Origin of the sequence: Pseudomonas sp. R4-39-08 (assembly GCF_003852275.1) — a bacterium.
GTDB lineage: Bacteria > Pseudomonadota > Gammaproteobacteria > Pseudomonadales > Pseudomonadaceae > Aquipseudomonas.
The window spans coordinates 1-230,686 of record NZ_CP027733.1; the positions used below are offsets into that span (position 1 = coordinate 1).

Here is a 230,686-nt window from a genome sequence, read left to right on the forward strand (position 1 = left end):
GTGTCAGTGGAACTTTGGCAGCAATGCGTGGAGCTTTTGCGCGATGAGCTGCCTGCCCAGCAATTCAACACCTGGATCCGTCCGCTACAGGTCGAAGCCGAAGGCGACGAGTTGCGTGTCTACGCGCCCAATCGTTTTGTTCTCGACTGGGTCAACGAGAAGTACCTGAGCCGCGTTCTCGAATTGCTCGACGAACATGGCAACGGCATCGCGCCCGTGCTCTCCTTATTAATAGGCAGCAAACGCAGCTCCGCACCTCGCGCTGCTCCGAATGCGCCATTGGCCGCGGCTGCTTCCCAGTCCCAGGCTGCACCGGTTGCCGCTGCCCCTGCGCCGACGCCTTCCAAGTCTTCCGCGCATAAAAATGCATTGGAGAACGAAGAGCCGTCCCGTGACAGCTTCGACCCCATGGCAGGTGCCAGCTCCCAGCAAGCTCCCGTGCGTGCCGAGCAGCGCACTGTGCAGGTTGAAGGCGCGCTCAAGCACACCAGCTATCTGAACCGCACCTTTACCTTCGAGAATTTTGTCGAAGGTAAATCCAACCAGCTGGCCCGTGCGGCCGCCTGGCAAGTGGCCGACAACCCCAAGCACGGTTACAACCCGCTCTTCCTTTATGGCGGGGTTGGCTTGGGTAAAACGCACTTGATGCACGCTGTGGGTAACCACCTGTTAAAGAAGAACCCGAATGCCAAGGTGGTCTACCTGCACTCGGAGCGCTTCGTGGCTGACATGGTCAAGGCGCTACAGCTCAATGCCATCAACGAGTTCAAGCGTTTCTATCGCTCCGTTGATGCGTTGCTGATCGATGACATTCAATTCTTCGCGCGCAAGGAACGTTCCCAAGAAGAGTTTTTCCACACGTTCAACGCGCTGCTCGAAGGCGGACAGCAGGTCATCCTCACCAGTGACCGTTACCCCAAAGAGATCGAAGGCCTGGAAGAGCGCTTGAAATCGCGATTCGGCTGGGGGTTGACCGTTGCTGTAGAGCCACCAGAGCTGGAAACCCGCGTCGCGATCCTGATGAAAAAGGCCGACCAGGCCAAAGTTGATCTGCCCCACGATGCCGCGTTCTTTATCGCCCAGCGTATTCGTTCCAACGTGCGTGAGCTGGAAGGCGCGCTCAAGCGGGTTATCGCGCACTCGCACTTCATGGGCCGTGACATCACCATCGAGCTGATTCGCGAATCCCTGAAAGACTTGCTGGCACTGCAGGACAAACTGGTGAGTGTGGATAACATCCAGCGTACCGTTGCCGAGTACTACAAGATCAAGATTTCCGACCTGCTATCCAAGCGCCGTTCGCGTTCGGTAGCGCGTCCGCGCCAGGTGGCCATGGCCCTCTCCAAGGAGCTGACCAACCACAGTCTGCCGGAAATCGGCGATGTGTTTGGCGGTCGCGACCACACCACGGTTTTGCACGCGTGCCGCAAGATCAACGAACTTAAGGAATCCGACGCGGATATTCGCGAGGACTACAAGAACCTGTTGCGTACACTGACTACGTGATGACACCAGCGCAGCTTATTAAGGCAAGGGACTAGACCATGCATTTCACCATTCAACGCGAAGCCCTGTTGAAACCCCTGCAACTGGTCGCAGGCGTCGTCGAGCGCCGACAGACCTTGCCGGTGCTGTCCAACGTACTGCTGGTGGTCGAAGGCCAGCAGCTGTCCTTGACCGGTACCGACCTGGAAGTCGAACTGGTTGGCCGCGTGCAGCTCGAAGAGCCCGCCGAACCCGGCGAAATCACCGTGCCGGCGCGCAAGCTGATGGATATCTGCAAGAGCCTGCCGAACGACGCGCTGATCGACATCAAGCTCGACGAGCAGAAGTTGGTGGTCAAGGCGGGTCGCAGTCGTTTCACCCTGTCGACCTTGCCGGCCAATGACTTCCCGACGGTTGAAGAAGGCCCGGGTTCGCTGACTTGCAGCCTGGAGCAAAGCAAGCTGCGTCGCTTGATCGAGCGCACCAGCTTCGCCATGGCCCAGCAGGACGTGCGTTACTACCTTAACGGCATGCTGCTGGAAGTGTCCGAAGGCATCATCCGTGCTGTGGCAACTGACGGCCACCGCTTGGCGATGTGTTCGATGCGCGCCGATATCGGCCAACCGGATCGTCACCAGGTCATCGTGCCGCGTAAAGGCATCCTCGAGTTGGCGCGCTTGCTCACCGAGCCGGATGGCAACGTCAGCATCGTCCTGGGGCAACACCACATCCGCGCGACCACCGGCGAATTCACCTTCACCTCCAAGCTGGTTGACGGCAAATTCCCGGATTACGAGCGCGTACTGCCTAAAGGCGGTGACAAGCTGGTGCTCGGCGATCGCCAGGCCCTGCGTGAGGCATTCAGCCGTACGGCCATTCTCTCGAACGAGAAGTACCGGGGTATTCGCCTGCAATTGGCCAACGGTCAGTTGAAGATCCAGGCCAATAACCCGGAGCAGGAAGAAGCCGAAGAAGAAGTAGGCGTTGACTACAGCGGTGGTTCGCTGGAAATCGGCTTCAACGTGAGCTACCTGCTGGACGTGCTGGGTGTGATGACCACCGAACAGGTTCGCCTGATTCTGTCGGATTCCAATAGCAGCGCGCTGGTACAAGAATCCGATAACGACGACTCGGCTTACGTTGTTATGCCGATGCGCCTGTAATCATTCTCAGCAGAAGCTAGATGTCCCTCAGTCGCGTCTCGGTCACCGCGGTGCGCAATCTGCACCCGGTGACCTTCTCCCCTTCCCCTCGCATCAATATTCTCCATGGCGCCAATGGCAGTGGCAAAACCAGCGTGCTGGAAGCCATCCACCTGCTGGGCCTCGCCCGTTCCTTCCGCAGCGCCCGCCTGTTACCAGTGATTCAATACGAACAGCTAGCGTGCACGGTATTTGGCCAAGTTGAATTGGCCGAGGGTGGACACAGCGCCCTGGGGATATCCCGCGATCGCGGCGGAGAGTTTCAGATTCGCATCGATGGGCAGAATGCGCGCAGTGCTGCGCAATTGGCAGAAATCCTGCCGTTGCAGTTGATCAACCCCGACAGCTTCCGCCTGTTGGAAGGCGCACCGAAGATCCGCAGACAATTCCTCGATTGGGGAGTGTTCCACGTGGAACCGCGTTTCATGGCCACTTGGCAGCGCCTGCAGAAGGCCCTGCGGCAGCGGAACTCGTGGCTGCGGCATGGTACACTTGACGCCGCTTCACAAGCGGCGTGGGACCGGGAACTGTGCCTGGCCAGCGACGAAATAGATGAATACCGCCGTGCCTATATCAAAGCCTTGAAACCAGTCTTTGAGCAGACCTTGAGCGAGTTGTTGGACCTCGAGGGGCTGACGCTGAGTTATTACCGAGGTTGGGACAAAGAACGTGAGCTGAGTGCAGTGCTTGCGACGTCCCTGCAGCGTGATCAGCAAATTGGCCACACCCAGGCCGGACCCCAACGCGCTGATTTGCGCCTTAGATTAGGCGCTCACAATGCTGCGGATATCCTGTCCCGCGGCCAGCAGAAGTTGGTGGTGTGTGCATTGCGTATTGCGCAAGGGCATCTGGTCAGCCAGTCCCGACGCGGCCAATGTATTTATCTTGTGGATGACTTGCCGTCCGAACTCGACGAGCAACACCGCCGCGCGCTATGCCGCTTATTGGAAGACTTACGCTGCCAAGTGTTTATCACCTGTGTAGACCACGAATTATTGAGGGAAGGCTGGCAGACGGAAACGCCAGTCGCTTTGTTCCACGTGGAACAAGGCCGTATCACCCAGACCCACGACCATCGGGAGTGAAGGCATGAGCGAAGAACACACGTACGACTCGACCAGCATTAAAGTGCTGAAAGGTTTGGATGCCGTACGCAAACGTCCCGGTATGTACATTGGCGACACCGATGATGGTAGCGGTCTGCACCACATGGTGTTCGAGGTGGTCGATAACTCCATCGACGAAGCTCTGGCCGGTCACTGCGACGACATCAGCATCATCATCCACCCGGATGAATCCATTACCGTACGCGACAATGGTCGCGGTATTCCGGTAGACGTGCACAAAGAAGAAGGCGTCTCGGCGGCAGAGGTCATCATGACCGTGCTCCACGCCGGCGGTAAGTTCGACGACAACTCCTATAAAGTGTCTGGCGGCTTGCACGGCGTAGGTGTCTCGGTAGTGAACGCGCTGTCCGAAGAGCTCGTTCTCACCGTACGCCGCAGCGGCAAAATCTGGGAACAGACTTACGTCCACGGTGTTCCACAGGAACCGATGAAAATCGTCGGTGACAGTGAAACCACGGGCACCCAGATTCACTTCAAGCCTTCGGCTGAAACTTTCAAGAACATCCACTTCAGCTGGGACATCCTGGCCAAGCGGATTCGCGAACTGTCATTCCTCAACTCCGGTGTTGGCATCGTCCTCAAGGACGAGCGCAGCGCCAAGGAAGAGCTGTTCAAGTACGAAGGCGGCCTGCGTGCGTTCGTTGAATACCTGAACACCAACAAGACTGCGGTCAATCAGGTGTTCCACTTCAACATTCAGCGTGAAGACGGCATCGGCGTGGAAATCGCCCTGCAGTGGAACGACAGCTTCAACGAGAACCTGTTGTGCTTCACCAACAACATTCCCCAGCGCGATGGCGGTACTCACCTGGTGGGTTTCCGTTCCGCGCTGACGCGCAACCTGAACACCTACATCGAAGCGGAAGGGTTGGCGAAGAAGCACAAAGTCGCCACCACCGGTGATGATGCCCGTGAAGGTTTGACCGCGATTATTTCGGTCAAGGTTCCGGACCCCAAGTTCAGTTCCCAAACCAAAGACAAGCTGGTGTCTTCCGAAGTGAAGACCGCGGTGGAACAGGAGATGGGCAAGTACTTCTCCGACTTCCTGCTGGAGAACCCGAACGAAGCCAAGCTGGTCGTCGGTAAGATGATCGATGCCGCGCGTGCGCGTGAAGCGGCGCGTAAAGCCCGTGAGATGACACGTCGTAAAGGCGCACTGGACATCGCTGGCCTGCCAGGCAAATTGGCCGACTGCCAGGAGAAGGACCCTGCCCTCTCCGAGTTGTACCTGGTGGAAGGTGACTCTGCTGGCGGTTCCGCCAAGCAGGGTCGCAACCGCCGTACCCAGGCTATCCTGCCGTTGAAGGGTAAGATCCTCAACGTTGAGAAAGCACGCTTCGACAAGATGATTTCTTCCCAGGAAGTCGGCACCTTGATCACCGCATTGGGCTGCGGTATTGGCCGTGATGAATACAACATCGACAAGCTGCGTTATCACAACATCATCATCATGACCGATGCTGACGTCGACGGTTCGCACATTCGTACCCTGCTGCTGACCTTCTTCTTCCGCCAGTTGCCTGAATTGATCGAGCGCGGCTACATCTACATCGCCCAGCCGCCGTTGTACAAAGTGAAAAAGGGCAAGCAAGAGCAATACATCAAAGACGACGACGCCATGGAAGAGTACATGACGCAGTCGGCCCTGGAAGATGCCAGCCTGCACTTGAACGACGAAGCCCCAGGAATCTCCGGAGAGGCGCTGGAGCGCCTGGTCAACGACTTCCGTATGGTGATGAAGACGCTCAAGCGCCTGTCGCGCCTGTACCCGCAGGAGCTGACCGAGCACTTCATCTACTTGCCGGCCGTGAGCCTGGAGCAGCTGGGCGACCATGCTGCCATGCAGGATTGGCTGGCCCAGTACGAAGTGCGTCTGCGAACGGTAGAGAAGTCTGGCCTGGTGTACAAAGCCAGCCTGCGCGAAGACCGTGAACGCAACGTATGGCTGCCAGAGGTTGAACTGATCTCGCACGGCCTGTCGAACTACGTCACCTTCAACCGCGACTTCTTCGGTAGCAACGACTATAAGACGGTGGTCACTCTCGGCGCGCAATTGAGCACGCTGCTGGACGACGGCGCTTATATTCAGCGTGGCGAACGCAAGAAGCAGGTCAAGGAGTTCAAGGAAGCCCTGGACTGGTTGATGACCGAAAGTACCAAGCGTCACACCATCCAACGGTACAAAGGTCTGGGCGAAATGAACCCGGATCAGCTGTGGGAAACCACCATGGACCCGGCTCAGCGTCGCATGCTGCGAGTGACCATCGAAGACGCCATTGGCGCAGACCAGATCTTCAACACCCTGATGGGTGATGCGGTCGAGCCTCGTCGTGACTTCATCGAGAGCAATGCCTTGGCGGTGTCTAACCTGGATTTCTGATCAGGTACCGGCAATAACAAAAAGGCCAACGCTAGCGTTGGCCTTTTTTATGGGTTTTTGTTAAGCATTAGTGAAATGCTCCACGTGGAACATCATCCCTCGGCGGGCGCCGCCACACTCTCCAACCGATAGCCGTACCCGTAGATTGTCAGCAGCTGCCATCCTCGATCCGCCGTTAATCCGAGCTTGTTGCGCAAGCGGTAGATATGCGTATCCAGGGGGCGAGACGATACCATTTCCTCATGGGTCCAAAATCGCTCATACAGGTATTCGCGAGACAGTGGCCGCGCCAGGTTGGCAAACAGGCAGCTGGCCAAGCGGTACTCCCGTTCGGTGAGATTGATCGGTGTGCCGGCGCGTGTCACCGTCAACTCGGCATCATCGAACGTCAGGTCATTGAAGCTTTGGAGTTCATTGCTGGCGGACTTTTGCAGCCCATGTCGACGCAGGACGGCGCTGACGCGAGCCTTGAGTTCATTAGGACGAAAGGGTTTGCTGACGTAGTCGTCCGCTCCACTGTTGAGCGCCGTGACGATATCGCTCTCCGCATCGCGGCTGGTGAGCATGATCACGGCCGGTGGTGACTCCATGTGCTCGCGGGTCCAGCGCAACAACGCAATGCCGCTGATATCCGGCAGTTGCCAGTCGAGTATCAACAGGTCGAAGGTTTCACGGCGCAGTTGGCGCAGCAGGTCCTCGCCGCGCTCAAAACAATGCACGGACCAGGGCTGTTCCGAAGTGCTGGGAATCTGTCGCAGTGTCTGTTCTACCCGTCTCAACTCGGCGGGCTCGTCATCCAGTATTGCGACACGCATGAGTGGATCCTTCCTGCAAAAATACGGCAGCTTAATCAGGGGCGCCTTGTGCACATACACAGACCCGCCGATGAATCTGAACAATTATGGGCGGATACAACGAACTCCGAAACTCTGGGTACGCTGATATCAAAGGACCGTAACCAGCGAAAATCCTAGGCCCTCAAGGGGAAGATACCGGCTCCTGGCCATGAGGAAAAGGATCGATATACGCTATGGTGACTACCGGGTCCTCCAGTAAGACCGAAATAAGCTTCACTGGTTTCAGTACCTCTAATGCGTCCCATCGTAACCACCTGGAGGGAGACCGGGCTTATGACAGGTTCATATGACGATCATCGATGTTATGGCGGGCCTGTAGCGGTGGCCCTGTGAAGCTATGGAGTAAAGCTGAAAAACGCCAACCCACCCGGGCGCAGCTGCTGTTCCATGGACTGGTGCGCGAATGGTTGCTGATTGGCCTGGTACTGTTGCCCTTCACCGCGTACCTATCCCTGAGTCCGGGCCTGGCGCTCAATAACCCGCTCTATGACAGCCTGCGCCAGTTGGCACCGTTGTCTGTGGACCCACGCATCGTATTGGTGACCATTGACGCGCCTAGCCTGGAAGAACTTGGCCCATGGCCCTGGCCGCGCAGTGTGCATGCAGACTTGATCGAACGGCTCAGTGCTGCCCAGCCGGCAGGGATCTTATTCGATGTGATCTTCAGTGAGCCGGGCGAAGGCGCGGGTGATCAACGATTGGCCGATGCCGTGTGCAATGCAGGCAATGTATTGCTGCCGATTGTGACGGATAGCCGGGCACGGTCCAGGCAGACCGGGGAGCCATTGTCGCCCTTGCTCAAGTGCGCCAGGGGCATCGGCCACATCAACGTCGAATCGGATAATGACGGTGTCGTGCGCAGCCTGTATCTACGCGAAGGTCCACCGGGAAGCACGCTGCCACAGCTGGCCTGGCTGGCATACACGTTGAACGGGCAAACATCGACGATGCCCGGCATGCCGCTTGAGCCCCGCAGTCAGCAATGGCACCAGGAGCATGAGATTCGCGTTCCGTTTACCTCTGCCCAGGAGCGCTTTCCAAGTGTTTCCTACGTCAGCGTACTGCGTGGCGAGGTGGCTCCAGACGCGCTGCGCGGTCGACTGGTTCTGGTCGGCGCCACGGCCTATGGAATGGGCGAAAGTTTCGTTACCCCGCTCTCCGCGACCGGCTCGACCGCGGGCGTGGAGATCCAGGCCAATGTGCTCAACGGTTTACTGCAGGGGCGCAGCATTGTCGATCTGCCGGGTTGGCTGGCGGCCTTGATGGCTACGTCCGTGGTGGCATTGTTGCTGGGCCTGCTGCTGTATCGCCCGCGTTATGCGCTATGGATGACCCTGGGCTGCATGGCCGCGTCGGTACTGATGTCGTGGGCGTTACTGAGCCTGGGCCATTGGTGGTCGCCTTCGGCCTGCCTGATTGGGTTGTTGCTCAGCTATCTGATCTGGAACTGGCGGCGCCTGAGCGTAATCCTCGCCTACTTCGGTTGGGAACTGGCGCGCCTGGATAACGAACCGAAAGTATTGCCAGAGCGGCGTCGTGCACCGGCCAGCAAGGGCGATGTGCTTCAGGGGCGCATCTTCGCCCTCGAGCAGGCGGTCAGTCGCACCCGGGATACACAGCGCTTTATGGCGGATGGACTGGAATGCCTGCCGGTCGCAACACTGATCACCGATCCCCAGGGGAGCATCCTGTTGGCCAATCGCGTTGCCCGTGACGTATTCGGCAACGACCTGGTACGCGAAAAGCTCCTCGAACAGCTCGCCGACCTGGGTTACCCACCGCTGCATAACGGCGTGCGCCCTGCCCTGTCTGCACTGGAGCTGGTCGAGTTTCGTGATATCCACCAACGCAGTTTGCGCATGGAGCTTGCGCCCTTGCTTCCAGCCGAGGGCGATATCGCCCTTGGCTGGCTGCTGAGCCTCACGGATTTAAGCAAGGAACGCGAAGCCCAACAGCATCGCGAGACCATGCTGCGCTTTCTGTCCCATGACTTGCGCGCACCGCATTCGGCAATCCTCGCGCTGTTGGATGTACACGACAGTGAATCGCCCATTTTTGGCCAGATCGAACAACAGGTCCGACGGGCGCTGAGCCTCACCGAGTCCTTCGTGCAATTGGCGAAAGCCGAGGCTGACGGCTATCAATTCCAACCTACGTTGTTCGCCATGCTGGTAATGGATGCTTTCGATCAGGTGGCGATCGTTGCCCAACTCAAGGGCATTCATCTGGTTCACGATCTGGATGAAGCAGACGAAGGCATGGTGCTCGCCGATCAATCGCTGCTCACCCGTGCGCTATTCAATGTGCTGGAAAACGCGATCAAGTATTCGCCATCCGGCACCACCGTCCGATTGAGTCATGGCTGTGTGGGGGGTTGGTTGGAATGCCGCATCAGCGATCAGGGGCCCGGAATTGCGCCAGAAGATTTGCCAGAGCTGTTCAACCAATACCGGCGCTTCAATTCGGCCCAAGGCAGTGACGGCCTAGGGTTGGGCCTGACCATGGTGAAGGCCGTCGTAGAACGCCACGGTGGGCATGTCAGCTGTGAAAGCGAGCTGGGCATGGGTTCGACGTTCATCCTGCAACTGCCACCGTTGGAGGACTGAAAACGATCTTTTCTGCTGTGCATAAAAAACCGGTCACAAAGACCGGTTTTTTTATGAAGAAAAAACTTATGCACGTTTTCTGAGATTTTATGCGCTTCAGAAATATGCCTGTAGATCAGCAGGTTACTGAGCAAAAATGCACATTTTCCAACAAACCGTACACAGCTTATCCACAGATGCTCAAATCTCCGGCGTCTCTACCACTACGGGCTCCGGCGGCAACGAACCCATGGCCCGCTGCTGCGCTTCATTCCAGGCAGCGGCGCGGTCATTCAATGCAGCAATGGCACGCGGGCCTTCGCCCTCTGCGTACATGGGCTCGCCGATCACCACGGTAATGGTGCCTGGGCGTTTGGCCCAGCCGGTCTTGGGCCAGAACTTGCCGGCGTTATGGGCAATCGGCAACACCGGCAGATTGGCGTTGACCGCCAGCGCAGTGCCACCTCGGGAGAATTTGCCGACAGTGCCATAAGGCACACGCGTACCTTCCGGGAAGATCAGCACCCAAACGCCATCCTTGAGCAGCTCGTCGCCCTTCTTGGCGACATGCTTGAGCGCCGCCTTGGGATTGTCACGGTCGATCGCAATCGGGCGCAGCATTGCCATGGCCCAACCAAAGAACGGCACGTACAGCAGCTCACGCTTGAGCACTTGGCTCAAGGGCGAGAAGTACGCCGAGAGAAAGAACGTTTCCCAGGTGCTCTGATGGTTAGACAGAATCACACAGGGCTGGTCCGGGACGTTTTCGGCGCCCTTGACCTCGAAACGGATATTCAGGAATACCTTGGACAGCCACAACGCGCAGCGGCACCAATACACATTGATGAAGCGATAGCGCGCCTTGAACGGCAGGAACGGTGCAATAAAAAAGCTCAGGGTGCACCAGAGAAACGAACTGGTGCCCAGCAGCAGGTAAAAGAAAAAGGTTCTGATGGCCTGCAAGATCGACATGGCGGCATTTACCGTTGCGGGACACGGCCCGCCTGTTAAAAGCGCACTCCCGAACAATCCTTGGTCAGGAAGTCGAGGGCGGCTAGTTGTTGATAAGTTCTGCGGCAACCGCCGCCAGATCGTCAAAAATCAAAGTGCCTACCGGCAGGTTTTTCGCCTGGGTCTTTTCGCCTTTCCCGGTCTTTACCAAAACTGGCTGAGAGTCGACGGCTTTGGCCGCCTCCAGGTCACCGAGACTGTCCCCGACGAACCATATCCCAGCCAAGGGCACCTTGTAATGTTCTGCAATGGTTTTCAACATGCCAGGCTTGGGCTTGCGGCAAGCGCAGCCCTCATCCGGCCCGTGGGGGCAGTACACCACCAGCCCCACCTCACCGCCCTGCTCCGCCACCAATGTGCGCAAGCGCGCATGCATGGCGTCCAGGATGGCGATGTCGTAATAACCGCGGGCGATGCCGGACTGGTTAGTGGCAATGGCCACCGTCCAGCCGGCTTTGCTCAACTGCGCGATGGCCTCGATCGAACCGGGCAGTGGAATCCATTCCGCCACCGACTTGATGTAAGCGTCGGAGTCGTAATTGATCACCCCGTCCCGATCGAGAATCAGCAGTTTCAACATGATCAGCCCAGTACGGAAATGTCAGCGATGTTGATGAACAACCCACGCAGACGCGCCAGCATGGCGTAGCGGTTTTTCCGCACGCCGGCATCTTCGGCGTTGATCATCACCGCTTCGAAGAAGGCATCCACCGGCTCACGCAGCGAAGCCAACCGCGCCAACGCTTCGGCGTAGTTACGCTCGGCGATCAGCGGCTTCACGGCGTTTTCGGCCTTGGCGATCGCCGAGTTCAGCGAGAACTCCTTGGCGTCGGCAAACAGACCTGGGTCGACTTCGGCAGTGCCGAGGTTGTCGGCTTTGCTCAGCAGGTTCGATACACGTTTGTTCACGGCGGCCAGGGCATCGGCTTCCGGCAGCTTGCGGAACGCCTGTACGGCTTGTACGCGCTGGTCGAAGTCCAGCGCCGAACCCGGTTGCAGGGCACGTACCGACAGGTAGACGGAAACGTCCACGCCTTCGTCTTCGTAACGCGCACGCAGGCGGTCGAACACGAACTCCAGCACTTGCTCGGCAAGGCCCGCTTGCTTGACCTTGGTACCGAACTGGCCGACCGCAAACACCACGGCCTGGGTCAGGTCGAGGTCCAGCTTCTTGTCGATCAGGATACGCAGCACGCCCAGGGCCGCACGACGCAGGGCATACGGGTCTTTGCTGCCGGTAGGCAACATGCCGATACCGAAGATACCGACGAGGGTGTCCAGCTTGTCGGCGATGGCCACGGCCGCACCGGTCAGGGTGGTCGGCAATTCAGCGCCGGCACCGCGCGGCATGTACTGCTCGTTCAGCGCCAGGGCCACGTCGTCCGGCTCGCCGTCGTTGAGGGCGTAGTAGTAACCGGCGACGCCTTGCATCTCAGGGAATTCGCCGACCATCTCGGTGGCCAGGTCGCACTTGGACAGCAGGCCGGCACGCGCGGCCCAGGCAGCGTCGCCGCCAATGCGCGGCGCAATGTAGGCCGCCAGCTTGGAAACGCGCACGGCCTTGTCGTAGACGCTGCCGAGTTTTTCCTGGAACACCACGTTTTGCAGGCGCAGGTTGAAGTCTTCGAGCTTCTGCTTCTTGTCTTGCTTGAAGAAGAACTCGGCGTCAGTCAGGCGCGGGCGAACGACTTTCTCGTTACCGGCGATGATCTGCTGTGGGTCCTTGCTCTCGATGTTGGCCACGGTGATAAAGCGCGGCAGCAACTTGCCATCCACATCCAGCAGGCAGAAGTACTTCTGGTTGTCCTGCATGGTGGTGATCAGCGCTTCCTGCGGCACATCGAGGAAACGCTCTTCGAACGAGCACACCAGCGGCACGGGCCACTCAACCAGGGCGGTCACTTCGTCGAGCAGGCTTGGCGGCACGATGGCGGTGCCTTCCTGCAGGCGGGCCAGCTCTTCGGTGCGCTTGCTGATCAGCTCGCGACGCTCATTGGCATCGGCCAGCACATAGGCGCCGCGCAGGTCATCGAGGTAGCTGGCCGGCGAGGTGATGCGCACGCTCTGCGGATGGTGGAAGCGGTGGCCACGGGAATCGCGGCCGGCCTTCTGGGCGAGGATGGTGCACTCGATGACCTGGTCACCGAGCAGCATCACCAGCCATTGGGTTGGGCGTACGAACTCTTCCTTGCGAGCACCCCAGCGCATGCGCTTGGGGATTGGCAGGTCGTTCAGGGAATCTTCGACGATGGTCGGCAACAGGCTGGCCGTTGGCTTGCCGGCGATGACCTGGCTGAAACGCAGTTTCGGGCCGCTCTGGTCAATTTCGCTCAGCTCGACGCCGCACTTCTTGGCAAAGCCCAGTGCTGCCTGAGTCGGGTTGCCGTCGGCGTCGAACGCGGCCTGACGCGGCGGGCCATCCAGGTTGATATTGCGGTCCGGCTGCTGGGTTTCCAGCGCGGTGAGCAATACCGCCAGGCGGCGTGGCGCGGCGTAGACCTTCTTTGCGGCGAACTTCAGGCCAGCGCTGTGCAGGCCTTTTTCGATACCGGCCAGGAACGCATCGGCCAGGGTGTTCAACGCCTTGGGTGGCAGCTCTTCGGTGCCCAGTTCAACCAGGAAATCTTGAGCACTCATTGTGCAGCCTCCAGCTTAGCCAACACTTCATCACGCAAATCCGGGGTTGCCATCGGGAAGCCCAGCTTGGCGCGAGCCAGCAGGTAGGCTTGGGCGACGGAACGCGCCAGGGTGCGTACACGCAGGATGTATTGCTGGCGCGCGGTTACCGAGATGGCACGGCGCGCGTCCAGCAGGTTGAAGGTATGGGACGCCTTCAACACCATTTCATAGCTTGGCAACGGCAGCGGCTGGTCGAGTTCGATCAGGCGCTTGGCTTCGCTTTCATAGAAGTCGAACAATTCGAACAGCTTGTCGACATTGGCGTGTTCGAAGTTGTAAGTGGACTGCTCCACTTCGTTCTGGTGGAACACGTCGCCGTAGGTGACCTTGCCGAACGGGCCGTTAGCCCACACCAGGTCGTAGACCGAGTCCACGCCTTGCAGGTACATGGCCAGGCGCTCGAGGCCGTAGGTGATTTCGCCGGTCACCGGGTAGCACTCGATGCCGCCCGCTTGCTGGAAGTACGTGAATTGCGTCACTTCCATGCCGTTGAGCCACACTTCCCAGCCCAGGCCCCAGGCGCCAAGGGTCGGCGATTCCCAGTTGTCTTCGACGAAACGGATGTCGTGGACCAGTGGGTCCAGGCCGACATGTTTCAGCGAGCCCAGGTACAGTTCCTGGAAGTTGTCCGGGTTGGGCTTCAATACCACCTGGAACTGGTAGTAATGCTGCAGACGGTTCGGGTTCTCGCCGTAGCGGCCGTCAGTCGGGCGACGACTGGGCTGCACATAAGCGGCGTTCCAGGTTTCCGGGCCGATGGCCCGCAGGAATGTAGCGGTGTGGAAAGTGCCGGCGCCTACTTCCATATCGTAGGGCTGAAGTACCACACAACCTTGCTCGGCCCAGTATTGCTGGAGGGCGAGGATCAAGTCTTGGAAGGTACGCACGGCTGGCGTAGGCTGGCTCACGAAATTCACCTGTTACTTGGGCTGCGATTTAAAGAGCGGGAGTATACCCGATTCGGCCCTGCCACCACTCCCTGGAGCCTTATGCCACGCTGCTTTTGGTGTTCTGAAGATCCGCTGTACATGGCTTATCACGATCAGGAGTGGGGAACGCCGCTGCGCGATGCGCAGGGTTTGTTCGAGTTGCTTTTGCTCGAAGGGTTCCAGGCGGGCCTGTCCTGGATCACGGTTTTACGCAAACGCGAGCATTACCGGAAGGTCTTGTTCGGCTTTGATGCGCAGCGCCTGGCCAAGCTGACCGACGCTGAAATCGAAGCGCTGATGCAAGACCCTGGCATTGTGCGCAACCGTCTGAAGCTCAACGCCACACGCCGCAATGCCGCAGCCTGGCTGGCGTTGGAAGACCCTGTGGGTTTGCTCTGGTCGTTCGTCGGCGGCGTGCCCAAGGTCAATCACTTCAAGGATCGCAGCGAAGTCCCGGCAATTACCCCCGAGGCGCAAGCGATGAGCAAAGCCTTGAAAAAGGCCGGCTTCACCTTTGTCGGGCCGACCATCTGCTACGCGTTCATGCAAGCCTCGGGCATGGTCATGGACCACACTCAGGACTGCGACCGTTACGCGGACCTGGCCAACGCCGGTTAGAATGCGCGCTTTGCGTACCACACACGATCAGGAGTGACCTGTGGAAAAGTTTAAAGGCGCCTTGCTGGTAGGCGCTCTTCGGTTGTTTGCCCTGCTGCCCTGGCGCGCCGTACAGGCCGTCGGCACGGGCATCGGCTGGATCATGTGGAAAACCCCCAACCGCTCCCGCGACACGGTGCGGATCAACCTGTCCAAATGCTTCCCGGACATGGACCCGGCCGAGCGCGAGCGCCTGGTGGGCCGCAGCCTGATGGACATCGGCAAGTCATTGACCGAAAGCGCCTGCGCCTGGATCTGGCCGGCCCAGCGTTCCATCGACCTGGTGCGCGAAGTTGAAGGCCTGGAGGTGCTGCATGAAGCCTTGGCGTCGGGTAAAGGTGTGGTGGGGATCACCAGCCACCTGGGCAACTGGGAAGTGCTGAATCATTTTTATTGTAGCCAGTGCAAGCCGATCATTTTCTATCGCCCGCCCAAGCTCAAGGCTGTTGACGACTTGTTGCGCAAGCAACGCGTGCAACTGGGCAACCGCGTGGCGGCGTCCACCAAGGAAGGCATTCTCAGCGTGATCAAGGAAGTGCGCAAAGGCGGCCAGGTGGGGATCCCTGCCGACCCGGAGCCGGCTGAATCCGCCGGGATCTTCGTGCCGTTCTTCGCGACCCAGGCGCTGACCAGCAAGTTCGTACCGAACATGCTCGCGGGCCACAAGGCGGTCGGCGTGTTCCTGCACGCCCTGCGCCTGCCGGACGGCTCAGGCTACAAAGTGATCCTGGAAGCGGCCCCGGAAGACATGTACAGCACCGACACCGCCACGTCCTGCGCGGCGATGAGCAAGGTAGTGGAACGGTATGTCGGCGCCTACCCGAGCCAGTACATGTGGAGCATGAAGCGCTTCAAGAAACGCCCGCCGGGCGAGGCGCGGTGGTACTGATTCACCGCTGACTCAAACACAACACAAAACCAATGTGGGAGGGGGCTTGCTCCCGATCGCGGTGGTTCAGTCAACTATGCATTGGCTGACACACTGCTATCGGGAGCAAGCCCCCTCCCACATTTTGATCTGCGTTCAGGCTTGGCGATCGAGTTTCTTCAGGAACACCGTCATCTCTTTTTCGGCCTGTTTGTCGCCATGGGCCTGGGCCGCCTGTATGCCTCTTTCCCACGCATCTCGTGCGGCAGCGTTATCACCCTGCCCCAACTGCGCCTTGCCCAACAACTTCCAGGCCGCCGAATACTTCGGATCGAACTCGACGCACTTGGTTAGATGCTCGGCTGCCTTGGCATTGTCCTTCAAGTCCAGATAACCCTTGCCCAAGCCAAAGCGCAGCAGCGAATTATCCACACCCTTGGCCAACATCTTTTCCAGAGACTCCAGCATCGCTTCACTCCTTGATCAGAAAAAGCTCAACCCCACGTGGAACAGCTTCTCCACATCGCGGATATGTTTCTTGTCCACCAGGAACAGGATCACATGGTCACCGGTGGCGATCACCGTATCGTCGTGGGCGATGATCACTTCTTCATCGCGAATGATTGCGCCGATGGTGGTGCCCGGTGGCAAGCCGATATCACGGATCGCCCTGCCGATCACCTTGCTCGACTTCGAGTCGCCATGGGCAATCGCCTCGATCGCCTCCGCCGCGCCACGGCGCAGGGAGTGCACGCTGACGATGTCGCCACGGCGCACATGCGCGAGCAACGTGCCGATGGTCGCCAATTGCGGGCTGATGGCGATGTCGATATCGCCGCCCTGGATCAGGTCGACATAGGCCGGGTTGTTGATGATGGTCATCACCTTCTTCGCACCCAGCCGCTTGGCCAGCAGCGAGGACATGATGTTGGCCTCGTCATCGTTGGTCAGCGCCAGGAAGATATCGGCGTCGGCGATGTTTTCTTCCATCAGCAGGTCGCGGTCCGAGGCGCTGCCTTGCAGTACGACGGTGCTGTCGAGGGTGTCGGACAAATGCCGGCAGCGCGCCGGGCTCATCTCGATGATCTTCACCTGATAGCGGCTTTCGATGGCCTCGGCCAGGCGCTCGCCGATCTGCCCGCCGCCTGCGATGACGATGCGTTTATAGGTTTCGTCGAGCCGGCGCATTTCGCTCATCACTGCGCGAATATTGGCCTTGGCCGCGATGAAAAACACTTCGTCATCAGCTTCGATAACGGTGTCGCCCTGGGGCAGGATCGGCCGGTCACGTCGGAAAATCGCCGCCACGCGGGTTTCCACATTCGGCATGTGTTCGCGCAGTTGGCGCAGTTGCTGGCCCACCAGCGGCCCGCCGTAGTAGGCCTTTACCGCGACCAGCTGCGCCTTGCCTCCGGCGAAGTCGATCACCTGCAAGGCACCTGGAATTTCGATCAGGCGCTTGATGTAGTGAGTGACCACCTGTTCCGGGCTGATCAGCACGTCCACCGGAATGGCGTCGTTGTCGAACAGGCCGGCGCGGGTCAGGTAGGCCGCCTCGCGGACACGGGCGATCTTGGTCGGGGTATGGAACAGCGTGTGCGCGACCTGGCAGGCGACCATATTGGTTTCGTCGCTGTTGGTGACCGCGACGAGCATGTCGGCATCGTCGGCGCCGGCTTGACGCAGCACGGTCGGGAACGACGCACGGCCTTGTACCGTGCGGATGTCCAGGCGGTCGCCCAGATTGCGCAGGCGCTCGGCATCGGTGTCGACCACGGTGATGTCGTTGGCCTCGCTGGCCAAATGTTCAGCCAGCGTGCCACCGACCTGCCCTGCCCCAAGGATGATGATTTTCATCCGGTCACTCCCTTAAACCCATTCAGCCGCGCGCGGCGGCGATCTTGATCAGTTTGGCGTAGTAGAAGCCGTCGTGCCCGCCTTCCTGCGCGAGCAGTTGCCGGCCGTGCGGTTGCTTGATGCCGGCCGTGGTCGCAAGGTCCAGTTCCCGCGCGCCGCTGGTGCGGGCAAGGAAGGCTTGGATGACCTCGGTATTCTCGGTGGGCAAGGTGGAGCAGGTGGCGTACAGCAGGATGCCGCCGACTTCCAGGGTCGGCCATAGCGCGTCGAGCAGTTCGCCTTGCAGCACGGCCAGGGCGGCGATGTCGTCGGGCTGGCGGGTCAGCTTGATGTCCGGATGACGACGGATCACGCCGGTGGCCGAACACGGCGCATCCAGCAGGATGCGCTGGAACGGTTTGCCATCCCACCAGGTGGCGGTGTCGCGGCCGTCGGCGGCGATCAACTCGGCGCTGAGGCCCAGGCGTGCGAGGTTCTCGCGTACGCGCACCAGGCGTTTGGCTTCCAGGTCGACGGCAACTACACCGCCCAGGTCTTTTTCGACTTCCAGGATGTGACAGGTCTTACCGCCAGGCGCGCAGCAGGCGTCCAGTACGCGCTGGCCGGGCGCCAGGTCGAGCAGGTCGGCGGCCAATTGCGCGGCCTCGTCCTGCACGCTGATCCAGCCTTCGGCAAAGCCCGGCAGGCTGCGCACGTCGGTGGCGGCCTCAAGCACGATGCCGTCGATGCTGTACACGCATGGCGCGGCGTTGATGCCGGCCTCGCTGAGCAATTGCAGATAGGCGTCGCGGCGGTGATGGCGCCGGTTGACCCGCAGGATCATCGGCGGGTGCGCGTTATTGGCTGCGCAGATGGCCTCCCATTGCTCGGGCCAGAAGGCCTTCAGGGATTTTTGCAGCCAGCGCGGATGCGCGGTACGCACCACCGGGTCATGTTCCAGCTCGGCCAGCAGCGCTTCGCTTTCGCGCTGGGCGCGGCGCAGCACGGCATTGAGCAGGGCCTTGGCCCAGGGCTTTTTCAGCTTGTCGGCGCAACCAACCGTTTCACCAATGGCGGCGTGGGCCGGCACGCGGGTGTAGAGCAATTGGTAAAGACCCACCAGCAACAGCGCCTCGACGTCGGCGTCCGCCGCCTTGAACGGCTTTTGCAGCAGCTTGGCTGCCAGCGCCGACAAGCGTGGTTGCCAACGGGCGGTGCCGAACGCCAAGTCCTGGGTGAAACCGCGATCGCGGTCTTCGACCTTGTCCAATTGCGTGGGTAACGAACTGTTCAGCGACGCTTTGCCGTTGAGCACGGCGGCGAGGGCCTTGGCGGCGGCCAGACGCGGGTTCATTGGGCGACCACGCCGAGAACGGTGCCCAGGGCAAACTTCTCACGACGGCTGTTGAACAAATCGCTGAAATTAAGCGCCTTGCCACCGGGCAATTGCAGACGGGTCAGGCACAGCGCCTGTTCACCGCAAGCCACCAACAGGCCGTCCTTGCTGGCATCGATAATCTCGCCGGGTGCGCCTTTGCCGTCGGCCAGGGTCGCGGCCAACACCTTCAACGCTTCGCCGTTAAGGGTGCTGTGGCAGATCGGCCATGGGTTGAAGGCCCGCACACAGCGCTCCACCTCCACGGCCGGGCGGCTCCAGTCGATGCGTGCTTCGTCCTTGTTCAGTTTGTGGGCGTACGTCGCCAGGCTGTCGTCCTGCACCTCGCCTTCCAGGGTGCCGGCAGCGAGACCGGCGATGGCCTGGATGACGGCGGGCGGGCCCATTTCAGCCAGGCGGTCGTGCAGGCTGCCGCCGGTGTCTTCAGCGGTAATCGGGGTGGTGACTTTGAGCAGCATCGGGCCGGTGTCCAGGCCGGCTTCCATGCGCATGACGGTCACGCCGCTTTCGCTGTCGCCGGCTTGCACCGCGCGCTGGATCGGCGCCGCGCCGCGCCAGCGTGGCAGCAACGAAGCGTGGCTGTTGATGCAGCCCAGGCGCGGGATATCGAGTACGGCCTGGGGCAGGATCAAACCGTAGGCGACGACCACCAGCAGGTCCGGCTTCAGTGCGGCCAGTTCAGCTTGGGCGCCGGCGTTGCGCAGGGTCGGTGGCTGCAGCACGGTAATACTGTGCTCCAGCGCCAGTTGCTTGACCGGGCTGGGCATCAGTTTTTGCCCGCGCCCGGCCGGGCGATCCGGCTGGGTGTACACCGCGACGATTTCATAAGGGCTGGCAAGCAGCGCCTTGAGGTGTTCGGCGGCAAATTCGGGGGTACCGGCAAAAACAATGCGCAGTGGCTCGGTCATCGGAGTTCTCGGTTAAAAACAGTCACAAAAGAAAAAGGCTTGCCGCAGCAAGCCTTTGGAAGAAGGGCATCAAGCTTGCTGGCGATGCTTTTTTTCCAGCTTCTTCTTGATCCGGTCACGTTTGAGGGTGGACAGGTAATCGACAAACAGCTTGCCGTTGAGGTGGTCGCACTCGTGCTGGATGCACACCGCCAACAGGCCTTCGGCAATCAGCTCGAACGGCTTGCCGTCGCGGTCCAGGGCCTTGATCTTCACGCGAAGGGGGCGTTCGACGTTCTCGTAGAACTCCGGCACCGAGAGGCAGCCCTCCTGGTATTCGCCCATCTCGTCGGTCAGCGGTTCGAACTCGGGGTTGATGTACACCCGCGGTTCGCTGCGATCTTCGGAGAGGTCCATGACCACGACGCGCAGGTGCACGTTGACCTGGGTCGCGGCGAGGCCGATGCCCGGGGCTTCATACATTGTTTCAAACATGTCATCGACCAACTGACGAACCTTGTCGTCCACTACGGCCACCGGCTTGGCGATCGTGCGCAGGCGCGAGTCGGGAAATTCGAGGATGTTCAAAATAGCCATAAGCGTAATTGCTGCACATGTGAGGTAGAGGCAAATCGGCGGTGGGATGGACCCAGGCAGCCGGTGTGAAACGTTCGAAAGCCGCGAAGGCTATGGCGTTTCACGCGAACGCACATAATAAAGGAGATTGACCCCATGAGGAAATCGCTACTCGTCTTGCTGCTATGGACCCAGTTCGCCATGGCGCTGATTCCCCAGCCCGGCCAGCGCCTGGATTCTTCCACGCAAAAGGCTATCCAGGGCTTCTTGCTGCACAACCGCATACTCGACTCGCCCCAGGACCTGGACAACGCGCCCTATATCGTTGCCGCCGATGCCGGGCGCGTGCTGGGCGCCACGGGTGAACGCATCTATGCCAGAGGCAGCCTGGATCCGACCCAGCCGAGCTATGGGATCTTCCGCCGAGGCAGGGTCTACACCGACCCCAACACTCGGGAATTGCTTGGGGTCAACGCCGACGACATCGGCACCGCACGCTTTTTGCTGGCTGACGACCTGACCACCCTGGCCGTGCAAAGGGTGACCCAGGAAGTGCGCCCAGGCGACCGTTTGCTGCGCGCCGAACCCGGCGTCGGCCTGGCGGACCTGAAAATCCCTGCAGCTGCGCCCTTCGTTGAAGGGCACATCATCGACATCCCCAAGGGGGTCACGCAGATCGGCGTGCTGGATACGGTAACCCTGAACAAGGGGCGCCGCGATGGCTTGGTCGAAGGCCAATTGCTTACGGTGATCCGGGCTGGCGCCTCGGTGCGCGATGCACTTACCGGTGCCCCGACGAGACTCCCGGAGGTTCGCGCCGGCACGCTGCTGGTGTTTCGCACCTATGAAAAACTCAGCTATGCCCTGGTGCTCAGCGCGTCCCGCTCCCTGGCGGTAATGGATCGTTTCGAGAGCGCCGATCAAACGCAATAAATAGCCTGCTAAATAAGTTACCAACAGAGTTATCCACAGCTTGTTCCGGTCAAGGACGATCAAATGTTTCCGATAAACAGTCATGAAATTTCCCCGGCAGAGCTGGAAGCCCGGCTACGCTTGCACAGGCTGCCGGAACTGGGTCCCCAGCGTTTTCGCGTGTTGATCGAGGCGTTCGGCTCTGCTTCCAAAGCCATCAGTGCACCGGCCAGTGCCTGGCGCGCGCTCGGGTTGCGGGCGGTGAGTGCCGATGCCCGGCGCAGTGCGGAGGTGCGCGATGGGGCCAGTGCGGCGCTGGCGTGGCTGGCCCGCCCGGCCCAGCATTTACTGATGTGGGACCAGCCTGACTACCCTGCACTGCTCAGCCAGATCGACGATGCACCGCCGCTGTTATTCGTTGCCGGCGACCCGACGTTGCTGGAAAAACCGCAGCTGGCCGTGGTCGGCAGCCGTCGCGCTTCCCGCCCTGGCATGGACACCGCTGCCGCCTTTTCCCGCAGCCTGGCCAGTGCCGGTTTTGTCATCACCAGCGGCCTCGCACTGGGTATCGACGGTGCGGCTCACCAAGCCGCATTGGACGTGGGTGGTCATACCATCGGTGTGCTCGGCACCGGCCTGGAAAATTTTTATCCACAGCGCCATAAGACGCTCGCCGCCGCCATGATTGCCCAGGGCAGCGCCGTGGTTTCCGAGTTTCCCCTGGACGCCCCACCCCAGGCCGGCAACTTTCCACGGCGCAATCGCATCATCAGTGGTTTATCCCTGGGTGTTCTGGTGGTGGAAGCCGGCATGGCCAGTGGTTCGCTGATCACCGCACGCCTGGCTGCGGAACAAGGGCGTGAGGTCTATGCCATTCCTGGTTCCATCCATCACCCCGGCGCCAAGGGCTGTCACCAGTTGATTCGCGATGGCGCGGTGCTGGTGGAAACCATCGAACACATTCTGGAAGGCTTGCGCGGTTGGCAGGCGCTGTCACGCCCGGCGCCGGTGCCGGTGGTGCATCCGCTGGTGGCCCTGCTGCACGCGGCTCCCCATACCAGCGAAGCCCTGGCGATTGCCAGTGGCCGGCCACTGGCCCAGGTGCTGGCGACCCTGACCGAGCTGGAACTCGAGGGCCAGGTGATCTGCGAAAGCGGGCGATGGCTGGCGCGCTGCGAACGTTTGTAGCGGCTTTTGTAGCTGGGTTTCGTAACGAAGATCGGTAAACTGCCCACAGCTTTAGTTCGGAGGGTAAATAATGGTCAACAGGTGGCGTGTGCTGGAAGCCGCGCGAGAAATTCGCGCAGGTGCGGTGATTGCCTATCCGACCGAAGCGGTCTGGGGCCTGGGCTGCGACCCGTGGAATGAAGAAACGGTGGACCGTCTGCTGGCGATCAAGAATCGCTCAGTGGATAAGGGCCTGATCCTGGTGGCGGACAACATTCGCCAGTTCGACTTCCTGTTCGAAGACTTCCCCGACACCTGGATCGAGCGCATGGCCAGCACCTGGCCTGGGCCGAATACCTGGCTGGTGCCCCATCAGGACTTGCTGCCGCAATGGGTCACCGGTGTGCATGACACTGTGGCGCTGCGGGTCAGTGACCATCCGTTGGTACGGGATTTGTGCGCCCAGGTCGGGCCGTTGATTTCCACCTCGGCCAACCCCCAGGGCCGCCCGGCCGCGCGTACGCGGATTCGGGTGGAGCAGTATTTCCGTGGGCAAGTGGACCTTGTGCTGGGTGGCGCCCTGGGTGGGCGCAAGAACCCGAGCCTGATCCGCGACCTGGTGACAGGGGATGTAGTGCGACCGTCCTGAGACCGAGTCGCGCCCATCGGGGGCGAGCCCCCTCCCACATTTGATCGGTGTTCGTCATGACAACTCGGTCAAGGGTGGGAGGGGGCTTGCTCCCGATGACTTGTTTAAGGCAGCAGAATGGTTGAGCCCGTCGTGCGCCGCGCGGACAACTCGGTCTGCGCTTTGGCCGCATCCGCCAGCGCATAACGCTGGTTGATATCAATGCGCACCTTGCCGCTCTTGATCATCGAGAACAGATCATCGGCCATTGCCTGCAAGTCCTTTGGATTGCTCGCATAGGTCGCCAGCGTTGGGCGGGTGACATACAGCGAACCCTTCGCCGCCAGAATCCCCAGGTTCACCCCGTCCACCGCACCCGACGCATTCCCAAAACTCACCACCAAGCCACGCGGTGCCACGCTGTCCAGTGAGGTCAGCCAGGTGTCTTTGCCGACGCCGTCATACACCACCGGCACCTTTTTGCCGTCAGTCAATTCCAGCACGCGCTGTGCGACATTTTCCTTGCTGTAATCGATGGTTTCCCAGGCGCCCAGGGATTTGGCCAGGGCGGCCTTCTCCGGTGAGCTCACCGTACCGATCAACTTGACGCCCAGCGCCTTGGCCCATTGGCAGGCCAGGGAGCCCACGCCGCCGGCAGCGGCGTGGAACAGAATGGTTTCGCCGCCCTTCAACTCATACGTCTGGCGCAACAGGTACTGCACGGTCAGGCCCTTGAGCATGGCGCCGGCGGCCTGTTCGAAGCTGATCTCATCTGGCAGGTGCACCAGGTTGGCGGCGGGCAAGACATGCAACTGGCTGTAGGCGCCCAGCGGGCCGCTGCCGTAGGCCACGCGGTCGCCGACCTTGAACTGGCTGACGTCACTGCCCACGGCATCGACCACGCCCGCCCCCTCTGCGCCCAGCCCCGATGGCAAGCTCGGTGGTGCGTAAAGGCCGCTGCGAAAGTAAGTGTCGATGAAGTTCAGGCCAATGGCTTCGTTACGTACCCGAACCTGCTGTGGGCCAGGCTCCGCTGGTGTGTAGTCCACATACTCGAGCACGTCGGGGCCGCCATGGGCGCTGAACTGGATACGTTTGGCCATTTACCTTCTCCTTGGGTCGAATAATACAAAGGCCCCTATCGGACTCCTAAGCTTGATCTTCGTCAACTGCGACGGCACGGGGTGCGGTGGTATCCTGTGCGCCCATTTGCCGCCGACGCCCAATGGCCTCGCGTAGCTTTGCCCGATTCAAGGTGATGCCATGACTACCCGCACCGAGGCTGTTAAAGCCTACCTGCTTGACCTGCAAGACCGCATTTGCAGCGCCCTGGAAACCTTCGAGACGGACACACGCTTTATCGAAGACGCCTGGACCCGGCCTGCTGGGGGCGGCGGTCGTACCCGTGTGATTGAAAACGGTTCGGTGATCGAAAAAGGCGGCGTTAACTTTTCCCACGTGTTCGGCAGCGGCTTGCCACCGTCCGCCAGTGCGCACCGCCCGGAACTGGCCGGTCGCGGCTTCGAGGCGCTGGGTGTGTCGTTGGTGATCCATCCCCATAACCCCCATGTGCCGACGTCCCACGCCAATGTGCGCTTTTTCACCGCAGAAAAAGAAGGCGAAGAGCCGGTGTGGTGGTTTGGCGGCGGCTTTGACCTCACGCCGTACTACGGCAATGAAGAGGATTGCGTGCACTGGCATCGCGTGGCCGAGCAGGCCTGTGCGCCGTTCGGCGCGGACGTCTACCCGCGTTATAAAGCCTGGTGCGACACCTATTTCCATATCAAGCACCGCAACGAGCCGCGTGGGATCGGCGGCCTGTTTTTCGATGATTTGAACGAATGGGGCTTCGACACCTGCTTCGCCTTCATCCGCGCCATCGGTGATGCCTACATCGACGCCTACCTGCCGATCGTGCAACGCCGCCAGGCGATGGCCTATACCGAACAGCAGCGCCAGTTCCAGGAGTTTCGCCGGGGGCGTTACGTCGAGTTCAACCTGGTCTATGACCGTGGCACCCTGTTCGGCCTGCAATCGGGCGGGCGTACCGAGTCGATCCTGATGTCGCTGCCGCCCCAGGTGCGCTGGAGCTACGACTGGAAAGCCGAAGTCGGCAGCGATGAAGCGCGCCTCACCGATTACTTCCTGCAGGACCGCGACTGGCTCGGCCTGGCGGCGCCCAAGGCGGTGGAGTGATGGATCGCTATGTCGTCTTCGGCAATCCCATCGGCCACAGCAAGTCACCGTTGATTCACCGCATGTTCGCCGAACAGACCGGCGAGCAACTGGACTACAGCACACTGCTCGCGCCGCTGGAGGATTTCACCGGCTGCGCCCGTGAGTTCTTTCAACACGGTCGTGGCGCGAACGTCACCGTGCCGTTCAAGGAAGACGCTTTCCGGCTGGCCGACACCCTCACCGAGCGCGCCCAACGCGCCGGCGCGGTGAATACCCTGAGCAAGCTGGCCGATGGCACGTTGCTGGGGGATAACACCGATGGCACCGGCCTGGTGCGCGACCTGACGGTGAACGCCGGGCTGAACCTGCAAGGCAAGCGCATCCTGCTGCTGGGCGCCGGTGGCGCGGTACGCGGCGTGTTGGAACCGCTGCTGGCCGAGAAGCCTGCCTCGCTGATTATCGCCAACCGCACCGTGGAAAAAGCTGAAGTCCTGGCCGAGCTGTTCGACGACCTGGGGCCGGTGTCGGCCAGTGGTTTCGATTGGCTGCGTGAGCCGGTGGACGTAATCATCAACGCCACTTCCGCCAGCCTGTCAGGCGATGTACCGCCGATTGCGGGCAGTTTGATCGAACCGGGCAAGACGTTCTGCTATGACATGATGTACGCCAAGGAGCCCACCGCGTTCTGTCGCTGGGCCGAGGAGCACGGTGCTGCGGTGGCGATGGACGGCCTGGGCATGCTGGTGGAACAAGCGGCGCAAGCCTTCTTCCTGTGGCGCGGCGTACGCCCGGAGTCGGCACCAGTGCTGGCCGAATTGCGCCGCCAACTGGCTTGACGCCAATCAAACTGTGGGAGGGGGCTTGCTCCCGATAGCGGTGTTTCAGTCAACATATGAGTAGCTGACAGACCGCCATCGGGAGCAAGCCCCCTCCCACAGTTTGATCGCGTTCAGTCTTCGAAATGGATGGGGCACTTGTCTGGCCCTTCCAGTTTCTTCAACTCTTCAACGACTTGTGGCCTGGCGCCACGCAAGGTCAGGCTACGTCCGTGCCGCTTCAACCGCCGCGCCTCCTGATGCAGCATCTCCACCCCGGAATAGTCGATGAAGTTGATCTGCTGCGATTCGATCACCACCCGCTCGCCCTGCAGACTCTGCAGGCGCACTTGCAGGTAGTGGCTGGCGCCAAAAAAGATCGAGCCACCCACTCGCAATACATCCTCGTCACCGTCGCGCCACTGCTGAATGCGCGGTTGCGAAGTGCGCTTGAGGTAGAAAAACAGCGACGCGAGCACTCCCGCATAAATCGCCGTTTGCAGTTCCAGCAGCAAGGTGGCGATACACGTCAGGCCCATCACCACAAATTCGGCGCGGCTCACACGGAACAACGCACGGATGCCTCGGCGGTCCACCAGCCCCCAGCAGATCAGCAGGATGCTCGCCGCCATGCTTGGGATCGGAATGTGTGCGATCAGCCCCGCGCCAAACAGCGCGAACAGCGCCACCCAGAGCGCGGAAAACACGCCGGCCAATGGCGAGCAGGCCCCCGCCTCGTAACTGAGACCGGACCGGGTGAAGGAACCCGCCGACACATACCCGGAGAAAAATCCGCCGATGATATTGGATAAACCCTGGGCTCGGACTTCCTGATTCGCGTCGAGCAATTGCTGGGAACGGGCCGATAGGGAACGCGCAATCGACAGGCTGGTGACCAGGCCCAACATGCCCACTGCCACGGCACTCGGTAGCAGGCGCAGGATCGTATCCAGATCCATTGGCAATGAACGCAAGGGCGGTAGCTGGCCGATAAACGCACTGACCAACGCCACATGCCCGAACAGCGCCGGCCACAGCCACGCGGCCAGGCTGCCCAGGACCAGGGCGATCAACAGCGTCGGCCAGCGTGGCATCAGGTATTTGAGTAGCGCGCCCACCAGCAAAGTGCCCATGCCCAGGACGAGCGAGGCGCGGTCCCACTCGCCGGCATGCTCGAGCAGCGCCAGCAGGCTGTTGATGGCGGTGGCCTGGCTCGCAAGCTCCAGCCCCAGCAAGTTGGGCAACTGCCCGAGGGCAATCACGACGGCGGCGCCGAGGGTGAAGCCGAGTACCACGGAATGGGAGACGAAATTCACCAGCGCGCCGAAGCGCAGCATGCCCAATAACCACTGGAAAACGCCGGCGAGGAAGGTCAGCAGCAGGATCAAGGTGACGTAATCCTGGGAACCCGGCACCGCCAGCGGGCTGATACTGGCGTAGAGCACGATGGAGATCGCCGCGGTAGGACCGCAGATCAGGTGCCAGGACGAGCCCCACAGGCAAGCGATCAATACCGGAACGATGGCCGCGTAGAGCCCGTACTCCGGTGGGAGCCCGGCGATCAGTGCGTAGGCAATCGACTGCGGCAGCGCAAGTACCGCGCCGCTGAGGCCGACGACGGCATCCCGGCCCACACTGGCGCGGGTTTGGCGTGGCAGCCAGCTAAGGAAGGGGAACAGTGTGTGGCGGTTGGGCCGGGACATCGCAGGCTCGGATTCAAGGGTTGGGCTCAGGTTATCAGTACACACAGGTCCTTGTGGGAGGGGGCTTGCTCCCGATAGCGGTGTGTCAGTCACCAGATGTATTGACTGAAACACTGCTATCGGGAGCAAGCCCCCTCCCACATTTGGATCGTGGTGTGTTTTAGAGTTTGGCTTTTACCGCTGCCAACGCATCCTTGCCATCAACGGTTTTCACGCCGTCCAGCCACTTGTCCAACACCGCCGGATTGGCCTTGATCCAAGCCTTCGCGGCGTCCGCATTGCTGACCTTATTGTTCACCACGTCAGCCATGATGCTGTTCTCCATGGCCTGAGTGAAACTCAGGTTGGTCAGCAGTTTCCCCACATTCGGGCAGGCTTGCGCATAACCCTTGCGGGTCAAGGTGTAGACGCTGCCGGTGTCACCAAAATACTTCTCGCCGCCCTTGAGGTAATGCATTTTCAACTGCACGTTCATCGGGTGCGGCGTCCAGCCGAGGAAGGTGACGAATTTCTGCTTTTTCACCGCCCGTGACACTTCCGCCAGCATCGCCTGCTCACTCGACTCGATCAGCTTCCACTGGCCAAGCTCGAAGTCATTTTTCTTGATGATCTCCTGCAGCGAGATATTCGCCGGTGCGCCGGAGCCGATGCCGTAGATCTTCTTGTCGAACTTGTCGGCAAATTTATTCAGATCGGCAAAATCATGCACGCCGGCTTCCCACACGTAATCCGGTACGGCGAGGGTGAACTCGGTGCCGTCGAGGTTCTTCGCCAGCTGTACCACCTCGCCGTTCGCCACGAACTTGTCATAGAAGCCTTGCTGCGCCGGCATCCAGTTGCCCATGAACACGTCGACCTGGCCGTCCCTGAGCCCGCCGAAGGTAATCGGCACTGCCAGGGTGTCGACCTTGGCTTTGTAGCCCATGCCGCTCAGCAGAAAACCGGTGATGGCGTTGGTCGCCGCGATATCGCTCCAGCCGGGGTCGGCCATTTTCACCGTTTCACAACTGGCGTCCGCGTAGGCATTGGCGCTGCTCAACGCCAGAATGCCCAGCACAACCGTTAATTTTTGCATGGCCTTCCCTCTGTATTTATTGGTTTTGGCAGGGTTGTGGATAACGTGCCTTGCGCTCCAGGTCGTCGAGGTCGATATGGTTGCGCATGTACTGCTGACTGGCGTCTACCAGGGGCTGGTGATCCCAGCTCTTCAGCTTGCCTTGGGTCAGTGCCTCGAATACCAGGCGACGGCGGCGTTGGCTGGCGAGCACTTGTTGGTGGATCGCCGGGATGTCCCATTTGGCCCGCGCTTCGTTCAAAAACGCCTCGAACAGTGGCCGGTGTTCCGGTGACTGGCTGAGGTTCTCCCGCTCGTGTGGGTCGTTGTGCACATCGAACAGCAGACACGGGTCGTCTTCGCTGTAGATGAATTTGTACGCGCCTCGGCGAATCATCATCAGCGGGCTGATGGTGCCTTCGGCCATGTATTCGCCGAACACTTCGTCGTGTCCGCCCTCGCCTTTGAGGTGCGGCAGCAGCGAGCGGCCATCCAGTGGCAGGCGTGGGTCCAGCTCGCCGCCGGCCAATTCCACCAGGGTCGGCAACAGGTCGGCGGTCGACACGGCCTGGGTCACGCGGCGCGCCGCGAATTGCCCCGGTGCACTGACCAGCAGCGGCACGCGGGCGGCCATCTCGAACCAGTGCATTTTGTACCAGAGGCCGCGTTCGCCCAGCATGTCGCCGTGGTCGCCGGAGAAGATGATGATGGTGTTATCCGCCAGGCCGGTGTCTTCCAAGGTTTGTAGCAGCTTGCCGACGTTGCTGTCGATGTAGCTGCACGCGCCGAAGTAAGCACGGCGCGCATCGCGGATCTTATCCACAGGCAGCGGCTTGCCCCACAGGTCGTAGACCTTGAGCAAACGCTGGGAATGCGGGTCGAGATCGCCCTGTGCCGGCGTGGCGGGCAAGGGGATGTCGGCGTCGTCGTACAGGTCCCAGAACGGCTTGGGAATGGTGTACGGGTCGTGGGGATGGGTCATCGACACGGTCAGGCAGAACGGTTGCTCGCCGTCTTCGCGGATATGATCGAACAGGTATTGCTGGGCCTTGAACACCACCTCTTCGTCGAAATCCAGCTGGTTGGTACGCACGCACGGCCCGGCTTGCAGCACGGAGGCCATGTTGTGGTACCAGGTGGGGCGTACATCCGGTTCGTCCCAGTTCACCGCCCATCCGTAGTCCGCCGGGTAGATGTCGCTGGTCAGGCGCTCTTCATAACCGTGCAACTGGTCGGGACCGCAGAAATGCATCTTGCCCGACAGCGCGGTGCGGTAACCGAGGCGCCGCAGGTAGTGGGCGTAAGTGGGTACATCGGCCGGGAAGTCTGCCGCGTTGTCATAGGCGCCGATCTTGCTTGGCAGCTGGCCGCTGACCAGGGTAAAGCGCGAAGGCGCACACAGCGGGCTGTTGCAGTAGGCAGCGTCGAAGACCACGCCGTGTTCGGCGAGGCGGCTCAGGTTCGGCAACTTGATCGGGGAAGATCCGTAGAAGGGCAGCATCGGTGCGGCCATTTGATCGGCCATGATGAAAAGAATGTTCTTGCGCTTCATGGGTTCTCGGCATTCCATAGGCAGTGTTTATGCGAATGAGCATGCAGCCCGCGCAAAGCCTGGTAAAGCCCATGAAGAACAATGCCTAGGATAAGCACAGCTTATGTATGAAGCACTCGGTGACCTCTCCCTCGACCTGCTGCGCGCGTTCGAAGCGGCGGCGCGTCAGCGCAGTTTTACTGCCGCCGCGATGGAGCTGGGCACCACTCAGCCGGCCATCAGCCAGCAGATCAAACGCCTCGAAGAGCAGCTGGCGATCCGCTTGTTCGACCGCATCTACCGTGGCATCGAGTTGACCGAAGCAGGCGCCCTGCTGTTCGAACACGTCCAGGCCGGCCTGCACAACATTAATCTGGGCCTGAGCACCGTCACCGAGCAAGACCAGCACGAAGTGCTGCAAGTGGCCACCGACTTCGCCTTCGCCGCCTACTGGCTGATGCCGCGCCTGCATCGTTTCCACCAGGCCAACCCGCAGGTGGATGTGAGCCTGGTGACCAGCGAGCGCAACCACGCCAGCCTGCGCAGTGACACCGACGTGGCGGTGCTGTTTGGTGACGGACGCTTCAAGCAAGGCGACAGCCTGTGGCTGTTCAACGAGGAAGTGTTCCCGGTGTGCAGCCCGCAGTGGCTCAAGCACCAGGCCACCGCGCTGACGGTGCAGACCCTGCCGGACTACCCCTTGCTGCACTTGCGCCAGGAAAACAACCGCCACTGGTTCGACTGGGCTGGCGTGTTTCGCGAGCTGGGAATCAGCGCCGTGCCCACCCCTGGCCAATTGCGCTTCGACAATTACACGCTGTTGATCCAGGCGGCCATTGCCGGCCAGGGCGTTGCGATCGGCTGGCGCCATCTGGTGGATGACCTGCTGGAGCAGCAGTGGTTGTGCCGGCCGATTAGCGACACAGTGATCTCGCGTTTCGGCTATTACGTGGTGCAGCCTCAGCGCAAGCGACGCCGGCAGTTGGTCGAACGGTTTGTCGATTGGCTGGTGGCGGAGCAGGCCAGCAGCGCGCAGTCATTGACCGGGCTGGCCCTGCCGTCGATTGCGGTCTAGGATCGCTGCACAGTGGAACCGGAGTCCGGCATGCAACGTATCAAGGGCTATCACGCCCATATCTACTTCGACGCCAGCACGATCGACCAGGCGCGCACCTTGTGTGAAGACGCGGCAGCGCTCTTTCCGCTGCGCATGGGGCGCGTGCATGAGCGTCCGGTAGGCCCGCACCCGGACTGGAGTTGCCAGCTGGCGTTCGACCCGGAATACATCGGCGTGGTGCTGCCCTGGCTGGCGCTGCATCGCAATGGCCTGGTGGTGTTCCTGCACCCTGATACCGGCGATGACCTGAAGGACCACACTGAGTACGCGGTCTGGATGGGTGCGATGCGCGAACTGGATTTGTCTATTTTTTAACCGTTATGTGCTGATGCAATTCGCATCTTCCCAAGGATGTGTAAGATTTTACGCGTCTATCTCCCAATATATGGGACTGTTATTTATATATTGAGATATTGCCAGGCATAGGTTTATATTCGCCCATCTGCTTTTTTCAGCACCCACTCATTTCAGGTGAAGCGATGCAGGCGCAATTGATCGCGCTCGATTGGGGAACCAGCTCCCTTCGTGCTTACAAACTAGGCCCCGCCGGCGTGGTGCTTGAACAACGCTCACTGCCCTGGGGCATCATGCATTTGCCCAGCGAACCGCGTGACATCGCGGGTGTTCGCTGCAGCAATGGCTTTGAGTTGGCATTCGATAGCGCCTGCGGGGATTGGCTCGACGCCCAGCCCGAACTGCCGGTGATCGCCTGCGGCATGGTCGGCAGCGCACAGGGTTGGAGCGAAGCGGCTTATCGCAACACCCCGGTGGATGTTGCCAGCCTGGGCCAGGCGCTGCACAAGGTGCGCAGCCTGCGTGGCGTCGATGTGCATATCGTGTCGGGCGTGATCGAACAGGTCGGCCTGCCCAATGTGATGCGCGGCGAAGAAACCCAGGTACTCGGTGTGCTGCACGGGCTCGCCACCGACGTACTGATCGGCCTGCCGGGCAGCCATTCCAAATGGGTCGAGGTGGTCGAGGGCTGTATCACGCACTTCGACACGTTCATGACCGGCGAGCTGTTCGCCATATTGAGCAAGCACAGCATCCTGGGACGTACCCAGCAATCATCGGAACATTTCCACACCGAGGCGTTTGACCGAGGCGTGGCTGTCGCGCTGTCGGCGGACGGCCAGCGCGGAGTGCTCTCGACCCTGTTCAGTGCCCGCACCCTCGGGCTGACCGCCGAACTTACGCCTGAGCAGCAGCCCGACTACCTGTCCGGCCTGCTGATCGGCCATGAACTCGCCGGTTTACCCGGCAGCGCCAAACGCAAGCCGATCATCCTGGTCGGCGCCGCCCCTCTCTGCGCCCGCTATCAACGCGCCCTCGCCCAGTGCGGCTTCGCCCACGTCAGCCTGGCGCAGGAAGCCAGCGAGCGCGGCTTGTGGCAACTGGCCGAGGCGGCCGGGCTCACTCAACCTGTAACGGAGGCCTGACATGCTCAAGAAAGCACTCGCACAAAACGGTTTGATCGCGATCCTGCGCGGTGTGCGTCCGGACGAAGCCCAAGCTGTCGGTCAGGCTCTGTACCAAGTCGGTTTTCGCGTGATCGAAGTACCGCTGAACTCGCCGGACCCCTACACCAGCATCCGGACCCTGCGCGACAGCCTGCCCGCCGATTGCCTGATCGGTGCCGGGACGGTGTTGACGCCCGAGCAGGTCGAGCAGGTCAAAGCCGCCGGCGGCCAAGTGATCGTCATGCCGCACAGCGATGCCAAGGTATTGCGTGCGGCGAAAGCGGCGGGCCTGTACCTGTCACCGGGCGTGGCCACGCCGACCGAGGCCTTTGCCGCACTGGCCGAAGGCGCCGACGTGCTGAAGCTGTTTCCGGCCGAGCAAATGGGCCCGGCGGTGATCAAGGCGTGGCTCGCAGTATTGCCGGCGGGCACGTTGCTGCTGCCGGTAGGCGGTATCACCCCGGACAACATGCAGGTATTCACCGACGCCGGTGCCAAAGGCTTCGGGCTGGGCTCGGGCTTGTTCAAGCCGGGCATGTCCGTGGAGCAGGTCGCGAGCCGCGCCCAGGCGTATGTCGCAGCCTGGAAAGCCCTGAGCTGATTTCAAGTTCCGCGCCTGCTGGCGCCGCATCTACAAGAGAGATAACAGATGAAAATCACCAAACTGACGACCTTCATCGTCCCGCCGCGCTGGTGCTTCCTCAAGGTCGAAACCGACCAGGGTGTCACCGGCTGGGGTGAGCCTGTGGTTGAAGGCCGCGCCCACACTGTGGCTGCTGCCGTCGAAGAATTGTCCGACTACCTGATCGGTAAAGACCCACGCAATATCGAAGACATCTGGACCGTCCTCTACCGCGGCGGTTTCTACCGGGGCGGCGCGGTGCACATGAGCGCCCTCGCCGGTATCGACCAGGCGTTGTGGGACATCAAGGGCAAGGCCCTGGGTGTTTCCGTCAGCGACCTGCTGGGTGGCCAGGTGCGTGACAAGATCCGCGTGTATTCGTGGATCGGTGGCGACCGCCCGGCGGACACTGCCCGCGCCGCCAAAGAGGCCGTGGCCCGTGGTTTCACAGCGGTGAAAATGAACGGCACCGAAGAGCTGCAGTTCGTCGACAGCTTCGAAAAAGTCGACCTGGCCCTGGCCAACGTCGCGGCGGTACGCGATGCGGTCGGCCCCAACGTGGGCATCGGCGTCGACTTCCATGGCCGCGTGCACAAGCCGATGGCCAAGGTGCTGATGAAGGAGCTGGACCCGTACAAGCTGATGTTCATCGAAGAGCCGGTGCTCAGCGAAAACTACGAGGCCCTCAAGGAACTCGCACCGCTGACCAGCACCCCGATTGCCCTGGGCGAGCGCCTGTTCTCGCGCTGGGACTTCAAGCGGGTGCTCAGCGAAGGCTACGTCGACATCATTCAGCCGGATGCTTCCCACGCCGGCGGCATCACCGAAACCCGCAAGATCGCCAACATGGCCGAAGCCTACGATGTGGCCCTGGCCCTGCACTGCCCGCTGGGCCCGATTGCCCTGGCGGCCTGCCTGCAACTGGATGCGGTTTGCTACAACGCCTTTATCCAGGAGCAAAGCCTGGGCATTCACTACAACGAGAGCAACGACCTGCTCGACTATGTGCGCGACCCCGGTGTGTTCGATTATGACCAGGGCTTCGTGAAGATCCCCAACGGCCCGGGCCTGGGCATTGAGATCAACGAGGAATATGTGATCGAGCGGGCGGCCATTGGTCATCGCTGGCGCAACCCGATCTGGCGCCATGCCGATGGCAGTTTCGCCGAGTGGTGATTTCCAACTGAAAGACCAGGGTCAGAAATGTGGGAGGGGGCTTGCCCCCGATAGCGCAGTGTCAGGCAACGCTTTGGCGGCAGGTTCACCGCTATCGGGAGCAAGCCCCCTCCCACATTTTGATCCGGTTTCTTCAGTCAGTCCTATCCAGACCTCAATAAACACAAGAAGAGGCACCCCATGCATCCTGAACCCTCGAGCGGACAGGCTTCCTTAGTCACGCCTAGCCGAAAGCGCTTCTTCATCATGGTGCTGCTGTTCATCACCGTGGTGATCAACTACCTCGACCGCAGCAACCTGTCGATTGCCGCCCCTGCGCTGACCAGCGAGCTGGGCATCGACCCGGTCCATGTCGGGCTGATTTTCTCGGCGTTCGGCTGGACCTACGCCGCCATGCAGATTCCTGGCGGCTGGCTGGTAGACCGTGTGCCCCCGCGCATTCTCTATACCACCGCCCTGCTGCTGTGGTCGATCGCCACCGTCATGCTCGGCTTTGCCGCCAGCTTCATCGCCTTGTTCGTGTTGCGCATGGCCGTCGGCGCCCTGGAAGCCCCGGCCTACCCGATCAACAGCCGGGTCGTGACCACCTGGTTTCCCGAGCGCGAGCGCGCCACGGCGATTGGCGTCTACACCTCCGGGCAGTTCGTCGGGCTGGCGTTTCTCACCCCCGTGCTGGCCTGGCTGCAGCATGCGTTCGGCTGGCACATGGTGTTCGTCGCCACCGGTGGTGTCGGCATCCTATGGGCGGTGATCTGGTATGCCGTGTATCGCGAGCCCAAGGATTTCAAAGGCGCCAACGCGGCGGAAATCCAGCTGATCCGCGACGGCGGCGGCCTGGTGGATATGCAGGCGCAAGCGACCAAGGCGCCGTTCAGTTGGGTCGACCTCGGCATTGTGCTGAGCAAGCGCAAGTTGTGGGGCATCTACCTGGGGCAGTTTTGCCTGAACTCGACCCTGTGGTTTTTCCTGACCTGGTTCCCGACCTACCTGGTGAAGTATCGCGGGATGGACTTCATCAAGTCCGGCCTGCTGGCCTCGCTGCCGTTTCTGGCGGCGTTCGTCGGCGTGCTGTGCTCGGGGATTTTTTCCGATTGGCTGATTCGCCGGGGCGCCTCGGTGGGCTTTGCGCGCAAGTTGCCGATCATTGGCGGGCTGCTGATTTCCACCGCGATCATCGGCGCCAACTACGTGGACTCCACAGCCTGGGTGATTGCTTTCCTGGCGCTGGCGTTTTTCGGCAATGGCCTGGCGTCGATCACCTGGTCGCTGGTGTCCACGCTGGCCCCCGCACGTCTGTTGGGCCTGACCGGTGGCGTGTTCAACTTCATCGGCAACCTGTCGGCCATTGCCACGCCGATCGTGATTGGTTTTCTTGCCAGCGGTGATTCGTTTGCGCCAGCGATTACCTACATTGCGGTGCTGGCGTTGCTTGGGGCGCTGTCCTACGTGTTGCTGGTGGGCAAGGTTGAGCGGATCGAGCTGAACGAATAACCTGTGGCGAGGGAGCTCCGCCTCACAGCGAGCTCCCTGGTGACTGCTTACGGGCGCTTACTTACGGGCGTTACGCACGCCTTGCGACAGCGCCGCGCAATGGCTCAATACGCCATCGATCGCTTGCTGGTCGCTGCTGGCGTTGGCGATGTGATCGATCAGCGCAGAACCCACCACCACACCGTCCGCCAGGCGCGCGATGGCCGCCGCTTGCTCCGGTGTACGGATACCGAACCCGATGCTGATCGGCAGGTCAGTGTGGCGACGCAGGCGGGCCACGGCTTCCTCGACGTGTTCCAGGGTCGCGGCGCCGGCACCGGTCACGCCGGCGACCGACACGTAGTACACAAAGCCGGAGCTGCCATTGAGTACGGTCGGCAGGCGCACATCGTCAGTGGTCGGGGTGGTCAGGCGGATAAAGTCGATGCCAGCGGCCTGGGCCGGGTCGCAGAGCTCGCCGTTATGCTCGGGCGGCATGTCGACCACGATCAGGCCATCGACCCCGGCCTCCTTGGCGTCGGCAATGAACTGCGGCACGCCGTATTTGTGGATCGGGTTGAAGTAACCCATCAACACCAGCGGCGTGTCGTTGTTGTCCTTGCGGAACTCGCGGACCATCTGCAGGGTTTTCGCCAGGTTCTGCCTGGCTTCCAGCGCACGGATGTTGGCCAACTGGATCGCCGGGCCATCAGCCATCGGGTCGGTGAAGGGCATGCCCAGCTCGATCACGTCGGCGCCAGCGGCGGGCAAGCCTTTGAGAATTGCCAGCGAGGTGTCATAACCCGGGTCGCCAGCGGTGACGAAGGTCACCAGGGCGGCGCGGTTTTGTTCTTTCAGCTGTGCAAAGCGGGTGTGCAGGCGGCTCATCAGTGTTTCTCCTGCTGGGAGGTTTGCATATGGTGCATCACCGTCTGCATGTCTTTGTCGCCACGGCCGGACAGGTTGACCACCATCAGGTGATCGGCAGGCAAGGTCGGTGCGCGCTTGAACACTTCAGCCAGGGCGTGTGCGCTTTCCAGTGCGGGGATGATCCCTTCCAGGCGGCAGCATTTGTGGAAGGCGTCGAGGGCTTCATCGTCAGTCACCGAGGTGTACTGGACGCGGCCGATGTCATGCAACCAGGCGTGTTCAGGGCCGATGCCGGGGTAGTCCAGGCCTGCGGAAATCGAGTGGGCGTCGATGATCTGGCCATCATCGTCCTGCAGCAGGAAGGTGCGGTTGCCGTGCAGTACACCGGGTACTCCGCCGTTGAGGCTGGCGGCGTGCTTGCCGGTTTCGATGCCGTGGCCGGCCGCTTCAACGCCGATGATTTCGACGCTGGTGTCATCCAGGAACGGGTGGAACAGGCCCATGGCGTTGGAGCCGCCACCGATGCACGCCACCAGGCTGTCTGGCAGGCGACCTTCCTGGGCTTGCATCTGGGTGCGGGTTTCCTTGCCGATGACGGCCTGGAAGTCGCGCACCATCGCCGGGTACGGGTGCGGGCCGGCCACGGTACCGATCAGGTAGAAGGTGCTGTCGACGTTGGTTACCCAGTCGCGCAGGGCTTCGTTCATGGCGTCTTTCAGGGTGCCGGTGCCGGCGACCACCGGGATCACCTCCGCGCCCAGCAGCTTCATGCGGAACACGTTGGCCTGTTGGCGCTCGATGTCGGTGGTGCCCATGTAGATCACGCATTGCAGGCCAAAGCGCGCGGCGACGGTGGCGGTGGCCACGCCGTGCATGCCGGCGCCGGTCTCGGCGATGATGCGTTTCTTGCCCATGCGCCGTGCCAGCAGGATCTGGCCGATGCAATTGTTGATCTTGTGCGCGCCGGTGTGGTTCAGCTCTTCGCGCTTGAGGTAGATCTTGGCGCCGCCGCAGAACTCCGTCAGGCGTTCAGCGAAGTACAGCGGGCTTGGGCGCCCGACATAATCGCGCTGGAAGTAGGCCAATTCTTCGTTGAACGCCGGATCGATCTTGGCCGCTTCGTATTCACGGGCCAGTTCAAGGATCAACGGCATCAGGGTTTCAGCGACGTAGCGGCCGCCAAACGCGCCAAACAGGCCGTTGGCGTCAGGGCCGTTGCGCAGGTCGGTCTGGGACTGGGTCATGGGGCGCTCCAGAAAAGAATGGGTGTAGAGAACAATGAAGGCCACTCTAACCCTGCCGCTCCCGGCTGAAAACCGATAAGATCGCCGCAACCTGTCAGGAAAACTCACAGATGAGTCGAGACCTTCCGCCGCTCAACGGGCTGCGCGCGTTTGAAGCCACCGCCCGCCTCAGCAGCGTCAGCCAGGCGGCCGAGCAATTGCACGTCACCCATGGCGCAGTCAGTCGCCAATTGAAAGTGCTGGAAGAACACTTGGGCGTCAGCCTGTTCGTCAAGGATGGGCGCGGCCTTAAACTCACAGATGCCGGGGCCAGGCTGCGCGATGTCAGTGCCGAGGCATTTGAACGTCTGCGAGATGTTTGCGCCGAACTCAGCCAAAACAGCGCCGATGCACCGTTCGTGCTCGGTTGTTCAGGCAGTTTGCTGGCGCGTTGGTTTATTCCACGCTTGGGACGCTTGAATGCGGACCTGCCGGACTTGCGTTTACACCTGTCGGCGGGCGAAGGCGATCTAGACCCGCGACGCCCAGGGCTGGATGCCCTGCTGGTATTCGCCGAGCCACCGTGGCCGGCCGATATGCAGGTGTATGAGTTGGCAAGCGAGCGTATTGGGCCGGTGATGAGCCCGCGTTTTGCAGGTTACGCAAGCCTGCTTCACGCGCCCGCTGCAGCCTTGTGTGGCGAAGCGCTGCTGCACACCACGTCACGTCCCCAGGCCTGGCCGAGTTGGGCGCAGCAACACGCAATCGATCCCGGCGCGCTGAGGCTCGGCCAGGGTTTTGAGCATTTGTATTATTTGCTGGAAGCGGCGGTTGCAGGGCTGGGTGTGGCAATCGCGCCGGAGCCGCTGGTGGCAGAGGACCTGCGAGCGGGTCGCCTGGTGGCGCCGTGGGGCTTCAGTGAAACCCCGGCGCACCTGGCGTTGTGGCTACCCAAGCGCGCCGCAGACGGGCGCGCCGGGCAATTGGCGCAGTGGCTCAAGGCTGAGCTGGCGCGCCAACCGGTTTAGTCGCCGCGTTTGCACAACAGGTAAGCCGCCAGCAGGCCCAGGGCACCTACAGCGACGCCGGCTGTGGTCCACGGGTGCTCTTGTGCATAGTCGCGAGTAGCAACACCGGTTTCGCGAATTTTGACTTTGCTTTCTTCATAGGCATCGCTGATCAGGTGGCGAGAGTGCTTGAGGGCATTCTCGGCATTGCTTTTCAGGGCCTTCAGCGTTTTGCGCGACTCATCGGATGCGTCATCCTTGAGGCTCTCAAGGGATTTGAGCAGGCTCGAAATCTCGGCTTCCATGCTTTCCAGCGACGCTTTGCGTAAAGAAGTGTTGGCCATGTGGACATCTCCTGAAGTGATTGAGTGGCATGTGTAGATACCGACTGCGGCGGTTTCGGAAAGTGCATTAAATCTGAACTTTCGTAGCCGAGCGGTCGCCTCAAGCAGTACGAATATTCACTGCTAGTCTTGATTGACGACCCACAGGAGAAACGCCATGAGCGAACATCACACCTACAAGAAAGTCGAATTGGTGGGCTCATCCACCACCACCATCGAAGATGCGATCCAGAATGCCCTGGCCGAAGCCAGCAAAAGCCTCAAGCATCTGGAATGGTTTGAAGTGACTGAAACCCGTGGGCATATCGAGGATGGCAAGGTTGCGCACTATCAGGTCACCCTGAAGGTGGGATTCCGAATTGCCAGTAGTTGATCGGGCGCGTGGAACTTTGATCGCTGGCCGATTGCCATAACCTGCGCTACATACAATGGGTGCCGACGCTATAAGCGTCGGCACGCTCTTTTCAACCAGCGCAAGGAAAGTATCGGATGAAGAAGTTTCTGTTAGCGGCAGGTTTGTTGAGCATCGCCGGCACGGCCCTGGCGGCGGGCAAGCCTTGTGAAGAACTGAAAAGCGAATTGGCTGCGAAGCTCGATGCTAAAGGCGTTCAGCACTATTCACTGGATGTTGTCGACAAAGGTGCAGCAGCCGATGCCAAGGTGATTGGCAGCTGTGAAGGCGGCACCAAGGAAATCGTCTACAAGCGCGGTTAAGCCCGTGTTGCAGACCTAAAACCGACGCACTTGTGGCGAGGGAGCTTGCTCCCGCTGGAGTGCGCAGCGCTCCCTTTTTTTTGGGGCCGCTTCGCAGCCCAGCGGGAGCAAGCTCCCTCGCCACAGGCGCGTCGGTTTTTTTTGCCCGGGGTTCAGCCCTTCATCAACTGCGCCAGCAGTTCGTAGGAATGAATCCGGTCGGCATGCTCGTACAGGTCGCAGGTAAAGATCAGTTCATCAGCGCCGGTCTGCTCGATCAGCACCTCCAGTTTGGCGCGGATCTTCGCCGGGCTGCCCACCATCGCCAAGCCGAGGAAACTGCCGACCGCGTCTTTTTCGTGGGGCAGCCACAGGCCGTCCATGGTTTTCACCGGTGGCCGCTGCACCAGGCTCTGCCCGCGCATCAGCGCGAGAATGCGCTGGTACACCGAGGTGGCCAGGTAGTCAGCCTGTTCATCGGTGTCAGCGGCCACCAGCGGAATGCCGAGCATGACGTAGGGCTTTTCCAGCACGGCCGAAGGCTTGAAGTGATTGCGGTACACGCGAATCGCTTCATGCATCAGGCGCGGTGCGAAATGGGAGGCGAAGGCGTAAGGCAAGCCACGTTCACCGGCCAGTTGCGCACTGAACAGGCTTGACCCCAACAGCCATACCGGCACGTTGGTGCCGGTGCCCGGTACCGCGATCACCCGTTGGTCGGGCGTGCGTGGGCCGAGGTAGGCCATCAGTTCGGCCACGTCATCAGGGAAGTCGTCGGCACTGCCGGAGCGTTCACGGCGCAGGGCGCGGGCGGTCATCTGGTCGGAACCGGGCGCACGGCCCAGGCCCAGGTCGATACGGCCGGGGTACAGGCTTTCCAGGGTGCCGAACTGCTCGGCGATAACCAGCGGCGCATGGTTGGGCAGCATCACCCCGCCGGAGCCGACACGGATGGTCGAAGTGCCCCCTGCCAGGTAGCCAAGCAATACTGAAGTGGCCGAGCTGGCGATACCGTCCATATTGTGGTGTTCAGCCACCCAGAAACGGTTGTAGCCGAGTTTTTCCACGTGCTGGGCAAGGTCCAGGGAATTGCGCAGCGATTGCGCCGCACTGCCGTTGGCGCGAACGGGCACCAGGTCGAGGGTCGAGTACTTAACGTCGGACAGCGATTTCATAGCCTGCTTCTCCAATGGGGGCGCAGGCTTCTTAGACGAACCAAAACCTGCCGCTTCATGTGCATGTTCTATGCAATGAGGGCATATACCCGAGATTCAATAGCCATTATGAAATTTCCTACTTGAATGGTAGGTTTTTCCGACAGGGTGAACTTTGCCATGGCGTCTATCCTCAGAACCTTACTGACGCAAAACTACCGTTCGAGGAGAAAGCTATGAGTATCGTTAAAAAGGCATCCGCGCATTGGGAAGGCGATCTGAAGACTGGCCTGGGTTCGATTTCCACGGAAACTGGCGTGCTGCGCGAAGCGCCTTACGGCTTCAAGGCCCGTTTCGAAGGCGGCAAGGGCACCAACCCTGAAGAGCTGATCGGCGCGGCCCACGCCGGCTGTTTCTCCATGGCCTTTTCCATGATTCTCGGCGACGCAGGCCTGAAGGCTGACAGCATCGACACCCAGGCCGAAGTGAGCCTTGACCAGGTCGAGGGTGGTTTTGCGATCACTGCGGTGCATCTGGTTCTTAAGGCCAAGATCCCGGGCGCCAGCCAGGCGCAGTTCGACGAACTGAGCAAAAAGGCCAAGGAAGGGTGCCCGGTGTCCAAAGTGCTGAACGCAACCATCACCCTGGATGCCACACTGGTTAACTGACACACCTTCCATGTAGGAGCGAGCTTGCTCGCGAAAAACTCAGGGCCACCGCGTTTATCCAGAATGAACGCGTTGCCTGGATGTTCTTCGCGAGCAAGCTCGCTCCTACAAAAGGCGCTGACTGGCTGGTATCTGGGCTTGCCCCCTGCCACATTTAGTTTTGCGTTAAATCAGAACTCGTATTTCATAGATGTGGTCCTATAGCCTATGCAGCCTAGGCGCACACTCGTGCGCATGCATTCAGGGAGCTTCACACATGAAACGTTTTGCCTTGGCAATCATCTGCGGTGTATTGGCCACTTCGGCCGTGGCCGCGCCAAAAGATTGTGAAGAGCTCAGGAAGGAAATCGAAGTGAATATCCAGGCTAAGGCGATCCCGTCCTACACCCTGGAAATCATCACTGCCGAAGAAGCCAAGAACCACGACAGCGCCATGATTGTCGGTACGTGCGAAAACGGCACCAAGCGCATCCTCTACCAGAAAAACAACGACTGATCAGATGCAGTTCACACTGCGCTCTTCGGCCAGCAACTGACGCGCCGAGTCATACAGGCGGATGTTGGGGGTGAAGGCCAGTGAGCGACCTTCCAGTACGTAGCGTTGGCCAGCCTGGAAATGGTCGTACTGCAAGGTCATGAAGCAGGTTCGATACATCATCTGGCTGAGCCCTCCCAAACCACCGCCGGCGGGCACTTCGAAATCGAAGCGCACCATCAGTTCGTGGGGGCCGGGCGGCATTTGGAAAAAGCGCCCGTCGTCGAGGTTTTTCCCGTCCAGCCGCTGAGCCATGACCATTTTGGAGCCTGGTGTCGGCGTAGTGAAGTCTACCCAGGCCTGCTGCGGGTCGACTGGCGGGATGGGCGTCGATGCGCAAGCGCTGAGGAACAGGGCGGCGATGGGATACAGAAGCTGGCGCATGGCAGGTACTCAATGCGAGGAGATAGTTTGAGTATAAACACGCCATCGTGTGGAACATTCAAATTCACTTCAAGCGTATCGGTCTGGCGAACACATCAACCAGGAGCAGTCGCGGCATGATCAGGCGTTTTCTTCCGGGGTTGATCGCGGTGCTGCTCAGCGGCTGCTCCAGCGTCAGTTACTACAGCCAGTTGGCAAGTGGCCAGTGGCAACTGCTGCGGGCGCGGGAACCGGTGGCCGAGGTCATCGCCGATCCAGCCCGTCCTCAAGGGTTGCGCGAACATCTGGTTCAATCCCAGAAAGCTCGCACTTTCGCCAGCGAACACCTGCACTTGCCCGACAATCAAAGTTACCGGCTATACGCCGATATTGGCCGACCCTATGTGGTCTGGAATGTCTTCGCCACGCAGGAATTTTTTCTATCGCCTGAAAACCACTGTTTCCCCATTGCCGGTTGTGTCGCCTACCGCGGCTATTACAGCCAGGGCGCGGCACGCGGCGAAGCGGCATTGCTGCGCCAACAGGGCATGGACGTGTCGATTGGCGGCGTCGAGGCGTATTCCACCTTGGGTTGGTTCAACGACCCGATCATCAGTTCGATGCTGCACTGGGGCGATGAGCGCCTGGCCACGTTGATCTTCCATGAGCTGGCGCATCAGCGCTTCTATGTGAAGGACGACACCGAGTTCAATGAGTCATTCGCCAGCTTCGTCGAGCAGGAAGGTACTCGGCAATGGCGTGCTTCCCGTGGCTTGGCGCCCGTCAGCGATGCAGCGTTGCAGCAGCGTGACCAGTTCATTCGCCTGATTCTCGATACCCGCAAACGCCTGGAAACCCTCTACGCACAGCCCTTGGCGCGCGAAGCCATGCGCCAGGCCAAGGCGGCGGAGTTCGAACGCCTGCGCCTTGAGTACCGACAGATGCGCGACAGCCAATGGGGCGGTGACAAGCGCTATGACGCGTGGATCAACCAGCCGATGAACAACGCACGGCTGTTGCCTTTCGGCCTGTATGACCAATGGGTGCCGGCGTTTGCAGCATTGTTTCGGCAGGAAGGCGGGGATTGGGTCAGGTTTTATCAGGCGGTGCGCGCATTGGGCGGTTTGGCTTCGCAAGAGCGCAAGATTCGTTTGAGGCAATTGATGAACGAATACCAGGGGATGGATGCGCAGAGCACGTTTGACGCGAGCAGATACAAGTAATATCTACATATCCCACCGCTCTGAGACGCGCTCATTAGAGTTTCCTGACCTTTACAGCGTCAGGGTTTCCTCATGTCTCTACCCTTGCATCAAAACACACCAACGTTAACGGCGATCGATCCACGCGGGTTGGCTGTGCGCACGGTCGCTTATTACCGGCCGACTGCCCAAGTCGAACTCGAGGCGCGTATTACCCGTCAAGCGTTCAATGCCTCGGGTTTCGTGGTACAGCAGTACGGCTCACGTCAGTGGATGGCAAGTGACGCCAAAAGGGTGAAAAAACCCTGTCACGTGACGGTCTACAGCCTTGGCGGTCAGCCGATCTACAGCGCTAGCACGGATGCAGGCTGGCGCTTGACGTTACTGGGGGGCGCGGGTCAATGGGTGCACAGGTGGGATGGTCGCGGCGCTCATCGTAAGTGCAACTATGACGCTTCGCTGCGGCCCGTGGCGGTGTTTGAACAAGCGGCCGATGATTCATCTGAGCGATGTGTAGAAAGGTTGGAATATGCAGGTAATTCAACGGCTGAGGCTGTGAATAATCGCTGCGGCCGGCTGGTGTTGCATGACGGCGAGTGCGTCAGAACGCGCTTTGAGGAGTATGGCCTGCAGGGGCATGTATTGAGGCAGGCACAGCGTTTTCTTCGGGAGATTGCGACGGTCAACTGGCCCTCACAACCCACACAGCGAGAAGCTTTATTGCAGGATGAAGACTTCGTGACGTCATGGCGCTTCAGTGCATTGGGGGAAGCGCTTGAGCAGGTAGATGCAAAAACAATGTAAAAGACAGTCGTTATGGACGCACCGGTGAGCTATTGGAAGTTGGCATCACCCTGGCGGGCGGTACTCGTCAGGTCATCGCGGATGGGGCCGACTACAACGCCCATGGTCAGATGCTAACGCAACGTGCTGGAAACGGCGTAGTGAGCGAGTGGACCTACGACCCGCGCAGCCAGCGTGTGGAGCGATTATTGACCTATCGCAGCAGGGCAAAGAAAGAGCGGTTGCAGGATTTGGCATACACCTATGACCACGTCGGCAATGTGATCAAAATCGTCGACGCAGCCCAACCCATCCAATGGTCAAGCAACGCCCAGGTCATGGCTGTCAGCCATTATCAATATGACACTTTGTATCAGCTGGTCCAGGCCAGTGGGCGAGAGAATGCGCACAATAGCGCTGGTTCGGGGCTGCCAAGGCGGGCGACTTTCGGCGCCGCAAATGATAGCCAATGGCGCAACTACACCCGAACCTATACCTATGACGCCGATGGCAATCTGCAAAAGCTGCAGCATGTGCCTAGCAACGGCAGTGGCTATACGCGAACAATGAAGATAGCGACGCTCGGAAACCAAAGTCTGCCGACTACAGGCCCATTGATCGAGTTGCCCGCATTGGGCAAGGGCTTCGACCTCAATGGCAACCAGCAGCAACTCGAGCGTGGGCAGACCATGAACTGGGATGTGTCCAACCGACTGATCAGTGTTGCCTTGGTGACCCGGGAGGGCGCGGCCAACGATGAAGAGCTGTACGGCTATGATGCGTTCGGCCAGCGCGTGATAAAAAATAGTCTGGTCCGGGCGGGCGCACTCACCCATCGTGCGCAGGTGTGCTATCTGTCGGGGCTGGAAGTGCGGCGCGACAGTGCCACCGGCGAATGGCTGAATGTCTTGAATATTGAAGTCGGTCGCTACAGCGTGCGGATACTTCAATGGGAAAAAGGTCGCCCTTCCGAGCTTGCGAACAATTCCATTCGTTGCAACTTGGCGGATCATTTGGGCAGCAGCTCCCTGGAGCTGGATGAAAAGGCCCTGCTGATCAGTCAGGAAAGTTATTACCCATTTGGCAGCACTGCGTGGTGGGCGGCGAGAGGCGCCATCGAGGCACGCTATAAAACTTGCCGCTACAGTGGCAAGGAGCGCGATGCTACTGGGCTGTATTACTACGGGTTGCGTTACTACGCACCCTGGTTGCAGCGTTGGATCAGCCCGGACCCGGCAGGGACACTTGACGGACTGAATCGATACCGGATGGTGCATAACAACCCGATGAACAGGGTTGATCGTCAAGGGATGATTACATCCTTGCCCACCGACTGGAGTTCGGCAGGTCAAGGCAGGCTGCCAAGCTTTGGGCATCACGTGTCCCTGGGCGCTGCACAGGGCGTGGTACTGGGCGGGGTTGCTGCGCTAGGGGCCAAGCTGACGGGCATTGTGGGGCCCTCAGTGGCGTTCGGCGCGTTCGTTGCGGGAGGCGTAGGTTTTGCCGCAGTACGCAACGTTTCGGATGAAATCCGTCATTCATTGTGGGTAGGGTCACCCAGTTATAAAAAGCTCGTGGCGGGTGCGCAGGCAGCTTCTGTTCTGTTGAATGCAGCGTATGCGGCGATCAATGATCCTGCTAACGCAACTGAATTGAATCAGCTGGATGCATTGTTCTTTGGGGCGGCGCAGGGCTCGAGCAATCTGCAGGAAACGATGTCTGCGGTGAGTTATTACCATGACAACTTACACAGAATAAGCGTCATGGAGCACCATGAAGGCAGGACGACGGTAGAGGCTATTTCAGCCAGAGGCACATTGGCGTCCGGCAGGCTGACGATGCCAGGCGTAAAACGTCTGATGTATTTTCAGCGGGACTTTCTAGAACGCTCTTCTGCAGAGGAAATTGCTCACACCTTCATTCATGAAGTCACTCACAGCGCACTCGCGACCCACGATGAAGGCGGCAGTTCGGCCACCGAGGACACGTTATCATCCTATTTGAATCGACTGCGCAGTCAGAGGATTTCACTTGCCACTAGTGCAGAAGCCAACGCTCATTATTTTTCTTTATTGGCCGCCTTGCACCTCAATAAAGCCGACTATCCGCGCAGAAAAAACCTGTTAGCCAGTGGAATATCCGCTCACCCTGCAAGCTCACCGGCCGCACATGCTCCAGTGCGCAGACGGAAGCCTTGAAAACCCGCGTGGGTGCTAACGGTGGCCCATAAACGCCTGGTGCAACTCGGCCAATGTTTCAAAATGCCAGGTCGGCGCTTCGGCATTCAGCTCTGCAAAGCTGCCAAACCCATACCCCACCGCCGCCGAGTCGAGCCCATTGCTGCGCGCGCCGATCAAGTCATGCTTGCGGTCACCGATCATCAAGGTGGTGGTCGGGTCCAGCCTTTCTTCACGCACCAGGTGAGCGATCAGCTCGACCTTGTTGGTGCGCGTGCCATCCAGCTCGCTGCCGTAAATCACCTTGAAGTGCTTGGCAAAGTCAAAATGCCGCGCGATCTCACGGGCAAATTCCCACGGTTTGGATGTGGCCACATACAACTGGCGGCCTTGGCTGTTCAGTTCTTCGAGCAAGGGCATCACGCCATCGAACACATGGTTTTCATAAAGCCCGGTGACCCTGAAACGCTCACGATAAAAATTCACCGCTTGCCACGCCTTGGCCTCGTCGAAGCCGTAGAACTGCATGAACGCTTGCAGCAACGGCGGGCCGATGAAGTGTTCGAGGCGGGACAGGTCCGGCTCGTCGATGCCCAGCTTGCCCAGGGCGTACTGGATCGAGCGGGTGATGCCCTCGCGTGGGTCGGTAAGGGTGCCATCGAGGTCGAACAGCACGGTTGGGTGGTGCAGGGTCATCGGTCGAATCCTTCAGCCAGGTGCAGGTCTTTGAGTTTCACGTAGTTCGCTGCGCTGTAGGTGAAAAAGGCCCGCTCCTTGTCAGTCAAAGGGCGCACCTGTTTAACCGGGCTGCCGACGTACAAAAAGCCGCTGTCGAGTTTCTTGCCCGGCGGCACCAGGCTGCCGGCCCCGATGATCACGTCATCCTCCACCACGGCGCCGTCCATCACGATGCTGCCCATGCCGATCAGGATGCGGCTCCCCACGGTGCAGCCATGCAGCATGACTTTGTGGGCGATGGTCACGTCGTCACCGATCAACAGCGGGAAACCGTCCGGGTTGAACGGGCCGGCGTGGGTGATGTGCAGCACGCAGCCATCCTGCACGCTGGTGCGCGCGCCGATACGGATGCGGTGCATGTCGCCGCGAATCACCGTCAAGGGCCAGACTGAGCTGTCGGCGCCGATTTCGACATCGCCGATCACCACCGCCGAAACATCGACAAAAGCCCCGGTGCCCAGGGTTGGCGTGTGGTTCTGATAGGTGCGAAGGGTCACGATAGCCTCTCTCTGTTGTACTGATAGCTGCGGTGGGTGTTGATTGTAATTAAGATGCCCCCATCTTTGTCTTATCTGTTTTTTCAGCCAAGGTGCCAACCGTGAGCGCGAACAACCCTCTTCTGCAGCCCTACGACCTGCCGCCGTTCTCGGCGATCCGTGCCGAGCATGTCCAGCCGGCCATCGAACAGATCCTCGCCGATAACCGGGCAGCTATCGCAGAAATCCTGCAAAGCCAGGGAAAAAATCCGACATGGGCGGGCCTGGTCCTGGCCATGGACGAGCTTAACGATCGCCTGGGCGCGGCGTGGAGCCCTGTCAGCCACCTCAACGCCGTGTGTAACAGCGCCGAACTGCGCGAAGCCTATGAGGCCTGCTTGCCGGCATTGAGCGCCTACTCCACCGAGATGGGGCAGAACCGTGAACTGTTCCAGGCCTTCGAAGCCTTGGCCAGCAGCCCCGAGGCCGCCGGTTTCGATGTGGCGCAAAAAACCGTGCTGGAACACGCCCTGCGCGACTTTCGCCTGTCGGGTATCGACTTGCCGCCGGAGCAGCAAAAGCGCTACGCCGAAGTGCAAAGCAAGCTGTCGGAGCTGGGCAGCAAATTCTCCAACCAGTTGCTGGATGCCACCCAGGCCTGGACCAAGCACGTCACCGACCAAGCCACCCTCGCCGGCCTGACCGATTCGGCCAAGGCGCAAATGGCCGCCGCCGCCCAGGCCAAAGGTCTCGATGGCTGGCTGATCACCCTGGAATTTCCGAGCTATTACGCGGTAATGACCTACGCCCAGGACCGCGCCCTGCGCGAAGAAGTCTACGCGGCCTACTGCACCCGCGCGTCGGACCAAGGCCCGAATGCCGGTCAGAACGATAACGGCCCGGTGATGGAACAGATCCTCGACCTGCGCCAGGAACTGGCCCAGCTGCTGGGCTACGCCTCCTTCGCCGAACTGAGCCTCGCTACCAAAATGGCCGAGTCCAGCGACAAGGTGCTGAGCTTCCTGCGCGACCTGGCCCGGCGCAGCAAACCGTTCGCGACCCAGGACCTGCAGCAGCTCAAGGCTTACGCCGCCGAACAAGGTTGCGCCGACCTGCAAAGCTGGGACAGCGGCTTCTACGGCGAAAAATTGCGCGAGCAGCGCTACAGCGTGTCCCAGGAAGCCCTGCGCGCTTACTTCCCGATCGACAAAGTGCTGGGCGGCCTGTTTGCCATTGTGCAGCGCCTGTACGGCATTGAGATTGCCGAGCAGAAAGGTTTCGACGCTTGGCATCCGGACGTGCGCCTGTTTGAGATCAAGGAAAACGGTCAGCATGTCGGCCGCTTCTTCTTCGACCTGTATGCCCGCGCCAACAAACGTGGCGGTGCCTGGATGGACGGCGCCCGCGACCGCCGCCGCACCCTGGAGGGTGTGCTGCAAAGCCCGGTGGCCAACCTGGTGTGCAACTTCACCCCGGCCGACAGTGGCAAGCCCGCCCTGCTGACCCACGATGAAGTGACCACCCTGTTCCACGAGTTCGGCCATGGCCTGCACCATCTGCTGACCCGCGTCGAACATGCCGGCGTATCCGGTATCAACGGCGTGGCCTGGGATGCCGTGGAGTTGCCGAGCCAGTTCATGGAGAACTGGTGCTGGGAGCCTGAAGGCCTGGCGCTGATTTCGGGCCACTACGAAACCGGTGAGCCGTTGCCTCAGGACCTGCTGGAAAAAATGCTCGCGGCGAAAAATTTCCAGTCCGGCCTGATGATGGTGCGCCAGCTGGAATTCTCGCTGTTCGACTTCGAATTGCACGCCACCCACGGCGATGGTCGCAGTGTGGCGCAGGTGCTCGAAGGCGTGCGCGATGAGGTCTCGGTAATGCGCCCACCGGCCTACAACCGCTTCCCCAACAGCTTCGCGCACATTTTCGCCGGCGGTTATGCCGCAGGTTATTACAGCTACAAGTGGGCCGAAGTGCTGTCGGCGGACGCCTTCTCCAAGTTCGAAGAAGACGGCGTGCTCAATGCCCAGACCGGTCGCGCCTTCCGTGAAGCGATCCTTGCACGGGGCGGTTCGCAGGAGCCGATGGTGTTGTTCGTCGACTTCCGCGGACGTGCGCCGTCGATTGACGCACTCTTGCGCCACAGCGGCCTGAGTGAGGACGCGGCAGCATGAGTGAAGGGCCTGTGATCACCAAAAAGCAATTTATCGCCGGGGCGGTCTGCCCGGCATGCAGCGAGCCGGACAAGCTCAAGATGTGGACCGAAGACAGCGTGCCACACCGCGAGTGTGTGGCCTGTGGATACACCGATACGCTGAATGACCAGGGGCTGTCAGTGCCCAAGGAGTTGGGCACGCGGGTCAACACGTCGGCATTGAAAGCGCCGGCGGACCCGAAGGTGCAGGCGGTACAGTTCTTCCCCAATCCCAAACTCAAGAAAGACTGAGTGGCAGCGGGAGCGAGCAGGCTCGCTCCCGCCGTTACATTACTTGTCGTCCTTGACCGTTGTGCCGATCCAGCTTTTCATCGAGCACAGCGCAAACGCACTGGTGCTGCAGTCGCCGTTCGCCAGAGCGGTACGTAACTTGTCGACATCGGCGCGCATCATGTAGCGAACGCCATCTTTAAAGCCATTACTGCTGCCGAAGCCACCCAGGGTCATTTCGTTCAGCGCGTCTTCCTTGCTCCATCCTTGAATCACGACCCGATACATCGCGGCCATCAGCCCGGTGCGGTCAGAGCCGTGCTTGCAGTGCATCAATACCGGGCCGTTGGCTTGAGCTTCCTGAATGGCACGCAGTGCCGCCAGCACGTCGGAATCGTCGACATGGTTGGTGCGATAGGTGATCTGCACCTCTTTGATACCCGATGACTTCAGCCACGCCGAATCAGGCTCCGGCAAAAAATTGATCACCGTTCCAATCTTCAGTTTCTCCAGCACCGGCACGGCGTCACCGTCAAGCAAAGCGCTGCGGTAGAGCGTGGGCGTCATTTGGTGCAGGTTGTAGTGGTCGCCCACCGGCTGGGCCCACTCAGGCGAACGAATGGAGGATTCGCCCTGTGCGTGGGCATCAACGGTGGTGAACAGGGCTATCAGTGCCAGGCCGAGAACCGGCAGCAATCGAATCTTGAACATGGGGGACGTAACCGACCAGGGCAATGTTGATGGCGCACAGAGTCGTTTGTACGGGGTGAATGAGGTGTGAGGGGCTCGTCAAAGAATCGTGAATCATCCGGCCTGCCCCAGTGTTTTTGTCACCGAAGCCCTTTCCTCGATGCTTAGCCTGCTATCATTTGTAACCATTGTTTGCGAGAGTGATCTATCTTTGGATCCATTCCTCGGCAAATCTTCACGCTGCTCCCAGAAGCGGCTGATCAATCCGTGACCACATGATGAGGTGCATCCATGTCTGATCAAGATCAAGACAACCCCCGGCGTGAGTTTTTGCGCAAATCCTTGACCTTGATCCCGGTGGTCACGGTTGCCAGCACTGGCCTTGGCGGTTCGATGCTGATGGCCACGCCCGCACCTGCCGAGGCAGCGCCAGCCAAGCCTGCGGCCAGTGACAAGGCGTATGAACCGACCTACTTTACCGCCGAAGAATGGGCGTTCATCAACGCTGCCGTCGAGCGCTTGATCCCTGCCGATGCCCAAGGCCCGGGTGCCCTGGAAGCCGGCGCTGCGGAATATATCGACCGTCAGATGAATACGCCGTACGCCAGTGGCGCGCTGTGGTTCATGCAAGGCCCCTTCAACGCCGATGCCGCGCCGGAGATGGGCTGGCAGAGCAAGCTGGTGCCCAAGGAAATCTATCGCTTGGGTATCGCGGCGACGGATGCCTGGTCGAAGGCGTTCAACGGTAAGGCTTTTGCTGCGCAAGACAGCGCTACCCGAGACGACATGTTGCACCGCTTGGAGGCGGGTGCCACTGAGCTGAGCGCTCATTTCGAGGCGGTGCCGCCAAAGATGTTTTTCAACCTGCTGCTGCAGAACACCAAGGAAGGCTTTTTCTGCGACCCCATCCACGGCGGCAATAAAGGCATGGTCGGCTGGACCATGATCGGTTTCCCCGGCGCCCGCGCCGATTTCATGGACTGGGTCGAGCGCAACGAGCAGTACCCCTTCCCGGCTGTTTCCATTCGCGGCGAGAGGGCTTAACCCGTGGCGACCATCATGAAGAAAGTGGACGCGGTGATCGTGGGCTTCGGCTGGACCGGCGCGATCATGGCCAAGGAGCTGACCGAAGCGGGCCTCAACGTGGTAGCGCTGGAGCGCGGCCCGATGCAGGACACCTACCCGGACGGCAACTATCCCCAGGTCATCGACGAATTGACCTACAGCGTGCGTAAAAAACTCTTCCAGGACATTTCCAAGGAGACAGTGACAATTCGCCATAGCGTGAATGACGTCGCCCTGCCCAACCGTCAGCTTGGCGCTTTTCTGCCGGGTAATGGCGTCGGCGGTGCAGGCCTGCACTGGTCGGGCGTGCATTTTCGCGTCGATCCCATCGAGCTGCGCATGCGCAGCCACTACGAAGAACGCTATGGGAAAAACTTCATTCCCAAGGACATGACCATCCAGGACTTCGGCGTCAGCTACGAAGAGCTGGAACCGTTTTTCGACTATGCGGAAAAAGTCTTTGGCACCTCGGGCCAGGCCTGGACCGTCAAGGGGCAGTTGGTGGGTGAAGGCCGCGGCGGCAACCCCTATGCACCGGACCGCTCGAACCCGTTCCCGCTGGAGTCGCAGAAAAACACGGTCTCCGCGCAGCTGTTTCAGAAAGCGGCTGCCGATGTGGGTTACAAACCCTACAACCTGCCGTCGGCCAACACCTCCGGGCCCTACACCAACCCTTACGGCGCGCAGATGGGGCCGTGCAACTTCTGCGGCTTTTGCAGTGGCTACGTGTGCTACATGTACTCCAAGGCGTCGCCGAACGTGAACATCCTGCCGGCGTTGCGCCAAGTGCCGAATTTCGAGCTGCGGCCCAATTCCCACGTGCTCAAGGTCAACCTCGACAGCACCCGGAAGAAAGCCACCGGCGTGACCTATGTCGATGGTCAGGGCCGCGAGTGCGAGCAACCAGCAGACTTGGTGATCCTCGGTGCGTTCCAGTTCCATAACGTGCGCCTGATGCTGCTGTCGGGCATCGGCAAGCCGTACGACCCGATTACCAATGAAGGCGTGGTGGGCCGCAACTTTGCCTACCAGAACATGGGCACCATCAAGGCATTCTTCGACAAGGACACCCACACCAACAACTTTATCGGCGCGGGCGGCAATGGCGTGGCCATCGACGACTTCAACGCCGACAACTTTGACCACGGCCCCCACGGCTTCGTGGGCGGCTCGCCGATGTGGGTCAACCAGGCGGGCAGTCGGCCGATTGCTGGCACCTCCAATCCACCAGGCACCCCGGCCTGGGGCAGCGCGTGGAAACGCGCCACCGCCGATTACTACACCCATCAGGTATCGATGGACTCCCACGGCGCCCATCAGTCCTACCGGAGCAATTATCTGGATCTGGACCCGGTTTACCGCGATGCCTACGGCCTGCCGCTGTTGCGTATGACCTTCGACTGGCAGGAAAACGACATCAAGATGAACCGCTTCATGATGGACAAAATGAGCAAGGTCGCCCAAGCCGTGAATCCCAAGGCGATCGCCGTGTTGGGCAAGAAAGTCGGCGAGCATTTCAATACGGCGGCGTACCAGACCACGCACCTCAACGGCGGCGCGATCATGGGCACCGACCCGAAAACCAGCGCGTTGAACCGCTACTTGCAGAGCTGGGATGTACACAACGTGTTTGTCCCGGGGGCGTCGGCATTCCCACAAGGTCTGGGCTATAACCCTACCGGCCTGGTAGCAGCGCTGACCTACTGGTCGGCTCGGGCGATCCGCGAACAGTACTTGAAAAACCCCGGCCCGCTGGTCCAGGCATAAGGAGCGATGACCATGAAAGCACTCGTTATCGCCTCCTTGGCGCTGTTCAGCAGTTGCTCGGTCAGCGCGGCGCAAGCCGAGCTGATCAAGCAAGGGGAATACCTGGCCCGCGCCGGTGACTGTGTGGCCTGCCACACCGCCAAGGGCGGCAAGCCATTCGCCGGCGGCCTGCCGATGGAAACCCCCATCGGTGTGATTTATTCCACCAACATCACCCCGGACAAGACCGGCCTGGGCGACTACAGCTTCGAAGACTTCGACAAGGCCGTGCGCCATGGCGTCGCCAAGAACGGTAGTACGCTTTACCCAGCGATGCCCTACCCGTCTTACGCGCGTGTCAGCGACAGCGACATGCAGGCCTTGTATGCCTACTTCATGAAAGGCGTTGAGCCGGTCGCCCAGCAGAACAAGGACAGCGATATTCCCTGGCCGTTGAGCATGCGCTGGCCCCTGGCAGCGTGGCGCTGGATGTTCGCGCCGTCTGTCGAGGAGCAACAGGTACAGGCCGCCGCCGACCCTGTGGTCAGCCGTGGCGCTTACCTGGTTGAAGGCCTCGGCCATTGCGGTGCGTGCCACACGCCGCGCGCCCTGACCATGCAGGAAAAGGCCCTGAGCGCCGCTGACGGCAACGCGTTCCTGTCCGGCAGCGCGCCGCTGGAAGGCTGGATTGCGAAAAGCCTGCGCGGCGACCACAAGGACGGCCTCGGCAGTTGGAGCGAAGAGCAATTGGTGCAATTTCTCAAGACCGGGCGCAGTGATCGTAGTGCGGTGTTTGGCGGCATGAGCGATGTTGTGGTCCACAGCATGCAATACATGTCGGAAGACGACCTGACTGCTATCGCCCGTTACCTCAAGAGCCTGCCGGCGGTGGATCCCAAGAACCCGCCGCACCAGTACGACAAGCAAGTGGCCCAGGCGCTCTGGAAGGGTGATGACAGCCAGCCGGGCGCCTCGGTGTACATCGACAACTGCGCGGCCTGCCACCGTACCGACGGGCATGGCTACACGCGGGTGTTCCCGGCGCTGGCGGGCAACCCGGTGCTGCAGACGGCAGATGCCACGTCGCTGATCAACATCGTGTTGAACGGCGGCACCTTGCCAGCCACCCACGCCGCGCCGTCGACCTTCACCATGCCGGCATTTGCCTGGCGCCTGTCGGACCAGGAAGTGGCGGATGTAGTCAGTTTCATCCGTGGCAGTTGGGGCAATCAAGGCACGCCAGTGAGCGCCAGTGACGTGACCGACCTGCGCAAGAACGATATGCGCACCACCTCGGGGGACGATTTGGGGCAGGTCACGCAAAAGCACTGACCGCCAAACGGCACTGGTCAGAACCCTCACGCCTCGATACTGTATATAAAAACAGTATCGAGGCGTTTTCATGACGACTGCACTGCCACCCCGTGGCCGGGGCACGGCCACCAATCTGCACAACCGTTTCGCGCCCACCGTCAGCGTGGCCGAGGACGACGGCTGGTTTCAGGAAGTGCCGCCCACCCAGGGCACCGAAGTGCGTATCGAAACGGCCAAGACCATCATCACCCGCAATAACTCGCCGGACTTGCCGTTCGATCGCTCGATCAACCCTTATCGTGGCTGCGAGCACGGCTGCATCTACTGCTATGCGCGGCCCAGCCACGCGTATTGGGACATGTCGCCGGGGTTGGATTTCGAAACCAAACTGATTGCCAAGAGCAACGCCGCCGACGTGCTGGAGCAGCAGCTGTCGAAGCCGGGGTATGTGTGCGCGCCGATCAACCTGGGCTCCAACACCGACCCTTACCAGCCGATCGAGCGCGAATACAAGATTACCCGGCAAACCCTTGAGGTGCTGCTGCGCTATCGGCACCCGGTGACCATCATCACCAAAGGCTCCCTGATCCTGCGCGATCTGGACCTGCTCGCCGAGCTGGCCAGCCAACGACTCGTGGCCGTGATGATCAGCCTTACCAGCCTGGACGATGAACTCAAGCGCATACTGGAGCCGCGCACCGCGGCGCCCAAGGCGCGGTTACGGGCGATACGGGTGATGCGCGCGGCGGGTATTCCGGTCGGTGTGCTGTGTTCGCCGATGATTCCGATGATCAACGACAGCGAGTTGGAAAGCCTGCTCACCGAGGCCCATGCCGCCGGTGCGCAAAGTGCCGCATACATGATGCTGCGCTTGCCGCTCGAGGTGGCGCCGCTGTTCGAAGAGTGGCTGGCGGCGCATTACCCGCAGCGCGCGGCGCACGTGATGAGCCTGGTGCGTCAGGTGCGCGGTGGCGCGGTGTACGACAGCCGCTTCGGCGTGCGCATGCGCGGCGAAGGGCCGTTTGCCGATTTGCTGGCGCAGCGTTTCAGCAAGGCGATCAAACGTCTGGGGCTCAATCGCCGTGAAGGCTTCGATCTGGATTGCACGGCGTTTTGTCCACCTGGCCGGCAAATGGCATTGTTGTAGACTCAAGAGGAGAAATGCGAAACATCTGTAGGAATAATCGCGTTTTGATATCACTGAAACCCGCGATCTAGAGCGGTTGATTCAGTTTGAGTTAAGTTTCGGTGGGTACCTTGTTCAGCGAGTGACTGATGAGTCGGCGCCCTGGGCTGTGGAGGTTTCCCAACTTTTTCACTGCCCGGACGTCGAACTGGCCTGGAACACTTACCCTGCATTGATCAAGAGGATGAATCATGAGTGATAAGGATAAACAGCCGTTGGCTGCGTCGGCTTCAGCCTCTCAGGCGGAAACCGCCGATGCAGCGCTGCAGCACATTGTTGACGGCTTTTTGCATTTCCATCACGACGTCTTCCCCCAGCAGGAAGAACTCTTCAAGAAACTTGCCACGGCTCAAAGTCCCCGTGCGATGTTCATCACCTGCGCCGATTCGCGCATCGTGCCGGAGCTGATCACCCAAAGCTCCCCTGGCGATCTGTTCGTCACCCGTAACGTGGGTAACGTAGTGCCGCCTTATGGCCAGATGAACGGCGGCGTGTCCACGGCCATCGAGTACGCGGTACTGGCGCTGGGCGTGCAGCACATCATCGTGTGCGGGCACTCCGACTGCGGCGCCATGCGTGCGGTGCTCAATCCCGACAGCCTCGAGAAAATGCCAACGGTCAAGGCCTGGTTGCGGCATGCCGAGGTGGCCAAGACCATGGTCCACGACAACTGCGACTGCGCCAATGAAGGCGAGAGCATGAAGGTGCTGACCGAAGAAAACGTCATCGCCCAGTTGCAGCACTTGCGCACCCACCCTTCCGTGGCTTCGCGCATGGCCAATGGCCAATTGTTTATCCACGGCTGGATCTACAACATCGAAACCAGCGAGATCCGGGCCTACGACGCGGATCAGTCGGCGTTCCGACCGTTGGGCGGTGAAGGTCCGATTCCATCCGCGACGCCTAAAGCGCGCTTCTAACACACTTCCCTGCCGGGTAAAGCGGTGGCTGCCATGGATGCAGCCAGGCTTTACCGCGCCCGGCGAATGCCTCGGGAGAGTCATCATGCGTGCTGCTCAATTGAAAGCTGTTTTGCCTCGGGAGCTGCTCGCCTCCGTGGTGGTGTTTCTGGTCGCCCTGCCTTTGTGCATGGGTATCGCGATCGCATCCGGCATGCCGCCGGCCAAGGGCTTGATCACCGGGATTATCGGTGGTCTGGTGGTGGGCTGGTTGGCGGGTTCTCCGCTGCAAGTCAGTGGCCCGGCAGCGGGGTTGGCGGTGTTGGTGTTCGAGCTGGTACGCCAGCACGGCATGCTGATGCTGGGGCCAATCCTGTTGCTGGCGGGCTTCCTGCAATTGGTGGCCGGGCGTCTGCGCCTGGGCTGCTGGTTCCGCGTGACGGCGCCGGCGGTGGTGTACGGCATGCTGGCGGGGATCGGCGTACTGATTGTGCTGTCGCAGGTCCATGTGATGCTCGACAGTGCGCCCAAACCTTCCGGGCTGGATAACCTGGCAGGCTTCCCGGCGGCCTTGATCGAAGCGATACCCACCCTCGGCGGCGGGCTCGGCTGGCAGGCGGGCTTGCTCGGTGTATCGACGATGCTGGTGATGTACCTGTGGGACAAATTCCGTCCACAACAACTGCGCTTCGTGCCAGGGGCTCTGCTGGGCGTAGGCCTGGCAACGGTGACCAGCCTGGTGCTGGCGTTGCAGGTCAAACGTGTGGAAGTGCCGGAAAACCTGGCCGACGCCATCGATTGGCTGCGCCCCAGCGACCTGCTCAACCTGGCTGACCCGCAGCTGCTGATCGCCGCATTTGCCGTCGCCTTTATCGCCAGTGCCGAAACGCTGCTGTCCGCCGCAGCGGTCGACCGCATGCACAGCGGCCAGCGTTCGGATTTCGATAAGGAGTTGTCCGCTCAAGGCGTAGGCAACATGCTGTGCGGATTGGTCGGTGCCCTGCCGATGACCGGCGTGATTGTCCGCAGCTCGGCCAACGTCCAGGCGGGCGCCACCACGCGCTTGTCAGCGATGTTCCACGGCCTGTGGCTGCTGGGCTTCGTATTGTTGCTGTCGAGTGTGCTGCAGAGCATCCCGGTGGCGAGCCTGGCGGGCGTGCTGGTGTATACCGGGATCAAGCTGGTGGACGTGAAGGCGTTCAAGGCATTGGGGCGTTATGGCCGCATGCCGATGTTTACCTACGCGGCCACGGCGCTGGCGATCATCTTCACCGACCTGCTGACCGGTGTACTGGTGGGCTTCGGGCTGACGCTGGTCAAGCTGGCCTTCAAGGCCTCGCGGCTGAAAATCAGCCTGATCGACTTGCCTCAGGACGGCGAGATGGAGTTGCGACTGATCGGTGCCGCGACGTTCCTGAAAGTGCCGGCGTTGACCCAGGTGCTGTCGACGGTGCCGATGGGAACCACCGTGCATGTGCCGCTCAATAACCTGAGTTATATCGACCATTCCTGCCTGGAGCTGTTGGAGGAATGGGGCCGGGCCAATGCGGCCAAGGGCTCGAAACTGGTGATCGAGGCGCGTGGGTTGAAGCGCCGGTTGGAAGGCCGGATAAGGACCACCACGGGGATCGGCTCGGCGCCCTCAATCGGCTGACGGAGCCGGTTCAAAATGTGGGAGGGGGCTTGCTCCCGATTGGGGTGTGTCAGCCAAATAGATTTTGACTGGTTCACCGCTATCGGGGGCAAGCCCCCTCCCACATTTGTTTTGTGTCCAATTTGGGATTAAGTCGGCTGATCCAGCGCCAACTCCACTCCAAGCTGGCGCGACAGGCACGGCCAGCGCTTCCATGCCGCTTCTGTGTCCGGGCTTTTCAACTGTTCGCGGTATGTCTCGACCGACTCCAGCGCAAAGCTCTCTTCGTTAAGCATCTCATCCACTGCCATGTGCACCGCTTCATCCAGCTGATTGGCGAAGTCTTCACCGATCAGTTGGTGGGCGATCAGGTTGGCGACCGTGGTGTCCGCCGGGATCAGCGGCTGGCCGAAATGCTTGATATACAGGTCGTTGACCTCCTCCACTAGGCGATGGGCCAGGTAGGCTTCGTCCAGCAAACCGTCCAGGCCTTCGTGGCCCGCCAGAATTGCCGGCGGCTGCAGGAAGAAATGCTCGGCAATTTTCAGCACAGGCTTGATCTGGCTTTCGATTCCGGCTTCGCGCGCTACGTCGTTGGCGGCTTCGAGCAAATCCGGGACGAGGTCGATGTACGCGGTGACAAAGCGAGTCATGACAATGTTGCGATCACCGTCAACCAGGGAAATGGCCGAATGCAGGTGCGGCAATTGCTTTTCCAATTGCTGGGCAAGCTGGCCCGTGGTTGCTTCGTGTTGATGGGCACGGGAAATCTGCTCGCGCAATGCGGCGGTGTTCATGAAGGCTCCGGTCAGGCGTAGGAAAAGAGAGAGGATAAGGTAGCTCGGTTATACGAGCACCTAAGACGCATTTGTCATAATTATTTCATGGTTATACGCACACGTTATATCGAATTGCCATCGCTCGTCGGATAAACGATTCCGCCGCCCGTTTTATTGGGCCCGTCTGTCTGTTTTCACTCATTTGCCCCTACACATTGCGGGGTCGCTGCGGCTGTCTATACTCGGATTTGTAGGCAATTGGCTGATGACGCCCGACTGCATGACGCAGCAAGGCTTGGCGGTGGTAAGCAGTTTGGAAGCCGCTCCCTTCGCCGCAGGTGCAAACCGGCGGGATAACAAGAAACATAAAAGGGGAACCCGCAATGACGCGACATCCACACGTTTGGATGGGCTTAGTGTTGTCGTCGGTATTCGGCCAGGCCCACGCCGCCTGGACAACGAATATGGCGCCAGGTGCTACTGAAGTCAGTCACGCTGTGTTTGACCTGCACATGACCATTTTCTGGATTTGTGTAGTGATCGGCATCGTCGTGTTTGGCGCGATGTTCTGGTCGATGATCCTGCATCGCCGCTCGACGGGCCAGGTAGCGGCCAAGTTCCACGAGAGCACCACGGTGGAAATACTCTGGACCGTGGTGCCGTTGCTGATCCTGGTGGCCATGGCCATTCCGGCGACCAAGACGCTGATCAACATCTACGACAGCAGTGAGTCGGATATCGATATCCAGGTCACCGGCTATCAGTGGAAGTGGCATTACAAATACCTGGGCCAGGACGTGGAGTTCTTCAGCAACCTGGCCACTCCGGCTGAGCAAATCCATAACCAGGCCACCAAGGGCGAGCACTACCTTCTCGAAGTCGACCAGCCGCTGGTGTTGCCGGTGGGGGCAAAAGTGCGCTTTCTGGTGACCGCCGCCGACGTGATCCACTCCTGGTGGGTGCCGGCCTTTGCGGTCAAGCGTGACGCCATTCCCGGCTTCGTCAATGAAGCCTGGACCCGCGTCGAGAAACCCGGCATCTATCGCGGCCAGTGCGCCGAGCTATGCGGCAAGGACCATGGGTTCATGCCCATCGTGGTCGAGGTCAAGTCCAGGGCCGACTACGACACCTGGCTTGGCGAGCGCAAGCAAGAGGCGGCCAAGCTCAAGGAACTGACCTCCAAGGAATGGACACTCGACGAACTGGTGGCCCGCGGCGACAAGGTCTACCACACCACCTGCGTGGCCTGTCACCAGGCCGAGGGCCAGGGCCTGCCGCCCATGTTCCCGGCGCTCAAGGGCTCGAAAATCGCCACCGGGCCTGCCGCCGATCACCTGAACCTGGTGTTTCACGGCAAGCCAGGTACCGCGATGGCCGCGTTCGGCAAACAACTCTCGGAAGTCGATATCGCTGCGGTCGTGACCTACGAACGCAATGCCTGGGGCAATAACAAAGGCGACATGGTCACGCCAAAAGACGTGCTGGCCATCAAACAGGCGGAAAGTAAATGACAGCCTCCCTTGCCACCGTCCAGACCCGTCCCGCCCACTCGCTTGCAGGAGAACGGTCATGAGCACTGTGATCGATGACCATGGTCACGCCGACCACGTCCACGGCCCCGCGAAGGGGTTGATGCGCTGGGTACTGACCACCAACCATAAAGACATCGGCACGATGTACCTGTGGTTTGCCTTCACCATGTTCCTGCTGGGCGGTTCGTTCGCCATGGTGATTCGCGCCGAACTGTTCCAGCCCGGCCTGCAGATCGTGCAGCCGGCGTTCTTCAACCAGATGACCACCATGCATGGCCTGATCATGGTGTTCGGCGCGGTGATGCCGGCCTTTGTCGGCCTGGCCAACTGGATGATCCCGTTGATGATCGGCGCACCGGACATGGCCCTGCCGCGCATGAACAACTTCAGTTTCTGGCTGCTGCCGGCGGCGTTCCTGTTGCTGGTCTCGACCCTGTTCAGCCCCGGCGGCGGGCCGAATTTCGGCTGGACGTTCTACGCGCCGCTCTCCACCACCTATGCGCCGGAAAGCGTGACCTTCTTCATATTTGCCATCCACCTGATGGGCATCAGTTCGATCATGGGCGCGATCAACGTGGTCGCGACCATCCTCAACTTGCGCGCGCCAGGCATGACCCTGATGAAAATGCCGCTGTTCGTGTGGACCTGGCTGATCACCGCGTTCCTGCTGATTGCGGTGATGCCGGTGCTGGCCGGTTGCGTGACCATGATGCTGATGGATATCCACTTCGGCACCAGCTTTTTCAGCGCGTCGGGCGGTGGTGATCCGGTGCTGTTCCAGCATGTGTTCTGGTTCTTTGGCCACCCTGAGGTGTACATCATGATCCTGCCGGCGTTCGGGGCCGTCAGCTCGATCATCCCGACCTTCTCGCGCAAGCCGTTGTTTGGCTACACCTCAATGGTCTACGCCACGGCCAGCATTGCGTTCCTGTCGTTCATCGTGTGGGCGCACCATATGTTTGTGGTCGGTATACCGCTGGTGGGCGAACTGTTCTTCATGTACGCCACCCTGCTGATTGCGGTGCCCACCGGGGTCAAGGTGTTCAACTGGGTCAGCACCATGTGGCAAGGCTCGCTGACCTTCGAGACGCCGATGCTGTTCGCGGTGGCCTTCGTGATCCTGTTTACCATCGGCGGTTTTTCCGGGCTGATGCTGGCGATCGCGCCGGCGGACTTCCAGTACCACGACACCTACTTCGTGGTGGCGCATTTCCATTACGTGCTGGTACCCGGCGCGATCTTCGGCATCTTCGCCTCGGCCTACTACTGGCTGCCGAAATGGACCGGCCACATGTACGACGAAACCCTGGGCAAGCTGCATTTCTGGCTGTCCTTCGTGGGCATGAACATGGCGTTCTTCCCGATGCACTTCGTGGGCCTGGCCGGCATGCCGCGCCGGGTGCCGGACTACAACCTGCAATTCGCCGACTTCAACATGGTCTCGTCCATTGGCGCGTTCATGTTCGGCGCCACGCAGATTTTCTTCCTGTTCATCGTGATCAAGTGCATCCGCGGCGGCCCGCCCGCGCCGGCCAAACCGTGGGATGGCGCCGAAGGCCTGGAGTGGAGCGTGCCCTCGCCTGCGCCGTACCACACCTTCACCACGCCGCCGGAGGTGAAATGAATACCTTTGCGCGCTGCGAACGCGGTCACTGTGGGAGGGGGCTTGCTCCCGATAGCGGTGTGTCAGCCACCCTCATCATGGGTTGTAAAACCGCCATCGGGGGCGAGCCCCCTCCCACATTGATTTCAATCACCCCGGGTGGGCGTCATGGCTGACTCCGTGCCCCTCAAGCGCCTGGTCACGCGCCTGCTTATCCTGGTGCTGGCGATGTTCGCCTTCGGCTTCGCCCTGGTGCCGATCTATGACGTGATGTGCAAGGCATTCGGCATCAACGGCAAGACCGGCGGGCAGTACGAGGGCGAGCAGGTCGTCGACCCATCGCGCCAGGTGCGGGTGCAGTTCATGTCGACCAACGCCATCGATATGGTCTGGGATTTCTATGCCAAGGCCGACGAGGTGGTGGTCAACCCGGGTGCTGTGACCGAGATGCTGTTCGTCGCGTACAACCCGACTGACAAACCGATGACCGCCCAGGCGGTGCCGAGCATTTCCCCGGCCGAAGCGGCGATGTACTTCCACAAGACCGAGTGTTTTTGCTTCACCCAGCAAGTGTTGCAGCCAGGCGAACGTATCGAGATGCCAGTGCGCTTCATCGTCGATCGCGCCATGCCCAAGGATGTGAAGCATTTGACCTTGGCCTACACGCTGTTTGATATCACTGCGCGCCAGCCGCCCGTGGCGGCCCACAGCGGCGGCTAGCTACTGTTTGCCCGCTCAATCAGGAGAGCGAATACATGTCGACTCATGATACGTACTACGTACCAGCGCAAAGCAAATGGCCGATCATTGCCACGATTGGCCTGTTGGTCACCGTGTATGGGCTGGCCGTGTGGTTCAACGACCTCAAGGCGTTACGCCCGGAATCCCACGGCCCGTGGATCTTCTTCGTCGGTGGCCTGTTGCTGGCCTACATGCTGTTCGGCTGGTTCGGTGCGGTGATCAAGGAAAGCCGCGCCGGCTTGTACAGTGCGCAAATGGACCGTTCGTTTCGCTGGGGCATGACCTGGTTCATCTTTTCCGAAGTGATGTTTTTCATCGCGTTCTTCGGCGCGCTGTTCTATGTGCGTACTTGGGCGGGGCCATGGCTGGCGGGTGAGGGACCCAAGGGCGTCGCGCATATGCTGTGGCCGAATTTCGAATTCGCCTGGCCCTTGCTGAACAACCCGGACCCCAAGCTGTATCCGGCACCCAAGGGCACGATCAGCCCGTGGGGCCTGCCGTTGGTAAACACTATCCTGCTGGTGAGTTCCAGCGTGACCATCACCATCGCCCACCATGCCTTGCGCAAAGGGCACCGCGGCGCGCTGAAGATCTGGCTGGCGCTCACCGTGCTACTGGGCCTGGCGTTTCTCGGGTTCCAGGCCGAGGAGTACATCCACGCCTATAAAGAGCTGGGCCTGACGCTGGGTTCGGGCGTATACGGCGCGACGTTCTTCATGCTCACCGGGTTTCACGGTGCCCACGTGACCATCGGCACGATCATTCTGTTTGTGATGCTGATGCGCATCCTGAAGGGGCATTTCAATGCCGAGCACCAGTTTGGTTTCGAGGCGGCCAGTTGGTATTGGCACTTCGTGGACGTGGTGTGGATCGGGCTGTTTTTCTTTGTGTATGTGCTGTGAACCGTTCTACCACGGCGCATGCGAGACCAACTGGCCACTGAAAAAGCCCCAGGCGATCAGCCCGACGGTGATGGCGGCCAACACGACACGCACGGTCAGGGCAGTGACGAGGCGGTTGGAACGGCCCTCGTCCTTGACCAGGAAGAACAAGCCACTGAACAGGCTCGCGACAGTCGCGATCAGCATCAGGGCAATGGCGGCTTTGAGCATGGTCTGGCTCCGGGCTTCAGGGGGAGGGGGCAATGAGATTCAGTATAGCCAGTGCCAGGCAGCGCCTGCGGCCCGGCATCGCGCCGACCTTGGTGGTGCTGCTGTTGCTGCCGTTGATGGTCGGTCTGGGCTTCTGGCAACTGTCGCGCGGTCAGGAAAAACAGCGCTTGGTCGACACTTACGCAGAGCGGCGTGCGGCCGAGCCCCTGGGCAGCGAGCAGCTTGCAGCCAGTGCCGACCCAGCCTTCCGCCGGGTTCGTCTGCACGGCAACTTCGATGCCGAACACAGCGTGCTGCTCGACAACCGTATGCGCGACGGCAGGGCCGGGGTTGAGCTGTTACAACCCTTCCATGACCAGGCCAGCGGCCTGTGGTTGTTGCTCAATCGCGGTTGGCTGCCCTGGCCGGACCGCCGCACGCCACCGCTTTTCACCACCCCGGATCAACCGGTGAGTCTCGTTGCCTGGGTGTACGTCGCCCCTGGCGAAACCTTCCAATTGCGCGTCGACCCCACAACCGCGCAGTGGCCGCGCCTGTTGACCGCGTTGCATCCCGGCGCGCTGTGGGCTGAATTGCGCCGCAGCGGGTTCGCCTACGAGCTGCGCGCCGAAGCCGGCCCCGGTACCTACGACACCACCTGGCCGGTGGTCGCCATGGGCCCGGAAAAACACCTGGGGTATGCGGTGCAGTGGTTTGCCATGTCACTGGCGCTGCTGGCGCTTTACCTCTACCTCGGATGGCACAACGCAAAGGAGAAGCACCATGGGAGCCGCCATGAATCCACTCAACATGTCTGAGGCGCCGGACCGGCGTAAAGGCCGCTTTCAGCTGATCCTGATTCTGCTGATGGTGGTGGGCCCGATGGTGCTGGCGACCTTTATGTACAAGCTGCAGTTCTGGGTGCCGGACAATCGCAGTTATCACGGTGAAATGATCGGTAACGGCCAGACCCGCGCCGACATCGGCGTGCAGGCCGATGAGCAGCGCTGGCAACTGTTGGTCACCGCCCCCGCCGCTTGCGCCGCCGAATGCCAGCAACTGGTGTACCTCGCGCGCCAACTGCAGATCGGCCTCGGTCGCGATGCGTCCCGCGCCAGCCACGCGCTGGCCAGTGCGCAGCCGGTCGCTACCGACTACGACGCCAGGCTCAAGGCCGAGTACCCGCAATTGCAACGCTACTCACTGGACCTGTCGACCTTCAATCGCAATGCCGCCGCGCCGGGGGATGCGCACCTGTGGATCGTCGACCCCCACGGTAACCTGGTGCTGCGCTACGACGCCAAGGTCAACGGCAAGGATTTGCTCAACGACCTGCGCCTGCTGTTGAAACTGTCAAACATCGGATAAGGGCATCATCATGGCCAAGCCTGGATTTCGCCTCGCGTTGTTTGCCACCTTGCTGGCGCTGATCGTCGTGTTGCTTGGCGCCTATACCCGCCTGACCCATGCCGGCCTCGGGTGTCCGGACTGGCCGGGTTGCTACGGCTTTATCAGCGTGCCGCAAAGCGCAGCCCAGTTGGCCCATGCCGAGCTGCATTATCCGGATACGCCGGTGGAGGCCGACAAAGGCTGGGCCGAGATGACTCACCGCTACTTTGCCGGCACCCTCGCCCTGCTGATCGCGCTGCTGGCGGCGCGTGCGTGGAGCCACCGACGCGACCCCGGCCAGCCGGTGAAATTACCGCTGTTCGTGTTGATGGTGGTGATCGCGCAGGCGGCGTTCGGCATGTGGACGGTGACCCTCAAGCTGTGGCCGCAAGTCGTGACGGGGCACCTGTTGGGCGGCTTTGCCACCTTGAGCCTGCTGTTCCTGTTGACCCTGCGCTTGTCCGGTGTGTTGCCCGCGTTGATCGTGCCCAGGCGCCTGCAATATTGGGCAACGGCGGGGTTGGTGCTGGTGATCGGGCAGATTGCGCTGGGCGGATGGGTCAGCTCCAACTACGCGGCGGTGGCCTGTGTCGATTTGCCAACGTGCCACGGCCAATGGTGGCCGGCAGCGGACTTTGCCAACGGCTTTCACCTGACCCAGCATATCGGCCCTAACTACCTCGGCGGGCAACTGGACAGCGATGCGCGTACGGCCATTCACCTCACCCATCGCGTCGGGGCGGTGCTGGTCACGCTGGTGCTGCTGGGCCTGGCCTGGCAATTGCGCGCGGTGGGCATGACGCGCCTGGCGGGCTTGCTGTTGATCGCCCTGGCGGCGCAAATCAGCCTGGGCCTGAGCAATGTGGCGTTCGGCTTGCCACTGCCGGTGGCGGTGGCTCACAACGCCGGGGGCGCGACGCTATTGCTGAGCCTGGTACTGGTCAATTATCACGCGCGTACCAGCCTGGTCCGGGTGCGCGTTCCACGCCCGATTGCCTGGCGGTTTATTCCGCGCAAACAGGTATCGGGCCTGATAACCCTTAAAGGAGAGATGCCATGGCGTCCTTGATCGGCGCGGGTCACGGCCAGGCTATCTGGCGCGACTATCTGGAGCTGACCAAGCCGAAGGTGGTGGTGCTGATGCTGATCACCTCGCTGGTGGGCATGTTCCTCGCCACTCGCGCCGGAGTGCCGTGGACGGTGCTGGTTTTCGGCAACCTGGGCATCGCCTTGTGTGCGGGCGCGGCGGCTGCGGTCAATCATGTGGTGGACCGGCGCATTGATGCGTTGATGGCGCGTACGCACAAACGGCCATTGGCCGAGGGGCGCGTCTCGCCGGCTGCGGCACTGGCTTTTGCGTTGTTGCTGGCGGTGGCGGGCCTGGCGCTGCTGCTGGCCTTTACCAACCCGCTGGCGGCATGGCTGACGTTGGCCTCGTTGCTGGGCTATGCGGTGATCTACACCGGCTTTCTCAAACGCGCGACGCCGCAGAACATCGTCATCGGTGGCCTGGCCGGCGCCGCGCCGCCGCTGTTGGGCTGGGTCGCGGTAACCGGGCATATCAGCGCCGAGCCCCTGCTGCTGGTGTTGATCATCTTCGCCTGGACGCCGCCGCACTTTTGGGCGCTGGCCATTCACCGCAAGGAGGAGTACGCCAAGGCTGACATCCCGATGCTGCCGGTCACCCACGGCGAGCATTACACCAAGGTGCATATCCTGCTCTACACCTTTGCCCTGCTGGCGGTGAGCCTGATGCCCTATGTGATCCATATGAGCGGGTTGCTGTACCTGGTCTGTGCGCTGGTATTGGGCGGGCGCTTTCTGCAATGGGCCTGGGTGCTGTACCGTGGCAGCCAGCCGCACGCGGCGATCAACACCTTCAAGTACTCCATCTGGTACCTGCTGCTACTGTTTATCGCCCTGCTCGTCGACCACTACCTACTGTTGAACCTATGACTCGAACTCAGAAAACTGTCTTCATTCTCGTGGCCCTGGTGGCGTTGATCATGGGCCTGACTGTCAACAAGGTGCTATCGGGCAAAGGCCAGGGCGATCCCACTGCGCTGATCGACGCCGGCATCATCCTGCTGCCGCAAAGTCGCCAGCTGCCTGCGGTGAGCATGACCAACCAGGACGGCCAGCCGGTGCTGGTCGATGAGCTGAAAGGCAAGTGGAGCCTGCTGTTCTTCGGCTACACCTTCTGCCCGGATATCTGCCCGACCACCCTCGCCCAGCTGCGCCAGATCAAGAGCGAACTGCCCAAGGACGCGGTGGATAAGTTGCAAGTGATCCTGGTCAGCGTCGACCCGAACCGCGACACCCCGGCCCAGCTCAAGCAGTACCTGGGCTATTTCGATCCGCAGTTCCAGGGGCTGACCGGTGCGAATGTGCAGGAGGTGCAGACGGTCTCGAATGCGGTGAGCATCCCGTTCATCCCGGCGGACACCAGCAAGCCCAACTACACCGTCGATCACAGCGGCAACCTGGCGCTGATCGGGCCGGACGGTACCCAGCGCGGGTTCATTCGCGCGCCGTTGAATAACCAGAAGTTGGTGGCGCAGTTGCCGGGGCTGCTGCAGCGTAAATAGCTCACGACACAAAACAAATGTGGGAGGGGGCTTGCCCCCGATAGCAGGATGTCAGTCGATGAAGATGTTGACTGACCCGCCGCTATCGGGGGCAAGCCCCCTCCCACATTTTGATCTCCAGTGTATTGGAGATCGTTCCCACGCTCTGCGTCCGCGTTGAATCAGAACGCTGGCTTGATCGCGCCTTTGTACTTCTCTTCGATGAATTGCTTCACTTCAGGTGTGTGCAGGGCGGCTACCAGCTTCTTCACCGCGTCCGAATCCTTGTTGTCTTCACGGGTCACCAGGATGTTCACGTAAGGCGAGTCGCTGCCTTCGATCACCAGGGCGTCCTTGGACGGGTCCAGCTTGGCTTCCAGCGCATAGTTGGTATTGATCAGGGCCAGGTCGACCTGGGTCAGCACGCGCGGCAGGGTGGCGGCTTCGAGTTCGCGGAACTTCAGGTTTTTGCTGTTACCGGTGATGTCCTTGGTGGTCGACAGGATGTTGGTCGGGTCCTTCAGGGTAATCAGGCCGTTGTTGGCCAGCAGCAACAGGGCGCGGCCGCCGTTGGTGGCGTCGTTCGGGATCACCACATTGGCGCCGTCCGGCAGCTCGTCCAGCTTCTTGTATTTGCTCGAGTACGCGCCCAGCGGTTCCAGGTGCACGCCGCCGACGCTCACCAGGTGAGTGCCCTTGGCCTTGTTGAATTCATCCAGGTACGGCTGGTGCTGGAAGAAGTTGGCGTCCAGGCGCTTTTCAGCCACCTGTACGTTCGGCTGCACATAGTCGGTAAAGACTTTGACCTGCAGGTCCACGCCTTCTTTGGCCAGCGCGGGTTTCACGAATTCCAGGATTTCTGCATGCGGCACTGGCGAGGCGGCGACCTTGAGGGTCTCGGCGTGGGCGGAAAACGCGGCAACGGCGGCGAAAGCAACCAGTAGTTTTTTCATCCAGCAAGCTCCTTGTTCGGGCATCTGCCGGCACCAGGCCGGCCATGGCCGTTATTTTCGAGAAAAGTGCACCACCAGCTTGTCGCCGACGGTCTGCAGAATTTGCACCAGGATCAATAGCATCACCACGGTGACTACCATCACGTCGGTCTGGAAACGCTGGTAACCGAAACGGATCGCCAGGTCGCCCAGGCCACCGGCACCGACCACGCCGGCCATCGCCGTGTAGGAAACCAGTGTAATCGCCGTTACGGTAATTGCCGCAAAAATGCCGGGGCGTGCCTCGGGCAGCAACGCGTTGATGATGATCTGGCGCGTGCTGGCACCCATCGACTGCGTGGCCTCGATGATGCCGCGGTCCACTTCACGCAGGGCGGTTTCCACCAGGCGCGCAAAGAACGGCGTGGCGCCCACCACCAGCGGCGGAATCGCACCCGCTACGCCCAGCGATGTGCCAGTGAGCAGCACGGTGAACGGAATCATCACGATCAACAGGATGATGAACGGCAGCGAGCGCAGGATGTTCACGATCAACGACAGCAGCGCGTACAAGCCTTTTTGCTCGAACAGCTGACGTGGGCTGGTCAAGAACAGCAGCACACCCAACGGCAGGCCCAGCACGACCGTGAAGAACAGCGAACCGAACAACATAGTCATGGTATCGCCGGTGGCGAGCCAGATTTCGGACCAGTCGATGTTGGCAAAGAAGCTCAGGAAAACGTCCATCAGCGCAGCACCTCCATATGAACGTCAGCGGCGGTGAAGCGCGCAAACGCGGCTTCCATGTCACCGCCGGTGACGGCGAGGGTCAATTGCCCATAGGGGATGTCTTTGATGCGGTCGATACGACCGGCAAGGATGCTGTAGTCCACCCCCGTTTCACGGGCGACGGTACCCAGCAATGGCGCGTAGGTCGCGTCCCCTTGGAACGTCAGGCGCACGATACGGCCCGGTACGTGGGCGAAGTCATCGTGCTGCTCGCCTTCATCGACCTGTTCGGCTTCCTGGACGAAGCGCTTGGTGGTCGGATGCTTGGGATGCAGGAACACGTCGGCCACCGAGCCCTGCTCGACGATCACGCCGGCGTCCATCACGGCCACCTGGTCGCACACGCGGCGAATTACGTCCATTTCATGGGTGATCAACACGATGGTCAGCTTCAGCTCGCGGTTGATTTCCGCCAGCAACTGCAGGACCGACGCGGTGGTTTGCGGGTCCAGAGCGCTGGTGGCTTCATCGCACAGCAGAATCTTGGGTTTGGTCGCCAGGGCGCGAGCGATGCCGACGCGCTGTTTCTGGCCGCCAGACAATTGCGCCGGGTACTTGCGGGCGTGGTCCGACAGACCGACGCGGGCGAGCAGCTCGGCGACACGCAGGTCGATTTCCTTGCGCGACAATTCGCCGGCCAATGTCAGCGGCAGCGCCACGTTGTCTGCAACGGTCTTGGACGCCAGCAAGTTGAAGTGCTGGAAAATCATGCCGACTTGCTGACGGAAACGGCGCAGGCCGTTGGCATCCAGTGCGGTGACTTCTTCGCCGTCGACACTGATCTGCCCGCCACTGGGCTCTTCAAGGCGATTGATCAGGCGCAGCAGGGTACTTTTTCCCGCGCCCGAGTGGCCAATCAGGCCAAACACCTGGCCGTTTTCGACGCGCAGGCTGGTGGGGTGCAGGGCGGGAATATCCTTACCGGCGACGCGGTAGGTTTTATGGACGTTTTGAAACTCGATCACGTAGCGAACCTTGTGGGGCGCATGGAAAAGGGATCAGCGGTTAGCCGGGCGCGCATTTTAGCCTGTCCATCCAGTGATTCTTAGCATTTATTTCGTATCCATCCTGCGATTTGGCAATAACGAGACAGAAGGTCATAAAAAGGGAACGGCTCATAACGCTGTCAGTCACTACTTAAGCAATGCGATGTTCCGGGTGCCGTGCCCGGGGCTTCATTCAAACGAGCCGGGGACCGCTCTGGCCACTTTGACTAAGGAGTTTTGACTGATGAGTACCAAGAAGCCAGGCACCCCGCCGAAGAGTGAACTCGCGGGTACCGATACCCTGGACCGAGGCAATACCAACACCAAATTGCAGGCGTTGGAAGAATTCCGTTCCGATGCGACCGGCCAGGCCCTGCGCACCAACCAGGGCGTGAAAATCTCCGACAACCAGAACACCTTGAAGGTCGGCGCTCGTGGCCCTTCGCTGCTGGAAGATTTCATCATGCGTGAAAAAATCACGCACTTTGACCATGAGCGCATCCCGGAGCGCATCGTGCATGCCCGTGGCACCGGCGCCCATGGCTATTTCCAGAGCTACGGCGACCATTCGGCGCTGACCAAGGCTGGTTTCCTACGCACTCCGGAGCATAAAACGCCGGTGTTCGCGCGTTTTTCCACGGTGCAGGGGCCGCGCGGTTCCGGTGACACGGTGCGTGACGTGCGCGGTTTCGCCGTAAAGTTTTTCACCGAGGAAGGCAACTTCGACCTGGTGGGCAACAACATGCCGGTGTTCTTCATTCAGGACGCGATCAAGTTTCCTGATTTCGTGCACGCCGTTAAGCCTGAACCGCACAACGAGATTCCTACAGGCGGCTCGGCCCACGATACGTTCTGGGACTTTGTCTCGCTGGTACCGGAGTCGGCGCATATGGTGGTGTGGGCGATGTCTGACCGCGCCATTCCGAAAAGCCTGCGTGCAATGCAGGGTTTCGGCGTGCATACCTTCCGTTTGATCAACACCGAAGGCAAATCGAGCTTTGTGAAGTTTCACTGGCGGCCAAAGGTCGGTACCTGCTCGCTTGTGTGGGACGAAGCGCAAAAGCTGGCGGGTAAAGATACCGATTACCACCGTCGCGACCTGTGGGAAGCGATTGAGAGCGGCGACTACCCCGAATGGGAACTGGGCGTGCAGATCGTTGCAGAAGAAGACGAGCATAAGTTCGACTTCGACCTGCTCGACCCGACCAAGATCATCCCAGAGGAACTGGTGCCGATCACCCCGCTGGGCAAGATGGTGCTTAACCGCAACCCGGACAATTTCTTTGCCGAGGTCGAGCAGGTTGCGTTCTGCCCAGGCCATATCGTGCCGGGCATCGACTTCACTAACGACCCACTGCTGCAAGGCCGTCTGTTTTCCTACACAGACACCCAGATCAGCCGTCTCGGCGGGCCGAACTTTCATGAGATCCCGATCAATCGCCCGGTCGCACCGAACCACAACAACCAGCGCGATGCCCTGCATCGCAGCGTGATCGATAAGGGCCGCGCAGCCTACGAGCCGAACTCCATCGACGGCGGGTGGCCGAAGGAAACGCCGGCAGGTCCAACCGACGGCGGTTTTGAGTCCTACTACGAGCGCATCGATGCGAACAAGGTCCGCGAGCGCAGTGAGTCGTTTGGCGACCATTTCTCCCAGGCCACGCTGTTTTTCAACAGCATGAGCCACCACGAGAAAGAGCACATCATCGCCGCCTACAGCTTCGAGTTGGGCAAGGTCGAGCGCGAACATATTCGTGCCCGCCAGGTGAATGAAATCCTGGCCAACATCGACCTGGAACTGGCCAAGCGCGTGGCGCAGAACCTGGGCCTGCCAGCGCCGACCAAGGGCACGGTGCCGGTACGTGAAACGTCGTTGAAGCAATCGCCGGCATTGAGCCAGGTGAATTTGCTGTCCGGCGACATCAAGACGCGCAAAGTGGCGATTCTGGCGGCTAACGGCGTGGACGGTGCAGCGATTGATGCACTCAAAGCCGCACTTGAGGCTGAAGGTGCGCATGCCAAGTTGCTGGGGCCGACCTCGGCGCCTGTGACCACCGCCGATGGCAAGTCGCTGCCGGTGGATGCGTCGATGGAAGGCATGCCGTCCATTGCGTTTGACGCAGTGTTTATCCCTGGCGGTAAAGAGTCGGTCAAAGCGCTGAGCGGCGACGGTGTGGCGCTGCACTACGTGCTGGAAGCGTACAAGCACCTGAAGGCTATCGCGGTGGCCAGTGACGTGAAGCCTTTGTTGGATCTGCTGAAGCTGGAGGCGGATGCGGGGTTGATCGTGGGTGCGGATGCCAAGGCGTTCAAGGCGTTCTTCGCCGCGATTGCCCAGCATCGGGTCTGGGATCGGGAGCCTAAGGCCAAGGCGATTCCGGCTTAATTCTTTGGTTGGCTGTTAGATCGCCATCGGGGGCAAGCCCCCTCCCACATTTTGAACTGTGAATACATTCAAATTGTGGGAGGGGGCTTGCCCCCGATGCTTTTAATCTGCCTTACGCGGTATCAGCACAACCTGCGCCGGAATGTGTTTCAAAATCTGCCGGTGAATCTTCAGGTCATACCCTGCATCAATGCGCTTCACCCGTTTGGTCAGCAACGTGGCCAGCCACGGGTAATCCTCGGTGCGTGGCACCTGGAGGCTGACGTCGCACTGGTAATTCACCACGTCGGTGGCGATGGCATCCAACTGATGGCGCATGGCTTCGACATCCGCCAGGTTCAACGCCACGGTGGTGCTCGGCGCCGCCGGGTCGATGACCTTGGCGGCGGGCTTGGCTTCGGCGGCTTTCAAGGCGGCCTCGGCCTGATCCAGCTCGGCTTTGCGCGCATGGCTGATGGCGCTGTTGACGCCACCGGTCAGGGCCGGGGCCTTGGGCATCAGCGCGCGGGCACGGCTCAGGGCTGTGGCGGCGGCGTTGACATCACCCTTTTGCAGCACGATCTGGCTGCGCTGCAGGTAGGCTTCGGCCAATTGCCGCTGGTAAGCCTCGAGCGCCGGATCGTTGGGCGATTGGGCCTGCAACGTGGCGAGCTGGTCTTCGGCGGTGGCCAATTCGCTGCTGGCCAGGTTTTGCTCCAGTTGCGCGATGGCCGCAGCACGGGGGTCCAGCGCTTCGGGGGCGGCGGGCGGTGTGCTTTGACAGGCGCCCAGCAGCAGGGAAAATGCGGCAAGGAGCAGATAACGGAAGGTGAACGGCTTCATTCCTGCGACTCTCTATTTGCGCAAAAAGCGAGCAAGTCTACACCCCTCGACGGGGCAGGACAAAACTCAGCAGAAACAGGGCGGCCGCCGATACTACGATCGACGGCCCGGCCGGTGTGTCCTTGAACCATGACAACGCCAGGCCTCCACACACTGCCAACATGCCCAAAAGGCTCGCGCCGATTGCCATTTGCTCCGGCGAACGAGCATGGCGCTGAGCGGCGGCTGCGGGAATGATCAACAGCGACGTGATCAACAATACGCCGACAATCTTCATCGCGACAGCGATCACCACCGCGATCAATAACATCAGCGCCAGGCGCAGGGCCGGCACGGGCAAACCTTCCACCGTGGCGAGTTCCTCGTGCACGGTAATCGCCAGCAGCGGGCGCCACAGGCTCACCAGCAGCACCAGCACCGCCGCGCTGCCGCCCAGGATCCACATAAGATCGACAGGGCTGATCGCCAGCAGATCGCCAAACAGGTAGGCCATCAGGTCGATGCGCACTTCATGCATGAAGCTCAGCACCACCAGGCCCAGGGACAAGGTACTCGGCGCCAGGATGCCCAACAGCGTATCGGAAGCCAGTGGCTGGCGCTGTTGCAGCGTCACCAACAACACCGCCAGCAGCAGGCAGCCGACAGTGACGGCGATGGTCGGGCTCACATCCAGCAGGAAGCCCATGGCCACGCCGAGCAGCGCGGCATGGGACAACGTGTCGCCAAAGTACGCCATGCGCCGCCAGACCACGAATGAGCCCAACGGGCCCGCCACCAGCGCCAAAGCCAAGCCTGCCAGCAGGGCGTAGAGCAGAAAATCAGCCATGCTTGCAGCTATCTCCATGAACATGAGGGTGGGGTGCGGCGGAGTCGTCAACCACGGCGCCGTGCAGATCATGGGCGTGGTCATGGTGATGATGGTAGATCGCCAGGCTTTGCGCGTTCTTACCGAACAGCTCGACGAACGCCGGGTCGCCGCTGACCTGTTCCGGATGGCCGGAGCAGCACACGTGACGGTTGAGGCAGACCACCTGGTCGGTGGTGCTCATCACCAGGTGCAAATCGTGAGACACCATCAGCACACCGCAGCCGTGACGGTCGCGCAAGCGAGTGATCAGGCTGTACAGCTCGGCTTGCCCGGCGACGTCGACGCCTTGCACGGGCTCATCGAGCACCAGCAGCTCTGGCTCGCGCAACAGCGCGCGGGCCAGCAGCACGCGCTGCATTTCACCGCCGGAGATGCTCTGCACCGGGCTGTCGATCACCTGTTCGGCGCCGACTTCCTTGAGCGCCGCGTGCGCGCGGGCACGGTCAACCCCCGGTACCAGGCGCAGAAAGCGCAGTACGGAAAGCGGGAGTGTCGGGTCTACGTGCAGCTTCTGCGGCATATAGCCCACGCGCAGTTTGGGCCTGCGCCATACGCTGCCACGGTCCGGCTTGAGCAGGCCCAGCACGGCGCGCACCAGGGTGGTCTTGCCGGCGCCATTGGGGCCGATCAGGGTAACGATCTGCCCCGGCTCCACGCTCAATGCGATGTCATCCAGCACGTTTTGCCCGGCGAACGTGACCCCAACCTGCTCCAGGCGGATTAACGCATTGCTCATCACGCCCCCTGACAGCCCGAGCACAGGCCGACCACTTCGACCGTTTGCCCTTCGACGCTGAAGCCGACTTCAGCGGCGCTTTTGATGATGGCGTCACTGATGCTTTTTTGTTCAAGCTCGATGGCGGCGTGGCACTGGCGGCAAATCAGGAACTGACCCTGATGCGCGTGTTCCGGGTGGTTGCAGCCGACAAAGGCATTGAGCGAAGCGATGCGGTGCACCAGGCCGTTTTCCAGCAGGAAATCCAGCGCACGGTAAACCGTGGGCGGCGCAGCGCGGCGGCCGTCCTGCTCGCTGAGTACGCCGAGGATGTCGTACGCGCCGAGCGGCTTGTGGCTTTGCCACACCAGCTCCAGCACGCGACGACGCAGCGCGGTCAGGCGCAAACCCTTCTGCGCGCACAGGGTGTCGGCCTCCGACAGCGCGGTGTGAACGCAGTGAGAGTGGTCGTGGGGACGGCTGGCAAGAGGTGTTATAGGCATGAGCGGCGACAGATATTTGATAGAGACGTTATTATGTTACCCGTTCCTACGCCATTGAGTGGTCATCGTGTCCCGACTTTTTCCCGTTTTTGTCGTATTTGTCACCAGTTTGTTCATGGCTGGCGCCGCTCAGGCCGGGGTCAAGGTGCTGACCAGCATCAAGCCGCTGCAACTGATTGCCGCTGCTGTACAGGACGGTATAGCGGTTCCGGAGGTGTTGCTGCCACCGGGTGCGTCGCCGCATAACTTCGCATTGCGCCCATCCGACGTACGGCGCGTGCAGTCGGTAGACCTGCTCTACTGGATCGGGCCGGACATGGAAACATTTCTGCCGCGCGTGCTGAAAGGCCGTACGGCGACAACGGTGGCCGTGCAGGACCTGCCGGGCATGAAACTGCGCCGGTTCGGCGAAGATAGCCACTCCCACGCCGATGAAGCCGACGAACATGACCACGATCATCGCCCCGGCAGTGTGGATGCACATCTGTGGCTGTCGACGGTGAATGCGCGGGTGATCGCGGCGCGTATGGCGGCTGACCTCAGTGCCGCCGACCCTGCCAATGCCGCGCGTTACCAGAGCAACGCAAAGGCCTTCGAGGATCGCCTGGATGCGCTGGATGTGCGCCTGAAGCAGCGTTTGGCCGGCGTTGAGGGCAAACCTTACTTTGTATTTCACGAAGCCTTTGATTACTTCGAAGACGCCTACGGTTTGAAGCACGCCGGCGTGTTTGCCGTTGCAGCCGAAGTGCAGCCAGGCGCCCAGCATGTGGCGGCGATGCGCACGCGGTTACAGGAAGTGGGCAAGACCTGTGTGTTCAGCGAGCCACCGTTGCGGCCGCGTCTGGCCGAGACGCTGGTGGCGGGTTTGCCGGTGAAGCTCGCGGAATTGGACGCGCTGGGCGGTTACACCCCGGCCACGGCCCAGGGTTACGAGCAGGTGCTGGAAAAACTGGGCAATGATCTGGCTGGCTGCCTGGAATCGCTCTGACTGCCACTGCAGATCAAATGTGGGAGGGGGCTTGCTCCCGATGTGGGAGTGTCAGTGAGCACATCATTGGCTGACCCACCCTAATCGGGAGCAAGCCCCCTCCCACATTTTTGATCGTGTGTATCTTTAGAGGGCGAACGGCAAGTGGACAGCTACTTGCTGACGCTGCATCAGCCGCTGCTCGAACTCCGCCGGGTCATGAATCAGCACATCCTGCCCGGCAAACGCCTGCGCCGCGATCAGCCGCGACAGCCAGAAGCGCACGCACGCGACGCGCAACAGGGTCGGCCACAGCTCGGCTTCCTTCGCGGTAAACGGCCGCAGCCCCGCGTAAGCCCCAAGCAACGCACGGGCGCGCTGCCCGTCAATCACGCCGTCGGCATCCGAACACCAGTCATTCAAGGCGATGGCGACGTCGTACAGCATCGGCCCCGAGCAGGCGTTGTAGAAGTCGATCAGGCCGGTCAGGTGCGTGCCTTCGAACATGGCGTTGTCGCGGAACAGGTCGGCGTGAACGTTGGCGCGCGGCAGGGCAAGGATCTGCGTCTTGCAGGCCTGGATCTCGCTCAAGGCGTCCTGCAGAAGCCGCTGTTGCGCGTCGTTCAGGTGCGAAATCAACTGCGCGCCTTCACTGAGCATCCAATCCAGCCCGCGATCGGTCTTGCGCTCCAGCACCTTGTCGCCCTGGGTCGCCAGATGCAGGTGACCGAGCAAGTCGCCGACCTGAGCGCAATGCTGGGCGTTGGCGTCCTTGATATGCTTGCCGGCCAGGCGTGGTTGCAGCAGCGCCGGCTTGCCGGCCAGCGTGCGCAGGGCAACGCCGTCAGTGGTGCGCAGGGCGTAAGGCACAGGCAGGTCGGCGTCGTGGAGTACGTCGAGCAGTTCGATGAAGAACGGCATTTCGGCGACGGGGCCCCGTTCGACCAGGGTCAGGACGTACTCGCCCTGTTCCAGGCTGATAAAGAAATTGGTGTTTTCGCTACCGGCGGCAATCCCCTGGAAATCAAGCAGGCGGCCGAGCCCGTAAGGGGCAAGAAAGGTTTCCAGCTCGGGCCGAGCCAGGGGGGTGAACACAGACATGGTTAAAACTGCCATTACGGGCGCCGCTCAGCGCGGCGCCGGTTGAAGTTAGGGAATCATTTCCATTCGAAGATCTTCCATGACGGGATCAGCATATCCGGCTGGTCAGAACGGATGAAGTTCGCATCGGTTCCGTCAGCGCGTACCAGGAAATACGGTGGCGCACCTTTTGGCGTGACCTTGATGGCGTACAGGAAGCCGTTTTGGCGGTACTCCTGGATAGTCTTGTCGCCTTCCGTGCGAATGGTCACTTCCGGATCGGCCGACGGCGCATCGTCTGCCGCCATGGCAGCCATCGGAGCGAGTGCAATCAAGCCAGTGAACAGCAGGCGATTGAATGTACGCATGATAACCTTGTCCCTTTGTTTTCATTGGTCCGGCTATTCTAGCGCCTGACCCGCCGAAAAGGTTGATCCTGCTCATGAGCCAAGCGCCTCTCGTCCTGGTGGACGGTTCTTCTTATCTGTACCGCGCCTTCCACGCGCTGCCACCGCTGACCACCTCCAAAGGCCTGCCCACCGGCGCGGTCAAGGGCGTGTTGAACATGCTCAAGAGCCTGCGCAGGCAATACCCGAACAGCCCGTTCGCCGTGGTGTTCGACGCCAAGGGCGGGACCTTTCGCGATGAAATGTTCGCCGAATACAAGGCCAATCGCCCGAGCATGCCCGATGACATGCGCCTGCAGATCGAGCCCCTGCACCAGAGCGTGATCGCCCTGGGCTTCCCGTTGCTGTGCGTCGAAGGCGTCGAGGCCGATGACGTGATCGGCACCCTGGCCCGCAGCAGCGCGGCCGCTGACCGTCCCGTGGTGATCTCCACCGGCGACAAGGACATGGCGCAACTGGTGGACGGGCACATTACCTTGGTCAACACCATGACCGGTAGTTCGATGGACATCGAGGGCGTAAAGGAGAAATTCGGCGTCGCTCCAGAGCAGATCATCGATTACCTGGCGTTGATGGGCGATTCGTCCGACAACATCCCTGGCGTTCCCGGAATTGGCCCGAAGACCGCCTCCGGTTTGCTGGTGGGTGTGAATGGCGGCCTGAAAGAGCTGTATGAGCAACTGGATATTGTGCCGACCCTGCCGATTCGTGGCGCCAAGACGCTGCCGGCGAAGCTGGAAGAGCATAAGGAGATGGCGTTCCTGTCTTACCAGTTGGCGACGATCAAGATCGACGTGCCCCTGGATATCGGCCTGGACGACCTGCACCTGATCGAGCCGGATCGCGAAAAGCTGCTTGAGTTGTACACGCTGCTTGAGTTCAAGAGCTGGTACGAAGAGATCCAGCGCGATACCAAGCGTGTCGAGCTCAAGACGGCAAACGAGGTTGCGCCCGTCGCCCAAGCGTCGGTTGAGGCGGTGATAGCGGTGCCGGTGGAGTCGGTTTACACCACCATCCTGGACCAGGCCACGTTCGATCTGTGGCTGAAGAAGCTCAACGACGCGCCGTTGTTTGCCTTCGATACCGAAACCACCGGGATCGACGCCCAACAGGCCCAGTTGGTTGGGCTTTCGTTCGCGGTGCAGCCCCATGAAGCGGCCTATATCCCGCTGACACATGCCTACACTGGCGTGCCGGATCAATTGGACCGTGACACCGTGCTGCTGGCCTTGAAGCCGTTGCTGGAAGATCCGACCAAGCTCAAGGTCGGCCAGCACGCCAAGTTCGACATGAATATCCTGGCCAACTGCGCTATTGGTGGTGACCCTGCGCAGGGCATCATCGTGCGGGGCATCGCCTTCGATACCATGCTCGAATCCTACGTACTGAACTCCACCGCGACCCGCCATGACATGGACAGCCTGGCGAAAAAATACCTGGACCACGACACCGTCAGCTTCCAGGACATCGCCGGCAGGGGCGCCAAGCAGCTGACATTCGACCAGATCGCCCTCGAGCAAGCCGGCCCGTATGCGGCCGAAGATGCCGATGTGACGTTGCGCCTGCACCAGAAGCTGCACGCGCAGCTGGCAGCGGTCCCGAGCCTGGCCAGTGTGTTGACGGATATCGAGATGCCGTTGGTGCCGGTGCTGGCACGTATCGAGCGCCAGGGCGCCCTGGTGGACAAGGCACTGCTGGGCATCCAGAGCATCGAGCTGGGCAACAAGATGGTCGAGCTGGAGCGCCAGGCATTCGAGATCGCCGGCGAGGCGTTCAACCTCGGTTCGCCCAAGCAGCTCGGGGCGATTCTCTACGAGAAACTCGGAATGCCGGTGTTGAAAAAGACCGGCAAGGGCCAGGCATCCACGGCTGAAGAAGTGCTGGCCAAGCTGGCCGAGGATGATTTTCCGCTGCCCAAGGTGCTCATGCAGTACCGCAGCATGAGCAAGCTGAAAAGCACCTATACCGACCGCCTGCCGGAACAGATCAACCCGCGTACTGGGCGTATTCATACGTCTTACCATCAGGCGGTGGCGGCGACCGGGCGTTTGTCCTCCAGCGATCCGAACCTGCAGAACATCCCGGTGCGCACCGCCGAAGGGCGACGCATTCGCCAGGCGTTTATCGCACCCAAAGGCTACAAGCTGCTGGCAGCGGACTATTCGCAGATCGAGCTGCGGATCATGGCGCACCTGTCGAAAGACGAAGGGTTGATGAACGCCTTTCGCAACGACTTGGACGTGCACACCGCCACGGCTGCCGAGGTATTCAAGGTTGAATTGAGCGAGGTTACCTCCAACCAGCGCCGCAGTGCCAAGGCGATCAACTTCGGCCTGATCTACGGCATGGGCGCCCAGAAGCTCGGCAAGGACATTGGCGTCGACACCAAGACCGCCAAGGCTTATATCGATGTGTACTTCGCCCGCTATCCCGGCGTGCGCGAATACATGGAGCGCACCCGCGCCCAGGCGGCGGACCAGGGTTTTGTGGAAACCTTCTTCGGGCGGCGCCTGTACGTGCCGGATATCAACTCCAACAAGCCTCAGGAGCGCGCGGCGGCAGAGCGCACCGCGATCAACGCGCCCATGCAGGGCACGGCGGCGGACATCATCAAGAAAGCCATGGTGAAGGTGGACAACTGGCTGACCGAGTCGGGCCTGGACGCCAAGGTCATCCTCCAGGTGCATGACGAACTGGTACTGGAGGTGCGTGAGGATCTGATCCCGGAGGTCAGCCAGAGAATCCGCGAACACATGAGCGCTGCCGCGCAGTTGGACGTGCCCCTGGTGGTGGACGTGGGCGTTGGCGATAACTGGGACGAGGCCCATTGATTCTGCGGCTGTGCCATCACCGCGCGTGATGGCACGGCGCTTTAGATCGGAAACTGCCGTCAGTTATTTCCAAGAGTTTTTTGAACCCGCCGGAACTTAACCTGTGAACCGTCACTCAGAGTTACTGAATGGGTGGTGAAGCCCTTCAATGCTCCTATGTTGTGTTAAGTGTTGGCAGATATCTGGACCCCGCCCTAGCGGTCCGGAACTTGGACCCCGAACTTCCCTCCCCATACGAAGTCCGGGGTTTTTTTTGCCCGCGCAAAAGTTACTCGGCGATCTCAGCGCCTTTGTCCGCCAATTCCATCCAGCCGGCCAGTACAGTGTAGGCATCTTCCAGGCCCATGCGCTTTGGCGCGGAGAACAGTTGGATGCTGATTGCGTCGCCCCAACCCTTACGGATCTCGGTCTGCACTTTGAGCAGGGTGTTCTTGGCTGCGCCGTAGGTCAGCTTGTCGGCCTTGGTCAGCAGGATATGCATCGGCATGCCGCTGGCGACCGCCCAGTCGAGCATCAACAGGTCGAAATCGGTCATTGGATGACGGATGTCCATCATCAGGATCAACCCCTTCAAACTCTCCCGGCCACCCAGGTAAGCCTCCAGGTGACGCTGCCAATGCAGCTTCAATGGGATAGGGACTTTTGCATAACCGTAGCCCGGCAGGTCGACCAGACGCCGATCATCGTCTAGCTTGAAGAAGTTGAGCAGCTGCGTGCGACCCGGGGTTTTCGAGGTGCGTGCCAGGCTGGCGTGGGTCAGGGTGTTCAGTGCGCTGGACTTACCGGCGTTGGAACGGCCTGCGAAGGCGACTTCAAAGCCTTCGTCATCGGGGCATTGGTCCACTTTGGCGGCGCTGAGCATGAAGGTGGACTGTTGGCACAGGCCGAGGATGGGATTCTTGAGTTGCATGAGATTTCCGATGTGGGCGGTGCCGAAAAAGGGTGCGGCAAGCGGTGTCGTTTCCGTTTCAGTAGCGCCAGTATATAATGCCGCAGATTTTGTGTGTGCTTTGTCCCAGCGAAGGATGAAGTTCACGGGAGCGAAAGACCTTCATTGCGCATTAGAACGCAAAACGCTCTCAAACCCTGAACAGGTCGATGTATGACCTGATGGTGACTCGCTTCGGTGTCCTGATCGCGCGTTAAAGCGCCCAGGCTACACAGGAACCGCAAGCGCTGTACAACCGAGTTTGCGTGGTCATGTCGGTGTAACGCATGACCCGGGGTTTCAAGGCAATGCCGCCGCGTGGTTTGTGCAAGGACTGCAGTACTGAGGATTACCAGGCCATCATTGAGTTGATGGTGAGTAAACCCGGTAGATAACTCTTAAACCCTTAGCCGTAGTTGGATTAGCTGATGAACAAACTGATCGTGAGTCTGCTGTTGACCTTGGGCATCACCGGTGTTGCCCATGCTGCAGGCGACGCTACCGCGGGGCAGGCGAAAGCCGCCGTGTGTGGTGCTTGCCATGGACCGGACGGTAACAGCCCGGCACCGAACTTCCCCAAACTCGCCGGCCAGGGTGAACGTTACCTGACCAAGCAGATGCACGACATCAAGGATGGCAAGCGCGTGGTGCTGGAAATGACCGGCTTGCTGGCCAACTCCAGCGATCAGGACATGGCTGACATCGCGGCGTATTTTGCCAGTCAGAAAGGCAGCGTGGGAGCTGCCGATCCGAAACTGGTCGCCCGTGGCGAGAAGCTGTTTCGTGGCGGCGACCTGGACAAAGGCCTGCCCGCCTGCACCGGCTGCCATTCGCCCAATGGCGCAGGCAACGCCCCGGCAGGCTTCCCGCACCTGAGTGGCCAGCACGCCACTTACATCGCCAAGCAGTTGACCGACTTCCGCAAGGAAGAAGCCGGCCGGGCCAACGATGGCGACGCAATGACCATGCGCACCATCGCCCGTAAACTGAGTGACGAAGACATTGCGGCAGTCTCCAGTTACATCCAAGGCTTGCACTGACAGCCTGCAACGTTAACGCTCGATTAATCCATCGATGCAAGCATAAAAAGGGTGGCTACGGCCGCCCTTTTTTGTGGCGGCTGCCGTTACACTAACGAACTCATGTCCGCGTAGACCTGTCACACCTAAAGGTCGCGTGAGGCGACCGTATTTGTCCAGGAGTAAAGCATGCGTAATCTGATCCTCAGCGCCGCCCTCGTTACTGCCAGTCTCTTCGGCATGACCGCACAAGCTGCCGACGTGCCGCTTGAAGCCGGTAAAACCTACGTTGAATTGGCTAACCCGGTGCCGGTTTCGGTACCCGGCAAGATCGAAGTGGTGGAGCTGTTCTGGTACGGTTGCCCGCATTGCTACGCCTTTGAGCCGACCATCAACCCTTGGGCCGAGAAGCTGCCGAAGGACGTGAACTTCAAGCGCATTCCGGCCATGTTCGGCGGCCCATGGGATGCCCACGGCCAACTGTTCCTGACCCTGGAAGCCATGGGTGTGGAGCATAAGGTCCATAACGCGGTATTCAACGCGATCCAGAAAGAAGGCAAGCGCCTGACCAAGCCAGACGAAATGGCTGACTTCGTTGCTACCCAAGGCGTCGATAAAGACAAGTTCCTGGCCACTTTCAACTCCTTTGCCATCCAGGGCCAGATCAAACAGGCCAGAGAACTCGCGCAGAAGTATGGCGTGCAAGGCGTACCGACCCTGATCGTCAACGGCAAGTACCGTTTCGACCTGGGCAGCACCGGTGGCCCCGAAGAGACGCTCAATGTCGCTGACCAGCTGATCGCCAAAGAGCGCGCAGCCAAGTAAGGGGCTCGCCATGCGCCGCTGGGGTACCGAACGCGTTGTAGGCCTGCATGATCCGCGGGTCAACGAACATCATCTGGAATCCACAGGCCTGCCGGCAGACAGCCGCTTGCGGCTGCTCAGTTTCAATATCCAGGTGGGTAACAGCACCGAGAAATATCGGCACTACCTCACGCGGGGCTGGCAGCATTTGCTGCCGCACAAAGGGCGCACCGGCAATCTGCAAAAAATCGGCGACCTGCTCAGCGACTTCGACCTGGTCGCCCTGCAGGAAGCCGACGGCGGGAGCCTGCGCTCCGGCTACATCAACCAGGTGGAGCACCTTGCCCAGCTCGGCGCCTTCCCCTACTGGTACCAGCAACTCAATCGCAACCTCGGGCGCCTGGCGCAGCACAGCAATGGCGTGCTCAGCCGCTTGAAGCCGACCGTCATCGAGGATCACCCGTTGCCGGGCCCCAAAGGGCGAGGCGCGATCCTTGTGCGTTTTGGCGAAGGTCCGGAAGCGTTGGTGGTGGTGATGATGCACCTGGCCCTCGGCGGGCGTACGCGCAACCTTCAGTTGGCCTACGTGCGCGACTTGATCGGCAACTACAAGCACCAGGTGCTGATGGGTGACATGAACACCCATGCCAACGACCTGCTGCAGAATTCCCCGCTGCGCGACCTCGGCCTGCTGGCGCCGCAGGTCGAAGCCACGTTTCCCAGCTGGCGTCCGCAGCGCTGTCTGGACCACATCCTGCTCAGCCCGAGCCTCACACTGGAAAGTGTGCAGGTGCTGGCGCAGCCCATTTCCGATCACCTGCCGGTCGCGGTAGAGATTCGTCTGCCGGGTTCGCTTACGGCTGATGCATTACCCGCGTTGAGCCCAGGCCCTCGCGGACCTCTTGCATGAGCGACGACGCCCAGCGCTGGAAAGAGAAATACCTTAAAAGCATCGAGCAACAAGACAAGCTCGAACGCCGCTGGGCCGCCCGCCTCGACCTGCTACGCCGAGGGCTGGTGCGCAGCACGCTGGCGGCCGAAGGCACTGACCGTGCTGTCGATCAATGCATGAAGGAAATGCGCGATGTGGTGCGCACCGACGACATGGACGCTGCCCTGGCTGCCCTGCTGCCGCGTCTGGAAAAGGCCGTGCTGGATTCCGAGCAGCGCCGCGAAACGCGGGTTGACCAGATCAGTTCCGCCCTCACCGCCCTGGTCGCGCAGTTGCAGAAACTGCCGCTGCCCCGTGAGGTGTCGCGCCCGCTGAAGACCTTCGCGAAACAGCTCGACGCTCGGGTGGGGCAGGCGCGGGAAATTCCGCTGCTGCTCAGCGAGTTGAGCAACCTGCAAGAGCAGGCGCTGCAAAACCTGGAGCCAGAGGGTGAAACCCCACGCTCCGGGCCCGGTTTGTTGCAACGCTTGTTTGGTGCCAAAGAGGTCTCCAATGACACCTCTGCGCCTGAGCCCGAGGTGCTCCCTGCGGCAAAATCCGTTGCGCCCAAACCTGGCCCTGAGCCTGCGGAACCGGCCCAGTCCGAAGAACTGACACAAGCCTTGCGCGCGTTTGCACCGTTGCCACAAACAGTGACGGCCGCCGAGCCTGAGGCCGTTGCACCGGTCAAAGAGCCTGTGCCTGCCGGCGCAACGTTTGAGTTCGAGGCGCCTGCTCAAACGTCACCCGTGTCCACGCCTGACAAAACCCCCGAGCCTGCGGTGCCGCCTGAGGAAGCCGCTCCCGAAAGCGCACTTGCTGCCTTTATCGAAGAGCCCCAAGACTCAGTCGACACGCCTGAAGAAACCCTCATCGGCAGCCTTTCCCTCCCGCCCGTATGGGATACCGCAGAGCCTGATCCCGATGCAGTGCAATCGGAGGGGCTCTACGCGCTGCCCGATTCGCCCGAGCCGTCCTACAGCTCGGTTGCCCAGCACATTGAAAACACCTTGCTCGGCCTGCTGGAAGACCTGTCCCTGCCCGAGCGCCACCGGCCTCAGGCCGAAGCCATGCGCGAACGCCTTGCCCATGGCTTGAACTGGTACGAACTGCTGCCGATCCTCGACGACCTGGCGGTGCTGATGTTGGCTGTCACCGACAGCGGCCAGCATGAGTTCGAGGCTTACCTTAAACAGCTCAACGAACGCCTTGAGGCATTCCAGGGCCATCTGCAGGTTGCCAGCGAAGGTCACGCCGACAGTCGCTCCGCTGCGCGCCAGTTGGACACGCAGATTCGCGAGCAAGTGGACGGCCTGCAAAGCAGCGTGCAGGAAGCTGCCGATCTGGACAGCCTCAAGCAACTGCTGGAGAGCCACCTTGAAGGCTTGCTCGGCACCATGGACGAACACCGCCAGCAGCGCGACCAACGCGAACAGGAAGTGGCCGCACGCCTCCAGGGCCTGGCGGAGCGGGTGGCGAACATGGAGCAGGAAGCCCAGGGCTATCGTGAGCATTTGGAAATACAGCGCCAGAAGGCGCTGATCGATCCACTCACCGGCCTGCCCAACCGCGCAGCCTGGAGTGAGCGCCTGGATCAGGAGGTCAATGCCTGGCATCAACGTGGCAACAGTCTGTCACTGGCCATGCTGGACCTGGACCACTTCAAGCGCATCAACGACGGCTACGGCCACTTGGCCGGCGATAGAGTGCTGAAGATCATTGCCAGTGTGCTGCGCAAGCGCCTGCGGCCGACCGATTTTATTGCGCGCTTCGGCGGCGAAGAATTTGTGTTGTTGATGCCCGACTCAGCCTTGGCGGATGCCCTGGCCGTGGGTGAAGGGTTGCGGGCGGCCATCGAGGCTTGCCCGTTTCACTTCAAGGGCGTGCCGGTAACCATCACGGTATCCATGGGGGTCGCGCAGTTTCAACCAGGCGAGCGCAGTGACCTGGCGCTCAAGCGCGCAGATGAGGCGCTTTACAGGGCGAAGGCAGCGGGACGTAACCAGGTGCAGGCGGCGTAAAAGATGTTCCATTTTGTAATTTCGCCGCCTGGGATTTGACGTTACGTTACACTGTTGCATTATCGTCCTCTGCGTAATGCCTTCTGCCATGAAATCTCTCTTTATTGCTTTTGCCGTTCTTGTGCTCGCCGGTTGCTCCAGCGGCCCGCGCCTGAACACCAGCCATCCTTCGGTTAATCACGACAACCGTGTGCAGTTCGTTGTGGTGCATTACACCTCGGCCAACCTTGAGCGCTCCCTGGCGTTATTGACCCATGGTCAGGTCAGCAGCCATTACCTGATCGGCGATGACGCTTCAGGCACCCTCTACAAGCTGGTTGATGAAAGCCAGCGTGCCTGGCACGCCGGGGAAAGTGAGTGGATGGGGCGCACCTGGCTCAATTCCAGCTCCATCGGCATCGAGATCGTCAACCCGGGCTATAGCGACACCCCGACCGGTCGGGTGTGGTACCCGTACTCCGAAGCTCAGGTGAAATCACTGGTGGTGTTGCTCAAGGACATCAGCAAGCGTAACGGGATCGCCCCTAAGAACATCATTGGGCACAGCGACATCGCCCCGCTGCGCAAGCTGGACCCTGGCCCGTTGTTCCCTTGGAAGCGTCTGGCCGATGAAGGCCTGGGGATTTGGCCGGATGCCCAGGCGGTGGCTCGATTCCAGGCGCAGTACGCCACGCAACTGCCAAGCATCAGTTGGTTCCAGCAAGAACTGGCCCGTCTGGGTTACCAGACCCCACAGACCGGCGAGTTGGATGTGGCCACGCGTCATGTAATCGCCGCGTTCCAGATGCATTTCCGTCCATCGCTGTTTGACGGAACGCCGGATGCGGAAAGTGCGGCGATCCTGCATGCCTTGAACCAGCGCTGAAATGGCTGGCAAGTTTTTGTGGCAAGGCAGCAAGCACCCTCGCCACAAAAGCGCGCGCCTACAGAGGCAAGGCCATATAGAACTGTGTGCCCTGCCCCGGCCGTGAGTACACACCCATGCGGCCGCCGTGCAATTGCACGATCTCCTTGCACAGCGCCAGCCCCAGGCCGGCGCCGCCTTTTTTGCGCCCCACCTGCACGAAAGGTTCGAAGATGCGTCCTTGCTGGCCGTACGCAATGCCTTCGCCGTTGTCCTCGACGCTGATAATTACCCGCTCACCATGACGCCGAGCCTGCAAGCGAATCTGCCCTCTCTCGGCCGTGTGTCGCATGGCGTTACCCAGCAGGTTGTCGAGCACGCGCTCCAGTTGTGCCTGGTCGGCATACAGGCGCGGCAGGTCAGATTGCACCTCCACCATCAGTTCAATACCTTGCGCGCCCGCCGGCTCGGCGAATCGAGCGCGGGCATGCTCGAGCAGGTCAGTCACATCGCATGGCCCCAGCGTGAGTTTCTGCAGGCCGTTCTGATAGCGCGAGAAGTTGAGCAAATCGTTGATCAACTGCATCAGCCGCTGCATTTCTTCATTGACCGTATCCAGCAGGTCCGCTTCGCGTGACTCCGCCGGGAACTTGGCCCGCTCGCGGAACAGTCCGAAGGCCATATGCATGCCGGTCACCGGTGTTCGCAGCTCGTGGGAGGCGCGCAATACGAACTCGCTGCGCACCCGCTCAAAGGCCCGCTGCTCGGTGACATCATGCAGCACCATCACAGCGCCCAGAATGTGCCCCTGTGTATGGCTGACCGGGGTCAGGCTGTACGTCAGCAGACGCAGCTCGCCTTCGACTTCAACTTCCAGATCCTCCGGCGCCCGCTCCAGGTTGCCGCCGCGCAGCACCAAGTGCAGCTGTTCATCCATTTCCGGACGACCCAGCGCTTCGCCCAGGCCCTGGCCGAGGCGCGCTTCGTCCCAACCCAGCTGGCGTTGCGCCACAGGGTTGAGGTGCTCGAGATGGCCCTGGCGATCAATCATCAGCAAGCCGTCGTCAATGCTGTCGAGTACTGCTTGCAAGCGCTGCTGGCCGGCGAGCAGCTCATCGACATTGGTGGCCTGATGTTGGCGCAATGCCTCGGCCATGATGCCGAAGCGACGGGTCAGCTGGTTCATTTCCGCCGCCGACGATATCGGCAATGTCACTTCGAAATCGCCTTGCCCGATTTTGTCGGCAGCCTTGGCCAGCGCTTCGATTGGCCCGCCGAATCGCCGGGCAATGCCATGCGCGGTCACAAAACCGATGATCAGCACCGCAAGGCCTACCAGCCCCAGTAAGCTGGCAATCAACAGCGCCCGTTCGCGGGATCTGTGCTCGCTCGTGCTGATATTTTCCAGCGCCTGTTTGTGGTGAACGATTAGCCCATTGCGCAGGGTATTGAAGGTTTCAGTGAGCTTTTCCTTGCTGCCCGGTACAGGTGGGTTCTGCTGGAATTCGTCAAATGCCTGCAGCAGGTGCTGGTAGTCGTCGCGTGCCTGACTGAAACCGTGGGTCAGTCCGTCACGCTGTTCATGGGCGATGCCCTGGTCCAGCAGGTCGAAGTATTGCTGCTTGGAAGCTTGCAGGGCAGCCGGATCTGGGCGCTTTTCGAGCATCATCATCAGTTGATCGCCCAGGCTCTGGCGCAACTTGAGACCCAGCTCCAGGGTGACGAAGTTGCTGCGAATCAACGATTCCTGGGTCTTGGCCATCTGCATCACGCTGACCAGGCCCAGGACCAGCCCCAGCAGGGCCACGGTGATCAGCGCTGAGATGCTCAGGAATAGTCGAGTACGCAGTTTCATCGCGAGCTTCATGAGGTACAGCTCATAGGTTGTACTGTTTACGTTTGCGATACAGCGTCGACGCATCGATGCCAAGGGTGCGCGCGGCCTGGTCCAGCGTATCGCTGGTGGCCAGGACGGCGCCGATATGGGCTTTCTCCAGCTCGTCCAGGCTCAGTGCCGCACCAATGCGCGGTGCGTTGTTGGTCGGTTGCTCGGCCATGCCAAGGTGGCTGATCTCGACCTTTTCCTGAGGGCAGATGATGCTGGCGCGTTCCACCACGTTGCGCAGCTCCCGGATGTTGCCGGGCCAACGGTAGTTGAGCAGTGCTTCGCGTGCCTGATCGCTGAAGCCGCGAGCCGGGCGGGCATACTCCTTGACGAAGCGCGCCAGGAACCGGTCCGCCAAGGCGAGGATGTCTTCACTGCGTTCGCGTAGCGGCGGCAGGTGCAGGGTGATGACGTTGAGGCGATACAGCAGGTCTTCACGGAAGCGGCCGTCGCGCACCATGTCTTCCAGGTTCAGGTTGGTGGCGGCGAGGATGCGCACGTCAGCGCGACGGGTAACCGGGTCGCCGACACGCTCGTATTCTTTGTCCTGAATGAAACGCAGCAGTTTTGGCTGCAAAGTGAGCGGAAAATCGCCGATTTCGTCGAGAAACAGTGTGCCGCCATCCGCTTGGTTGACTCGGCCCAATGTGCTTTCGCTGGCACCGGTGAAGGCACCGCGGCTGTGGCCAAACAATTCGCTTTCCATCAGTTCTGCAGTCAACGAGGGGCAGTTGATGGTCACGCAAGATTTCTTCGAGCGTTTGCTCCAGCCGTGAATGGCCCGCGCCAACTCGCCTTTACCGGTGCCCGACTCGCCGAGAATCAAAATGTTGGCGTCGGTGCCGGCTACCTGACGTGCGGTTTCCAGTACCACCATCATCGCCGGGCTGTGGGAGTCGAGACCGTCCTTGGATTGGCGTACCGCGCCTTCCAGCACTTCCAGGCGTGCCGAGAGCTGGCGCACTTCCAGTTGCTTGGCGGTGGCCAGGCGCAACTGGTCCGGGCTGCAGGGTTTGACCAGGTAATCGGCGGCGCCGGCTTGAATGGCGTCTACCGCAGTGTCCACGGCGGAGTGGGCCGTCACGATCACGACACGCATCCATGGCGCCTGGACACGCATCTGGGCCAATACATCCAGGCCATTGTCTTCGCCCAGGCGCAAATCCAGGAAGCACAGATCGAACACTTGGCGTTGCATCAAGGCATCGGCTTGGGCCGCGCTGTTGGCGGTGGCAACGGTGTAGCCTTCATCTTCCAGGCAATAACGGAAGGTACGGAGGATCGCGGACTCGTCATCCACTAAAAGAATGCGGCCTTGAAGTTCCTTGGCTGATTCCATCTGTCCCGCGCTCCTTAACTATGAATGTTGGTGTTTAGTCCCGGAATAATCGGGCAAGTTGCATGGTTTATTCTGATCGATAAAAGGCAACGTCGCGCAGCTATCTGCATACCTTCCTACGTGCCCCGCTAAAGCCCCGCGCTAGTGGCGTTTTCATATCTTCTCGCCGCTTCGGCAATCCTGCAGCTACTTTCGCTCCTTCGACCCGACTACTGGCCATCGTGCATTTCGCACGGCCCTACAGGGGGCATCGTGCAGGATGCTGTGGGGCGTGCGTTTAAATAATTCATATCTTATTGATTTTAAAGGGTTTTATTTTGTAATAAACCTGGCATGCGCTCTGCAATAGGTAATGCATAGAGCGTCATGAACGAATAATCAGAATGCGGGAGAAAGCAGTATGACTCGCCAAAGCCTAAGCCAATTGCGTGTATCGCCACTGCATCTGCAGCAAGGCCTGTTCGCCAGTCTGGCGTTGATGGTCACGCTGATCGCCGGCCAGCAGATGCAGCATTGGCAGCAGAGTCAGCAGCCGACTGCGCAGTTCGAGCGTCCCGTCATGACCCAGACCCACTTCCGTTCCGTCGCCAGCACGGCTGTCGATGTAACCGCCCCGCAACTGAGAGTGGCAGACCAGGATTCCACCCTGAGCGAACTGCCGGTTCAGGAACGCTGGGTGTTCTAAGCAACAAAACGTCGCTCATGCCGAGCGGCCGCATGGCATCACTGCTGTTACCTCTATGAAAGCTTAAGGAGAATCACCATGTTGAGTTGGGCAATCACATTTCTGATCATCGCCATTGTGGCTGCAGTCCTGGGCTTCGGTGGTATCGCGGGCACCGCCACGGGTATCGCCAAGATTCTGTTCGTGGTGTTCCTGGTGATGTTCATCGCTTCGTTCTTCTTTGGTCGTCGCGGCCGAGGCTGAATATGACCACTTTGTCCCTCAAAGCCATTGCTGCTGCCGTGCTGTTGAGCGGCAGTGGCCTGGTGATGGCCGCCAACGACGGCCAATCCCGGGCCAACGAATTGCTCAGCACGGATGCGCAGTACCGTGAAACCTGGCAAGGCGTAGTGAAGAAAGAAGAGCGCCTGCCGGAATGGGTGATGAACCTGTCGGGTACGGCTGAGCAGATGAACGCTGTCGAAGAGGATGGCGACAAGTATCTGGTAGGGCCGCTGTGTGAAACGGCAGATACCTGCCTGAACAAGCGCCTGATCGTCGCCTTCAGCCTCGATAAGGAAGATGCCTACGCGATGTTGGTGGAAGTCCCGGCAGGTCTGCCGAAGGACAAGTCCCCAACACGCCACGCCGATTACCGTTTTCTCGGTAAGCCGGACGAAGGCATGAAAAAGCTGCTGATGGAGCAGCTGAAGAAAGATCCGAATTGGTACTAGGTTCCGTCTCACGGAGCCGGCGTCCATAGAAAGAAGCCAGTTCGCTTCTTTCTGTTTGCATCGCTCGCCAAGGGCGATGCATGACCAGGGGGCCGGGTTGCTCTGATCGATCAGGATCGGCGCGACCTACGGGTACAGGGAGTGCCTGCGCAAGGGCCGGGTCAGGCGAAAAGCTGCGACGCAAGTTCACAAGTCCTCAAGCTTGCTGAACTTGCGGCGGGCTTATGCTGTTCATCGTTCGCGCGTCATGCCGCCCATAGCCGACATTCATCGTTTTTCCTCCCGCCAACCATTACCTTGTGTGTCGGCGCGACCATCTATCGAGAAAACTTTGCTGACGCTATAGGCAGTTTCTTACGCCAGGCTGCGGATTTTCCAAGCATTTTCAGCAAACCCCTCTAGCCATTCGGTATCTCTGTGCATACCGGAATTGGCAGCTTCACGGCAGGTTCACCCGCTTGAATGGCGCATTCGAACTGACCGTTCAGACAATTATTTTCAAGAATAGCCATGCCGATTCGGCATAGGGTAGGCGTTTACGGCATTAGACGTCGCTCCCTTGCATGGGAATAGTTGCGGCTTTTTTCGCCTGCCAGTAAGCCATTTCGGCCACGCTGCGGTGACCTTCCATGGAGGCAGATGCACACACTTTTTCGCTTTCGAGCGGTCCAGCTGGCGCATTTGCCTTAAGTTCACTTGAAGTAAGGGTAATGACATGAAGAAGGCAAAGCTAAGCCTCGCCTGGCAGATCCTCATCGGTTTGGTACTGGGGATCGCGATCGGCGCAGTGCTCAACCATTTCAGTGCTGAAAAGGCCTGGTGGATCAGCAACGTGCTGCAGCCGGCGGGCGATATCTTTATCCGCCTGATCAAGATGATCGTCATCCCAATCGTGATTTCCTCGCTGATCGTGGGCATTGCTGGCGTTGGTGACGCGAAAAAGCTCGGTCGCATCGGTGTCAAAACCATCCTCTACTTTGAAGTCGTCACCACCATCGCCATTGTGGTCGGCCTGTTGCTGGCCAACCTGTTCCATCCGGGCGCGGGCATCGACATGAGTACCCTGGGTACAGTCGACATCTCCAAGTACCAGGCAACCGCCGCCGAGGTGCAGCATGAGCATGCGTTCATCGAGACCATTCTCAACCTGATCCCGTCGAACATCTTCGCTGCCGTTGCGCGCGGCGAGATGCTGCCGATCATTTTCTTCTCCGTGCTGTTCGGCCTGGGCTTGTCGAGCCTCAAGCCGGAACTGCGCGAGCCGTTGGTGACCATGTTCCAGGGCGTGTCCGAGAGCATGTTCAAAGTCACTCACATGATCATGAAGTACGCCCCTATCGGTGTATTTGCCCTGATCGCGGTAACGGTCGCTAACTTCGGCTTCGCCTCGCTGCTGCCGTTGGCCAAGCTGGTGATCCTGGTGTACGTCGCGATTCTGTTCTTCGCGTTTGCGGTGCTGGGCATGATCGCCCGCCTGTTTGGTTTCTCGATCCTCAAGCTGATGCGCATCTTCAAGGACGAGCTGGTGCTGGCCTACTCCACCGCCAGCTCTGAAACCGTGCTGCCGCGCGTGATCGAGAAGATGGAAGCCTACGGCGCGCCGAAGGCGATCTGCAGCTTCGTGGTGCCGACGGGTTACTCGTTCAACCTCGACGGTTCGACCCTGTACCAGAGCATCGCTGCAATCTTCATCGCGCAGCTGTACGGCATCGACCTGTCGATCGGCCAGCAACTGATGCTGGTCCTGACCCTGATGGTCACCTCCAAAGGTATTGCCGGTGTGCCGGGTGTGTCCTTCGTTGTGTTGCTGGCGACCCTGGGCAGTGTGGGCATCCCATTGGAAGGCCTGGCGTTTATCGCGGGTGTCGACCGTGTGATGGACATGGCGCGTACCGCGCTGAACGTGATCGGCAACGCTTTGGCCGTGCTGGTTATCTCGCGCTGGGAAGGTATGTACGACGATGCCAAGGGCGAGCGCTACTGGAATTCGCTGCCGCACTGGCGCAGCAAAGAAGCGCTGCCGGCCGGCGAGATCACGCGCGGCTGATCGCTCGATTGCGCTGACACAAACCCCGGATAATTCCGGGGTTTGTCGTTTCTGCCAGCCCCGCTATCATTCGCCCCAACTTTCGGGGGATTTAACTGATGCTCAATGGCCTGTGGCTTGGCTTCTTTGTCGTGGCAATGGTGTCAGCACTGGCGCAATGGCTGGTGGGCGGTAACGCCGGGATTTTCGCGGCGATGGTGGAAAGCATTTTCGCCATGGCCAAATTGTCGGTGGAGGTCATGGTGCTGCTGTTCGGCACCTTGACGTTGTGGCTGGGCTTTCTGCGTATCGCCGAAAAAGCCGGGATCGTCGATTGGCTGGCCAAGGCCCTGGGCCCGCTGTTTCGCCGCCTGATGCCGGAAGTGCCCGCCGGCCACCCAGCCATCGGCCTGATCACCCTCAACTTCGCCGCCAACGGCCTGGGCCTGGACAACGCCGCCACGCCTATCGGCCTGAAAGCCATGAAGGCGCTGCAGGAACTCAACCCTATCCCCAACACGGCAAGCAACGCGCAGATCCTGTTTCTGGTGCTCAATGCGTCCTCGCTGACGCTGTTGCCCGTGACCATCTTCATGTACCGCGCCCAGCAAGGCGCTGCCGACCCGACGCTGGTGTTCCTGCCAATCCTGCTGGCCACGAGCGCGTCGACCCTGGTCGGCCTGCTGTCGGTGGCGGTCATGCAGCGCCTGCGCTTGTGGGACCCGGTCGTGCTGGCCTATCTGATTCCCGGCGCGTTGGTGTTGGGTGGCTTCATGGCGCTGCTGGCGACTTTGTCCGCGACCGCACTGGCCGGCTTGTCGTCGATCCTGGGCAACCTCACCCTGTTTGGCTTGATCATGCTGTTCCTGGTGATCGGCGCGTTACGCAAGGTCAAGGTGTACGAGGCCTTCGTCGAAGGCGCCAAGGAAGGCTTTGACGTTGCCAAGAACCTGTTGCCCTATCTGGTAGCGATGCTCTGTGCGGTGGGTGTGTTACGTGCGTCCGGCGCGCTGGACTTCGGCCTGGAAGGGATTCGCCACTTGGTGGCCTGGACCGGCATGGACACCCGCTTTGTCGACGCGCTGCCGACCGCGATGGTCAAGCCGTTCTCCGGCAGCGCGGCGCGGGCGATGCTGATCGAGACCATGCAGACCCAGGGTGTGGACAGCTTCCCGGCGTTGGTGGCGGCGACGATCCAGGGCAGTACCGAGACCACGTTTTATGTGTTGGCGGTGTACTTTGGTTCGGTGGGTATCCAACGGGCGCGGCATGCGGTGGGGTGTGCGTTGTTGGCAGAATTCGCCGGAGTCGTTGCGGCTATTGCGGTGTGTTACTGGTTCTTTGGTTGAAGCTGGGATCGCTATCGGGAGCAAGCCCCCTCCCACATTTTAACTGCATTCACAGGTCAAAATGTGGGAGGGGGCTTGCCCCCGATTAGGCCATCAGTGTTTAGAAGCAGCATTGCCTTGTGCGACCACCCAATCCACCACCTGTCTGTTCAAACTATCCCCCGCCTGCCCAAACCCAGCCACCACCGCCGGCACCTGGGTATCGCTCACCGGCTGGCGCACTTCAAACCGGCGACTGGCAATGATGCGCTGATCACTGCCGCGCACCAGCCGCGCATCCAGGCGAATCACCACGTCCACGGCCTTGCCGTGATATTCACTCTGAAACGCCTGCAACTGGCCGCCGAGCTCATAGTCGGCTTGCAGGTTAGTCTCGTCGGTACTCAACAGCGTCACCCGGCCGTCACGCTGGAAGCCATCCAGCAGGCGATTACGCAACAGCACCGGCGCCGGATCGCTCCAGCGCGAGTTCGCATAGCTGCTGATCAAATCGCCATTGGGCACCACCGCAATGCGCGGGCTGTCGAGAAATTCGCTGGTCTGTGGCTTGGTCACGCGCAGTGACCAGCTTACTGGTGCGCCTTGGCTGACGGGCTGGGCCGAAGCCAGGCGGTACACGTCGGACGGGTCCGGCTTGGGCAGGATCGAGCACGCGCTCATCAGCGCGAAGGCTGCCGGGGCGATCATTCGGTAAGCACGCTTCATGGCGTGAACTCCTTGTTCTTGTCACTGCCCAGCAGGTAACCGCTGGGGTTGGCTTCGAGGCGGCGCGAGATGGCGCGCAACGAACCGAGGGTTTCGCGCAGTTCGCGCACGGCCGGTGCCAGCTCATTGAGGCCCTGCAGGCCGCTGTTCACCGAGTCCTTGTTGTTGGCCAGCAACGTGTTGAGGGTGGCGGTGCTTTGCTCAAGAGACTTCATCGCCTGCTCCGCGCTGCCAAAGGCTTGCTTGCCTTGGTCATTGAGCAAGCCGTTGGCGTTGCGCATCAGCGCCGTGGTCTGCTCCAACGCACCGCCGGCCTGTTTGCTCACTTGCAGCAATTGCTGCATCACCACTTTGATGTCGCCGCGCTGGTCGGCGATGGCGCCAGTGGTTTGCTGCAGGTTGTCCAGGGTCGTGCTCAAGCGTTCGACGTTTTCCCGGGAGAACAGCTGGTTGGCGTTATGCAGCAGCAGGTTGATGCTGGTCATCAGATCGTTGCTGTTATTGAGCAGACGTGCGATGGGCGATGGTGACGCGATGATTTCCGGCAGGTTGCCATCCTTGCCCTTGAGTTCCGGGCTTTGCGGGGTGCCGCCGCTGAGCTGGATGATCGAGGTGCCAGTAATGCCGGTCAGGGCCAGCTTGGCCTGGGTGTCTTCCTTGATCGGCGTTTGCCCGGCCAGGCGGATGCGCGCCAGCACGCGGCGTGGGTCCTTGGGGTCCAGGCGCAGGCTGGTGACATCGCCCACCTTGATCCCGCTGTACTGCACCGAACTGCCTTGGGACAGGCCGCTGACCGCTTCGTTGAACACCACCTCGTAATCGCGGAAAGCACTGTCGACGCTGGATTTGGCCAGCCACAGGCCGAACAGCATCGCGCCGACCACCACAATTACGCTGAACAATCCGATCATCACATGATGGGCTCGGGTTTCCATGTCATACCTCGTTGAGCGATTGAGCGGCATCCAATGCCGCGCGGCCTCGGGGGCCGTGGAAATATTCGTGAATCCAGGCGTCGTCGGTTTCCGAGACAACATCAATGGCATCGGCCACCAGCACTTTCTTCTGCGCCAGCACCGCCACGCGGTCGGTGATGGTGTACAGCGTGTCGAGGTCGTGGGTCACCAGGAACACACTCAAGCCCAGCGCATCGCGCAGGGTCAGGATCAGTTGGTCGAATTGCGCCGCGCCAATCGGGTCGAGGCCGGCGGTGGGTTCGTCGAGAAACAGGATGTCCGGATCCAGGGCCAGCGCGCGCGCCAGGGCGGCGCGCTTGATCATGCCGCCGGACAGCGACGCCGGGTATTTGTCGGCCGCCGACAACGGCAGCCCGGCCAGGGCCAGCTTGACCGCCGCCAAATGCTCGGCATCCGCACGGCTGAGCCCGGCGTGCTCGATCAACGGCAAGGCGACGTTCTCGGTGACGGTCAGCGAGGAAAACAACGCGCCCTTCTGGAACAGCACGCCGAAGCGCCGTTCCACCAATGAGCGTTCATGCTCGGGCAAGCTCGGCAGGTTCTTGCCGAACACCCGAACTTGCCCCTCGCTGGGCCGGCGCAGGCCGACGATGCTGCGCAGCAACACCGACTTGCCGCTGCCAGAGCCGCCGACCACCGCCAGGATTTCACCCTTGTACAAATCCAGGTCGAGGTTTTCATGCACGCTCTGGCTGCCAAAGCGGTTGCACAGGCCGCGTACCTCAATCACCGCCTCGGTGGGCGCTCGATGCAGACGACTCACCAGCCCATCTCCATGAAAAACATGGCAGCGACCGCGTCCAGCACGATCACCACGAAAATCGATTGCACCACGCTGGAGGTGGTATGCGCGCCGACGGACTCGGCACTGCCGCTGACCTTGAACCCTTCCAGGCAACCAATTGCGGCGATCAGGAACGCGAAAATCGGCGCTTTCACCATGCCCACCAGAAAATGCTGCACGCCGATGTCCGACTGCAGCAGCGACAGAAACATCGCTGGCGAAATATCCAGGGCCACCGCACACACCACGCCGCCGCCGACGATCCCTGAAAGCATCGCCAGGAACGTCAGCATCGGCAGCGCCACCAGCAGCGCCAACACCCGTGGCAGTACCAGCAGCTCCATGGGGTCCAGGCCCAGGGTGCGGATCGCGTCGATTTCTTCGTTGGCCTTCATCGAGCCGATCTGTGCAGTAAAGGCACTGGCCGTGCGGCCGGCGATCAGGATGGCGGTGAGCAATACGCCGAATTCGCGTAGGAAAGAGAACGCCACGAGGTCCACGGTGAATACCGTCGCGCCAAAGCTCTTGAGCACGGTGGCGCCGAGGAAGGCCACGACGGCACCGACCAAGAAGGTCAGCAGCGCGACGATCGGCGCGGCGTCGAGACCGGTCTGTTCGATATGCGCCACCATCGGCGTCAAGCGCCAGCGCTTGGGCCGCAAGATGCCGCGCACGAAGGTTTCGAGGATCAGGCCGATGAAGCCCAGCAGTTTCATCCCGTCTTGCCAGACGGTGTCCACGGCGCGGCCGATGCGCGCCAGCACCTGGATGCTGGTGCTCTCTTCCGGTTCTTTGAGCGGTACGCAAAAATCATTCAGCGAGCGGTAGACCGTCTTGAGCAGCGCCCGGTCGGCGGCGGACAGGCTGCAATCGGTCTGCTCGGCGGAGTGTTCGATGCGGTCGGGGCCCAGCAGCTCCACCAGCAGCGAAGCACCGGCGGTATCCAGGGCGCCGAGGCCGTTAAGGTCGATGCGTGCGCCAGCGTCGTATCGGCCGTCGAGTGTGGCCGACAACTTCTTCAGGTTTGCGTAGTGGGCAAGCGTCCAGTCACCGGTAATCCGCAGCAGCGGCGGTGTGCTGGACGTATCGAGTTGGGCCGCGCCGGCTGTCGTGCGAGTGGTCATAAGCTCCGAGCTTGTTTGGCTATCCACAATTGCTACGTAATAGCATGATCGGGCCTACTCTGGGTTGTCCGTTTGTGCTGAGTCGGTGACGTTGAAGCGCAGCACGCCAATGACTTGGCCGTCTTCGGTCAGCACCCGCACCTGCCAGCGGCCTACCGAGTCCGGCGGGAAGTTCTGCTTGTGGGTCCAGGCGCGGTAGCCCTCCTTGCGGCCGCCATGGATATCCAGGGCAATGCGGTCGACTTCCTTGCCGTTGAATTTCCACACATGGTAGATCCGCTCATCCAGGCCGCGCGGGGCGTTGATGGCGGTGTAGGCGTACAGCCCGCCGCTGCGCAGTTGGGCGGCGCTGACCTGCTTGAGGTCGTCGCCCGGTGTGCGGTCCTGGAGCTGGGTGCTGATGGCCACTTCGGTCATCCACAGGGTGGCAGGTGGCACCCAGCTTCGCAGCAGCCAGCCGGCGCAGCCGATCGCGGCCGTGACGCCCAGCAGCATCGCCCAGCCCTTGATGCTGCGCAGTGGCAGGCTGACGGCCAGGCTCGGAATCGACAGGGCCATGGCGACGCCCAGGGCCAGCTTGTAACTCTCGGCGGTGGTCAGGTGCAGAATGATCGGCAATGCGGTCAGCAGTGCGGCGAATAATGTCAGCGTATGCAAGGCGAGGAACAGGGAGCGCTTGGGCGCCAGCCACTTGTAGTACAGCGGGTCGATGATCGACACCAGCGCCGCCGCACCGAGCAGGCCGGTGAACACCGACTGGCCACTGTTCCAGGCCGTAGTGACGAAAAAGAACGGCAGCACGAAAAACAGACTTTCCTGGTGGATCATCTGGGTGGCGTAGCGCAGCAGCGGTTCGGGTATTTCGCGGTTGAACAGCTTGGTAAACAGTTGCGTGAAGCTGTTTTCCAGCATCAGCCACAGCCAGCTCACCAGCATGATCACGGCAATCCAGCTGGCCATGCCTTGCTGGCGGTCCACCAGGATGAAGCTGCCCACACCCGATATGAAACCGCCGAGTGCGATCACCCCAGGGTAGCGTTTGATCAGTTCTATAACGCGCTGGATAAGGGGCGGTAAGTTCGGCATGGACGATTCACAATGTGTGTGGGAAAAATCCGAGACAGAATAACGTCTTAGTCCGTTGTTCGGTGCTTCATTACAGGGTCCGTTTGCGAGAAAACCGTAGCGCCGCCCCAGCCAGGATGATCAGTCCCAGCACACCCGCGCCGATCCAGCTCAGGGCGTTATAGCTCAACAGCGGCTTTTCGACCCGCCAGTAGCCCGGCTGCTCCAACACCTGGCGCATGGCCTGATTGGTCTGCGCCAGGGTCACGGCCTTGATGCGTTTGGCCGGGTCGCCGAAGCGGCCATCGGCATATTCGCCGGCCGCGCTCCAATAATAGTCGGCCAACGCGCTGTTGCCCTGCACTGCCCAGGCCTGGCGGGCGATGGCGGCTTGCTGCAGGCGAGCGAACACCGCCGGGTCGAGACCGTCCTTGAGCAGCTGCGCCTTGAGGTCTTGCAATACCTGTTCGGCTTGCTCGAGGTTGTCCCGTTCGAGGTCGGCGTTCAGGCTGAGGAAACCGACGCCGCCGAGCACTTCGCGTTCGGTCCACGGGCCGTAAGACAAGCCGTGCCTGAGCCGCAGTTGGCGGTACAACGCCCAGTCGAGGTAGTCCTTGAGCAGGTCGTAGGTTTCATCATGCTGGTCGTCCAGCACCGGTTCCGGGAACAGCCAGTGCAGCTTGGCGTTGTCGCCGACCCAGCCGTGGATCAGGTCACGCTGGCTTGCAGCGGCATGCTGGATTTGCGGCAGCGGCCGGTGTTCGCTCGGCTCTACCGGGTCGAGTTGGCCATAGGTGCGTTCCAGGTAGGCCGGCAGCAGTTTGTCCAGATCGCCGACGACGATCAGGGTCATATTGTTCGGCGCGTACCAATTTTTGCGCAGCGCCTCCAACTGATCGCGCGCGAGGTGGCTGACCTCGGCGCGTTCGGCGCACTTGAGGCCCAGCTCGACGGCTAACTGGTTGCTGGCGTTGTGGCCGAGGTCCTGGCGGTCGAGCAGGCGTTGCAAGTGCGAGTAATGGCCGCCGTCCTCGCGCTCGACCACCTGCTTGGCAGCGTTGATATGGGCGTCGGTCAGTTGGGTGCGGGTGATGATTGCCAGCAGCAGGTCCAGCACCTTGCGCTGGTTCTGCGCGGGCGCCTCGATGACGAACGTGGTGTCGGCGTTGCTGGTGTAGGCGTTCCACTCGCCGCCCAGGGCTTGCATGCGGTCTTCGAGGTCGCCTTCGCCACCGCCATCGATGCCGCTGAACAACAGGTGTTCGAACAGATGCGGCAGTTCTTTCTGGTCGCAGCTGAAATCGTCCAGGCCCACGCCAACCACAAGGCGGATGGCCACATGCCCGCGCTCGGTGCCCGGTTTGAGCAACAGTTGCAGGCCGTTGGGCAAGGTGTAGCCCTCGACTTGCAGGCGGTCAAAGGCAAAGGTGTGTGCCGAGCCCAGCAGCAGGCAGGCGAGTAACAGGCGACGCATAACAAGCTTCCTGGCGAACGAGGTCCATTGTTAACTGACTTCGCTGGCTGGCGTACGTTCAGGGCGAATGGGTGATGTCGGCAATATCTTCAGCAGAGAGTGCGCCGGTGTCGGACGTTTCCAACACGACATAGGCGCTGCTGCAGAACAACGAGTTCAAGCGCTTCATGTCGGCAATCAGCTCCAGGTGCAGGGAACTGGTTTCCAGGCTCTGCACGATTTTACGCTGCAGGCGGCTGACGTGGGCGTGGGCCAGGCGACGTTCCTGGGCGCGAAAGCGGCGTTTCTCACGCAGTAATTGACGGGCGCTTTCCGGATCGCCGCTGAGGAAGACAGACAGGCCCAGGCGCAGGTTGGCGATCAACTGGCTGTGCAGGCCGCTGAGTTCTTCCAGGCCGACCTCGGAAAATTGCCGACGTTGGGAAGTCTTCTGCTGCTGGACTTTGCGCAGCATGCGCTCGATCAAGTCGCCCGCCAGCTTCAGGTTGATGGACAGCTCAATGATTTCCGCCCAGCGTCGGTTGTCCTGTTCACTCAGGTCTTCACGGGGCATTTGCGCCAGGTAAAGTTTGATCGCGCTATAAAGCGCCTCGACGTCATCGCTGAGGCTGCGCATTTCCTGGGTAATGGCGGTTTGTTTGCCGCGCAGCACTTCCTGCATCGAGGTGAGCATGTTGTCAATCAGGTCGCCGAGCCGCAGGGTTTCGCGGGCGGCGTTGGCCAGCGCCAGGCTCGGCGTATTCAGCGAGGCCAGGTCCAGATGGCGCGGCTTGGCTTTGCCATCGGTTTCTGGCCGCTCCGGCAGCAGCCATTCGCACAGCCGTGCCATCGGGCCGATGGTGGGCAATAGAATCAGGCAGCGGCTGACGTTGTAGAGCAGGTGGAACGTGATGACCATGGCCTGAGTGCTGTAGTCCAGGCCGTCCATCCAGCGTACGAGTGGGTCGAGTACCGGAATGATCAACAGCAGGCCGATCAACTTGTACAACAGGCTGCCCAGGGCGACTTGCCGCCCGGCGGTGTTCTGCATGCTGGTGCTGAGAAAGGCCAGGATGCCACTGCCGATGTTGGCGCCGATCACCAGGCCGATGGCCACGTGCAAACCGATCACGCCGGCACCGGCCAGCGTTGCCGTCAGCAGCACGGCGGCGAGGCTGGAGTAGGAAATCATCGCGAACAGCGCACCGACCAGGGCATCGAGCAAGATGTCGCCGGTCAGCGAAGCGAAGATGACTTTGACACCTTGGGCATGGGTAATCGGCCCGGCGGCTTCGACGATCAATTGCAAGGCGAGAATGATCAGCCCGAGGCCGATCCCGACCCGGCCGAGTTGCCCGGCCCGCGTCTGTTTGCGCGACAGGAAAAAAATCACCCCGAGGAAGATCAACAGCGGCGATAACCAGGACAGGTCCAGGGTGAGTACCCGCGCCATCAACGCGGTGCCGACGTCGGCGCCGAGCATGGTGGCCAAGGCGGGCGTAAGGCTCATCAGCCCTTGGCCGACAAAGGACGTCACCAGCATCGCCGTGGCATTGCTGCTTTGCACCATGGCCGTCACCAGGATCCCGGCGACAAACGCCAGCCAGCGCTTGGACATATTCTGCCCGATGACTTGGCGCAAGTTGGAGCCGTAGACCCGCAGGATGCCGGTACGGACGATGTGCGTGCCCCAGATAAGCAGGGTCACGGCGGAAAGCAGATTGAGCAAGGTCAGCATGCTCGGCCCCCCGTGTGGGTGCGCTCCAACAGGAGCGAAGGAAAGTTGCCGCGTGCCGTTCTACGTCTTGTACTTAAGCTGTAGTTGGCGAATGGGCTCTGCGCCAGCATCGCATAGCTAAACTCGGGATTGAAACAAAACTGTCATATGTAGGAGCGAGCTTGCTCGCGAAGAACGTCAACGATTACGCGTACTGCCTGGTTTAACGCGTTGTCCTTGGGTTCTTCGCGAGCAAGCTCGCTCCTACAGGTTTATTGACCCGGAACGTCCTTGCGCAGTTTCACCGGGTCCTGCTGTTTCTTCTTTTTCGCGATGGCGGTGCGCATCTTGATGTTCACCGCTTCCACTGCCAGCGAGAACGCCATGGCGAAGTAGACGTAGCCTTTTGGCACGTGCACGTCGAAGGATTCGGCGATCAGCACGGTACCCACTACCAGCAGGAACGACAGCGCCAGCATCTTCAGCGACGGGTGCTTGTCGATAAATTCGCTGATGGTGCCAGCGGCCAGCATCATCACCAGTACGGCAACCACGATAGCGGCAATCATTACCGGCACATGGGAAACCATGCCGACGGCGGTGATGACCGAATCCAGGGAGAACACAATGTCGATGATCGCAATCTGGATGATGGTGTAGATGAACTTGCCGCCGGCGCCTTTAGGCTCGTCGTTGGTTTCATCTTCACCTTCCAGGGCGTGGTACATCTCCTGGGAGCTTTTCCACAACAGGAACAGGCCACCGAAGAACAGGATCAGGTCGCGACCGGAAATGCCCTCGCCGAACACTACGAACAGGTCGGCGGTCAGTTGCATGACCCAGGTGATCGACAGCAGCAACAGGATACGCGTGACCATCGCCAGGGCGAGGCCGAAGATCCGGGTGCGTGCCTGCATGTGCTTGGGCATGCGGCTGACCAGGATCGAAATCATGATGATGTTATCGATGCCCAGGACGATCTCGAGGGCCGTCAGGGTGAAGAAGGCAATCCAGATTTCCGGATTGGTCAGCCATTCCATGTGTATTCCTTTGAGCAAGTGTTAGACCGCGCAAGCTGTAGCGCCGCGCGGTAGGTGAGTCGGTACGATTATAGAGTGCTGAACAGCGGAAAAATCCCCATCAGCAACGCGGCGAACATTATGCACAGGCATACCAGTACTGCCCACTTGAGGGTGAAGCGCTGGTGATCGCCAAACTCGATACCCGCCAGCGCGACCAGCAGGTAGGTCGAGGGTACCAGTGGGCTCAGCAAATGCACCGGTTGCCCGACGATCGACGCACGGGCCATTTCCACAGCGGTGATGCCGTAGTGGCTGGCGGCTTCGGCCAGTACCGGCAGCACGCCATAGTAGAACGCATCGTTGGACATGAAGAAGGTAAACGGCATGCTTACCAGCGCCGTGATCACCGCCAGGTACGGGCCCATGGCTTCAGGGATGACCGCCAGCAGGCTCTTGGACATGGCATCGACCATGCCAGTGCCCGACAGGATGCCGGTGAAGATACCGGCGGCGAAGATCAACCCGACCACCGCCAATACGCTGCCGGCGTGGGCCGCGACGCGGTCTTTCTGTTGTTGCAGGCACGGGTAGTTGACGATCATCGCGATACTGAACGCCACCATGAACAGCACCGGCAGCGGCAACAGGCCGGCGATGAGCGTGCACATCAGCGCAAGGGTGAGCGCGCCGTTGAACCAGATCAGCTTCGGACGGCGGGCGTCGGGGAATTGCGACACGCTGATGTCGCTGTGGTCGATCTCGTCGCCCTGCAGGTGCAGTTCACCCAGGCGGGCGCGCTCGCGCTTGCCGTACATATAGGCAATCACCAGGATCGCCACCACGCCGGCGGCCATGGCCGGGATCATCGGCACGAAGATGTCCGATGGGTCCACATGCAGCGCACTGGCGGCGCGGGCCGTCGGGCCACCCCAGGGGGTCATGTTCATCACGCCACCGGCAAGAATGATCAGGCCGGCCATGATCCGCGGGCTCATGCCGATGCGCTGGTACAGCGGCAACATGGCGGCGACGCAAATCATGTAAGTGGTGGCGCCGTCACCGTCGAGGGACACCACCAGGGCCAGCACGGCGGTGCCGACCGAGACTTTCAGTGGGTCGCCCTTGACCATCTTGAGGATCTTGCGCACGGCCGGGTCGAACAGGCCGGAGTCGATCATCAGGGCAAAGTAGAGGATGGCGAACATCAGCATCACGCCGGTCGGCGCGAGCTTGGTGATGCCTTCGAGCATCATCGGGCCGATCTTCGGCGCGAAACCGCCGAACAGCGCGAACAGGATAGGCACGATGATCAAGGCGATCAGCGCAGACAGGCGCTTGGTCATGATCAGGAACATGAACGTGATGACCATGGCAAAGCCAAGGAAAGTCAGCATAGGAATACTCCAGGCGTAGCGCGGCTAGGGAATGGCGAACCGGGTGGGGTCAGCGCAGAACGAAAGGCACGTGGCGTACGGGGGGAGTTGGGGCAAACAGGCGGGTACGGACGGACATCGGGAATCACCATTGTTGTTGTTAACAGTCGGTCTGTTGCCGACAGTGGGGGTGATCCTAGACGGGTAAGCTTTCAGCCAGCTTTCGCTGAGAAAACAGGTGATACACGGTCGTGAGGCTTATTCAGATACAAATGTGGGAGGGGGCTTGCTCCCGATAGCGGTGGGTCAGCCAGCACATGTATCAGCTGACCCAATGCCATCGGGAGCAAGCCCCCTCCCACAATTGGTTTTGCGTACCGCTGAATCTTCAGGGCAGTTCGAGACCACCGGCCGCCTTGTGCAAAGCCCGCAGATGTTCGCCCATCTGCTTGAGATTGGTTTCGCAAGCGGCAATCTCGGCAGCACGGGCAGGCTCGAGCAGCGCCCTCACCTCTTTATCCAGTTCGCCGGTCAGCGATTGCAGTTGCTTCTGGCGCTCGGCACTTTCCGATTCCAGCCGCTTGGCCTCCGACGGTTGCGGCAGGCCGTAGCCGCCACTGTCGAGCAGTTCGGCCGGACGGCTGAGGAAGCCGCTGTTGGCGAGAATTTGCTGCAGCGTGTTATTGGCTTTCTCCATGCCGCCGTTTTTCAGCTCCCGGGCATTGAGGTAGCGTTGTTTGACTTCGTCCTGGGCGAGCATCAGTTGTTTGCGATAGCTGGCTTGTTCCAGCAACAGCAACGCGGCGCTGGTGCGCAAATCGGCCTGGCTGAACCATTGGCGGCGCTCTTGCGCATTCAGCGACAGCCACTCTTCGACTTGGCTCTGCTTGATCGGCAGACGCTTGCGCAGTACATCGAACATCGCCTGGTAGCGCTCGCGGAACGAGTCGAAGTGATAACCCAGGCGCAACGCCTCGCGCTTGTCGTTCAGCACGCTGGTGTCGGCCAACCCACGTGCGCTGAGCACTTCCAGCAAGCCGTTGGGGGTGATGTTGTCCAGGCCGGTCAATTGGGGGTTGGCGCTGCCGCTGCGCAACAGCTTCAGGCTTTCTACCGCGCAGTTGTTGGAAATAAAGAAGTAGTTGCCGTCGTAGCTCCAGTGCATCTCGGCGGCATGTTCGACCGTGTCGTTGATTTCCTGGCGGTTGAGCTTCAGCGGCACCGATGCCAAACCGCGCAGCTCGGTCTTGGTGTATTCGTCGATGACCTGGGCCAGCGGCAGCACAAACAGGCGCGACGGGTATTTGCCCACCAGGCCATCCCAGCTCGACAGCTGGACGTCACCGACGAAGGCGCGGTAGGACAACACCAGATGCTGATCCAGGTCCAGCCGGCAATCCGGCCCGCGCGGACGGCCCGGCGCGCAGATCACCAGACGCAGCATACTGTGGCCCCAGCGGCTTACCAGATTCTGGTTGGCTTCGGCGAGCAGGTAGTCGATTTCGTACACGCGCTCCGGGTCGATGTGGCCCAGGGGGGTTTTGGCGAAGTCATTGCCGGCGTTCAAAAACGCGTAGGTATTGCCGCAGGCGTCCTGCCCGGGCGGCGCCCAGCCGAAATGTTCCTTGTAATAGCGCGCCAGCGCGGGGCGGCGGCAGGCGTAGCTTGGGTCGAGGAGGAAGTACTCCATGTTGACCGCGACGAATTCCAGCGGGCTGGTGGTTTCGTAGATATCCGGGCTGCGCACCACCTGATTATTGTGCTGTTCGCGTTCGCCGCGACGGCCGACGTATTGCGGCCAACCGGCGAGGTCCAGCAAGCGTGGGTCGTCACTGAGCGTGAAGCGCCGGTCATTCTGGCCACGGCATTGATCGGGCAGGCCAATCAAACCGGTGATGCTGTTCTGGCGGCTGCAGCGCTGGATCAGGGCTCGCTCGTCTTTGGACCAGAGGCGCGCACGGTCGTAGATATGGGTCAGTTCATGCAGCACGGTGGCGAGCATTTCCTTGCGCACGGTGCCGTGGGGGCGGTTGGTTTTCTGCGTGGCGGCGCTGCCGTCGGTCAGGCTGGCAAGCAGGTTCTGGTTGAGGTCCAGTTCGGACACCAGGGAGGCCTGGCCATAAGCGTTTTCAGGCATCTTGTCGGTCCAGCCGACGTCGATACGGCGGTCCAGCTGCTCGATGAAACGCGGCGGCAAGGCGCCCATCGCTTCATCGAGCAGCGCCTGGCTGGCCTGCTGTTGCGCCGGGCTCAAGCCATCGGTCTTGAGCCGCAGTTGCAGGCTGGCCTGGGCTGTACCGGCACACAGCAGCACGGCCCCGGCCAGGAGCCAGGCGTTGATTCGCCTCACAGAGCGAGGATAGCTTCGGCGAGCGTCTGGTCGCTGGCATCACGGGCTTGTGGCACGCGGGTGCGCAAGGTGTCGAACGCCGCCTCGAGTTGCGCGCCACGAATCTCGCCGTTGGTGGCGACGAAGCTGGCGGCATCATCGTGGGCTTCGCGCACGATTTTGGAGTCGCGGATGGAGGTGGTGGTGTCCGAGGTGAAATCAATAGTGCGCGCCGAAGCACGGACGATGATGTTACTGGTGGCCTTCAGGGTTTGCGCCTGGGCGACATCGGCCAAAAACAGCAGGCCGAGGGCGGCGATGATCAACGGGCTACGCATGGGGTGACTCCAATACAAAGATGGACATACAAAGATGATTATTGGACGAGAATTGCCTGCGCCAGTTCAAGGTCGCTCGCATGAAGTTTTGGCTGGGTACGGCGCAGGTAATCCAGCGCGGACTCCAAGCGTGCGCCCCGCCATTGGCCGTCAGTGGCAATGAAAGCAGCAGCATCATCCTTGGCAACCCGTACCAATTTGTTGTCGAACGGCGCAGAGGTCACCTTGCTGGTGGCGTACGCGCTGACAACGGTGCTCTGGATGGACACGTCAAAGGCCGAAGCCGGCGGTGCCCAGCAGGCGCAGAACATCATAGGAACAATCAACAGACGGTATGAAAAAGCCATGGGACTCGACAACTGAAAACGAGCGCCAAGGCTAGCGCAATGACCGGATGAGGGCCAGTGCGACTGGCCCTTCCCCTGGTTTTAGATCGCCAGGATGGCCTGGGCCAATTGAGCGTCGGTGGCGGTGCTCAACTGCGGCGCCTGCTGGCGGATCTGGGCCAGGGCGCTTTCCAGTTTCACACCACGGATGGCGCCTTCGCTGGCGACAAAACTGGCGGCGTCGTCACGGGCGGCTCGCACCACTTTGTTGTCGCGCAGGGAGGACGTGGCATCAGAGGTGGCGTCGGAGGTGGCTTTCAGTGCGCCAACGATCGAATCGGTGGTCACGATAAAGCTGCTCGCGTTGGCATTGGCAGCAGCGACCAACAGGGCGGCAGTGCACAGCAGGCGAAGACGGGACATGGGGTAACTCCTGTAGATGAGCAAATAAAGTGGCGCAGAGTGGCCACAATGAAACGGACGTTGGCATTTGGGCATCTGACGCCCGTTCTACAAGGTTCGCCACGTAGTGATTGGATATTAGGCCACCGCTTGTCCATTCGGAAGTCGTCGTTTAACTGTTGTGGTTATATTTTAAAATATAAAAACTGTATTGGTTCGGCAGATTATCGCTGTTTCAATTGCATCGCATCAGAAACAGTAAAGCCCGCCTCCGGTTACCCGGGGCGGGCTTTGCTTTGACAAATCAGAGTGCTGGCAGTGGACCCGTCAGGTCAGGGCCAGCGAGCGCCAATCAGCGCCAGAACGGCTTGCTCAGCTCTTCGTAGCGTTGAGCTTCGCTGATACCAGCATCGGCCAGCAGACGCGAATCCAGGCGAGCCAGTTGGTGGCGGCTGGAGATGCGGCGCTGCCACAACATCAGGTTGGCGAGAACGCGCAGAGGCAGGGAAGCCTGGGTGTTAACAGCTTTTTCTTCGAAGAACAGTTCGGAACTGAGTGTACGTTCCATGATGACATCCTTCCGCTTGTGGCGGGATTAGGTAGTGGTTTAACTGATGCCAATCATCCTCCTCGCACGCAAGACTCTCTAGATACAGTTCACCTGTATTGTGAGGGGCCAGTTAACTGTTTATAGAGGCTGTACCGTACGAAATGAGGGCAACTGTACCTGCTCGCACTGAAACAGTGCGAAATAGGCATTTTAGAGGAGAGGTGTAGGATATTTCGGTAGGAAAAGACCGGTACAGCAGTACAGTTTTTGACGTAACCACCGCTTAAGCGACCGGATCGATGAAACTGTCTAGGCATCAACCCGGTTGTGTACCCCTCAACCTTTGAGCATGTGTCCGGTTTCTTCCAGGTTAATGTGCCAGCTCAGTGCATCACGCAGGATGTGCGGGGTATGCCCGCCAAGCGCGCAGGCGGCCTCGAAGTAACTGTTCAGCGCATCGCGATACGCCGGGTGCACACAGTTGTCGATGATCACTCGGGCCCGCTCCCGTGGCGCCAGGCCACGCAAGTCGGCCAGGCCCACTTCGGTCACCAGGATGTCTACGTCATGTTCGGTGTGGTCCACATGGCTCACCATCGGTACCACGCTGGAAATCGCGCCGCCTTTGGCAATCGACTTGGTCACGAAGATCGCCAGGTGCGCATTGCGCGCAAAGTCGCCGGAGCCGCCAATGCCGTTCATCATTCGCGTGCCGCAAACGTGGGTGGAATTGACGTTGCCGTAGATATCGAACTCCAGCGCGGTGTTGATACCAATAATGCCCAGGCGACGCACCACTTCAGGATGGTTGGAAATTTCCTGCGGGCGCAGCACCAATTTGTCCTTGTAGTGCTCAAGATTGCCGAACACGTCGGCATTGCGCCGCTCCGACAGGGTAATCGAGCTGCCGGAGGCGAAGCTCAGCTTGCCGGCGTCGATCAAGTCGAACGTCGAGTCCTGCAGCACTTCCGAATACATGGTCAAGTCTTCGAACGGCGAGTCAATCAGGCCGCACATCACCGCGTTAGCGATATTGCCGATACCGGCCTGCAGCGGGCCGAGCTTGTTGGTCATGCGCCCGGCGTCTACTTCCTGTTTCAGAAAGTTGATCAGGTGATTGGCGATGCCTTGGGTATCGGCGTCGGGTGGCGTCACGGTGGACGCAGAATCCGCCTGATTGGTGATCACAATAGCGACGATTTTTTCGGGCGGGATAGGAATCGCCGGGCTGCCAATGCGGTCGTCGACTTTAACCAGCGGAATCGGCGTGCGGGTTGGCCGGTAGGAGGGGATGTAAATATCGTGCAGCCCTTCCAGGTTCGGATTGTGCGCCAAGTTGATCTCGACGATCACTTGCTTGGCAAAAATCGCGAAGCTGGCCGAGTTGCCTACCGAGGTGGTGGGCACGATATGCCCAAGCTCGGTGATTGCAACGGCTTCGATTACCGCGATGTCCGGCAACTTGAGCTGATTGTTACGCAGCTGCTCGACGGTTTCCGACAGGTGCTGGTCGATAAACATCACCTCGCCCGCATTGATCGCCTTGCGCAGCGTGCTGTCGACTTGGAAGGGCATGCGGCGTGAGAGTACGCCGGCTTCGGTCAATTGCTTGTCCAGGTCGTTGCCCAGGCTGGCGCCGGTCATCAGGGTGATTTTCAGCGGGGAAGTCTTGGCGCGCTCGGCCAGGGCGTGAGGAACGGCCTTGGCTTCACCGGCACGGGTGAAGCCGCTCATGCCGACGGTCATGCCGTCTTCGATCAGTGCGGCGGCGTCTGCCGCGCTCATGACCTTGTTCAACAATGAAGGCAAGCGGATACGATCACGGTACATGAATGGTTATCTCGGGCTACGGAAGCAAGGTGGGCAGTGTAGTGATTTCAAAAAGTTTCGGCCCGCTACCATGGTCGAATGCCGAGTAGCGATTTAGAGCCTTTGGTCGGGTTTCATATGAGTGTGCAAGCGGGACGTGCAACGTCCCCGGCTGCATTCCCACGCAGAGCATGGGAACGAAAAAACCCCAGCCTACGTGAGGCCAGGGTTTCGGGTGTTGCGCTGGCGCAGTGTTATTCGACGGCCTTGACCATGTCTTCGATGACCTTCTTGGCATCACCGAAGACCATCATGGTCTTGTCCAGGTAGAACAACTCGTTATCCAGGCCCGCGTAGCCGCTGGCCATCGAGCGCTTGTTGACGATGATGGTCTTGGCCTTGAACGCTTCAAGGATCGGCATGCCGGCGATCGGTGAGTTCGGATCGTTCTTGGCGGCCGGGTTGACCACGTCGTTGGCGCCCAGCACCAGTACCACGTCGGCCTGGCCGAACTCGGAGTTGATGTCCTCCATCTCGAACACTTGGTCGTACGGCACTTCTGCTTCGGCGAGCAGTACGTTCATGTGCCCAGGCATACGGCCCGCCACCGGGTGGATCGCATACTTCACTGTCACGCCGCGGTGCGTCAGCTTCTCGGTCAGTTCCTTGAGCGCGTGCTGCGCCCGGGCCACTGCCAGACCGTAGCCCGGCACGATGATTACGGTGTCGGCGTTGGTCAGCAGGAACGTGGCATCGTCGGCCGAGCCGGACTTCACCGGCCGTGCTTCTTTAGAGCCTGCCGCAGCGGTGGCGTCTGGCGTGTTGCCGAAACCGCCGAGCAGTACATTAAAGAAGGAACGGTTCATCGCCTTGCACATGATGTACGAGAGGATTGCGCCGCTGGAACCCACCAGGGAGCCGGCGATGATCAGCATCGAATTGTTCAGCGAGAAGCCGATGCCCGCCGCTGCCCAGCCGGAGTAGCTGTTGAGCATCGACACGACGACCGGCATGTCGGCGCCGCCGATCGGGATGATGATCAGCACGCCCAGGACAAAGGCCAGGGCCAGCATCACTGCGAAGGCAGTCAGGTTGCCGGTGAACATGAACGCCAGGCCCAGGCCCAGCGTGAGCAGGCCCAGCACCAGGTTGAGCTTGTGCTGGCCACCGAACTGTACCGGTGCGCCCTGGAACAGGCGGAACTTGTACTTGCCCGACAGCTTGCCGAAGGCGATCACCGAACCGGAGAAGGTGATTGCGCCGATGGCGGCGCCGAGGAACAGCTCCAGGCGGTTGCCCGCAGGAATCGCGTCGCCCAGGTGTTTGACGATGCCCAGCGATTGCGGCTCGACGACAGCTGCGATGGCGATAAACACTGCGGCCAGGCCGATCATGCTGTGCATGAAAGCTACCAGCTCCGGCATCTTGGTCATTTCTACGCGCTTGGCCATGATCGAGCCGGCGGTGCCGCCGATCAGCAGGCCGACGATCACGTAACCGATACCGGCAGTCGCCAGCTCAGCGCCGAGCTTATAGATGAGGCCGACGGTGGTGAGTACCGCCAGCGCCATGCCGAGCATGCCGAACAGGTTGCCGCGCCGCGAAGTGGTCGGGTGCGAGAGGCCTTTGAGGGCTTGGATGAAACAGATCGACGCAATCAGGTAGAGCGTCGTGACGAGGTTCATGCTCATTACTTTGGCGCCTCTTCTTTTACTTTCGGGGCTTTTTTCTTGAACATCTCAAGCATGCGCCGCGTGACCAGAAAGCCACCAAATACGTTGACCGCTGCCAGCGCCACGGCCAGGGTGCCCATTGTCTTGCCCAGCGGCGTCACCGTGAGGGCGGCGGCGAGCATGGCGCCGACGATCACGATAGCCGAAATGGCGTTGGTCACGGCCATCAACGGCGTGTGCAGCGCGGGTGTCACGTTCCAGACCACGTGGTAACCGACATAAATCGCCAGCACAAAGATGATCAGGTTGTAGATACCGGGGGAGATAAGCTCTTCCATCGTCTGAATCCCTGCTTAGGCGTTTTTGCGGATGACTTGGCCGTCGCGGCACATCAGGCACGCGGCGACGATGTCGTCTTCGAGGTTGATTTCAAACTGCCCTTCCTTGGTGAACACCAGCTTCAGGAAGTCCAGCAGGTTGCGTGCATACAAGGCCGACGCATCGGCGGCCACGGCGCCGGCCAGGTTGGTCGGGCCGCAAATGATCACGCCGTTTTCCACCACCACTTGATCTGCGACCGTCAGCGGGCAGTTGCCGCCCTGGGCTGCCGCGAGGTCAATGACAACCGAGCCCGGCTTCATCTGTGCGACGGTTTCGGCGCTGAGCAAGGTCGGTGCTTTACGACCGGGGATCAATGCCGTGGTGATGACGATATCGGCTTGCCTGGCGCGCTCGTGCACAGCCAGGGCCTGGCGCTGCATCCAACTGGTGGGCATCGGGCGTGCGTAACCACCGACGCCGACCGCGCATTCACGTTCCTCATCGGTTTCGTAAGGCACATCGACGAACTTGGCGCCGAGGGATTCGATCTGTTCCTTTACGGCCGGGCGTACATCAGAGGCTTCGATTACTGCACCCAGGCGTTTCGCCGTGGCAATGGCCTGCAAACCGGCGACGCCAGCGCCAAGGATCAGCACGCGGGCCGCTTTCACGGTGCCTGCGGCGGTCATCAACATCGGCATGAAGCGCGGGTAGTGGTGGGCAGCCAGCAATACCGCCTTGTAACCGGCGATGTTGGCTTGTGAAGACAGCACATCCAGGCTCTGGGCCCGCGAGGTGCGTGGCGCGGCTTCGAGAGCGAAGGCCGTGATGCCGCATTCTGCGAGCTTGGCGATGGTTTCGTTGCTGAACGGATTGAGCATGCCCACCAATACGGTGCCGCTTTTGATCAGCGCCAGTTCGCTGTCGCTGGGGGCAACCACCTTGAGGATCAGTTCGGCGCCAAACGCATCGTTGGCGCTGCCAATGGTTGCGCCTGCCGTTTCATAAGCACTGTCGACGATGCTGGCTTTAATGCCTGCGCCGCTTTGTACAGTGACCTTATGGCCCTGGCCGATCAGCTTCTTGATGGTTTCCGGGGTGGCAGCCACCCGCGTTTCACCGGTCTGGGTTTCGAGAGGAACACCAATGTGCACGTCAAATCTCCTGCATGATCTTTTTGCTTTTGATCTTTTTGTAAAAAGGCCAGTGCGCCGTGAGTGGCACAGCTGGGGCGGCCGATCAGCACGATCCCGCTGAAATGACAGCGGGGCGCGGCATTTTGCAGGCGAACTTTACGGCCTTCAAGGGATTATGACGGGTGACGAAAAATTAACTACAAGTCACCCTGTGACTGATTGTCGCAATTCAAAGGAATAACCTTATTGAATACAGGCTGTTAAGCACTTTTGTAGTGAAATATACGGTTTCCACATGGTCATGGTGAATAGTCGGTTATTGACCTGTGATGGTCGCTATAGGCCATGAAAATCATGGCTTTGAGCCTAATTTGTGTTCGGCAGGTACAGTCTGTTTAAATGCGACATCTACGTATATCTGTAGGGCTTTTATTTATCTGACTACAAGGTCAATAAATTGCTGTATGCCTTTAAATGTTGGGGTTGTAGCGCTGAGATTGGCCGATAAGCCATTCTCGGAACGCATGCAATGAAGCAGATTCGACCTTTCGGTCTGGAATCATCAAGTAATAGGCCTTATCGCTGCTCAGGGTCTGGTTGGCGGCGATCACCAACTGTTTCTCCTGTAACTCCCGCTTGATCAAGAAGGGCGGGATCAACGCGATGCCCATGTCATGCATAGCCGCCTGGGACAACATTGAGAATAGCTCGTAACGCGGGCCTGTCATGTCGCGGGGAACGCTCAGTTGCTGGGCGTTGAACCACTGGCGCCAGGCATAAGGGCGGGTTGTCTGCTGCAGCAGGGGCAGTTCGGCGATTTCCCGAGGAGTGAAGTGCGCAAGGTCGCCGAGTAAGCGTGGGCTGCAGACGGGCACAGGGTTTTCACCCATGAGCCGATGGGATTCCGTGCCGGACCAGTCGGCATCGCCGAAGTAGATCGCAGCGTCGAACTCGGTGTCGGCAAACAGGAAGGGGCGCGTGCGGTTGGTCAGGTTGACCGTCACTTCCGGATGCTGCTGTTGGAAGTCCTTCAGGCGCGGGATCAGCCACTGGGTGCCAAACGTCGGTACCACCGCCAGTTCGATCACATTCGCACCCTGCTGGCCCATGACGGAAAGGGTGTCGCGCTCCACTGCGTCCAGTTGCGTTGCCACTCTGCGGCTATAGGACAGCCCTGCCTCGGTCAGCTTCACTCCGCGCCGCGAGCGCCGAAACAGTTCGACACTCAAAAACTCTTCAAGGCTGGCGATCTGCCGGCAGATCGCGCCTTGGGTGATGGAAGCTCCTGCGCCGCCTTGGTGAAGCTCTCGTGGCGGGCTGCTGCTTCAAAGCTGATGAGCGCGGTAGTGCTGGGGATTTTCCTGCGCATGTACATTGTCCTCACATGTAAGGCGCATTTTTGGCCTTATCGAGCATCACGAAGTGAGAAATTAGCACAAGCTCATGCAGAAACCTCGTTTGCCCTCTGCACCGTCCCGACCTAGTCTGCATGCACGACGTTTGATTCTTTTCGTGAGGACTTATTCATGGCTGGCAAGGCAAGCTTCAACTGGATCGATCCACTGCTGCTGGATCAACAGCTCACCGAAGAAGAGCGCATGGTGCGTGACAGTGCCGAGCAATTTGCTCAGGACAAGTTGGCGCCTCGAGTGCTTGACGCCTTCCGTCATGAAAAGACCGACCCCGCGATCTTCCGCGAGATGGGCGAAACCGGCTTGTTGGGAGCGATGATTCCCGAGCAATACGGTGGCAGTGGCTTGAACTATGTCAGCTATGGGTTGATTGCCCGTGAAGTCGAGCGTGTCGATTCCGGTTATCGCTCGATGATGAGCGTGCAGTCCTCACTGGTGATGGTGCCGATCAATGAATTCGGTACCGAGGCGCAAAAGCAAAAGTACCTGCCGAAATTGGCCTCGGGCGAATGGATCGGCTGCTTCGGTCTCACCGAGCCCAATCATGGTTCTGATCCGGGCGCGATGATCACCCGTGCGCGCAAAGTGGAGGGCGGCTACAGCCTGAGCGGCGCGAAGATGTGGATTACCAACAGCCCGATCGCCGACGTGTTTGTGGTGTGGGGCAAGGACGACGCTGGCGACATACGCGGGTTTGTCCTGGAGAAGGGCTGGAAAGGCCTGAGCGCGCCGGCGATTCACGGCAAGGTCGGCCTGCGGGCGTCTATCACCGGCGAAATCGTCATGGATAACGTCTTTGTACCGGAAGAGAACATCTTTCCGGATGTGCGTGGCTTGAAGGGACCTTTTACGTGCCTGAATTCGGCACGATACGGCATCTCCTGGGGCGCGCTGGGCGCTGCCGAGTTCTGCTGGCATACCGCGCGTCAGTACACCCTTGATCGCCACCAGTTTGGCCGGCCATTGGCCGCGACGCAGTTGATCCAGAAGAAGCTCGCCGACATGCAGACCGAGATCACGTTGGCGCTGCAAGGCTGCCTGCGGTTGGGTCGGATGAAGGATGAAGGGACGGCGGCGGTCGAGATCACTTCGATCATGAAGCGCAACTCATGCGGCAAGTCTCTGGATATTGCGCGCATGGCCCGTGACATGCTGGGTGGTAACGGTATCTCCGACGAGTTTGGGGTGGCGCGCCATTTGGTCAACCTGGAGGTGGTCAACACCTATGAAGGTACCCATGACGTGCATGCCTTGATCCTGGGGCGCGCGCAAACCGGTCTTCAGGCGTTCTATTAATAGGAGCATGGGCATGGGCGCGCTTTCGCATCTGCGAGTACTGGATTTATCGCGAGTACTGGCGGGCCCTTGGTCCGGACAGATACTTGCGGACCTCGGGGCCGAGGTAATCAAGGTCGAAAGGCCGGGCAATGGTGACGACACGCGCGCCTGGGGGCCGCCCTTCCTCAAGGATGCTTATGGTGAGAACACCAGTGAGGCGGCGTATTACCTGTCGGCCAACCGAAATAAAGAATCGGTGACCATCGACTTCACCAAGCCTGAGGGGCAGAGGCTGGTGCGTGACCTGGCTGCCAAGTCGGACATTCTGATCGAGAACTTCAAAGTCGGTGGCCTGGCGGCTTATGGTTTGGATTATGAGTCGCTCAAGGAGATAAATCCGGAGCTGATCTATTGCTCGATCACAGGCTTCGGCCAGACCGGACCTTATGCCACGCGTGCCGGCTATGACTTCATGATTCAAGGACTGGGTGGGTTGATGAGCCTGACCGGTCGGCCTGAAGGGGATGATGGCGCGGGGCCGGTAAAGGTTGGGGTGGCATTGACCGATATTCTCACGGGGCTTTATTCAACCGTGGCTATCCTGGCCGCCCTTGCCCACCGGGATCACGACGGCGGCGGGCAGCATATTGATATGGCGCTGCTGGATGTACAGGTGGCTTGCCTGGCTAATCAGGCGATGAATTACCTGACGACCGGAGTCTCGCCAAAACGCCTGGGCAACGCGCATCCGAATATCGTGCCTTATCAGGACTTTCCTACGGCCGATGGTGATTTCATTCTGACGGTGGGAAATGACGGGCAGTTTCGCAAGTTCGCCGAGGTGGCTGGGCAGCCACAGTGGGCGGATGATCCGCAGTTCTCTACCAACAAGATGCGGGTTGCCAATCGTGTGGCGCTGATCCCGTTGATTCGTCAGGCGACGGTCTTCAAGACCACGGCGGAGTGGGTATCGCAACTGGAGAAGGTAGGCGTGCCGTGTGGGCCGATCAATGATCTGGCGCAAATGTTCGCTGATCCGCAGGTCAAGGCGCGGGGGTTGGCCATGGAGCTGCCCCATGCTTTGGCGGGGATGGTGCCTCAGGTCGCCAGCCCGATCCGGCTTTCCAAGACGCCTGTGGAGTATCGCAGTGCGCCCCCGCTGCTGGGTGAGCACACGCTTCAAGTGCTGCAGAGTGTACTGGGGCTGACGCCGTTGAATGTGGCTGCTTTAAGAGAGGCTGGCGTCATCTGAGTGCGCGCTCTATATAGAAGAGGTATCTGTCGGTCGTTTTATGATCAATCCTAACTATTTGATAAGAAAACGAAATTAGAAGTTGACGGCAGATTCTGGGCGCCTATAATTCGCCCCACTTCCGGCGCAGTCGAAACGGAAAACTCCTTGGTAAACAATGAGTTAAGTAGTTTTCGGCAGCAGGTTGCTTCAGTCCATCGAAGCCAAAAGGAAGTTGAAAAAGAGGTGTTGACAGCAGCGTGTAACGCTGTAGAATTCGCCTCCCGCTTACGAGAGATCGCAAGCGCAAGTGGTTGAAGTTGTTGAAGAAATCTTCGAAAACTTCTGAAAATAACCGCTTGACAGCAAATGAGGCTGCTGTAGAATGCGCGCCTCGGTTGAGACGAATAGCTCTTAACCAACCGCTCTTTAACAACTGAATCAAGCAATTCGTGTGGGTGCTTGTGGAGTCAGACTGATAGTCAACAAGATTATCAGCATCACAAGTTACTCCGCGAGAAATCAAAGATGTAACCAACGATTGCTGAGCCAAGTTTAGGGTTTCTTAAAAACCCAAAGATGTTTGAACTGAAGAGTTTGATCATGGCTCAGATTGAACGCTGGCGGCAGGCCTAACACATGCAAGTCGAGCGGTAGAGAGAAGCTTGCTTCTCTTGAGAGCGGCGGACGGGTGAGTAATGCCTAGGAATCTGCCTGGTAGTGGGGGATAACGTTCGGAAACGGACGCTAATACCGCATACGTCCTACGGGAGAAAGCAGGGGACCTTCGGGCCTTGCGCTATCAGATGAGCCTAGGTCGGATTAGCTAGTTGGTGAGGTAATGGCTCACCAAGGCGACGATCCGTAACTGGTCTGAGAGGATGATCAGTCACACTGGAACTGAGACACGGTCCAGACTCCTACGGGAGGCAGCAGTGGGGAATATTGGACAATGGGCGAAAGCCTGATCCAGCCATGCCGCGTGTGTGAAGAAGGTCTTCGGATTGTAAAGCACTTTAAGTTGGGAGGAAGGGCAGTTACCTAATACGTGATTGTTTTGACGTTACCGACAGAATAAGCACCGGCTAACTCTGTGCCAGCAGCCGCGGTAATACAGAGGGTGCAAGCGTTAATCGGAATTACTGGGCGTAAAGCGCGCGTAGGTGGTTTGTTAAGTTGGATGTGAAATCCCCGGGCTCAACCTGGGAACTGCATTCAAAACTGACTGACTAGAGTGTGGTAGAGGGTGGTGGAATTTCCTGTGTAGCGGTGAAATGCGTAGATATAGGAAGGAACACCAGTGGCGAAGGCGACCACCTGGACCAACACTGACACTGAGGTGCGAAAGCGTGGGGAGCAAACAGGATTAGATACCCTGGTAGTCCACGCCGTAAACGATGTCAACTAGCCGTTGGGAGCCTTGAGCTCTTAGTGGCGCAGCTAACGCATTAAGTTGACCGCCTGGGGAGTACGGCCGCAAGGTTAAAACTCAAATGAATTGACGGGGGCCCGCACAAGCGGTGGAGCATGTGGTTTAATTCGAAGCAACGCGAAGAACCTTACCAGGCCTTGACATCCAATGAACTTTCCAGAGATGGATTGGTGCCTTCGGGAACATTGAGACAGGTGCTGCATGGCTGTCGTCAGCTCGTGTCGTGAGATGTTGGGTTAAGTCCCGTAACGAGCGCAACCCTTGTCCTTAGTTACCAGCACGTCATGGTGGGCACTCTAAGGAGACTGCCGGTGACAAACCGGAGGAAGGTGGGGATGACGTCAAGTCATCATGGCCCTTACGGCCTGGGCTACACACGTGCTACAATGGTCGGTACAGAGGGTTGCCAAGCCGCGAGGTGGAGCTAATCCCAGAAAACCGATCGTAGTCCGGATCGCAGTCTGCAACTCGACTGCGTGAAGTCGGAATCGCTAGTAATCGCGAATCAGAATGTCGCGGTGAATACGTTCCCGGGCCTTGTACACACCGCCCGTCACACCATGGGAGTGGGTTGCACCAGAAGTAGCTAGTCTAACCTTCGGGAGGACGGTTACCACGGTGTGATTCATGACTGGGGTGAAGTCGTAACAAGGTAGCCGTAGGGGAACCTGCGGCTGGATCACCTCCTTAATCGACGACATCAGCTGCTCCATAAGTTCCCACACGAATTGCTTGATTCATTGAAGAAGACGATAGAAGCAGCTTTAAGCTCCAAGCTGATAGCTCTTAGCTAATCAGTTGCGCTCGAAATTGGGTCTGTAGCTCAGTTGGTTAGAGCGCACCCCTGATAAGGGTGAGGTCGGCAGTTCGAATCTGCCCAGACCCACCAATTTTGTTATGGGGCCATAGCTCAGCTGGGAGAGCGCCTGCCTTGCACGCAGGAGGTCAACGGTTCGATCCCGTTTGGCTCCACCATTAACTGTTTCTGCTGTTAGAGTTTAGAAATGAGTATTCCGCTGTGAATATTGATTTCTAGTCTTTGATTAGATCGTTCTTTAAAAATTTGGGTATGTGATAGAAAGATAGACTGAACGTTACTTTCACTGGTAACGGCTCAGGCTAAGGTAAAATTTGTGAGTCGCTCTTAATTGAGTATGATCGAATTTTCGGCGAATGTTGTCTTCACAGTATAACCAGATTGCTTGGGGTTATATGGTCAAGTGAAGAAGCGCATACGGTGGATGCCTTGGCAGTCAGAGGCGATGAAAGACGTGGTAGCCTGCGAAAAGCTTCGGGGAGTCGGCAAACAGACTTTGATCCGGAGATGTCTGAATGGGGGAACCCAGCCATCATAAGATGGTTACCTTACACTGAATACATAGGTGTATGGAGCGAACCAGGGGAACTGAAACATCTAAGTACCCTGAGGAAAAGAAATCAACCGAGATTCCCTTAGTAGTGGCGAGCGAACGGGGACTAGCCCTTAAGTGGCTTTGAGATTAGCGGAACGCTCTGGAAAGTGCGGCCATAGTGGGTGATAGCCCTGTACGCGAAAATCTCTTAGTCATGAAATCGAGTAGGACGGAGCACGAGAAACTTTGTCTGAATATGGGGGGACCATCCTCCAAGGCTAAATACTACTGACTGACCGATAGTGAACTAGTACCGTGAGGGAAAGGCGAAAAGAACCCCGGAGAGGGGAGTGAAATAGATCCTGAAACCGTATGCGTACAAGCAGTGGGAGCCTACTTTGTTGGGTGACTGCGTACCTTTTGTATAATGGGTCAGCGACTTATTTTCAGTGGCGAGCTTAACCGAATAGGGGAGGCGTAGCGAAAGCGAGTCTTAATAGGGCGTCTAGTCGCTGGGAATAGACCCGAAACCGGGCGATCTATCCATGGGCAGGTTGAAGGTTGGGTAACACTAACTGGAGGACCGAACCGACTACCGTTGAAAAGTTAGCGGATGACCTGTGGATCGGAGTGAAAGGCTAATCAAGCTCGGAGATAGCTGGTTCTCCTCGAAAGCTATTTAGGTAGCGCCTCATGTATCACTGTAGGGGGTAGAGCACTGTTTCGGCTAGGGGGTCATCCCGACTTACCAAACCGATGCAAACTCCGAATACCTACAAGTGCCGAGCATGGGAGACACACGGCGGGTGCTAACGTCCGTCGTGAAAAGGGAAACAACCCAGACCGTCAGCTAAGGTCCCAAAGTTATGGTTAAGTGGGAAACGATGTGGGAAGGCTTAGACAGCTAGGAGGTTGGCTTAGAAGCAGCCACCCTTTAAAGAAAGCGTAATAGCTCACTAGTCGAGTCGGCCTGCGCGGAAGATGTAACGGGGCTCAAACCATACACCGAAGCTACGGGTATCACGTAAGTGATGCGGTAGAGGAGCGTTCTGTAAGCCTGTGAAGGTGAGTTGAGAAGCTTGCTGGAGGTATCAGAAGTGCGAATGCTGACATGAGTAACGACAATGGGTGTGAAAAACACCCACGCCGAAAGACCAAGGTTTCCTGCGCAACGTTAATCGACGCAGGGTTAGTCGGTCCCTAAGGCGAGGCTGAAAAGCGTAGTCGATGGAAAACAGGTTAATATTCCTGTACTTCTGGTTATTGCGATGGAGGGACGGAGAAGGCTAGGCCAGCTTGGCGTTGGTTGTCCAAGTTTAAGGTGGTAGGCTGGAATCTTAGGTAAATCCGGGATTCTAAGGCCGAGAGCTGATGACGAGTTGTCTTTTAGACGACGAAGTGGTTGATGCCATGCTTCCAAGAAAAGCTTCTAAGCTTCAGGTAACCAGGAACCGTACCCCAAACCGACACAGGTGGTTGGGTAGAGAATACCAAGGCGCTTGAGAGAACTCGGGTGAAGGAACTAGGCAAAATGGCACCGTAACTTCGGGAGAAGGTGCGCCGGTGAGGGTGAAGGACTTGCTCCGTAAGCTCATGCCGGTCGAAGATACCAGGCCGCTGCGACTGTTTATTAAAAACACAGCACTCTGCAAACACGAAAGTGGACGTATAGGGTGTGACGCCTGCCCGGTGCCGGAAGGTTAATTGATGGGGTTAGCTAACGCGAAGCTCTTGATCGAAGCCCCGGTAAACGGCGGCCGTAACTATAACGGTCCTAAGGTAGCGAAATTCCTTGTCGGGTAAGTTCCGACCTGCACGAATGGCGTAACGATGGCGGCGCTGTCTCCACCCGAGACTCAGTGAAATTGAAATCGCTGTGAAGATGCAGTGTATCCGCGGCTAGACGGAAAGACCCCGTGAACCTTTACTATAGCTTTGCACTGGACTTTGAATTTGCTTGTGTAGGATAGGTGGGAGGCTTTGAAGCGTGGACGCCAGTTCGCGTGGAGCCAACCTTGAAATACCACCCTGGCAACTTTGAGGTTCTAACTCAGGTCCGTTATCCGGATCGAGGACAGTGTATGGTGGGTAGTTTGACTGGGGCGGTCTCCTCCTAAAGAGTAACGGAGGAGTACGAAGGTGCGCTCAGACCGGTCGGAAATCGGTCGTAGAGTATAAAGGCAAAAGCGCGCTTGACTGCGAGACAGACACGTCGAGCAGGTACGAAAGTAGGTCTTAGTGATCCGGTGGTTCTGTATGGAAGGGCCATCGCTCAACGGATAAAAGGTACTCCGGGGATAACAGGCTGATACCGCCCAAGAGTTCATATCGACGGCGGTGTTTGGCACCTCGATGTCGGCTCATCACATCCTGGGGCTGAAGCCGGTCCCAAGGGTATGGCTGTTCGCCATTTAAAGTGGTACGCGAGCTGGGTTTAGAACGTCGTGAGACAGTTCGGTCCCTATCTGCCGTGGACGTTTGAGATTTGAGAGGGGCTGCTCCTAGTACGAGAGGACCGGAGTGGACGAACCTCTGGTGTTCCGGTTGTCACGCCAGTGGCATTGCCGGGTAGCTATGTTCGGAATAGATAACCGCTGAAAGCATCTAAGCGGGAAACTAGCCTCAAGATGAGATCTCACTGGGACCTTGAGTCCCCTGAAGGGCCGTCGAAGACTACGACGTTGATAGGTTGGGTGTGTAAGCGCTGTGAGGCGTTGAGCTAACCAATACTAATTGCCCGTGAGGCTTGACCATATAACACCCAAGCAATTTGTTGCTCCTAGTTGAAAGACGAAAGAGGCCAGATTGCGGTGTGTGAAGACGCAATGAACCGAAAGTTCGATGCTCACAAAACACCGACTTCTATCCCATACCCAATTTGCTGAAGCGAGGCCACATGGTCACGACTCAGTACCCGAATTTCTTGACGACCATAGAGCATTGGAACCACCTGATCCCATCCCGAACTCAGTAGTGAAACGATGCATCGCCGATGGTAGTGTGGGGTTTCCCCATGTGAGAGTAGGTCATCGTCAAGATTAAATTCCAGAACCCCTGTTTGCGTACGCAAACAGGGGTTTTGTTTATGTAGAAGTCCATGAATTTCACCAGCACGTTGCTAGCGCAACGATCTGGTACACAGAATTTCTTGACGACCATAGAGCATTGGAACCACCTGATCCCATCCCGAACTCAGCAGTGAAACGATGCATCGCCGATGGTAGTGTGGGGTTTCCCCATGTGAGAGTAGGTCATCGTCAAGATTGAATTCCGAAACCCCTGTCTGCTCACGCAGACAGGGGTTTTGTCGTTTAGGGCTCTAAGTGGCTGATAGTCGACTGTGCTCATACCGCCTGTCGTTCTCTTACGCTAAAAGCGGAAGATTCACACAAATCTCTAAGTTTTATCGATTTCTGGCCGAAAGCCTGACGAGCCATGCGTGCACCGAAATAGAGCGGTCGCAGAGTCCGCCTATCGCGATACATGGAATGTTCCACTCGGCACGCTCACCCCCCTTTGGCAAAAGAAGTCGATGAAATGAATCTCAAGTTCAGTCATAAAATTCTGCTGGCTGCGTCAGGCGTCGTGGTTCTGGCCTTCGCGCTATTCACGTTTTACAACGATTACCTGCAGCGCAACACGATCAGGCAGAACCTGGCGTCCTCCATCCAGCAATCCGGAGAGCTTACCGCCAGCAGTGTGCAGAACTGGCTCAGCGGCCGCATCCTGGTTCTCGAGAGCCTGGCACAAAACGTTGCCCATCAAGGCAGCGCCGCCGACCTTCCCGGCTTGGTCGATCAACCGGCGCTCACCTCCAACTTCCAGTTCACCTACGTTGGCCAAATCAATGGAGTGTTCACTCAGCGCCCCGACGCGAAGATGCCCGAAGGCTATGACCCACGTCAGCGCCCTTGGTACAAGCAAGCCGTAGCAGCCGATAAAACCATGCTTACCCCGCCTTATATGGCGGCTGTAGGCGGCCAGATCGTGACGATCGCCATGCCGGTGAAGAAGAACGGAGAGTTGTTGGGCGTTGTGGGTGGCGACTTGAGCCTGCAAACCTTGGTGAAGATCATCAACTCGGTAGATTTTGGCGGTATTGGCCATGCATTCCTGGTCAGTGGTGATGGCCAGGTCATCGTCAGTCCTGACCAGGACCAGGTGATGAAAAACCTCAAGGATATCTACCCGGGCACCCAGGTGCGCATCGAGAAGGTTAACCAAGAGGTTGTCCTCAATGGACAAGACCGAATCCTATCCTTTACACCAATCAACGGGTTGCCGGGGGCTGACTGGTACATCGGTCTGTCTATCGACAAAGATAAAGCCTATGCCGCACTGGGTAAATTTCGCACTTCAGCGTTGATCGCAATGCTCATCGCCGTGGTGGCGATTGCCGTACTGTTGAGTGTGCTGATTCAGGTGTTGTTGCGTCCGCTGACCACCATGGGCGTTGCCATGCAGGACATTGCCCAAGGCGAGGGTGATCTGACCCGCCGCCTCGACGTGACCAGCAAAGATGAGTTCGGCGAAGTCGGTAGCGCATTCAATCAGTTTGTCGAGCGGATCCACGCCTCGATTTCCGAAGTGTCCTCGGCCACCCGCCAGGTGCATGACCTGTCCCAGCGCGTAATGGCTTCGTCCAACGCGTCGATCATCGGCTCCGATGAACAAAGTGCACGTACCAACAGCGTGGCTGCCGCTATCAACGAGCTGGGTGCCGCTACCCAGGAAATCGCACGTAACGCCGCTGATGCCTCGCAGCATGCCAGCGGTGCCAGTGAGCAAGCTGATGATGGGCGCAAAGTGGTCGAGCAAACCATCCAGGCGATGTCGGAACTGTCGCAGAAAATCAGCCTGTCCTGTACCCAGATCGAAACCCTTAACGCCAGCACCGACAACATCGGACACATTCTCGATGTGATCAAGGGCATCTCCCAGCAGACCAACTTACTTGCGCTTAACGCGGCAATCGAAGCTGCCCGTGCCGGCGAAGCAGGGCGTGGGTTTGCCGTGGTGGCGGATGAAGTGCGTAACCTGGCTCACCGTACCCAGGAATCGGCAGAAGAGATCCACAAAATGATCACTTCGCTGCAAGTGGGTTCGCGTGAAGCCGTGACCACCATGAACGCCAGCCAGGTCTCCAGCGAAGAAAGCGTTGAAGTGGCTAACCAGGCCGGCGAGCGTCTGGTCAGCGTGACACAGCGAATCGTTGAGATTGACGGCATGAACCAATCGGTCGCCGCTGCCACCGAGGAGCAAACGGCGGTGGTTGAAACCCTCAATGTCGACATCAACCAGATCAACCTGCTGAACCAGCAAGGCGTGGCCAATCTCAACGAGACGCTCAAGGACTGCGACGCGCTGTCCCAGCAGGCCAGTCGATTGAAGCAATTGGTCGACAGCTTCAAGATCTGATCCTCGCTGTATCGGAGCGAGGCCTCGCTCCGATACAGCCGAGCAACTTCAATGCGGGCCCAAAGCCTCTCAGAGAAAGCCGATGGCCCTGAGGTAGTCGCAGCCCTTGCGTAACAGTGCGGGGCTCTTTGGCGGATACTGTGTGCCCATTTGTTCCAGGCCCCACTGCGCGTTGCTGTAATGGATCATCGACGTGTCGCCGATGTCTTCACCCAACCCATCAAGGTAAAAGCCCAGTACGCCGAACAACGCATTGTCGTGGCGCACTGTGCGCAACGCCCTTTGCCAATGTTGAAGGCTTATCCGTTCGAAGGTGTGTCCGGCCTGGCTGAATGCATCAAGGTACTGGTCCCAGCTCAAAGGCTGAGGATTGTGCAGGTTGAAGACGTTTCGCCCAGGCACAAAACGCGGGCTGTGAAACGCGATGAAGCGCGCCAGGAAGTCCACCGGCATCAGGTCGAAATTGCCCTCCATTCGAGGAACCCTGCCCAACTGCAGTGATCCCTTGAGCATCAACATCAACCGATTCTTATGGGGTTGGCAGACACCGTTGCGGCTGTTGAAACTGATATTCCCGGGCCGATGAATATTCACCCAGGCCCCTTGCTCGACTGCACGCCCCAACAACCGCTCGGCCACCCACTTCGAGAGGTTGTAGCCGTTTTTTACATAGAGCGGCAACGCGCGGCTTGCGGATGCTTCGAGCACATACCCATCAGTGTCGAGGCGACTGCAGGCCGACAGCGTTGAAATGAAATTGAAAACTTTCTTACAGTGGGTCTCGCAAAGGCGCAGGCATTCAAACATCGGTTCGACGTTGTCGTTGGCCAGTGCTATGTAGTCCATCACATGGTTGACCTGCGCCGCATTGTGCACCAGCACACCATGATTGCGGGCGAGGTGGTCGTACGCCTCTGCAGACAGACCCAGGCGGGGTTGGCGCAGGTCGGCGGCATAGACCTGCACTCGGCTCAGGTCCAGCTGTTCCAGGCGGTATTCGCGCAACGCCTGAGAGAATCGGTCCGCCGCCGACTGGCCTGGAAGCGCCCGGACCAGGCACGCTACTTCCTGCGCCCCGCCCGCCAGCAAGGCCTGGACGATATGCACGCCGACGAAGCTGTTCGCCCCCGTGACAATCACCTTGCGTGGATCCCCGGCGCGGGCCTCGGGCAGCACCTCAAGCGCCAAGGCTCGGGACGCATCTTTTTCCATCTGGCTGAACGATGTATTCGGCAGCGCTGCGCCCTCCATCTGCAAGGCCAGCGTACGAATCGTCGGCGCTTCAAAAAATTGGCTCAAGGAGAGGCTGCGGCCAAACTGCTCGCGCAGGCGCAGCAACAAGGTGGACAGCAGGATCGAATGGCCGCCCAGGTTGAAAAAGCTGTCGTCGATCGACACGTCACCGGCAGGCAACCCTAACAACTCCCCCCACAGGTCTACCAACTGCGCCTGGACTGGCGTGAGCGTGCTGCAACGCGTCATCTCCTGGGCGCGGGTAATCGGCGTTTCCCGCAACGCCTTGCGATCGATCTTGCCGTTGCTCGAAGCGGGCAGGCTCGGCAGCTCGCTCCAGGCGACAGGTTGCATATGCTCAGGCAGCCACTGCCGTGCGTGCTCCTTCAGGCTGGCCAGCGTGGCGCCGGGTTCGGGCTGGGCCGCAAAGCCGATGACTCTGTGCGTCTGATCAATCACTACTGCCACTTGGCGAAACAACCGACTGCTGCGCAGGCAGTGCTCGATCTCCTGAGGTTCGACCCGAAAACCGCGGATCTTGACCTGGTCATCCCGTCGGCCGCCCAACTCGATACCGTCTTGCGTCCATTTCGCCAGGTCGCCGCTGCGGTAAGCCTGCAGCCATTGCCCGTCAGGCAACGTCAGTTTGATGAACGGGGAGTCGGCCTGCGGTGGTCCGTTCATATAGCCCAGGCTCACGCCCGGTCCTGCGAGGTACAGATCGCCCATCACCTGCTCGTCCACCGGTTGCAGGTGCTTGTCCAGGATCAAGACCTGGCTGTTGGCGATGGGCAGGCCGATATTGCGATTGCTATCACCGAGCCGAAACGTTCGATGGGTTGCCAGTACCGTGGCTTCGGTGGGGCCATAGAGGTTGTGAAACTGGCATTGGCCGGCCATTCGCTCGATCACGTAGGGTTCGCAAAAGTCGCCGCCGGTGAGCAAGTGGGCTAGGCCCAGCGGCTGGTCCAGCGGCAAGATGCCGAGCAGTGCCGGTGGCAAGAAAGCATGAGTGACGCGTTGCAGGCGAATCAGCTCGACCAATTGCCGGGGATCGTGACGTTGTTCTGCGCTGGGGACAATCAACGCTGCGCCCGCGATCAAGGCGGGGAAAATATCGATCAGTGACGAGTCAAAGCTCAGCGGCGAAAATTGCAGGACGCGGCTCTTATCGTCCAGCGCCACACAGGTACCGAGCCAGGCCGTGAAATGCGCCAGATTATGTTGGCTGAGCAGCACACCCTTGGGTTGCCCCGTGGTGCCAGAGGTGAAAAGCGCCATGCACGGCGCATCGGCGTGGGGACGATGTCGCATCAGCGGCTGTGTGGAGTCGATGCCGTGTGGGCTGAGCGTACTGACATCAAGTGAAACGAACTTATCCCGCAACGGGTGCAGGCCATTTTCCAGTAATACGCACGCACCTGCGCTTGTCAGCATGCGGTGCTGGCGTTTTACCGGATGGTCCGGAGACAGCGGCAAATACACCGCGCCGCAGCCCAGCACCGCCAGAATGCTTGCGTAAAGCTCGGTAGATTTTTCCAGACACACACCCACCACCGGTGGTGTTTCAATGCTCGCCAACAGGGGCAGCAGGTGTTGCTGAATCGCCACGGCTTTTTCCTGAAGCTGGCGATAAGTCACCCTGCGACCCGCAATATTCAGCGCTGTACGATCGGCGAAGGCATTCAGGCTGGCCTGCAACCGTTCGATCATGGGCGCCTGTGCCGCCCGCAGCAGTGCCGGATCGGCTGTACGGTTGAATCGATGCATGAACGCCAGTGACTCCAGTCCTCCCAAGCCCTGTTCGGGCAAGGTGGCCGGGTTGGCCGTTGCACAGAAATAACCAGGGTCTCTCGAGAATCCGCTGACCAATGACGCTACCCACTCCACCAGAGCGTGCGCCGCACGACGACGCAGGCGCTGGCCGTTGCCGCTGGGCTCCTCAGCGACGTCGTGCACGGCCAACAGGCGCCGATCACGGTCATAGCAGCGAAACTGCAGTGCGGGTAACCCAGTTTCGGACACGGGGCCGATGCCCAGGCGCAGGCTCATCCACGGCGCATCGGTGGATAAGGCTGACGGTGACTGGCTGCCGTCCTCAATCACCAGGTCGACCGACCCCGCCCCCGCGATGTGCCCGTATTGTTCCAGCACCTGCTTGAGGGCCCCCAGTGCTTCACTGGTACCGCCCCATTCAATCGTCAAGCGCCTCATGCCAGCCTCCCCGCCGCGGGCAGGTAGTCGTCCAGCGCGCGTGCCACGCTAGGGGTGTGCAGCACGCCGCTGTGGTGCAGGAAGCTCATGATGTTGCCCATCAACGGGTGCTGGCGGGTGATAGGAAAATCCAACGCAACGATTTCATCCTGCAGCGCCAAACGAATATCGGTACTGACATCCAGGTGTTCGATCAACTGCAGGTCGAAGCCTTTCTGTATGTCGTTGGTCAGGTAATGGGCCAGAAAGGTCGGGAGCACGCCGGCAATGCTTTCGCGGTCTTGCGCGCTTGCCGACTGCCAGTAGATACGCACCAACTGTGTCCAGAACTGTGCGTGGCGCCCTTCATCGAACAGGTGATCGGCCATCAAGCCGCGTACGGACGACTTGATACTATCGTCCTTGGAAAAGGCCGCCACATCATGGGTGACGGTGTTTTCGGCGATGGCCACGACAATCAACTCGACGGCATCGTGCAGGTGCTCCGGTGCCTGCGCCTGCGCGGCCGGCAAGGCGCGGCTCAGTTCGATCTGCCCCGGCAGGTCCAGGGGCTCGATACCGGTCAACGCCACGGCTTGCTGCAGGAAGTCCAGTGCCACCAATGCGTGGTAATCCTCATCCACCACGACGGTCATTGCATCGTAGCGGCAGGCGAGGGGGAGGGGCAGCGAGAAGCGATTCTTGGCAATACGGCGGGCAAGCTTATCGACGATCTCGGTTTCGAAAACCACGATGTCATGGATGAATCGATAAAAGCTTTGCGTCAGCACAAAGTCGCGGCATTGCGAGCAGCGCTCGAGAAAGGTCGCACTCAGTACAAGGGGTTGGCGGCTCAGGGGATAGATCAGTTTGCCGTCGTTTTCCAACATGCGGCGCGGGCGTGTGCGGATGGTTGCGCGCCGCTCCCAGTCTTCGGCAAAGGAGTGATAGCCGGTGGCGCTCATGGGTTTACCTCATGCATTGAGGCGTGTACATCGTCCCAGAAGGTTATGCGGCTTTCCAGGGCACCGAAGGCAGCGCTATCGGCTTGTCGCTGGCGAGTCGGGTCTGCGCCGATCAAATGCTGGAGCACCTGCTCCGCCGCCGGGCCGTGCTCCTGGCTATCCAACTCGATATGACGGTTGAGGTAGTGACACAAGATGGGTGCCTGACGAGCAATCAAGGGGCTGCTGCACAGAAGGCGCTCGAACATCGATGCAATGACGCCTTCACGACCATGCAGGAAGGCCGCCGCGACGCAGTGGGTGGGGGCGCTGAGTGCGATCTGCCATGTGCTGTCGACAAAGTGCGGCACACCGGGGGGCGCACCGATCATTCGCAGCGCTGCGCTGACCTCTACACCCTGGTGTTGCAGGTCAATGAAGCGTGCGATGACACGGGTATTGGCGCCCACCTCCGCCATGGCTTCCAAGTACAGCTCAAAGTGACTGCAATGGCCCCGCGTCGGATGTTCGTCCGACTCCTCGCCCAGCACGATTTCATTGATCAGGCGTGCGGCCTGCGGATTGGCCGGCGGGAGCCAGGGTATTTGGGTGCAAGTAAGATCCTGCTGCAGGCGTTTGGTCAGGGTCATGAAGTCCCAAACCGCAAATACGTGGCTTTCCATAAAGTGTTGTAATTTGCTAAGAGAAGTTATTTCTGCAAATAACGGATGACTGCACAGTTGAAGTTTCTTTTTTTCAAGCAAATGATGATGCATGGTTGACGCCTATGAAGTTGTTGCGACTGCTCTAGTTGCAGTGATGGATTTTGTAGTTGTTAGTTGGAAGATTAACGTTAAGGCGCGCCCACGCGAGGAACGCTGGCTCAATACGCGGACGGCAATTGCGAGGTTTTTGGGTGGGTCGCTGATAATAAGCTGATTAAACGTTTGGATGAGCTTGTGAATGTATTAAATAGTTTTGCGAATAAAAACTTCCCGGAGAAATAGTTGTTTGAAGTGTGAGAGATTTCCTTATATGACGCCGATTTGAATAAGGCTTGCCGGTTTGTTCACAGTGTATCAACGCGGGACGCTTCCTGATAAGGAACGGTACCCCGCGATGCACAGGCTCAACAACGGTAGGAGCCCCTTATAACGCGGCTGTTCTATTCGCAGTTTCGAGGCTATTGAGGTATCTATTGATGACCTCCATGCCTCGCATCAAGTGATTACGCAGTGTCAGGATGCTTTCGTCGATTTTCTTCTGCACCACCAGGTTGAGCAGTTCGCGGTGATCCTCCTGTGACGTCTCGCCCAGTCCCATCGCCTCGAGGTTGAAGCGCAGAAACCGCTCCTCTTCATTCAGCCCATGCTCCACCAATTTGAGCAGGCGATGGTTAGGCGCCTTGCCATACAGGATCATGTGAAACAGGCGATTGAGGCGACCGATCTCGCTGTAGTCTTTCTCGCATTCCAGCGCAGTGATACAGGCCTCTGCCTCGGCGATGTCCGACTCCGTGAGCAATGGGATCGACAAGCGCAAGGCTTCGGACTCCAACAGCATGCGCAGGGCATAGGTCTCAGCCGAATTGTCCTCGATCAAGGGCGCAACCACAGCGCCTTTGTGGGTCACCACATGCAGCAGGGATTGTGCCTCCAGTTGGCGCAAAGCTTCGCGCACCGGCATACGGCTGACGCCGAACAGGCTGGCGAGTTCTTGCTGGCGCATAGCAGTGCCACAGGGCAATCGGCCATCAAGAATGGCGTTACGCAACGTTTCTTCAATAACGGCGCGGGCAAGATGAGCAGGAATAGGTCCGCTGACCTTGATACTGCTTAAAGGGTTCGGCTTCTGCGTCACGGTTACGCTACCCTCCTTTTGAATAATAGAGTGTGTTTATTGGATCCAATGAACACTAGAGATGGGCCAGGTACTTGTCAAACAGCCAGAGTTTCCGTTTGTAAGGGCCCACAGCGTGTATTTTGTACGTCCCACAGGAGGCGGTTATAAACTCGCTCCACCGATGAATGATTGCACTGTGCCATTGTTTTTTGTGAGACGAAGCTTCACCATCCCTTGAAATTCCGTCTCTCTTCATGGACTGAACGCCTTGGCGGTAAGTTTTATTCCCTATCGAGTTTTTTGCTGGCTCTTATCAGCGATCTTATTGGCCGGCCTGATGCTCGGCGGGCTGCATGCCGATTGGGATTTCTCGCAGATCAGCCGCAAGGCCAGCGCCTTGTACGGGCCGTTGGGCGAGGGCCAGCAACGTATTGACGCGTGGCAGCGGCTGCTGAGCACCGAAAAACAGGTCAGCGAGCAAGACCAGCTCAAGGTCGTCAACGTGTTCTTCAACAAACAAATGACCTACGTGGAAGACATCGATCTCTGGCGTGCGGTCGACTATTGGGAGACACCCATCGAAGCACTCTGGAAGGGCGCCGGTGACTGTGAAGACTACGCCATCGCCAAGTATTTCAGTTTGCGTCATCTGGGCGTGTCCAGCGATAAATTGCGCATTACCTACGTCAAGGCCTTGCGTCAGAATCGTGCGCACATGGTCCTGACCTACTATTCGACCCCCGACGCGATCCCCTTGGTGCTCGACAGCCTGATGGACGACATTCTGCCGGCAACCCGCCGTACCGATTTGATCCCGGTGTATTCATTCAACGCCGAGGGGCTGTACCTGCCCGGCGCCAAGGGCAACAAGAAAGTCGGCGATACCAAACGCTTGTCGCGCTGGCAGGATGTGTTGAGAAAAATGCGTGCGGAAGGCTTCCCAGCCGAGCCTGCCAACTAGGAGTAACTGATCGGATGTCTTTGTTCAAACAGCTGTTGATCGCAATCTGTCTGTTCCTGGTGGTCGCCTTCAGCGGCAGCTTCATGGTCAGCCTGGAAAGTTCGCGCACGCAATACGTCAACCAATTGCGCTCCCATGCGCAGGATGCCGCGACGGCACTGGCGCTGTCGCTGACCCCCAATATCGATGACCCGGCCATGGTGGAGTTGCTGGTCAGCTCGATCTTCGACAGCGGTTACTACGCCAGCATCCGTGTGGTGGACCTGGCCACGGACCAAACCATCGTTGAGCGCAGCGGCATACCCGACAACAATGGTGTGCCCCATTGGTTTGTAACATTGATCGGCCTGGAGCCGGCCGGTGGTGATGCGCTGGTGAGCCGTGGTTGGGAGCAGGCGGCGCGAGTCGAGGTGGTCAGCCATCCGATGTTCGCCCTGGCCAAACTCTGGCAGAGCGCCCTGGGCAGCCTTGGCTGGTTGCTGCTGTGCGGTGCGGTCAGCGTGGTGCTCGGCGGGCTGTTGCTGCGCCGGCAATTAAAGCCGTTGGACTATATGGTCAAGCAGTCCCACGCGATCGCCCGTCGGGAATTCCTCAGCCTGCCTGACCTGCCGCGCACGCCGGAGTTGCGCCGGGTGGTGCAGGCCATGAACCAAATGGTGGAAAAGCTCAAGGCGCTGTTCCAGGAGCAGGCCGAGCGCAGCGAAAAGTTGCGCACTGAATCCTATCAGGACAACCTCACCGGCCTGGCCAACCGCCGCTATTTCGAGATGCAGCTCAACGCCCGCGTCAGCAACCCCGAAGAAACCAACTCCGGCTACTTGCTGGTGTTGCGCGTCAAGGACTTGGCCGGCCTGAACCAGCGCCTGGGCGGCCAGCGTACCGACCAACTGCTGCAAGCGGTCGGCGAACAACTGCTGCGCCAGTGCGAGCCGTACCCGGAAACCCATAACCTCGTGACCCGTATTCGTGGCGGCGAATTCGCCGTGCTGGCGCCTGGGCTCACGCGTGAAGAAGCGCTGCAATTGGCGCAGAACCTTGAGAGCACGTTGCTCAGCCTGCAGGCCACCGGCGCCAGCGATGTTACGCCCGTGGCCTACATCGGCCTGGCACCGTTCAACCATGGCGATGCGCCGCAGGCGCTGCTGACCCTCGCCGACCAAGCTTTGGCTCAAGCCGAAGGGCAGGGTGACAGCACCTGGGCGTGCCTCGACCACAGTGCCGCGGCCAGCGTCGGTGACGATCACCATGCCTGGCACACACTGTTGGACCAGGCGCTGACCCAACAGCGTTTCGAGTTGTACTTCCAGCCGGTCGTGGCCAGCCAGGACCCGCAATTGGTCTTGCACTACAAAGTGCTATCGCGCTTGCAGGACTTTGACGGCCATACCCTACCCGCCGGGCGTTTCCTGCCGTGGCTCGAGCGTTTCGGCTGGTCAGCCCGCCTGGACCGCATGATGCTGGAACAGGTGCTCAAACAGATGACCGGCCACAGCCACAACCTGGCGCTGAACCTCTCAGCCGCAACCTTGCAGGATCCTCAGGCACTGCAACGCATTTATGACCTGCTGCGCCAGCACAGCAACCTGGGCTCGCGCCTCACCCTGGAGATCGGTGAAGAGCAACTGCCGGAACAGCTTGTGCTGGAACAGATGACCCAGCGCCTGCGCGAGTTGGGCTTTTCCCTGAGCCTTCAGCGTTTCGGTGGGCGATTCAGCATGATCGGCAACCTGGCCCGCCTGGGCCTGGCCTACTTGAAAATCGACGGCAGCTATATCCGCGATATCGACCAGGAAAGCGACAAGCGCCTGTTTATCGAAGCCATCCAGCGCGCGGCCCACAGCATCGATCTGCCGTTGATTGCCGAACGTGTGGAGACCGAAGGTGAGCTGAAGGTGATTCGTGAGATGGGGATTTTTGGCGTGCAGGGCCAGCTGTTCGGCGAGCCCGCGCCCTGGAAATAACGCAGATCCAATGTGGGAGGGGGCTTGCTCCCGATAGCGGCGTATCAGTCACCCAAATATCGACTGATTTACCGCTATCGGGAGCAAGCCCCCTCCCACCTTTCGATCCGGTTCGCTTCAGGAATTAAATAAGCCCAGCCTCATCATCATTGATCAACTGGCTCAACCCACCCAACGCTTCCCGCGCCTGGTTACGGTCCATCAATTTGGCCTGAGCCGCAGGCGGCAGGTCCGTCACGCTGATGACGCCCTTGCGGGTGAGCACCTGGATCAAGTCGTCCAGTACCCGGATCATCTCCAGGTCACTCTGTTTGAGCTGGGCCAGGCTGGTTTCCACCACTTCGTTGGCGTACCAGGCCTGGATCTCATGGTGATCCGGCGGCAGCGTTTCGGTGGATTCGGCAAAGGCGGTGGCCTCTACGCGACTCAACGCGCCCTGCGCATCACGTTGCACGTAAAACATAAGAACCCCTCGAAAAAAAGCCACACATCTTCAGCCGCATAGGCCGGCCGTGTGTTGATAAGCGCGAGTATGCGATGCAACCGGCCGCCAGGGCCAGCAACGTATCGCCCAAATAAATCGGCCGCCTCGAGGGCGGCCGATAAACCCAAGCTTAGGCGGTGTGATCGATCTTGATGGTCGGGTCGGCACCGCTGATCAGCGAGTTGATGCTGGTGTGGGACCAATCGTTGCCTTCCAGCTTGATGGTCACATCCGCATTGGCCAGGCCACCGGCGGCGTTGAGCTTGCCTTCGCTGCTCACTTGCAGGGTCGACACGCCTTCTACCGTGGTGATCTTGAGGTAGTTGTCGATGGTGCTGTCCGTCTCGCCCTTCAACAAATCGCGCAGGTCAATCCGGTCACCTTCCGACGCCTTGAAGTCCTTGATCACATCGTTGCCGATGTCACCAGCCTTCCACACGAAGGTGTCGGCCCCCGCACCGCCGATCAGGATGTCGTTGCCCTGACCGCCCATCAACGTGTCGTTGCCGGTACCGCCCAGCAAGATGTCATTGCCCTTGCCGCCGTCCAGCACGTCGTTGCCGCCCTGGCCGAACAGAATGTCATCGCCATTGCCGCCGAGCAGCGTGTCGTTGCCGTCCTTGGCGCCGGACACGTCGAAGTCCGCGTAATGTTCGGTGACGTACTGGTGCACGTTCGAGGTGGTAACCGCCGAGACGGCCACACCGGCTTTCTGTGCCACGAAAGCCTGCAGGGCGTTGTAACCCTCGCCGGTCACCCCGCTGAAGCTCACCAGGTCGCCAAAGAGGATGTCATTGCCGTCGCCACCGCTGATGCTGTCCGCGCCTGGCAGAGTCGCCTCGGTATGGCCGAGGATGGCATTGGCCAGGTCCTTCGGATCGATATTGGCCTGTGGCTTGCCATCGCTGTCGTAAGGCTTCAGGTCGCTTAAGCTGATGTCGCTGTTGATGCCGATCGCCTCCACATGCGACAGCCCGCCCAGCAGCGCAAAGGCGCTCTTGGAGTTGGCCAGTGTTGCCGTGTCGGTGCTGTTGCCTCGGCCGTCAAGGTTGGACAACTCAAAGGTGCCGTCGCCCTGGGCGCGGACCGTGCCCAGGTTGTAGGCCGTCCACCAGAAGCCGTTCGAGGTTTGCAGTTGAGCGGCACCCGAGGCGTCGATGCTCAAGTAATGGGTGTTATCCAGGTACTTGCCGACCGCGGTCCCGGGCGTGTAGTTGGCCGTCGTTACCACATCATCGAACTTGACGTTGCCGTACAGCGTCGGGTTGGTCTGCTCGCCGCTCTGGTAGAACGTCGGTTGGCCGTCGGTGATGAAGTACGTCAGGTTGGTCGCGCCGGTATTTTTGGTCGCCAGGTCGCTCTGGAAGAAGTTGGCGGTGGTCTTGAACACGTCTTCGTAGTTGGTGCCGCCTTCCGACCCCATCGAGTCCAGCACCGCTTTGAGCTGGGTCAGCGCATTGGGGGCATTGAGGTTGATGGCGATCGACTTGTTCACCTGGCTATCGAAGTCGGCCAGGAAGATATTCACCGTGCCCGACGTGTTGGCGCCCAGGCTGTTTTTGAGTGAGTTGAACACCGTGGTCAATGAAGCCTTCGCCGCGTCGATCGACGCTGCGCTCATGCTGCCGGAGCTGTCCACCATGAAGGCAAGGTTGTAGTTCTTGCCCTGCACCACGTTCAGGCCGCCGATGTCGGCCACGACGATGTCGTTGCCGTCGGTGCCGATGATCGAGTCGCTGCCCGACGTGCCGGTTACCGAGTTATACGCCGCCGGGTAGACCGTCACCGGCAATTGCGCGGTGGTGGTCGCCGAGCCGCCGATGCTTTCGGTAGACGTCGAGGTCACGGTCAGGTTGAACTGGCCGCTGTAATAGGTCGGCGGCTTGATGGTCAGGGTGCCCAGGTCCCAGCCGTTGACGTTGACTTCGCCCACGGTTTTCGTCGCCGTGAAGGTGTGTCCCGAAGCGTCGGTAAGCACCGAGCCTGCCGGAATGCCACCGATCTTCACCGCCAAGGTTTCCGAACCATCGGTGTCGGTCAGCGCGGTGGTGATCTTGGACAGTTTGACGCTGCCGTTTTCCAGGCCTTCGTTGAGCTTATAACCCACGTAGTAACCGTCACCGTTGCTGCCATGCAGGTCGGACACGGTCACGCCGGCGTTGGTCAGGTCGGCAATGCCGGTGTACAGCGGGACGTTGCTGGTGCTCAAGTTCTGCGTCGCGCCGCCATTGATAGACAGGTTGACGTCAAAGCTACCGGGGCCCGCCTGGTTGGCCTGATAGATCTCAAGGCTGTAATAACCGCTGACCACCGGCGTGAACGTGCCGCTGAACTTGCCGCTGTTGGTGCCCCACAGTCCGCTGGCCACGTCTTTACCGCCGACGTTGATCAGCAGGCTGTCATCGGCGACGCCGCTGAAGGTGTAGTTCTTGCCGGCTTCCATGTACATCAGGCCGGAGATTTTTCCGCCTGAACCGGGGGTAACGTCGGTGGTGGACTCGACATTGGTCACCACCGCTGTGCTGTTCGGCGTGCCGGCGCCATCGATGGCTTTTTTCAGCACGTCCGGTGCGGCGCCGTTGCCGCTGGTGCCAAGGCCGGGAAGGCTGTTCCAGCTCTGCTTGATCAGGCCGACCGAGTTGACGTTGTTGTCAGCCACACCCAGGGTTGGCGCGTCGGCCACCGGGGTGATATCGACTTTCACCGTGGCGCTGGTGCCCAGGTCCTTGCCGTCGGTGGGCTGGAACTTGAACTGTGCGTAATCGGCCTGCTTGTTACCGATGCCCGTGCCGCCATAACCGTCGGTGCCGGACTCGTTGGCGTTTGGCGTAAAGCGTAACTGGCCGCCATCGATCTGGGCTTTGGTAAAGGTCTGGCCGCTGGTCACGTTGGTCCAGGTGGTGCCGTCGGTTGCCAGGTATTGCAGTTTGCCGGCCACCGGCAGGTCGGTGATTTTCACGCCGAGGCTGGCTGATGGCGAGTCCACGTCGCTCACGCCGAAGTTTGCCCAGGTCAAGGCCAGCGCAGTGTCTTCCGTACCGGTCACGGCCCCGCCCGTTGCCACTGGCGCATCGTTGACCGCCACCACGTTGACTGTGGTGGTGGCGACGTTGGAGTAATTGCCGCCGTCGGTCACCGCCACGGTAATGGTGCGCGGCGTGGTGCTTGGGTCGTGGCTGGTGTTGGTGAACGTGATGTTCTGGATACGCTGCATGTAGTCAGCCAGCGTCGCGCTGCCCGACAACGTCAGGGTGATGGTGCCCGTCTGATTGTTGGTGCTGACGCTGATGCCGTTCACGCTGTTGCCCAGGTTCAAGGCATCACCGGCTTGGGCGTTGGTCAGGGTGACCGTTGCGCCCGTCAGCAGGGTGCTGTCCGGATCGGTGATCTTGATATCGGTGTCGGCAATCGACACACCCGGCCCGGCGGTGCCTTCGGTGAAGGAGGTCTTGAAGTCGTTGCCGCTGGCACCGCTGGAGTTGTTGGCGTCCAGGTCGATAACCGGCGGCGCATCGTTGTCGAGGATGTCAGTGCTGACCGTGCCCTTGTCGATCACCAGGTTCTCGAAGTTGCCCCCGGTGGCCTTGTCGATGGTGATGACGATTTTTTCGGTCGGCTCGGTGATTCGGTCGTCAAGTGTGCGGATATCAAACGGCACGCTGCTGGTGCCGGCCGGGATCTTCACGGTGTACACACCATTGAAATCCGAACCATCGGTGGCCGTGCCGCTGTACTTGAGGGTGACGGTCACGTCGGTTTGCGCCGGGTTGCTCAAGGTCAGGGCGTAGTGCGCCGTACCACCTTCGGTCACCGAAGCGTCGCCGCTGATGCTGAGGGTAGTGTTGGTGACCACATCCGTGACTTTGGTGACCACGGTGCTGCCGTCGACCATCAAGTGCTCGTATTTGTCGCCGCCACTGACTACGGCACTGATTTTGGCAGTGACATCATTGGCGCCGACATACGCATCGTTCGGCGCGGTGGCGGTGGTGAAGCTGCTGGACTTGCCGCTGCCGATGGTAATGGTCGAGCCGTTATCCAGCTTCACCACCAGGTCGGAACCGACGTTGGTCACCGCCGCACCATTTTTGTCGACCAGCGACGCGGTGTAGACGATCTGGCCGCCCTCGCTGACCGAACCCGTGGCCTTGAGCACCACGGTTACATCGTCGATGGTGTCGTTGATCGTCGTCGTTGCGCCGTTGTCTGCGACTGCCAGTTTTTCGAAGTTGCCGCCAGTTGCGTCGGTGATCTTGACCGTTTGAGTGCTCTTGTCGATGAACACGTCATCGCTTGGCGCGGGCACAGTTACGGTGCCAACGGTCTCGCCAGCCTTGATCGTGATGCTCGAACCGTTATCCAACTTCAGGGTGACGTCGCTGCCGGCCTTGTTGCTCAAGGTGGCGGTGTAGGTGATCTGGCCACCCTCGTTGACGGCGCTTGGCGCGGTCAGCGTGACGCTGGTGAGGTCGGTGCTGCCTGGGGTATCCGTGACGGTCGTATTAACCGCTGTGGTACCCGGCACCAGGTTTTCGAAATGCTCGCCACCGGTCACGCTTTTGATAGAGGTGGTGACGGTTTGATCGCCTTTGTAAACGTCGTTTGGTGCCACCGTGGTGAGCGTGCCGCTGGATTGGTTTACACCGATGGTGATGGTTTTGCCGTTGTCCAGAGTGACGGTCAGCGGATTGGTAGTGTTGTTCACCAGCGCGCCGTTTTTATCCACAAGGGTAGCGGTGTAGACGATATTGCCGCCTTCGCCGACGGTAGGAGTGGCGGTCAGAACCACATCGACTTTGTCGATGGTGTCGTTGATCGTGGTGGTTGCGCCATTGCCCGCGACTTCCAGTTTTTCGAAGTTGCCGCCAGTTGCGTCGGTGATCTTGACCGTTTGGGTGCTCTTGTCGATGAACACATCATCGGTCGGAGCAGGTACGGTCACGGTGCCGACGGTATTACCCGCTTTGATGGTGATCGACGAGCCGTTGTCGAGTTTCAGCGTGACGTCACTGCCTGCTTTGTTGGAAAGCGTAGCGGTGTACGTAATCTGTCCACCTTCGTTGACTGCGGTTGGCGCTGTCAGGGTGACGGTAGTGGTATCAGCAGTGCCCGGAGTATCCGTGACGGTCGTGTTAACCGCTGTAGTTCCCGGCACCAGATTTTCGAAATGTTCGCCACCGGTCACGCCTTTGATAGCTGCGGTGACGGTTTGATCGCCTTTGTAAACGTCGTTTGGTGCCACGGTGGTGAGCGTGCCGCTGGATTGGTTTACGCCGATGGTGATGGTTTTACCGTTATCCAGAGTGACAGTCAGCGGATTGGTGATGTTATTCACCAGCGCGCCGTTTTTATCCACAAGGGTAGCGGTGTAGACGATATTGCCGCCTTCGCCGACGGTAGGAGTGGCGGTCAGGACCACGTCGACCTTGTCGATGGTGTCATTGATTGTGGTGGTTGCGCCATTACCAGCAACTTCCAGTTTCTCGAAGTTGCCGCCGGAAGCGTCGGTGATTTTGACGGTCTGAGCGCTCTTATCGATAAACACGTCATCAGTCGGAGCAGGCACGGTCACGGTGCCGACGGTATCGCCAGCCTTGATGATGATGCTCGAACCGTTGTCGAGTTTCAGCGTTACATCAGTACCTGCCTTGTTGCTCAAGGTCGCGGTGTAGGTGATCTGACCACCTTCGTTAACTGCACTTGGCGCAGTCAGGGTGACGGTAGTGGTATCAGCTGTGCCCGGAGTGTCCGTGACAGTAGTGTTAACCGCTGTAGTACCTGGCACCAGGTTTTCAAAATGCTCGCCACCGGTCACGCCTTTGATGGCTGCGGTGACGGTCTGGTCGCCCTTGTACACATCATCTGGCGCAACAACCGAAACACTACCGCTCGTTTGGTTTACACCGATGGTAATGCTCTGCCCGTTATCCAGAGTGACAGTCAGCGGATTGGTGATGTTATTCACCGGCGTGCCGTTCTTATCCACAAGGCTGGCGGTGTAGACGATGTTGCCGCCTTCGCCGACGGTAGGAGTGGCGGTCAGAACCACATCGACCTTGTCGATGGTGTCGTTGATGGTGGTGGTTGCGCCGTTGCCCGCGACTGCAAGCTTCTCGAAGTTGCCACCAGTCGCGTCGGTGATCTTGACGGTCTGGGTGCTTTTGTCGATGAACACATCATCGGTCGGGGCAGGCACAGTTACGGTGCCGACAGTGTCGCCAGCCTTGATTGTAATGCTCGAACCGTTATCCAACTTCAGGGTGACGTCACTGCCGGCCTTGTTGCTCAGGGTCGCGGTGTAGGTGATCTGTCCACCTTCGTTAACTGCACTTGGCGCGGTCAGGGTGACAGTAGTGGTATCAGCAGTGCCCGGAGTATCCGTGACAGTGGTATTCACTGCGGTGGTGCCTGGCACCAGATTTTCGAAATGTTCGCCACCGGTCACGCCTTTGATAGCTGCGTTGACGGTTTGATCGCCTTTGTAGACGTCGTTTGGTGCCACGCTGGTAACCGTGCCGCTGGATTGGTTCACGCCGATGGTGATGGTTTTGCCGTTGTCCAGAGTGACGGTTAGCGGATTGGTGGTGTTGTTCACCAACGCGCCGTTTTTATCCACAAGGGTAGCGGTGTAGACGATATTGCCGCCCTCGCCAACGGTAGGAGTGGCGGTCAGAACTACATCGACCTTGTCGATGGTGTCGTTGATGGTGGTGGTTGCGCCATTGCCTGCGACTTCCAGTTTCTCGAAGTTGCCGCCAGTGGTTTCGGTAATCTGAACCGTCTGAGTGCTCTTGTCGATGAACACGTCATCGGTCGGAGCAGGCACAGTCACGGCGCCGACGGTGTCGCCCGCTTTAATAGTGATCGAAGAGCCGTTATCCAATTTTAACGTGACGTCGCTGCCTGCTTTATTAGAAAGCGTGGCGGTGTAGGTGATTTGACCACCTTCGTTGACGGCGCTCGGCGCGGTCAGCGTGACGCTGGTGAGGTCGGTGCTGCCCGGGGTATCCGTGACGGTCGTGTTAACCGCTGTGGTACCCGGCACCAGATTTTCAAAGTGCTCGCCACCGGTCACGCCTTTAATGGCGGTGGTGACGGTTTGATCGCCTTTGTAGACGTCGTTCGGTGCCACGCTGGTAACCGTGCCGCTGGATTGGTTCACGCCGATGGTGATGCTTTGGCCGTTATCCAGGGTCACGGTCAGCGGGTTGGTGATGTTAGTCACCGGCGCGCCGTTTTTATCCACAAGGGTAGCGGTGTAGACGATGTTGCCGCCTTCGCCAACGGTAGGAGTGGCGGTCAGAACTACATCGACCTTGTCGATGGTGTCGTTGATGGTGGTGGTTGCGCCGTTGCCTGCAACTTCCAGTTTCTCGAAGTTGCCGCCAGTGGTTTCGGTAATCTGAACCGTCTGAGTGCTCTTGTCGATGAACACGTCATCGGTCGGAGCAGGCACAGTCACGGCGCCGACGGTGTCGCCAGCCTTGATGGTAATGCTCGAACCGTTATCCAACTTCAGGGTGACGTCGCTGCCTGCTTTGTTGGAAAGCGTGGCGGTGTACGTAATCTGGCCACCTTCGTTCACGGCGGTTGGCGCGGTCAGTGTGACGGTAGTGGTGTTGTCAGTGCCCGGTGTATCGGTAACAGTGGTGTTAACCGGCGTGGAACCCGGCACCAGATTTTCAAAGTGCTCGCCACCGGTGACGCCTTTGATTGATGCGGTGACGGTTTGATCGCCTTTGTAGACGTCGTTTGGTGCCACGCTGGTAACCGTGCCGCTGGATTGGTTCACGCCGATGGTGATGGTTTTACCGTTGTCCAGAGTGACAGTCAGCGGATTGGTGATGTTGCTCACCGGCGCGCCGTTTTTATCCACAAGGCTGGCGGTGTAGACGATATTGCCGCCTTCGCCGACGGTAGGAGTGGCGGTCAGGACGACGTCAACTTTGTCGATGGTGTCGTTGATCGTGGTGGTCGCACCGTTGCCTGCAACTTCCAACTTCTCGAAATTACCGCCAGTGGTCTCGGTGATCTGAACGGTCTGGGTGCTTTTATCGATGAACACGTCATCGGTGGGAGCTGGAACAGTCACGGTGCCGACGGTCTCGCCAGCCTTGATGATGATGCTCGAACCGTTGTCGAGTTTCAGCGTGACATCAGTACCGGCCTTGTTGCTCAAGGTCGCGGTGTAGGTGATCTGACCACCTTCGTTGACGGCACTTGGCGCGGTCAGCGTGACGGTAGTGGCATCTGCTGTAGCCGGTGTGTCGGTAACAGTAGTGCTAACCGCTGTAGTACCCGGAACCAGGTTTTCGAAATGCTCGCCACCGGTCACGCCTTTGATTGCAGCGGTGACGGTCTGGTCCCCGTTGTACACATCATCCGGAGCCACAACCGAAACAGAACCACTCGACTGGTTCACATCAATGGTGATGCTCTGCCCGTTATCCAGAGTGACGGTCAGCGGATTGGTGATGTTATTCACCGGCGTACCGTTCTTATCCACAAGGCTGGCGGTGTAGACGATGTTGCCGCCTTCGCCAACGGTAGGAGTGGCGGTCAGAACTACATCGACCTTGTCGATGGTGTCGTTGATTGTGGTGGTCGCACCATTACCCGCAACTTCCAGTTTCTCGAAGTTGCCGCCAGAAGCGTCGGTGATTTTGACGGTCTGAGTGCTCTTATCGATGAACACGTCATCAGTCGGAGCAGGCACGGTCACGGTGCCAACGGTATCGCCAGCCTTGATGATGATGCTCGAACCGTTGTCGAGTTTCAGCGTTACATCAGTACCTGCCTTGTTGCTCAAGGTCGCGGTGTAGGTGATCTGACCACCTTCGTGAACTGCACTTGGCGCAGTCAGGGTGACGGTAGTGGTATCAGCTGTGCCCGGAGTGTCCGTGACAGTAGTGTTAACCGCTGTAGTACCTGGCACCAGGTTTTCAAAATGCTCGCCACCGGTCACGCCTTTGATGGCTGCGGTGACGGTTTGATCGCCTTTGTAGACGTCGTTTGGTGCCACGCTGGTAACCGTGCCGCTGGATTGGTTCACACCGATGGTGATGGTTTTGCCGTTATCCAGAGTGACGGTTAGCGGATTGGTGGTGTTGTTCACCAGCGCGCCGTTTTTATCCACAAGGGTAGCGGTGTAGACGATATTGCCGCCTTCGCCGACGGTAGGAGTGGCGGTCAGGACGACGTCAACTTTGTCGATGGTGTCGTTGATCGTGGTGGTTGCGCCGTTGCCTGCAACTTCCAGCTTCTCGAAATTACCGCCAGTGGTCTCGGTGATCTTGACGGTCTGGGTGCTCTTGTCGATGAACACGTCATCGGTCGGAGCAGGTACGGTCACGGTGCCGACGGTGTTGCCGGCCTTGATGGTGATGCTGGAACCGTTGTCCAGCTTCAGCGTGACATCACTGCCTGCTTTATTAGAAAGCGTAGCGGTGTAAGTGATCTGTCCACCTTCGTTAGCTGCACTTGGCGCAGTCAGGGTGACGGTGGTGGTGTTATCCGTGCCTGGGGTGTCAGTCACAGTTGTAGTGACTTTGTCGGTGCCCGGCACCAGGTTTTCGAAGTGCCCGCCGCCGGTCACGCCATTGATAGCGGCGGTGACGGTTTGGTCGCCCTTGTACACATCATCGGGAGCAACAACCGAAACACTACCGCTCGTTTGGTTTACACCGATGGTAATGCTCTGCCCGTTATCCAGAGTGACGGTCAGCGGATTGGTGATGTTGCTCACCGGCGCGCCGTTTTTATCCACAAGGGTAGCGGTGTAGACGATGTTGCCGCCTTCGCCAACGGTAGGAGTGGCGGTCAGAACTACATCGACCTTGTCGATGGTGTCGTTGATGGTGGTGGTTGCGCCGTTGCCTGCAACTTCCAGTTTCTCGAAGTTGCCGCCGGAAGCGTCGGTGATTTTGACGGTCTGAGTGCTCTTATCGATAAACACGTCATCAGTCGGAGCAGGCACGGTCACGGTGCCGACGGTCTCGCCAGCCTTGATGATGATGCTCGAACCGTTGTCGAGTTTCAGCGTGACATCAGTACCGGCCTTGTTGCTCAAGGTCGCGGTGTAGGTGATTTGCCCACCTTCGTTGACAGCGCTTGGCGCGGTCAGCGTGACGGTAGTGGTGTTGTCGGTACCCGGTGTGTCGGTAACAGTGGTGTTAACCGGAGTAGTACCTGGCACCAGGTTTTCGAAATGCTCGCCCCCGGTCACGCCTTTGATTGCAGCGGTGACGGTCTGGTCCCCGTTGTACACATCATCCGGAGCCACAACCGAAACAGAACCGCTCGATTGGTTTACCCCAATGGTGATGCTCTGGCCGTTATCCAACGTCACGGTCAGCGGATTGGTGATGTTATTCACCGGCGTACCGTTCTTATCCACAAGGCTGGCGGTGTAGACGATGTTGCCGCCTTCGCCGACGGTAGGAGTGGCGGTCAGAACCACATCGACCTTGTCGATGGTGTCGTTGATTGTGGTGGTCGCACCATTACCCGCAACTTCCAGTTTCTCGAAGTTGCCGCCAGAAGCGTCGGTGATTTTGACGGTCTGAGTGCTCTTATCGATGAACACGTCATCAGTCGGAGCAGGCACGGTCACGGTGCCAACGGTATCGCCGGCTTTGATGGTGATCGACGAGCCGTTATCCAACTTCAGGGTGACGTCACTGCCGGCCTTATTGCTCAAGGTTGCGGTATAGCTGATCTGGCCGCCTTCGTTAACCGCGCTTGGTGCGGTCAGCGTAACGGTGGTGGTGTTATCAGTGCCTGGGGTGTCAGTCACAGTTGTAGTGACTTTATCGGTACCCGGAACTAGGTTTTCGAAGTGTTCGCCACCGGTCACGTCCTTGATAGCGGCCGTGACGGTTTGATCGCCTTTGTATACGTCATTCGGCGCAGCAATCGAAACGCTGCCGCTCGACTGACTGACGCCAATGGTGATGCTCTGGCCGTTATCCAACGTCACGGTCAGCGGATTGGTGATGTTATTCACCGGCGTGCCGTTTTTATCCACAAGGCTGGCGGTGTAGACGATATTGCCGCCCTCGCCAACGGTGGTGGTGGCGGTCAGGACTACGTCAACTTTGTCGATGGTGTCGTTGATCGTGGTGGTCGCGCCATTGCCCGCAACTTCCAGTTTTTCGAAGTTGCCGCCCGTGGCGTCAGTGATCTGAACAGTCTGACTGCTCTTATCGATAAACACGTCATCGGTAGGCGCAGGCACCGTCACAGTGCCGACGGTCTCGCCAGCCTTGATGGTGATCGAAGAGCCGTTGTCCAGCTTCAGAGTGACGTCACTGCCGGCCTTGTTGCTCAAGGTTGCGGTGTAGCTGATCTGGCCGCCTTCGTTAACCGCGCTTGGTGCAGTCAGCGTGACGGTGGTGGTGTTATCGGTACCCGGCGTATCGGTAACGGTGGTATTGACCGGCGTGGTGCCCGGCACTAGGTTTTCGAAGTGCTCACCGCCAGTGACAGTCTGAATGGCAGTGGTGACGGTCTGGTCGCCTTTGTAAACATCATCAGGTGCCACGGCGGTGACCGTGCCGCTCGATTGGTTTACCCCGATGGTGATGCTCTGGCCATTATCCAAAGTGACAGTCAGCGGGTTGGTGATGTTGGTCACCGGCGTGCCGTTCTTATCCACAAGGCTGGCGGTGTAGACGATATTGCCGCCCTCGCCAACGGTGGTTGTGGCGGTCAGAACCACATCGACCTTGTCGATGGTGTCGTTGATTGTCGTCGTCGCACCGTTACCCGCAACTTCCAGTTTCTCGAAGTTGCCGCCAGAAGCGTCGGTGATTTTGACGGTCTGAGTGCTCTTGTCGACGAACACGTCATCGCTTGGCGCTGGCACGGTCACGGTGCCGACGGTGTCGCCAGCCTTAACAATGATCGAGGAGCCGTTATCCAACTTCAGCGTAACGTCACTGCCCGCTTTATTGGAAAGCGTAGCGGTGTAGGTGATTTGACCACCTTCGTTGACCGCACTTGGCGCGGTCAGCGTAACGGTGGTGGTGTTATCAGTGCCTGGGGTGTCAGTCACGGTTGTAGTGACTTTATCGGTACCCGGAACTAGGTTTTCGAAGTGTTCGCCACCGGTCACGTCCTTGATAGCGGCCGTGACGGTTTGATCGCCTTTGTATACGTCATTCGGCGCAGCAATCGAAACGCTGCCGCTCGACTGATTGACGCCAATGGTGATGCTCTGGCCGTTATCCAACGTCACGGTCAGCGGATTGGTGATGTTATTCACCGGCGTGCCGTTTTTATCCACAAGGCTGGCGGTGTAGACGATATTGCCGCCCTCGCCAACGGTGGTGGTGGCGGTCAGGACTACGTCAACTTTGTCGATGGTGTCGTTGATCGTGGTGGTCGCGCCGTTGCCCGCAACTTCCAGTTTTTCGAAGTTGCCGCCGGAAGCGTCGGTGATCTTGACGGTCTGGGTGCTCTTATCGATAAACACGTCATCGGTAGGCGCAGGGACGGTCACGGTGCCAACGGTATCGCCAGCCTTGATGGTGATCGAAGAGCCGTTGTCCAGCTTCAGAGTGACGTCACTGCCGGCCTTGTTGCTCAAGGTTGCGGTGTAGCTGATCTGGCCGCCTTCGTTAACCGCGCTTGGTGCGGTCAGCGTAACGGTGGTGGTGTTATCGGTACCCGGCGTATCGGTAACGGTCGTGTTGACCGGAGCAGTACCAGGCACGAGGTTTTCGAAATGCTCGCCACCGGTCACGTCCTTGATAGCGGCCGTGACGGTCTGGTCGCCCTTGTACACATCATCGGGCGCAACAACCGAAACGCTACCGCTCGTTTGGTTTACACCGATGGTGATGCTCTGGCCGTTATCCAACGTCACGGTCAGCGGGTTGGTGATGTTAGTCACCGGCGCGCCATTCTTATCCACAAGGCTGGCGGTGTAAACGATGTTGCCGCCTTCGCCAACGGTGGTGGTGGCGGTCAGAACTACGTCGACCTTGTCGATGGTGTCGTTAATCGTTGTCGTTGCGCCGTTGCCCGCAACTTCAAGCTTCTCGAAGTTACCGCCAGTGGTCTCGGTGATCTGAACAGTCTGACTGCTCTTATCGATAAACACGTCATCGGTAGGCGCAAGCACCGTCACAGTGCCAACGGTATCGCCAGCCTTGATGGTGATGCTCGAGCCGTTGTCCAACTTCAGCGTGACGTCACTTCCCGCTTTATTGGAAAGTGTCGCGGTGTATGTAATCTGCCCACCTTCGTTAACTGCACTTGGCGCGGTCAGCGTCACGGTGGTGGTGTTATCGGTACCCGGCGTATCGGTAACGGTCGTGTTGACCGGAGCAGTACCAGGCACCAAGTTTTCGAAATGCTCGCCACCGGTCACGTCCTTGATAGCGGCCGTGACGGTTTGGTCGCCCTTATACACGTCGTCTGGAGCTACAACCAAAACAGAACCGCTCGATTGGTTTACACCGATGGTGATGCTCTGGCCGTTATCCAACGTCACGGTCAGCGGATTGGTGATGTTAGTCACCAGCGCGCCGTTCTTATCCACAAGGCTGGCGGTGTAGACGATGTTTCCGCCTTCGCCAACGGTGGTTGTGGCGGTCAGAACCACATCGACCTTGTCGATGGTGTCGTTAATTGTCGTCGTCGCACCATCACCCGCAACTTCCAGTTTTTCGAAGTTGCCGCCAGTGGTCTCGGTGATCTGAACAGTCTGGGTGCTCTTATCGATAAACACGTCATCGGTAGGTGCAGGCACCGTCACAGTGCCAACGGTATCGCCGGCCTTGATGGTGATGCTCGAACCGTTGTCCAACTTCAGCGTGACGTCGCTGCCGGCTTTATTAGAAAGCGTAGCGGTGTAGGTGATCTGACCACCTTCGTTCGCCTCGGCCGGAGCTGTCAGCGTGACGGTCGTAGTGTCGATGGAGTCGGTAATGGTGGTAACCGCTGGCGTCGTACTCGGCACCAGGTTTTCAAAGTTGCCGCCGGTTGCGCCAGTAATGGTGGTGCTGATGGTGCTGCCGTTGACGTAGACATCGTTCGGCGGCGTGTCGACGACCACGCTGCCTACCGACTCGCCCGCCTTGATAGTGATCACCGAGCCATTGCTCAAGGTGACGTTCACCGGCGTCTGAGCCGGGTTGGTCAAGGTCGCGGTGTAAGTGATCTGCCCGCCTTCGGTCACAGTCGAACCGGCCGTCAGCGTGACGGTGGTGGTATCAACCGAGTCAGTAATCGTGGTGACCGCAGGCGTCGTGCTCGGCGCCAGGTTTTCAAAGTTGCCGCCGGTTGCACTGGTAATAGTGGTGCTGACAGACGACCCATTAACGTAGACGTCGTTGGCCGGAGTATCGACCGCCACCGTGCCCGACGATTCACCTGCCTTGATGGTGATCACCGAGCCATTGCTCAAGGTGACGTTCACCGGCGTCTGCGCCGGGTTGGTCAAGGTCGCGGTGTAGGTGATCTGACCGCCTTCGGTCACAGTCGAACCCGCCGTCAGCGTAACGGCGGTGGTATCGACCGAATCAGTGATGGTCGTAACGGCAGGCGTGGTGCTCGGCACCAGGTTTTCAAAGTTGCCGCCGGTTGCGCCCGTAATCGTGGTGCTGACAGTCGAACCGTTAACGTAGACATCATTAGCCGGGGTATCGACCACAACGGTGCCCGTCGACTCGCCGGCTTTGATAGTAATCACCGAGCCATTGCTCAAGGTGACGTTCACCGGCGTCTGCGCCGGGTTGGTCAAGGTCGCGGTGTAGGTGATCTGGCCGCCTTCGGTCACGCTCGTGTCGGCAGTCAGCGTGACGGCGGTGGTATCGACCGAATCAGTGATGGTCGTAACGGCAGGCGTTGTGCTCGGTACCAGGTTTTCAAAATTACCGCCGGTGGCACCGGTGATCGTGGTGCTGACGGTCGAACCGTTAACGTAGACATCGTTAGCCGGGGTATCGACCACAACGGTGCCCGTCGACTCGCCGGCTTTGATGGTAATCACCGAGCCATTGCTCAAGGTGACGTTCACCGGCGTCTGCGCCGGGTTGGTCAAGGTCGCGGTGTAGGTGATCTGGCCGCCTTCGGTCACGCTCGTGTCGGCAGTCAGCGTGACGGCGGTGGTATCGACCGAATCATTGATGGTCGTAACCGCTGGCGTCGTACTCGGCACCAGGTTTTCAAAGTTGCCGCCGGTGGCACCCGTGATGGTAGTGCTGACAGTCGAACCGTTAACGTAGACATCGTTGGCTGGGGTATCGACCACAACGGTGCCCACGGACTCTCCGGCCTTGATAGTGATCACCGAGCCATTGCTCAAGGTGACGTTCACCGGCGTCTGCGCCGGGTTGGTCAAGGTCGCGGTGTAGGTGATCTGGCCGCCTTCGGTCACGCTCGTGTCGGCAGTCAGCGTAACGGCGGTGGTATCGACCGAATCAGTGATGGTCGTAACGGCAGGCGTGGTGCTCGGCACCAGGTTTTCAAAGTTGCCGCCGGTGGCACCGGTGATCGTGGTGCTGACAGTCGAACCGTTAACGTAGACATCGTTGGCCGGAGTATCGACTGCCACCGTGCCCGTCGATTCACCTGCCTTGATGGTGATCACCGAGCCATTGCTCAATGTAACGCTTACCGGCGTCTGCGCAGGGTTGGTCAGGGTAGCGGTGTAGGTGATCTGACCGCCTTCGGTCACAGTCGAACCCGCCGTCAGCGTGACGGCGGTGGTATCGACCGAATCATTGATGGTCGTAACGGCAGGAATTGTGCTCGGTACCAGGTTTTCAAAATTACCGCCGGTGGCACCGGTGATCGTGGTGCTGACGGTTGAACCGTTAACGTAGACATCATTAGCCGGGGTATCGACCACCACGGTGCCCACGGACTCGCCGGCCTTGATAGTAATCACCGAGCCATTGCTCAATGTAACGCTTACCGGCGTCTGAGCCGGGTTGCTCAGGGTAGCGGTGTAGGTGATCTGACCGCCTTCGGTCACAGTCGAACCTGCCGTCAGCGTGACGGTGGCGGTATCAACCGAATCGGTAATCGTAGTGACCGCAGGCGTGGTGCTCGGCACCAGGTTTTCAAAGTTCCCGCCGGTTGCGCCGGTAATAGTGGTGCTGACAGTCGACCCATTAACGTAGACGTCGTTGGCCGGAGTATCGACCACGACCGTACCCGTCGACTCGCCGGCCTTGATAGTGATCACCGAGCCATTGCTCAAAGTGACAGTCACCGGCGTCTGCGCCGGGTTGGTCAAGGTCGCGGTGTAAGTGATCTGCCCGCCTTCGGTCACGCTGGAACCGGCCGTCAAGGTCACGGTGGTGGTGTCGAGGGTGTCGGTAATCTGTGTCACGGCCGGGTTAGGGTCGAGGGTCAGCACCAGGTTGTTACCGCCGGTGGTGCCGGTGACGTTGACGCTGATCTGGCTGGCGTCGATGTACGGGCTGTCGTTAGGTGCCAGGGGCACGTTGACGGTGCCGGTCAGTTGGCCGGACGGGATGGTAATCACCGCGCCGTTGGACAGGGTGACGGTCAGGTCGCTGGTGCCGGGCTGGGTCACGGTGGCAGTGTAGGTCAGCACGCCGCCGGCTTCGGTGATGCTAGGCGTGGCGCTCAGGCTCAGGGTCGCAGGCTGCAGCGCCAGGTTGCCGTTGCCGGTAGAAGCCTGGGCACCCGTAAAGGTGTTCAGGGTTGACGTGCCCTGGCCGATAGGGGCGGTGGGAAAGCCAATGGTCGGATCGACACGGCCGGCGGTCGCGTCCAGCACTACAAAGCTGTGGCCCCCGCCTGCGGCGCCATTACCGGCAGCGGTTGCGCCAGCGGCCGTGGCTTCCAGGTCGGTGGTCGGGTCGGCGCCGGCGGCGATGGCTTGTTGCAGTTCGGCTACCGATGGCGCGGCCTGTTCGGTGGCGGCAGCCAGGTCGGCAGTGGAGTCCGGCATGTCGGCGCTCCACTGGGTGTCGCGGCCCAGGTCCAGCGTGCGCCCATCAGCCAGTTCCAGGCTCACCGCGCCCGACAGGCCCGTGTCAATCTGGTCGCCCGCGAACAGGCGATCACCCTCAACCAGAACACGGCGCGTTCCTTCCGGAGAAATAACGAACACTTGACCAACAATGCTTTTGACGATGGCAACAACATTGCTCATTAAATATTTCTCCGGCGATCCGTTTCTGATGATTTCCATGTGGCCACTAAAGAGTAGGGCCAAACTGGAGGGGGCGTAGTCTAGATAGTTACTGACGTCAAATATTTGGCTGTAATTTTTAGTTATCTAGTTTCTGCCAAACTATTGACCTTATGGTCGCCATCCTAAACAATCGCCTCCGTAATGTCACATTGATATTTATGCGGCGAACCGTCCTACATGTGTGAAGCAGTTCCGCTATTTGAACTTTCCGACGTACGGTCATTACGGTAGCCATTATCCGACGCGGCGGCGCCAATCGCTGTGATTTGAGACAAGAAGTCCTGGGGAATTTTTTAATGCGTCTGCACCTGCTTAAGGCAATACCGTTCGTTCTCGCCGCCAGTTTTGTCCAAGCCCAAACATTGCCCCAAGCCATGCAGCAGGCACTGGATGTGCACCCTGAGATTCAGGCCGGTGTGAACAGTCGTATCGCCGCCGATTACCAGCTGCGTGCGGCGCAGGGCGGGTATCTGCCGCGTGTCGATTTGAATGCCGGCTATGGCCGTGCAGGCACCGATAACGCCTCCACCCGCCTCGCCAATGGCACGGGCGGCAACCACTGGGAAACCCTCAATCGCGGCGAGTCCAGCCTGCGCCTGCAACAAATGATTTTTGACGGTTTCGCCACCTCCAGCGAAGTCGGGCGTCAACAAGCCAACGTCAACGCCCGTGCCTATTCCCTGCTCGGTACGTCCGAGCGTACCGCGTTGACCGTCGCCCAGGTCTACCTGGAAGTGTTGACCCGTCGCGAGTTCGTGCGCCTGGCCGAAGACAACCTGCGCAACCACGAACGCATTTACGATCAGATCAAGCTGCGCACCCAGCGCGGCGTCGGTAACGGTGCCGACCAGGACCAGGCCGAAGCGCGTCTGGCCCAGGCCCGCAACAACCTGATCACCGAGCAGACCAACCTGGCGGATGCGCAAACCAACTACCTCAGCGCCGTTGGCCAGATGCCCGACCAGCTCGAGCGCCCGGCACCGTTCATGGCCATGCTCCCGGCCGACCTGAATGAAGCGCGTCGCCAGATGCTCGATAACAGCCCGGTCCTGCGCTCGGCCGAGTCGGACATCTCTGCCGCCGAGAAGCAGTACGCCGCCGCCAAGTCCAGCTTCTATCCGCGCTTTGATGCCGAACTGGGCACCAATGCCGACAATAACGTCGGCGGCGACGCCAACCACAGTAACGGCTGGGAAGCCATGGTGCGTATGCGCTTCAACCTGTTTGCCGGTGGCAGCAACAAGGCCGACCTGCAATCGAAGTCGTACCAGGCCAACCAGGCCCTGGACATCCGCAACAACGCCCTGCGCCAGCTCAATGAAGAACTGGGCCTGGCCTGGAACGCCCTGAACAACGCCAACGCGCAACTGCCGGTGGCCCAGCAGTATGTGGACCACAGCACGCGCGTGCGCACCTCCTACCAGCAACAGTTCAGCCTGGGCCAACGTACCCTGCTGGACTTGCTCGACAGCGAGAACGAATTGTTCACCGCTTCGCGTCGCCTGGAAGAGATCAAGAACATTCAGTTATTTACTCAGTACCGAATCAAGGCGACCATGGGCCAATTGCTCAAAAGCCAAGGCGTAGTCGCTCCAATGGCCTCCATCGTGCAAAACGATGTGAAGCCCAAAGTCCAGCTGCCTGGGATGAACTGAGTCACCCCATAGCCCCATCTGTTAGTCGAGAGTGCACCGCGTGGAATCCGAAGTCAGTCGAGTTCATCTCAGTCATGATCCACGCACGCTGCACGACGACCCGTTACTCGACGGGTTGTTGGCACTCTGCGCCCTGCATCAGAAACCGGCCAGCGCGGCCATGCTCACCACCGGCCTGCCGCTGCCTTCGCAGCGCCTGAGTGCCGAGTTGCTGGCGCGTGCCGCCGCGCGTGCCGGGCTGCAGGGCCGGCTGTTGCAACGCAAGCTCGAACAGATCCCAGCCATCGCGTTGCCAGCGCTGCTGCTGCTCAAGGACGGGCGCAGTACTGTGCTGGTCGGCTGGCAGGGCGACGATGAAGCGCGGGTGCTGCTCAGCGAAAGCGACGGCGGGGAAGTGCTGATCAAGCGCGAACTGCTGGCCGCCGACTACATCGGCAAAGTCTTCTTCGCCCAGCCGCAGCACAAATTCGACGTCAACCACGGCACCCTGATCCCGCGGGCGCGGTCCTGGTTTCGTGACACCCTCAAGCGGTCGCGCTGGCTGTACACCGACGCCATCGCCGCCAGCTTCCTGATCAACATCATCGCCATGGCCGCGCCGCTGTTCGTGATGAACGTGTACGACCGCGTGGTACCCAACCAGGCCACCGCCACCCTGTGGGTGCTGGCTGTGGGCATCTGCGGCGCGTACCTGTTCGACCTGGTGCTCAAAAGCCTGCGCAGCCTGTGCCTGGACCTGGCCGGTAAGAAAACCGACCTGATCATCTCCGCCACGCTGTTCGAACGCATCGTCGGCATGTCGATGAAGTACCGCCCGGCGCGGGTCGGCAGCTTTGCGCAGAACATCCATGAGTTTCAGAGCCTGCGCGACTTCCTCGCCTCGCTGACCCTTACCAGCCTGATCGACCTGCCGTTCACGCTGCTGATCTTCCTGGTGATCGCCCTGCTCGGCGGCCATCTGGTATGGATTCCGGTGCTGGCGTTCCCGATTGCCCTGGGTATCGGCTACGCCCTGCAGAAGCCGTTGGTCGCGACCATGGAACGCACCATGGCCCTGGCCGCCGAGCGCCAGTCGAGCCTGATCGAAACTCTCGCCGGGCTGGACGCGGTCAAGGTCAACAACGCCGAGAGCGAACGCCAGTACGGCTGGGAACAGACCATCGGCACCTTGAGCCGGCTCGAACTACGGGTGAAGTTGCTGTCGGGCCTGTCGATGAACATGACCCTGCTGATCCAGCAACTGGCCGGCGTGATCATGATCGTGTTCGGCGTGTACCAGATCATCGACGGCAACCTGAGCATGGGCGGCCTGATTGCCTGCTACATGCTCAGTGGCCGCGCGTTGAGCCCGCTGGCTTCGCTGTCGGGCCTGCTCACGCGCTACCAGCAAGCCAAGGTCACCATGACCTCGGTGGACCAGATGATGGAACTGCCCCAGGAGCGCAACTTCGAAGAGCGCCCCATGAGCCGCCGCACCCTGCAAGGCGCCATCGAGTGCCGGGGCCTGAACTTCACGTATCCAAACCAACAGAACGCTGCGCTGAAAAATATCAATCTGGTGATCAAGCCAGGGGAAAAAATCGGCATCATCGGCCGCAGCGGCTCGGGCAAAAGCTCCCTGGCCAAATTGATCGTCGGCCTTTACCAGCCCGACTCCGGCGCGTTGCTGGTGGACGGCGTGGACGTGCGCCAGATCGATGTCAGCGAACTGCGCCACAACATCGGCTACGTCGCCCAGGATATCCAACTGCTGGCCGGCACCCTGCGTGACAACCTGGTCAGTGGTGCACGCTACGTCGAAGACGAAATGGTCCTGCAGGCGGCGGAATTGGCCGGCGTGCACGAATTCGCGCGCCTGCATCCGCAAGGCTACGAACTGCAAGTCGGCGAGCGTGGGCAGAACCTGTCCGGCGGCCAGCGCCAGAACGTCGCCCTGGCCCGTGCGCTGCTGCTCAACCCGCCTATCCTGCTGCTGGACGAACCCACCAGCGCCATGGACAACACCGGTGAAGAACGCTTGAAACAACGCCTGCACGCCGTGGTGCAAAACAAGACCGTGGTGCTGGTGACGCACCGTGCCTCGCTGCTCTCCCTGGTAGACCGCCTGCTGGTGGTCGACCGTGGGCAGATTCTTGCGGACGGCCCGAAAGCCGTGGTCATGGAAGCGTTGAAGAAGGGGCAGATCAGTGTTGCTTAACTCCATCAAAAACGCGGTCGGCCGCTACTTCAAAGGTTCCGACTCGCTGCACGGCCAGCCGCTGCCCGAGGTCAACAAAGCGTTGATCGAAGATGCGCCGCGAGTCATCCGCCTGACCATCTGGGCCATCATTGCCTTCTTTCTGTTTCTGGTGGTGTGGGCGGGTTTCTCCGAAATCGACGAAGTGACCCGTGGCGACGGCAAGGCGATTCCGTCGTCCAAATTGCAGAAAATCCAGAACCTGGAAGGCGGCATCGTCGCCGAGCTGTACGTCAAGGAAGGCCAGATCGTCGAGGCCGGTGCGCCGCTGATTCGCCTGGATGACACGCGGTTCGTGTCCAACGCCGGCGAAACCGAAGCCCTGCGCCTGGCCATGCAATTGCGCGTCGAGCGCCTGAGTGCGCAGGTGGATGATCGCCCGCTGAACATTCCCGACGAGGTACTCAAGGCCGCGCCCAGCCAGGCCGCCAACGAGCGCTCGCTGTATGAAAGCCGTCGCCAGCAGTTGAAAGACGAAGTCGGCGGCTTGCAGGAGCAACTGGTGCAGCGCCAACAGGAACTGCGCGAGTTCACCTCCAAGCAAGGCCAGTACCGCAGCCAGCTTTCCCTGCAACGCCAGGAAATCAACATGTCCGAGCCGCTGGTGGCCCAGGGCGCGGTGTCGCCGGTGGAAGTGCTGCGCCTCAAGCGCGCCGAAATGGAAACCCGCGGCCAGCTGGACGCCACCACCCTGGCAATCCCCCGCGCCGAATCGGCGATCAAGGAAGTGCAGCGCAAGATCGATGAAACCCGTGGCAAATTCCGCAGCGAAGCCCTGACCCAACTCAACGAGGCCCGCACCGAACTGAACAAGGCCGAATCCACTGGTCGCGCACTGGAAGACCGTGTCAGCCGTACCCTGGTCACCTCGCCGGTGCGCGGCATCGTCAAGCAGCTGCTGGTCAACACCGTCGGCGGCGTGATCCAGCCGGGCAGTGACATGGTGGAAATCGTGCCGCTGAACGACACCCTGCTGGTGGAAGCCAAGATCCGCCCGCAAGACATCGCGTTCCTGCACCCTGGGCAAGAAGCGGTGGTCAAATTCACCGCTTATGACTACACCATCTACGGTGGCCTGAAGGCCAAGCTCGAACGCATCGGCGCTGACACCATCACCGATGAAGACAAGAAAACCACCTACTACATGATCACCCTGCGCACCGACCGCAGCCACCTGGGCACCGATGAGAAGCCGCTGCTGATAATCCCCGGCATGGTCGCCTCGGTGGACATCATCACCGGCAAGAAAAGCATCCTCAGCTACCTGCTCAAGCCGATCATCAAGGCGCGGGCCGAGGCGTTGCACGAGCGGTAATCTCTATCGCTCTTGCCGGCCCAATCGGGAGCAAGTCGAATCGTCGCACCGCCCCTCCCACACTTGATTTGTGAGCACATTCAAATGTGGGAGGGGGCTTGCCCCCGATGAGGCCATCAGCATCACCAAAGCATATGGATATGCCCTAACAGTATTTAAACTTCCATTCTTAGACCTATAAATTCACTCCCCTGTCTGCCGGAAGTGAACCCCATGTCCACCATCAACCAAACCTTCGACATCCGCCCCTTCTCCGGCAGTGTCGGCGCCGAAATCATCGGCCTGGATCTATCCCAACCCTTCAACGACCAGGACTTCGCCCGCATCCATCGCGCACACCTGGACCACCACGTCATCGTGTTCCGCGACCAACGCATCACCCCCGAACAACAGATCGCCTTCAGCCGCCGCTTTGGCGTGCTGCAAATCCATGTGCTCAAACAGTTCCTGCTGGCCAATCACCCGGAGATCCTGATCGTCTCCAACATCATCGAAAACGGCCAGTCCATCGGCCTGGGCGATGCGGGCAAATTCTGGCACTCGGACCTGTCGTACAAGGAGCTGCCCAGCCTGGGCTCGATGCTGCATGCCCAGGAACTGCCGTCCGAAGGCGGCGACACGCTGTTTGCCGACATGCACAAGGCCTGGGAGCAACTGCCCGAGCACCTGCGCAACGCCGTCGAAGGGCGCCGCGCCGCGCATTCCTACACCGCGCGTTACAGCGAGAGCAAATTCGAGGGCAACTGGCGTCCCACCCTGACCCCTGAACAGCTCGCCCAAGTGGCCGAAGTGGAGCACCCGATCGTGCGCACCCACCCGGAAAACGGCCGCAAGGCCCTGTTCGTCAGCGCGGGCTTCACCACCCGCATCGTCGGCCTGCCAGAGGACGAAAGCCGCGACCTGCTGGCCCAGCTCTACGCCCACAGCGTGCTGCCGGCGAACATCTACCGCCACCAGTGGCAGCCCCATGACCTGGTGTTCTGGGACAACCGCTCGCTGATCCACCTGGCGGCCGGTTGCCCGAGCCACCTGCGCCGCAAGTTGTTCCGCACCACCATCCAGGGCGACGCGCCGTTCTGAACCGCTAAAGCCTGCTAGGATTGCGTCCAGTTCACTCCCGACCGAACACGAGTGCTTGGCATGCAACTTCCCGACATGAACCTGCTGGTCGCCCTCGACGCGTTGCTCGATGAAGGCAGCGTGGTGGGCGCCGCGCGACGGATGAACCTGAGCCCGGCGGCCATGAGCCGTACCCTCACGCGTATTCGCGAGGCGGTGGGTGATCCGATCCTGGTGCGCGCCGGCCGCGGCCTGGTGCCGACGCCCAAAGCGCTAGAGCTGCAAGGCCAGGTGCGCAACGTGGTGGAGCAGGCGGCGTTGTTGTTTCGCTCGGCGGACCAGGTCGATTTGAGCACTTTGCGCCGCCGCTTCAGCGTGCGCGCCAATGACTTTTTCATCGGCGTGTATGGCGGTCGGCTGTTCGACACCCTGCAACGCGCGGCGCCGTTCTGCGAACTGCGCTTCGTGCCCGAAGGCGACACCGACGATGAAGCGCTGCGCGAAGGGCGGTTGGACCTGCGGGTGAGCAATACCATGCCGGCCGGGCCTGAAGTGAAGGTGCAGAACCTGTTCTCGACCACGTTTGTTGGCCTGGCCCGGGAAGATCACCCGCTGTTCGACGAAGAGATCACCGCCGCTCGGTTTGCCAGCTATTCCCACATCAGTATCTCGCGACGCGGCATCGCCCGTGGGCCCATCGATACCGCCTTGAATGCCCAGGGCCTGGAGCGCCACGTGGCAATGATCGCCCCCGGCTTTCACGGCGCGATGTTCATGCTGCCCGACTCCGACCTGCTGTTGCCGGTGCCCAAGGAAGCCCTCCTGAGTGCTCGGCGCCTGAAGCTGCCGCTGCGCTCGTTCGCCTTGCCGATTTCGCTGCCGACCCTGGTATTGGCGCAATCCTGGCACCCGCGTTTCGACAAAGACCCGGCGCACAAATGGCTGCGCGAGACCATGCGCGAGAGCTGCCACGCCACCTGGCTGGAAGCCCAGCCCAGCTGAAATCAAATGTGGCAGGGGGCAAGCCCTAATGCCAGTTAGTTAAGGCGACACCGAACCTGTGGCGAGGGAGCTTGCTCCCGCTGGACTGCGCAGCAGTCCCATTGTTTGGGGCCGCTTCGCGCCCCAGCGGGAGCAAGCTCCCTCGCCACAAGTTAGTTCTCGCTCCTGCTACTTCTTAACTGACCGGCATTAGGGCAAGCCCCCTCCCACATTAAATGCCCCGCATTACCCGGTGGATTGCGTATGACGCACTTATAACCTGCCAACAAGTCACTTTTTGTCATGCATTTGCCTGATTAAACTGCTCGGGTATTCCCATTCCGAGTTACTTGTCCATGACTTCCCTCGCTGCCCCCGCCTTCGAGGCCGCAGCCAAACCCACTGCGCCCAGCCCTCCGGTGTTCGGCCCGCGCATCATCATCGGCCTGGTCGGCGTGTTGCTGGCGGTGCTGGTGTCTGGCCTCAACGAAATGGTGACCAAGGTCGCCCTCGCCGATATCCGGGGTGCGCTGTACATCGGCTTTGACGAAGGCACCTGGCTGGTCGCGGCGTACACCGCCACTTCCGTCGCAGCCATGGCATTCGCGCCGTGGTGCGCGGTGACGCTCTCCCTGCGGCGTTTCACCCTGGGCGCCATCGGCGTGTTCACGCTGCTCGGCATCCTTTGCCCGTTTGCACCGAACTACGAAAGCCTGTTGCTGCTGCGCACCGTGCAAGGCCTGGCCGGTGGCGCGTTGCCGCCGATGTTGATGACCGTGGCGCTACGCTTTCTGCCGGCCAACGTCAAACTGTACGGGTTGGCCGGCTATGCGTTGACGGCCACTTTCGGCCCGAGCCTGGGCACGCCATTGGCGGCGCTGTGGACCGAATACGTCGGCTGGCAATGGGCGTTCTGGCAGATCGTCGGGCCGTGCCTGTTGGCGATGGCCGCCGTGGCCTACGGCTTGCCGCAGGATCCGCTGCGCCTGGAACGCTTCAAACAGTTCAACTGGCGTGGTCTGCTGTTGGGCTTCCCGGCGATCTGCATGCTGGTGATCGGCCTGTTGCAAGGCAATCGCCTGGACTGGTTCGAGTCGGGCCTGATCACCTTTTTGCTCAGTGGCGGCGCGCTGCTGCTGGTGCTGTTCATGCTCAACGAATGGTCGCAGCCGCTGCCATTCTTCAAGCTGCAGATGCTCGGCCTGCGCAACCTGTCGTTCGCCTTGATCGTACTGGCCGGGGTGTTGATGGTGCTGACCTCGGTGATCATCATCCCGTCGAGTTTTCTCGCCCAGGTCCAGGGCTACCGGCCACTGCAAACCGCGCCGGTGATGTTGCTGATGGCGCTGCCGCAGTTGATCGCGCTGCCGCTGGTGGCGGCGCTGTGCAATCTGCGCTGGGTCGATTGCCGCTGGGTGCTGGGCATTGGCCTGAGCATGCTGGTGGTGTGCTGCATCGGCAGTTCGCACCTGACCTCGGCGTGGATTCGCGATGATTTTTATGGCTGGTACCTGCTGCAGATCTTTGGTCAACCGATGGCGGTTCTGCCGTTGCTGATGCTGTCCACCGGCAGTATTCAACCCATCGAAGGGCCGTTCGCCTCGGCGTGGTTCAACACCGTCAAGGGTCTGTCCGCCGTGATCGCCACGGCGGTGCTGGATACGCTGACCACCCAGCGCGGGCATTTCCACTCGAGCATGCTGGTGGACCGCCTGGGCAACTCACCCCTGGCCGACGGCGACGCGCCGGGCCTGGCGCACCGCCTGCACGAGCAGACCGTGGTGCTCACCTCTTCGGATCTGTATGTCGTCATGGCCGGTGTCGCGGTGGCGTTGATCCTGCTGATTTTCTGGATGCCCACGCGGATTTTCCCGCCTCGTGCACCGACCTGACCCCAAGGATTTCTCATGAAACGCAAAGACAAAATTGCCGTCTCCGTCATCGCCGTATTTGCCGTGGGCGTGCTGGTGTACCTGGTTGCGCCGGGCATCCTGGGCAGCCAGCGCCAGACCACCAACGACGCCTTCGTCGCCGCCGATTTCACCCTGGTTGCACCCCGCGTTGCCGGGTTCATCAAGGACGTGCTGGTGGAAGACAACCAGCGCGTCAAGGCCGGCCAGCTGTTGGCGCTGATCGACGACCGTGACTTTCGCGCCGCCGCCCAGGCTGCCGACGCCGACACCCTGGTCGCCCAGGCCCAACTGAAAAACGCCACCGCGACCCTTGAACGCCAAAGCTCGGTGATCGCCCAGGCCCAAGCCACCGTGGCGGCCGATCGCGCCGAAGTGGCGTTTGCCGAACACGAACTGAACCGCTACAACCACCTCGCCGGCGTCGGCGCGGGCACCGTGCAGAACGCCCAGCAAGCCAAGACCCGCATCGACCAGGCCACCGCGCGCCTGGCCAAATCCACGGCGGTGCTGGCAGCCGAACGCAAGCAAGTGGAAATTCTCACCGCCCAGCGTGACGCTGCCGAAGGCGGTCTCAAGCGTGCACAGGCCGCGCTGGAAATGGCCAGTTATCAGCTGTCCTACACCCGCATCGTCGCGCCGGTGGACGGCATGGTCGGTGAGCGTGCGGTACGGGTGGGCGCCTATGTCACGCCGGGCAGCAAGATCCTCGCCGTGGTGCCGCTGGCCCAAGCCTATGTCGTGGCCAATTTCCAGGAGACGCAACTGTCTCACATGCAGGCCGGCCAAGCCGTGCAGGTGCGGGTCGACAGTCTCGATGGCGAGTTGCTCAACGGCCATCTGGAAAGCCTGGCGCCTGCCACGGGGGTGACCTTTGCCTCGGTCAAGCCGGACAACGCCACCGGTAACTTCACCAAGGTGGTGCAGCGTATTCCGGTGAAGATTGTGCTTGAGCCAAACCAACCGCTGACCGAACGCTTGCGCGTAGGGATGTCGGTGGAAGCCAGTGTCGACACCCACGCCGCCGCACAACAACATGAGGTGGCCCAGCAATGAGACATCTCGCCTGGCTCACCCTGAGCCTGATCAGTTTGAGCGCTTGCACCGTCGGCCCGGATTTCCAGCGGCCGCAGGGTCCGTCTGTGGCCCAATGGACTGAGCCCCAGGGGCGTCAGGCGGCCAGTCGCGCCACCAGCGACCCGTTGCAAGAGCGCTGGTGGGACGTATTCCACGACGAGCAACTGTCGGCCCTCACACGCCGCGCCCTCAGGGATAACCTCGACCTGAAACTGGCCAGCAGCCGCCTGCAACAAAGTCGCGCCGTGCGCCAGGTAACCACCGCCGAACGTTACCCCAACGTCGACGCGGGCGGCGCTTACCAGCGTAAGCGCAACAGTGGCAGAGGCTTGAACGACCCCTCCGGCGAGAACGGCCGCTCGGCGTTCAACCAGTGGGACATGGGCTTTTCCGCCGCTTGGGAAGTGGACTTCTGGGGCCGGGTCAAGCGCGAGACCGAAGCCGCCGACGCCACCCTGGAAATCGCGGAAAACGACCGCCGCGCCGTGTTGCTGTCGGTGCTGGCCGAGACCGCCCAGGACTATATCCAACTGCGTGGCGTACAAAACACCCGCGCCGTCACCGAGCAGAACCTCGACGTCGCCCGCCACAGCCTCAAGCTTTCGCAACTGCGCCTGGCCGATGGCGTGGCGACCGACCTGGACGTGGCCGAAGCCGCCGCCCAGGTCGCCGCCATCGAAGCGCGCCTGCCGGATTTGCAGCAGCGCCAGGACCAGTTGATCAACGCCCTGAGCCTGCTGATGGGCGAGCCTCCGCAAGCCCTGCACGCGCAACTGTCCAAGGACGCCGCCGTGTCGCAGACCCAGCGCCAGGTCGCTATCGGCCTGCCGTCGGAACTGGCCGAGCGCCGCCCGGACATCCGCCAGGCCGAAGCCCGCCTGCACGCCGCCACCGCCAGCATCGGCGTGGCCAAGGGCGATTTCTACCCGCGCATCACCCTGTCCGGCAGCCTCGGCTCCCAGGCCATGCAGCTCGCGGATCTCGGCTCCTGGGGCTCGCGCGCCTTTGCCTTCGGCCCGCAGTTCAGCCTGCCGCTGTTCAACGGCGGGCGCTTGCAAGGCATGGTGAATCTGCGCGAAGCCCAGCAACAGGAAGCGGCGCTGGCCTACCAGCAAACCGTGCTGCGCGCCTGGCATGAAATCGACGACCAGTTGACCCGCTACAACGCCAGCCAACTGCGCCGCGACAGCCTCGCCGAAGCCGTGCGCCAGAACCAGATCGCCTTGACCACCGCACAACACCAGTACGTCGAAGGCGTGGCGGATTTCGTCAACGTGCTCACCGTGCAAAGCGCGCTGCTGGCGACCCAGGAACAGTGGGTGGAAAGCTCTACGAGTGTGTCGTTGGCGATGGTGGGCTTGTATAAAGCGTTGGGTGGCGGCTGGGAGTCGGTGTATCCACTGGCGCGTTCAGATGCGCAATAGGACGGACGTGAGGTCGTCTTCGGCTGCGCACCCGGGTCATGCCATCAGCTGCGTTTCAAACCGGGTGCATACCTTGGAAAGCATGCTGGTATCGGCACTGCTGCAGCCTGTGGCCTCAAAAAAGCCGGAGGCTTCTCGCACGACGGCATAGACGTCAGTGACGATGGATCTTGCTTCATCCATTCCCAAGCCAAAGCGCTCGGGCGTACTCAGCAAATTGCTGATAGACGATACCCTTCCTTCATTCCCGATGATCAGCGCCTGCAAGCCTAGTTGCGTCGGATGGGGCAGCACGTCAAATACTGGCGCAAGGGAGTAGCCCGACGAGCTGGTCAACAGCAGTCCGGTTTGTTTCAGGTGGTCGTCGCTATTTCCGATGAGCACATTGAATGCCATGCGTCGATAAAGTTCACGCATGTCGAGCGTTGCATCGTCGCTGACCTTCTTCAAAACGTCGGCGATTCTGGAATAGGAAACGTCACTATCAACCGCGCCAACGCGCATTCTCGGCTTCTCGGCGCTTACCAAAGAGTTGCAGCTGACATAGTGCTCGCGGCCCGTTCCTTCATGCCGGTCAAAGCGCTCGACCATCAATACCGGCCTGCCGGCTACCTCGACCAACTTGTGCCCCGCTGCCGGTAGACCCGCCGCGTTCGCCATTTGCAGGCTGGCAAATTCAGCACGGGGCTGATCGAAAACATCGTCGCTACGGCCGAACTTGGCAATCCATTCCTTACCTTCATGAGTCACGGTGACCTTGGGTCTGGCGCCGCCCATAGAGCTTCCGAACTCGAATAGCCGTGCGATTTCCGCAGGGAGGTCTACATCGCCTTTCTCGACTTGATCGAGGCCCACCATGATTTTTTCGAGATCTTCAAATTGTGGCGGCTGGTGCAGGGTAGGTAACAGATGTCGTGAAGCACTGAAAAGCAGGCATCCAACCCCGGCACCCCGCGAGGCAAGCAGCCATTCTATGTCGTTTTGTGGATGCTGCTTGTGAGTGGCCAGCAGAACACGCCGGCCCCAATTGTCCGGAGTGGCGTCGTCAAGCACCCCAAACATGCGCGTGGAGGAATATTGGTTAGAGGTCAGTGGCAAATTCAGCGGGTCAATCGCGAATGCGTTGGGTCTTGCGAGCCAGCTGTTCGCGTAGCGAAAAACGAACCCGCCCCCGTGCATCGCCACTTCACCGACGGGGACCGGATCACCGACTGAGTGAGCCGAAAAAACAAATGCATTACCAATCGGCTTCCAGGACATGAGGGTCTCCTTCTGTGCGAATTCGGTCAGGCTCACGGGCGAGGCTCAGGGTTATCCCAACCTGGTCAAGGTCTGGCGATGCGATGCTCGCCATCCCTTCCTCCAGGTCCATCGCGCTGAGCACATTCATCAGTACACCGAGGGATACGCCGGCTTCTCCCTGTCTCAGTCGTTGATACGTTTGCCGGGTGATACCCGCGCGGCTGCATATGGTGGAAATTTTCAGCCGACGACGAACACGGGCTATTTCGATACCGTTTCCGATACCTTTCATCAGCTCATCGCTTCGCTCTGAGATGTACCCTTTGTGAGGGTTCGGCTTGCCCGACGCTTGCATGATATATCACCCTTTAATGCGGTAAGAGTAACTTATATCATCCACTCTGTTTAAGCCAGTGTGCATAAACTCCAGCTCGATGCGGATTTTTCCCTGTCGGAGGACTTACCGGTTCTGCAAAAACACCACATACCCCCGAAACCACTCACTCCCCTGTAAATACTCCGGCGCTTGCCAGTCCCCGCCCTGAATCAGGCCGACCTTGAACGGCACACCCAGCCGGTTCATGCGGGGCAAATACGCGGCGTAGTCGGGGATGCTGTGCCGCCCTTGATAGGTCTGTACCACCACTTCATCCACCACGCCCTTGAGCTGGGCGATGGCGGCGGGGTCGGCGTTGCTGCTCCAGTCCAACAGGCCGGTGATGCTCAAGCGCAGGTCGGTCGGCAGACGTTGGCGCAGGTCGCGCAGGAAGGCCGCGTATTCGTGCAGGTATTGAGTGCGGGCGTCGAAGTCGATCTGGATGCCGACCACCGGGTTGCCCGCCTCGCGCCAGCGTTGCACCTGGCCAAGCAGTTGGGTGTAGACCTGTTCCGGCCATCGCAGAGTATGGGCGCGGTAGACCACCCAGATGTCGCCCTGGGTAATGCGCGGCACGTTCATGCCCTGGGCCATCAGTTGCACACCGCGTTGCGGCGCGCGGCGGGTGGAGTTGATCTGGCCCTGCAGGATGTACAGGGTCTTGGCCTGCTTGAGCACCGGCTGGGGCGCGACGCCGCTCCACAGCCAGAAGGCGTCGTAGTTACGGGCGTCAACAGCACCGAAGGCCGGGCTTGCCAGCAACAGCAGGCCCAGCCACAGCATTTTCACCAGTAGTACTGCAGCGATTTGCCCCACTGGGTGTCGGCGAAACCGCTTTTGAGCTGGCGGAACCAGCCTTTGCGCACGGCCGGTGCCACGTCTTCGCCGCCGCAGCTGTTGTAGCCGGCCGGCGCGTAGCAATTGATCGCGCGAAACAGCGCGTAGGCCCGGTCGGTTTTGGGCGCCTTGGCATTGGTGATCACCTGCTGGTAGCCGTCCAGGCGCGAGAAGGTTTCACCTTTGAACTCCGAGGCGGTGCTGCCAAGGCTGCCGGTGGCGCGAGCTTGCTCCAGCGGCATGCCGTCCAGGCCATTGCGCAGGATGAATTCCCCCAGGCAGTTGAGGGCTTGCGGGTTTTTTGCGTCGCTTTGCAAGGTCGCGGCGGTTTGCGCGACGCTCGGGCAGGCATAGCCGGATTCGGCCTTGTCACCGTTCCACTGGAACAACTTCAGGCTTTGCCCGCCGCTGTAGGTGTAACCCAGGCTGGTGCCGAGTTTGTCGTCAGACAGCGAGGCCTGCTTGAGGTCGTCGGCGAAGGTCGCGAACTGGCGGTGCAGCAGGTCTTTGTAGAGCAGCACGAATTGGGCGGTCTGGCGTTCAGTGGAATCGTTGGCCTTGGCGATCTGCTGGCGCAACAGGTCGGGACCGGCCACGTTGCGCAGCAGGATGTATCGCACCTGCCTGGCACTGATCGGCGAGTCGGCGGCGAACACCTTGGCCAGTTGGCCGCTGCGCTCGTAATTCATCGCCAGTGCCAGCTCCAATTGGTCGCGTTGCAGCGGTTGCTTGGCCAGCGGCAGCAGTTGCAGCCACAGCGCTTCGGCGCCTTTCCAGTCTTGCTTGGCTTCCAGGGCCAGGGCGCGCAGGGTCTGCTGGCTGAAGGCGAAGTAATCCAGGTTTGGCGGCAGGTCCGTCGGCAGATGCTTCAGGGCCGTGTCGGGTTGGTGCTCGACATACAGGGCATACGCCGCTTGCAGGTAGTCGAACAAGGCCGGCTCGTTGGCGAAGGTGCTCTTTTGCTTGTCGAGGGCTTCACGGCTCAAGAGGGGCGGGGTATGGGCACGCATGGCCATCAGGTCGCTGACCAGTTGCAGCATCGGGCTGTTGGCCGCCTGGTTGCTGGCCATCAGCAATTTGAGGTCGGCTTCTTCCACCAACGCGTCCACGCTCACATTGTGCTGGGCGTCGCTGGCTTCGGTGAATTGCCAGGTGAAGTCTGCGGCGAGCTTGGTCTCGTCACTCGCCAGCCAGTGCACCCGGCGCAGCAGGCCGCGGGCGGACGCGACGTAAGCGCCCTGCGGGTAGGTTTTCAGGTAGCCGAGAAAGCCTTCTTCAGCGTCGCTCAACGCGGCCTTGTCCACATGCTCGCGCTGGGGCACACCGTATTCGTCGAAGGCTTCGGCCTGGGCTTGGTTCAGCGAGGTGCGCGCGGTCATGTACAGCGCGGTTTCCTTCAGCCAGGGCACCTCGCTGGTCGCGGCGGCGGCGAAACCGCGCTCGGCGTTACCGAAGCGGCCGCTGTAGAAGTCAGCGGCGGCCTGCAGATAAGTGCGAAACAGTTGGGCGCTGGCCGAAGGGGTCAGCTGCGCATCCACCACCTGGCCGTCCCAGTCACAGGTGGTCAGCAGCTGCAGACGTGCTTTCACCAGCAGGTCGCGCTCGGCGGGCGGCATATCGGCCTTGATCACCTGGCTGATAAACGCGGTGGCGCTGTCATCAGCGTTGCTGCGGCAGCGGCTGCCTTCGCCATCGAGAAATGCTTCGCCTGCGGTCTTGTACTCCTCACGCTTGATGCCCAGCGGCGCGAGCAGGGTGTCGAGCTCGGCGGTGCGCGAATCGTCCGCTTGGTTATCGGGTTCGTCCTCTGCGGCCGGAACCGGCACCAGGCGATACACCGGAAACGGCACCGGGCCGAAACCCTGGGCCAGGTCGTCTTCGCCCAGGGCATTCGGCGCCAGGGGTGCGGCCTTTTTGTCGGCCAGCAACAGGCGCAGGTTTACCCGGCTATCGTTGCCTGGGCTGAGAAAGGGTTGGTTGCTGCAGGGTTCGAGACTGTCACGCGACACCCGCCAATCGGGATAGCACGAGTCGTCGGAGCTGGCCTGGGCCGCCAGGGGAATACCGGCCAGCAGGGCCAGTGCCAGAGGTGACAAAAAACCGATGCGCATGACGTGTCCTTGATCCTGGGTCCTTGGAGGACGGCAATCATAGCGTGATCCGACGCCAGCTTCGGTGAACGCTCACACAAATCACGGATTTGTCCGATTGAGGGTAGTGGCGTTTTAACCTTGCTGACATAGACTGCATTCTTCATCAGGGAGGATCGTATGAAGCTATTGCGGCTATGGCTGTTGAGTGTTGCCTGCGTGATGGGCGTGGCGCCTGTCGCCATGGCGGACGACCCCTTGCTGGATCACCCGCCGGCGGCTGCGGCCGGCACTGATGAGGCGCGCGGCGTGTTACGGGCCCGCGACCAGGCGATGCTGGCCAGCGAGTTGTCGGGGCGCATCGTCGAACTGCCGTTCAGTGAGGGCGAGTCGTTCAAGAAGGGCGACACCCTGGCGCGTTTCGATTGCTCGGCCTACCAGGCGCAATTGAATGCCGCCCAGGCTGCCAGCCGTGGCGCCGGTGAAGAGCTGGCCCACAACAAACAGCTGGCGGCGCTCAATTCAGTCGGGCGCTTTGAAGTGGCCCGCGCCGAAGCCAAACTCAGCGAAACCCAGGCCCAGTCCCAGGTCTATCAGGTGCAGGTCAAGCGTTGCAGCGTGCTGGCGCCGTATGACGGCCAGGTGGTGCAGCGCAAGGTGCAGCGCTATGAAAGCGTATCGGCCGGGGCGCCGCTGTTGGAAATCGTCGACAATCGCAGCCTGGAAATCCACCTGCTGGTGCCGTCACGCTGGATGGACAAGCTCAAGCCCGGCCAGACCTTCACCTTTACCCCCGATGAAACCGGCCAGGCGTTCAGCGCCACGGTCAAACGACTCGGCGCGCGCATTGACGAGGGCAGCCAGACGCTGCTGCTGGTCGCCACTTTACCCAACGCCGCCGGGTTGATGGCAGGCATGAGTGGCACCGCACACTTTGCGCAATTGCAATGAACGCCCCGATGCCGGGCAGCAGCGAGCGGGTGTTTGCGCAGTTTCTGGACCTGGAACGCCAGACCCGCGCCGCGCGCACCACCGAGCAACTGGCCTACAGCCTGGTCAATGACAGCCAGCCGCTGTTCGGCTATCGGCATGCCGCACTGTTGATCGCCGGCAAGGTGCAGGCGGTGACAGCCGTGAGTAACGTCGACCCGAATGCGCCGTTCGTGGCCTTTGTCGAGCAGGCGGTGGCGCAGCTGCACAAGCAGGCGCTGGCCCAGACCGCACGCGTAGTGCCGGCGGAGCAGTTGAGCGAGGCGGTGCGGGCGGACTGGCAAAGCCTGTCTGCCGGCCAGGTGTTCTGGTTACCGTTGATCGACCCCCAGGGCCGAGTGTTCGGTGGCCTGTGGCTGGCGCGAGATACCCCGTGGAATCCGGCCGAGCAAGTGTTGCTGGCGCAATTGGGCGACACCTGCAGCCATGCCTGGCATGCACTGCAGCCGCAGCGGCCGTGGCGGTTGCGCCTGACTCGCAAGCGCCAGCTGATGGTGGTGGTCGCCTTGCTGCTGTTGCTGCTGATTCCGGTGCGCCAATCCGTGCTGGCGCCCGCCGAAGTGGTGCCGCTGGCCGGGCAGGTGGTGGCGGCGCCGCTGGATGGGGTGATTGCACAGTTTTTGGTCAAGCCCAACCAGGCGGTAAAAACCGGTGACCTGTTGCTGCGTTTCGAAAGCACCACACTCACGGCCCAGGCCGACGTGTCGGCGCGTGCCCTGGGCGTGGCCGAGGCCGAGTTGAAGGCCAGCGCGCAGCGAGCTTTTGCCGATGCCGAATCGAATTCGCGTATCGACCTGCTGGCGGCCCGGGTCGAGCAAAAACGCGCCGAACGCGATTACGCCCGCGAACTGCTCAAGCGCAGCGAAGTGCGCGCCGAGCGCGACGGTATCGCCGTTTTCGCCGACGCCGAGCGCTGGACCGGCAAGCCCGTGCAAACCGGCGAGCGCCTGTTGCAGATTGCCGACCCCGACCAGGCCGAGTTGCGCATTGAGCTGGCGGTAGGCGATGCGATCGCCCTGGAACCGAACGCCCAGGTAGCGCTGTTCCTCGACAGCGACCCTTTGCATCGCCACCTGGCGACCTTGCAACGGGCAGCCTATGAAGCGCAGCCCACACCGGGTGGCCAACTCGCCTATCGCCTGGATGCGCAATTCGACGAAGCACCGCCGCGTATCGGCTTGCGCGGCACGGCCAAGCTGTTTGGCGAGCGCGCGCCGCTGGCGCTGTACCTGTTGCGGCGGCCGCTGGCAGGCCTGCGCCAGAGCGTGGGCCTCTGATGGACTTGCCCAAACTGCGTGAAGACCTGCAACTGTCCAGCGCCGGCGCGGCCCTGGACGGTTCGCCGCGCTGGACCCTGGCCGACCCGGTGCGCGGGCGCTATTTCAAACTGGGCGCCACCGCCATTCGCTTGCTGCGCCACTGGTCCCTGGGTGACCCGGAAAAAGTCCTGCAGGCCGCCAACCGCGAGCCGGGCCTGGCGTTGGGCGGCAGTGAAGTGGATGAGCTGCTGGGTTTTCTGCGCGCCCACGACCTGATCGCCGCCCTCGACCCGCAGCAGCGCGCCAGTTACCTCTACAAATCTGCCGCGCACAAACAAAGCCTGTGGCAGGTGCTGCTGCATCAATACCTGTTTTTCCGGATTCCGCTGTGGCGCCCCGATGCGTTTCTCAACCGTGCCTGGCCGCTGCTGGCGCGCTTTGGCCCTGGGTTGCTGCGCTACGGCTTGCCGATCATTTTGGCGCTTGGGGTGTTTCTGGTCGCGCGCGACTGGCAGCGCTTTGTGGCGACGTTTCCGCATCTGTTCAGCCTGGGCGGCGCCCTGGCGTTTGGCGTGGCGCTGTTCTTTGCCAAGCTGTGCCATGAATTCGGCCATGCCTTTATGGCCAAGCGCGCCGGGTGCAGGGTGCAGAGCATGGGCGTGGCATTCATGGTGTTGCTGCCGATGTTCTACACCGACGTAAGCGACGCCTGGCGGGTCAATGATCGTCGCGCGCGCTTGATGATCGGGGCGGGTGGGGTCATGGCCGAGTTGTTGCTGGCGTGCATCGCCCTGCTGGCCTGGTCGCTGCTGCCGGACGGCCCGGCGCGCACGGCAGCGTTCATGCTGGCAAGCGCCACCTGGCTGACCACCCTGGCGATCAACCTCAACCCGTTCATGCGCTTCGATGGTTACTTTCTGATCAGCGATTGGTGGGAGGTGGATAACCTGCAAGGTCGCGCCTTTGCGCTGTGTCGCTGGCGCTTGCGCGAGCTGCTGTTCGGGTATGGCGAACCGGCACCGGAGCCGTGGTCGCCGAATATGCAACGCCGGCTATTGTGGTGGGGCTACCTGGCGTGGCTGTGGCGCGCGGCGCTGTTTTTAGGGATCGCCCTGGCGGTGTATCACCTGTTTTTCAAGCTGCTGGGGATCGTCCTGATGGGCGTGGAACTGGTGTGGTTTATCGGCCTGCCGATCTTCAAGGAGTGGCGCCAATGGTGGAGCCGACGCAGCCAGGCGCATGCGCCGCGGGTCATGCTCAGCAGCCTGGGCCTGGTGCTGTTGGTGCTCGCGCTGGTGGTGCCCTGGCGTAGCGCGGTGGAGCTGCCGACCATGCTCGAAGCCGGGCGCGCCAGTGCGCTGCATGCGCCGGTGGCGGCGCGGGTCAAGCACTTGCGGGTGGGGGACGGGCAAGAGGTGACCCAGGGCCAGGTGCTGATCGAGCTGGAATCACCGGACCTCGACGCCCGGCAAGGTATCGTGCGTCGCGAAGTGGAGATTTTGCAGTTGCAGATGCGCCGCCAGGCCGGGCGCAGTGAAACGGCAGTGGACGCGGGCATCAATGATCAGCGCCTGTCCCAAGCCCTCGCCGAATACCGTGGCCTGGCCGCCCAGCGCGAACGCCTGCTGCTGCGCGCGCCTCACGCCGGTACGGTGCGCGATGTGCTGCCGCAATTGAGCGTGGGGCGCTGGCTGTCGCCCAAGGATTCGCTGGCGCGGGTGGTGGAAGAAGGCGCCCGCCTGCGCGGTTACATCGCCGAGGCCGAGCTGTGGCGAGTGGCGCCGGGGGCGACCGGACGGTTTATCGCCGATGACCCGATGCACGCGGCTATTCCGGTGGAGTTGATCGATATCGACGCCAACGGTGTGGCCTACCTGGACCAGGAGGCGCTGACCTCGGACCACCACGGGCCGATTGCCGTGCGCCGCGATGAAAACCAGCGCCCGGAGCCTGTGCAGGCGCAATACGGCGCACGCTTGAAAAGTCTGCAAGCGATTGCAACGCCCCGTCAGCCGTTGCGCGGCGTGGTGATACTGCAGGGGCGCAGTGAGTCGGTGCTGGGCGTGGCCTGGCGCCGGGCGGCGGCGTTGGGTGTACGGGAAAGCGGGTTCTAGGAGTGAACGCAATGTCGAACAAGCAAGGTGCCCTGGCGCAGGGCCTGGTGATGCGCCCCTCACGCAGTACCGACGGGCCGTTTTTGCAGCGCCTTTACCGCTCGGCACGTGCGGATCTGCAGTGGATTGATGGCGAGCAGGCGCTGGTCGAGGAGGTGGTCGCCCAGCAATTCCAGGTCCAGGAAAAGGGCCTGGACGAGCATTTTCCCGGTGCGCTGCACTATGTCATCGAAAAGCTGGACACGCCTATCGGCGCCTTGAGTGCCGACTTTGGGCCCCATGAAATCCGGGTGTTGTACCTGGCATTCATTCCCACCGCGCGTGGCCAGGGTTTTGGCCGCGCGGTTTTGCAAGGGGTGCAGCAGGCGGCCACGCAGGTGATGTGCCCGGTGTGCACGGTGGTGTGGGCGAGCAACCCCCATGCGTGCCGGCATTACCTGGAGCTGGGGTTTCGGGTGGAAGAACAGACGCCCGCCGCGCAGCGGTTGGTGTGGTACCCGTCTCAGTTGAACACGATGCAGAAATAACCCCGCTCGCTGTCGCGGCCCATGGCGGGCTCGCGGGACACAAACACCTGTTCGAGGCAGGCGTCCGCCAGCGGTAAACGGCATAAGCCGTCGACGAAATCCGTGGGTTCAAGGCTTTCGAGCAGCACCCTGAAGGCCCCGCGCGGGCTGCCTGGCAAGGTGGCTTTGGGGGTCTCGCTGAGGCTTTGGACCTGGATCGGCAGCGCCGAACCGTCGGGCAGGTAAAGCACGGCGGTGCCATCAAGCAACGGTCGAAAGTGTTCCGGGGTGACCAGGTTCAACATGTGAGGCTCCATTTCAGAGATGCCGGGGCCTGCGAGCCCCGGCCAGGGGTTAATCGCGCGACGGAAAAAGCCCGTTCAAGGCAATGCTGAAATTGATCGCAAGGTAAGGGTTCATGGTGGCCAAGGCCTGGCCCTGACCGGCGACACTGATCGTGCCTCCGGCCACGGCGGTGCTCACGCCCTGCAGAGGGACCGGCGTGGCGCCCTGCTGGTCTGAATAGATTGCGGCGCTGCCCGGCCCACCGCCGGAAGCGCCGATAAACGCGTTGGTAGCGCTGGGTACTGTCAGCGGGTTGCTGGAGGTGTTCGCCAGTTGCACCGAGGTAGTGGCGGTGAGTGGTGTCATGGCGTGGGTGTGGGCAGGCAGGTTGAGCAGGGTGGCGGTGACGGATTCCGTGCCGGAGATTTCGCCAATGACGCGCGCCGACAACCCCGCGCCGCTGCCTTGACCAATGGGCATTCGACCTTGCAGGTTAGGCAGCATGAAGCTGACGCTGCCATTTCCGCCGTAAACGACACCGAGCAGGGCATACAGCGCCTGGTACTGGTTGACAGCAAGGGTTTGCCCGGCGCACAGGGCCCAGTCTCTGGGGGCGAAATCAAACGCAAAGGGTTGGATGGTGCCGATGAAAACTTCCATGGATCGTTCATCCTTGTGATGGCTAGACAGGGGGGAGGACGCCAATCGGTCCGGCGCCATCGCAGAGCGTAGTCGCCGTTGTTGCTTGCTGCCTGGCGGTTGCGAAACAGCGAGCGAAACCGGGGCTTTTGTCCTAGAGTGGCGCGTGTTTGCGCATGTGCGGAGTTTGCTCGGTAAACGGGCTGTGTCTGGGGAGTTGAGGTGCGACGGTCTGTGGTAGAACAAGACGACAAAGTGGCGGCACTTTCCTTAGTCAATCGCCTTGCGAGCGCCTGGGAAGGCGCCGGTTGGCTCAGCCGTTTGTGGTGGGTACCGATCCTGGCGCTGGCCATGGCCGTGCGGTTTTATGGCCTGACGACTGCGGCGATCTGGGGCGATGAGGGCTCAAGCCTGCTGCTCAGCGAATACGCCCTGGACGACCTGTGGTTTCACGCCGCCCATGATGTGCACCCGCCGCTGTACTTTTTCATGCTGCGCGGCTGGATCGAACTGTTCGGCGACGGCATCTGGTCGATTCGCGGCATGAGTGCGATCCCCGGCGTGCTGGCGGTGGGCCTGGGCGTCTGGCTCACACGGCAACTGTCTACCCGTCGCGCTGCGGTGCTGGCGGGGGTGCTGCTGGCGCTGTTCCCCTCCGCCGTGCGCTACAGCCAGGAAGTGCGCATGTACTCGCTGCTGGCCGTGTGGTTGCTGGGGGCCACGCTGGCGCTGGTGTACTGGGTGCGCCAACCCGCGCGCACGCGTTACCTGGTCGTTTATGCGCTGTTGATGGCCGCCGGGTTTTATACCCATTACTTCACTGCACTGTGCGTGCTGGTGCACTGGGCTTACCTGGGGCTGCTGTGCCCGTCCCAGGCGCCCAGCCAGCGCCTGATCCTGCGTCCGTCGTGGTGGTGCGCCAATGCGCTGGTCGTGGCGTTGTACCTGCCCTGGCTGCCGAACCTGCTTGACCTCGTGCAACACGTCGAACAGCTCAAGGTCGGCGGTGACATTGGCTGGGAAGACCCGGTCACGTTGACCTCCGTGCCGTCGATGATCTGGCAGTTCACGCTTCAGGATGAAGGCGTGGACTTCTGGCGACCGCTGTTCTGGCTGTTCCCGCTGTTGTTGATCGCCGTCGTGATAGCCACCGCCTGGCAGGATCGCGAGCGCCATCACCCGGCCCGCCTGCTGGCGCTGTTCTTCCTGTTGCCGCTACTGCTGGTGTATGCGGTGTCGTTCATCTCGCCGGTGTTTATCGAGCGCTACCTCACGGTATACGCCCTGGGCTTGCCGATCCTTGTGGCCCTGGCCATCGACCGCCTGCCCACGCGCCTGGCATGGCTGGGCGCGGCGTTGTGCGTGGTGTTTGTCGGAGTGGAGCTGCTGGGGCTGAAAAACAATGCCACGGTGGATGGGCATGATCAGTTCAACGTGCCGGTGGAGTTCGTCAACCGCAACTACCAGGAAGGCGACCGCATCGTTCTCAGCGACATGATGTGGTACCTAAGCTACGTGTATTACGACCAGACCGACGCCCAACTGCAGCTTTACACCCCGCCCAGGCCCGACGGCACGCCGACTCGGCCGAATGCCTATGGCTTCGGCACCCTGGTGGATCAGGACGGCGGGCGCATCTACCTTGACCGTCTGTCTGCCTTAGCGCCCGACACCCGCCGTGTCTGGCTGATCAGCAGCAACGAGCTGCCGGATGAATTCGCGCCGATTCCGCCAGGCTGGCAAGAACTTTTGCAGCAGGACGGCGGCGGCGCGCGGGCGCGGCTATTCGTGCTGTGTGGCGGGCCAGAGCCTTCGCGGCCCGCCGGTTGCCGCTAATCACGAATTGGTATTAGGGGCATGCCAAAATAGTGGCAAATGATCGCTAGTCGGCACTGCATTTCTCAACTACGCTCCGGCCCACAAATGGATTTTTGTCCTACAAAGTGGTGAACGGATTGCAGTATCACTTTATCTCGGGCTTGCCGCGCTCCGGCTCGACCCTGCTCTCTGCGATTTTATTGCAGAACCCGCGTTTTCACGCCGGCATGAGCAGCCCTTTAGGCACTTTGTTCAATGGTGTGCTGGCGCAGTGCAGCGCCGGCAGCGAGTTTGGCTCGGTCATCGATGCCAACACCCGTCGTCGCCTGTTGCGCGGCCTGTTTGATTCCTACTACGCCGACAAAGCCTCCATCCCGGTGGTATTCGACACCAACCGCCAGTGGTGCGCGCGTATGCCTGCGCTGCACGACCTGTTTCCCCAGGCCAAGGTCGTCGCCTGTGTGCGCAACGTCGCCTGGATCATGGACAGCCTGGAGCGCTTGTACCGCGCCAATCCCTTCGAAAACACCAAGCTGTTTGGCGATGACGTCGAGCGCAACACGGTCTACAGCCGCTGTGAAACCCTGGCCCAGCGCAACCGTCTGGTGGGGTTTGCCTGGGCGGCGCTCAAGGAAGCCTATTACGGTGAGCATGCCGATTCTTTGCTGATCGTCGATTACGACCTGCTCAGCCAGGCCCCGGAGCGGGTCATGCGGTTGGTCTACGATTTTATCGGCGAGCCGTGGTTTGAGCATGACTTCGACAACCTCGCCTACGACGCGCCGGCATTCGACGAGGCGCTGGGCGTTTCCGGCTTGCACAAGGTCCAGCCCAAGGTGCGTTTGCAGACGCGGCGCACCATCCTGCCGCCGGACTTGTTCCAGCAGTACACCGAGTTGTCGTTTTGGCAGGACGGCTCAGCCAGCGCCGCCAATGTGATTCGTATGAAGGCCAACGCCGCGATCAGTTGATCGCGGCGTTTTCATTTTTCTCAAGAACGTTTGACGCCGGGTGAGCAGCATGTGGTGGAGCAATCGCAAGTCGCGGGAAACCGAAGCAGTACGGGCACGGGTCTCGCCGATGATCATGCACCTGGAGCCGCGTATGCTGTTCGACGGCGCAGTCGCCGCCACCGTGGCTGAAGCGGCGCAACCCGACAGCCATCCCACCGCTGACGCCGCCAAGCCGCCGACGGCTGACCACCCGAGCGTGAGCAAAGACACCCACGGCCAGGCCGACGCGCCAGCCGTTTCCCCCGTAGCCGTGCCCGGTCAAACCGTGGTGTTCGTGGATGCCCGGGTCAAGGACTCCGCCAGCTTGTTGCAAGGCGTGGCGCCGGGCGCCCAGGTCATCCAGCTGGATGCGAGCAAGGACGGCCTGCAGCAGATTGCCGACTACCTCGACACCCACCAGGGCGTCAGCTCGGTGCAGATCATTGCCCACGGCAACGCGGGCGATCTGTGGCTCGGTACTACCTACCTGTCGGCCGACAACGTCGCGGCCCGCAGCGCGGTGCTGGGGCAAATCGGCAAGGACATGAACGTTGGCGGCGACATCCTGATTTACGGCTGCTACACCGCCGAGGGCGAGCGCGGCCTGAATTTTGTCGATTCCCTGGCGCAGTTGACCGGCCGCGACGTGGCGGCGTCGATCAACCGCACGGGCGTGGGCGGCGACTGGGACCTGGAGATCGCCACCGGCTCCATCGAAAGCGCCAACGTGCTGTCGACCAAAGCCATGAGCGATTACCAGTGGGGCCTGGCGACCTGGACCGCTACCAACAACCTCAACACTGGGGTCGGCTCGCTGCGCGCGGCCATCGCCTCGGCGCAGAACGGCGATATCGTCACGTTCAATGCCGGCCTCTCCGGCTCGACCGTGGCGCTCACGTCCGAGTTGCTGATCAACAAGAACATCACCGTCGATGGCGACCTGGACAACAACGGCACTGCAGATATCACCCTCGATGGCCAGTACCGGTCCCGCGTCGTGGAAATCGCGTCCGGCAGCACGGTAACCCTCGATGGCCTGGTCATCACTAAAGGGCTGGTGGCGGGCAACGGCGGCAACGGCGGCGCGGCAGCGGCGGGCGCGATGGGCGGCGGGATTTTCAACGCGGGCACCCTCACGCTCAACAACGTGACGGTCACCGCCAACGCCGCGTCCGGTGGCGGTGGCGGTGGTGGCGTGACGCCCGCCTATTCCGGCGGCGGTGGCGGCGGCGGCGGGGGTATCGGTGGGGGAAGCGGCGGCCATGGCGGTTCGACCGGCCCAGGCAACCTCACGTATGCCGGGGGCGCCGGCAGCGCCGGCGCTGGCGGCTACGGGGGTGGCTACTCAGTCAACGATATGGGCGGACGCGGCGGCACCAGCACTGGCGGCCTGGGTGGCAATGGCGCGTCCGGCTACAGCCACGGCGGTGACGGCGGATCGGCGACCAACGGCACGCTTTCGATTGGCGGTGGCGGTGGCGGCTCCGGCTGGGACAAGGTCGGCGGCGTCGGCGGCAATGCATCGGGCGGTATCTACAACGCTTCAAGCGGCACCCTGAAAGTGATCGGTGCTTCGGTGATCAGCAACAACATCGCGGCCGGTGGCGGCGGTGGGGGCGGCGGCAGCGGCGGCAAGATCTTCGATGGCGGCGCTGGTGGTCGCGGTGTGGGGGCCATCTGGAACAACGGCGGGACCGTGTTGATCACCGCCGCCAACTTTGCCGCGCTGAGCGGTAACGCCGCGGCCAGCGGGGTGGGCGGCCCCACGAGCGGGGGCACTGCGGGCACCACGCCGAGCGCGCAGCCCTCGATTTACAGCAGTGGCGGCGTGCTCAATACCGCCTATGTCGAGCCCCCGACCGCGACCATCGTGCTGGCCGATAGCGCCCTGAAAATTGGCGATACCTCCCTGGTAACCATCACCTTCAGCCGGGCCGTGAGCGGTTTCACCAATGCCGACCTGGCCATCGCCAATGGCACCTTGACGGCGGTTTCCAGCGCCGACGGCGGCATTACCTGGACGGCGACGTTTACGCCCACCAATGCCATCTCGGACACCACCAACGTTATCTCCCTGGACAACACCGGCGTGGCAGCCATCTCCGACGGCGCAGTCGGCGTCGGCACCACCAATTCCGCCAACTACGTGGTCGACACGCTTCGCCCGACGGCCACGATCGCCATCACCGACACGGCACTCAAAGCCGGCGAAACCACGGCAGTGACCTTTACTTTCAGTGAAGCCGTAAGCGGTTTCACCAACGCTGACCTGACCATCGCCAACGGTACGCTGAGCGCGGTGAGCAGCAGCGACGGCGGTATCACCTGGACGGCGACCTTTACCCCGACCACTGCTATCACCGACGCCACCAACCTGATCACCCTGGACAACACCGGCATTGCCGACCAGGCCGGTAACGCCGGCAGCGGCACCACCGATTCGGCCAACTACGCCATTGATACGGCTCGGCCGACCGCGACCATCGTGGTCGCCGACACCACCTTGAGCATCGGTGAAACCTCGCTGGTGACCATCACTTTCAGTGAAGCGGTGAGCGGTTTCACCAACGCCGACCTGACCCTCGCCAACGGCACGCTTTCGGCCGTCACCAGCGGCGACGGCGGCATCACCTGGACGGCCACGTTCACGCCCACCAACAGCGTTAATGACACCACCAACGTGATTACCCTGAATAACGCCGGGGTCGCAGACGCTGCCGGGAACACGGGGCAGGGCACCACCGATTCGAACAACTTCGTGGTCGACACCACGCGTCCGACCGCCACCCTCGTCGTGGCCGACACCGCGCTGGCCATCGGTGAAACCTCAACGGTCACCATCACGTTCAACAAGGCCGTGAGCGGTTTCACCAACGCGGACCTGGCCGTCGCCAACGGTACGTTGTCGGCCGTCAGCAGCAGCGACGGCGGCATCACCTGGACCGCGACGCTCACCCCGACGGCCAGCATTACCGACACCACCAACCTCATCACCCTGGATAACACCGGGGTCAGTGATGCGAATGGCAACCAGGGCCTCGGCACCACCAGCTCCAACAACTACACCATCGACACCCAGCGCCCTGCTGCGTCCATCGTAATGGCCGACACGGCCCTGAAAATCGGCGACACCTCGTTGGTGACCATCACCTTCAGTGAAGCCGTGACGGGTTTCACCAATGCCGACCTGACGATTGCCAACGGCACATTGACGTCCGTCAGCAGCAGCGACGGGGGGATTACCTGGACGGCGACCTTTACCCCTGCCGCCAGCACCAGCGACACCACCAACCTGATCACCCTGAACAATACCGGCATTGCCGACCAGGCCGGCAACGCCGGCAGCGGCACCACCGACTCGGCCAATTACGCCGTCGATACCCTCCGGCCAACCGCGACCATCGTGGTCGCCGACCCGGTGTTGAGCGCCGGTGAGACCTCGTTGGTGACCATCACCTTCAGTGAGGCCGTCAGCGGTTTCACCAATGCCGACCTGTCGATTGCCAACGGCACGTTGACGGCCGTCAGCAGCAGCGATGGCGGGATCACCTGGACCGCCACCTTCACGCCGACGCTTGGCGTCAACGACGCCACCAACCTGATTACCCTGGCCAATACCGGCGTCGCCGACCTTGCCGGCAACGCCGGGTCCGGCACCACCAACTCGGCCAACTACACGATCGACACCGTACAGCCGACAGCGACCATCGTGGTCGCGGACACCGCGTTGAGCATCGGTGAAACCTCTCTGGTCACCATCACCTTCAGCGAAGCGGTCAGCGGTTTCAGCAACGCCGACCTGGCCATCGCCAACGGTACGCTGAGCGCGGTGAGCAGCAGTGACGGCGGCATCACCTGGACGGCGACGTTCACGCCCACCAGCGCCATTACCGACGCCAGCAACCTGATCACCCTCGACAACAGCGGTGTACAGAACGGCTCGGGCAACGTCGGCAGCGGTACCACTGACTCCAACAACTACGCCATCGACACACAGGCCCCGACTGCGAGCATTGTGCTTGCCGATACCGCCCTCGGCGTCGGCCAGACGTCGCTGGTAACGGTCACCTTCTCCGAGGCAGTCACCGGCTTTACCCTCGCCGACCTGACGGTTGCCAACGGTACCTTGAGCGCCTTGAGCAGCAGCGATGGCGGCATTACCTGGACCGCAACCTTCACGCCGACGGCCGGAATCACCGACACCAGCAACCTGATCACGCTGAACAACACCGGCATCGCCGACCAGGCCGGCAACGTCGGCAGTGGCACCACCGATTCGAACAATTACACCATCGACAGCCAGCGCCCAACGGCCACGATCGTGGTCGCCGACCCAGTGTTGAGCGCCGGTGAGACCTCGCTGGTGACCATCACCTTCAACGAGGCGGTTGCAGGTTTCGACAACAGCGACCTGAGCGTGCCCAACGGCACGCTCTCGGCGGTGAGCAGCACGGACGGCGGCATCACCTGGACGGCAACCTTCACCCCGAACGCCAGCGTGCGCGACACCACCAATCTGGTCACCCTGAACAACGCCGGGGTCGCCGACCTGGCTGGTAATGCCGGTACCGGTATCACCAACTCGGGCAACTTCACCCTCGATACGGTGCAACCGACGGCAACCATCGTGGTCGCGGACACCGCGTTAAGCGTCGGCGAGACCTCACTGGTCACCATCACTTTCAGCGAAGCGGTCAGCGGTTTCAGCAACGCCGACCTGGCCATCGCCAACGGTACGCTGAGCGCGGTGAGCAGCAGCGACGGCGGTATCACCTGGACGGCAACGTTCACGCCGATCAGCAATGTCACCGACACCAGCAACCTGATCACCCTGGACAACAGTGGCGTGCAAAATGGTGCGGGCAACGTCGGCAGTGGCACCACTGACTCCAACAACTACGCCATCGACACACAGGCCCCGACTGCGAGCATTGTGCTTGCCAATACCGCCCTCGGCGTCGGCCAGACGTCGCTGGTAACGGTCACTTTCTCCGAGGCGGTCACGGGCTTTACCCTCGCCGACCTGACGGTTGCCAACGGTACCCTGAGCGCCTTGAGCAGCAACGATGGCGGCATTACCTGGACCGCAACCTTCACGCCGGCGGCCGGAGTCACCGACACCAGCAACCTGATCACGCTGAGCAACACCGGCATCGCCGACCAGGCCGGCAACGTCGGCAGTGGCACTACCGATTCGAACAATTACACCATCGACAGCCAGCGCCCAACGGCCACGATCGTGGTCGCCGACCCAGTGTTGAGCGCCGGTGAGACCTCGCTGGTGACCATCACCTTCAACGAGGCGGTTGCAGGTTTCGACAACAGCGACCTGAGCGTGCCCAACGGCACGCTCTCGGCGGTGAGCAGCGCCGACGGTGGCATCACCTGGACGGCAACCTTCACCCCGAACGCCAGCGTGCGCGACACCACCAATCTGATCACCCTGAACAACGCCGGGGTCGCCGACCTGGCCGGTAATGCGGGCACCGGCATCACCAACTCGGGTAACTTCACCCTCGATACGGTGCAACCGACGGCAACCATCGTTGTCGCTGACACCGCGTTGAGCGTCGGTGAAACCTCACTGGTCACCATCACTTTCAGCGAAGCGGTCAGCGGTTTCAGCAACGCCGACCTGGCCATCGCCAACGGTACGCTGAGCGCGGTGAGCAGCAGCGACGGCGGTGTCACCTGGACGGCAACGTTCACGCCGATCAGCAATGTCACCGACACCAGCAACCTGATCACCCTGGACAACAGTGGCGTGCAAAATGGTGCGGGCAACGTCGGCAGTGGCACCACTAACTCCAACAACTACGCCATCGACACACAGGCCCCGACCGCCAGCATTGTGCTTGCCAATACCGCCCTCGGCGTCGGCCAGACTTCGCTGGTAACGGTCACCTTCTCCGAGTCGGTCACGGGCTTTACCAACGCCGACCTGACGGTTGCCAACGGTACCTTGAGCGCCTTGAGCAGCAGCGATGGCGGCATTACCTGGACCGCAACCTTCACGCCGACGGCCGGAATCACCGACACCAGCAACCTGATCACGCTGAACAACACCGGCATCGCCGACCAGGCCGGCAACGTTGGCAGCGGCACTACCGATTCGAACAACTACACCATCGACAGCCAGCGCCCAACGGCCACGATCGTGGTCGCCGACCCGACCCTGGCCGCCGGGGAAACTTCGCTGGTGACCATCACCTTCAACGAGGCGGTTTCAGGTTTCGACAACAGCGACCTGAGCGTGCCCAACGGCACGCTCTCGGCGCTGAGCAGCACGGACGGCGGCATCACCTGGACGGCGACGTTTACGCCGACCAGCGACATTCACGACACCACCAACCTGATCACGCTGGATAACGCCGGTGTCAGCGACCTGGCAGGCAATGTCGGCAGTGGCGTGACGGGCTCCGGTAACTTCAGCATCGACACGCTGCGGCCGACGGCGACGGTTGTGGTCGACCACGGCGCATTGAAGGTGGGGGAGACCGCCCAAGTCACCATTACCTTCTCCGAGGCAGTCAGTGGCTTGATCACCGGCGACCTGAGCGTGGCCAATGGCACTCTGGGCAACCTGGCCTCCAGCGATGGCGGCGTGACCTGGACCGCGACCCTGACGCCGACGGCCAACATCACCGACACCAGCAATCTGGTCACGCTGAACAACAGCGGCGTGCAGGACGCTGCCGGCAACGCCGGCAGCGGCACCACCGATTCCAACAACTATGCCGTCGACACCCAACGCCCCACCGCGAGTATTTCCGTGGCCAACGGCACCTTGGGCATCGGGCAGACCACCACCGTTACCATCGCCTTCAGCGAAGCAGTGAGCGGCTTTGACCTGTCGGACCTGAGTGTGGCCAATGGGGTGCTGTCCAACCTGGCAAGCCAGGATGGCGGTAAAACCTGGACCGCCCTCCTGACCCCGACAGCAGTGATCAGCGATGCGACCAACCTGATCGTGCTGGATGCGGGTCAGGTCAATGACGCGGCGGGTAATGCCGGCAGCGGCATTGCGATCTCCAACAACTATGCGATCGATGGCGAACGTCCCACCGCGACGATCAGCATCGCCAACCCGAACCTGACGGTGGGCCAGACCACCACCGTGACCTTCACCTTCAGCGAGAAAGTCAGTGGCTTCGACCTTGATGACCTGAGCGTGGCCAACGGCAGCTTGTCCAACCTGGCTACCAGCGATGGCGGCCGGACCTGGACGGCCACTTTGACCCCGGCAGCCAACCTCAACGACCCGAGCAACTTCATCACCCTCGATACCGGGCTGGTGAATGACCTGTCGGGCAATACGGGCAGCGGTTTTGCCAACTCCAACAACTTCTCGATCAATACCGTTACGTTGACCGGCGATCCGCTGTTTCGCGTCACCGAGCTTGCACCGCCGCAGGCTGCGACGAACATGCCATTGCAGCCGGTTATCTTCGGCCAGCCGACCGGCAATCTCGGCTCACTCATCGGCTTCTCGCCGTTGTTTGCACCGCGCGAAATAGGCGCGGGTTTGCCGCCCCTGGGCAGTATCTTCATTCAAAACGGTGCGTCGGCGCCGAGCTTTATCGCCCAGGTTTTCAGCACTAACGACGCCGGTGACGGCAGCGGCAAGGGCTTTCTCGGCTTTGGCGGCGGCGATGGCGGGGTGTTTGGTTCAAGCTCCTTGTCGAGTCTGTTCAACCGTGAAACCGGCGGCGACGACAGCGGCCTCAAGGCGTTCGACAGCAAGTCGATCAAGGGCCAGTCCGACCCGGCCCACGGGTTGCGTGGCGTATTTGGCGCGCCGACCCTCGGCCAGCAATTGCAGCATCTCAAGGACACCGAACAACGCCAGGTGATTGACCTGGCGCATGCACTGCAACAGGTCGGCATCAGCGAAATGCAGGCTTGAACATACTTAACTCAAGACGCAGGAACAGGGGCGCTCCAAGGATGAAAACAGGTCATAAGTTGTTCGGCGCCAGCTTGCTGGCGCTGGCGATCAGCGGTTGTGCGGTCACCAGCGAGCCGATTGAACGCAGTGTCAGTGAGCAGCGAGCCCGCAGCGATCTGCAAGGCATGTACAAGGACCAGGAGCCGCTGAGCGGCCCGCTCACGTTGCACCAGGCCATGGCCCGTGCGGTGAAGTACAACCTCGAAGGCCGCTTGAAGATCATGGAAGAAGCCCTGGCCATGCGTCAGTCCGACCTTTCCAGCTTCGACATGCTGCCGCGCATGGCCCTGTCCGCGGGCTACGCCGGGCGCAACAACACCAACGCCTCCAGCAGCCAGAGCGTGCTCAGTGGCAACCAGTCGCTGGAACCGTCCACCTCCCAGGACCGCGACCGCCGCGTGGCGGACCTGACCATGGTGTGGAACGTTCTCGACTTTGGTGTGAGCTACATCAGCGCCAAGCAGCAGGGCGACCAGCGTCTGATCATCCAGGAACGTCGGCGCAAGGTGATCAACACCATCGTGCAGGACGTGCGCTCGGCCTATTGGCGCGCCGTGGCGGCTGAACGCTTGCTGACCCAGATCGACAGCCTGATGGCGCGGGTCAACCAGGCCCAGACCAATAGCCAGAGCATGAGCGAGCAGCGCATCGGCGACCCGGTGCAGGCCCTCGGTTACCAGCGCTCGCTGATCGAAGCCACGCGCCAGTTGCAGGAACAGCGCCGCGCGCTGTCCCTGGCCAAGACCGAACTGGCTACCCTGATCAACCTGCCCATGGGCACCGACCTCAAGCTGGTAACGCCCGATGACTACAGCGTGCCGCAACTGAAGGTCAAGCTGGCCAGCCTGGAGCAGGAAGCCCTGGCCAACCGCCCTGAACTGCGCGAGCAGGACTACCAGACCCGCATCAGCGCCGCCGAAACCCGCAAAGCGATGCTGCGCCTGCTGCCGGGCCTGGAGTTTTCGGCCGGAGGCCATTACGACAGCAACTCGTTTCTGGTCGACAACCGCTGGGCCGACTACGGCGCGAAGATCACCTGGAACCTGTTCAACGTGATCTCCGCGCCGGCCGCCATTGACGTCGCCAAGGCCGGTGAAAACGTCGCGACAGCCCGGCGCCAGGCGATGTCCATTGCGGTGCTGGCCCAGGTCTACGTGGCCAACGCCAATTACCAGGAAGCCGTGCGCCAGTTCAAGACCAGCGAACAACTGGCCAGCATCGACGGGCAAATCCTCACCCAGTTGCGCAACCGCCATGAGGCCGCCGGGTTAGGTGAGCTCGACTTGATCCAGGGCGAACTCAACACCCTGCAAGCCGACCTGCGCCGCGACCTGGCCTACGCCGACCTGCGCAACGCCTATGGCCAGATCTTCGCCAGCGCCGGGCTCGACCCGTTGCCCGAAGAGCTGGACTCGGACCGCGTGCAGTCCATCGCCACGGCGTTGGCTGGCCGCGAATCAGCGTGGGCTGCCGGCAATATCACCACGCCGGTGCCACGTGCCGTCGCCAAATAACCTGGTGGCGCCGACGGCGAGCGTCACTCGCCGTCAACGCGAAGCGCGCAATGGGCATTGCGGCGTGGCGATCCTGCTCACCGGTTTGCCTGCCTCGGGCAAATCCACCCTGGCCCAGGGGCTGCAAGCGGCGCTGTTCGAACAGGGCCGACAGAGCCTGGTACTCGACGGCGACGCCTTGCGCGGTGGCCTCAATAAAGACCTGGGTTTTGCCGACGGCGATCGCCTGGAAAACATCCGCCGCGCCAGCGAACTCGCGGCATTGCTGGTGGAAAACGGGCACATCGTGATCCTGGCGCTGATCGCGCCGCTGGTTGAGCTGCGCGCGGTGTTTGCCGAGCGCCTGGGCGCCGATTATCGCGAAGTATGGTGCAGCGCCTCACTGGCGGTGTGCGAAGGCCGCGACCCCAAGGGTCACTACGCCCGGGCGCGAAGGGGAGAACTGCCGGGGTTCACCGGCATCGGCTCGCCTTACGAGCCACCGCCCCATGCGTCGCTGGTGCTGGATACCGGCGTGCTTTCGGCACAGCAGTGCGTCGAGCGGTTGCTGGCGTGGCTGGGGCCTGGGCTAGACTCTGGGAAATCGTCTTCTTAGGAGCCCGCCATGGAATCGCCTGTGCATAGCTTGTCGTCACTGTTCAAACAGCTTGGATTAGCGGATGACCCGGTGAGCATTGAGCAATTTGTGGCGGTTCATTCACCGCTCAAGCCGGAACTGAAACTGGCGGATGCGTTTTTCTGGACCGATAGCCAAAGAGCGTTTTTGCGTGAGGAGATTCTGGAAGATGCGGATTGGGCGGTGGTGGTGGATGAGTTGAATGTGATGTTGCGGGGCGGGCGAGATGTGCAAAAAAATGTGTGAAAAGGCCAAAACTTGAAAAAAATGGTGAGGGTTGAAAAAAACCGAGCTTTAGTCGGCTAGGTGAACTTTTTTTGAGAATGTGGGAGGGGGCTTGCCCTAATGCCAGTCAGTTAAGGCTTTTTGTAGGAGCGAGCTTGCTCGCGAAGAACTCAAGGCCCCCTCGTTCATCCAGAATGAACGCGTTGTCTGGGCGTTTTTCGCGAGCAAGCTCGCTCCTACAGTGAAGCCCTTTCGCTTAACTGACTGGCATTAGGGCTTGCCCCCTCCCACATTTGCCCTGCGGGGTTGCCGCCAAGTCGCTCCACTCATCCGCGAAATTGTTTCCAAACTTGACGGGCGCGCATCGATCCACCATATTGATAGTTAGCAAACTAACTGTATGCGAACTATCCAGTGCCTCAATCTCTCGAACAACTCCAGATGAACCTCAGCAGCAGCATGGTGGTAGGCGCCCGTCACTGGCGCAAAATCTGCCAGACCACGCTGGTGAGCTATGGCATCTCTGAAGCCTGCGCCGTGCCGCTGTTGATGATCGGTCGCCTGGGTGACGGCGTGCATCAGGTCAAAGTGGCCCAGGCGTCGGGGATGGAAAGCCCGTCGCTGGTGCGCCTGCTCGACCGGCTGTGCCACGACGGCTATGTGTGCCGTACCGAAGACATCCACGACCGCCGCGCCAAGGCCCTGAGCCTGACCGCGCGTGGCCGCGAGTTGGTGCAGGCGGTCGAGGCGCAACTGGTGCGCCTGCGCCGCGAAGTGCTGGCGGACATTACGACCACCGATATGCAAGCCGCGCTGCGTGTACTGCGGGCCTTTGAGGCGGCGACGCCTTGAACGGATTCTTGACCGGCTTTCCGCCCGCTCGCGACTGGTTCTACGGGGTGCGTACCTTCGCCGCCTCGATGATCGCCCTGTACATCGCCATGCTCATGCAAATGCCGCGTCCCTATTGGGCGATGGCCACGGTGTATATCGTCTCCAGCCCGTTTGTCGGGCCTACCAGTTCCAAGGCGTTGTACCGCGCTATCGGCACCTTGATGGGCGCGGCGGCGGCGGTGTTTTTTGTGCCGATGTTCGTGCAGTCGCCTTACATCCTGGTGGTGGTGATCGCGTTGTGGACCGGGACCTTGCTGTTTCTCTCCCTGCACCTGCGCACCGCCAACAACTACGCGCTGATGCTGGCCGGCTACACCTTGCCGCTGATTGCCCTGCCGGTAGTGGATAACCCGCTGGCGGTGTGGGATGTGGCTGAGGCGCGCACTGAGGAAATCTTCCTCGGCATCGCCGTGGCGGCGGTGGTGGGCGCAATGTTCTGGCCGCGTCGCCTGATGCCTGTGTTCGATGGCTCCGTGGCCAAGTGGTTTACCGACGCCCAGGTCTACAGCCAACGTTTTCTCACCCGCGATGTTGACCCGGAAGCCGTCAGCACCCTGCGCGGTGGCATGGTCGCGACCTTCAACACCCTCGAATTGATGATCGGCCAGTTGCCCCACGAAGGCGCGCGGCCGCAGACGGTGCGCAACACCAAGGAACTGCGCGGGCGCATGATTCACCTGTTACCGGTGATCGACGCCCTGGACGATGCGGTGTACGCCATCGAACATCGCGCCCCCGAGTTTCTCGCTCAGCTCACGCCGTTGCTCCAGGAGGCCGACGCCTGGCTGCAAAGCACCACCCAAACAGCTCCCCTTGAACGTTGGCGCGTGCTGCGCGACCAGATCGACGCCGCGCAACCCCAAGGCGAAGCGCTGGACGACCGCCACACGTTGCTGTTCTCCAACGCTCTGTACCGCCTCGGCGAATGGGTCGACCTGTGGCAAGACTGCCGCAGCCTGCAAGCCGCCATCCAGTGCGAAAGCCAGGACACCTGGCGCGCCGTATACCGTCACTGGCGCCTGGGCCGGCTCACGCCGTTCCTCGACCGGGGCCTGATGTTCTACTCGGCGTTTTCCACTGTCAGCGCGATCATCGTCGCCTCGGTGCTGTGGATTCTGCTGGGTTGGACCGACGGCGGCAGCGCAGTGATCCTGGCCGCCGTCGCCTGCAGCTTTTTCGCCTCGATGGACGACCCCGCACCGCAGATCTACCGGTTCTTTTTCTGGACCGCCATGTCGGTGCTGCTCGCCAGCCTGTACCTGTTCCTGGTGCTGCCCAACCTGCACGATTTCCCGATGCTGGTGCTGGCGTTCGCCGTGCCGTTCATCTGCATCGGCACCCTCACCGTGCAGCCACGCTTTTACCTGGGCATGCTGCTGACGCTGGTCAACACCTCATCGTTCATCAGCATCCAGGGCGCCTATGACGCGGACTTTCTCAACTTCGCCAACGTCAACCTGGCCGGTCCCGTAGGCCTGCTGTTTGCCTTTATCTGGACCCTGATCGCGCGGCCCTTCGGCGCGGAACTGGCGGCCAAGCGCCTGACCCGTTTCAGCTGGCGCGATATCGTCAGCCTTACCGAACCTGCGACCCTGGCCGAACACCGGCACATGGCCGCGCAAGTGCTCGACCGCCTGATGCAGCACCTGCCGCGCCTGGCCCTTACCGGCCAGGACACCGGCACCGCGCTGCGCGACCTGCGCGTGGCGCTGAACCTGCTCGATCTGCTCGCCTACTCGCCACGCATCCTCGGCGTGCCACGCGTGCTGCTCAATCAGGTGGTGGAAGGCGTGGGCGGTTATTTCAAGGCGTGCCTCAAGGCCGGTGAACGCTTGCCCGCGCCCAGCGGTCTGCTGATGACCCTGGACCGCACACGCCGCGCCCTCAACGGCCAAGGCCTGCAAGACGACGGCGACACGCGCCTGCACCTGCTGCATGCCCTGGCCGGCCTGCGCCTGGCGCTGTTGCCTGGCGTGGAGTTCATTGGCGGCACGGAAATGGAAGCGCCGCTACCCGATGGAGCGCCTTTATGATCGGTGACCTGGATATCAGCGGCGTATTCCTGCCCACGCTGCTAGTGCTGATGGGCATTACCTATGTGTTGTTTCTGGTGGTGCACGGGCTGTTGACGCGCATGCACTTCTATCGCCTGGTCTGGCACCGGGCATTGTTCAATGTGGGGCTCTACGCGCTGTTGCTGGGCGCGGTGGACTCACTCAGTCGATATTTGATGACATGAAAAAACCTTTTTTGACCATCGGCCGTGTAGTCCTGACGCTGTTGATCGTGAGTTTCGCGGTCGTCGTCGTGTGGCGCATGGTCATGTACTACATGTTTGCGCCCTGGACCCGCGACGGGCACATCCGCGCCGACATCGTGCAGATCGCCCCGGACGTGTCCGGGCTGATCCAGCGGGTGGACGTGCGCGACAACCAACTGGTGACCAAGGGCCAGGTGCTGTTTGCCGTCGACCAGGACCGCTTCAAGCTGGCCCTGCGCCAGGCCCAGGCCGCCGTGGCTGATCGCCAGGAAACCCTGGCGCAGGCCCAGCGCGAGTACAAGCGTAACCGTGGCCTTGGCAACCTGGTGCCCAGCGAGCAACTGGAAGAAAGCCAGTCCCGCGTGGCCCGTGCCCAATCGGCGCTGGCCGAGGCGCAAGTGACGGTGGATTCCGCCCAGCTCAACCTCGACCGTTCGGTGATCCGAAGCCCCGTGGACGGCTATGTCAACGACCGCGCGCCGCGCACCCAGGAATTCGTCACCGCCGGGCGGCCAGTGCTGTCGGTAGTGGACAGCAATTCCTTCCATATCGACGGCTACTTCGAAGAGACCAAGCTCGACGGCATCCACGTCGGCATGGGCGTGGATATCCGCGTGATCGGTGACAACGCCCGCCTGCATGGGCATGTGCAGAGCATCGTCGCCGGTATCGAAGACCGCGACCGCAGCAGCGGCTCCAACCTGCTGCCCAACGTCAACCCGGCGTTCAGCTGGGTGCGCCTGGCCCAGCGGATTCCCGTGCGTATTGCCTTTGATGACGTGCCACCGGACTTTCGCATGATCGCCGGGCGTACGGCGACGGTGTCGATCATCGATGACAAGGCCAAAGCCGGAGACCAGCCATGAAGCAACTGCTGGCCACCGCTGCGCTGGGGGTGTTGCTGTCGGCCTGCCAGGCGGTCGGCCCGGATTACAAACTGCCGGACACCGCTGCCGTCAACCGTGGCGACCTGCAAGGCGCTATCGCGGGGGAGGGCAATAACGTGGTGTCCGCGCCCGTGCCGACGGACTGGTGGAAACTCTACAAAGATCCGCGCCTGGATGAGTTGGTGCGCCAGGCCATGGCTTCCAACACCGACTTGCGCGTGGCGGCCGCCAATTTGCAACGCGCGCGCTATCAGACCCAGCAGGCCGAATCCGCAGGCGGCTGGAGCGCCGGTGCCAAGGCCGAAGCCCAGCGGTTGCAGGAGTCCGGCGAAGCCTTCTTGCTGGAAGACAAAGTCCCGGTGGGCAATATCGGCAGTGTCGGCATCACCACCTCGTATCAATTTGACCTGTTCGGCACCCTGCAGCGTGGCATCGAAAGTGCCCAGGCCAGCGCCGATGCGACCCAGGCGGCCGCCGATATCGCGCGCATTACCCTGGTGGCCGATGTGGTGCGTTCCTACACCCAGGTCTGCGCCGCCAACGAAGAGTTGGCGATTGCCAACGAATCCCTCGACCTGCAAGCGCAAAGCACCCAGCTCACCCAACGCCTGCGCGACGCCGGGCGTGGTGATGAAACCCAGGTGACGCGCTCGCAAACCCAGTACAAATCCCTGCGCGCCGATATGCCGCGCTACGAAGCCGCGCGCCAGGCGGGGCTGTTCCGGCTGTCGATGCTGCTGGCCAAACCGCTCGAGCAACTGCCGGCCGGCACCGCCAGTTGCGCCGAGCTGCCGCACATCGCGCAGTTGTTGCCGGTGGGCGATGGCGCGGCCCTGCTCAAGCGCCGCCCGGATGTACGCCAGGCCGAACGTCAACTGGCCGCTGCCACCGCACGCATCGGCGTGGCCACCGGCGCCTTGTACCCGGACATCGCCATTGGCGCCACGGTGGGCACGGTGGGCCTGCTCGATAACCTCGGCCAGCCGGCGACCAATCGCTGGGGCTTTGGCCCGATGATCAGCTGGACAGTGCCGACCAATGGCGCCCGCGCCCGTATCCACGAAGCCGAAGCCGCGACCCAGGGCGCCCTGGCGCATTTCGACGGGGTGGTGCTCAACGCGATCCGCGAAACCCAGACCGGCCTGGCGCAGTACACCGCCATGTTGCAGCGCCGTGAGGCGCTGGCCGACGCCGAACGTTCGGCACGTGAAGCGGCAGACCAGACCCACCGCTTCTTCCAGGCCGGGCGCGAGTCGTTCCTCGCCGACCTGCAAGCGACCCGCACCTACACCACCATGCGCGCGCAACTGGCGGCGGCCAACACCCAGGTTGCGATGAGCCAGATCGACCTGTTCCTGGCCCTGGGCGGCGGCTGGGAAAGCGGACGAACGCAAGGGGTAAAACCCGGCAATCCGTGAGGTGATGGCTATGCTGTGTCTAAGGGGCGTAACGCCTCGCCTGACACTGCTCGCGTTTGCTCATGGGGATTCCAATAATGAAAAACCCTTATGCTCCCGCTTTCTGGTGCGTGCTCTTCGCACTGGTGCTGTTATCGGCCGCGTATTTCTACGGGGTCATGCTCGCCCACCAGCTCGACAAGGCCATGGTGTTTCTCGACAGCGCCTGCCTGGTCATCGGCACCTTGTCCATCGGCGTGGTGGCCTGGGCGTCCTATCAAAACCAGCGGGTGAAGCGAAAACTGCTCGAGCAAGGCAAGACCCGCGTAACGATCTGGGACACCAAGGTTGCCCTGCGCCGTGTCGAAACCGTGTTCGACCGCTATTTCTGGGGCAGCTACTGGCAACCCGGGCGCACCTTCCAGGAAGTCATGGGCGACCTCACCGGCACGCCCCTGGAAAAAAGCCTCGAAGTCCTCAAGAAACAGTGCGTGGTGCTCGACCGGCAGGTCGCGGATGGCAGGCACTGGCTCAATAATGCGCGGGAATTGTCCGATGTCGCCACGCAGATGGCCCGTGAACGCTACCAACTGGACTTCTGTGACCCCAAGACCGACACCCCCGGCAATGCGGTCATACACCGCGAGTTTGAGGTGCTGGTCTACACCTGGACGGCGCGCTTGAAGAGTTTCGATCACCAGTTGGATGAAATTGAACTGGAGTACTCCTGAACTCCTGCTGAACTGATCCCTCTGAAAGGCTGGGCCGTTTGCGGCCGCCAGTGCTAATCTTCCCCAGCCTTTCGGCCATACGGGCCAGTACTGTAGGAGCGAGCTTGCTCGCGAAAAACGTCAACGATAACGCGTGCATTCTGAATGAACGCGGTGCCTGTGCGTTCTTCGCGAGCAAGCTCGCTCCTACAGTTCAAGGAAGACAGCCCACTTCTCACAGGATTTGATCAGGTCACTTCATGAATAAGCCAGCAGTCGTTCTTTTGGGTTTCGTTGTCGCCGTTGGCGTCGTCAGTGCAGGCGGCGCCTGGTACACCGGTAAACAACTGGAGCCGGTCCTGCAAACCGCGATCCAGAACGCCAACAAGGAACTGCAGACCTCCATGGCCGGCGTCGACGGCAGCGTGTCCCTGGAACTGGTGTCCCTGGACCGCGGCGTGTTCAGCAGCACCGCCCACTACCGCCTCAAGGGCCAGGGCAGTGTGTTCGGCGAGCAAAACCCGAACCCTGAGCTGCTGTTCGTCGACCATATCGAACACGGCCCGTTGCCGTTCTCGCGCCTGGTCAGCCTGAAGTGGCTGCCAGTGATGGCCACCAGTCACTACGCACTGGAAAAGAACGCCACCACCGAACAATGGTTCGCCGCCAGCAAAGACGTGTCGCCGCTTAAAGGCGTGGCCAATATCGGTTACAGCCGTTCGGTCAGCGGCAACGTCGAACTGCTGCCCCTGGAATTCAAGGACGACAAGTCCTCGGTGAGCTTCTCCGGCGCCAACCTCGACTTCGACAGCAGCGCCGAAGGCCAGAAGGTCAAGGCCGACGGCTACATGAACAGCCTCAAGATCGCGGCGGTCGATGCCAACGGCGACGCGTTCGAAGCCGAACTGGCCGGCCTGACCGTCGCCAGCAACCTGGCCAAATCCACCTTCGGGTTCTACACCGGCCAGAACACCATCGAACTGACCGACACCAAGGTTACCTTCGGCCCGCAGAAAGCCGTGCTGACCCTCAAGGGCTTCGAGCAGAAAGACTCCAGCGAAACCAAGGACAACAACCTGGCCGGCCGCGTCGACTACAAGATCGACGAGATCGGTTACCAGGGTAAGCCGGTGGGCTCGGCCGCCATGGCCGTCAGCATGAAAAACGTCGATATCCCGGCGATGCTGGTGCTGACCAAGCTCTATCAGGACAAGATGCAGCCGGTGCAAGCCGCCGCTGCTGCCGGCCAACCCGCGCCGGAGCTGCAACTGACCGAAGCCGAGCAGACCCTGGCCGAAGCCAACGTCAACCAGGTGCTGGCCGCCAAGCCGCAACTGGCCGTGGAAAACCTGTCGCTGAAAACCACCCATGGCGAAAGCAAGTTCAGCCTGGTGCTGGACCTGGCCAAGCCGGCCTCCATGGAACTGCCGCCGGTTGAACTGGGCAAGCAGATGATCTCGCTGCTGGACGCCAACCTGATCCTGTCCAAGCCGATGATCGGCGACGTGGCCGCGCTGCAGGCGCAGGTCGGCGGCGTGACCGACCCGAAAGCCATCGAACAGCAATCGCAGATGGCGGCCGATATGGTCAGCGGCATGGCCGTGGGTACTCAACTGGCAACCCTGGAAGGTACCGATGTGGTGTCCAAGCTGCACTACGCCAACAACGAAGTGACCTTCAATGGCCAGAAGATGACGGTTGAGCAGTTCATCAGCTTCGTGATGTCCAAGGCCGGCGCAATGAGCGGCGCGCAGTAAGCAAGTCAGAAATGCGGTAAAAATGTGGGAGGGGGCTTGCCCCCGATAGCGGTGGGTCAGTTAAAAATTTACTGACTGACACTCCGCCATCGGGAGCAAGCCCCCTCCCACATTTTGTTTTGTGTTCGGCAAGAAATCGCTTTCAGCCAATTCTGAACAATTGTTCTGAATTACCCTTGGCCTCGCCTGGCTGAGGGATAGTTCCCATAGGAAAGCTAGGTCGGGTCCCGAGACGCCGACACCCTGATGCACATCGCTCAGGATCACCCATCGTTGCAGCTTTCCTTGTAAGGAAGCTGACGCCATGTTGCCAATCCATTCACTCAGTGCATCAGGCCGGTTGCGGTTGCTCATCGGAGCAGCCCTGTGCAGCCAATTGCTGATGCCCGCCTACGCCGTGGCCGACCCTGCCTATGACGCGCTGATCATCCAGGCCCGCAACGGCCACTTCACGCCGGCCCTGACTCAACTGCGCCAACTGTCCGCCGAACGTCAAACCCCTGGGCAGGTCAGCGATCACCTGGTGATCGCAGGTTGGGCCGGGCAGGACGCCGAAGTGCTGAAGGTGTATGAAGCCCAGGGCAAAAATCGCAACCTGACCAGCCAGGCGCTGGCCACCGTGGCGCGCACCTATCGCAATCAAAAACAGTGGGCCCAGGCCGAGACGGTCTATCGCCAGGCGCTGGTGCGTGAACCAAACAATATCGACCTGCAACTGGGCCTGGCGCTCACCCAGGCCGATGGCGGCAAAGCTACCGAGGCGGTGCAACGCTTGCGCGCGCTGGTGGCCGCGCAGCCGAATGACCCCAACCGTCGCATGGCCCTGGGCTATGCGCTGAGCCGCGCCGGCTTGAACTACGACGCACTGTTTGAATTCGACCAGGCGTTTATACGCGCCGGCGACAAACCCGACGTGGCCCGTGAATACATCGTCGCCCTGCAAAAGGCCCGGCTGCCGGAAGCCGCGCTGCGCCTGTCGGCCAAACGCCCAGGGCTGGTGGATGCGGTGACCCAGCGCCGTCTGGAAGGCGACCTCGCCGCCGAGCGCGTGCGCATCGCCGAGTTCGCCACGCGCACCGAAAAAGAACGCTACGTGGTGGCCGACCGCGCGCACAATGACTACGACCGGCTGATTGCCCGCTGGGCCCCGGACGCCAGCGCCCATGACGACGTGGTGCGCTGGCGCATCGACCGCCTGGGCGCGCTGAAGGCCAGGGCGCGTACCGCTGAAGTGATCCGCGAATACCAGACCCTCACCGGCGAAGGCGTGCAGTTGCCCACTTACGCGTTGCGTTGGGTTGCCGCGTCGTACCTCGACCAGCGCCAGCCGGAACAAGCCGAACCGCTGTACCGCCAGGTGTTGAGCGCACCGGATGCCGACGCCAGTTACCGCGTCGACGACAGCACCGCGTTGTTCTACGCGTTGCTCGAAAGCGACAAGATCGAGGACGCCCGCCAGGTCGCCAACACCCTGGCCAAAGAACAGAACCCCCGCGTCGAACTCAAGGGCCTGCCGATTGGCAACCCCAACGACAACTGGATGGACGCGCAACAACTGGCCGCCCAGGCCGGCACCTTCGGCGGCGACCTGCCGGGCAGCGAAGCCAGCCTGGAAGCCCTGGTGGCCAAGGCGCCGGGCAACGTCGGCCTGCGCCTGGCCCAGGCCGACATGTACCGCGCCCGTGACTGGCCGCGCCGCGCCGAAGGCACCCTCAAGGAAACCGAAGCCCAGGCCCCACGCGACATCGGCCTGGAAGTTTCCCAGGCCTACACCGCCATGGACCTGCAGGAGTGGCGCCAGATGGACGCCCTCACCGACGACGTGGTTGCGCGCAACCCGGACAACCGCCAAGTGCAACGCCTGCGCCGCCTGCGCGATGTACATGACATGGCCGAACTGCGCGTCGAGGCCTACACCGGCAAAAGCTATGGCGGGGGCAATGACAACGACGCCGGTGCCGTGGCCGGTAGCCGTGACTGGGGCATTGAAAGCGTGATCTACACGCCGCCCATCGACGAAGACTGGCGCCTGTTCGCCGGTGCCGGCTACGCCACCGCCGACTTCAGCGAAGGCACCGGCCAGCACCGTTGGCAGCGCGTTGGCGTGGAGCGGCGTACCCGCGACATGACCATTGAGGCCGAAGTGTCCAACCATTCCTACGGCGATGGCTCCAAGCAAGGCGCGGCAGTGTCGATTGCCCGCGACATCAACGACCACTGGCAGTACGGCGGCAGCGTCGGCTACCTGCTCACCACCACGCCATTGCGCGCCTTGAACGACGGCGTCACCGCCAATGGCGGCAGTGGGTTTATCCGCTGGCGCGCCAATGAAAGCCGCGAGTGGAAACTGACCCTCAGCCCGTCGCACTTCAGTGACGGCAACGACCGCTTCGAAGCGCTGCTCAGCGGCCGCGAAGGCCTCTACAGCTCGCCCCATGTGCAAGTCGACCTGGGCCTGGAAGTGGGTGCCAGCCGCAACAGCAAGGAAGACACCGCGTACTTCAACCCGAAGTCGGACTTCACGGTGTTACCGATGATCAACGTCAATCACGTGCTCTATCACCGCTACGAGACCCAGTGGAGCCAGCAGTTCCAGATCGGTGCGGGCACCTACAGCCAGCGCGACTACTCCACCGGCGGCATCGGCCTTATCGGTTACGGCCAACGCTTTCGCTGGAACGACGTATTGGAAATGGGCGCCAACCTCAGCCTGATCAGCCGACCTTATGACGGTGATCGCGAACGCGATCTGCGCCTGCTCGTCGACCTCACTTACCGTTTCTAGAAGAGCCTGACCATGACCGTCCTCAGCCGTTGCTTGTTGGTCCTGGGTGTAATGCTGGCCGCCGCCTGCGCCCAGCAACCCGCGCCCTACACCCCACCCGCGCAGCGGCCAACAGCGCCGAACGAAGCGCCTTGGCCGAAAAACCATTTCCTGGGCATTGCCTACCACGACGTCAATGATCGCGACCCCGACCAGACGGTGGTGGCGGTGCGTACCGAACGCTTGATCGAGCAACTGTCGTGGCTGCGGGAGAATGGCTACCAGGCGGTCAGCGTCGACCAGATACTGGCGGCGCGCAACGGTGGCCCTGAACTGCCGCCCAAGGCCGTGATGCTCAGCTTCGACGACGGTTATACGAGCTTCTACACCCGCGTGATGCCGATTCTGCGCGCCTACCACTGGCCGGCCGTGCTGGCGCCGGTGGGCTACTGGATCGATACGCCGCTGAACAAGCCGGTGGACTTCGCCGGCTCACCGCGACCGCGTGGCGAATTCCTCACCTGGCAGCAGATTCGTGAAGTGTCCCAGTCGGGCCTGGTGGAAATCGCCGCGCACACCGACGCCAGCCACACCGGGATTCTGGCCAACCCCCAGGGCAACCTGGAGCCGGCGGCGACCTCGTTGCGCTACGACCCGGCGACCCAACGCTATGAAACCCAAGCGCAATTCCAGGCGCGGATGCGGGCCGATGTGGCGGCCATCACGCAGAAAATCCGCAGCGTGACCGGCAAGGCGCCACGGGTGTGGGTGTGGCCGTACGGCGCGGCCAAAGGCACGTCCCTGGCGGTGGTCAGCGAGCAGGGCTACCAGATGGCCCTGACCCTGGAAGACGGCCTCGACAGCCCCGGCAACCTGATGAACAGCCCACGCTTCCTGGTGGCCTCCGACCCGGACGGCGAGCACTTCGCCAACAGCATCGTCGCGGCGCAGACCCCGGCGCCGCTGCGCGTATTGCACGTGGACCTGGACAACGTCTACGACCCCGACCCGGCCCAGCAGGCGCGCAATCTCGACGTACTGGTCCAGCGGGTAGTGGACATGGGCGTCGGCACGGTATTCCTGCAGGCCTTCGCCGACCCCAAGGGTGACGGCCTGGTGCATTCGCTGTATTTCCCCAACCGTCATCTGCCGGTGCGCGCCGACTTGTTCAACCGCGTCGCCTGGCAACTGCACACCCGCGCCCATGCTGCGGTGTATGCGTGGATGCCGGTGCTCAGTTTCGCCCTCGACCCCAAGCTGCCCCGCGTGACTCGCTGGGACCCGCAAAGCGGCAAGCTGGGCGCCGATCCTGATCAGTACAAACGCCTGTCGCCGTTCGACCCGCAGGTGCGCAAAATCATCGGCGAGATCTACGAAGACCTCGCCCGCAACAGCGCCATCGACGGTGTGCTGTACCACGACGACGCCGTGCTCTCGGACTTCGAAGACGCCAGCCCCGCCGCGCTCAAGGCTTATGCGGCCAATGGCTTGCCGAGCAGCATCGCCGCTTTGCGCGCAGACCCGGCAACGCTGCAACGCTGGACCCGCTTCAAAAGCCGCTACCTGATCGATTTCACCCAGGAGCTGACCACCAAGGTGCGCGCCATCGCTGGGCCGCAGGTGCTGACCGCGCGCAATATCTTCGCCGAGCCGATGCTGAACCCGGCCAGCGAAGCCTGGTTCGCGCAGAACCTCGATGACTTCCTGCAGGCCTACGACTGGACCGCGCCGATGGCCATGCCGCTGATGGAAGGCCAGTCGCTGGAGAACTCCAACGCCTGGCTGGAAAAACTGGTCGCCACCGTCAAGGCCCGCCCCGGTGCGCTGGAGCGCACCGTGTTCGAACTGCAAGCCAAGGACTGGCGTACCCAGCAAGCGCCCGATATCAACGCTGTGCAAATGGCCGAATGGATGGGTGTGCTCAAACGCCAGGGGGTCAAGAGCTTTGGCTACTACCCGGACAACTTCCTGGAAAACTCGCCGGACCTGAAGACCGTACGCCCGGCCCTTTCCAACCAGTGGAACCCTTGATCATGTTCGACAGAATCCTGGCTTTATTCGTGTTGGCGTTGGTACTGGGGGTGCCCCTGGGCCTGATCTTCCTGGTCACCGGGCAGTTCCTGATGGACTTCGTGTTTTTCTACCCGTTGTTCATGTCTGCGCTGTGGATCGCCGGCGGCCTGTACTTCTGGCTGCACTGGGAGCGCCACTGGCCGTGGAAGGAAGACACCCCGGCGCCGACCCTGGCCGGCAACCCGCTGATCTCGATCATCATCCCTTGCTACAACGAAGGCGATAACGTCGCCGACACCATGGCCGCCGCGTTGGCCCAGGTGTATCCGAACATCGAAGTGATCGCGGTCAACGACGGTTCCAGCGACAACACCGCCGCCGTGCTCGACGCGCTGGCGCTGCAACACCCACGCCTGCGCGTGCTGCACCTGGCGCAGAACCAGGGCAAGGCCGTGGCCCTGCGCATGGGGGCGGTGGCCGCGCGCAGCGAATACCTGGTGTGCATCGATGGCGATGCGTTGCTCGACAAAAACGCGGCGGCCTATATGGTTGCGCCGATGCTCGACAACCCGCGCCTGGGCGCCGTGACCGGCAACCCGCGTGTACGCACACGCTCAACCCTGATCGGCCGGGTACAGGTGGGCGAGTTCTCCTCGATCATCGGCCTGATCAAGCGTACCCAGCGCGTGTTCGGGCGGATCTTCACCGTGTCGGGGGTGGTGGTGGCGTTCCGTAAGAAGGCGCTGAACCGCATCGACTACTGGAGCACCGACATGATCACCGAGGACATCGACGTGAGTTGGAAGCTGCAGCTCGACCACTGGGCGATCTTCTACGAGCCGCGCGCGCTGTGCTGGATCCTCATGCCCGAAACCGTCGGCGGCCTGTGGAAACAGCGCCTGCGCTGGGCCCAGGGCGGTGCTGAAGTGCTGTTCAAAAATATCCGCGGCATCTGGCAATGGCGCCATCGCTACCTGTGGCCGCTGCTGTTCGAGTACTGCCTGTCCACCGGCTGGGCGTTCACCTTCCTGCTCTCGGTGTTTTTCTGGGGGCTGGGTAAATTCATGGTGTTGCCGCAGGCGATTACCGTCGTCTCCCTGGTGCCCCCGGCGTTTACCGGACTGGTCCTGGCAATGGTGTGCCTGCTGCAGTTCGCGGTGAGCATCCTGATCGACCGGCGCTACGAAAAAGACCTGTGGAAAACCCTGTTCTGGACCGTGTGGTACCCGATGGTGTTCTGGCTGGTGAGCCTGTTCACCACGCTGGTCAGCTTTCCCAAGGTGTTGTTTAACCAGCACCAGAAACGCGCCCGCTGGGTCAGCCCGGACCGTGGTATCAAACCTGCCCAAGAGGAGGCGTGACGATGAAACTGGTCAGAACCCGCCAGCACCTGATGATGTGGATCATCGATGTGTTGCTCACCCTGCTGGCCTGGGGCGGCCTGGTCTGGCTGCTGGCCCGGGGCATGAGCGCGATGCTCGAAACCCACGGCGGCCCGCGCCTGGAAGCGCCGATTTTCGCCGCGCTCAACACCTTGCAGATCTATCTGTGGATCGCCCTGTTCAACGCCGTGATCCTGATCGCCTGGGCGCGCTACCAGCAGCGCAAAGGGCGAAGATTCGCCCAGCGGCGCGCCGAGGCGAATGCGCTCAGCGACCAGCACTTGAGTGAAAGTTTCAACCTCGGCGCGGGCGACCTGGAGCAACTGCGCCGGCCTGGCGTGCTGGTGATCCACAACGATGAAGAGGGTGGCGTGGGAGAAGTGAAGTCCCACGTATCCCGCGACGTCGAGCGCCCCGGCCTGGCCCTGGTGCCCGGCTCGGAAAAAGACAAGGGCATTGGCTAGGCTCTTCCAATGCTGCGAATACCCAATGTGGGAGGGTAAAGATCATTCCCACGCTCCCGCGTGGGAATGCCTCCTCGGACGCTCCGCGTCCCGCCAACCGCTCACACAGGTGACGCGGAGCGTCACGGGCTGCATTCCCACGCGGAGCATGGGAACGATCCCCTAGGCGCAGCGGTTCAATCCCTGTTCTCGAAATTCCGATAAGTGGGATCCAATTCACAAAACCCCCGCGAACTTTCCTCCAATCCCCGGTACTAACCTAGCGACGACACCTGATGGCTAAATAATGGCGATCAATGGCTGCTCAGTCGAATGCTCATCGAAACAGCTGCCGCCGGTCGGATTAAACGTTCCAGCAATCGGCCTTAACGCTGTTAGATAATTAAATTTTGTTACTAATCAATACATTAAGTGTCTGGCACCCTTGAACACCCAACAGCCCAGCGTCTTGGACTGCTGGAAGTTCGATGTTAGTTTGCCGGCCCTTGATTTTCGACGGATCGAACATGCCTCTGTTAATGCCACGGACTCGGTTTCTTCTATGCACTGTCTTGCTCACTTGCCTGGGCCTGAACACTGCATTCGCCGCCCCCACCCCCGGCGACCAGGACCTGATCCGCGACCGTCAAAACCGCCTGCTCGAAGAGCAGCAACGGCGTCTGCAGGAACTCCAGGACCTGCCCGGCAAGGCAATCAAGCCCGAAGCCCCGGCCACCTCCGCCGACACGCGCTGCTTTCCGATCCAGGACATCGAACTCAAAGGCGCCGACAGCCTGCCGGCCTCCGACCGCGCGCGCCTGCTCAAGCCCTACATCGGCCAGTGCCTGGGCGTGTCCCAGCTCAACGAACTGCTCAAGGCCATCACCGACTACTACCTCGGCAAAGGCCGCGTCACCAGCCGTGCCTACCTGCCGCAGCAGGATCTCTCCAGCGGCCACCTGCAAGTGCTGGTGGTGGAAGGCAAGCTCGAAGCCCTGAAAAGCGCCGAAGGCAGCACGGTGACCGAGCGCGAATTGGCCATGGCCTTTCCCGGCAAGGTCGGCGAGGCGCTGAACCTGCGCGAAATCGAGCAACTGGTGGACCAGCTCAACCGCCTGCCGTCCAAACAGGCGCAGATGGAGCTGACCCCCGGCAGCCAGGTCGGCGGCAGCGACGTGGTGGTCAAGAACACCGCACAAAAGCCTTGGCGCGCCAGCCTGTCGCGCAACAACGACGGCCAGAAAAGCACCGGCGAACAGCAATGGGGCGCCGGCCTTGAGTGGGACAGCCCGCTGGGCCTGGGCGACCAGTTGATGCTGCGCGGCGGCCACGACGCCATCAGCGACCATCAGAAAACCTCGAAAAACACCCTGCTTTACTACAACGTACCGTGGGGCTGGTGGAACTTCAGCTACAGCTACAACGAGAGCGACTACCGCACCTACCTGTTCGTCGATAACGCCAAGTACAAGCAGGACGGCGACAACCAGAACCACCAACTGCGCGCCGAGCGGGTGATTCACCGCGATGACGTGAGCAAGACCTCGGTCAACGTCGGCCTGGCGCACCTGCGCACCAACAACTACCTCCTCGACGTGCGCACCGCGCCCAGCAGCAACCGCCTCAGCGAACTGCAACTGGGCATCAACCACGGCCGGCGCATCGGCAGCGCCTTCGTCAACCTCGACCTGGGCATGCAAAACGGCATCGGCCTGCTCGACGCCCAGTCGCAGGAAGAGCGCGATGAATTTGGCCGGCGTCAGCCGAATTCGCGCTACCGCAAATACACCGCCACCGTCAGCTACCTGCAACCGTTCAGCCTGTGGGGCGAGTCGTTCAGCTTCAGCAGTTTGGCCACCGGCCAACGCAGCGAAGACATCCTCTTTTCGCCCCAGCGCATGAGCCTCGGCGGTTCGGCCTCGGTGCGCGGCTTCAAGGACCAACTGCTGACCGGCGACAGCGGCGGCTACTGGCGCAACGAAGTGCGCTGGGCGCGCCCGGTGACCCTCGACTGGATGCGCCCGGCCTTTTTCGAATACGGCGCCAGCGTCGGCTACGACCAGGGCGTGATCAGCAACGACCGCTACAACGACAACCTGCATGGGCGGGTCTCCAGCAACTCCCTGGAACTGTTCGCTCGCGGTAAAAACGTCAGCACCAGCGTGACCTTTGCCCATTCGTTAGAAAGACCTGGCGTGATCACCGAGCGCGAAGCGCCGATCTACTTCCGCATGGATTTCTTCCTGTAATTCAACGCCCCGCTGCAATGAGAACCTGACAATGGACGTCCGCCAATTCGCCTTCCTGGCCCGCCAACCTTCTGCCGCCCTGAAGCCGCGCAACGCGTTCTTCGGCCTGCCCAAGCGCGGGCTGGCGTTGATCCTCGCCAACGCGTTGTTCTGGCAGCCGCTGCTGGCCCAGGCCGAGGGCATCGTGGTCAGCGCGCCGGGTACCACGGTGGGTGCGGCGGGCAATGGCGTACCGGTGGTGAACATCGCCACGCCCAATGGCGCAGGCTTGTCCCATAACCAGTTCCAGCAGTACAACGTCGGCCCCAACGGCGTGATCCTCAACAACGCCACCGGCACCGTGGTGAACACCCAGCTGGGCGGCTACATCGTCGGCAACCCCAACCTCAAGGGCGGCGCGGCCAGCGTCATCCTCAACGAAGTCAACGGCGGCAGCGCCAGCCAGTTGCGCGGTTATACCGAAGTGGCGGGGCAGTCGGCCAAGGTCATCGTCGCCAACCCGTACGGGATTACCTGCAGCGGCTGCGGCTTTATCAACACGCCGAACGTGACCCTGACCACCGGCAAACCGGTGCTCGACCCGACCGGCCAGCTCAAAAGCTACCAGGTCGACGGCGGCGCCGTGACCATCGACGGCGAAGGCCTGAACGCCAGCAACGTCGACCGCTTCGACATCATCACCCGCTCGGCCAAGATCAACGCGCAGATCAACGCCCGCGAACTCAACGTGATCGCCGGGCGTAACGACGTCGATGCAAAAACGCTCAATGCCACGCCACGCGCCGACGACGGCAGCGCCAAGCCCGAGCTGGCGATTGACTCGTCGGCGCTGGGCGGCATGTATGCGGGTGCGATCAAACTGGTGGGCACCGAGGCCGGCGTGGGCGTGAAGCTCGACGGCACGCTGGCGGCCAGTGGTGGGGATATCCAGCTCGATGCCAATGGGCGCTTGAGCATGGCGCAGGCGGCGGCCACCGGCAACGTTAAGGTCACGGCGCAAAATGTCGATCTAACCGACAAGGTCTACGCCGGTAAAGCGCTGGACGTGCAAGCCCAAGGCGATCTCATCAACCGCAAAAGCCTCGCCGCACGTGACCGCATCGCGCTGTCCAGCGGCGGCACGCTGACCAACAGCGACGTCATCGAAGCCGGCGTCAACGCCGATAACACCCGTAACACGGCGGGTGATGTGAGCCTGCGCGCCACGACCCTCAACAACACCGGCACCAGCGTCATCGCCAGTCGTGCGTTGACCGTTGATGCCCAAGCCTTGAACAACCAGGGCGGCACCCTCAGCGCCCGGCAACACACCAGCGTCACGGCGGCTGCGCTCGATAACCGCAACAAGGGACGAGTCCTCAGCAACGCCGCGCTGGAGGTCAGCGCCAGCGAACTGCAGAACGGCCAGGGCGGATTGGTCACCAGCAATGGGCCACTGACCGCCAACGTGGGCGCGGTGCAAAATACCGGCGGCGAAATCTCCAGCCTGGACACGGCCACCCTGACGGTGACCACCTTGGACAACGTCGCGGGCCTGGTCACCGCAGGCAAGGCGTTGAGCCTCAGCGCCGGCACGCTCGACAACCAGAACGGGCTGGTCACCAGCCAGGGCGTCCTTCACCTCACCGGTAATCGCCTGGACAACCGCCAGAAAGGCCTGGTCGCCAGCACCGGCGGCGTGCAGATCGACGTCGCCAACATCGACAACCGCAACGGCGAGCTGTCCAGCCGTGCGGGCGTGGCGGTAAACGGCACGCAGTTGGATAACAGCGATGGCGGCCTGGTAGTGGCCGGCAGCGGCTTGAACCTGAACGTCGATCAATTGCTCAATCGCAACCAGGGCCTGATCAGCAGCGAAGGGCTGCTCACCGTGACCGCGGGCACCTTGGTCAACCGTGGTGGCGCGCTCTCAAGCGCTGGCCCGCTGACCATCGGCGCCCGTGACGCGGTGGACAACCAGGGCGGGCGCCTGGTGACCGACGGCACCCTGACCCTGACCAGCGCAAGCGTCGACAACAGCCAGCAAGGCACCCTCAGCGCACGTGATGCGTTGCGTATCGACACCCGTGACCTGAACAACCAGCAAGGCGGCCAGGTGACCAGCGCCACCGGCCTGACCCTCGAACTCAATCGGGGCCAATTCAACAACCAGGGCGGGCTGATCAACGGCCCGCTGTTGGTGCTCAACAACCTCAAGGATGTGAATAACCAGGGCGGCGAGATTTCCAGCAGCCAGGCATTCACGCTCACTGCCGACAACCTCGACAACAGCGGCGGTAAAGTGCTCGGCAATACTGCCCTGACCCTGCGCATCGGCCAGGCCCTGGCGAACGTCAAGGGCATGATTGCCGCCGCTGCGGTGGATGCACGCGCCGCCAGCCTGGACAACAGCGGCGGTACCCTCACCAGCCGTGGCGACACCGTGCTCAACGTGAGTGGCCCATTGACCAACCGGGCCCAGGGCCTGATCAACGCGGCCAACCTTCTGAGCATCAATACCGCGAGCCTGGATAACCAGGGCGGCTCGTTGCTGGGCAGCGCGATTGCCGTGGACTTCGGCAGTGCCACCGGCGATCTGAATAACTCTGGTGGCCTGATCACCACCGCCGGCAACCTGAGCATCGATCACCTGCGCGACTTGAATAACCAGGGCGGTGAACTCTCCAGCGCGCAAACCCTGAACCTCGGTGGACGCACCCTCGACAACAGCGCGGGCAAGCTGATCAGCAATAACCTGCTGGTGCTCAACGCCGACACGCTGATCAACCAAAACGGGTTGATGTCCGGCTGGCAAGGCCTGAACGCCACTGCCGCAAGCCTGGACAACCGCAACAGCGGCACTCTGTCGAGCCGTTACGGCGCCCTCAATGCCACACTCACCGGCAGCCTGCTCAACAGCGGCGCGGGTGCGTTGGTCAGCCAGAAGGCGCTCACGGTCAGCGCCGCCGAGTTGGATAACAGCGACAAGGGCGTGCTTTCCAGCGCCACCGAACAAAACCTCAAGGTCACCGGCCTGCTGAACAACGCCAACGGTGGCGCCATCGACAGCGGCACGGCCCTGGACCTGACCGCGCGGAACCTGGACAACAGCGCCGGCAACATCAGCGGCGGCACCGACACCAGCCTGGACCTGCTGGCGACCCTGACCAATACCAACGGCAAATTGGCCAGCGGCGGCTCGCTGTTGATCAACCGAGCGGCGCAGATCAACAACCAGGGCGGGCAGCTCGCCAGCCAAGGCCTGTTGACGCTGCTGACCGGCGGCCTGGATAACCGTAATCGCGGCACACTGGCCGCCAATGATCGCCTGAGCATCACCGCCAGCGGCCTGGTGCAGAACGGCAGCGATGGCCTGATCTACAGCCAGAACGCTGACCTCAAGCTCAGCGCCAACCGGCTGGACAACGGCAAAGGCGCCGTGCAAAGCCAGAACGGTCTGACCCTCGACGTGGTCGACGCTGTCGACAACCAGAGCGGAAAATTGATCGCCCAGACCGGCGACCTGACTATCAAAGCCGCCAGCCTCGACAACCGTGGCGGCACCCTCGCCAGCCTTAAGGCCCTGCTCCAGACCCGAGTCGTCGGCGTGCTGCGCAACGGCTACGACCTCAACAACAATCGCCAGGGCGGTGTGATGCAGGGCCAAACCCTGGACCTGCAAGCCGGCGCCGTGGACAACTATGGCGGACGCATTTCTGCGCAGGGTGGCAACGGCCTGGTCACCACCGGCAATTTCGATAACCGCAACGGCGGGCTTTATGCCAAAGGCCTGATGCGCGTGGTTGGGCACGATTTCGATAACAGCGGCGACAACGATGGCCAGATAGCTGCCCAACAGATCGACCTCGACCTGAGCGGCGCACTGAACAACCGCCTGGGCATCATCGAAAGTGAGTCCACCCTCAAGGTGCACGCCGCCAGCCTCGACAACCAGACCGGACGCCTGCGTGCCCTGGGCCCCGACGGCACGACTGAGTTCGCCATCGGTGGCGTGTTCGACAACCGCAACGGCGTGCTGGAAACCGCCAACACCAACCTGACACTGGACGCCGGCAGCCTGCAAAACCTTGGCGGTAGTGTGCTGCACGTGGGCACCGGCAACTTCGGCATTGCCCCCGCCAACCTCAATGACGTCGGCGGCAGCCTGGTGACGCGGGGCGACCTGACCATCACCCGGGACAACTGGACCAACAGCAGCGTGATCCAGGCCGGGCAACTGACGGTCAACGTCAACACGCTCGACCAGACAACAACCGGCCAATTGCTCGGCGCCCGGCGCTTTATCGGCAGCGGCGGCAACTGGTCCACCAACGGCCTGATCGCCAGCGACGGCGACCTCGACCTGAGCTTGAGCGGCGCGTTGAACAGCACCGGGCGCATCAGCAGCCTGGGCAAGCTGAACCTGACCGCCGCCCAGGCCAACTTGAGCGACACCGCCAGCATCGCCGGCGGCGGCGTGACCCGCGCAACCATCAGCGGCACCCTGAACAACCGTGGCCGCCTGACCTCGGCCACCGACCTGCTGATCGACGCGGGCGCGCTCAACAACTACGCCACGCTTGGCAGCGGGCAAGCGCTCACGGTCACCACTGGCGCGTTGCTCAACGACCACGGCCTGATCTTCAGCGGCGCTGACATGAGCCTGCGCGTGGCGTCGCTGAACAACAGCTACGGCGACATCTACAGCATGGGCAACCTGAGCGTCGATCGCGACGGCAAGGGTGGGTTGGCTGACAGCATTATCAACAGCTCTTCGAGCATGCAGAGTGACGGTGACCTGAGCCTGACCGCCGCCGCGATCAAAAATGAACGTGCGGTACTGACCGTCAATGATGCTGGCGTATATACCGCCTCCGCCACGGAAGGCACGTGCATCGAGTACGTCAACGCCGGTGACTGCCATGCTGGTGGCACGGGGCGTAACTACGTGTGGGAAGTGGTGACCCGCGACAAACTGGAGGTGACCGCGGCCAGTGCCGGTTCGAGCATCACTTCGGGCGGTAACATGACCCTGGCCGGCGGCGACCTGCTCAACAGCAGCAGTTCGATTGCAGCCGGCGGCAACTTCACGGCGCGCCTGAACAACCTCGTCAACACGGGGATCGAAACCGGCGAGACCGAGACCTATCGGCTCTTTACATCAAGACGCACCGAGCATCCAAGTAGCTGGTTCAACGCCGCTCGCGCACTGACCAATAAGTATTGGTATCTAAGCCCTGGCTACACGCCCAATGACCTTGGCGGCCTGGAAGCAACCGTGGCCAACTTCATTGGCATGATGGAGAGCGAGCGCACCCAGTTCGGCAAAGTCACCAAAATCGCCAGCGATGATCAGCGTTACGCCGCCGTGATTCAGGCTGCCGGCGCGGTGGACGTCAAGGCGCAAGCCGGTATCGACAACAGCGTGGTGCGCCTGGGTTACCACTACATCGGTGCGGGCGCAAAAACCCCAACCGACGCCACGGGCGCCAGCGCCGCCGCCGGTTACTCGACCCGCATCACCCTCAACGCGCAATTGCCCCCGGACCTGGCCCAGCAGCAGATCAACCCGCTGAGCTTGCCCGGCTTCACCTTGCCCAGCGGCCAGGGCGGCCTGTTCCGCCTCAGCGGCCAAAGCGCCAGCGCGCCGGCCAGTACCGGACCGCAAGGCTGGACCCTGGGCGGCGGCAGCGTAGACCGGGCCCCGGTTTCCGGGCCGGTGGTAGCCGGCACCGGCACCTCGGCCGACGGTGTAACTATCAATCGCGTGCAAGGCCTGCCCGACAGCCAGTTCGTCTCCAACCCACAGAAATACCTGATCGAAACCAACCCGCAGCTGACCAACCTCAGGCAGTTCCTCAGTTCCGATTACCTGCTGTCCAAGCTCGGCTACGACCCCGACCAGGCGCAAAAACGCCTGGGTGACGGCCTCTATGAACAACGCCTGATCCAACAGGCGGTCATTGCCCGCACCGGCCAGCGCTTCATCGACGGCCAAACCAGTGACACGGCGATGTTCAAGTACCTGATGGACAACGCCATCGGCAGCCGTCAGGCGCTCAACCTGTCGGTAGGTGTAAGCCTCACCGCCGAACAAGTGGCGGCCCTGACCCACGACATCGTGTGGATGGAAAACGCCACCGTCGCCGGCCAGCAAGTGCTGGTGCCCGTGCTCTACCTGGCCCAGGCCAACAACCGCCTGGCGCCCAATGGCGCGTTGATCACCGGCAGCGATCTGAGTCTGGTAAGCGGCGCAGACCTCAACAACGTCGGCACCCTGCGCGCCACCAACAACCTCGCCGCCAGCGCCGGGCGCAACATGGTCAACAGCGGCCTGACCCAGGCCGGCAACCGCCTCGACCTGCTCGCCGGCAACAGCCTGACCAACCGCGCCGGCGGCATCATTGCCGGACGCGATGTCAGCGTGGGCGCGATCAGCGGCGATGTCCTCAATGAGCGCAGCGTCACCAGCCACCAGAGCAGTAGCGGCTACCGCACCGAACGCACCGACTTCGTCGACAACGCCGCGCGCATCGAAGCCGCCAACAGCCTGACCCTGCAAGCCGGTCGCGACGTCAACAGCACCGGCGGTGTACTCAAGAGTGGCGCCGACACGCGCCTGCAAGCCGGGCGTGACGTGAACCTGGCGACCGCCGAACAGCGTAACGCCAATATCGTCAGCACCTACTCACGCAGCAGCAGCGCGACGCAGTACGGCACGGTGGTAGAAGCCGGGCGGGACTTCCAGATTGTGGCGGCACGGGACATCAGCGCCATCGGCAGCCAGTTGAATGCAACGCGTGATCTGGCGATGGTGGCCAAGGGCAATTTGAACCTGGCTTCGGCGGCGAATGAACAGCATTCGGCGTTTAATTCCAAGAAGGTCACCAGTCAAGAGGATCATGTTCAGCAGGTATCGACTGTGCTCAAGGCAGGCGGTGACGCCACCCTGAGCGCCGGGCAGAACCTGCAACTGATAGCCAGCCAAGTGGATGCGGGCAAAGAAGCCTACCTGGTCGCGGGCAATGACCTAGCCCTCAAGGCGGCTGAAAATCAGGACTACAGTTTCTACAGCAAAACCAAGAAGACCTCGTCCGGGAAAAAATTCCGCCTGGATGAGACTTCTGCCATCAACAATGTCGGCAGCTTGGTCAGCGCGGGCACCAACAGCACCGTCGTGGCGGGTGCAAACCTGTTGCTGGCTGGCAGCGCCGTCACCGCCGAAAAAGGCGCGGCGCAACTGGTCGCTGGTCAGGACGTGAACATCCTGGCCGCCACTAACTCAGACAGCGCCCGTCACGAACGCAAGGAAAGCAAAAGCAGCTGGGGCGGCCTGAAGTCGAGCAAGGTTCAGGACAAAGTCGACGAAAAACGCACCACCGCCCTGGGCAGCATGGTCTCCGGCGAAACCGTCACCATCGCCGCCAAACGCGATGCCACGGTCACCGGCTCGTCCCTGGTCAGCACCGGCGACCTCGCCGTCCAGGCCGGCCGCGACCTGACCATCGATGCGGCGCAGAACACCTTCGCCCGCACCGACATGCACAAGGAAAAAAATCGCGACCTCACCGGCGTGCTGACCGGCAACAAGCTCGGTCTGGACGACATGACCGGCAACCAGAAGCTGTACATCAACAGCTCGAAGCACAATGGCACGGCCAATGAAATGACCTTGACCGGCAGCACTATTGGCTCGAGTGCGGGCAATGTGTCGTTGACAGCGGGGCGTGAGTTGAAGGTGGTGGCCAGTGATCTGGTGAGCACCAAGAACATGGAGTTGAGTGGTGCCAATGTCACCGTCACCTCGGGTGTGGAGACTGCCAATCAGACCAGTAAGGACAGTTCCAAGAGCTTGGCCGTTGGGCGCGTGATCGCGGGCTCGGTAGTGGACACCGCCACCAGCATGCGCGACGCCGTCAAAGCGGCCCGTAGTGCTGATGATCCACGCCTCAAGGCAGTCAAAATCGCCCAGGCTGCCCTCGCCGCCTACAACCTGAACGGCCAGGCTTCGGACGCCAATGCGCAAAGCTCCGGTTTCAAAAATAAAATCGGCGGCACGCCCGGCAACGGTTCGCTGATCAAGATCGGCACTGAACTGGCCAATAACCGCAGCAAGAACAGCAGCGAATTCAACAGCGTCACCGCCAAGCAGAGCACGCTCAACGCAGGGCAGGACTTGTCGATCGTTGCCACGGGCGCAGCGGTGGGTACTCAGGGTGATATCCAGATCACCGGAAGCAGCTTGAAAGCCGCCAACACCTTGTTGTTAGCCAAAAACGATGTGTTGATGCAAAGCGCACAGAACACCACCGACCGCAAAAACGAAGGGTCGAAAAATAAAACCGCCATTGGCGCCAGCTTCAATATTGGCGAGCAAAACGGCTTCACCCTCGACCTCGGAGCGCAGGGTGCCAAGAACAATGGCAATGGTAACTCCGTCACTCAGGTCAACAGCACCCTCGATACCGGCAGCCTGTTGTTGCAAAGCGGCGGCGATACCACTCTGAAAGGCGCCCAGGTCCGCGCGGACCGTATCAAGGCAGATATTGGCGGCAACCTCAATATCATCTCCCTCCAGGACATCGAGTCGTCGCGCAGCAAACAGAGCAGCGCGGGCTTCGGCGCGAGTATTTGCATCCCGCCGTTCTGCTACGGTGCCACCGTCGCGGGCTCGGCGAACCTTGCCGCCGCGAATATGAACAGCGACTACAAGGGCGTGACCGATCAGAGCGGTTTGTATGCGGGTACAGGCGGCTACGACATCAATGTCGGCAGGACCACCACCCTGCAAGGCGCGGTGATTGCCAGTGAGGCGTCAGCTGATAAGAACCGCCTAAGCACTGACCGCCTGATTGTCAGCGATATCAAGAATGTCAGCGAAATCAAAAGCCAGTCTGCCGGTATTTCGGTGTCTTCCAGCAGTACCAGCGGTGCGTCTATGGGCGGCAGCATCCCGATAGCACTCAAGGAGAAAGACCATAGCTACACCCGTAGCGCGGTCAGCGAAGGCACGATTGTGGTTCGCAATGCCGAAGGCACCAATGATTTGGTGGGGTTGAACCGCGACACTGCCAATGCCAATCAGAAGCTCGACCGGCCTGATGAAAAGGCCATGCAAGAGCGTATTGACCTGATCCAAAGCTCGGCGCAGTTGGCCAGTGGGGTGATCAGTGCGGTGGGCAGGGCGAAGGCGGATGAGGCCAAGAAGCTTGGGCAGGCGGCGAAGGAACAAGCAGACGCAGGTGCGCCTGGTGCTGCTGATACCGCCCGTGCCGCCGATCTGGCTTATTCGGAAGCCAAGCGCTGGCAGTTCGGCGGCGACAAGAAAATGATGGCGGATATCGCGACGGGACTGATCGCCGCGGGCCTAGGTGGCGCGCCCGTCGGTACGACAGTCGGTATCGTCGCCAATACAGCGTCTAGCGAGATCTTCAAGCGAGTGGGTGATTACGCCGAGGCGCAATCCCTGAACCCGAAATCGGACGCGGCCACCCGAGCTGCATGGGCAGAAGGTGGAGCAGCACGCGTCATGTTGCATGCGTTGGCAGGTGCCGCCATGGGGTTGTCCAGCGGCAGCGTGGAAAGTGGCGCGTTGGGGGCCGGTGCTTCTGCTGCGTTGATGCCCTCGATTGCAAAGGCGCTGGAAAACAGCAAATTATCTGAGGCCAGCCAGGACAACATCGCCGCGTTGGTTGCGACCGGGATCGGCGCTGGAGCAGGCGCCGGGAATGGCATCGGCGGCGCGGCTGTCGGGAGTGGGACAGGTTACGGCGTCGAAGTATTCAATCGCCAACTTCACCTGACCCAAGAGGTGCCAATTCTCAAGAAGAAAGCCGAAGAGCTAGAGAAAACGCAGGGCAAGCCAAAGTCGGATGCCTTGTGGGAAGACTTGCTACGTATGGCAGCAGGATCAAAGGTCGATGCCGTAGAAAACGCCCGTTTAGATGCACTGGAAAAAAACTGGGGCAGCGATCCGACGCGGGATTGGCTTGAACGTGATTTGGCGATTGCCAAAGGCGCGATTCAAGAATTGGCGGACCAGAAGATTCCATTAACGTGGAAAGACGGCACTGCAATTATCGCCAATGGCTCTGCGGTTTATGCTTTTAATTCGACCAAAGAGCAGTTTGTAGACACAAGCTTGTTTAATGGTACGGGCGCCGGCCTTTATGGCGAATTGCGCTTGACTGACAAATGGGCTCAATACGGTCGGGAGCAGGCAGATGCTCATGCGACAGAAATCATTAACGTCTCTACCAACGAGCTGGCTTCAAAAGACGCGATGTCGAGGCTGTTGGTATTAGCCAGGAAATCGGCAGAACCGGTCACGGTGATTGACGATACGTTGCTTTCTCTCACTGGTGTACGCATAGGCGCGAAGATTTCAGAGATCGTTGCTGCTGCCTTGGCGAAAAGAAAGTTGGCGACGGAGGAGTCGGGTGAGCTTTTAGCCCAAGGTGCGAAAGGGTTCACCGAACTGTCGAGTCAGGCTCGTCGTTATCTTAAAGATCTCGAAGCGCAGACCGGATTTAAAGTGACAGATGAACAACGTGCTAACCTCGCCAACATTTTGCGCGAGCAAGAATTTACCAAGCTTTCTCCGGAATTGTCTGACATTAATAGGAAGCAGTTCAATAAAGTGAAGAATGATTTAATCAGTCAGTGGGAGGCCAATACAGGCCAAATGTGGCCGCGCTATACTGAGGACGTTATTGCTAAAAATGGCCTTACAGTGTCACGAAAGGCGGGTCAACCTTTCGATGCGCATCATATTATTGAAAACAGCTTTGGGGGCCTAATGAATGGTGGAATATGCACCCTGCAAGATTTCCGGATCAGCACCAAGGTGGAATCCATCGCGCCGGAAGCGTAGCGCGAGAAATTTTCTTAGATAAAAAATAGAGAGGCTGTGATGGAGAACTTTGAAGTTTTGATGAGAGAGAAGAAGGATGAGCATTTGTTGGATGGGTTAGATGCTGTGGATGATGCAGTTTTACGTGCTATCAAAGAAAATTTTCAAAATGTTCCCGAAGATTACTTGGCATTCTTAAAAGAGTATGGAGCTGGAGAAATTGCCTATGCAGGTATCATGCTTTACAGCGGTTTTTTAGAGGCTGAAGAGATTTTTGATGCAGGTGCTGCGAACGATTTTCGGGATATTCAATTTTTCGGAGATGATATGCAGGGCCGATGCTTCGGCTTCGATACAAGCCACAGCTGGTCTATAGTCGAAGTGGATTCTTCGGATATGAGTGTTAGAAGATTATGTGATGAATTTTCTTATTTTGTATATGGTTTGCTGAGTTGAGATGGTGGGGGCGGGCGGGGTCAGACAACTTTTTTTCGAATGTCTGCGGGGCAAATTTTGACATTACGCTCTTTAAAAATTAGCTTTTTTATTTTCATTTGCTTGATGCTTTTTAAGAAAGGCGGTTATAAAAATAACCGCCCATTTTTTATTTATAAGTTTGGGAGAATAGGGGTCAGACCACGTTTTTGCGCAAAGCTCCGGTTTCAAAAATAAAATCGGCGGCACGCCCGGCAACGGTTCGCTGATCAAGATCGGTACTGAACTGGCCAATAACCGCAGCAAGAACAGCAGCGAATTCAACAGCGTCACCGCCAAGCAGAGCACGCTCAACGCAGGGCAAGACTTGTCGATCGTTGCCACGGGCGCAGCGGTGGGTACTCAGGGTGATATCCAGATCACCGGCAGCAGCTTGAAAGCCGCTAACACCTTGTTGTTAGCCAAAAACGATGTGTTGATGCAAAGCGCACAGAACACCACCGACCGCAAAAACGAAGGGTCGAAAAATAAAACCGCTATTGGCGCCAGTTTCAATATTGGCGAGCAAAACGGCTTCACCCTCGACCTCGGAGCGCAGGGTGCCAAGAACAATGGCAATGGTAACTCCGTCACTCAAGTCAATAGCACCCTCGATACGGGCAGCCTGTTGTTACAAAGCGGCGGCGATACCACTCTGAAAGGCGCCCAGGTTCGCGCGGACCGTATCAAGGCAGATATTGGCGGCAACCTCAATATCATCTCCCTCCAGGACACCGAGTCGTCGCGCAGCAAACAGAGCAGCGCAGGCTTCGGCGCGAGTATCTGCGTGCCTCCGTTCTGCTATGGCTCTACCGTAGCGGGCTCGGCGAACCTTGCCGCCGCGAATATGAACAGCGACTACAAGGGTGTGACCGACCAGAGCGGTTTGTATGCGGGCACGGGCGGCTACGACATTAATGTCGGCAAGACCACCACCTTGCAAGGCGCGGTGATTGCCAGCGAAGCGTCAGCTGATAAGAACCGGCTCAGCACGGATCGGCTGATCGTCAGCGATATCAAGAATGTCAGCGAGATCAAAAGTCAGTCTGCCGGTATTTCGGTGTCTTCCAGTAGTACCAGCGGTGCCTCGATGGGCGGCAGCATCCCGATAGCGCTCAAGGAGAAAGACCATAGCTACACCCGTAGCGCGGTCAGCGAAGGCACGATTGTGGTTCGCAGTGCCGAAGGTGCCAACGACCTGGTGGGGTTGAATCGCGATACCGCCAACGCCAATCAGAAACTCGACCGGCCTGATGAAAAGGCCATGCAAGAGCGTATTGACCTGATCCAAAGCTCGGCACAGTTGGCCAGTGGGGTGATCAGTGCGGTGGGGAAGGCGAAGGCGGATGAGGCGAAAGCACTGGCCGATAAAGCCAAAACCCAGACCGAAACCGGTTCGCCGGATGCCGCTGGAACGGTGCTCGCAGCGAATGCCGCTTATACGGAAGCCCAGCGCTGGCAGGTCGGTGGCGACAAACGCTTAATGGCCGATATCGCGTCCGGACTAGTCGCCGCAGGGCTGGGTGGCGCGCCTGTAGGAGCGACGGTGGGTATTGTCGCTAACACGGCCTCCAGCGATATCTTCAACAAGATTGGCGATTATGCCCAGTCGCGTGCGACTGATCCGAAGTCGGATGCGGCCACTCGGGCGGCATGGGCTGAAGGCGGTGCGGCACGTGTGATGTTGCACGCGTTGGCGGGGGCGGCTATTGGGTTGTCCAGTGGCAATGTGCAGAGTGGTGCATTGGGTGCGGGAGCTTCTGCGGCCTTGATGCCTAGCATTGCGGATGCACTGGGGAAAAATGGCATCAAGGGTGTGGATCAAGATGCAATGGCCGCCTTGATCGCGGCAGGCGCCGGGGCCGTGGTTGGCTCTGGGAGCGGTACCTCAGGTGCTGTTGTCGCGGGAGGAAACGCGATGTCGGTGGACGTCTATAATCGAGCAGCTCATGAGACGGAGATGGCGGCGATCAAGGCTGAGGCGCAGAAAGGCGACTTTACCGAGGCTAATCTGCGAAAAGCGTTGTGCTACGTTATTCAGTGCTGGGCTCAGTTGGATCGAGGTACCCAGGAGTATCACGATGCAGTTCTGACTGAGGCTGATATGGTCGGTTTGAGCAATGAACTTGCGTGGGCGGATGCTCAGAAAGACAAGGGCTTATTCAATTATTCGTTTACTGACAGCGTGAAGGACTGGGGCACGCGCGATGTTATTCCTCTGGCTGGTAGCGCAACCTCCTTGGTAAGCGGGGGCATTAGTGTAGGTTCTGGCGGGGTATTGTGTGCCACGGCCGCAGGCTGTGTATTTGGGGCGCCTATGATGACGTTTGGCGCGGGGAACATGTGGGAAGGCGGATCTGGCGTGTGGAACCATTACACCGGCTTAAATGACAACAGCAACCCCGTGAGAGCCGCCTTTGATCTTATCCCAGGTGGTTACGGACCTACGGTCTATAGCGGTGCCGATCTTGCTTTTTCAGTGGGAGCCGGTTTTGTGAAGGTACCTTTGAAATTAGGTCTTGCAGACGGCTTGAATAGGTCAAAATCAATGTTCGGTGTAACGGTGCGAAAATTTGATAACAACCAGTTCTACTTCTGGACTGGGAAGCCTATTCGCTATGGGAGCGCTGCAGCGGTTTACCTAAAATCTGTGGGTGAGAAGGGCTACACTTTCTATGAGGAGGCCTCTCGTGATAAGAATTAACCCTATTCGAATGTTCATTTTAGCGGTGGGCTTATTGGGCGTTGTTTATGGCATTAGTTTTTTTATAGCTGTTCTGATTTCCGGTTTCATCGGCGTCCTGCTAAAAACAACCGATGATTGGGTTTATCTTTGGATCGGCGCGCCACTTTCAATTGTCTTGGCTGTTTACTGGACAGTCAGCCGATGGGCGTATGTAAAGGAGTTCGTAACGGGCCGCAGAGGTTGGTAGACGCTTTATGCTAGTTAGGATGACTCTAACATGCCATCAAGCGAGTGAAATCAGCCTTGTACACCTACAGGTATTTATTGGGAGCATTGCTGTTGATCGCCGCATTACTCAATTGTTTTTTTCGATTTTGGGGCGATGCAAGGCCATTTTTTAGCGCGCTGATGCTCAGTTATGGTTTGGGCAAGCTGTATTTGCCTATCTGGGAGGTGGCTGGGATTTTCGGAAGTCGGCCGGCTTGGGGTACAGATACACTTCGACTTTGGCGTCGGGTCGCATCATGGCGAACGGGCTCCTGAGAGAATCGGGAGCACAGCATCCGACATCAGCTTAGCGCTTTGAATGTGGGGTTCATGGAGCGCTTACGAAGAAATAAATGGATCGGTGGGTTTTTCTTATCGATCTCACTGTTTTCCATGATTCTGGCGGCTAGCCTGCTACTCGCGATGATCATCGCTGCAGTGATTTCACTTGCCCTGCGCACTGACTCGCCTTGGGTATACAACTGGATCGGCTTTCCTCTTACGTTTGTATTCGCGGCGTATTGGATCCTCACTCGATGGACGTATGTGAAGTCTTACATATCCGGTAATGGGGGAATGTAGTGACCCCTTGCGATAAACCCCGACAGGTGCACTGCCGGGTACCTTTACCTGTTCAAGGACGATCAATGAAACCCGGAGAAAAGGCCCTGGCCGATAGCGATCTGAGGTGGGTAGCATGATCGCGAACTTATACAAATATCAGCACGGCATTGGCCTGATCTTACTCCTGGCTGCGCTACTCAATGGCTTTCTACGATTTGACGGTAGCTGGAAGCGCTTTTTCCTCATGGCGCTGGTGCAGTTGTGGTTTGGCCAGGCGGTCTAGCTATGCGCGAGGCGCCAGGGTGGCCATCGCGCCGGGCGGCATGAGTAAGGATGCCGACCCGGAGTGGCGAGCGGCGTTGGCCGGCTTCGCCCTGTTTTTATACGGGGTCGTATTTTTTTGAGTTTATGATCCTTGCATGGCCCATGTATCTACACGGAAAACCCTTATGAGAAAAGTTGCCTTTATCCTCTCGGCCCTGATCCTCACGGGCTGTCACTCCAATGTTCGCGACTCGTCGTCTAGCCTGCTCAAAGACGGCGTGCAGTTGCAGCAGAACAAGGTCGTGGCCGATGCCGAGCAAGCCAAGGTGATCATGCGGGCCACCGGTTTTACCTACCCTGTGCAGTTCTCCGTGCGCCGTGGCGGTGATTCCGATCAGCGGCCGGAGATCCTCGGCACGGTGGTAGATTCGGGCCGGGGCAAGGTGTTCGGCTGGATCGCCAAGATGAGTGAGGTTGCCAACAGCGCGGCGGTCAAGCGCTTCCCGCAGTTGGAAGTGTTGGCTGATCCGGGGCAGACAATCGAGGTATTGGGCGAGTCGCGGGTGTATGACTCGAACTACTACCGCTACGCCGAAAAAATTGTCTACGCCTGCGGCCCTATGAGCTCGGCGTTCAAGCCGCAGAAGCAGAAGGTTTACCTGGTGGAGTTCGTGATCATCGGCGCGGGCTGTGAGCAGCATGTGTATGACATCACCGATCCCGCGCAGCGTATTCCCGTCCTCGCGCCTACAGGCGTTTTTTAGAGTTCAGGGGAATAGGGGGCAGACCACGGTTTTGGGTTTTTAGAGTTCAGCAGAATTGCTCTTTAAAAGTATGATTTATTTTTTAATTATTCTATTGGTTGGCCTGTTGATGGGCGGCTAAGCTGTACATTCTTATCCAGTTAGGAACAATAATGGTCTGACCCCTATTTTGCACGGGCCGTTTATCTACAGTAGTGCGGATTTCGCATTGTCACTGGGCTCAGGCTTCGTTAAGGTCCCGCTTAAAATAGGCCTCAAGGATGGCCTCAATAAAAAGGATTCAATGTTCGGCGTCACCGTGCACAGCTTCGACAACAACAAGTTTATGTTTGGCAAGGCAGAACCTTACGGGGCAGCGCTGGGAGCGCACCCGAAGTCTGTTGCTGATAAAGGGTATACGTTTTACGAGGTGGCTTCGGGTGAGAAGAAATAAATGGATCGGTGGGTTTTTCTTATCGATCTCACTGTTTTCCATGATTCTGGCGGCTAGCCTGCTACTCGCGATGATCATCGCTGCGGTGATTTCACTTGCTCTGCGCACTGACTCGCCTTGGGTATACAACTGGATCGGCTTTCCTCTTACGTTTGTATTCGCGGCGTATTGGATCCTCACTCGATGGACGTATGTGAAGTCTTACATATCCGGTAATGGGGGAATGTAGTGACCCCCTGCGGTAAACCCCGACAGGTGCACTGCCGGGTACCTTTACCTGTTCAAGGACGATCAATGAAACCGGAGAAAAGGCCCTGGCCGATAGCGATCTGTCGCCTGCTGATCAAAAAGCCATAGCGTCCTTGATTGCTACAGGTGTGGGCGGCGCCGTGGGCTCAGGTGATGGTGTGGCAGGTGGGGTAGTTGCCGGCGGTACAGCGTTTGCGGTCGACAAATACAACCGTCAGTTGCATCCTGCGCCAGCTCCTCAAGTATTTACTCCTGAGGCAGGTAAGGATTATGAGGCGTATCTGGACCGGCATGACTGGAGATGCGGCGCAGTGATTCGATTGCTCTCCGGTGTAGAGACGCCTGGCCCTGTCGCAGAAGTCCCATCGAGTAGTTGCGCAAAACAATAGATATTCTGCCTGAGTTTCGGCCGCTTCTCCCAAGCTCAGGTAGGCGCCCGCTGATGCGCCAGCAACTCATCGATCTCAGTCGCCGATTGCATCGATGCTATTCAAACCAGCCCTGCACATAAATTCCGATAAGTGGGATCCAATTCACACAACCCTCGCGAACTTTTGCCCCTTTCCTTGTACTAACCTATTCGGCGATCTGATGGCTAAGTAGTGGCTCTTTCTCGATATGGATATAAGAGCTGACGTTCTATTTCCCGCCAGCCTGACGATCGCGTGTCGACAGTAATGAGCGAGCCACAGCGCCGGTTACTACCGCATGTCCTTAATGCCCGCTGCAACGAGACTACGAAAATGGATGTTCGCCAATTCGCCTTCCTGGCCCGCCAACCTTCTGCCGCCCTGAAGCGCCCGGACGCGTTCTTCCGCCTGCCCAAACGCGGGCTGGCGTTGATCCTCGCCAACGCGTTGTTCTGGCAGCCGCTGCTGGCCCAGGCCGAGGGCATCGTGGTCAGCGCGCCGGGTACCACGGTGGGTGCGGCGGGCAATGGCGTACCGGTGGTGAACATCGCCACGCCCAATGGCGCAGGCTTGTCCCATAACCAGTTCCAGCAGTACAACGTCGGCCCCAACGGCGTGATCCTCAACAACGCCACCGGCACCGTGGTGAACACCCAGCTGGGCGGCTACATCGTCGGCAACCCCAACCTCAAGGGCGGCGCGGCCAGCGTCATCCTCAACGAAGTCAACGGCGGCAGCGCCAGCCAGTTGCGCGGTTATACCGAAGTGGCGGGGCAGTCGGCCAAGGTCATCGTCGCCAACCCCTACGGGATTACCTGCAGCGGCTGCGGCTTTATCAACACGCCGAACGTCACCCTCACCACCGGCAAACCGGTGCTCGACCCGACCGGCCAGCTGAAAAGCTACCAGGTCGACGGCGGCGCCGTGACCATCGACGGCGAAGGCCTGAACGCGAGCAACGTCGACCGCTTCGACATCATCACCCGCTCCGCCAAAATCAACGCGCAGATCAACGCGCGCGAACTCAACGTGATCGCCGGGCGCAACGACGTCGATGCGCAAAGCCTGAACGCCACGCCACGCGCCGACGACGGCAGCGCCAAACCTGAGCTGGCAATCGACTCCTCGGCCCTGGGCGGCATGTATGCGGGTGCGATCAAGCTGGTGGGCACCGAGGCCGGCGTGGGGGTGAAGCTTGACGGTACGCTGGCAGCCAGTGGTGGGGATATTCAGCTCGATGCCAATGGGCGGTTGAGCATGGCGCAGGCGGCGGCCACCGGCAACGTCAAGGTCACGGCGCAGAATGTCGACCTGACCGATAAGGTCTACGCCAACGGCAACGTGCAGGTCACCAGCGCTCAGAACCTGGTCAACCAGAAAAGCATCGCCGCCGGCCAGCGCATCGAACTCAACGCGGCCAACCTGAGCAACCCCGGCATCATCGAAGCCGGCGTCGCCGCCGACAACAGCCGCAACACCACCGGCGATCTGGTGGTCAACGCGCAAACCGTCACCACCTCCGGCAACCTGCTGGCCAGCCGCGCCCTGGCGATCACCGCCGCGCAGGCGCTGACCAATCAGGGCGCGATCATCCAGGCCAAGACCGTCGACCTCAGCAGCGCCAAGCTCACCAACCAGGGTGCCAACGCACGCCTGTTCGGCGAGCAGAGCCTGGCGATCAACTCACCGGCCATCGTCAACCTCGGCGGCCTGATCCGCTTCGGCGAAGGCCAGGCCGCCACGCTCAACAGCGCCTCCCTGGACAACCGCCAGGGCCGTATCGAAATGGCCGGTGGCAGTCTGGTCGTGACCAGCGCCAACCTCAACAACAGCGGCGGGCAAGTCATCGCCAACGACCTCAGCGTCAACGCCGGCAACCTGAACAACCAGAACGGCGTGCTGGTGGGCAAAACTGCCACCGTCAATGCCAGTAACCTCGACAACAGCCTCAAGGGCCTGATCCAGGCCGACGGCGGCGCGCTCAACCTCACCGTTGCCAACACCTTCAACAACAACCAGGGTTTCGCCCAGGCCAGCGCCGACCTCAACGTCACCGCCGGCAGCCTCAGCAGTAATGCCAGCGGCGTGCTCAGCGCCGACACCGGCAAGCTGACCCTCACCGCCGCGCAACAGCTCAACAACGCCCAGGGCCGCCTGCAGGCGGGGCAGGGCGATATTGAACTGCACGCCGCGAACCTGGATAACCAGAACGGCGTGATCGTCGGCAAGCAACTGCTGCTCGACGTTGCTGGCGGTGACATCGACAACCGTGCCGGGCGCGTATTGGGTGACCAACTCGACGTGCGGGCTTCCGGCCTCGACAACCGCAGCGCCGGCCTGCTCGCCGGTGGTGCCCAGGGCGTCAGCCTGCTGCTCAAAGGCCCGGGCCAGTTGCTTAACGCCCAGGGCCGCATCCAGAGCGAAGGCCTGCTGCAATTGCAGGGCGAGCGTTTCGACAACAGCGCCGGCATCCTGCTGGGCCAGACCGTCGACGTGACCGCGCAAACCTTCAACAACAGCAACAAAGGCGCGCTGGTCAGCGATGGCGGCGACGTGGTGCTCAAGGTCAGCGACCTGCTCACCAACGTCGGCGGCCAGATCGACGCGGGCGAGCGCAGCGTGCTGGTCAAGCAGCTCACCACCCTCAACAACGACGGCGGCACCCTGCGCGGCAAGCGTCTGGACATCGCCGCCCAGCACCTGAACAACGACAACGGCCAACTGCTGGCCGGCGCCGGGGGCTTGAGCTACAGCGGCCAGGACCTGAGCAACCGCAAGGGCCTGATCCTCAGCGGCGGCGCCCTCACCGAATTGACCACCGCCAGCCTGGATAACCAGGGCGGCACCGTGCAGGGCGACAGCCTGAGCGTCTCCGCCGACAGCGTGAACAACGGCAGCGACGGCCTGATGGCGAGCCTGGTCGGCAATCTGCAACTCACCGTGCAAGCCCTGGCCAACCGTGGCGGCAAACTGTTCGGCAAAGAACAAGTGACCGTCAGCGGCGCCACCCTCGACAACAGCGCAGGCGGCCAGATCAGCGGCAACCAGCTCAACCTCACCTCTCGTGACACCCTCACCAACCAGGGCGGCCTGATCGAAGCCAACCAGGGCCTGACCCTCACCGGTGGCAACCTGGATAACAGCGCCAACGGCCAACTGCGCGGGCTGGGCGGCGCCAGCAGCAGCCTCAACCTCAGTGGGGCGGTAAACAACCAGAATGGCACCCTGGAATTCGGCAGTCAGGCCTTCAACCTCGACGCGGCCAGCCTCAACAACCAGAACGGCATGCTGCAACACGCCGGCACCGGCCTGTTCCACCTCAACACCGCCAGCCTGTCCGGCAGCCAGGGCAATATCCAGGGCATGGGCAGCGCCGACTGGGCGTTCGGCAAAGTCGACGGCCTGGGCCGCGTGCAACTCAACGACGTGCTCACCTACAAGAGCGACCAAGCGCTGGCCCTCAAGGCCGGTGACCGCATGGCCAGCGCCAAGGGTTTGGTCCTCAACGTGGCCAGCCTGGACAACGGCGGCGAACTGCTCAGCGACGGTGACATCAGCATCACCACTGGCGATATGAGCAACAGCGGCCGCGTCTCGGCTCTGCAAACCCTCACCGTCGCTGCGAACAATCTCAACCAGAACGGCGGCCGCCTGGCCGGCGTACGCACTCAGCTCAACCTGAGCGGCACCTTGGACAACCTCGGTTTCCTCACCGCCCGCCAGCAACTGGATATCGCAGCCGCGCAAATCGACAACCGTGGCACCCTCGGTGCCCAGGGCGCGGTGAACCTGACCGCCGTCAACGGCATCACCAATGCCGCCGATTCGCTGTTGTTCAGCGGCGGCGACATGGCGTTGCGCGCCAATGGCTTCAGCAACCTTTACGGTGACGTCTACAGCAAGGGCAACTTGAGCTTTGCGGCGGTAGATGGCGGGCGTGCGGCAGGTTTCAGCAACCTTTCCGGCACTGTGGAAAGCGAAGGCAATATCGGCATCAATGCCGCGTTTGTGGAAAACGCCAAAGCAGAGTTCGAGCTGGGCCAGACACTGACAACCGGCCGTATAGAATGGGTTTGTGGCCAGCATTGCGCCGGCCACGACTGGTTCAAGCGCGGGCAGATCAACATTTACCAGACCTATCTCGAGTCGGCGATCAAGGACTCGGCACCTGCTCGCCTGGTCGCTGGCAAAGACGTGGTCATCCAGGGCGACAACGTTCAGAACCGCTACAGCCTGCTGGCCGCCAATGGCAACCTGAGCATCAGCGCCAACGACCTGCTCAATCAGGGCGCGGGCACCCGCACCGGCCAAAACAGCATCGTCGTGGGTACACCCAAAAAGATCGACACCGATTATTGGGACCAGATGGAGTTTCACGACGTCCCAGCGTTCAATGCCGCCGTCGCAGCCGGCAACTTCGATCTGGCACGGTTTGAAGCGCTCAAGGCGCGGTCTTCTGATGCCCGTTTTGCCGAGGTCAGTAATGTCACTACCTGGACCGACAACGGCGGCCCTGGCTACGCGGCGACGCTACAAGCCGGCGGCACGGTCAACCTCAACGTTGCTCGCACCCTGCAAAACGGCACCCTGCACGAAAACACCCTGGCACAACTCACTGGAACCCTCGGCGACGACCAGACCGGCATCCCCGTCGGCGGTATCAACATCAACCTGAGCAAACACGCCAACGACCCGAGCGCCCAGGCGCCCGGCAGCGTATTGCCTGTAGTGGGCGTGGCCCCCGGCGGCGGCTTCGTGCCTGTGGACTACACCGGCACCGCCTTCGCCCCGGTCGACCCCACCACCTCGCCCACCTTCCAACTGCCCAAGGGCGAGTACGGCCTGTTCGTCAAGAACGCCGACCCCACCAGCCACTACCTGATCGAGACCAACCCGGAGTTCACCTCGGTGTCGGGCTTCTTCAGCTCCGACTATATGCTCGGCAAACTCGGCTTCAATTCCGACAACGCCTGGCGCCGCCTCGGTGACGGCCAGTACGAAACCCGCCTGATCCGCGACGCCGTGCTCGCGCAAACCGGCCAACGCTTCCTCGCCGGCGGCCTCTACAGCGACGCCGACCAGTTCCGCTACCTGATGGACAACGCACTGGCCAGCAAAGACGCCCTGCGCCTGAGCCTCGGCGTGTCCCTCACCGGCCAGCAAGTCGGCGCCCTGACCCACGACATCGTGTGGATGGAAAACCGCGTCATCGATGGCCAGACCGTCCTCGTGCCCGTGCTCTACCTGGCCCAGGCCGAGTCGCGCAACGTGCGCGGCAACAGCCTGATCCAGGGCCGCGACCTCAACCTGGTCACCGGCGGCGACCTGATCAACGTCGGCACCCTGCGCGCCAGCAACAACCTGTCCGCCATCAGCAGCGGCAGTATCTACACCGGCGGCCTGGTCGAAGCCGGCAACAACCTCAACTTGCTGGCCCAGGACAGCATCCGCAACGCCATGGCCGGCGAAATCCGCGGCAAGCAAGTCAGCCTCACCGCGCTCAAGGGCGATGTCACCAACGACAACACCGCCAACCAGGTACGTGACGGCGCCGGCATGCGCACCCTCACCGACACCAGCGCCGGCACCATCGTCGCCCGCGAAAACCTCGCCATCGACGCCGGCCGCGACCTCACCAACCGCGGCGCCCTCACCGCCGGCAACGACGCCAACCTCACCGCTGGCCGCGACCTCAACCTCATCGCCGCCAGCGATACCCGCGTGAAACACGAGTTCAGCGACGGCGGGCACAAATCCAGCATCACCACCGACGTCAAAAACCTCGCCGCCAGCGTCACGGCAGGCGGCAGCATCAACATGCAGGCCGGGCAAGACGTCAACATCATCGGCAGCAACGCCACGGCCGGCAAAGACCTCAACATCGCCGCCGGCCGCGACCTCAACGTTGCCTCCGTCAGCGACATGCACAACGTCGAGGGCAAGGAAAAACACGGCAAGAAACGCATCAAGACCTCGGACGACCAGACCACCCAAGTGGCCAGCGTACTGACGGCGGGTGGGGATTTTGTCAGCCAGGCTGGGCGTGACACCACGATCGTGGCGAGCAGGATCAGTGCGGGGAATGAGGCTTATCTGTATAGCGGGGATAAGTTGAGTTTGTTGGCGGCGCAGAACAGCACGCATACCCTGTATGACATGAAGGAAAACGGCGGCTGGGGCGCGAAAAAAGCCAAGCGTGATGAAGTTACCCAGACCACCAACGTCGGCACTGAGATCAAAACCGCAGGCAACCTGACTTTGGTTAGCAACAGCGACCAGCTGTACCAGGTCGCCAAGCTCAACAGCGGCAACGACCTGATCCTGAAAAGCGGCGGCGCCGTGACGTTTGAAGGCGTAAAGGACTACCACGACGAAAGCCATACCAAGAGCAAGAGCAACATGGCTTGGTTCTCGATGAAGGGCAAAGGCAAGACCGATGAAACCTTGCGTCAGAGTGAACTGGTTGCCAAGGGGCAGACCGTCATCGAAGCCGTTAACGGCCTGAAGATTGACGTCAAACAAGTCGACCAGCAAACCGTCAGCCAGACCATCGACACAATGGTCAAGGCCGACCCGCAATTGGCCTGGATCAAGGACGCCGAGAAGCGCGGCGACGTGGATTGGCGGCAAGTCAAAGAGCTGCACGACTCCTTCAAGTACAGCAACTCCGGCATGGGCCAGGGCGCCATGTTGGCGGTCATCATTATTGTCACCATTGTGACGGCGGGTGGCGCGAGTGCATTGGTGGGCGCAGGTGCATCGGCTGGTTCAACCATGGCCGCCGGCACAGCTGCGGTTGCGGCGACCAGTACGTCGGCGGCGGTT

At 60.6% G+C, this 230,686-nt stretch carries 166 protein-coding genes, 2 tRNA genes, 4 rRNA genes and 2 pseudogenes (1 of these 174 cut by a window edge); 106 read left to right on the forward strand and 68 right to left on the reverse strand.

Features of this window, described 5'->3' with window-relative positions; genetic code table 11:
• The 4 genes from dnaA to gyrB are packed head-to-tail and all read left to right on the forward strand — an operon-like array spanning position 1 to position 6,194.
• Positions 1-1,506 carry a chromosomal replication initiator protein DnaA gene (gene dnaA / locus C4J88_RS00005; protein WP_124360574.1) on the forward strand — a complete coding sequence of 502 codons (1,506 nt, stop codon included), beginning with the start codon at positions 1-3 and terminating at the stop codon, positions 1,504-1,506.
• Positions 1,507-1,544: 38 nt separating this feature from the next.
• Positions 1,545-2,648, forward strand: coding sequence for a DNA polymerase III subunit beta (gene dnaN, locus C4J88_RS00010; RefSeq protein WP_124405882.1), 1,104 nt, complete (start codon positions 1,545-1,547; stop codon positions 2,646-2,648).
• Positions 2,649-2,668: 20 nt separating this feature from the next.
• A complete protein-coding gene (recF, locus tag C4J88_RS00015) occupies positions 2,669-3,772 on the forward strand; it encodes a DNA replication/repair protein RecF (RefSeq protein WP_124360576.1) in 1,104 nt (367 codons plus the stop codon).
• Positions 3,773-3,776: 4 nt separating this feature from the next.
• Positions 3,777-6,194, forward strand: coding sequence for a DNA topoisomerase (ATP-hydrolyzing) subunit B (gene gyrB / locus C4J88_RS00020; RefSeq protein WP_124360577.1), 2,418 nt, complete (start codon positions 3,777-3,779; stop codon positions 6,192-6,194).
• A 92-nt stretch (positions 6,195-6,286) separates the two neighbouring features.
• Here gyrB and C4J88_RS00025 read toward each other — a convergent pair whose 3' ends face one another.
• A complete protein-coding gene (locus tag C4J88_RS00025; protein ID WP_124405883.1) occupies positions 6,287-7,009 on the reverse strand; it encodes a response regulator transcription factor in 723 nt (240 codons plus the stop codon).
• A gap of 371 nt (positions 7,010-7,380) precedes the next feature.
• Here C4J88_RS00025 and C4J88_RS00030 point away from each other — a divergent pair, with 371 nt between their 5' ends.
• Positions 7,381-9,657 carry a CHASE2 domain-containing protein gene (locus C4J88_RS00030; protein ID WP_124405884.1) on the forward strand — a complete coding sequence of 759 codons (2,277 nt, stop codon included), beginning with the start codon at positions 7,381-7,383 and terminating at the stop codon, positions 9,655-9,657.
• Positions 9,658-9,837: 180 nt separating this feature from the next.
• On the opposite strand, the gene C4J88_RS00035 is transcribed toward C4J88_RS00030, so the two are convergent.
• The 4 genes from C4J88_RS00035 to glyQ all read right to left on the reverse strand — a co-directional run bounded on the left by C4J88_RS00035 (position 9,838) and on the right by glyQ (position 14,234).
• Positions 9,838-10,608: a 1-acyl-sn-glycerol-3-phosphate acyltransferase gene (locus C4J88_RS00035; protein ID WP_124365238.1), complete on the reverse strand. Its 771-nt coding sequence runs from the start codon at positions 10,606-10,608 to the stop codon at positions 9,838-9,840.
• Between the two features lie 82 nt (positions 10,609-10,690).
• Positions 10,691-11,230, reverse strand: a complete 540-nt coding sequence (gene gmhB, locus C4J88_RS00040) for a D-glycero-beta-D-manno-heptose 1,7-bisphosphate 7-phosphatase (RefSeq protein ID WP_177412804.1) — start codon at positions 11,228-11,230, stop codon at positions 10,691-10,693.
• Entirely contained in the window at positions 11,230-13,284 is a 2,055-nt protein-coding gene (gene glyS, locus C4J88_RS00045) for a glycine--tRNA ligase subunit beta (RefSeq protein ID WP_124365239.1), read from the reverse strand. Before glyS ends, gmhB begins: the two co-directional genes overlap by 1 nt.
• Positions 13,281-14,234: a glycine--tRNA ligase subunit alpha gene (gene glyQ, locus C4J88_RS00050; RefSeq protein WP_124405885.1), complete on the reverse strand. Its 954-nt coding sequence runs from the start codon at positions 14,232-14,234 to the stop codon at positions 13,281-13,283. The genes glyS and glyQ overlap by 4 nt, the downstream gene beginning before the upstream one ends.
• Before the next feature lie 81 nt (positions 14,235-14,315).
• Here glyQ and C4J88_RS00055 point away from each other — a divergent pair, with 81 nt between their 5' ends.
• Both C4J88_RS00055 and C4J88_RS00060 read left to right on the forward strand, forming a co-directional pair.
• A complete protein-coding gene (locus tag C4J88_RS00055) occupies positions 14,316-14,873 on the forward strand; it encodes a DNA-3-methyladenine glycosylase I (RefSeq protein WP_124402558.1) in 558 nt (185 codons plus the stop codon).
• A 40-nt stretch (positions 14,874-14,913) separates the two neighbouring features.
• Positions 14,914-15,801, forward strand: coding sequence for a lysophospholipid acyltransferase (locus C4J88_RS00060; RefSeq protein ID WP_124360583.1), 888 nt, complete (start codon positions 14,914-14,916; stop codon positions 15,799-15,801).
• A 135-nt stretch (positions 15,802-15,936) separates the two neighbouring features.
• On the opposite strand, the gene C4J88_RS00065 is transcribed toward C4J88_RS00060, so the two are convergent.
• The 5 genes from C4J88_RS00065 to def all read right to left on the reverse strand — a co-directional run bounded on the left by C4J88_RS00065 (position 15,937) and on the right by def (position 20,496).
• On the reverse strand, positions 15,937-16,248 hold the full coding sequence (locus C4J88_RS00065; protein WP_124369041.1) for a tetratricopeptide repeat protein: 312 nt from the start codon (positions 16,246-16,248) through the stop codon (positions 15,937-15,939).
• A gap of 15 nt (positions 16,249-16,263) precedes the next feature.
• Entirely contained in the window at positions 16,264-17,637 is a 1,374-nt protein-coding gene (trkA, locus tag C4J88_RS00070; protein WP_124360585.1) for a Trk system potassium transporter TrkA, read from the reverse strand.
• Between the two features lie 22 nt (positions 17,638-17,659).
• Positions 17,660-18,970, reverse strand: a complete 1,311-nt coding sequence (gene rsmB, locus C4J88_RS00075) for a 16S rRNA (cytosine(967)-C(5))-methyltransferase RsmB (protein WP_124405886.1) — start codon at positions 18,968-18,970, stop codon at positions 17,660-17,662.
• On the reverse strand, positions 18,967-19,920 hold the full coding sequence (gene fmt, locus C4J88_RS00080; RefSeq protein ID WP_124405887.1) for a methionyl-tRNA formyltransferase: 954 nt from the start codon (positions 19,918-19,920) through the stop codon (positions 18,967-18,969). The genes rsmB and fmt overlap by 4 nt, the downstream gene beginning before the upstream one ends.
• A 69-nt stretch (positions 19,921-19,989) precedes the next feature.
• Positions 19,990-20,496 carry a peptide deformylase gene (gene def / locus C4J88_RS00085; RefSeq protein WP_005783383.1) on the reverse strand — a complete coding sequence of 169 codons (507 nt, stop codon included), beginning with the start codon at positions 20,494-20,496 and terminating at the stop codon, positions 19,990-19,992.
• 135 nt (positions 20,497-20,631) lie between these two features.
• Between def and C4J88_RS00090 the strand changes: the two genes are divergently transcribed.
• From C4J88_RS00090 to C4J88_RS00100, 3 genes are all read left to right on the forward strand, one after another.
• Entirely contained in the window at positions 20,632-21,408 is a 777-nt protein-coding gene (locus C4J88_RS00090) for a peptidoglycan-binding protein (protein ID WP_124405888.1), read from the forward strand.
• Positions 21,409-21,471: 63 nt separating this feature from the next.
• A complete protein-coding gene (dprA, locus tag C4J88_RS00095; RefSeq protein ID WP_124365245.1) occupies positions 21,472-22,575 on the forward strand; it encodes a DNA-processing protein DprA in 1,104 nt (367 codons plus the stop codon).
• 70 nt (positions 22,576-22,645) lie between these two features.
• Complete coding sequence (locus C4J88_RS00100; RefSeq protein ID WP_124405889.1) at positions 22,646-23,203, forward strand: L-threonylcarbamoyladenylate synthase; 558 nt, start codon at positions 22,646-22,648, stop codon at positions 23,201-23,203.
• Positions 23,204-23,307: 104 nt separating this feature from the next.
• Here C4J88_RS00100 and C4J88_RS00105 read toward each other — a convergent pair whose 3' ends face one another.
• On the reverse strand, positions 23,308-24,285 hold the full coding sequence (locus tag C4J88_RS00105) for a quinone oxidoreductase (RefSeq protein WP_124405890.1): 978 nt from the start codon (positions 24,283-24,285) through the stop codon (positions 23,308-23,310).
• Between the two features lie 160 nt (positions 24,286-24,445).
• Between C4J88_RS00105 and hemF the strand changes: the two genes are divergently transcribed.
• A complete protein-coding gene (gene hemF / locus C4J88_RS00110) occupies positions 24,446-25,378 on the forward strand; it encodes an oxygen-dependent coproporphyrinogen oxidase (protein WP_124405891.1) in 933 nt (310 codons plus the stop codon).
• Entirely contained in the window at positions 25,378-26,196 is an 819-nt protein-coding gene (gene aroE / locus C4J88_RS00115; protein ID WP_124405892.1) for a shikimate dehydrogenase, read from the forward strand. The genes hemF and aroE overlap by 1 nt, the downstream gene beginning before the upstream one ends.
• Positions 26,197-26,309: 113 nt before the next feature.
• On the opposite strand, the gene C4J88_RS00120 is transcribed toward aroE, so the two are convergent.
• The 3 genes from C4J88_RS00120 to betC form a co-directional block, all read right to left on the reverse strand.
• Entirely contained in the window at positions 26,310-27,878 is a 1,569-nt protein-coding gene (locus C4J88_RS00120; RefSeq protein ID WP_124405893.1) for a SulP family inorganic anion transporter, read from the reverse strand.
• A 160-nt stretch (positions 27,879-28,038) separates the two neighbouring features.
• Positions 28,039-28,953 carry a choline ABC transporter substrate-binding protein gene (choX, locus tag C4J88_RS00125; protein WP_124405894.1) on the reverse strand — a complete coding sequence of 305 codons (915 nt, stop codon included), beginning with the start codon at positions 28,951-28,953 and terminating at the stop codon, positions 28,039-28,041.
• Positions 28,954-28,969: 16 nt separating this feature from the next.
• Positions 28,970-30,484, reverse strand: a complete 1,515-nt coding sequence (gene betC / locus C4J88_RS00130) for a choline-sulfatase (RefSeq protein ID WP_124405895.1) — start codon at positions 30,482-30,484, stop codon at positions 28,970-28,972.
• A 103-nt stretch (positions 30,485-30,587) separates the two neighbouring features.
• Between betC and C4J88_RS00135 the strand changes: the two genes are divergently transcribed.
• The 6 genes from C4J88_RS00135 to C4J88_RS00160 all read left to right on the forward strand — a co-directional run bounded on the left by C4J88_RS00135 (position 30,588) and on the right by C4J88_RS00160 (position 36,329).
• Positions 30,588-31,538, forward strand: a complete 951-nt coding sequence (locus tag C4J88_RS00135) for a LysR family transcriptional regulator (protein ID WP_124405896.1) — start codon at positions 30,588-30,590, stop codon at positions 31,536-31,538.
• A gap of 30 nt (positions 31,539-31,568) precedes the next feature.
• On the forward strand, positions 31,569-31,895 hold the full coding sequence (locus tag C4J88_RS00140; protein WP_124365255.1) for a DOPA 4,5-dioxygenase family protein: 327 nt from the start codon (positions 31,569-31,571) through the stop codon (positions 31,893-31,895).
• A 164-nt stretch (positions 31,896-32,059) separates the two neighbouring features.
• On the forward strand, positions 32,060-33,019 hold the full coding sequence (locus C4J88_RS00145) for a 2-dehydro-3-deoxygalactonokinase (protein ID WP_124405897.1): 960 nt from the start codon (positions 32,060-32,062) through the stop codon (positions 33,017-33,019).
• 1 nt (position 33,020) lies between these two features.
• On the forward strand, positions 33,021-33,641 hold the full coding sequence (locus tag C4J88_RS00150; RefSeq protein WP_124405898.1) for a 2-dehydro-3-deoxy-6-phosphogalactonate aldolase: 621 nt from the start codon (positions 33,021-33,023) through the stop codon (positions 33,639-33,641).
• Between the two features lie 48 nt (positions 33,642-33,689).
• A complete protein-coding gene (gene dgoD, locus C4J88_RS00155; RefSeq protein ID WP_003170741.1) occupies positions 33,690-34,838 on the forward strand; it encodes a galactonate dehydratase in 1,149 nt (382 codons plus the stop codon).
• 180 nt (positions 34,839-35,018) lie between these two features.
• Entirely contained in the window at positions 35,019-36,329 is a 1,311-nt protein-coding gene (locus tag C4J88_RS00160; RefSeq protein WP_124405899.1) for an MFS transporter, read from the forward strand.
• A 57-nt stretch (positions 36,330-36,386) separates the two neighbouring features.
• Here C4J88_RS00160 and trpA read toward each other — a convergent pair whose 3' ends face one another.
• Together trpA and trpB are read right to left on the reverse strand one after the other, a co-directional pair.
• Positions 36,387-37,196 (reverse strand): tryptophan synthase subunit alpha, encoded by an 810-nt coding sequence (trpA, locus tag C4J88_RS00165; protein ID WP_124405900.1) that lies wholly within the window; start codon positions 37,194-37,196, stop codon positions 36,387-36,389.
• The gene (gene trpB, locus C4J88_RS00170; protein ID WP_124405901.1) at positions 37,196-38,422 is read right to left on the reverse strand and encodes a tryptophan synthase subunit beta; all 1,227 of its coding nucleotides are present in this window, start codon (positions 38,420-38,422) and stop codon (positions 37,196-37,198) included. Before trpB ends, trpA begins: the two co-directional genes overlap by 1 nt.
• Positions 38,423-38,532: 110 nt before the next feature.
• Between trpB and C4J88_RS00175 the strand changes: the two genes are divergently transcribed.
• Positions 38,533-39,429: a LysR family transcriptional regulator gene (locus tag C4J88_RS00175; protein WP_124405902.1), complete on the forward strand. Its 897-nt coding sequence runs from the start codon at positions 38,533-38,535 to the stop codon at positions 39,427-39,429.
• Here the strand turns inward: C4J88_RS00175 and C4J88_RS00180 are convergent.
• The gene (locus C4J88_RS00180; RefSeq protein WP_003170746.1) at positions 39,426-39,752 is read right to left on the reverse strand and encodes a YqjD family protein; all 327 of its coding nucleotides are present in this window, start codon (positions 39,750-39,752) and stop codon (positions 39,426-39,428) included. The two genes, C4J88_RS00175 and C4J88_RS00180, sit on opposite strands and share 4 nt — an antisense overlap.
• A gap of 157 nt (positions 39,753-39,909) precedes the next feature.
• On the opposite strand from C4J88_RS00180, the gene C4J88_RS00185 reads away from it, so the two are divergent.
• Both C4J88_RS00185 and C4J88_RS00190 read left to right on the forward strand, forming a co-directional pair.
• A complete protein-coding gene (locus C4J88_RS00185) occupies positions 39,910-40,125 on the forward strand; it encodes a dodecin (protein ID WP_065886743.1) in 216 nt (71 codons plus the stop codon).
• Between the two features lie 116 nt (positions 40,126-40,241).
• Entirely contained in the window at positions 40,242-40,466 is a 225-nt protein-coding gene (locus tag C4J88_RS00190) for a DUF1161 domain-containing protein (RefSeq protein ID WP_124369064.1), read from the forward strand.
• Between the two features lie 152 nt (positions 40,467-40,618).
• On the opposite strand, the gene C4J88_RS00195 is transcribed toward C4J88_RS00190, so the two are convergent.
• Positions 40,619-41,620, reverse strand: coding sequence for an LLM class flavin-dependent oxidoreductase (locus C4J88_RS00195; RefSeq protein ID WP_124405903.1), 1,002 nt, complete (start codon positions 41,618-41,620; stop codon positions 40,619-40,621).
• Positions 41,621-41,835: 215 nt separating this feature from the next.
• On the opposite strand from C4J88_RS00195, the gene C4J88_RS00200 reads away from it, so the two are divergent.
• Both C4J88_RS00200 and C4J88_RS00205 read left to right on the forward strand, forming a co-directional pair.
• A complete protein-coding gene (locus tag C4J88_RS00200; RefSeq protein WP_124360608.1) occupies positions 41,836-42,267 on the forward strand; it encodes an OsmC family protein in 432 nt (143 codons plus the stop codon).
• A 256-nt stretch (positions 42,268-42,523) separates the two neighbouring features.
• Complete coding sequence (locus C4J88_RS00205; protein WP_124402580.1) at positions 42,524-42,763, forward strand: DUF1161 domain-containing protein; 240 nt, start codon at positions 42,524-42,526, stop codon at positions 42,761-42,763.
• Here the strand turns inward: C4J88_RS00205 and C4J88_RS00210 are convergent, their stop codons facing one another.
• Complete coding sequence (locus C4J88_RS00210; RefSeq protein ID WP_124365264.1) at positions 42,764-43,186, reverse strand: hypothetical protein; 423 nt, start codon at positions 43,184-43,186, stop codon at positions 42,764-42,766.
• Positions 43,187-43,302: 116 nt separating this feature from the next.
• Between C4J88_RS00210 and C4J88_RS00215 the strand changes: the two genes are divergently transcribed.
• The 3 genes from C4J88_RS00215 to C4J88_RS00225 all read left to right on the forward strand — a co-directional run bounded on the left by C4J88_RS00215 (position 43,303) and on the right by C4J88_RS00225 (position 47,348).
• On the forward strand, positions 43,303-44,388 hold the full coding sequence (locus tag C4J88_RS00215) for an aminopeptidase (protein WP_124405904.1): 1,086 nt from the start codon (positions 43,303-43,305) through the stop codon (positions 44,386-44,388).
• A gap of 72 nt (positions 44,389-44,460) precedes the next feature.
• Entirely contained in the window at positions 44,461-45,171 is a 711-nt protein-coding gene (locus C4J88_RS00220; RefSeq protein WP_124405905.1) for a hypothetical protein, read from the forward strand.
• 32 nt (positions 45,172-45,203) lie between these two features.
• Positions 45,204-47,348: an RHS repeat domain-containing protein gene (locus C4J88_RS00225; protein ID WP_124405906.1), complete on the forward strand. Its 2,145-nt coding sequence runs from the start codon at positions 45,204-45,206 to the stop codon at positions 47,346-47,348.
• A gap of 15 nt (positions 47,349-47,363) precedes the next feature.
• Here C4J88_RS00225 and C4J88_RS00230 read toward each other — a convergent pair whose 3' ends face one another.
• On the reverse strand, positions 47,364-48,023 hold the full coding sequence (locus C4J88_RS00230; RefSeq protein WP_124405907.1) for an HAD family hydrolase: 660 nt from the start codon (positions 48,021-48,023) through the stop codon (positions 47,364-47,366).
• Positions 48,020-48,562 (reverse strand): gamma carbonic anhydrase family protein, encoded by a 543-nt coding sequence (locus C4J88_RS00235; RefSeq protein WP_124360614.1) that lies wholly within the window; start codon positions 48,560-48,562, stop codon positions 48,020-48,022. The genes C4J88_RS00230 and C4J88_RS00235 overlap by 4 nt, the downstream gene beginning before the upstream one ends.
• A 101-nt stretch (positions 48,563-48,663) precedes the next feature.
• Here C4J88_RS00235 and prlC point away from each other — a divergent pair, with 101 nt between their 5' ends.
• A complete protein-coding gene (gene prlC / locus C4J88_RS00240) occupies positions 48,664-50,715 on the forward strand; it encodes an oligopeptidase A (protein WP_124405908.1) in 2,052 nt (683 codons plus the stop codon).
• Positions 50,712-50,987 carry a YheV family putative zinc ribbon protein gene (locus tag C4J88_RS00245; RefSeq protein ID WP_017528719.1) on the forward strand — a complete coding sequence of 92 codons (276 nt, stop codon included), beginning with the start codon at positions 50,712-50,714 and terminating at the stop codon, positions 50,985-50,987. The genes prlC and C4J88_RS00245 overlap by 4 nt, the downstream gene beginning before the upstream one ends.
• A 39-nt stretch (positions 50,988-51,026) precedes the next feature.
• Here the strand turns inward: C4J88_RS00245 and C4J88_RS00250 are convergent, their stop codons facing one another.
• Entirely contained in the window at positions 51,027-51,677 is a 651-nt protein-coding gene (locus C4J88_RS00250) for a dual specificity protein phosphatase family protein (RefSeq protein ID WP_124365270.1), read from the reverse strand.
• 270 nt (positions 51,678-51,947) lie between these two features.
• Between C4J88_RS00250 and C4J88_RS00255 the strand changes: the two genes are divergently transcribed.
• From C4J88_RS00255 to C4J88_RS00280, 6 genes are all read left to right on the forward strand, one after another.
• Positions 51,948-52,700, forward strand: coding sequence for a gluconate 2-dehydrogenase subunit 3 family protein (locus tag C4J88_RS00255; protein WP_124365271.1), 753 nt, complete (start codon positions 51,948-51,950; stop codon positions 52,698-52,700).
• Positions 52,701-52,703: 3 nt separating this feature from the next.
• Positions 52,704-54,488 (forward strand): GMC family oxidoreductase, encoded by a 1,785-nt coding sequence (locus C4J88_RS00260; RefSeq protein WP_124405909.1) that lies wholly within the window; start codon positions 52,704-52,706, stop codon positions 54,486-54,488.
• 12 nt (positions 54,489-54,500) lie between these two features.
• Complete coding sequence (locus C4J88_RS00265) at positions 54,501-55,799, forward strand: cytochrome c (protein ID WP_124365273.1); 1,299 nt, start codon at positions 54,501-54,503, stop codon at positions 55,797-55,799.
• 70 nt (positions 55,800-55,869) lie between these two features.
• Positions 55,870-56,928: a PA0069 family radical SAM protein gene (locus tag C4J88_RS00270; protein ID WP_124365274.1), complete on the forward strand. Its 1,059-nt coding sequence runs from the start codon at positions 55,870-55,872 to the stop codon at positions 56,926-56,928.
• A gap of 230 nt (positions 56,929-57,158) precedes the next feature.
• Positions 57,159-57,887, forward strand: coding sequence for a carbonic anhydrase (locus C4J88_RS00275; protein WP_124402587.1), 729 nt, complete (start codon positions 57,159-57,161; stop codon positions 57,885-57,887).
• A gap of 85 nt (positions 57,888-57,972) precedes the next feature.
• A complete protein-coding gene (locus C4J88_RS00280) occupies positions 57,973-59,520 on the forward strand; it encodes a SulP family inorganic anion transporter (protein WP_124360621.1) in 1,548 nt (515 codons plus the stop codon).
• A gap of 128 nt (positions 59,521-59,648) precedes the next feature.
• Here C4J88_RS00280 and C4J88_RS00285 read toward each other — a convergent pair whose 3' ends face one another.
• The gene (locus C4J88_RS00285; RefSeq protein WP_124369075.1) at positions 59,649-60,296 is read right to left on the reverse strand and encodes a hypothetical protein; all 648 of its coding nucleotides are present in this window, start codon (positions 60,294-60,296) and stop codon (positions 59,649-59,651) included.
• A gap of 365 nt (positions 60,297-60,661) precedes the next feature.
• On the opposite strand from C4J88_RS00285, the gene coxB reads away from it, so the two are divergent.
• The 4 genes from coxB to C4J88_RS00305 all read left to right on the forward strand — a co-directional run bounded on the left by coxB (position 60,662) and on the right by C4J88_RS00305 (position 65,056).
• A complete protein-coding gene (gene coxB / locus C4J88_RS00290; protein WP_124405910.1) occupies positions 60,662-61,789 on the forward strand; it encodes a cytochrome c oxidase subunit II in 1,128 nt (375 codons plus the stop codon).
• A gap of 58 nt (positions 61,790-61,847) precedes the next feature.
• Positions 61,848-63,434, forward strand: a complete 1,587-nt coding sequence (ctaD, locus tag C4J88_RS00295) for a cytochrome c oxidase subunit I (RefSeq protein WP_124405911.1) — start codon at positions 61,848-61,850, stop codon at positions 63,432-63,434.
• Between the two features lie 147 nt (positions 63,435-63,581).
• On the forward strand, positions 63,582-64,133 hold the full coding sequence (locus tag C4J88_RS00300; protein ID WP_124405912.1) for a cytochrome c oxidase assembly protein: 552 nt from the start codon (positions 63,582-63,584) through the stop codon (positions 64,131-64,133).
• Between the two features lie 35 nt (positions 64,134-64,168).
• The gene (locus tag C4J88_RS00305; protein WP_124365281.1) at positions 64,169-65,056 is read left to right on the forward strand and encodes a cytochrome c oxidase subunit 3; all 888 of its coding nucleotides are present in this window, start codon (positions 64,169-64,171) and stop codon (positions 65,054-65,056) included.
• Positions 65,057-65,062: 6 nt separating this feature from the next.
• Here C4J88_RS00305 and C4J88_RS00310 read toward each other — a convergent pair whose 3' ends face one another.
• Positions 65,063-65,266 (reverse strand): twin transmembrane helix small protein, encoded by a 204-nt coding sequence (locus C4J88_RS00310; protein ID WP_124365282.1) that lies wholly within the window; start codon positions 65,264-65,266, stop codon positions 65,063-65,065.
• Positions 65,267-65,298: 32 nt separating this feature from the next.
• On the opposite strand from C4J88_RS00310, the gene C4J88_RS00315 reads away from it, so the two are divergent.
• From C4J88_RS00315 to C4J88_RS00335, 5 genes are read left to right on the forward strand one after another with little or no spacing between them, the layout of a single operon-like run.
• Entirely contained in the window at positions 65,299-66,063 is a 765-nt protein-coding gene (locus C4J88_RS00315) for an SURF1 family protein (protein WP_124365283.1), read from the forward strand.
• Positions 66,029-66,613 (forward strand): hypothetical protein, encoded by a 585-nt coding sequence (locus C4J88_RS00320; RefSeq protein WP_124365284.1) that lies wholly within the window; start codon positions 66,029-66,031, stop codon positions 66,611-66,613. The genes C4J88_RS00315 and C4J88_RS00320 overlap by 35 nt, the downstream gene beginning before the upstream one ends.
• 10 nt (positions 66,614-66,623) lie before the next feature.
• Positions 66,624-67,703 (forward strand): heme A synthase, encoded by a 1,080-nt coding sequence (locus tag C4J88_RS00325; RefSeq protein WP_124405913.1) that lies wholly within the window; start codon positions 66,624-66,626, stop codon positions 67,701-67,703.
• Entirely contained in the window at positions 67,691-68,590 is a 900-nt protein-coding gene (gene cyoE, locus C4J88_RS00330) for a heme o synthase (RefSeq protein ID WP_124365285.1), read from the forward strand. Before C4J88_RS00325 ends, cyoE begins: the two co-directional genes overlap by 13 nt.
• A complete protein-coding gene (locus C4J88_RS00335) occupies positions 68,587-69,222 on the forward strand; it encodes an SCO family protein (protein WP_124360632.1) in 636 nt (211 codons plus the stop codon). The genes cyoE and C4J88_RS00335 overlap by 4 nt, the downstream gene beginning before the upstream one ends.
• A 161-nt stretch (positions 69,223-69,383) precedes the next feature.
• Here C4J88_RS00335 and C4J88_RS00340 read toward each other — a convergent pair whose 3' ends face one another.
• From C4J88_RS00340 to C4J88_RS00350, 3 genes are read right to left on the reverse strand one after another with little or no spacing between them, the layout of a single operon-like run.
• The gene (locus tag C4J88_RS00340) at positions 69,384-70,154 is read right to left on the reverse strand and encodes a MetQ/NlpA family ABC transporter substrate-binding protein (protein ID WP_124405914.1); all 771 of its coding nucleotides are present in this window, start codon (positions 70,152-70,154) and stop codon (positions 69,384-69,386) included.
• A 51-nt stretch (positions 70,155-70,205) separates the two neighbouring features.
• Entirely contained in the window at positions 70,206-70,880 is a 675-nt protein-coding gene (locus tag C4J88_RS00345; RefSeq protein ID WP_124365287.1) for a methionine ABC transporter permease, read from the reverse strand.
• Positions 70,880-71,887 (reverse strand): methionine ABC transporter ATP-binding protein, encoded by a 1,008-nt coding sequence (locus C4J88_RS00350; RefSeq protein WP_124402596.1) that lies wholly within the window; start codon positions 71,885-71,887, stop codon positions 70,880-70,882. Before C4J88_RS00350 ends, C4J88_RS00345 begins: the two co-directional genes overlap by 1 nt.
• A 265-nt stretch (positions 71,888-72,152) precedes the next feature.
• On the opposite strand from C4J88_RS00350, the gene katE reads away from it, so the two are divergent.
• Positions 72,153-74,294 (forward strand): catalase HPII, encoded by a 2,142-nt coding sequence (gene katE / locus C4J88_RS00355; protein ID WP_124405915.1) that lies wholly within the window; start codon positions 72,153-72,155, stop codon positions 74,292-74,294.
• A 102-nt stretch (positions 74,295-74,396) separates the two neighbouring features.
• Here katE and C4J88_RS00360 read toward each other — a convergent pair whose 3' ends face one another.
• From C4J88_RS00360 to zur, 4 genes are read right to left on the reverse strand one after another with little or no spacing between them, the layout of a single operon-like run.
• Complete coding sequence (locus tag C4J88_RS00360; RefSeq protein WP_124405916.1) at positions 74,397-75,116, reverse strand: PA5502 family lipoprotein; 720 nt, start codon at positions 75,114-75,116, stop codon at positions 74,397-74,399.
• 37 nt (positions 75,117-75,153) lie between these two features.
• Complete coding sequence (gene znuB / locus C4J88_RS00365; RefSeq protein ID WP_124360638.1) at positions 75,154-75,942, reverse strand: zinc ABC transporter permease subunit ZnuB; 789 nt, start codon at positions 75,940-75,942, stop codon at positions 75,154-75,156.
• A complete protein-coding gene (gene znuC / locus C4J88_RS00370) occupies positions 75,935-76,720 on the reverse strand; it encodes a zinc ABC transporter ATP-binding protein ZnuC (RefSeq protein WP_124405917.1) in 786 nt (261 codons plus the stop codon). The genes znuB and znuC overlap by 8 nt, the downstream gene beginning before the upstream one ends.
• Positions 76,720-77,202: a zinc uptake transcriptional repressor Zur gene (zur, locus tag C4J88_RS00375; protein ID WP_124365291.1), complete on the reverse strand. Its 483-nt coding sequence runs from the start codon at positions 77,200-77,202 to the stop codon at positions 76,720-76,722. Before zur ends, znuC begins: the two co-directional genes overlap by 1 nt.
• A 58-nt stretch (positions 77,203-77,260) precedes the next feature.
• On the opposite strand from zur, the gene C4J88_RS00380 reads away from it, so the two are divergent.
• Entirely contained in the window at positions 77,261-78,190 is a 930-nt protein-coding gene (locus C4J88_RS00380) for a zinc ABC transporter substrate-binding protein (RefSeq protein WP_124405918.1), read from the forward strand.
• 126 nt (positions 78,191-78,316) lie between these two features.
• On the opposite strand, the gene C4J88_RS00385 is transcribed toward C4J88_RS00380, so the two are convergent.
• Both C4J88_RS00385 and C4J88_RS00390 read right to left on the reverse strand, forming a co-directional pair.
• The gene (locus tag C4J88_RS00385; RefSeq protein ID WP_124405919.1) at positions 78,317-79,270 is read right to left on the reverse strand and encodes a homoserine kinase; all 954 of its coding nucleotides are present in this window, start codon (positions 79,268-79,270) and stop codon (positions 78,317-78,319) included.
• Between the two features lie 56 nt (positions 79,271-79,326).
• Positions 79,327-79,617, reverse strand: coding sequence for a DUF2782 domain-containing protein (locus C4J88_RS00390; RefSeq protein ID WP_124360643.1), 291 nt, complete (start codon positions 79,615-79,617; stop codon positions 79,327-79,329).
• A gap of 74 nt (positions 79,618-79,691) precedes the next feature.
• Between C4J88_RS00390 and polA the strand changes: the two genes are divergently transcribed.
• Complete coding sequence (gene polA, locus C4J88_RS00395; protein WP_124405920.1) at positions 79,692-82,487, forward strand: DNA polymerase I; 2,796 nt, start codon at positions 79,692-79,694, stop codon at positions 82,485-82,487.
• 268 nt (positions 82,488-82,755) lie between these two features.
• On the opposite strand, the gene yihA is transcribed toward polA, so the two are convergent.
• Positions 82,756-83,397, reverse strand: coding sequence for a ribosome biogenesis GTP-binding protein YihA/YsxC (gene yihA, locus C4J88_RS00400; protein ID WP_124360645.1), 642 nt, complete (start codon positions 83,395-83,397; stop codon positions 82,756-82,758).
• A gap of 200 nt (positions 83,398-83,597) precedes the next feature.
• Between yihA and C4J88_RS27550 the strand changes: the two are divergent.
• From C4J88_RS27550 to C4J88_RS00430, 6 genes and pseudogenes are all read left to right on the forward strand, one after another.
• A pseudogene (locus tag C4J88_RS27550) lies at positions 83,598-83,810 on the forward strand (cytochrome).
• Between the two features lie 33 nt (positions 83,811-83,843).
• Entirely contained in the window at positions 83,844-84,455 is a 612-nt protein-coding gene (locus tag C4J88_RS00410) for a cytochrome c4 (protein ID WP_124365295.1), read from the forward strand.
• Between the two features lie 168 nt (positions 84,456-84,623).
• The gene (dsbA, locus tag C4J88_RS00415; RefSeq protein ID WP_124365296.1) at positions 84,624-85,259 is read left to right on the forward strand and encodes a thiol:disulfide interchange protein DsbA; all 636 of its coding nucleotides are present in this window, start codon (positions 84,624-84,626) and stop codon (positions 85,257-85,259) included.
• 10 nt (positions 85,260-85,269) lie between these two features.
• Positions 85,270-86,148: an endonuclease/exonuclease/phosphatase family protein gene (locus C4J88_RS00420; protein ID WP_124360648.1), complete on the forward strand. Its 879-nt coding sequence runs from the start codon at positions 85,270-85,272 to the stop codon at positions 86,146-86,148.
• Entirely contained in the window at positions 86,145-88,190 is a 2,046-nt protein-coding gene (locus tag C4J88_RS00425) for a GGDEF domain-containing protein (protein ID WP_124405921.1), read from the forward strand. The genes C4J88_RS00420 and C4J88_RS00425 overlap by 4 nt, the downstream gene beginning before the upstream one ends.
• A gap of 88 nt (positions 88,191-88,278) precedes the next feature.
• Positions 88,279-89,055: an N-acetylmuramoyl-L-alanine amidase gene (locus C4J88_RS00430; RefSeq protein WP_124365298.1), complete on the forward strand. Its 777-nt coding sequence runs from the start codon at positions 88,279-88,281 to the stop codon at positions 89,053-89,055.
• 58 nt (positions 89,056-89,113) lie between these two features.
• Here the strand turns inward: C4J88_RS00430 and C4J88_RS00435 are convergent, their stop codons facing one another.
• Positions 89,114-90,901, reverse strand: coding sequence for a KinB sensor domain-containing domain (locus C4J88_RS00435; RefSeq protein ID WP_124402606.1), 1,788 nt, complete (start codon positions 90,899-90,901; stop codon positions 89,114-89,116).
• 10 nt (positions 90,902-90,911) lie between these two features.
• Positions 90,912-92,258 carry a sigma-54-dependent response regulator transcription factor AlgB gene (algB, locus tag C4J88_RS00440; protein WP_124405922.1) on the reverse strand — a complete coding sequence of 449 codons (1,347 nt, stop codon included), beginning with the start codon at positions 92,256-92,258 and terminating at the stop codon, positions 90,912-90,914.
• 400 nt (positions 92,259-92,658) lie between these two features.
• Between algB and C4J88_RS00445 the strand changes: the two genes are divergently transcribed.
• The 5 genes from C4J88_RS00445 to C4J88_RS00465 all read left to right on the forward strand — a co-directional run bounded on the left by C4J88_RS00445 (position 92,659) and on the right by C4J88_RS00465 (position 97,031).
• Positions 92,659-92,943, forward strand: a complete 285-nt coding sequence (locus C4J88_RS00445) for a hypothetical protein (protein WP_124360653.1) — start codon at positions 92,659-92,661, stop codon at positions 92,941-92,943.
• A gap of 78 nt (positions 92,944-93,021) precedes the next feature.
• Positions 93,022-93,186, forward strand: coding sequence for a DUF1328 domain-containing protein (locus tag C4J88_RS00450; protein ID WP_003170804.1), 165 nt, complete (start codon positions 93,022-93,024; stop codon positions 93,184-93,186).
• A 2-nt stretch (positions 93,187-93,188) separates the two neighbouring features.
• Complete coding sequence (locus C4J88_RS00455) at positions 93,189-93,656, forward strand: inhibitor of vertebrate lysozyme family protein (RefSeq protein ID WP_124405923.1); 468 nt, start codon at positions 93,189-93,191, stop codon at positions 93,654-93,656.
• A 715-nt stretch (positions 93,657-94,371) separates the two neighbouring features.
• Positions 94,372-95,703 carry a glutamate/aspartate:proton symporter GltP gene (gene gltP / locus C4J88_RS00460; RefSeq protein ID WP_124360655.1) on the forward strand — a complete coding sequence of 444 codons (1,332 nt, stop codon included), beginning with the start codon at positions 94,372-94,374 and terminating at the stop codon, positions 95,701-95,703.
• A gap of 98 nt (positions 95,704-95,801) precedes the next feature.
• A complete protein-coding gene (locus C4J88_RS00465) occupies positions 95,802-97,031 on the forward strand; it encodes a nucleoside recognition domain-containing protein (protein ID WP_048721443.1) in 1,230 nt (409 codons plus the stop codon).
• Positions 97,032-97,124: 93 nt separating this feature from the next.
• On the opposite strand, the gene C4J88_RS00470 is transcribed toward C4J88_RS00465, so the two are convergent.
• From C4J88_RS00470 to C4J88_RS00560, 19 genes and pseudogenes are all read right to left on the reverse strand, one after another.
• Complete coding sequence (locus C4J88_RS00470; protein WP_124405924.1) at positions 97,125-97,736, reverse strand: ABC-type transport auxiliary lipoprotein family protein; 612 nt, start codon at positions 97,734-97,736, stop codon at positions 97,125-97,127.
• The gene (locus tag C4J88_RS00475; RefSeq protein ID WP_124365301.1) at positions 97,733-98,671 is read right to left on the reverse strand and encodes an MlaD family protein; all 939 of its coding nucleotides are present in this window, start codon (positions 98,669-98,671) and stop codon (positions 97,733-97,735) included. The genes C4J88_RS00470 and C4J88_RS00475 overlap by 4 nt, the downstream gene beginning before the upstream one ends.
• Position 98,672: 1 nt before the next feature.
• On the reverse strand, positions 98,673-99,476 hold the full coding sequence (locus tag C4J88_RS00480) for an ABC transporter ATP-binding protein (RefSeq protein WP_124365302.1): 804 nt from the start codon (positions 99,474-99,476) through the stop codon (positions 98,673-98,675).
• Positions 99,473-100,621: an ABC transporter permease gene (locus tag C4J88_RS00485; protein ID WP_124365303.1), complete on the reverse strand. Its 1,149-nt coding sequence runs from the start codon at positions 100,619-100,621 to the stop codon at positions 99,473-99,475. Before C4J88_RS00485 ends, C4J88_RS00480 begins: the two co-directional genes overlap by 4 nt.
• Positions 100,622-100,675: 54 nt before the next feature.
• Positions 100,676-101,707: a DUF5924 family protein gene (locus C4J88_RS00490; protein ID WP_124365304.1), complete on the reverse strand. Its 1,032-nt coding sequence runs from the start codon at positions 101,705-101,707 to the stop codon at positions 100,676-100,678.
• 70 nt (positions 101,708-101,777) lie between these two features.
• Positions 101,778-103,160: a pitrilysin family protein gene (locus C4J88_RS00495; RefSeq protein ID WP_124405925.1), complete on the reverse strand. Its 1,383-nt coding sequence runs from the start codon at positions 103,158-103,160 to the stop codon at positions 101,778-101,780.
• A gap of 58 nt (positions 103,161-103,218) precedes the next feature.
• Complete coding sequence (locus C4J88_RS00500; protein ID WP_124369101.1) at positions 103,219-104,877, reverse strand: Na/Pi cotransporter family protein; 1,659 nt, start codon at positions 104,875-104,877, stop codon at positions 103,219-103,221.
• Between the two features lie 251 nt (positions 104,878-105,128).
• Positions 105,129-105,896, reverse strand: coding sequence for a TerC family protein (locus C4J88_RS00505; protein WP_124360663.1), 768 nt, complete (start codon positions 105,894-105,896; stop codon positions 105,129-105,131).
• Positions 105,897-105,964: 68 nt separating this feature from the next.
• Positions 105,965-107,272, reverse strand: a complete 1,308-nt coding sequence (locus tag C4J88_RS00510; RefSeq protein ID WP_049710719.1) for a CitMHS family transporter — start codon at positions 107,270-107,272, stop codon at positions 105,965-105,967.
• 367 nt (positions 107,273-107,639) lie between these two features.
• The gene (locus C4J88_RS00515) at positions 107,640-109,601 is read right to left on the reverse strand and encodes a DUF4105 domain-containing protein (protein WP_124405926.1); all 1,962 of its coding nucleotides are present in this window, start codon (positions 109,599-109,601) and stop codon (positions 107,640-107,642) included.
• Positions 109,598-109,918, reverse strand: coding sequence for a DUF2388 domain-containing protein (locus C4J88_RS00520; protein WP_124405927.1), 321 nt, complete (start codon positions 109,916-109,918; stop codon positions 109,598-109,600). Before C4J88_RS00520 ends, C4J88_RS00515 begins: the two co-directional genes overlap by 4 nt.
• Positions 109,919-109,956: 38 nt before the next feature.
• Positions 109,957-110,265, reverse strand: coding sequence for a DUF2388 domain-containing protein (locus tag C4J88_RS00525; RefSeq protein ID WP_124405928.1), 309 nt, complete (start codon positions 110,263-110,265; stop codon positions 109,957-109,959).
• Between the two features lie 81 nt (positions 110,266-110,346).
• Positions 110,347-110,667 (reverse strand): DUF2388 domain-containing protein, encoded by a 321-nt coding sequence (locus tag C4J88_RS00530; RefSeq protein WP_124405929.1) that lies wholly within the window; start codon positions 110,665-110,667, stop codon positions 110,347-110,349.
• A 331-nt stretch (positions 110,668-110,998) separates the two neighbouring features.
• Complete coding sequence (locus C4J88_RS00535; RefSeq protein WP_003187413.1) at positions 110,999-111,214, reverse strand: DUF1127 domain-containing protein; 216 nt, start codon at positions 111,212-111,214, stop codon at positions 110,999-111,001.
• A 318-nt stretch (positions 111,215-111,532) separates the two neighbouring features.
• The gene (locus tag C4J88_RS00540) at positions 111,533-113,026 is read right to left on the reverse strand and encodes an acetyl-CoA hydrolase/transferase family protein (protein ID WP_124405930.1); all 1,494 of its coding nucleotides are present in this window, start codon (positions 113,024-113,026) and stop codon (positions 111,533-111,535) included.
• A 233-nt stretch (positions 113,027-113,259) separates the two neighbouring features.
• Positions 113,260-114,696 carry an NAD(P)(+) transhydrogenase (Re/Si-specific) subunit beta gene (locus C4J88_RS00545; protein WP_124369107.1) on the reverse strand — a complete coding sequence of 479 codons (1,437 nt, stop codon included), beginning with the start codon at positions 114,694-114,696 and terminating at the stop codon, positions 113,260-113,262.
• Positions 114,696-115,016 (reverse strand): NAD(P) transhydrogenase subunit alpha, encoded by a 321-nt coding sequence (locus tag C4J88_RS00550; RefSeq protein WP_003187417.1) that lies wholly within the window; start codon positions 115,014-115,016, stop codon positions 114,696-114,698. The genes C4J88_RS00545 and C4J88_RS00550 overlap by 1 nt, the downstream gene beginning before the upstream one ends.
• A gap of 15 nt (positions 115,017-115,031) precedes the next feature.
• Positions 115,032-116,153, reverse strand: a complete 1,122-nt coding sequence (locus C4J88_RS00555; protein ID WP_124405931.1) for a Re/Si-specific NAD(P)(+) transhydrogenase subunit alpha — start codon at positions 116,151-116,153, stop codon at positions 115,032-115,034.
• A gap of 452 nt (positions 116,154-116,605) precedes the next feature.
• A pseudogene (locus tag C4J88_RS00560) lies at positions 116,606-117,504 on the reverse strand (LysR family transcriptional regulator).
• Positions 117,505-117,661: 157 nt separating this feature from the next.
• On the opposite strand from C4J88_RS00560, the gene C4J88_RS00565 reads away from it, so the two are divergent.
• The 9 genes from C4J88_RS00565 (at position 117,662) to C4J88_RS00610 (ending at position 128,258) form a co-directional block, all read left to right on the forward strand.
• Positions 117,662-118,843: an acyl-CoA dehydrogenase gene (locus C4J88_RS00565; RefSeq protein ID WP_124405932.1), complete on the forward strand. Its 1,182-nt coding sequence runs from the start codon at positions 117,662-117,664 to the stop codon at positions 118,841-118,843.
• 13 nt (positions 118,844-118,856) lie between these two features.
• On the forward strand, positions 118,857-120,077 hold the full coding sequence (locus C4J88_RS00570) for a CaiB/BaiF CoA-transferase family protein (RefSeq protein WP_124405933.1): 1,221 nt from the start codon (positions 118,857-118,859) through the stop codon (positions 120,075-120,077).
• 564 nt (positions 120,078-120,641) lie between these two features.
• A 16S ribosomal RNA gene (locus C4J88_RS00580) occupies positions 120,642-122,178 on the forward strand.
• 122 nt (positions 122,179-122,300) lie between these two features.
• Positions 122,301-122,377, forward strand: a tRNA-Ile gene (locus tag C4J88_RS00585).
• A 10-nt stretch (positions 122,378-122,387) separates the two neighbouring features.
• Positions 122,388-122,463 (forward strand) — tRNA-Ala (locus C4J88_RS00590).
• A 239-nt stretch (positions 122,464-122,702) separates the two neighbouring features.
• Positions 122,703-125,594 (forward strand): 23S ribosomal RNA (locus tag C4J88_RS00595).
• A gap of 168 nt (positions 125,595-125,762) precedes the next feature.
• Positions 125,763-125,878, forward strand: a 5S ribosomal RNA gene (gene rrf / locus C4J88_RS00600).
• A 109-nt stretch (positions 125,879-125,987) separates the two neighbouring features.
• A 5S ribosomal RNA gene (gene rrf, locus C4J88_RS00605) occupies positions 125,988-126,103 on the forward strand.
• The 16S, 23S and 5S rRNA genes sit together here with 2 tRNA genes alongside, the layout of an rRNA operon.
• A gap of 274 nt (positions 126,104-126,377) precedes the next feature.
• Complete coding sequence (locus C4J88_RS00610; RefSeq protein ID WP_124360674.1) at positions 126,378-128,258, forward strand: methyl-accepting chemotaxis protein; 1,881 nt, start codon at positions 126,378-126,380, stop codon at positions 128,256-128,258.
• A gap of 69 nt (positions 128,259-128,327) precedes the next feature.
• Here the strand turns inward: C4J88_RS00610 and C4J88_RS00615 are convergent, their stop codons facing one another.
• The 4 genes from C4J88_RS00615 to C4J88_RS00630 form a co-directional block, all read right to left on the reverse strand.
• On the reverse strand, positions 128,328-131,705 hold the full coding sequence (locus C4J88_RS00615; protein ID WP_124405934.1) for an amino acid adenylation domain-containing protein: 3,378 nt from the start codon (positions 131,703-131,705) through the stop codon (positions 128,328-128,330).
• Positions 131,702-132,649, reverse strand: coding sequence for a diiron oxygenase (locus C4J88_RS00620; RefSeq protein ID WP_124405935.1), 948 nt, complete (start codon positions 132,647-132,649; stop codon positions 131,702-131,704). The genes C4J88_RS00615 and C4J88_RS00620 overlap by 4 nt, the downstream gene beginning before the upstream one ends.
• On the reverse strand, positions 132,646-133,404 hold the full coding sequence (locus C4J88_RS00625; protein WP_124405936.1) for a DUF3050 domain-containing protein: 759 nt from the start codon (positions 133,402-133,404) through the stop codon (positions 132,646-132,648). Before C4J88_RS00625 ends, C4J88_RS00620 begins: the two co-directional genes overlap by 4 nt.
• Positions 133,405-133,777: 373 nt before the next feature.
• Positions 133,778-134,488: a GntR family transcriptional regulator gene (locus tag C4J88_RS00630; RefSeq protein ID WP_124369113.1), complete on the reverse strand. Its 711-nt coding sequence runs from the start codon at positions 134,486-134,488 to the stop codon at positions 133,778-133,780.
• A gap of 250 nt (positions 134,489-134,738) precedes the next feature.
• On the opposite strand from C4J88_RS00630, the gene lapG reads away from it, so the two are divergent.
• Together lapG and lapD are read left to right on the forward strand one after the other, a co-directional pair.
• The gene (gene lapG / locus C4J88_RS00635) at positions 134,739-135,431 is read left to right on the forward strand and encodes a cysteine protease LapG (protein ID WP_124360679.1); all 693 of its coding nucleotides are present in this window, start codon (positions 134,739-134,741) and stop codon (positions 135,429-135,431) included.
• A 14-nt stretch (positions 135,432-135,445) separates the two neighbouring features.
• Positions 135,446-137,392 (forward strand): cyclic di-GMP receptor LapD, encoded by a 1,947-nt coding sequence (gene lapD, locus C4J88_RS00640; protein WP_124405937.1) that lies wholly within the window; start codon positions 135,446-135,448, stop codon positions 137,390-137,392.
• Positions 137,393-137,516: 124 nt separating this feature from the next.
• Here lapD and C4J88_RS00645 read toward each other — a convergent pair whose 3' ends face one another.
• Positions 137,517-137,855 carry a tryptophan synthase subunit beta gene (locus C4J88_RS00645; RefSeq protein WP_124405938.1) on the reverse strand — a complete coding sequence of 113 codons (339 nt, stop codon included), beginning with the start codon at positions 137,853-137,855 and terminating at the stop codon, positions 137,517-137,519.
• Positions 137,856-138,006: 151 nt separating this feature from the next.
• The gene (locus C4J88_RS00650; RefSeq protein WP_124405939.1) at positions 138,007-155,013 is read right to left on the reverse strand and encodes a LapA family giant adhesin; all 17,007 of its coding nucleotides are present in this window, start codon (positions 155,011-155,013) and stop codon (positions 138,007-138,009) included.
• A gap of 338 nt (positions 155,014-155,351) precedes the next feature.
• Between C4J88_RS00650 and C4J88_RS00655 the strand changes: the two genes are divergently transcribed.
• From C4J88_RS00655 to C4J88_RS00690, 8 genes are all read left to right on the forward strand, one after another.
• Positions 155,352-156,710 (forward strand): TolC family outer membrane protein, encoded by a 1,359-nt coding sequence (locus tag C4J88_RS00655; protein ID WP_124360682.1) that lies wholly within the window; start codon positions 155,352-155,354, stop codon positions 156,708-156,710.
• Between the two features lie 40 nt (positions 156,711-156,750).
• On the forward strand, positions 156,751-158,907 hold the full coding sequence (locus C4J88_RS00660; RefSeq protein WP_124360683.1) for a type I secretion system permease/ATPase: 2,157 nt from the start codon (positions 156,751-156,753) through the stop codon (positions 158,905-158,907).
• Positions 158,897-160,261, forward strand: coding sequence for an HlyD family type I secretion periplasmic adaptor subunit (locus C4J88_RS00665; protein ID WP_124360684.1), 1,365 nt, complete (start codon positions 158,897-158,899; stop codon positions 160,259-160,261). Before C4J88_RS00660 ends, C4J88_RS00665 begins: the two co-directional genes overlap by 11 nt.
• A 213-nt stretch (positions 160,262-160,474) precedes the next feature.
• Positions 160,475-161,341 (forward strand): TauD/TfdA family dioxygenase, encoded by an 867-nt coding sequence (locus C4J88_RS00670; protein WP_124405940.1) that lies wholly within the window; start codon positions 160,475-160,477, stop codon positions 161,339-161,341.
• Positions 161,342-161,401: 60 nt separating this feature from the next.
• Positions 161,402-162,322, forward strand: a complete 921-nt coding sequence (locus tag C4J88_RS00675; protein WP_124405941.1) for a LysR family transcriptional regulator — start codon at positions 161,402-161,404, stop codon at positions 162,320-162,322.
• Positions 162,323-162,657: 335 nt separating this feature from the next.
• Complete coding sequence (locus C4J88_RS00680; protein WP_124405942.1) at positions 162,658-164,193, forward strand: MFS transporter; 1,536 nt, start codon at positions 162,658-162,660, stop codon at positions 164,191-164,193.
• A gap of 15 nt (positions 164,194-164,208) precedes the next feature.
• Positions 164,209-165,267, forward strand: coding sequence for an HlyD family secretion protein (locus tag C4J88_RS00685; RefSeq protein WP_124365327.1), 1,059 nt, complete (start codon positions 164,209-164,211; stop codon positions 165,265-165,267).
• Entirely contained in the window at positions 165,264-166,712 is a 1,449-nt protein-coding gene (locus C4J88_RS00690) for an efflux transporter outer membrane subunit (protein ID WP_124405943.1), read from the forward strand. The genes C4J88_RS00685 and C4J88_RS00690 overlap by 4 nt, the downstream gene beginning before the upstream one ends.
• Before the next feature lie 36 nt (positions 166,713-166,748).
• On the opposite strand, the gene C4J88_RS00695 is transcribed toward C4J88_RS00690, so the two are convergent.
• The 4 genes from C4J88_RS00695 to C4J88_RS00710 all read right to left on the reverse strand — a co-directional run bounded on the left by C4J88_RS00695 (position 166,749) and on the right by C4J88_RS00710 (position 171,278).
• Positions 166,749-167,972 carry a type II toxin-antitoxin system HipA family toxin gene (locus C4J88_RS00695; protein WP_124365329.1) on the reverse strand — a complete coding sequence of 408 codons (1,224 nt, stop codon included), beginning with the start codon at positions 167,970-167,972 and terminating at the stop codon, positions 166,749-166,751.
• Positions 167,950-168,309 carry a helix-turn-helix transcriptional regulator gene (locus C4J88_RS00700; protein WP_124365330.1) on the reverse strand — a complete coding sequence of 120 codons (360 nt, stop codon included), beginning with the start codon at positions 168,307-168,309 and terminating at the stop codon, positions 167,950-167,952. The genes C4J88_RS00695 and C4J88_RS00700 overlap by 23 nt, the downstream gene beginning before the upstream one ends.
• Positions 168,310-168,414: 105 nt before the next feature.
• Positions 168,415-169,119 carry a DUF3142 domain-containing protein gene (locus C4J88_RS00705; protein WP_124405944.1) on the reverse strand — a complete coding sequence of 235 codons (705 nt, stop codon included), beginning with the start codon at positions 169,117-169,119 and terminating at the stop codon, positions 168,415-168,417.
• The gene (locus C4J88_RS00710) at positions 169,116-171,278 is read right to left on the reverse strand and encodes an outer membrane assembly lipoprotein YfiO (protein ID WP_124405945.1); all 2,163 of its coding nucleotides are present in this window, start codon (positions 171,276-171,278) and stop codon (positions 169,116-169,118) included. Before C4J88_RS00710 ends, C4J88_RS00705 begins: the two co-directional genes overlap by 4 nt.
• Positions 171,279-171,437: 159 nt before the next feature.
• Here C4J88_RS00710 and C4J88_RS00715 point away from each other — a divergent pair, with 159 nt between their 5' ends.
• The 4 genes from C4J88_RS00715 to C4J88_RS00730 are packed head-to-tail and all read left to right on the forward strand — an operon-like array spanning position 171,438 to position 176,147.
• Positions 171,438-172,208, forward strand: coding sequence for an efflux RND transporter periplasmic adaptor subunit (locus C4J88_RS00715; RefSeq protein WP_124402629.1), 771 nt, complete (start codon positions 171,438-171,440; stop codon positions 172,206-172,208).
• Positions 172,205-173,524 (forward strand): efflux RND transporter periplasmic adaptor subunit, encoded by a 1,320-nt coding sequence (locus C4J88_RS00720; protein ID WP_124405946.1) that lies wholly within the window; start codon positions 172,205-172,207, stop codon positions 173,522-173,524. The genes C4J88_RS00715 and C4J88_RS00720 overlap by 4 nt, the downstream gene beginning before the upstream one ends.
• Positions 173,524-175,620, forward strand: coding sequence for a biotin/lipoyl-binding protein (locus C4J88_RS00725; protein ID WP_124405947.1), 2,097 nt, complete (start codon positions 173,524-173,526; stop codon positions 175,618-175,620). The genes C4J88_RS00720 and C4J88_RS00725 overlap by 1 nt, the downstream gene beginning before the upstream one ends.
• A gap of 11 nt (positions 175,621-175,631) precedes the next feature.
• Positions 175,632-176,147 carry a GNAT family N-acetyltransferase gene (locus C4J88_RS00730; RefSeq protein WP_124405948.1) on the forward strand — a complete coding sequence of 172 codons (516 nt, stop codon included), beginning with the start codon at positions 175,632-175,634 and terminating at the stop codon, positions 176,145-176,147.
• Here the strand turns inward: C4J88_RS00730 and C4J88_RS00735 are convergent.
• Together C4J88_RS00735 and C4J88_RS00740 are read right to left on the reverse strand one after the other, a co-directional pair.
• Positions 176,123-176,431: a hypothetical protein gene (locus C4J88_RS00735; RefSeq protein WP_124405949.1), complete on the reverse strand. Its 309-nt coding sequence runs from the start codon at positions 176,429-176,431 to the stop codon at positions 176,123-176,125. The two genes, C4J88_RS00730 and C4J88_RS00735, sit on opposite strands and share 25 nt — an antisense overlap.
• Before the next feature lie 49 nt (positions 176,432-176,480).
• Positions 176,481-177,071: a phage tail protein gene (locus C4J88_RS00740; RefSeq protein WP_124360699.1), complete on the reverse strand. Its 591-nt coding sequence runs from the start codon at positions 177,069-177,071 to the stop codon at positions 176,481-176,483.
• Between the two features lie 201 nt (positions 177,072-177,272).
• On the opposite strand from C4J88_RS00740, the gene C4J88_RS00745 reads away from it, so the two are divergent.
• From C4J88_RS00745 to C4J88_RS00840, 20 genes are all read left to right on the forward strand, one after another.
• Positions 177,273-178,886, forward strand: a complete 1,614-nt coding sequence (locus C4J88_RS00745; protein WP_124405950.1) for a glycosyltransferase family 39 protein — start codon at positions 177,273-177,275, stop codon at positions 178,884-178,886.
• A gap of 110 nt (positions 178,887-178,996) precedes the next feature.
• A complete protein-coding gene (locus C4J88_RS00750) occupies positions 178,997-179,839 on the forward strand; it encodes a sulfotransferase (RefSeq protein WP_124408574.1) in 843 nt (280 codons plus the stop codon).
• A gap of 49 nt (positions 179,840-179,888) precedes the next feature.
• Positions 179,889-187,766 carry an Ig-like domain-containing protein gene (locus C4J88_RS00755; RefSeq protein ID WP_124405951.1) on the forward strand — a complete coding sequence of 2,626 codons (7,878 nt, stop codon included), beginning with the start codon at positions 179,889-179,891 and terminating at the stop codon, positions 187,764-187,766.
• A 41-nt stretch (positions 187,767-187,807) separates the two neighbouring features.
• Positions 187,808-189,322, forward strand: a complete 1,515-nt coding sequence (locus C4J88_RS00760; RefSeq protein WP_124402635.1) for a TolC family protein — start codon at positions 187,808-187,810, stop codon at positions 189,320-189,322.
• Positions 189,306-189,917, forward strand: coding sequence for an adenylyl-sulfate kinase (cysC, locus tag C4J88_RS00765; protein WP_124405952.1), 612 nt, complete (start codon positions 189,306-189,308; stop codon positions 189,915-189,917). Before C4J88_RS00760 ends, cysC begins: the two co-directional genes overlap by 17 nt.
• A gap of 9 nt (positions 189,918-189,926) precedes the next feature.
• The gene (locus tag C4J88_RS00770; RefSeq protein ID WP_124360704.1) at positions 189,927-190,184 is read left to right on the forward strand and encodes a DUF2789 domain-containing protein; all 258 of its coding nucleotides are present in this window, start codon (positions 189,927-189,929) and stop codon (positions 190,182-190,184) included.
• Between the two features lie 420 nt (positions 190,185-190,604).
• Positions 190,605-191,015: a MarR family winged helix-turn-helix transcriptional regulator gene (locus C4J88_RS00775; RefSeq protein ID WP_124365343.1), complete on the forward strand. Its 411-nt coding sequence runs from the start codon at positions 190,605-190,607 to the stop codon at positions 191,013-191,015.
• Positions 191,012-193,090, forward strand: a complete 2,079-nt coding sequence (locus C4J88_RS00780) for an FUSC family protein (RefSeq protein ID WP_124405953.1) — start codon at positions 191,012-191,014, stop codon at positions 193,088-193,090. Before C4J88_RS00775 ends, C4J88_RS00780 begins: the two co-directional genes overlap by 4 nt.
• Positions 193,087-193,296 (forward strand): DUF1656 domain-containing protein, encoded by a 210-nt coding sequence (locus tag C4J88_RS00785; RefSeq protein ID WP_003187469.1) that lies wholly within the window; start codon positions 193,087-193,089, stop codon positions 193,294-193,296. The genes C4J88_RS00780 and C4J88_RS00785 overlap by 4 nt, the downstream gene beginning before the upstream one ends.
• Positions 193,293-194,183, forward strand: coding sequence for an HlyD family secretion protein (locus C4J88_RS00790; RefSeq protein WP_124360707.1), 891 nt, complete (start codon positions 193,293-193,295; stop codon positions 194,181-194,183). Before C4J88_RS00785 ends, C4J88_RS00790 begins: the two co-directional genes overlap by 4 nt.
• Positions 194,180-195,622, forward strand: coding sequence for an efflux transporter outer membrane subunit (locus C4J88_RS00795; protein ID WP_124365345.1), 1,443 nt, complete (start codon positions 194,180-194,182; stop codon positions 195,620-195,622). The genes C4J88_RS00790 and C4J88_RS00795 overlap by 4 nt, the downstream gene beginning before the upstream one ends.
• A gap of 77 nt (positions 195,623-195,699) precedes the next feature.
• Positions 195,700-196,332 (forward strand): NADH:ubiquinone oxidoreductase subunit N, encoded by a 633-nt coding sequence (locus tag C4J88_RS00800; protein WP_124365346.1) that lies wholly within the window; start codon positions 195,700-195,702, stop codon positions 196,330-196,332.
• A gap of 239 nt (positions 196,333-196,571) precedes the next feature.
• Complete coding sequence (locus C4J88_RS00805) at positions 196,572-198,068, forward strand: YdgA family protein (protein ID WP_124405954.1); 1,497 nt, start codon at positions 196,572-196,574, stop codon at positions 198,066-198,068.
• A 304-nt stretch (positions 198,069-198,372) separates the two neighbouring features.
• Positions 198,373-200,853, forward strand: a complete 2,481-nt coding sequence (gene pgaA / locus C4J88_RS00810) for a poly-beta-1,6 N-acetyl-D-glucosamine export porin PgaA (protein ID WP_124405955.1) — start codon at positions 198,373-198,375, stop codon at positions 200,851-200,853.
• Positions 200,854-200,865: 12 nt separating this feature from the next.
• Positions 200,866-202,863, forward strand: coding sequence for a poly-beta-1,6-N-acetyl-D-glucosamine N-deacetylase PgaB (pgaB, locus tag C4J88_RS00815; protein ID WP_124405956.1), 1,998 nt, complete (start codon positions 200,866-200,868; stop codon positions 202,861-202,863).
• Positions 202,864-202,865: 2 nt separating this feature from the next.
• Positions 202,866-204,206: a poly-beta-1,6-N-acetyl-D-glucosamine synthase gene (pgaC, locus tag C4J88_RS00820; RefSeq protein WP_124360713.1), complete on the forward strand. Its 1,341-nt coding sequence runs from the start codon at positions 202,866-202,868 to the stop codon at positions 204,204-204,206.
• A 2-nt stretch (positions 204,207-204,208) separates the two neighbouring features.
• Positions 204,209-204,691 carry a poly-beta-1,6-N-acetyl-D-glucosamine biosynthesis protein PgaD gene (gene pgaD / locus C4J88_RS00825; protein ID WP_124405957.1) on the forward strand — a complete coding sequence of 161 codons (483 nt, stop codon included), beginning with the start codon at positions 204,209-204,211 and terminating at the stop codon, positions 204,689-204,691.
• A gap of 506 nt (positions 204,692-205,197) precedes the next feature.
• A complete protein-coding gene (locus C4J88_RS00830) occupies positions 205,198-206,919 on the forward strand; it encodes a ShlB/FhaC/HecB family hemolysin secretion/activation protein (RefSeq protein ID WP_124405958.1) in 1,722 nt (573 codons plus the stop codon).
• 31 nt (positions 206,920-206,950) lie between these two features.
• Positions 206,951-217,771, forward strand: coding sequence for a hemagglutinin repeat-containing protein (locus C4J88_RS00835; RefSeq protein WP_218567113.1), 10,821 nt, complete (start codon positions 206,951-206,953; stop codon positions 217,769-217,771).
• Between the two features lie 39 nt (positions 217,772-217,810).
• Positions 217,811-218,206, forward strand: coding sequence for an SMI1/KNR4 family protein (locus C4J88_RS00840; RefSeq protein ID WP_124365354.1), 396 nt, complete (start codon positions 217,811-217,813; stop codon positions 218,204-218,206).
• A 72-nt stretch (positions 218,207-218,278) separates the two neighbouring features.
• On the opposite strand, the gene C4J88_RS27555 is transcribed toward C4J88_RS00840, so the two are convergent.
• A complete protein-coding gene (locus C4J88_RS27555; protein WP_256659068.1) occupies positions 218,279-218,569 on the reverse strand; it encodes a hypothetical protein in 291 nt (96 codons plus the stop codon).
• On the opposite strand from C4J88_RS27555, the gene C4J88_RS00845 reads away from it, so the two are divergent.
• The 6 genes from C4J88_RS00845 to C4J88_RS00865 all read left to right on the forward strand — a co-directional run.
• Positions 218,472-220,928 carry a hemagglutinin repeat-containing protein gene (locus C4J88_RS00845; RefSeq protein ID WP_256659119.1) on the forward strand — a complete coding sequence of 819 codons (2,457 nt, stop codon included), beginning with the start codon at positions 218,472-218,474 and terminating at the stop codon, positions 220,926-220,928. The two genes, C4J88_RS27555 and C4J88_RS00845, sit on opposite strands and share 98 nt — an antisense overlap.
• Complete coding sequence (locus C4J88_RS00850) at positions 220,915-221,157, forward strand: hypothetical protein (protein WP_124405960.1); 243 nt, start codon at positions 220,915-220,917, stop codon at positions 221,155-221,157. The genes C4J88_RS00845 and C4J88_RS00850 overlap by 14 nt, the downstream gene beginning before the upstream one ends.
• A 717-nt stretch (positions 221,158-221,874) precedes the next feature.
• On the forward strand, positions 221,875-222,024 hold the full coding sequence (locus C4J88_RS27330) for a hypothetical protein (protein WP_164487703.1): 150 nt from the start codon (positions 221,875-221,877) through the stop codon (positions 222,022-222,024).
• Positions 222,025-222,190: 166 nt separating this feature from the next.
• Positions 222,191-222,769, forward strand: a complete 579-nt coding sequence (locus C4J88_RS00860) for a hypothetical protein (RefSeq protein ID WP_124405961.1) — start codon at positions 222,191-222,193, stop codon at positions 222,767-222,769.
• A 283-nt stretch (positions 222,770-223,052) separates the two neighbouring features.
• The gene (locus C4J88_RS27335; RefSeq protein WP_164487704.1) at positions 223,053-223,202 is read left to right on the forward strand and encodes a hypothetical protein; all 150 of its coding nucleotides are present in this window, start codon (positions 223,053-223,055) and stop codon (positions 223,200-223,202) included.
• Positions 223,203-224,194: 992 nt separating this feature from the next.
• A protein-coding gene (locus C4J88_RS00865) for a DUF637 domain-containing protein (RefSeq protein WP_256659069.1) crosses the window boundary here: on the forward strand, positions 224,195-230,686 show its 5' portion. 2,715 nt of this gene lie beyond the right edge of the window; the window shows 6,492 of its 9,207 coding nt (coding positions 1-6,492); its start codon is at positions 224,195-224,197; its stop codon lies beyond the right edge, outside the window.

What these genes read in the sequence shown, in the direction of transcription:
- C4J88_RS00430 (WP_124365298.1), top strand. Translation starts at nt 88,279, where the DNA reads ATGAAATCTCTCTTTATTGCTTTTGCCGTTCTTGTGCTCGCCGGTTGC.
- choX (WP_124405894.1), bottom strand. Translation starts at nt 28,953, where the DNA reads ATGCAAAAATTAACGGTTGTGCTGGGCATTCTGGCGTTGAGCAGCGCC.
- C4J88_RS00285 (WP_124369075.1), bottom strand. Translation starts at nt 60,296, where the DNA reads ATGAACACCGCCGCATTGCGCGAGCAGATTTCCCGTGCCCATCAACAC.
- aroE (WP_124405892.1), top strand. Translation starts at nt 25,378, where the DNA reads ATGGATCGCTATGTCGTCTTCGGCAATCCCATCGGCCACAGCAAGTCA.
- C4J88_RS00255 (WP_124365271.1), top strand. Translation starts at nt 51,948, where the DNA reads ATGTCTGATCAAGATCAAGACAACCCCCGGCGTGAGTTTTTGCGCAAA.
- C4J88_RS00230 (WP_124405907.1), bottom strand. Translation starts at nt 48,023, where the DNA reads ATGACCCTGCACCACCCAACCGTGCTGTTCGACCTCGATGGCACCCTT.
- C4J88_RS00505 (WP_124360663.1), bottom strand. Translation starts at nt 105,896, where the DNA reads ATGGAATGGCTGACCAATCCGGAAATCTGGATTGCCTTCTTCACCCTG.
- C4J88_RS00755 (WP_124405951.1), top strand. Translation starts at nt 179,889, where the DNA reads ATGTGGTGGAGCAATCGCAAGTCGCGGGAAACCGAAGCAGTACGGGCA.
- hemF (WP_124405891.1), top strand. Translation starts at nt 24,446, where the DNA reads ATGACTACCCGCACCGAGGCTGTTAAAGCCTACCTGCTTGACCTGCAA.
- C4J88_RS00565 (WP_124405932.1), top strand. Translation starts at nt 117,662, where the DNA reads ATGGCTGGCAAGGCAAGCTTCAACTGGATCGATCCACTGCTGCTGGAT.
- C4J88_RS00420 (WP_124360648.1), top strand. Translation starts at nt 85,270, where the DNA reads ATGCGCCGCTGGGGTACCGAACGCGTTGTAGGCCTGCATGATCCGCGG.
- recF (WP_124360576.1), top strand. Translation starts at nt 2,669, where the DNA reads ATGTCCCTCAGTCGCGTCTCGGTCACCGCGGTGCGCAATCTGCACCCG.
- C4J88_RS00140 (WP_124365255.1), top strand. Translation starts at nt 31,569, where the DNA reads ATGCAACGTATCAAGGGCTATCACGCCCATATCTACTTCGACGCCAGC.
- dnaN (WP_124405882.1), top strand. Translation starts at nt 1,545, where the DNA reads ATGCATTTCACCATTCAACGCGAAGCCCTGTTGAAACCCCTGCAACTG.
- def (WP_005783383.1), bottom strand. Translation starts at nt 20,496, where the DNA reads ATGGCTATTTTGAACATCCTCGAATTTCCCGACTCGCGCCTGCGCACG.
- C4J88_RS00315 (WP_124365283.1), top strand. Translation starts at nt 65,299, where the DNA reads ATGAGATTCAGTATAGCCAGTGCCAGGCAGCGCCTGCGGCCCGGCATC.
- C4J88_RS00530 (WP_124405929.1), bottom strand. Translation starts at nt 110,667, where the DNA reads ATGTCCCGTCTTCGCCTGCTGTGCACTGCCGCCCTGTTGGTCGCTGCT.
- C4J88_RS00310 (WP_124365282.1), bottom strand. Translation starts at nt 65,266, where the DNA reads ATGCTCAAAGCCGCCATTGCCCTGATGCTGATCGCGACTGTCGCGAGC.
- dgoD (WP_003170741.1), top strand. Translation starts at nt 33,690, where the DNA reads ATGAAAATCACCAAACTGACGACCTTCATCGTCCCGCCGCGCTGGTGC.
- C4J88_RS00835 (WP_218567113.1), top strand. Translation starts at nt 206,951, where the DNA reads ATGGACGTCCGCCAATTCGCCTTCCTGGCCCGCCAACCTTCTGCCGCC.
- C4J88_RS00680 (WP_124405942.1), top strand. Translation starts at nt 162,658, where the DNA reads ATGACTTCCCTCGCTGCCCCCGCCTTCGAGGCCGCAGCCAAACCCACT.
- znuB (WP_124360638.1), bottom strand. Translation starts at nt 75,942, where the DNA reads ATGGCTGATTTTCTGCTCTACGCCCTGCTGGCAGGCTTGGCTTTGGCG.
- C4J88_RS00055 (WP_124402558.1), top strand. Translation starts at nt 14,316, where the DNA reads ATGCCACGCTGCTTTTGGTGTTCTGAAGATCCGCTGTACATGGCTTAT.
- C4J88_RS00160 (WP_124405899.1), top strand. Translation starts at nt 35,019, where the DNA reads ATGCATCCTGAACCCTCGAGCGGACAGGCTTCCTTAGTCACGCCTAGC.
- C4J88_RS00340 (WP_124405914.1), bottom strand. Translation starts at nt 70,154, where the DNA reads ATGAAAAAACTACTGGTTGCTTTCGCCGCCGTTGCCGCGTTTTCCGCC.
- gltP (WP_124360655.1), top strand. Translation starts at nt 94,372, where the DNA reads ATGAAGAAGGCAAAGCTAAGCCTCGCCTGGCAGATCCTCATCGGTTTG.
- trpB (WP_124405901.1), bottom strand. Translation starts at nt 38,422, where the DNA reads ATGACCCAGTCCCAGACCGACCTGCGCAACGGCCCTGACGCCAACGGC.
- C4J88_RS00470 (WP_124405924.1), bottom strand. Translation starts at nt 97,736, where the DNA reads ATGAAGCGTGCTTACCGAATGATCGCCCCGGCAGCCTTCGCGCTGATG.
- C4J88_RS00730 (WP_124405948.1), top strand. Translation starts at nt 175,632, where the DNA reads ATGTCGAACAAGCAAGGTGCCCTGGCGCAGGGCCTGGTGATGCGCCCC.
- C4J88_RS00655 (WP_124360682.1), top strand. Translation starts at nt 155,352, where the DNA reads ATGCGTCTGCACCTGCTTAAGGCAATACCGTTCGTTCTCGCCGCCAGT.
- C4J88_RS00540 (WP_124405930.1), bottom strand. Translation starts at nt 113,026, where the DNA reads ATGTACCGTGATCGTATCCGCTTGCCTTCATTGTTGAACAAGGTCATG.
- C4J88_RS00035 (WP_124365238.1), bottom strand. Translation starts at nt 10,608, where the DNA reads ATGTCGATCTTGCAGGCCATCAGAACCTTTTTCTTTTACCTGCTGCTG.
- C4J88_RS00265 (WP_124365273.1), top strand. Translation starts at nt 54,501, where the DNA reads ATGAAAGCACTCGTTATCGCCTCCTTGGCGCTGTTCAGCAGTTGCTCG.
- polA (WP_124405920.1), top strand. Translation starts at nt 79,692, where the DNA reads ATGAGCCAAGCGCCTCTCGTCCTGGTGGACGGTTCTTCTTATCTGTAC.
- C4J88_RS00535 (WP_003187413.1), bottom strand. Translation starts at nt 111,214, where the DNA reads ATGGAACGTACACTCAGTTCCGAACTGTTCTTCGAAGAAAAAGCTGTT.
- C4J88_RS00795 (WP_124365345.1), top strand. Translation starts at nt 194,180, where the DNA reads ATGAAGCAACTGCTGGCCACCGCTGCGCTGGGGGTGTTGCTGTCGGCC.
- C4J88_RS00495 (WP_124405925.1), bottom strand. Translation starts at nt 103,160, where the DNA reads ATGCGTCGCCTGTTACTCGCCTGCCTGCTGCTGGGCTCGGCACACACC.
- C4J88_RS00475 (WP_124365301.1), bottom strand. Translation starts at nt 98,671, where the DNA reads ATGGAAACCCGAGCCCATCATGTGATGATCGGATTGTTCAGCGTAATT.
- C4J88_RS00710 (WP_124405945.1), bottom strand. Translation starts at nt 171,278, where the DNA reads ATGCGCATCGGTTTTTTGTCACCTCTGGCACTGGCCCTGCTGGCCGGT.
- katE (WP_124405915.1), top strand. Translation starts at nt 72,153, where the DNA reads ATGAGTACCAAGAAGCCAGGCACCCCGCCGAAGAGTGAACTCGCGGGT.
- C4J88_RS00525 (WP_124405928.1), bottom strand. Translation starts at nt 110,265, where the DNA reads ATGGCTTTTTCATACCGTCTGTTGATTGTTCCTATGATGTTCTGCGCC.
- betC (WP_124405895.1), bottom strand. Translation starts at nt 30,484, where the DNA reads ATGAAGCGCAAGAACATTCTTTTCATCATGGCCGATCAAATGGCCGCA.
- C4J88_RS00675 (WP_124405941.1), top strand. Translation starts at nt 161,402, where the DNA reads ATGCAACTTCCCGACATGAACCTGCTGGTCGCCCTCGACGCGTTGCTC.
- trkA (WP_124360585.1), bottom strand. Translation starts at nt 17,637, where the DNA reads ATGAAAATCATCATCCTTGGGGCAGGGCAGGTCGGTGGCACGCTGGCT.
- coxB (WP_124405910.1), top strand. Translation starts at nt 60,662, where the DNA reads ATGACGCGACATCCACACGTTTGGATGGGCTTAGTGTTGTCGTCGGTA.
- C4J88_RS00360 (WP_124405916.1), bottom strand. Translation starts at nt 75,116, where the DNA reads ATGAAGCCGTTCACCTTCCGTTATCTGCTCCTTGCCGCATTTTCCCTG.
- pgaC (WP_124360713.1), top strand. Translation starts at nt 202,866, where the DNA reads ATGTTCGACAGAATCCTGGCTTTATTCGTGTTGGCGTTGGTACTGGGG.
- C4J88_RS00100 (WP_124405889.1), top strand. Translation starts at nt 22,646, where the DNA reads ATGGTCAACAGGTGGCGTGTGCTGGAAGCCGCGCGAGAAATTCGCGCA.
- C4J88_RS00805 (WP_124405954.1), top strand. Translation starts at nt 196,572, where the DNA reads ATGAATAAGCCAGCAGTCGTTCTTTTGGGTTTCGTTGTCGCCGTTGGC.
- C4J88_RS00720 (WP_124405946.1), top strand. Translation starts at nt 172,205, where the DNA reads ATGAACGCCCCGATGCCGGGCAGCAGCGAGCGGGTGTTTGCGCAGTTT.
- trpA (WP_124405900.1), bottom strand. Translation starts at nt 37,196, where the DNA reads ATGAGCCGCCTGCACACCCGCTTTGCACAGCTGAAAGAACAAAACCGC.
- C4J88_RS00785 (WP_003187469.1), top strand. Translation starts at nt 193,087, where the DNA reads ATGATCGGTGACCTGGATATCAGCGGCGTATTCCTGCCCACGCTGCTA.
- C4J88_RS00385 (WP_124405919.1), bottom strand. Translation starts at nt 79,270, where the DNA reads ATGTCTGTGTTCACCCCCCTGGCTCGGCCCGAGCTGGAAACCTTTCTT.
- C4J88_RS00550 (WP_003187417.1), bottom strand. Translation starts at nt 115,016, where the DNA reads ATGGAAGAGCTTATCTCCCCCGGTATCTACAACCTGATCATCTTTGTG.
- pgaA (WP_124405955.1), top strand. Translation starts at nt 198,373, where the DNA reads ATGTTGCCAATCCATTCACTCAGTGCATCAGGCCGGTTGCGGTTGCTC.
- C4J88_RS00700 (WP_124365330.1), bottom strand. Translation starts at nt 168,309, where the DNA reads ATGCAAGCGTCGGGCAAGCCGAACCCTCACAAAGGGTACATCTCAGAG.
- cyoE (WP_124365285.1), top strand. Translation starts at nt 67,691, where the DNA reads ATGGCGTCCTTGATCGGCGCGGGTCACGGCCAGGCTATCTGGCGCGAC.
- C4J88_RS00790 (WP_124360707.1), top strand. Translation starts at nt 193,293, where the DNA reads ATGAAAAAACCTTTTTTGACCATCGGCCGTGTAGTCCTGACGCTGTTG.
- lapD (WP_124405937.1), top strand. Translation starts at nt 135,446, where the DNA reads ATGTCTTTGTTCAAACAGCTGTTGATCGCAATCTGTCTGTTCCTGGTG.
- C4J88_RS00840 (WP_124365354.1), top strand. Translation starts at nt 217,811, where the DNA reads ATGGAGAACTTTGAAGTTTTGATGAGAGAGAAGAAGGATGAGCATTTG.
- C4J88_RS00685 (WP_124365327.1), top strand. Translation starts at nt 164,209, where the DNA reads ATGAAACGCAAAGACAAAATTGCCGTCTCCGTCATCGCCGTATTTGCC.
- C4J88_RS00200 (WP_124360608.1), top strand. Translation starts at nt 41,836, where the DNA reads ATGAGTATCGTTAAAAAGGCATCCGCGCATTGGGAAGGCGATCTGAAG.
- C4J88_RS27335 (WP_164487704.1), top strand. Translation starts at nt 223,053, where the DNA reads ATGTTCGGCGTCACCGTGCACAGCTTCGACAACAACAAGTTTATGTTT.
- dprA (WP_124365245.1), top strand. Translation starts at nt 21,472, where the DNA reads ATGTTTCCGATAAACAGTCATGAAATTTCCCCGGCAGAGCTGGAAGCC.
- C4J88_RS00150 (WP_124405898.1), top strand. Translation starts at nt 33,021, where the DNA reads ATGCTCAAGAAAGCACTCGCACAAAACGGTTTGATCGCGATCCTGCGC.
- C4J88_RS00305 (WP_124365281.1), top strand. Translation starts at nt 64,169, where the DNA reads ATGTCGACTCATGATACGTACTACGTACCAGCGCAAAGCAAATGGCCG.
- C4J88_RS00770 (WP_124360704.1), top strand. Translation starts at nt 189,927, where the DNA reads ATGGAATCGCCTGTGCATAGCTTGTCGTCACTGTTCAAACAGCTTGGA.
- C4J88_RS00670 (WP_124405940.1), top strand. Translation starts at nt 160,475, where the DNA reads ATGTCCACCATCAACCAAACCTTCGACATCCGCCCCTTCTCCGGCAGT.
- dsbA (WP_124365296.1), top strand. Translation starts at nt 84,624, where the DNA reads ATGCGTAATCTGATCCTCAGCGCCGCCCTCGTTACTGCCAGTCTCTTC.
- C4J88_RS00695 (WP_124365329.1), bottom strand. Translation starts at nt 167,972, where the DNA reads ATGTCCTGGAAGCCGATTGGTAATGCATTTGTTTTTTCGGCTCACTCA.
- zur (WP_124365291.1), bottom strand. Translation starts at nt 77,202, where the DNA reads ATGCCTATAACACCTCTTGCCAGCCGTCCCCACGACCACTCTCACTGC.
- znuC (WP_124405917.1), bottom strand. Translation starts at nt 76,720, where the DNA reads ATGAGCAATGCGTTAATCCGCCTGGAGCAGGTTGGGGTCACGTTCGCC.
- C4J88_RS00410 (WP_124365295.1), top strand. Translation starts at nt 83,844, where the DNA reads ATGAACAAACTGATCGTGAGTCTGCTGTTGACCTTGGGCATCACCGGT.
- C4J88_RS00610 (WP_124360674.1), top strand. Translation starts at nt 126,378, where the DNA reads ATGAATCTCAAGTTCAGTCATAAAATTCTGCTGGCTGCGTCAGGCGTC.
- C4J88_RS00335 (WP_124360632.1), top strand. Translation starts at nt 68,587, where the DNA reads ATGACTCGAACTCAGAAAACTGTCTTCATTCTCGTGGCCCTGGTGGCG.
- C4J88_RS00215 (WP_124405904.1), top strand. Translation starts at nt 43,303, where the DNA reads ATGATCAGGCGTTTTCTTCCGGGGTTGATCGCGGTGCTGCTCAGCGGC.
- C4J88_RS00205 (WP_124402580.1), top strand. Translation starts at nt 42,524, where the DNA reads ATGAAACGTTTTGCCTTGGCAATCATCTGCGGTGTATTGGCCACTTCG.
- C4J88_RS27330 (WP_164487703.1), top strand. Translation starts at nt 221,875, where the DNA reads ATGATCGCGAACTTATACAAATATCAGCACGGCATTGGCCTGATCTTA.
- C4J88_RS00645 (WP_124405938.1), bottom strand. Translation starts at nt 137,855, where the DNA reads ATGTTTTACGTGCAACGTGATGCGCAGGGCGCGTTGAGTCGCGTAGAG.
- C4J88_RS00250 (WP_124365270.1), bottom strand. Translation starts at nt 51,677, where the DNA reads ATGTTCAAGATTCGATTGCTGCCGGTTCTCGGCCTGGCACTGATAGCC.
- C4J88_RS00620 (WP_124405935.1), bottom strand. Translation starts at nt 132,649, where the DNA reads ATGAGCGCCACCGGCTATCACTCCTTTGCCGAAGACTGGGAGCGGCGC.
- C4J88_RS00220 (WP_124405905.1), top strand. Translation starts at nt 44,461, where the DNA reads ATGTCTCTACCCTTGCATCAAAACACACCAACGTTAACGGCGATCGAT.
- C4J88_RS00270 (WP_124365274.1), top strand. Translation starts at nt 55,870, where the DNA reads ATGACGACTGCACTGCCACCCCGTGGCCGGGGCACGGCCACCAATCTG.
- algB (WP_124405922.1), bottom strand. Translation starts at nt 92,258, where the DNA reads ATGGAATCAGCCAAGGAACTTCAAGGCCGCATTCTTTTAGTGGATGAC.
- C4J88_RS00445 (WP_124360653.1), top strand. Translation starts at nt 92,659, where the DNA reads ATGACTCGCCAAAGCCTAAGCCAATTGCGTGTATCGCCACTGCATCTG.
- yihA (WP_124360645.1), bottom strand. Translation starts at nt 83,397, where the DNA reads ATGCAACTCAAGAATCCCATCCTCGGCCTGTGCCAACAGTCCACCTTC.
- C4J88_RS00450 (WP_003170804.1), top strand. Translation starts at nt 93,022, where the DNA reads ATGTTGAGTTGGGCAATCACATTTCTGATCATCGCCATTGTGGCTGCA.
- C4J88_RS00490 (WP_124365304.1), bottom strand. Translation starts at nt 101,707, where the DNA reads ATGCCGAACTTACCGCCCCTTATCCAGCGCGTTATAGAACTGATCAAA.
- C4J88_RS00325 (WP_124405913.1), top strand. Translation starts at nt 66,624, where the DNA reads ATGGCCAAGCCTGGATTTCGCCTCGCGTTGTTTGCCACCTTGCTGGCG.
- C4J88_RS00500 (WP_124369101.1), bottom strand. Translation starts at nt 104,877, where the DNA reads ATGCTGACCTTGCTCAATCTGCTTTCCGCCGTGACCCTGCTTATCTGG.
- C4J88_RS00090 (WP_124405888.1), top strand. Translation starts at nt 20,632, where the DNA reads ATGAGGAAATCGCTACTCGTCTTGCTGCTATGGACCCAGTTCGCCATG.
- C4J88_RS00615 (WP_124405934.1), bottom strand. Translation starts at nt 131,705, where the DNA reads ATGAGGCGCTTGACGATTGAATGGGGCGGTACCAGTGAAGCACTGGGG.
- C4J88_RS00280 (WP_124360621.1), top strand. Translation starts at nt 57,973, where the DNA reads ATGCGTGCTGCTCAATTGAAAGCTGTTTTGCCTCGGGAGCTGCTCGCC.
- C4J88_RS00485 (WP_124365303.1), bottom strand. Translation starts at nt 100,621, where the DNA reads ATGACCACTCGCACGACAGCCGGCGCGGCCCAACTCGATACGTCCAGC.
- C4J88_RS00435 (WP_124402606.1), bottom strand. Translation starts at nt 90,901, where the DNA reads ATGAAGCTCGCGATGAAACTGCGTACTCGACTATTCCTGAGCATCTCA.
- C4J88_RS00190 (WP_124369064.1), top strand. Translation starts at nt 40,242, where the DNA reads ATGAAGAAGTTTCTGTTAGCGGCAGGTTTGTTGAGCATCGCCGGCACG.
- C4J88_RS00245 (WP_017528719.1), top strand. Translation starts at nt 50,712, where the DNA reads ATGAGTGAAGGGCCTGTGATCACCAAAAAGCAATTTATCGCCGGGGCG.
- C4J88_RS00465 (WP_048721443.1), top strand. Translation starts at nt 95,802, where the DNA reads ATGCTCAATGGCCTGTGGCTTGGCTTCTTTGTCGTGGCAATGGTGTCA.
- C4J88_RS00135 (WP_124405896.1), top strand. Translation starts at nt 30,588, where the DNA reads ATGTATGAAGCACTCGGTGACCTCTCCCTCGACCTGCTGCGCGCGTTC.
- C4J88_RS00510 (WP_049710719.1), bottom strand. Translation starts at nt 107,272, where the DNA reads ATGCTGACTTTCCTTGGCTTTGCCATGGTCATCACGTTCATGTTCCTG.
- C4J88_RS00740 (WP_124360699.1), bottom strand. Translation starts at nt 177,071, where the DNA reads ATGGAAGTTTTCATCGGCACCATCCAACCCTTTGCGTTTGATTTCGCC.
- C4J88_RS00195 (WP_124405903.1), bottom strand. Translation starts at nt 41,620, where the DNA reads ATGAAATCGCTGTCCGACGTTAAGTACTCGACCCTCGACCTGGTGCCC.
- pgaD (WP_124405957.1), top strand. Translation starts at nt 204,209, where the DNA reads ATGAAACTGGTCAGAACCCGCCAGCACCTGATGATGTGGATCATCGAT.
- C4J88_RS00545 (WP_124369107.1), bottom strand. Translation starts at nt 114,696, where the DNA reads ATGAGCATGAACCTCGTCACGACGCTCTACCTGATTGCGTCGATCTGT.
- C4J88_RS00210 (WP_124365264.1), bottom strand. Translation starts at nt 43,186, where the DNA reads ATGCGCCAGCTTCTGTATCCCATCGCCGCCCTGTTCCTCAGCGCTTGC.
- C4J88_RS00175 (WP_124405902.1), top strand. Translation starts at nt 38,533, where the DNA reads ATGAGTCGAGACCTTCCGCCGCTCAACGGGCTGCGCGCGTTTGAAGCC.
- pgaB (WP_124405956.1), top strand. Translation starts at nt 200,866, where the DNA reads ATGACCGTCCTCAGCCGTTGCTTGTTGGTCCTGGGTGTAATGCTGGCC.
- rsmB (WP_124405886.1), bottom strand. Translation starts at nt 18,970, where the DNA reads ATGAACCCGCGTCTGGCCGCCGCCAAGGCCCTCGCCGCCGTGCTCAAC.
- C4J88_RS00455 (WP_124405923.1), top strand. Translation starts at nt 93,189, where the DNA reads ATGACCACTTTGTCCCTCAAAGCCATTGCTGCTGCCGTGCTGTTGAGC.
- C4J88_RS00690 (WP_124405943.1), top strand. Translation starts at nt 165,264, where the DNA reads ATGAGACATCTCGCCTGGCTCACCCTGAGCCTGATCAGTTTGAGCGCT.
- C4J88_RS00105 (WP_124405890.1), bottom strand. Translation starts at nt 24,285, where the DNA reads ATGGCCAAACGTATCCAGTTCAGCGCCCATGGCGGCCCCGACGTGCTC.
- C4J88_RS00180 (WP_003170746.1), bottom strand. Translation starts at nt 39,752, where the DNA reads ATGGCCAACACTTCTTTACGCAAAGCGTCGCTGGAAAGCATGGAAGCC.
- C4J88_RS00300 (WP_124405912.1), top strand. Translation starts at nt 63,582, where the DNA reads ATGGCTGACTCCGTGCCCCTCAAGCGCCTGGTCACGCGCCTGCTTATC.
- C4J88_RS00775 (WP_124365343.1), top strand. Translation starts at nt 190,605, where the DNA reads ATGAACCTCAGCAGCAGCATGGTGGTAGGCGCCCGTCACTGGCGCAAA.
- C4J88_RS00425 (WP_124405921.1), top strand. Translation starts at nt 86,145, where the DNA reads ATGAGCGACGACGCCCAGCGCTGGAAAGAGAAATACCTTAAAAGCATC.
- glyS (WP_124365239.1), bottom strand. Translation starts at nt 13,284, where the DNA reads ATGAGTGCTCAAGATTTCCTGGTTGAACTGGGCACCGAAGAGCTGCCA.
- C4J88_RS00185 (WP_065886743.1), top strand. Translation starts at nt 39,910, where the DNA reads ATGAGCGAACATCACACCTACAAGAAAGTCGAATTGGTGGGCTCATCC.
- C4J88_RS00830 (WP_124405958.1), top strand. Translation starts at nt 205,198, where the DNA reads ATGCCTCTGTTAATGCCACGGACTCGGTTTCTTCTATGCACTGTCTTG.
- C4J88_RS00570 (WP_124405933.1), top strand. Translation starts at nt 118,857, where the DNA reads ATGGGCGCGCTTTCGCATCTGCGAGTACTGGATTTATCGCGAGTACTG.
- C4J88_RS00520 (WP_124405927.1), bottom strand. Translation starts at nt 109,918, where the DNA reads ATGCGTAGCCCGTTGATCATCGCCGCCCTCGGCCTGCTGTTTTTGGCC.
- fmt (WP_124405887.1), bottom strand. Translation starts at nt 19,920, where the DNA reads ATGACCGAGCCACTGCGCATTGTTTTTGCCGGTACCCCCGAATTTGCC.
- C4J88_RS00320 (WP_124365284.1), top strand. Translation starts at nt 66,029, where the DNA reads ATGGGAGCCGCCATGAATCCACTCAACATGTCTGAGGCGCCGGACCGG.
- C4J88_RS00715 (WP_124402629.1), top strand. Translation starts at nt 171,438, where the DNA reads ATGAAGCTATTGCGGCTATGGCTGTTGAGTGTTGCCTGCGTGATGGGC.
- gyrB (WP_124360577.1), top strand. Translation starts at nt 3,777, where the DNA reads ATGAGCGAAGAACACACGTACGACTCGACCAGCATTAAAGTGCTGAAA.
- ctaD (WP_124405911.1), top strand. Translation starts at nt 61,848, where the DNA reads ATGAGCACTGTGATCGATGACCATGGTCACGCCGACCACGTCCACGGC.
- C4J88_RS00065 (WP_124369041.1), bottom strand. Translation starts at nt 16,248, where the DNA reads ATGCTGGAGTCTCTGGAAAAGATGTTGGCCAAGGGTGTGGATAATTCG.
- C4J88_RS00390 (WP_124360643.1), bottom strand. Translation starts at nt 79,617, where the DNA reads ATGCGTACATTCAATCGCCTGCTGTTCACTGGCTTGATTGCACTCGCT.
- C4J88_RS00345 (WP_124365287.1), bottom strand. Translation starts at nt 70,880, where the DNA reads ATGGACGTTTTCCTGAGCTTCTTTGCCAACATCGACTGGTCCGAAATC.
- C4J88_RS00735 (WP_124405949.1), bottom strand. Translation starts at nt 176,431, where the DNA reads ATGTTGAACCTGGTCACCCCGGAACACTTTCGACCGTTGCTTGATGGC.
- C4J88_RS00120 (WP_124405893.1), bottom strand. Translation starts at nt 27,878, where the DNA reads ATGTCCCGGCCCAACCGCCACACACTGTTCCCCTTCCTTAGCTGGCTG.
- C4J88_RS00860 (WP_124405961.1), top strand. Translation starts at nt 222,191, where the DNA reads ATGAGAAAAGTTGCCTTTATCCTCTCGGCCCTGATCCTCACGGGCTGT.
- C4J88_RS00800 (WP_124365346.1), top strand. Translation starts at nt 195,700, where the DNA reads ATGAAAAACCCTTATGCTCCCGCTTTCTGGTGCGTGCTCTTCGCACTG.
- C4J88_RS00650 (WP_124405939.1), bottom strand. Translation starts at nt 155,013, where the DNA reads ATGAGCAATGTTGTTGCCATCGTCAAAAGCATTGTTGGTCAAGTGTTC.
- C4J88_RS00625 (WP_124405936.1), bottom strand. Translation starts at nt 133,404, where the DNA reads ATGCATCATCATTTGCTTGAAAAAAAGAAACTTCAACTGTGCAGTCAT.
- C4J88_RS00725 (WP_124405947.1), top strand. Translation starts at nt 173,524, where the DNA reads ATGGACTTGCCCAAACTGCGTGAAGACCTGCAACTGTCCAGCGCCGGC.
- C4J88_RS00025 (WP_124405883.1), bottom strand. Translation starts at nt 7,009, where the DNA reads ATGCGTGTCGCAATACTGGATGACGAGCCCGCCGAGTTGAGACGGGTA.
- C4J88_RS00760 (WP_124402635.1), top strand. Translation starts at nt 187,808, where the DNA reads ATGAAAACAGGTCATAAGTTGTTCGGCGCCAGCTTGCTGGCGCTGGCG.
- C4J88_RS00275 (WP_124402587.1), top strand. Translation starts at nt 57,159, where the DNA reads ATGAGTGATAAGGATAAACAGCCGTTGGCTGCGTCGGCTTCAGCCTCT.
- C4J88_RS00145 (WP_124405897.1), top strand. Translation starts at nt 32,060, where the DNA reads ATGCAGGCGCAATTGATCGCGCTCGATTGGGGAACCAGCTCCCTTCGT.